This is a genomic window from Hymenobacter sp. BT18 (assembly GCF_012273015.1).
In the GTDB taxonomy this organism is placed as follows: Bacteria; Bacteroidota; Bacteroidia; order Cytophagales; family Hymenobacteraceae; genus Hymenobacter; species Hymenobacter lutimineralis.
Genome location: NZ_CP050954.1, coordinates 1 through 230,686 on the forward strand (window position 1 = coordinate 1; position 230,686 = coordinate 230,686).

The window sequence follows — 230,686 nt, forward strand, 5'->3', positions numbered from 1 at the left end:
ATGTCTGATCTTCGCGCGACCATAGAAGCCGCCTGGAACGACCGGAGCCTGCTGCAGCAAGCGGCTACCGTCGAGGCCATCAACACCATCATTGAAGAACTGGATAAAGGCCGCCTGCGGGTAGCTGAGCCCGTCGGCGACGACTGGCAGGTGAATGACTGGGTGAAGAAAGCCGTTATCCTGTACTTCCCCATCCGACAGATGGAAACCATTGAAGTGGGGCCATTTGAGTTCCGCGACAAGATGCTCCTGAAAACCGACTACGCCGGGCAGGGCGTGCGCGTGGTGCCACCCGCCGTGGCCCGCTACGGTGCCTATCTGGCTTCGGGTGTAATTATGATGCCCAGCTACGTGAACATCGGCGCCTGGGTAGGCGAGGGTACCATGGTCGATACCTGGGCTACCGTGGGTTCCTGTGCCCAGATCGGGGCCGGCGTGCACCTGAGCGGGGGCGTGGGTATTGGTGGTGTGCTAGAGCCCGTCCAGGCGGCCCCGGTTATCATTGAGGACGGTGCTTTCATTGGCTCCCGCAGCATTCTGGTGGAGGGCTGCCGCGTAGGCCGGGAGGCCGTTATTGGGGCTGGCGTTACCATCACGGGCAGCACCAAGATTATCGACGTGACGGGGGCTGAGCCCAAGGAGTACAAAGGCTACGTGCCGGCCCGCTCCGTAGTCATTCCCGGCTCGTATGCCAAGCAGTTTGCCGCCGGCGAATACCACGTGCCTTGCGCCCTCATCATCGGTCAGCGCAAGCCCAGCACCGATTTGAAAACGAGCCTGAACGATGCCCTGCGCGACTTTGGGGTGAGCGTCTGAACCACGGATTCTAGCGGATTTTTCGGATTCCACGGATTTTGTGGACGATTCTCTCTACTCAGTTTGTCATCCTGAGCGCAGCGAAGGACCTACTCACGTTGCACCGGCTTATGCTGACGCGAGAAGGTCCTTCGCTGCGCTCAGGATGACAGGTGCACTCACAGAAAAGCCTCGCAGTTGCGAGGCTTTTCTGTGCCGCAAATCGTCCACAAAATCCGTGGAATCCGAAAAATCCGCTAGAATCCGTGGTTCAGCTTCTCCCCAAACACGGCCTTCACCTTATCTACTTTGCTTTTCACCACAAACTGACAGTAAGGCTGGGTTTTGTTCAGGTTGTAGTAGTTCTGGTGGTAGGCTTCGGCGGGGTAGAAAGCCTTGAGCGGCAGGATTTCGGTGGTAATGGGCCCGTTGAAAGCATTAGCTTCGGTAAGTTTCTGCTTGTAGCCTTCGGCCAGGCGCTGCTGCTCCTCGTTGTGGGTGTAAATGCCAGAGCGGTACTGCGTGCCCACGTCGTTGCCCTGCTGGTTGAGGGTGGTGGGGTCGTGGGTTTTCCAGAAGATTTCCAGCAACTCCTCATAGCTGATAACGCTGGGGTCGAAGGTGATTTGGATGACTTCGTTGTGCCCGGTGAGGCCGCTGCAAACCTCCTTGTAGGTGGGGTTGGCTATGCGGCCGCCGGTGTAGCCCGATACTACTTTCTGTACACCGTTTAAATTCTGAAATACAGCTTCGGTGCACCAAAAGCAGCCGCCGCCAAATGTGGCTTGTTCCATACGAATAGGAGAGGGGAATTACGTCGAAAAGATACTCTATAAGCGTATTTCACCCCCGAAGGTTTCACTCCGGCGCTTCTCCACGGCCTACCCCAGCTCGACCGTGCCAGCTATTGTGGGGGTGTCGGTTCTACGTGGTACGCGGCTGCCGCTTGGTTGACCTAAGCCAATGCACCGCCGCCCAGGATAGCGGCCGGAGTCAGCTCGCATAAAAAAAGAAGCCCGCCGCCAACGGGGTTGGGGCGGGCTTCAGCTTACGAATTAGGGAAGGCTACTTACGGAACCGTTCGGCTACCACTAAGTCTTTGGAACCGGGCGTCCAGGCATAGAACCCCTCGCCCGACTTTACGCCCAGGCGGCCGGCCTGCACCATGTTCACCAACAGGGGGCACGGAGCATACTTGGGGTTGCCAAGGCCCTCATGCAGCACGCGCAAAATGGCCAAGCACACATCCAGCCCAATGAAATCGGCCAGCTGCAGCGGGCCCATGGGGTGGGCCATACCCAGCTTCATAACCGTATCAATTTCCTCCACGCCGGCCACACCCTCAAACAGGGTGATAATGGCCTCGTTGATCATGGGCATCAGAATGCGGTTGGCCACAAAACCGGGGTAGTCGTTGACTTCCGTAGGCGTTTTGCCGAGCTGGCGCGACAGGTCCATCACCTGGGCCGTCACGGCGTCGGAGGTAGCATATCCGCGGATAACTTCCACCAGCTTCATCACCGGCACCGGGTTCATAAAGTGCATCCCAATCACCTGCGCCGGGCGCTTGGTAACGGCCGCAATCTTGGTGATGGAAATAGATGAAGTGTTGGAAGCCAGAATAGCGCCGGCGGGGGCGTGGGCGTCCAGCTCCCGGAAGATGTTCAGCTTCAGCTCCACGTTTTCGGTGGCTGCCTCTACCACAATATCAGCCTGGGCCACTCCTTCGGGCAGGCTGGTATAGGTTGTGATGCGGCCGAGCGTGCTGGTTTTGTCTTCCTCCGACAAGGTGCCTTTCGTCACCTGCCGGTCGAGGTTTTTGCCAATGGTGCCCAGGGCTTTATCCAGGGCAGGTTGGCTGATGTCGATGAGGGCTACGGGGAACCCATGTTGGGCAAATACGTGGGCAATGCCATTGCCCATGGTGCCCGAGCCAATAACGGCTACTTGAAGCATACGAATAACAGGTTGGGTGGGAAGTACAGACCCGGCAGGGCTGCGGCCGCAAAGCTAGGGGGAAATCTGCCAGTCCCGCCGCCTAAAGCCGCAGGTTACCCGGCAAAAAAACGCCTTGCGTAAGGGGTATGGAACCAAGCGGTTTGCTGAAAGCCTGTGGTTAGCCTAAAAGAATTTTCTTATCGGTTTATATCCTTTTCCAAATACCCCCGTACAAATCCCCAAATCATCTTACTGCGGTTTTTGTTTTCACAAAATCTTGGGGTTCGATGGTGGTTTCTCTCCTCTCCTTTTCCAACCACAATTCACCTTCATCATGGGAAATCTCCTGTATATCATCGCCGTCATCCTGATCATCATCTGGGCCCTGGGCTTCTTTGGCGTATTAGGTACCGGAATTCAGGGTAACAACCTGATCCACATTCTGTTGGTTATTGCAATTATTGCCGTTGTACTGCGCCTGATTCGTGGTGGCACGGTGTAGGTAATTACACCAGTCATAACAAAAAAGGGCTGCTCTAGACGGGCAGCCCTTTTTTGTTGGAGAAAATAAAATAACGCCTATTTCAAGTCAAACAGAAAACTAAATCGTACGACAGGCTGGCCGTAAATATCGTTTATGCCGTCGTTGAAATTGTACAGCAGGGTAATGTCGCCCGCCGCCCGGTCGCCAAACTGCTGACGGTAGCCCGCACCCAGTAAAGGTGTATTTACCGTGGTTTTCCCTACGAAAACTCGGCCAGTATTGTCCTGGTACAGGGCTTCGGCACGCGTTACTTCATATTCACCGTGCAGGAAAAACTCCTGAAACACGATGAACTGCATAAAACCTTTCACTCCGAAACTGTTGGTGCTGAAGCCTTGGCCTTGTACACCCCGGGGCGGAGAGATACGGTTATAAGCATACGAAATGCCCGGTCCCAGGGCCAGTCGCTCCGTCACCCGGTACCCAATGGCCGGGGCTATACTGGCATTGAACTGGCTCCCGTAATAAGGGTTACTGCTGAAGCCCAGCCCAAAGTTAGAATACAGGAAAAACCGACGGGGAACCGTAGGTGCCTGCTGTACCTGAGACGGCGCGGCGGGCACGTTTTCGGCGCGCGGGGTGGCTTCTGCAGGCACGCCTTCGGGCTGATAAACCGGAGCGGGCGTCGGCTGGTTACGGGCCGGGGCCGTTGGCAGGCTCGTGTTCAGCTGCGGCTTGGTAGAAGTGCTATCTGTGGTTTGGGCCGCAACGGTAGGGGCCAGCCAAAGGCTGGCCCCACCGAGGAAAAGGACAAGAGCTAGTTGTTTCATAGGAAAGCTACAACGTGCTTACGACACCAGCTGGTACATGCGCTGGCGCTGCGTTTTGATATTCTCGTCAGCAAGGTACTCCTCGTAATCCATGCGCCGGTCGATGATGCCGGTGGGCGTCAGCTCGATGATGCGGTTGGCTACGGTTTCCACTACCTGCAAGTCATGGGAGGCAAACAGCAACGTGCCGTTGAACTCCTGCAGGGAGTTGTTCAGGGCCGTAATGCTTTCGAGGTCGAGGTGGTTGGTGGGGTCGTTCAGCACCAGCACGTTGCCGGCTTCCATCATCATCTTGGAAAGCATGCAGCGCACTTTCTCGCCCCCACTCAGCACGTTGGATTTCTTCTGCGACTCTTCCCCCGAAAACAACATGCGGCCCAGGAAGCCCCGGATAAAGGATTCATCCTTCTCGGTGCTGTACTGCCGCAACCAGTCTACCAGGTTGAGGTCGGTGTCGAAAAACTCCTCATTTTCCTTGGGGAAATAGCTGGGCGTGATGGTGGTGCCCCACTTAAAGGAGCCCGAATCGGCCTTGATCTGCTCAAACAAGATGTCGAACAGGAGGGAGGCGGCCCGGTCGTCGCGGCTGATGATGGCCACCTTGTCCTTCTTATCAAGGGCAAAGGACACGTTCTTGAAAATCACCTGCCCATCTACCGACTTACTCAGGTTTTCTACCGTGAGCAACTGGTTGCCGGCTTCGCGCTCGGGCTTGAAGGCAATGTAGGGGTACTTGCGTGAGGAAGGCTTGATTTCTTCCAGCGTGAGTTTCTGTAGCAGCTTCTGACGCGAGGTAGCCTGCTTGCTCTTGGAGGCATTGGCCGAGAAGCGGCGTACAAACTCTTCCAGCTCCTTGCGCTTGTCCTCAGTCTTCTTGTTTACCTCCTGGCGCTGCCGCAGAGCGAGCTGCGACGACTCGTACCAGAACGAGTAGTTGCCGGGGTACATGGTAATCTTCGAGAAGTCCAGATCGGCCATGTAGTTACACACGGCGTCCAGGAAGTGACGGTCGTGGCTGACTACAATCACGGTGTTCTGGAAAGAGTCGAGGAAGTTTTCCAGCCACAGCACGGTTTCGGCGTCCAGGCCGTTGGTGGGTTCGTCCAGCAGCAGCACGTCGGGGTTGCCGAACAGGGCCTGGGCCAGCAGCACCCGCACTTTGTCGGAAGTGCCCAGGTCGCCCATCAGGGTGTGATGCTTGTCTTCGCCGATGCCCAGGCCGGAAAGCAGCTCGGCGGCTTCGTATTCGGCGTTCCAACCTTCCAGGTCGGCAAACTCGCCTTCCAGCTCAGCGGCCCGCTCACCGTCGGCGTCCGAGAAATCGGCCTTGGCGTAGATGGCATCTTTTTCCTCCATCACCTTCCACAGGCGCGTGTGGCCCATAATCACGGTCTGGAGCACGGGGTGAGCGTCGTAGGCAAACTGGTTCTGCTTGAGAACCGAAAGCCGGGCGCCCTTAGGCATATCTACCGAGCCGGTATTGGGCTCAATCTCGCCCGAGAGAATCTTCAGAAACGTGGACTTGCCAGCGCCGTTGGCACCAATAAGGCCGTACACGTTGCCGGGCATAAATTTGATAGTGACGTCTTCAAACAGGATGCGCTTGCCGTAGCGCAAGCTAACGTTGGTGGTGCTGATCATAAAAACAAGAAGGGTCGAACGCGCAAAGAAGCCTGCCGGCGTAGCAGCGCGCAAAAGTACGCAAAAATGGCTGGGGCTCCGCGCGGTAACGCGGCTGACGCATTGCTAAAGCCGTATCCAGTAAAAAAATGACAGTGTACCCAACACCAAAGCTTAGGACCACCGTATAGATAAAGCAGCCGGCGCCAACTCCCTGGTACTGAACACGCCAGCCGCCAAGGGTAGTTCCGGTTGGTCGTTTTTCACCTTTTTACTGCTTTGTCCTATGGCTGTTTCTCAGATTACGCCCGAAACCAATGGGGTTCGATATGGCCTGCTTACGGCAGGCGGCATGGTGCTCTACTTTTTGCTTGCCAGCCTGCTGCAACTCACCGGCCGGATCGAATTCAGTTACCTGAATGCCGTCATCCTGACCATTGGGATTTGTATGGCCATTGCCCGCTACCGTCGCTACCGCCATAACCGCATGCCCTACTTGCACGGCTTTGGGACGGGCATTATCACGGCCATTGTAGCGTCCGTTGCGTTTGGCTTTTTCTTTCTGGTGTACGCCGTCATCAATCCTAGCCTAATGGAGCAGCTCCGGGCCAGCGACCTGTTCGGCTTCGACCTGTCCGTAACCATCTGCTTTCTGGCCATTCTGCTGCAGGGAGGTATGTCGGGCGTCATCATCTCGCTGGTAGCCATGCAGTACTTCAAGAGTCCTGATCATATGCCCATGCAAGGCATAGAGTAGCCCGCAAAGAGACAGGCCGCTTGAAAGCCGGGACGGAAAAAGCGAGTTTCCGCCCCGGCTTTTGCTATGAGTGCCTCGCCAACGTGCGTCAGATAATCCCTCAGAAGCTCAGTGTCCCACGGCAGCCGGTAAGGCCGGCTTATGGTACTACTGAGGCCGTACGTTAGGCATCAGAATTTCCGTTACGAGACCCAAAGGGTCGAAACGCAGCGTGAGGCGCCCGGCCTGCGCGTGTGGATGACCAGGGCTGCACTGAGCTCCGGGCAACACGTAGTAGGTATAGACTTTTTCCGTTTGAGCAGAAAGCTCTACCTCATCAGGGCGGCCCAGCAGCTGGTCAATAGCATCAGTATGGACTCGGTACAAAGCGTCCCGGTTTTTGGCTAGTACCGCAAGCTGCCCTTGGCGTAGCCCCCGGCACGCATACACATCGGACCGCCAGGTGGCGGCATCGAAACCCGGAAGCGTCGGGACCCGGTGGCCACAGCTGCCAAGCAGCAGACCCAGAAAAAGAACAAGACAAACCCGCATACGGAACCAGGGCTAAAAGCATGGCGTTGGAGCCACGTTGCAAAACTAGTAATTTGGCGGTGCCGAACCCTTGGCGTCGGCCGAAAGCAAAGCGTAGATGACTATGAAGAGAATGGTAGGGCGGTTGAGCGTATTTGTATGGATAGTGAGCCTGCTGAGCAGCGCAACGGCGGTAGGCGGTTCGCCCGCGTATCGGGGCAATCCACGCACCGTTACGCTCAGTGAAGTACAGCGGGCCTTTTATCAGGCGGCATTCGAGCAGGAAGTGTTGCGCACCTATACTGCAGCGCAGCTGGCCCTCACCGGTCTTCGGCCGGATGTTTACCGGCAAGCTTTGTTAGGCTACTATAATCTGCAAAACCACGGGTCGGCAGCCGCCGGGGCGTCGCTTACCATCATCGACTTTGACCTGCCCAGCCGGCAAAAGCGCCTGTGGGTAATTGACGTCCGGCAGAACCGCCTGCTGCACCACACGCTGGTAGCACACGGGAAAAACACCGGCGAAGACGTAGCCCGCACCTTTTCTAATCGCAACGGGTCGGAGATGAGCAGCCTGGGCTTTTACGTAACCGGGCAACCTTACACCGGCAAGCATGGCCTGTCGCTGAAGCTCCATGGCATGGATGAGGCCTACAACTCCCGGGCCGCTGAGCGGGCGGTGGTGGTACACGGGGCCGATTATGTCAGTGAGCAGTTTGTACGCCAGCACGGGCGCCTGGGCCGGAGCCAGGGCTGCCCCGCACTGCCAGTGGCAGAGGCTCCCCGCGTAATCCGGACGCTCAAGGCCGGCTCCGTGGTATTTGCCCACGCTCCCCAGCACGTTACCTACTCATCCTCCTGGCTGGGCATGGACTCTGCCCTGGCTAGCTTTGCCCGCATCAAGGGCCTACAAGTGGCCGGGTAAGGCCCCCCTGTTTGCCCAGCGTAACAACGCCAAGGCCCCGCCGGAGATGCTAACTCCGGCGGGGCCTTGGCGTTTTGGCAAGGGGTAGCTACGACCGGTCGCCGGTCGCTTTTACCAAGTTGATGCCCGCTGAAAAGAAGATCAGCCCGACGATGAAGGGCACCAGCGAATTGATTTTGCTTAACGACACGCCGCCAATGTGCAGGAAGCCCAGGGCCGCGTAAATGATGCCGACAATGCCCAGGATGGTGAGGATAGCGCCGAAGGTGCGTTTCTGATTCATAAGGAAAAGGGAAAGGAGGAGAGAGACCAGCTAGTAGGAATGCTGCCGCTTGACAGCCTGCGCCCTCTACGCAAAACCCGCGCGGAAGGTGACAACAGGGCCACTTACGGGTCTTCGCAACCCTGCCTTCCGCTTCGCGTTACACTGCAAACCCTGGCCCGCGGGCTGGCGGCTACTCTCTTCCACGCATAATCCTTCCCTACCCATGAGAGGCAACCTTCGCTACCTCATTGCCCTGATTGTCGGGGGCTTTTCCTTAATTACCTACTACTGCAACCGCCAAACCAACCCCGTTACCGGCGAGACTCAGCACGTGAACATGACCACGGAGCAGGAAATTGCCCTGGGCCTGCAGGCAGCGCCCGAAATGGCCCAGCAGTACGGCGGCTTGTACCCCGACCAGGAAGCCCAAAACACCATCGACCGGATTGGCAACGCCATTATCCAAGGCTCCCCCGCGGTACGCTCCCCCTATAAATTCGACTTTCACCTGCTGGCCGATGACCAGACCATTAACGCGTTTGCGCTGCCCGGCGGGCAGGTGTTCGTCACGGCGGGGCTGGTGAAAAAGCTCAGCTCCGAAGGTCAGGTGGCCGGGGTCTTGGCCCACGAGATTGGCCACGTCATTGAGCGACATTCGGCCCAGCAGCTGGCCAAGTCGCAGCTCACGCAAGGGCTGAGCGGGGCCGCTGCCATCGGCATGTATGACTCGAACCGGCCGGGGGGCTCTATTGCCAATGCCGCCATTGCCGCCGCCATTGCCAAGGTGGTATCGTTGCGCTTCAGCCGCGAAGACGAGCTGGAAGCCGACCGCGTAGGCGTAGACTACGTGGCCGATGCCGGCTATGACCCCCGTTCCCTGCTGCAGGTCATGCAAGTGCTGGAACAAAGCGGTGGTGGGGGCGGAGGCCCCGAGTTTCTGCAGACGCACCCCAACCCCGGCAACCGTACCCAGGAAATCCAACAGGAAATTCAGCGCCGCTTTCCCAATGGGGTTCCGGCTGGCCTGAAGCCGTAACCCGATTTCGGTACTACTTTCGGTGCTGGCTGGCGGTAAGCCAGCCAGCATTTTTTTGCCCATTCCCGCTTGTTGAACTGCCCTATGCCTGCTTCTGATTCATTACTGCTGCGCACGCTCCTGTTTGTGCTGAATCCTATTTCCGGTGACCTCGATAAAGCGGGGCTGGAACACCAGGTTGCGGCTTATTGCCGCGAGCATGGGCGCACGGCGGTTTTCTTTCACACCACGGGCAAAGATGATTTAACCCGACTTCAGCAGTTCATCCAGAAGCAGCCGGTTGATGCGGTGTTTGCCGCCGGGGGCGACGGTACCGTGAATCTGGTGGGGGCTGCCTTGGCGGGAACGGCTATGCCGTTGGGAATTCTGCCCCTGGGCTCCGGCAATGGGTTGTCGAAGGACCTAGGAATTAGCCAGGTGCTGGAAGAAGCCTTACCGCTGGTTTGGCAGCACGCCGTCCGCACCATCGATACCTTGCGCGTGGGGGGGCAGTTTGCCGTTCACCTGGCCGATCTGGGCTTTAATGCCTTGGTGGTGGCGCGGTTTGCCGAAGGCGGTACCCGCGGCCCCGGCGCCTACGTGCGCATTGCCATGCAGGAATACCTAACGTACGAGCCGGCGGTATACCACATCGAAACCGACCGGGAAACCTACGAGGGCCCGGCCTTTATGCTCACAGTAGCCAACGCCAGCACGTTTGGCAGCAATGTAGTCATCAACCCCAACAGCCACCTCGACGACGGGGAGTTTGAGCTGTGCTTGATTGAGCCCTTTCCGGCCACGGCCGCGCCCGGAATTCTTTACCGCCTCTACACCGAAGGATTTGATGAGTCGATGTACACGCGCCGTTTACGCTGCCGCAAGGCTGTCATTTCTATTCCCCAGCAGGAGCGCGCCACGGTGCAGGTAGACGGGGAACCGTATGAGCTGGCTATGCCCCTCGAAATCGAGATTTTTCCGCAAAGCCTGCGGGTGCTGGTGCCAGCGGAAGCTTTGAACGCGTAAGTGGCCAGCGGAACACCTCTTGTACCGCTCCAGGGCTGGTACCGGGCTCCAGGGCCCGTAGCCATACTTCCTGGTTATCGTAGAAGTCCAGCACAAAGAAGCCTTTGTGCTCGTGCACGAAAGCCGCGTGCCCGCCCTGCTGCACAAAGGCCGTTTTGCTGCCCGCCCCGCTGACTAAGTAGTGCCCACCCTGCTGGCAGAAGTACTGCAGGTTGTGGTCGTGCCCGGCGGCGTAAATGATATTGGGGAACTGATGCAGCACGCGCAGCAGGCGGCGCCGCAGGTGCCGGTAGCGGGGGTGGGCCATGTCTTCGGCGGCGCCCACTACTTTGCGGTATACCGGGAGCATCGAGCCCAGGATGGGCAAAGGCAAATAGGCCCGCTTATGCACGGTGGTCAGCGGAAACAGGTGCTGCCGGGCCGTGAATTTCCCCCCATGAATAGCATTAGAGTACAGCGGATGGTGACCGGCCACAATCACCTGCTGATGCTGATTTTGACGGAGCAGCTGAAGCAGCTCCTGAAACGGAGAAGTGCCTTCTGGCGGGAGAGGGCGTGCTCCTTGCTGCACCCACCACTGCGTGTTGAGCACCACCAAGAGCACGCCGGGGGCCAACTGGCGCGTAACGGGGCCAGGGTAGCCATCGGCCGGTAAGAAGTGGGCGGCGGGCAAGTGTTTCTGCACCAGAGCCTGCTGGCGCAAAACGTAGTCCAGGCCGTTTGGGCGGCCCTTGTTCCAGTCGTGGTTGCCACTGAGGTAAATCACCTGGCCCGGATATAACTCAAAGATGCGAAGCTGGGCCAGGAGGCGCTGTTCGGCTGCCGGCCGCCGCGGCGAGTGCTGGGGCGGAATGCCTGTGGGGTATACATTGTCCCCGAGTAATACTACGGCGCTGTTCTCCCCGGCAGTCTGGAGCCAGTCCTGCAGGAGGGAAAGCACGGGGTCCATGCCCGTGGTGGCCACGGCCCCGGTATCCCCGATTAGGGCTACCTGAAAGCGGCGGCTGGCCGGTGGTGGAGGCGTGGCCTCGATCCAGGCCCGGTAGTGGGGAGCCACCCATACCCGGCGGCGGTAGCCCCGCTCGCGCCAGTGGCGCAGCAGCAGCCACACGCTGAGCAGCGCCACCAAAGCGGCTGCCACGTACCCCAAGGCAAAGAAGGCAGAATTCACAGGCCGAAATAGTTTACCATACCGGCCTTATACGCGGAATAGCGCGCAAAGCCGGAAACCAGGGACTCAACTGCCAGCGCAGCCTTAAAAAGCGGGCGGCGTGAGGTTTTTAAAGTGCCCATTAAGCCGGGCCCGCTCCTTAAGCCGCTCGGTTTCGAGCAGGATGGGGAGCACCTGCTCCAGGTGCTCGGCAATCATTTCCTGGCGCTCCAGCTCACTGGTAGCGGCCAGCAGCTGGTATTCCTGCTCCGTACTCAGGCCCAGGTGGTGCCCCAGGTCGTAGGAGCGGTAGTTGATGGGCAGGCGCTGCAGCAGCTGGCGCAGGCCCAGCACGTCGTAGAGCTGCTGAAGGCAGTGCTGAATGCGTACCCGCAGTTCCGGGTCGGGCGTGTTGTCGTCGGGGATGGCCTCAATGGTGCCGGCTGCGTAGAGCTTGCTGGGGGCTTCCCGGAAAAACTCCCGGATGCGAAACACGCTCATACCCTGCGTGCGAATGTCCATTTCGCCCGAGGGGTAGGTTTTCTCCACGCTCAGAATGCGCATTTCCGTGCCTAGCTCCCGCATTTGTTCCGTGAATAGCGGAATGCCAAATGTGAGGTTTTCCGCCAAACAGTCGTGCACCAACTGGCGGTAGCGGGGCTCAAAGATGTGCAGGTTGAGCTTCTCACCTGGGAACACCACCAGATTGAGGGGGAAGAGTGGCAACAGACGGGGCATAGAAAAACAGGCAGGGCGCGAGTGGCAGAAAAATAAGGAAATTCCCGCCAAGGGCAGGTAAAACGACTAATTTCGCCCGGCTCGCCGGGTAGGTGGCGCCCAGCCGGGGCGCACAACCAGGAAAAGAAGCGTCACCGGCGCTTTGTTTTCGTCCGCGTGGCGGATTCTCACCATACGCATTCCCCATCTTACCCATTCCCTTTCCTGTGGCTGATTTCAAACTATACTGGCGGCGCGGCTGGCAGCTGGTGCTGCAAGTGGGTGCTTCCTTGCTGCTGACCACGGTGGTGTGGGTGTTGCTCTACCGCTGGGTGTCGCCGCCCGCTACCTGGCTGATGCTGGAGCGCCGCTCGCACCGGCCCGAAGGCTACCAGCACCTGGAGGACGAACGGCAGGTGCAGTACAGCTTCGTGTCGATGGAGGAAGTGTCGCCGCAACTGCCGCTGGCTTTGGTCGCCGCCGAAGACCAACGCTTTCTGATTCACCACGGCTTCGACGTGGAGGCCCTCAAAAAAGCCGCCCAGCGCAATATGAAGGGCGGCAGCAAGCAGCTGGTGGGCGGCAGCACCATCAGCCAGCAGGTGGCCAAGAACGTGTTTTTGTGGAACGGCCGCAGCTACATTCGCAAGGCCGCGGAGGCGTATTTTACGGTGCTTATTGAGCTATTTTGGAGCAAGCAGCGCATCCTGGAAATGTACCTGAACGTGGCCGAAATGGGCGACTGTACCTTCGGCGCCGAGGCCGCAGCCCAGCGGTACTTCCACAAGTCGGCCGCCAAGCTCACGCCCTCCGAAGCGGCGCTGCTGGCGGCCATCCTGCCCAACCCACTCCGGTTTCGGGCGGCTAGCCCTGGCCCGCAAACCCGCGCCAAGCAGCGCCGGGTGCTGCGCAACATGCGCCGCTTAGGCGGTACGCGCTTCGTCCAGCAAGTACTCGCACAGGAATAAGGGGCACCGGAGCGAAGTCACCCCAGCCCTCCGACCATGGTCGGGCCCCCGGGATTCCGCCTCCCAACCTTCCGCCAATTGTCGCAGCTCTGGTATTCCGCCTCCCAGCCTTCCGACAATTGTCGGAGCTTGGGGATTCTGCCTCCCGAGCTTCCGAACATGGTCGGAGCCTCGGGATTCCGCCTCCCAGCTTTCCGCACATGTTCGGAAGGCTGGGAGGCAGTAGCGGGGCTATGGCAATGGGTTGGGAAGGCTGATGCACCGTGGCCGGAACACAGGTGCCGTAGCCGCCTTATCTTGCGGGGCTTACTCTTATGTCCGCCGTTCTGTATGCGTACTTCTTACCGGGCCCTGGTGCCCATGCTCCTGCTCGCCTCGGCCTGTGCCACCACGCGCCCCACGGCGGCCCGCCAGGACATCCTGCAGGTGCTTTCCACCCAAACTGCCGCCTGGAACCGCGGTGATGTGGCCGGCTTCATGCAAGGCTACTGGCAGTCCGACTCCCTGATGTTTATTGGTAAAAGCGGCCTCACGTACGGGTGGCAGCCCACGCTGGACAACTACCGGCGCAGCTACCCCAGCGCGGAAGCTATGGGGCAGCTCACGTTTTCCAACCTGCGGGTGCAGCCGCTCAGCCCTACCGCCGCGCACGTGGTGGGGCGCTGGCACCTGGCCCGCCCGGCCGCCGGGGACCTGAGCGGGCACTTTCTGCTGGTGCTGCGCAAGCTTAACGGCCGCTGGGTGATTGTGGCGGACCACTCGAGCTAGCGGTAGGCGGCAGCGGGTGGGTGCCGCCCTGGTCGCGGGCCGTGGTGGGGTCGTCGGAAGTGGCTTGGTCTTTGGCTTTTTCCTGCTCCACGGCGGGCACGGCCTCCGTAAACACCAGTCCTTGGGCAGCGGCGTGCTGGGCGGCGGCCACTGTATCCTTCACCAGCAGCATTTCTACTTTCTCGCCCCGCAGCTCCTGCGAAACGCGCTCCACCATGGCCGAGCGCTCCGGCAGGTTTACATCCCGGATATAGATAGCCAGAATGCGGCCCGGGTGGCGACGCACCACTTCCCGGTAGATGTTGGCATCTTCCTGCCCGCTGTCGCCAATGAGCACAAACGGCAAGGTGGGATACGTGAGCAGCACATTGTCGATTTCCTTGAGCTTGTGGCCGTGGTGGGAGGAGACCTCGCCGCTGGACTTGCCTTTGAGGGCCATGTCGCGCAGCAGAATAGGTCCGGCCGGAATATCGTTCAGGTGCAGGAAGTCCTCCAGCAAATCAAACAGGTTCCAGGGGGAGCTGCTCACGTAGAAGAAGGGGTTGTTGCGCTTGCCGTTGCGCCCCAGCTGGAGCTGTCGGTAAAACTCAGCTACGCCCTCAAAAGGCAGGCGCGAGCGGGCGTTGCGCAGCAGCACGATGCGGGCCATGCGCAGCAGATCGGTGGCCGCGGTCTGGATAACCGTATCATCCAAATCACTGATGATGCCATATTCCGCATCGGCGGGCGGAATCATCACCCGGGCCGTGGCCAGCAGCGGGGCAGTAGGCACCGGAATGCGCGGGGGAGGAGCCAAGAGGCGCACGTCCACGGGGTACCACATAAAGTGCTCCGGGTCGCGCAGCTGCTGGGGCGCCAGGTTCAGGGTAAAGTAGCCTTCCTCGTCGGTGGTAATAGGGTGCTGGGTACCGTCGCCGGGCTCGATGCTTAGCTGGGCGCCGGGAATTTCGGTGCTTTCAAACCGCCGGTACATGTTCAGCATATTGCGCAGGCGCGAGTCCTCGTCGGCGGGCTCCCCAATGCCGCGGTCGGTGAGCAGGCGGCCTTTCACGTAGAGCCGCTCCGGGGTACCGTAGCTGCGGTAAGGAACCAGCTGCAGCGGGTCCAGCAGGCGCAGGCGGATACGGGCCCGCAAGGCCAAATCGTCGAGGTTTTCGCCCCAGTCACTGAGCCGTTGTAAGAAAGAAGCCATAGGCGAAGTTGGAAAAAGCTGTGGTAGGCAGTACGGGCCACTGCCGCCCGCAAGTTACACCGGGTCCGAAATGGAAACCGGCCCGGCGCCCAGCAGACGCTGGGCACCGGGCCGGAAGCCCACGGAGAAAGTGAATTATAGAATGCGCTTCAGCTCGTCGAAGTTGGCGTTGCTCACGGTGCGGCCGGTGCATTTCAGCTCCGCAGCTTTGGCCTGGATGTCGGTTATGCGGCTGCCGGGGTCGGGGTGGGTGCTGAGAAACTCCGGCTGGGCGCTGCTGTTTTCCTGGGCTTTGATAAAGAAGCCGGCCGCGCCGTCGCAGGCATATTGAGTAGGATTGAGGTACACCACGGAGTACGCATCGGCTTCGCGCTCATAGTCGCGGCTGAACTTCAGCTGCCCCAGGTTGGCGGCCACCACGGCCAGCTGGTTGGGGTTTTCGCCCAGCACTAGGCTCAGCAGCACCGAAATGCCGTACTGCTGCTGCAGGGACTTGGAGGTGTGGCGCCGGTCGGCGTGGGCAATTTCGTGGCCGAGTACTCCGGCCAACTGGCTTTCATCGTCGAGGAACTTGATGAGGCCGGTAAACACGTAGATGTGGCCCCCGGGCGTGGCAAAGGCGTTCTGGATGTTGTCGTCCTTGATGATTTTGACGTCCCAGGGAAACTCGTTGCGGTAGGTGAGCTGGCCCGAGTTCAGCACTTTATTGACAACGCCATCGAGGAGCTGGTAGGCGCGGGCGTTTTTGCTGTCGGTGCGCTCCAGCAGCTGGCCTTTGGCCCGGTAGGTGGAGTCGGTTTGCTCGGCTACTTTTTCGCCCAGGGCTTTGTCGTCTTCCACGGAAAACAGTAGCCGGTCACCGTTTTCATCTTTGGCGCAGGAGGAAGCACCCAGGGCCACCACGAGGGCCAGGAGCAGGGAGGGTTTGTACAAGAGGCGTAGCATGGGCAAGAGAACAGGGGGAAACAAAGCAAGTCGTAGAAAAAGCGTGCCAAAGCAGCCGGAAGCCGATACGCACCGAATCGGGCTGGTGTTGCTTTCCGTGCAGGTTTTGGGGTAGGTCGCACAGATTCAGCAGGAAAAATTGCGGGCAGTAATGCCGCGTAAGGGCTGCGCGGGCCGCGCGCTGGGGGGCTTTGCTACCTTCTGCCCGCTTCTGCGTACAGTCCTTGTCCAGCTTCCCTCACCCCAGCTGGCTGTTGTTTGCTATGACCAGTACCTCCACGGCCACCCCCCGGCCCAAAGTCAAGAAAAAGCACCTGCTCCCGCAGGAAGATGCGCATGAGCTCTACAAAGACCCCGCCCGGCAGGCCGAACTGGCGGGCCTGCGCTACTACGCCGACACGCGCCCCGGCCTCACCCGTCAGCCCGGCCCCGACGGGGCATTTCGCTACCTCGATGCCAAGGGCCAGCCCGTAACCGACGAGAAAACCCTGGCCCGCATCAACTCCTTCGTAATTCCGCCGGCCTGGACGGATGTCTGGATTGCGCCCACCACTACGGCCCACCTGCAGGTAACCGGCCGCGACGCGAAGGGAAGAAAGCAGTACCTCTACCACCCGGCCTGGGGCGAAGTGCGCAGCCTCACCAAGTTTAGCCGCCTCCGGGCCTTTGGCGAGAAGCTGGCCGACCTGCGTCAGCAGCTGCAGCAAGACCTGAAGCGCCCCAAGCTGGATAAGCAGAAGGTGGTGGCCGTGGTGCTCACGCTCATGGACCAGTCGTTTATCCGCGTCGGCAACAAGGAGTACGCCAAGAAAAACAAGAGCTACGGCCTTACCACCCTGCGCGACAAGCACGTGCAGGTAGAAGGCGCCGATGTGCGCCTGAGCTTTGTAGGCAAGAAAGGCGTGGCCCACGACGTGACCCTGCACGACCGAAAACTGGCTCGTCTGGTGCAGAAGTGCAAGGAAATTCCCGGCCAGCACCTATTTCAGTACTACGACGCAGAGGGGCACCGCCAAGAGCTGGAATCGGGCGACGTGAATGACTACCTGCACCGCGTTACGGGCATCAGCCTCTCGGCTAAGGACTTTCGAACCTGGGGCGGTACCGTGAAAATGGTGGAGTGCCTCGAAAGCATCCTGCACGAAACCCCGGACCTACCCAAAGAAAAGGTGTTGAAGTTGGCGGTGAAGGACGTGGCCAAAGGCCTGGGCAACACGCCCACCGTGTGCAGCAAGTATTACATCCACCCCCAGGTAGCCCAGCTGTTTGCGTCGGATAAGCTTATCGACTACCTGCGCCGCCACGACGCCGACCCCACGGAGCAGGACCTGCTGACGCCCACCGAGCACATGGTGCTGGATATGCTGGCCACTTGTTAATGTGCTGCGCTTCGCTAAGGTGAAAAATGTGCTGATGTGCTAAGGTGAGACCATGTGAGAACTATAGCATTGCACGACGGCAACCAAGCAAATTCGGCCAAAACAGCTGGCAAAGCCATAAAATGTGAAAAGCCCTTTCCCGAACGTAATGGGAAAGGGCTTTTCACTGAAAGGTTAGTTCGAATTTCGTAAAGAACAGATTTGCTTGGTTGCCGTCGTGCAATGCCATAGTTCTCAGCTGGCCCCCTTAGCACATCAACACATTCCCACATCAGCACATTTTTCTCATTAGCGCCCGGAGCCGTCCCGGTCGAAGGCGTGGGGTGCTACGCTATGGGCGGTTCGGTTCTTGGTTTCCTTGCCGGGAGAAATAGTGTTGTTGCGGTGGGTATCGAAGAAGCGGGTTTTACGCCGCAGGCCGGCCACGTGGGAGTTGTCTTCCACCGTGTCATCGTCAGGGCCTCCGTAGATATCCACGAAGGGCGAGGAGCGGACGGTGCCGCTCAGCTCAAAACGGTCTTTGCCCTGGAGGCCGTGCAGAACTATGGTGTGGGTTTCGCGGGGGTGAAAGGTGCGCTGATACAACGGTTGCTCCGCCTTTTTCCCTTCCAGCGGATACACCGTCACCACCGTGGTGCTATCGGTGCGGCGCTCTACAACAAACCGTTCGGCTTCGTCGGTGCCGGCCACCACTACGCGCCGGGCTTTGAGCCGGTACAGCTCCGCAGCGGCGTTGGGCAAGGTGGCCCGCCGCGCCCGCAGGCTGGCAGCCAGGCGGGCCCCCTCCAGCCGATACACGGCCCGTGGCAGCCGCCGCACTGCCGAGTCGATAACGGCATCCGTCAGGCGGCGCTGCAGATCAAGGGCCGTAGCCTGGTACTGCTGGTGGGTTTGGCCACTCAGGGCCCGCTCATCAATAAACTGGGCGTTGCGGGTGTAGCCTTCTATGCTTTGAAACTTGGGGCCAAACGTGCGAAACTTGGCTACCGCTTTGCTCACCACCCAGGAAAGGATACCATCATCAAACCGGAAAAAAACCTGGTCCCGGTCCTGGGGAATAGGCCGCCAGGTGGTGCGCCCATCCGCTTGCTTGAAAGCGGCCCAGCTCCACTGCCCCTCGTGCCGGTCCCAGTCGCCCAGCCACACATCCAGGAGGCGGGCCCGCAGGAAGGCCGCTTCATCCAGCACGGACTTGGGGGAGGCATACCGCTCCGCCAGCACATCCTCTGATTCTTCCAGGTCCTGGGCGCCGGCCAGAAGGCCGTAGATGTTGGCTTTGCCTTCTAGCTTTTCTTCCAGCAGCACCACTTTTCCGCGCAGCCGCTCCGAAGTAGGCCCCAGGCCTTGCTCATCGGGGCGCACGTAGAACAGCCGCGGGTTGGTGTGGTACACCCCGGCCGCCTGGGCCAGGGGCGGCACCACCAAGGCTCCGTAGGGCATAGCCGCTGAGGTGGCATCCCGCACCACAGTCATTATCAAGGTGGGCTGCAAGGGTTTCGGCAGCGTTTTGGATGGGTCCTTGTCCACGCTGCGCAAGGCGTAGGTTCGTCCGTCGGCGCCCTCCACGGTCATGCTGATGGTTTGAAAGCCGCCGCCGACCTTGCCCGGCTTCAGCCCCCCGGGCACCGCAGTTGTCAGGTCCAGCACGGGCAGCGCGACGGGCTCGGCCCACACGCGGCGGTAGTGCTTGCCAAGCAGAAAGCGGCCAATGGGGCCCCGCTGGTAGTGCCGCCCGGCCGTAACGGTAGCACTGTCGGCCGGGGCGGAGCCCGGGCTGAGGCGGGCATCGGGCTGAAAAAAATGAGAGGTGGCGCAGCTGGTCGTAACCAGCAGAGAAGTGAAAAGGTAGGGGAGACGTAGACGCATGCAACAAGCCAGCCTTATGCGGCTGATGCTCCCTTCAACGGCGCCGGGCCAAAAAAGTAAACGTTCAGCTTAACAACCGTCGTTGGCCGGATTGCGCTATAAGGTCGGCCGCTATGGTGCAGCTTGTTTTTAAGTCAGGTTTTTTTCTTCCTCCGTGCAGGTTCAGTTGATTTCGCGGCTCCGGCCTTCTGTGGTACTTCTCGTGGGCGGGCTGTTCTGCTCCTGTACGGAGCCTGCTCCGGCCGGGCCTCCGCCCCCGGTTATCCCCCCCGATTCGGTAGTAACAGTCGCGGCGGGGCCGCAGTACATGCGCGGGCCCGTGCACCGCTTCTTCTGGGGCGGGCACTACCGTGCCGTGTGGAGCAAGCCCGTGCGCGTGCCGGTAGTGAGCTTGCGCAACCTGGTGCCGGGAGGCCTCACGCCCATCGAAGCCGGAGGGAGCTTTCAAACCAAAAACCTGCGGCTGGTTGACCAAAGCGGGCGGCAGTTTGTGCTTCGTAGCGTGGATAAAGACCCCACCAAAGCCTTACCCGAAAATCTGCAGGCGGGTGCCATTGGGCGGTTGATGAAGGACCAGACCAGCGTCATCCAGCCCTACGGGGCCTACATTGTGCCAGTCCTGGCCCAAGCTGCGGGCGTTTATCATACCAATCCCCGCCTCGTATACGTGGGCGACGATGTCGGGCTGGGCGCGTTTCAGAAAGACTACGCCAACGCCCTGTATTTGCTGGAAGAACGGCCCGAGGGCGACCAGAGCACCGTGGCCAGCTTCGGCCGCTCGGCCAAGGTAGAAAGCTCCCGGAAGGTATTTACCAATTTGCTCTTCAAGGCCGACCACCGGGTAGAAGCCACCCAGTACCTGCGGGCCCGCCTGTTTGACATGTTTCTGGGCGACTGGAGCCGGCGCGAAGACCAGTGGCGCTGGGCCAGCTTTGGCACGCCTGCTGGCGGGGTCCGCTACGAGGCCATACCAAGGGACCGGGACCATGCCTTCTTTAAGTTCGACGATGGCGTGTTCACTCGCATCATCTCCTGGGTGAAAAGCAACTACCAGAGCTTCCATGAGGAAATTCGGCTGGGCGATGTGGAAGGTTTGAACCGGGCGGCCCGCCCCATGGACAAGTCCCTGCTGGTGTATCTGTCCGCTACCGACTTCCGGCAGGTAGCCGACTCGCTGAAGCGCCGGCTATCCGATCAGGTCATTGAGGAGGCTATTGCGGCTTGGCCGGCCGAAATACAGACGTTGTCGGCGGCCGAGTTTCGCCGTAAGCTTCGCAGCCGCCGCGACCAGCTCCCGGCCGTGGCGGCCAAGTTCTACGAGCTGCTGGCTCAGGACGTAGAAGTGCCCGGCACCGACCAACCCGAGCGGTTTGTGCTCGAAGCAGCCGGCCCCACGCAGCTACGCCTGAGCGTGTATCAGCGCAACACCACGCGGGCCGACAGCCTGATTGGCCAGCGCACTTTTCTGGCCAGGGATACGCGTTCGGTGAAGCTTTTTGGCCTGGGCGGCAACGACCAGTTCAACCTGGTAAACCTGCCTGAAACGCGAATTGCTATCAGCATTTACGACGGCGCGGGCCAGGATGGGGTGCTGGTAGTAGGCAAGCTGCCCGCCCGGCCCAACGTGACGGTATATAACTGCGGCGACGGGAATATCATCACCTTGCCCAAGAGCATTAAAGTAGAAGCCTACCAACCCAAAGCCGAAGAGTTTGACGCCGCCGGCTGGCTGCTGCGCCACCGTTTGTATTAGGGGAAGGTGTTGAAGCTGGAAATTAGGTACAATGCTGACTTTACGAGACGCGAGAAATGAGCTTTACAAAGCGTAATGGACGCTATGCAAAACGCCCCTATTCGTTGCAACGAATAGGGGCGTTTTGCATAGCGTCCATTACGGTGTTGCTTCAAGCGGAATACCTTGTGCTGTTCGCGGGAACGTCCTGAGTCGAATGCTTACTTAAACACCTTCACCTTGTCTTTGTGCTTGGTGCGCAGGTACTGGCGGATGATCTGCTGCACATCCTTATTGTCGTTGTAGCGCTTAATGGCGTCCTTGAAATCAGCGAAGCGCCGGGCGGAAAACGTACCATCCACGTAGCCGAAGCCCAGGTAACGGCCGTTTTCTACGACTACCAGGGTTTTCTCGTCTTCGCTGCGGCCACGGCCTACTACCACAAAAGAGCCGTGCTCATAGGTAAAGCTTTCCACGGCTTCCTCCACGCGCTTGTTGTACTCCTCGGCGGGCTCCAGGCCCAGGCAGGCGCCTTTGCAGCGGTGCACCTGATAATCAAAGCAGGAGCCAGGGGTCTTGTACAAGTCGCAGAGCTTCTGGCAGAGGTTGAACTTCGAGACTTTGTGGAACAGAAAGGCCTTGGCCTTGTACTGGTTGCCTAGGGCAATGAGCGGGTGCGACTGGGCATGGTCGTCAGCGCGCCCGTAGTAGAGGTGTTTGTAGCCGTTGTCGTCGGTGCGCAGAAAGATACCGGCCGGAAACACCGAGCGGCGCTGGGCGCGGTTGTAGAGCGGCTTCAGGCGCTTGATTTCGTGAGACTCATACAGCAGCGCCACCAGCTCCGAGCCCGTCAGCTCCCAGGTGATATCCGAAATGGAGTTCTTAAACTCCAGACTTTTGCGCGACTTGTAGTCAACGGCGAAGTGCTGCTGGATGCGCTTGTAGATGTTGATGCTCTTGCCCACGTAAATAACCTCCCCGGCCTCGTTGTGGAAGTAGTACACTCCGGCTTCCTGGGGAAGCGAGGCTACTTTTTCGGGGGTGATGTTGGGCGGCAGCAAGGCCGTGCGAATGGCCTCACGCACGGCTTCTACCTTGCGCGAGGAGGGCTGTTTAGTGGGCTTCTTACCCCCCGGCGCCAGCGCGTCCACGGCGGCCAGCGTATCGGCCGGGCTTACGGTGGGGTTGCGCAGGGCTTCGTCTTGCTGGCTTATCTTGAGAAGCCGGTCGAAGAGAATGGCAGTGGCCCCCGCGTCGCCGGCGGCCCGGTGGCGGCCGTTCAGCGGAATGCCGATGTTCTGGCATAGCTTGCCGAGGCTGTAGCTAGGCTGTCCGGGCATCAGGGAGCGGCTCAGGCGCACGGTGCATAGCGTTTTGCGCGAGTAGTTGTAGCCCAGGTCCGCAAACTCTTTTTTCAGGAAGGAATAGTCAAACCGCACGTTGTGGGCCACAAACACGCAGCCCTCGGTCATTTCCACCACTTTGCGAGCCACCTCGTGAAATTTGGGGGCGTCCCGCACCATATCATCGGTGATACCCGTGAGCTGGGTGATGAAAAAGGGGATAGGCCGGCCGGGATTCAGCAGCGTGTCGTACTGGTCCACCACCTTTTCGCCATCGTGGATGAAGATGGCTATTTCGGTGATGCGGTCCTGTGTGGGCTGCCCACCCGTGGTTTCAAGGTCAATGATGGCGTACAAATGCGGCGCGAATTCGGAGGCTAAAAAATGCTAAGCTGCTTGGTAACAAAGATAGCCACTGATAAGGTTGCAACCGCTACGCGCAGCTACGCCTATCCCACAAATAAAGAAGCCCATCAGCATGGCCGATGGGCTTCTTTTTATAGGTAGGCCAGCTTAGCTTACGCGGCCTTTCTGCTGCGTTACCCAGTTTTTGGCCGACAGAATATCACTATGCTGCTGCTGAATGACAGTGCGGGCTTCTACGGGCAGTTCGCTGGAGCGCAAAGCCACTTCGTAGGCCTGCAGGGCGGTGGCGTCGCCGGTTTCACACTCGCCCAGAATAGCGGAGTCATTTTGCCCGGTTACGGCCGATTTAATGTTAATCCAGCCGCGGTGCAGAGCCGCGGCAGCATCGGTGAGGGCCCCTTCAATCGTGCTTTCCTGACTGGGCGCTTCTACTCCAATACGACGAGCGGCCTGCTCCAGGTCGGCGGCAAACTGGGCCCGCTGCTGGCTGAACTTGCTTAACTCAGAGCGCAGGTCGGGGCTGGTTACGCCCTCGGCGGCTTCCTGGTAGCCTTTGGTAGCGGTTTTATTGATTTCAACCAAATCGTTGAAGGCACGGGCGGTATTTTCGGTGATGGCAGACATAAGTAGGGGTATGTTTTAAGAAAAGAAAACAAGCAGCAAGCGAGGCTCCATGGCCGCCGTTGCTGCTTTCTTATACTACCTGCCTGCCGTGGAGGTTACGTGCCCTGGCCTGTGATGCGCCCCCAGAGGCGCTTGAAAAAGCCCGGCTCACCGCCCGCCAAGCTCTGAATGGTGTCTTCGCCCTCGGCCGTGTCGCCGAGCAGGAAGCCCCAGGGCTCGGTGGCTTTGTTGGCATCCAGCACCACTTTAATTACGGCAATCAGCGGAATGCTCAGAATCATGCCGGGCGTGCCCCAGAGCTCGGCGCCCAGCACCAGGGCCACAATGGCCGCCATGGGGTTGATGCTCACTTGTGAGCCGGTAATCATGGGTGTGATGAAGTTGCCTTCCAGAAACTGCACGAAGGCAAATACCCCGATGACGCCGGCCGCGTGGAGCGGGGAGCCGGTTTCAACCAGTGTGATAATGGCCGGTACGCTGGCTCCAATCATGATACCGATGTAAGGAATAACGGCCAGCACCGAGGCGAAAATGGCGAAGAAGATGGCAAACTTCACTTGCAAGGCCAGCAGCCCAATGCCGTTGAGCACGGCGACAATCACAATGACTTTGAACAGACCCGAAATGTAGGCCTGCACCACCGTTTGGATATTATCGAGGGTGTTGAGGGCGGCGGTGCGCTTATCGGGGGCTACAAACCGGAACAAAAACTGGCGCAGATGGTCGCGGTAATAAAGAAAGCAGAAGATGTAGATGGGCACTTGCAGCAGGTTGCCAATCACAGCCGAAGTCATGTTCAGCGTGGTGTTCAGGTAGCTGCCGCCGTCCTTTTTCAGGGACTTCAGCGTTGACTCTTTCAACTCCTGATCCGTCATGGGGTCGATGCCGAAGCGGTTGGCGGCCCAGGTTTGGATGTCGTGAAAAAACTGCAGCAGTTTGTCCTGGAGCTTGGGTAGCTCGTTTTTGAACTGGCCCAACTGGGAGCCAAACCCGAATACGATGCCCGTAAACACGACTACCATCAGCAGCAAACACAGAATGATGGCCGCCACCCGGGGCACGCCTTTCAGCTCCAGCCAGCGGCTAATAGGGAGTAGCAGCAGGGCAAACAAGGCCGAAAACAGCAGCGGCAGCAGCACGTCGTCCAGCACCTTCAGCGAGTAAACCAGCAGAACTCCCGCCAGCAGCAGAAAGGCAAACTGAATGACGGGGGCCTGCCGTACCTCCGCGTTGGGCTTATGGCCGGAGGGGGGCAAATGGTGTTGGGTAGAGGGAGGAAACATGTTGCTAATATGATTGGGATGTAGGGGAGAGGAAAGGCGGTGTTGCAGAAGCAATAAGCCGGTAGGTAGGAACCAAAAGCGGCCAGTGTTGGGTTGGGAACGAAAATTTTGCTAATTTTACTAGCGTAAGCTCGGCGCGGAAAAGGTCAATTTTCTGCGTTATTTTACCTCGCATACGTTTATTGGATTCCCGATGGCTGAACCACAAGTACTCCCCGCCCAACACGCCTACACCGAAGATAGTATCCGCTCCCTCGACTGGCGCGAGCATATCCGGCTGCGGCCCGGTATGTACATCGGCAAGCTCGGCGACGGCTCCAGCTACGACGACGGCATCTACGTGCTGGTGAAGGAAGTAATCGACAACTCCATTGACGAGCACGTGATGGGGCATGGCCGCACCATCGACATCAAAATCTCCGACCAGCGCGTGCAGGTGCGCGACTACGGCCGGGGCATTCCGCTGGGCAAAGTGGTAGAAGTTGTCAGCAAAATCAACACAGGCGGTAAATACGACAGCAAGGTATTTCAGAAATCTGTGGGCTTGAACGGCGTGGGCACGAAGGCGGTTAACGCGCTCAGCAATTATTTTCTGGTGCAGAGCGTGCGCGACGGGCAGATGAAGTCGGCGGAGTTTGAGCAAGGCGTGCTCAAAACCGACCCCAAGCCCCAGCCCACTTCCCAGCGCAACGGCACGCTGATGGTGTTCCAGCCCGACGATACCATTTTCAAGAACTACCGCTTCATCCCGGAGTACCTCGAAAACCAGGTTTGGAACTACGTGTACCTGAACGCGGGCCTGACCATCAACTTCAACGGGCAGAAGTACTTTTCCGAAAATGGTCTTGCGGACCTGCTGGCCCGCAAAGCCGATGCCGACAGCCTGCGCTACCCCATCATCCACCTCAAGGCCCCGGACATTGAGCTGGCCCTTACCCACGGCAACGACTACGGGGAGGAGTACTACTCCTTCGTAAACGGGCAGTATACCACCCAGGGCGGTACCCACCTGGCGGCCTTCCGCGAGGCCGTGGTGAAAACCGTACGCGAGTTCTACAAAAAGGAATACGACGCGGCCGACATCCGTGCGTCCATTATTGCCGCTATTTCCGTGCGGGTGCAGGAACCTGTGTTCGAGTCGCAAACCAAAACCAAGCTGGGCTCCCTCAACATGGGCGAGGATGGCCCCACCGTGCGCGGCTTTATCCTGGACTTCCTCAAAGAGCACCTCGACAACTACCTGCACAAGAACCCGGCCGTGGCCGAGGCGCTCAAAAAGCGCATCGAGCAGAGTGAGCGGGAGCGAAAGGATATGGCCGGCGTGAAAAAACTGGCCAACCAGCGCGCCAAGAAAGCCAACCTGCACAACCGCAAGCTGCGGGACTGCCGCTTCCACTTAGGCGAAACCAAAGATGCCGAGAAGGAACAGCTCACCACCCTGTTCATCACCGAAGGCGACTCGGCCTCGGGCTCCATTACCAAAAGTCGCAATGTAGAGCTGGAAGCCGTGTTTTCCCTGCGCGGCAAGCCCCTCAACTGCTTCGGGCTGAAAAAGAAGATTGTGTACGAGAATGAGGAACTGAACCTGCTCCAGCACGCCCTCAACATCGAAGAAGGCATTGAGCACCTGCGCTACAACCGCGTCGTTATTGCCACCGACGCCGACGTGGACGGTATGCACATTCGCCTGCTGCTGCTCACCTTCTTCCTGCAGTTCTTCCCCGATCTGGTGCGCAACAACCACGTGTTCATCCTGGAAACGCCCCTGTTTCGGGTGCGCAACAAGAAAACCACCATCTATTGCTACAACGAGCAGGAAAAGCAGGCCGCCATGCGCCAGCTGGGCCGCAACCCTGAGGTTACCCGCTTTAAAGGACTGGGTGAAATCAGCCCCGACGAGTTCGGCAAATTCATTGGGGAGAACATCAAGCTAGAGCCCGTCATTCTCCAGTCCGACCGCAGCATCCAGCAGGTGTTGACTTACTACATGGGCAAAAATACCCCGGCCCGTCAGGAGTTTATCATCGACAACCTGCGCCTGGAAAAAGACCTCATCACCTCCGACGTGCTGCCCGTGAGCGAGGTAGCCGAAGAGGACGTGGCCTTTGCCTGAACGTTGTAGCGACGCGACACTGCCTGGTCGTTGAACAACCGGAGCCGCGCCGGCTACCCAACGGCCGCCAGGCCAGAAACACGAAGTGCCGCGTCTTGCCCAGTACCTTGCTCCCAACAACGCCCCACCCGGTCTCGGCCAGGTGGGGCGTTTGGCAATGGTGCGCACCGGTACCCCGGCTTTACCCGGCCACGGCCCGCGTTATGGGTTTCGAGCAGGGTGAGGCCGGCGGCTTTCAGGGCTTTGGGGGCGTAGGTAGCCAGGTTGGCGCGGCCCTCGGGTGGATGAGGTGCTAAATCTGCTGCTTCGGTGCGGTGCGGGGGCACCATGGGTAACAAGCTAAAAAGTACGGGATTCAGCTACGCCAGGCAGGTTGGGGGCACGCGGTAGGACCCGGCCGGCCGCGCTTGTGCCCGCCCGTTGTATCTTTCCGAATTCTACTGTGTTCGTATGCCTTCCTTCCCGGTTTCCCCGCCTGATGACCTGACCCTGACGCTGCTGAATGTGTCCTTGACGGGTATCATTCTGTTTCGGCCGGTGCCGGGCGAGGCCGGGCCCGACGACATCGTGGACTTTGCCTATGACTACCTTAACCCGGCCGCCCAGCGGATGCTGCAGTTGCCGGAGCAGCCTGCCGATACGTTTCTTACCCTGTACCCCCATGCCCGGCAGACCGGTATTTTCGCCTTCTACTGCGCGGCCTACCACGCGGCCGAGGCCCGCCGCTACGACGTAAACTACCAGCACGACGGCCTGGATAACTTTTTCCGGCTCTCAGCCCAGCGCAGCGGGCCGCGGCTGGTGGTGAGCTTTACCGACACGGCTGACCACAGCCGTACGCCCGCCGAGCAGGCCCTGCGCGAAAGCCAGGCCCGGGAGCAGGCCGCACGCGCCGCCGCCGAGCGGGAGCGTAACCTGCTGGAGACCATTCTTACCCAGGCTCCCGTGGCCATGGGCGTGCTGCAGGGCGAGGAGCAGGTGGTGGTAGCCGTGAATGAGCAGATGAGTACCATCTGGGGCTACCCGCGGGCGCAGCTGCTAGGGCGCCCCTTGCTGGAGGCCGTGCCCGAGCTGCTGGGGCAGGGCTTTACCGAACTCATGGCCGACGTGGCCCGCACCGGTGTGCCCTTCGTGGGAACCGAGGTGCCGGCCCTGCTGCTGCGCAACGGCCGCCTGGATACCTACTACTTCAACTTCGTGTACCAGCCCCTCTACGACGCCGCCGGGGGGCTGCTGGGCGTGCTCGACCTGGCCGTGGATGTAACAACGCAGGTACACAGCCGCCAGGATATTCAAAACCTGAATGAGGAGCTGGCCGCCACCAACGAGGAGCTGCACGCCGCCAATGAGGAATTCTTTCAAAACAACACCGAACTGGCCCGCACCCAGCTGCAGCTACAGCAATTAAACGAGGAGCTAGAAGCCCGGGTGCTGGCTCGCACCCAGGAGGCCCGTGCCGCCCGCGCCGAGGCCGAGGAGCATCGGGCCCGCCTGGAGCGGCTGTTTATGCAGGCCCCGGCCAGCATTTGCATCCTGGGTGGCCCCGCGCTGGTGTACGAGCTGGTAAACCCTGGCTATCAGCAGCTGTTTCCCGGACGCAGCCTGCTGGGTAAGCCCATTCTGGAAGCCCTGCCGGAAATAGCCGGCCACACTGTCTACCACACCTTTCAGCAGGTGTACGAAACGGGCGTCACGCACCAGGAGCTGGGTATGCTCATTCCGCTGGCTCGCCCCGAAGATGGGGTACTGGAAGACCGGTATTTCAACTACATCCAGCAGGCGCGCCACAACGAGCAGGGTCATATCGATGGGGTACTGGTGTTTGCTTTCGAGGTAACCGACCAGGTGCGGGCCCACCAGGCTCAGGAGGCCACGGCCAAGCAGCTGAAGCTGATAACCGACGCGCTGCCGGTGCTGATCAGCTACCTGGACCGGGAAGAAAAGTACCAGTTTGTTAATCAGGCCTATGAACCCTGGTTTAAGGTGCCGGCTGAGAGCCTGCTTGGCCGCACGGTGCGGAGCGTAGTGGGCGAGGCGGCCTACGCGCAAATCAAAGACTACATCGGGCGGGCCCTGGCCGGGGAGCAGCTCACGTTTGAAGCCCGCATGCCCTACAGCGCCGAGGTAATCAAGTACATCCACACCAACTATGTGCCCGATGTACAGCACGGGGAAGTGAAGGGCTTCTACGTGCTCATCACCGACATTACGGACCAGGTAGAGGCGCGCCGGCAGGTGGCCGCCGCCAACGAGGAGCTGCACCTGCGCAATGCCGACCTGGCCGCGCTCAACCAGCAGCTCACGCGCACGAACGTGGACCTGGATAGCTTCATCTACACGGCCTCCCACGACCTGAAAGCTCCCATCACCAACATCGAGGGGCTGTTGCACGTGCTGCAGAGCATGCTCACCGTTTCGCCCGCGCCCGCGCCCGATGCCGCGCCCGTGCTGGGCATGATGTACGAGTCTGTAACCCGTTTTAAGCGCACCATTGGTCACTTGAGCGATGTAACCAAGCTGCAGAAGGAGCATGCTCAGCCTACTTCCGAGGTAGCCCTGGAGCCTGTGCTGCAGGATGTAGTTCTGGACTTGGCGCCCCTGATTTCCCAAAGCGGCGCCCAGCTGGCCGTGGACTTTGCCAACAGCCCCAGCGTACGGTTCTCCCCGAAAAATCTGCGGTCGGTGCTGTTCAACCTGCTCAGCAATGCCCTCAAGTACCGCCGTCCCGACCGCCTGCCCCGGGTGCGCCTGGGCAGCCACGCCGATGGCGACTACGTGGTGCTGACTGTGCAGGACAACGGCCTGGGTCTGGCGCCCGAGCAGCTATCGGAGCTATTCACCATGTTCCGCCGCCTGCACAGCCACGTGGAAGGCTCAGGCCTGGGGCTCTACATGGTCAAGCGCAGCGTGGAAAATGCGGGTGGGCATGTGTCGGTGGTCAGTGAGCCCGGAGCCGGCTCTACCTTTTCCGTGTACTTCCGGCGCTAGTTTTTGTAGCTTACCTTTTTACCGCCCCGAAGTTTCGGGCCGGCTATATCTTCCGCTCTATGACTCCGCTACCATCCGTTCTGCTGATCGACGATGATCCGATCAATAATTTTCTCAACAAAAGCCTGCTTACGCGCCTGGGGGTGGCCAGCCATCTGCAGATAGCCCAGAGCGCGCACGAGGCCTTGCAGTACTTGGCAAAAGGCGGCCAGGCTGCGCCGGAGGCGGCACCGTCGCTGGTACTGCTGGACGTGAATATGCCCGGCATGAGCGGAATTCAGTTTCTGGAGGCTTACCGCCAACTGCCCGAAGTGCCGCCCAGCGTAGTGGTTATCCTGACTACTTCCCTGCACCCGCGCGACGTGCGCCAGGTAGAGGAACTGGGTATTGTGCAGGACTTTTTAAGTAAGCCCCTCACCCCGGAGAAAGTAAACGGGCTGCTGCGAAAGCACTTCAACCGCCAACTGCCCGAATGCTAAATAGACGTGAACTGCTTGCTGCAACCCAATAAAAGGCAGGGAGTGCCGCAAAAGTAGCTCCTCGCATAGCGCCTGCTTAAATGGCCATTCCAGGGAATAGATACGTTGAAATATTACCAATGAAATTAGCTTGTAAATGAGGGGGTAAATGCCGTAATTTGAAGCAATGAGCGTTTTTAAGGCCAAATCCATCTTTGGAATATTGGTTCTTTTGGCTAAGAATTTTGGGAACTTTGCCAGCCTGCTTTGCCTTAGAGCTTATTGCGTTCTGCGCAGCTAACGGTACTTTTGATGACAACCCGCATACCCCTTGCCGACCAACCCCTTGTTTCGATGGTCAACTCCGACTCTCCGATTGATGATGCAGCCCAGCCCTTGCTTTTTGGCTCGGGCGACACGATGAGCTTTGAACCCACTGCGGCTGCGCCGGCCGCGGCCGAAATGGCCCTCGACGGAGAGCAGCCGGAAACCCCCGCCGAAACCCAGCAGCTCCTGCAGGAAATGGCCGCCGTCGATGCCGAAGCGTCGGTGGAGGAGGCCCCGGAGCCCGTAGCCGAGGAAGAACCCAAATTTGCCCCCGGCGAAACCATTCACGATGTAGCTACCGTGAATGGTATGTACCAGAACTGGTTTCTGGACTATGCCAGCTACGTGATTCTGGAGCGGGCGGTGCCGGCCATCGAAGACGGACTCAAGCCCGTGCAGCGCCGCATTCTGCACGCCATGAAGGAAATGGACGATGGCCGCTTCAACAAGGTCGCCAACGTCATTGGGCAAACCATGCAGTACCATCCCCACGGCGACGCCTCCATTGGCGACGCCATGGTGAACCTGGGCCAGAAGGACCTGCTCATCGAGACCCAGGGCAACTGGGGCGATATTCGCACCGGCGACGGTGCGGCCGCGCCCCGCTACATCGAAGCGCGCCTGAGCAAGTTTGCCTTGGACGTGGTCTTCAACCCCGACATCACGGAGTGGCAGATGAGCTACGACGGCCGCAAACGCGAGCCTACCACGCTGCCCGTGAAGTTTCCTTTGCTGCTGGCCCAGGGCGTGGAAGGCATTGCCGTAGGCTTGAGCACCAAGATCATGCCCCACAACTTCCGGGAACTGTGCAAGGCCAGCATCGACGTGCTGCGCGGGCGGGAGGTGCAGCTCTTTCCCGATTTTCCGACTGGGGGGCTCTGCGATGTCAGTAACTACCAGAACGGGCAGCGCGGGGGCAAGATTCGTCTGCGCGCCACCATCGAGAAGGCCGACAAAACCATGCTCGTCATTCGGGACATTCCCTACGGCACCACCACCACGGCGCTGATGGAGAGTATCGTGAAAGCCTCGGAGGCCAACAAAATCAAGATCAAGAAGGTCGTTGACAACACGGCGGCCGAGGTGGAAATACAGGTGCACCTGCCCAGCGGTGTGTCGCCCGACCTAACGATGGATGCGCTGTACGCCTTCACCGACTGCGAAATCTCCATTTCCCCCAACACCTGCGTTATCATCGAGGACAAGCCGCGCTTTGTGGGCGTGGACGATATGCTGCGCCTGAGCACGGGCAAAACGGTGCGCCTGCTGGAGCGGGAGCTGGAAATTCGTCAGGACGAGCTCAACGAAAAGTGGCATTCCGCTTCGCTGGAAAAGATTTTCATCGAAAACCGCATCTACCGCAAGATTGAGGAGTGCGAAACCTGGGCCGACATTCTCCAGACCATTGATACCGGGCTGAAAAAGTTTGTGCGCATCAGTGGGGAAAAGGAAAAAGCCAACGACACCCGCCTGGTGCTGCGCCGCGCCATCACCGAAGACGACCTCACGCGGCTCACGGAAATTCGCATCAAGCGCATCAGCAAGTTTGACGGTTTCAAAGCCGAAGAGTACATCCAGCGCCTCGAAGCCGAGCTGGCCGAAGTAGCCGACCACTTGGCCAACCTCACGCGCTACGCCATCAACTACTTCGAGGGACTGCTGAAAAAGTACGGCGCGGGCCGGGAGCGGAAAACCCAGCTGCGCACCTTCGACGTGGTAACGGCCCAGAAAGTAGCCGTGGCGAACCAGAAGCTGTACGTGAACCGCCGCGACGGTTTTGTGGGCTACGGCCTGAAGCGCGACGAAAGCGTGGAGTACATCTGCGACTGCTCCGACCTCGATGACATCATCGCCATCAAGCGCGACGGGACGTTTGTGGTGACGCGCATTGCCGAGAAAACCTTCGTGGGCAAGGACATCCTGCACGCCGGCGTCTACAACAAGAACGACGACCGGCTGGTGTACAACATGGTGTACCTGGATGGGGCCTCGGGCATTAGCTTCGCCAAGCGCTTCCTCGTTACGGGCATCACCCGCGACAAGGCCTACGACCTGACCAAAGGCACCAAGGGCACCAAGACGCTTTACCTCACGGCCAACCCCAACTCCGAGTCGGAAGTAGTAAGCGTACAGCTGTCTGATAAAGCCCCGGCGCGCGTCAAGCAGTTCGATTTCGACTTTGCCGAGCTGGCCATTAAAGGCAAAGGCTCCATGGGCAACATCGTAACCAAGCAGCCCATCAAGAAAATCACCCAGAAAAGCCTCGGCGACTCCACCCTGGGCGGGCGCGAAATGTTCTTCGATGCGGTAGTGGGCCGCCTCAACACGGCCGGGCACGGCCGCTACCTCGGCACCTTCGACACCGACGACACCCTGCTGACCGTGTACAAGGACGGCAGCTACGAGCTGAAAACGCCCGACCCGGCCCTGCACTTCGACGTGCCCAACATGGTGTTGCTGCGGAAGCTGGAGGCCGATACGGTTATCAGCGCAGTGTACGTGGAAGGCGAAACCAAGACGCACTACGTCAAGCGGTTCAAAATTGAAACCAGCACGCTGGAGAAGCGCTTTGCTTTTATTCCGGAGTCGAAGGGCTCCAAGCTATTGTGTGCCACCTGCTTCCCCGAGCCCGAGGTAGAAATAAAGCTGCAGCGCGACAAAAAAGCGGATAAGGAAACGGAAAAGCTGCCCTTGCACAGCTTCATCGACGTGAAGGGCTGGAAAGCCATGGGCAATAAGCTCAACTACTTCAAGGTGCATGGCGTGATCCTGCTCACCGACGAAGGCCCCGAGCCGGAGCGCCGGCAGCTGAAAAAGAAGGCCGGTCCGGCCACCATTCCCCGGCCGGCAAGCGTCGAAACCGGCCCGCTGCCGGACCTGACGGGGCCCGTCAACGTATCGGCGGCGGACATTGCCCAGGCGCAAGCCGTGCTTAAAACACCCAAATCACAGCTCAAGCTTTTTTAATTACACTGCCTTTTCTTTGAAGCCCCGCCGACCAGCGGGGCTTCTTTTTTCGGGCCATTTCCGGAAACGGAAATTTCAGAACCCCGATAAAAAACGCAGCTTTGCGGAAACACCTTTCCGTGGCTTCTCCTGCTCCCTGGCTTTTCCGACTGCTGCCAACTGCGGGCCTTGTGGTCCTGCTCGCGGCGGGCGCGTGGCCGGCGGGGGGGCAGAGCAAAGCTCCAGCCGCCGCCCCGGCGTCGGCGCCCAAGCCCTCGGTGCGGAAGCTGCTGGCAGATGCCCGCGCCCTGCAACGCCAGTACCGCGACTCCGAAGCCCTGGATAAGTACGAGCAGGTGCTGCGGGCCGATGCCAAAAACTACGAAGCCCTCTGGCAGGCCGCCCTGCTCAACCTGCGCATAGGCCGCCGCTACACCGATGAAACCCGCAAAAGCGCCTATTTCACCATGGCCCGGGGCTACGCCGAGCGCAGTTGGGCGCTCAAGCAGGAGGGAGCCGAGTCGAACTACGCCGTGGCCCTGACCCTCTACGACCAGGCTACCCTGCTCCGCGCCAAAGACCGCCTGCAAGCCTACCGCGACATGAAGCCCTACGTGTTTCTGGCCGTAGCCCGCCGCCCCGACTGGTCGGAGGCCTGGCAGCTGCTGGGGCGCTGGCACTACCGCGTAGACCACTACAACCTGTTGGAGCGGGCTTTTAGCGTGCTGTTCCTGGGAGGGAAGCCTGGCGGGGCCAGCAGCCGCCAAGCCATTGATGCCCTGCAGCGCGCCAAGGAGCTGAGCCCGCAGCGCATGGAAGTGTATTTTGACTTGGCCCGGGTATTCGAAAATCAGAACCGGCGCGCCCAGGCCCTGGATATTCTGCGGCAGGCTTCCTTGCTCACCCCCGTTACCACCGAAGAACTGGAAATCAGCCGGCGCTGCCGCAACCTGCGGCAAAAGCTGGAGCGGAAAGTCAGTCGGCAGGCCGCCGGGGCGCCAAAGTAGGAGCGGGGCTGCCGCCACTGTTATCTTTGCCCTATGAACACGCGCATCCTGGCTGGTTTGGTAGCTGGCGGCGGCAAATATTGCCTGCTGCTGGCGGGTTTGTGGCTGGCTGTCGGCTGCAACCCCGAAGTAAGCGAAGCCCCCGAGGTGATGGTGCAGCTGGGCACCGTGCAAAGTGGCCCCGCTATTCAGGCTGAGGAGTTGAACGGGGCCATTGCCCGCCAGCCTGGCAACGCCAGCCTGTATGCGCACCGCGCCGAGTTTCGGCTGGATGCCGGCCAGGCCGAGCAAGCCCTGCGCGACATCAACCAGGCCCTGGAGCTGGATGATGCGCCGGGAGAGTTTTATTACCTGAAAGCGCGGGCTTTGCGGGCACAGGGCCAGTTGCCGGGGGCTCTGGCCGCCGCCGCCACTGCTTCCCGCCACGGCTACGCTTCTGCCTCATTGAGCCTGCTAGTGGGGGAAGCCCACTTAGCCGCGCGCCATTATTCTGCTGCGTTAGACCACCTCGACCGAACCCTGCGTCAGGAGCCTACTAATGCCGGCGCCCTTTTCTACAAGGGCCTGGCCTACGCCGGCCTGCGCGACACGGCCCAGGCCCTGAGCTTTCTGCAAGCCAGCGTAAAGCTGGATCCGCATCAGCCGGAGACACTCCACCAACTGGCCTTCCTGGCTAATGCCAACCACCAGCCCCTGCTGGCAGCGCCTCATGCGGCCCGGGGCATACGCCTGGCCCCTACCTACGGGCCGCTGTACTATGACTACGGCCGGCAGTTTGATCTGCAGGGTGCCCCCGATAGCGCCCAGCAGTATTTTCTGAAGGCACTGCGCTTCGATTCTACCCTGTACCGCGCCGATTATCGGGTCGCCCTGGCCCTGTTCCGGCAACGCCAGTACAAGGCCGCTATTCCCCACCTGCAACGGGCTGTTCGCCGGTCGGCGGGGCTGCCCAACGTGCGGCAGATGCTGGCCGAAAGCTACGAGGCCCAGGGAATGCACGAGCTGGCCCTGGCTCAGTATCAGCAGCTGGTGCTGGAAAACCCCGGCAACCGGCACTGGACGTATAAAGTGTGGAAGGGCAAGGCCCGGGCAGCGGGGCAGCCCACGAATGAGCCGCGCCGGGAAGCCGTGGCTCCTGTAGCGCCGCTAAGTATTTCCCGCCCTTCCTCGGGTTTTTAAGCGGCTTTTTCCGTGCCCGGCCCAGCTACTGCCCGGGGCTGACATCGCCCAAACTTTCGCTCATCTTTCTAACTTGCGGCCTCACGGCTGTTTGTATAGCCATTATCTACCCCATTCAATGCTTGATATTACCCTCCCCGACGGCTCGGTGCGCCAGTTTGTAGATGGCACCACGGGCTACGACGTGGCCGCCAGCATTAGCGAAGGCCTGGCCCGCAATGCCCTCGGCGTGCGCGTCAACGGCGAAGTGCGCGACCTGCACCGCCCCATTACGGAAAATGCCCATGTGGCTATTCTCACTTGGAACGACCCGGAAGGTAAGTCTACCTTCTGGCACTCCTCCGCCCACCTGATGGCCGAAGCCCTCGAGGCGCTGTACCCCGGCGTGAAGCTGGGCATCGGCCCCAGCATTGAGAACGGCTTCTACTACGATATCGACCTGGGTGAAGGCCGCACGATTTCCTCCGAGAACTTCCCCGAAATCGAGAAGAAAATTCTGGAGCTGGCTAAAAAGAAAAGCCAGTATGAGCGCCGGGAGGTGAGCAAGGCCGACGCCATTGCCTACTTCACCGAAAAAGCCGACCCCTACAAGTTGGACCTGCTGGAGCGCCTGGAAGATGGTTCTATCACGTTCTACACCCAGGGCGACTTTACCGACCTCTGCCGGGGGCCGCACATTCCGGATACTTCGCCCATCAAAGCGGTGAAGCTGCTGAACGTGGCCGGGGCCTACTGGCGCGGCGACGAGAAGAATAAGCAGCTCACGCGCATCTACGGCATCACCTTCCCCAAGGCGAAAGAGCTGACGGAGTACCTCGAAAAGCTGGAAGAAGCCAAGCGCCGCGACCACCGCAAGCTGGGCAAGGAGCTGGAGCTGTTTGCCTTTTCCGAGAAAGTAGGAGCGGGGCTACCCCTGTGGCTGCCCAAAGGCACCGCCTTGCGCGAGCGGCTGGAGCAGTTTCTGCGCCGGGCCCAGACGAAGGCCGGTTATCAGCCCGTAGTCACCCCCCACATTGGCGCCAAGGAGCTGTACGTGACGTCGGGGCACTACGAGAAGTACGGCGCCGACTCGTTTCAGCCCATCAAGACGCCAAACCCGGGCGAGGAATTCTTCCTCAAGCCCATGAACTGCCCGCACCACTGCGAAATCTACAAAACCAAGCCGCGCTCCTACCGGGACCTGCCCCTGCGCCTGGCCGAGTTCGGCACGGTGTACCGCTACGAACAGAGCGGGGAGCTGCACGGCCTGACGCGGGTTCGGGGCTTTACTCAGGATGATGCCCACATCTTCTGCCGCCCCGACCAGGTGAAAGAGGAATTCCTGAAGGTAATTGACATCGTGCTATACGTGCTCAAGGCCCTGGATTTTCCGGATTTTACGGCGCAGATTTCCCTCCGCGACCCGGAAAACAAAACCAAGTACATCGGGTCGGATGAAAACTGGTCCCGGGCCGAGGCAGCTATCCAAGAAGCAGCCGCCGAGAAAGGGCTGAATACCGTAACAGAGTTGGGCGAGGCGGCTTTCTATGGTCCCAAGCTCGACTTTATGGTGCGCGACGCCCTCGGCCGCAAATGGCAGTTGGGTACCATTCAGGTAGACTACAACCTGCCGGAGCGCTTCGACTTGGAATACGTGGCTTCTGACAACTCCCGGCAGCGCCCCGTCATGATTCACCGGGCCCCGTTTGGGTCGTTGGAGCGCTTCGTAGCCGTGCTGATTGAACACTGTGGGGGCAATTTCCCGCTGTGGCTCTCGCCCGAGCAGTTTGCCGTACTGCCTATTTCGGAGAAGTACCAGGAGTACGCTCAGCAAGTATTCGACCGCCTCAGCCAGGCCGAGCTGCGGGGTACGATTGATGCCCGCGATGAGAAAATCGGGCGCAAGATCCGGGATGCCGAAATGTCCAAGGTGCCGTATATGCTCATTGTGGGCGAAAAGGAACAGGAAAACGGCATCGTGTCGGTGCGCCGCCACGGCGAAGGCGACCTGGGCTCCATGCCCATCGATGCCTTTGTGCGAAACTTCCAGGAACAGGTAGCCGAGATGATGCGGGGCGCCTAGCGCCCCGGGATTCTTGAGCCGTATTTCGCTCTCAGGTTGTTGCAATAGAAAAAAAAGCGGATATTTGCCCACTGATACGCCCGCCCGGCTTGCCGTGACGGGCGTATCAGTGCCAGATAGCCATATCTTTCACCTTTCAGTAGGAGGACTTTCCCATAGCTACCCCGAATCGTCGTTACGTACCTCGCCAGCAGGTGGAGGAGCCGTTCAAAATCAACCAGAAGATTACCGCCCGCGAAATTCGCCTGGTAGGAGAAAACGTTCAGGTTGGTATCTACCCCATTGAGCAGGCCCGCCGCATGGCCCAGGAGCAAAACCTGGACCTGGTGGAAATTTCGCCCACGGCCGTTCCGCCCGTGTGCCGCATCATCGACTACTCGAAATTCAAGTACGAGCAGAAGAAGCGTACCCGCGAGCTGAAAGCCAAGGCCACGAAGGTAGTAGTAAAGGAAATCCGGTTTGGTCCGAACACCGACGACCACGATTTCGCCTTTAAGCTGAAGCACGCCCAGGAATTCCTGAAGGAAGGCGCCAAGATTAAAGCGTACGTGCACTTCGTTGGCCGCAGCATCGTGTTCAAGGAGCGGGGCGAAATCCTGCTGCTCAAGTTTGCTCAAGCCCTGGAAGACCTGGCTAAAGTAGAGCAGCTGCCCAAGCTCGAAGGTAAGCGCATGTTCCTTTACCTGGCGCCCAAGGTTATTGCCAAGCCCAAGCCCGCTCCGGCGCCGGCTCCCGCGGCCAAAGCCGCAGGCAGCAAAGAGCCCAAGGAAGCCGCGCCAAAAACCGACCAGGAATAGGCGTTGCCAGCAGGTTTCTTAAGTGAATTTTCAGGCTAACCGGCCCTAGGCAGCCGGCCGCCGTAGTTGTTTTACCCTTTATTTCCTTCACAATGCCGAAAATGAAAACCAAGTCCGGCGCCAAGAAGCGTTTCTCGCTCACCGGCACCGGCAAAATCAAGCGTAAGCACGCCTTCAAGTCGCACATCTTGACCAAGAAATCCATCAAGCAGAAGCGTAACCTTACGCACGCTACGCTGGTTAGCTCGGCCGATATGAACCGCGTTAAAGACATGCTGAATCTGTAATAAATGGTTGATTGCTAAATGATTAATCAGTTCTTGTTTAACTGCTTAGTCATTCAACCATTTGCCAATTTTTTCACCAGGCGTTCGGCTGAAACCAAGATGCGGAACTCCGCCGCCGACCGCCAAAAACTCCAGTAGGTTATGCCAAGAAGCGTCAACCACGTGGCCTCCCGCCACCGTCGGAAAAAAGTAATGAAGCTTGCGAAAGGCTATTATGGCCGTCGTAAGAATGTTTGGACCGTAGCGAAAAACGCAGTAGAAAAAGGTCTGCTGTATGCTTTCCGCGACCGTCGCGTGAAGAAGCGCGAGTTCCGCGCCCTGTGGATCCAGCGTATCAACGCCGGGGCCCGTCAGCACGGCTTGTCGTACTCTCAGTTCATGGGCGGCCTGAAAAAGGCTGGTATCGAGCTCAACCGCAAGGTGCTGGCTGATCTGGCCCTGAACCACCCCGAGGCCTTCAAAGGCATCGTTGATAAGATCAAGTAGGTTTTAACCTAACTTTACAAAAAAGCCCGACTTGGTTAAGTCGGGCTTTTTTGCTGTAGAGGAATGAATGGTTGCGGCTACGCCGCGCGGCTCGCTAGGTCAGGTTAAGGGGCTGCCCTGCTGCAGCCATTGCTGGGCGTCTTCAATATCCTGGAACAGCCGCATTTCAAAGCGGCTGCCTACCCGCTGGTGCATGGCTTCGGCAGAGGCCTGTCCAAAAATTCCGGGCGCTACCACGTGCGCAAAGCGGGTGAGGCCGCCAGCCAGGGCTTGGGGCATCCAGTGCTGCTCTATCCAGTCGTTGGCCTGGTTCCAGGAGCCGATAACGCCCCGGTTGTCGTTCAGGATGTACGTGCAGCCGGTCGCCTCCAGGGCCCGCAGCACACCTTCGCAGCCTTGCATTACGGTGTCGGTGGTAAGCAAGCCCTGCCAGTTGTTGTAGAGCCACTGGTTGCCATGGTCGTGTTGCACCGTGAGGTACACCTTGCCGAAGGAGTTGGTATACAGTTGCTGGTACATAAAGGCTGCTTAGCGAGGAAGCAAAGAAAAGACATAAAAGACAAAAAACCGCCCCGGCACAGGCCAGGGCGGTTTTCGCTAAGTAGCGGGGACGAGAGTTGAATTGACCGTCTCGCTGAAAAAACCTGTTGGGCGACGCAAAGCTAGGGTTTTAATACCCCATTCCCGTAGATTTTCAGACATAGGTGTGATAAAAATGTGACGTTATGCGACTGAAAATCTCCTTATAGTGTCTGCTGAGTTAGTGCCTCATCACCTTATACTGTAGCAGAGATTGCCTATAAGGGCAGTACTTAAGCTATGTAAGATGAGAGCAGAAGGGGTAGGCAGTTATTTTCTTCTATTCTCAGTAAGCACTTTATGCATGATATACTTCAAATAATCTTTAGATTCAATATTTTCGTCAGCAATAAGTAGGTCAGCTTTCTTCATTAGTACGAGTAATTCGTGAAAGCTATTGATAGTAGTATCTAAAAGCTTTTTGATCGATTCTTTCTTATTTTGTGATAATGTTCTTCCAGCTTCAATCTTAGTCTTAAAGATGTGTCTGAGGATATCCGGATTGCCAGCATTCTTTATTTGCTCAACATCCTTTAAGAAATCTGCTTCTGCTTCATTCAGTTGAGCAGCGAAAGAAATTCCCTCGATCGCGCTATCAGGTGTTGTACCATGACTCAGAGAAAGGATTGATGTAGACAACTCATTCTTTACTACAGTTTCACCTACTTCTTCACCTTTGCGTGATGTAATAGAGAAAAGTCCAGAAAATTTAACAGCACCTTTAGCTATTTCATTGTTTGATAACTCAACAATGAATTTAACGTTACCAATTTCCTTTACATCTTTACCATTTACTTTTTCAAATAATACATTTATATATGATTCATTGTACTCACAATATCTTACCCTGTATAATTCCTTGGGTTTTTTGGTGTCAGCTTTGATGCCGTTATGAAGTAATATAAGGGCAATGAATACTGATACTCCAATGTTATAATCCTGATACCTTTTTTCGGATATTAGTGCCCTGAAATAATACTGTTCCTCACTAAGGTCATATATCATTCTGTAGCGGCGAGTGTGCTTTCTGTCACTGCTATATACTTGTTTTAATAATTCTAAATTATTGATAACTATTGTGCTTAGATTTGCATTCGATAATTGCGTTGCATAGTCATTAAACTTATATGTGGTTTTGAATAATGAATTAATTGCTGAATATTTAGATTTTGCGAACTTTAACCTGCTTAAAATATTTGCTTTTTCCTTTTCCTCGTCTACGATGTTGGGAAAAGAAATTTCTGATAAATCATTAAAGCCAATCTCTATTTTGTCATCGTCATGGTTGTGGAAGAAGTTAAGATTCTTAAAATCGGACTTTATATCAAATTTTAAGAAATTTCGACTTTCTGAATCAACACTGTTTACAAGTTTTGATACGCCAGAAATGGTTATTTCTTCATTTGCTATCTCATCAATTTTTAATACTCTAATAAGGTCGTCCTTGAATGGGCTACCTTCGATAAGACGGACAACGTCTCGAACGAGAATCTTGTCATCGCCTTGAGGGATGTCTCTGTAATCGAATTTAGTTGATCCAAACTGGCTCATAGTGGTGTTATTTAAATGGTGGGTATGTGTGAAATTGATTCGCTACATAGGGTTCTTTTGGCAGGCTTGTTTAAATAATAAGCCAAAATGTGTTAGTTGATAAAATCCTTTTTCTATATGAACTTCATTGTGTAATTGAAAATTAAAATCATATAATTCTGGATAAAAAGCCATTAAATCATCATATTCATTATTGTAAGCTGATCTATTTTCTCCAATCATGTCGCTTGTTAAAATTCCTAATGCCTCTAAATTGTCAAAATAAAATCTTGATTTCTCAGGCATATTTAGAAAGTTATTATTCTCGTATTCTGTTGCTTTCTCTGCTATTGGTGTTCTTACAGTTCCCTTTTTAAAATATTCTTGTTTTTTTATAATGGTAATAAAAGGTATTCTGTGATTAACCTGCTTTAATGGCTCGATTATTCTCACTTCATCAGGTGTGAGATTTTCTATGACTTGGGTAAACCTAGGATGAACATTGCCAGCGTAATCCTCTATAGAAGCATTTGTTAAAAGGTTAATATACATTTCACTAAGTATTTCATTAGTTGTTTTCTCTAATTTATCTATTATAGGTACGCCAACCTCTGGTGCAACTTCAACGATTTTATCATCAGCGACCTTTTCAAGGTTTTTTCTATATTGCTCAAGATGATATGCCCTAAGTATTCTCTTCTTTTCAGTGTATAAATCGAAATTGCCCGTTGCTAATTCCAGAACGTTCGCCAGCGCATGACCTACTTTGTTCACTCCGGACTTTTTAATATCACCATAAATTTCCAATAATAACTTCTCGTTTGCTTTAGCTGAAATCATCGCTAATGCAGCGGTTATAGTGCCAGGCGTAATATCAGCTAAGTTCATTGTTCTTGGATTTTAGTGTTTTGATTTTTCTTGTGCTATATGTATATAAAACGTATGTTTTTGCAATTTTTTGCTGACTAATTAACTAAACAGCAAACATTATAACTTTTTAAAAAAGTTTGATATGGTTATCTGTACAACTATGGTCGGCGCGAAATACAACACGGTTCCGCCATTCATGGTAGAGATAATGTTACCAGTACTATCAGTTTGGAAATTATGGCTCATAGTTATTAAAGTGTGTTTGAACGCATAATCATTTCAATAAAGAAGAGAAGCATAATAAACCCAGCCCCAGCCAGAAACCCACGCCAGAAAGCACGTTTTCTTTTATAGCCCTTGGGGTGAAGATTAGGCATATCCAGTTGACATAGTGTTACTGGACAACTGATTGAGTATCCGCAATGCCATACTGCACATGGTGCGTGTTAGCTGGCGTAGCGAACTTCTTCTTAACATGAACGCTGCCACCAGGGGGCAGGAACTCATAGATAGTAGCCCGTCTTGTGCCAAGCTCTGTATCGGTTTTGGAGTAGAAGGTTACTTCCAGCACGATGTCTTTGAACGTGGCCACGGATGCCGTACTGCTCACGGTACCTTGCACTACCGTTTCGTTGATGAAGTTGGTATGCTGGGTAAAGGACCCTGATACAAATTCCGGCCAGTATTCTAACTCCTTAGCTGCAAGCCGTGCACGTTGCTGCTCATAGGTCAAAGGGGCTTCCTCAATAGATGCCGTGGCGGTAGGGTCATTGTACACAGCCTCGCGGGTGCTGCAGGCTGATAGAAGCACGAGGGATAGGAGTAGAGGTTTCTGCATATCAGTTACGCTTTTGTAGTAGGTCGATTATCATCTGCTTATCCGCAATCATGCTCTCCAGCTCGCGCACCCGGCCGCGGCACTGCTCCAGGTCGGCTAAGCTCTCAGCACTGATGCCATAGGAGACAGTACCCTCATTCACTGTGTTTATGACGTTACCAATGTTGCCCGTTTGGACACTGGAAGTGAGGGTTAGGGGCTTTAGTGCTTCACCGTTTCCGGTAAGTAGCCAGTCACCATTAACACGAGGGTAGCGGGCTATAATTTTTTCAAGTGTATCAAGGGTAGGCTTACTCTTTTTGCCTGTTGCATTTTTTCCTAAGAAATTTTGCACCACGCTTGCACCTACACCTATTGATGATGCAAACGCATTTATAGACTTGACTCTGAGTTCTTTGATCAGAATTTCAAGGCGTTGTGCAAAGTCGTCGTTACTCGACCCCATGTAATTCGAGGATTTGATGCCCTTGTTTATTGCATTTATAAATGCAACTTTTGAGCATTAGTTAATGTAGTGACATTGTTAGTCTACAACTAAAAGCTCATGCAAACAAGCAGCCAACTAAGCGAGAAGCCGAAAAAAGTTCGGGAACCGCACGAAGGGAATTTGCTGTGGAAACTCTACCGCGAGCTTGGGGCTACGCGGCTGTCTGAGTTCCGCACTGTCTTGAAGGAAAAGCGCATTGTAATGCCCACTTTCCTCACCGACACCAAGGCCAGCAAGAAGCTCGGTAGCATTCGTGCTGACCGGCTGCAGGCATACCGCGACTTCTTCATGGAAGGCGGACCGGACTTATTAGAGGAAGTCCGCAAAGAACAAGCTGCCACTGAGCAGCCAGCGCCCACCCCAGCCGAAGCCTAGCCGTGGACTCGCCCGATCAGCAACTGCAAACGGTGCTGCGCCGGCTGTTTGCCGCTGCCAAGCCCAACGAAGTATTCCGCACCCCGCGCGTGGTGCAGCTGGTGCTTTCCTTCACTGGCCTTGCTACTGTCGATGAAGGGCAAGTGCGTAGCGCCCTCTACACCCTCGATGGCTTTGCCCACCCGCGCCCCGTGCGCGGCGGTGATGGGTTAGCCTGGACATTCAGCAGTGCTGCGCCCACGGCCGCACCTGCCCAGCCCGCCAAAAAGCCCCGGCACACCTACAAGCCCGGGCGCGAAAAGTCTCTGGTTGAATCCCAACGCCTGAAGCGGTGAAACGGCGCTATCTCATTTGGGGCGCGGTCTTGGCCGGCATCCTCACCTGGTCGGCCGTGCTGCTGGCCGCAGTCTACGCGCTTTTCTGCGCCTTCTAACATTCGGAGCCGGTAGGGTGGGACTAGGCCGGCTCCAATCCCTCTAAATGCAAGTGGAAAGCATAGGCTACTGAGGCCAAGATTGGCGGGTTCGACCCCCGCTAGAGGGACAACCGCTGAGGGTATCCGGGCAATGCTGGAGAGCAACCCGGTAGCGTAGGCGGTGCCACGACCGAGGGGTGACCCAATAGTCAGGCTTTGGCGACTAGCTCAATTAAGTCGCGGCAAGCGGGGGCGTCCGGCCGGCGTCCCCGCCCGATGCCTGTCCGGCCCGCCAGAACGACCGGGACACTCTGAGCGAGTGGCCCACGACAAAAAAACTCATTCGACAGAACGACACCCGCCCGATTTATGGCACTCCCCAAGTCTACCCCCGCGCTAGGTTCCAAGGTTGTTGAAAGCCTGCTAAAAGAAATGCAGGCCAAGATTCTGCAGGCAGACATTGCCCGGGTAGAGGCCGGTGGCAAGGCCAGCGCAAAGAACAAAGTCTACGTGCAGGCCTTGCAGGAAGCCCGAGAAATGCTGCAGGACATGCGCTACATCGGCGCACCCGCCCACAAGCTGCAGCAGGGCATTCAGGGGACGCTTATGACGGTGCCCATTAAGCAGCCAGCACCAACGCCAGGCACTAGCCGGTCTAGCCACTACGGTAGCTAAAAACGACGATAAGCCCCTAGTATGACGCGGATTGCGCCGCGCCTGGGGGCCTCCGTCCATAATGATAGAAACATCTTTTCAGTATCAGAGGTGCAGCCCCAAGCCTACTCGCCCGAACAACGCCACCAAGCCGCCTGCAAATTTGGGTGGCGCGTCAGTCAGAAGATCCGCAAGAACCGTACGCTGGCTTCTGCCATTGACGAGTACATGAGCGGTTTCGGCGTAGAGCTGCCCGCTACGCGTCAGCTCTACAAGGACCAGCGCAACACCATCTGGCAAAAGGACGCCTACGACGATGCGTTGGAGGATGCCTACGGCGAACTGGCCCGCCTGAAATACGCTCTAACCGAAACCCGGGGCTACTACGCCGAATTTAGCGGAGAGGCCCGGCGCCGGCTGGTACCCATGGCGTTCTGGTACTCGCGGCATCGGCTGTGCTACGTCTGGAACATGCGCAAGTCGCAGCTGGTGCGCAGCCGCTACTACCAATACCTGCGCGACGCCCGCGACAACCACGGCCGGCTACTGGTGACGCACTACCGGCCCATTCACCTGATGCTGACCGTTCCGCACCAGGGCGGTACCTACCACGGCCAACGATTTTACGCCCGCGCCCTCATTCGCACGTTTGCCGAGCTGCGCAAGCTGCCGATTTGGAAACAGTACGTCTACGCCGGGGAATACGGCCTGGAAGTCAAGAAAAGCAAAAAGCACGGCCTGCACATTCACGTTCACAGCCTGCTACTGCAGCACCCGCAATACTCCGTGAACGAAGTGCGCGACGCGCTGGTGGATGCCTGGCGTACCCTTACCGGCAACAATACCACCTACAGCGGCCTGCACTACGAAACGCTCTACCGCTTTGAGAAAAAGGAGGACGGCACCCGCGTAAAGCGCTATGTAGTGCCCGGGCAAAGCAGCCTGGATGAATACCTAGCCGGGGTATTGGAGTGCATTAAGTACCATTTCAAGCCCGATTGCTTAGACGAGCCAGGGCAGCAGCTAGGCTACGACGTGGCCCTGATAAATGAGATTCTGACCAACACCAAGAATCTGCGCATGTACAGCCGCTTCGGCAAGTTCTACAAGGAACCCAGCCTGAACTTTAACCAGCTGGAAAAGGCGGCCGACGAGCTAAGCGACGAGGAAACGGCCGACGAAGTGCGTTCGACAGTGGAAGGGGTGGAGGAACGATTGATTGACCCCACCACTATGCAGCCGGCGCGGGCCGGAAGCTATAAGATCAAGATCGGCCGGCCCGACAGCCTGAAATACAACGCCAATACCGGTGACCGGCCCTTGGAGGCCTGGTACTACGAGCAGGCCAACTGCCCTATACATGATGCCCCGCCGGGGCTAACCCTGAAAGAGGTTATCCGCCTCGATGTAATGGGCAAGCTACGGCTTGACGCCTACGAGCGATTCTACAGCCCGCCCCCGAGCAAAGGCAAGTAGCCGACAGCAAGGCCGCGCCTGAGCTGCGCCAGGCCTAGCGCCCAGTTCCCAACAACCGACAGCAAAACCACGCGGCGCCGGCGCGACGTGCGCTCAATTCCGACAGCAATAGCGCGCACCTGGTCGCGCTGCAGCTGGAAATACCGACAGCATTCCTTTTCACCCTTCAACCCCCAAACAATGCAACAGATTACCATCCTCGGAAACGTAGGCCGCGACGCGGTTATTCGGGACACCAACGGCCGGCGTGCAATTGGCTTTAGCGTAGCCGTAAACGAGAGCTACAAAGACGGCCAGGGTAACAAGGTCGAATCAACCAACTGGTATAGCTGCACCATCTGGCGCGACGGCCAGCAAAGCACCAAAGTTGCCGACTACCTGAAAGCAGGCCAGCAGGTGCTAATTCAAGGCCAACCAAAAATCCGGGTTTACCAGCGCAACAGCGATAAGCAGTGGGCGGGTGAAATCGAAGTACGCGTAGATAAGATTGAGCTAGTAGGCGGCAAGAAGGAAAGTGGCCCGGTGCAAGTAGCTGAGCAGCCTCAAACGCTAGGGCCCCAACGAGACGCGCCCCGCGCTGGTAACATGGCTGCCGCCAGTAATGATGACGACAACGATTTGCCTTTCTAAATGCGTGTGGTGAAGCTTATCTATCTGGCAGTGACAAGGCGTTTAACCTCATCACATTGGCTACAAACGTAGATGAGCTCGAAGCGAGTCCTCAATTTGATGCAGCCGCCCCAGCCTTGCATTTTGGCATTAGGATATTGCTGTTCATCATTAGGTACGCCATTGTAAGCAAACCCATACCCGTACTTGACGAGTCGCTTTTGCATAGGCCGGGCATGTAGCGCACAACGGTTACTAGCTCCACGGGTAGAGTTTTTAATGTAATGCCCTAAAGCCCTGTGTTTGCTGGTAGAGCAGCTGCTAAGCACAACTACCACTATGATATACCTCGCGAATTGATTAAGCATAGTGTGCAAAATAACAACTCCGCGTCAAGCATAAAGCGGAAAAACAAAACTGCAAAATCATGACACGAACTGAGCCATGAGCAAGGAAGATAACCGCAAAACGTTTCGCCTCGACACGGACGTAGCCGCGCTGCTGAAAGAAAGGCAAGAGAAAGGAAACATCACCACGGAGACGGAAACCGTCAACCGGCTGCTGCGCAACATTCCAAAGCAGGAGGCAGAACTTCAGCGGCAAATCAAAACCGTGAACGAAGAACGCCAACAGAAAGAGGAGTGGGCCACCCGGGCCCGGAATGCGGAGGCCGAACTACTGCGAATCAAGCAAGCAGTCGGCGTAATTTCTGCGCTATTTCTTCCTGCACCAGCCTAACCAGTACTTACCAGCAACAGAAAAGCCGGCCTTATGGGCCGGCTTTTTATATACCCCAATATGTAGCGTTACTGTTTTGGTATTGTAACGGTTTTGCAGCGGTTTCGTAGAGGTCTACGCAAACTGCTCAATGATCAGGCGCGTAGCCTGCGGCGTAAAAACTTTACCCGATAAGTCGATTTTTTCTGTTCTCGAATCATTCCACTTGGCTAGCCAGCGCATGAGCGTCCGCACATGAACGCCGAAATCCTCTGCTAGCTCCGATTTGCTCTTTCCTTTAGACGGAATCTCCATAGGTCTTAGTCAGTTACGAAGCGAAAATTACGGAATAAGCCTATTCTTACCAACGCCTTTAGCCGGCGTTTCCTGACTTTTCCTGACAATAACTGACAGTTCCTGACGTAACCTGACAACGCACCCCTGCAGCGCTTCACTTTTGGATTCTCTTAAGTGAAACGAAAACGGGGCGCGTAGTGAATAAGGTTCTTTTAGTTGGTGGGCTAGGCTATTTAGCATTCAGGGCGTTTCGCGCAGCAGAAGGCGCGAAGACATTGGACTATGAGGTTCAAAACGTCCGTATCCACAATTGGAACATTAAGACACCCGGAGACTTAGGCCTGCGCGCCCTTATTCGGTTTTCCAATCCATCATCGGTACAATTCAAGGTAGACAGCGTAGCGCTGAACATCTACCACCAAGGCGCACTGATAGGCGACTGTTTCATTAACACGCCCACGGTTATTGCCCCCAAAAGCTTCTCCCTGCAGGAATACCCCCTGCGTCTGCGCTTGGTCCCGATTGCCACGGCCTTGTGGCCTATTATCCGGGACAATAAGCCGTTGCCTGCAGTAGATGTGACCGGCTACGTGAAGATTGCCGGGATTGACCAGCAAATAGCCGTCACGGTGCCGCTGGCTGCCTACGACCCCCGCCAAAGCCTACCCGCTAAAAAGACCGCGAATGGTAACGCTTAGCGAGGCCCGGGCCCTGGTACCCCGCCCGCTGGGTATCATGGAAACCGCCAAGGCGGACGGCATCACGTCGGACATTATCCGGTCGGTGCTGGCAGTGAGTGAGAGCAGCGCCGGCCAAACGGCAGGCCTGGCTGCCAAGCTGCGCGGCGCAACGGCGCTGGAAACGTGCAAGAATGTCTTTGGCTTCGTCCGGGGCAATATCCGGTACCAGCTTGACCCGGCCGGCCAGCAGCTCATTAAGACCCCGGCATCGGTGGTGCATTCGGGCTACTGCGACTGCAAAGGCTACGCCCTGCTTATCAACTCGCTCCTGCGCGACCTGGGCATTCCTTCGGCTTTCCGCTTTGTGTCGTTCGGCACGAGCCGCACGGTGACCCACGTCTACGCGGTGGCCATGCTGCCGGCCTACTCGGTGGTACTGGACGCGTGCTTGCCCCGCTTCAATGAGGAAAAAGCCTATACCTACAAAGAGGACCATATGACCAAAATCATTCATATCAGCGGCGTTGGGCTGGATCACGAAACCCCGTTGGCGCTATCCGGCTTTGAGTCGGAGGGGGAATTAGACCTGAAACTGGCCCGCCAAACGGCCGAACTGGAGCGGAATCTAGCTGTCCGGGTGCAGGGTATTGGTTCGCCCCTGGTAAATAAGCTGGACGAGGCCGTAGCCGACTATTCCCGCGCCATCAACGCAATTCCGCATGGTGCGGCGCACGTTGCCGCCATCGGGTACGCCATCGGCAAGAAGGGCAAGAAGAAGGCTGTAAAGCCAGGCGCTGCGCCTGCCAACGACCGCAAAAAGCGCCGGGGCAACTTCATTACCCGGGCCGCTAAGAGCGTAGCCAAGGGCGCTAAAAAAGTGGCAAAAAAGGCCGGCACGGTGGCTAAGAAAGCCGGTAAAGCGGTGGTGAAAGTAGCCACCGCACCTATGCGCCTACTCACCAAAGGCCTTGCCGAAGTGATGCTGCCGAAGCTGGCGCCGATGTTCTTGTATTTGTTCATCACCAACCCCACCACGATTGCCGCGCTACCGGCCCGGGTGCAGCGCAAGCGGAAGAAAGCAGAGAAGTTCGCCCGCTTTATGACCAAAACGGTCGGCATGAAGGAAAAGCACTTCATGCAGATTGTCCGAAATGGCATCATGCGCAAAATGGGGGCTACTCCGGAGCAGATTCTATCGGCCCGGGTGAAAGGCCCAATCAGCGGCATTGAGGGCATCGGCGACATCTCCGAACTGCTGAGCATTGCCCTGGAAATCGTCAACAAGATTCTGTCGGTGTTCGGCAAAAAGCCCGCTGCAGATGAGACGCCCACGGCGGACGATATGCCCGACGTCAACTCGGATTTTTCCGACGCCACCGACAAGCAGCTGCGCCAGCTCGCGGTACACCTGACCAAGAAACCCGCTAGCCAGAAAGGGCAGGAGCCCGATACCCTGCGCAATGAAATGCTGCAAGAGGCCGCGGAAGAATTTGCCAACCGCCAGGTAGAGCAGGAGCCAGACGATACGCCGGTAGACGCGACCCTGCCAGGTGAGGAAGCCGCCTACGAGGAATCCTATGCGGAAGAATCCAGCAGCGAAGATTCCTACACCGATACAACGGCGGATATGGAATTTGACCCGGACTCGGTAGGCAAGCCAGGCAGGCTGCGCCGGGGAATCCTAAAGAAAATGGCGCCTATCCACGTGCGCTCCGGTCGCTTACACTAACCCATTTTTCATTCACTTAACCCCTTTACCCATTATGGCAAAAAGTGCAATTGCTGGCATCAACCGCCAGTCGCGCAAGGTTGACAGCCTTATCGCCAAAGCGCTCAAGAAGAAGGAGCAGCAGAAAGCCAAAGAAAAGGCCAAATCTGAATTGGCAGCCAAACGGAAGAAGCTCGCTTCCCTGCGCAAGTAACGAGCCTGCCGGCTGGCTAGTGCCACGCCCTAAATCAAGTAGTTACCCCAAAATCTAAGGCAATGCCATTAGGAAAAATCAAATTTCAAGGGCTGGGCACGAAGGTAGCCGGCCTGGCAGCTGGTACGGCTGCAACGGGCTTCATTCAAAAGGGCCTGACTAAGCTAGGGCTGGCCGGCATGACGTCCAACCTGGCGCTGGTGGCCATCGGCGCCGTAGGGCCCGACCTGCTGGGCAAGAAAAACCCGCTTCTGGGCCATGCTGGCGACGCCGTAATGGTGACCGGCATCAACGCCATCCTGCGCGAGCAGTTCCCCAGCCTGATTCAAGGCTTGGACGACAACGTAGCCGGCTACGGCGACTACGAGGTGGGCGAGGCCGACAGCTATAACGACGTGGACGTGTCGGGCATCGTGAGTGGACCCGATGACAACGTAGCGGGCACCAACGCCCTGTAAGCAGTAGCCTAGCTAGAAATGCACTTTTTACCCTCAAAAACTACGATTGTGAACGGACCTTCACGCGACCGGGCCTTGTATGAAAAGGCCAAGCAAATGTCGAAAAACGCAACCCCCACGATGGGTTTCCTCCGGGAAGAAATCGTGCTGGCCAACAACAACAATACCTATCGTTTCGGCTTCAACGAGCAGCGTAGCGGTATTCGTGGTTCGGAAAAGATGCTGAGCATCAAGGACTCGTTCATTGCCAACCGCCTGCAGTTGGGTATCCTGGTGGAGCGTAAGACCAAACCAGGCACGGGCGTTATTATGACGTTCCCGAACCCGGTGGTCGTGGCCACGGCTGGCACGACGTCGGCGACCGATTTGGAGGTCATTTTCAATGGCCAGCTGAAAGCCCAAATCGACCAGGAAGTGTTGATGGACGGTTTCAGCACCCGCCGGTTCCGTTTCGTGCCTTCTACCCAGCAGCAGACAGGCGCGGCCAATGCCAACAACATTGCCCTGTCGGAGCAGCGTTTCGGAGACGGCCAGGTGGAAGTAGAACCCAACATCATTCTGGTGGGCACCAAGCGTAACGAGTTTACGATTACGCTCCCTCAGTTCGACCCCTCGGTAACGCCCAACATTGCGGCCACGGACGCGGCCTTTGACGTGCGCCTGGTGCTGGAGCTTTCAGGCTTCCACATCCCGGGCGGTGCTGCGCTGACCAAGTAGTAAGCGAGTAGTAGGGCACAAGCAAAAGTCCCGGCCGGGGTTGACCGGGCCGGGACTTTTGATTTTCCGACAGCACGACCGGCGCTGAGCTGGCGCGCCTCAGGGAGCCAGGCGCCGGCAACCGACAGCAATATTTTTCCCTGGAGCGCGCCAGGCCTGGTAAAAACGACAGCAAATAATTCCGCTGCAGCGCCCGGGCGCCGGCAAAACCGACAGCAATCATTCAAACGAATATGAACAATATCGATTTCAAAAATTCCGTAGCCATCAACGTGCCGCTAAACGGTAGCGCCCAGCAGGCTATCGGCAACCAGTCTACGCTAGACGGTAAGAAAATCAAGGCCATCATTGCCCGGGCCACTAACAGCACCGACGCTTTCCTGACGAGTACGAACGTAGCCGTCGCACAAAACCTAAACGGGGGCGTCTACCTGCAGATTACGAGTAAGAACAACGTCGTGCTGCACGATGCTATTCCCTTGTACCTGTTGGACCCGACCGCGAACGGTACCGGCCAAATCCTGTCGCTGGATAGCCAGGAAATCGACTGGACAAAGACGCGCATCATTTGGGGCGACCCGGCGAAGGCGCAAGAAAACAAAGGCAAGGAATTGCCCCTGGTTGTCGTCTACTAGCCTAGCTCTGCCATGATACGCGACATAGCCGACGCAGTAGAAACGCTTGAGGAAGCCGGCGCCCGCTTCTACAGCATTACCGGGGCCGGCACCCACATTGCCTACGAGCCGGACAACGACAACGCGACGAGTGACGATGCTATAGCGCGTTTTCAGAAGGATTGGGGCAAGTTGGGCCCGGGCATTTATACCGTCAACTATAAAAAGTCGAAGACGGACACCAGGGCAAAAACGAGCTTCCGCATCAACAAAAGCCCGGAGTTTGTCGGCAATCCTGGCGGTATGGGTGGGGGCTATGATGGGATGATAACCCAGCTGCAGATTCAGCTTGAGCAGATGAAGCACGCCCAAGAAATGGCCGATGTGAAACGCCGCTACGAGGACGAAATACGGCAGTTAAAAGAACAAAGTGAAGCCGGCACCGGCCCGGAAAAATTCTTACAGTACGTGGGACAAATCAACCAACTATACGCAAACGCGAAGGGCGGCAACGTCGCCGCTTTGCCGGCCGCAAGCGCTAACGTAGCTGGCGCGGCAAGTGATGAGCTGAGTGAAGTTGCGCAAAGCACCGTGGAGGCAATCTACGCGGCGCTGGGTAACAGTGAGCCAGCCACCTTAAATGCGCTCCGCAAAATCGGAGCCCTGGCGCGGAATAACCCCGCCCAGATTCAGCAAGTTATAGCAATGCTCTAAAGATGGGATTCAAGCTAACAACGAACAGCAACTACGCTGGCGCCACACTTTACCCGGTGGGCAGTGGCGTTCGGGTGCGCAAGCTGAAAGGCAGCGAACCGGACATGAGCAACAGCGGCATTTTGCGCACGGCCACCACGCCAACGCCGTTCGGCAAGGCGACCGGCCGGCAACTGCAGCCCACCAAAGCCAAGGACGCCAAAGGCAACCCGGTAAACGGCTGGATGGAAGTCGTAGACGACAAAGGGGGTAAGGGCTGGGTACGGTTCGACCTGCTGACCCGCATCATTCCGACGTCAGCTATTAAGCAAGGCGACGGAGAACTGCTAGTAAAGGCGTTTATCAACCGCGACCTGCGCACGGCCAAAACCCTAGCCTATACCAATGCCCTACTGGCCACGCTGCAGCGCAAAGGCGGCGTAAGTGGTCCGGGGCTGAATAGCTACCTGACCGCGCAAAAGCGCTTAGAACTGCGCATTAAAGACCGTCAGCGCCGTTTGCAAGCGGCTAAGGACATTATCAAGGTCGTGCAGTTTGTAAACCCAGCGCTGGCCGTGTTCAGCGAAGCCGCCATTAAGCGAATCTACGGTGTAGAGGAAAAGGCGGTGAAGGGTATAGGAGTAATACCCATTGCAGCCATCGTCGTGGTGGCGGGCATTACGCTGGTAGCGGGCGTAACCTGGTATGCGGCGTATAATCATTTCAAGGCCGATTCCGAAGCTTCGGAAATCGACCTGAGCGAAGCCCGCAACCTGGCAGCCGTGCTGGAGAAGGTAGACCCCGAAACCAAAAACAAGGTACTGTCGGAGGTCAAGAAGTACGGGCAGGACCAAAAGGACGAAGGCAGCGCCGAAGCCAAGACCGCTGCCAATACCGGCCCCCTTGCCGAAGCCGGGGGCATCCTTAAGTGGGGCGGTCTTATTTTTCTCGGTGCTAAGCTTTTCGGGTAGTGGCTGATTACCGGAAAATCGTCCCGTTCATCTTAGCGGAGGAACGGGGCGAGAACCGCGACCCGAAAGACCCAGCAGCCAAACGGCCGGCGCCCGGTGGGGGCGGGCTCCACACCAACAAGGGCGTAACCTGGGGGACATTCGTTGACCTGGCGCCCAAAGTTGGCTATAAGCCGACCCTAGCCCTATTCCGGGCAATGCCGGCGACCGTTTGGGGCCAAATCTTCAAGCGCGGTTTTTGGGATGAAATCGGCGGCGACCAAATCCAGTCGCAAGCCCTGGCCGACGCCCTGGTGGAGTTTGCCTACATGGCCAGCCCGGGGCGGGCCCTGAGCTACGCCCGCCTGGTACTCCGCAACCTTGGCCACGGCTATTTAAAGCCGAAAGGCACGGCCGACCGGGTGCTACTCGCGGCAATCAACGGCACGAATGCCCAGCGCCTGGTTGCCGCCTACATGGCCGCCCGCCTGGCCTTCATTAAACGGGGGAACCCGCGCTATCAAAAGAACTGGTTGCTGCGCTACAACAAGTTAAAATCCTACATAGCCCGGCTAGGGGCGGCGGAACCAACGCAGCAAGTGGCCGGGGTTAATACTCTCCAACAATGGCAGATGTAGATAAATTTCTAGCCCTATACGGCCCGGCTGCCCTGGCTACGGAGCGCAAATACGGGGTGCCGGCCCTGGTTACGCTCTCGCAGCACGTTTGGGAAGGTGGCTGGGAAAACAAGAATGCCGGGCACAACCTATTCGGCGTGAAAGTGACCCCAAACTGGAAAGGGGGACGTCAGCTGCAATTAACCTGGGAGGTCCATACTACCCCGGACGTGAAATATCCGAAGGTGGTCAGCGTGACGAAGCGCCCGGACGGCAAATGGCACTACCGGGTTTACGCCTGGTTCCGGGCTTACCCATCGGTGCAGGCTGCCTACGAAGACCACGCGCTATTTCTGCGCCAGAATAAGCGCTACGCGCCGGCCTTCGCAGTGAAACATGACCCGGTGGCCTTTGCGCGGGAAATGGCTAAAGCCGGCTACGCGACCGACCCGGACTATTTCAACAAGCTCCAGAAGACGATAGCCATTTTTAAAAAAAAAGGATTCCCAGCGGGGCCGCTGGCGGCGCCGGCGCCATCCTCCTTGCCGGCCTCGCCTACTGGTACTACCGCCAAAGCAACGCCGGCAGCGGCCCCACCAGCACCGACTAAGTAATGGGGCAGCTACTGAACATTTACCACGAGGGGCCCGCGGGCCCGCGTGTGTCAGGTTACCCCGGGTATATGGGGGCAGCCAGCGACGACGACCTGGTGCTGGTGCTGGAAAATGCCTGCGACGCGAAAGCCATTGTCTACGCTAGCAAGGAATACGGCTACGGGGTGGGCAGGCAGAAACTATGTGAGCTGCAGCCCGGCGAACATTGGAAAGCGCCTGGCTTCGGCTTGCAGCTTACCGGGGTGGAGGTGCTGACGCCGGAAGCCATAACGGTAGGCAGCCTGCGAATAAACTGGGAAACGGCAACGGCCGGTTTTCCGACCGGGAACGACTTGCTGGTGATGCGCCGCTACTTGCAGGACGGCACCCAGCGGACGGTCGTTGAAACGGTAATAGGTGACCAAGACCTGGTACCCAACGCCAACGGTATCCGGTTTCTGAATCGGGGCCAGAACGCCGTCAACGTCGGAGGGGCGCTACTGACGCCAGGCCAGCAACTCGACATACCAGCGGAGCCAGGCTACTTGCTGAGCAGCAAACTACGCATTCAGTTTATCGGCCAGCAGGATTTAGTTGAACAACTTGAAATCGGGCCGTGATGCAGGAAGAAGTCTACATGACGGTGTTAATCGGCCTGGTGGGCTGGTTGGTGAATCGGTCGGTAAGCAAGCTGGATAAAACGGTAGAAACGCTAACCGGGGAGGTAATAGAACTCAAGACCGAACGCAAGCTGCAGGATAAGCGAATGGAATCACTTGAGGGGGAGAATAGGGTATTAAGAAAGGCCCTCAGGGCTATTGATAACATCATTTACGAACGCTTCGGCATCAAACTTACCTATGATGAATTTTAACCTGAAAAATGCTTGGGAACATCCGCTAAGCTCTCTGGTGGGCGTAGTGGTGGCCCTGGTGCTGCTGGCTTGCGCCCTGCTCAAAATGTGGCCCATTGGCGACGTAATGCCGGTGCTACTGGTCGTAGTGCCGTTCCTGTTGTACGGCCGCAAAACGGGTGGGCCTGGTGCGACGCCTATGCTGGCGCTCCTGCTGGTCGTGGGCGTGGTTGGGTGCAACAAGACCCTGGCGCCGTTGGTGGCCACGTCGGACAGTACGACCGTCACTGTCCGGGAAAGGCTTGTACCTGTTGCCGGGGGCGTGGCCACGGCGCCGGCCATCAACTACGACAGCCTAGCGGATGCGCTACGGCATTCGGGCGGCGTCTACTCGGTAGAAGACCCGGCCCTGCGCGCTCAGCTCAATTTCTGGGTAGACCAGTACGGCCGGCTGCGCACGAGCTGCGAAGCCAAGCCCACGTCGGTTCCCGCCACCGACCGGGAAGAAAAGCGCACATCGGCCCGAGTAGCACAAGTGCCGGTAAAGCAGAAAGCCAACCGGGGCCAGCGCTACCAGCACCGGGTAGCCAAGCGGGCCGGCGTTTCCTGGTCGCTCTATTTCTGGACAGCCGGCATCGTTTCGGCAGCCGGCGCGGTGCTGGGCTTTATCGGTGGCCGGCGCTGGGAGCGTGGCGACCGGGTGCGGCTACTCTACGCACAAGCCAGGACGATTCCTGAACTCTAACCGACAGCACGACCGGCGCTGAGCTGGCGGATATCCGGGCGCCAGGCGCCGGCAACCGACAGCAATAGTTCGCACCTGGTCGCACGTCGAGGGAAAAAACCGACAGCAAAAATTCACGCTGCACCTGACGGCCGCAGCAAAAACCGACAGCAACTAACATGGCTAGATACCAACAGCCAGAATTTGAAGCCCGCCCCGAGGTTACGAGCCTAGCGGCGGGCTTTAATTCTTATGTAGAAACCAAGTGCCACACCTTCCGCATACGGAATACCGGCAGCACGTCTATTACCCTAACCGTAGGGTCAGTTCCTTTCGAGGTGCAGGCCGGCCGTAGTTGGGGCCTTGATACCGCCGACCCACGCGTGGTGATTCGCCAGCCGGTGCTAGTGCAGCTACCAGACGAAGCCGGCGCGGTGGCCCTGGTAGAACGCATCCTACTTATCAAGCTCTAAGATGCGGTTCATACCAGACGACGCAACCGGGGGCGGGCCAGTGGCCGCTAGCCAGGTGAGCGTAACAAATGCCGGCTACGATAACCAACAGGAGGTAAACGACGCGCTGCTGTACGTGGCGCTGGCAATTACCAGCTTTAGCCACGCCCACGGCGTCCGGCTACTCGGTAGCACCCTGGCCAGCGTGACGCTAAGCTGGGCCTATAACAAGGCCGTCACGAGCCAGGCCGTAGCCGGCCAACTGCCCGCTGTAGCGGTGCGCAGCCTTACCCTTGCTGAGAACCTGACGGCAAACAAAACCTACACGCTGCAGGCCACGGACGGCGAAACGCTGAAAACGGCGAATGCTACCGTCTACTTCTCAAACGACCGTTTTTGGGGCGTTGGGCCTGCAGGCCTGAACGGGCCGGGTGGGCTAAGTGGCGGCGGCAACGACCGGCCGGCCACCGAAACGCGGGTAAAGGACTTCACCGTAACGGCCGGCCCGGGGCAAAAAATCTACTACATGCGCGCGGCCCGACTAGGGGTTGGTACCTACAAGGTAGGCGGGTTTGAAGGGGGCTTTGTGGAACGTTTAGTGAGCTATACCAACAGCGCCGGCCACATTGAAAACTTCCTGATAGGGGAGTCCGCAACGGATAACCTAGGCGTCACAACTGTAAACGTTAGCTAAACATGGCAGGCGAAATAGAAGTAATTAACCGCATCAAGCGGAAGAATAACCCCGACCGACCGGTGGTAGATGCGGAGAACGTCGCCGGTGGCCCGCGCCGGTATGAAACCTACGCCCTGATGGTGGCCGACCTGGCGCCCGGCTCCGAATACTTGCTGCCAGGGGTTCAGGCCTATGTATGGAACGACGCCGACCTGAGCAAGCAGGGAGCCTACCGGGTTAAGTTCGACCTGACGCTGGAGAAGGAGCCGGACGGGGAAGGCATGGCAGCCGGCACAGTTGTGGACTACTGGCGCGGGGACAAGTCCTGGCAGCCGTTGAACAAAGCAGCCGTAGGCCTGGCACTCGTGCCCAACGTGGACGCCACCAACCCGGCCAATATCGTGCAGACCGCTACTTATCGAATGGTGACGGATGCGGAGAAAGCCGCGTGGAATGCCAAGCAGGCCGCGCTAGGGTACACGGCCGAAAACGTGGCCAACAAGGGCCAGGCCGGGGGCTACGTGCCGCTGAATGGTACTACCAAAATTGATTCGGTTTATCTACCGTCCTACGTAGACGATGTAGTGGAATCCGCGACGGTGGGCGCCCTGCCTGCGGTCGGAGAGGCCGGAAAAATCTATGTAGTAACCGCCACGAATGAGCAATACCGCTGGAGCGGGTCTACCTACATCAAGCTGGTGGCTTCGCCTGGTTCGACGGATGATGTTCCCGAGGGCGCGACCAACAAATACTTTACCGACGCTCGGGTACTGGTAACTACGCTGGTGGGCTATGCCATTGCCGGCGTTGCGGGTCTACTATCGGCCGGCGACTCGCTGCTGGTGGCGTTGGGCAAGCTGGAAAAGCAAATAGCCGGCAAGGCCGATACCAACCACACCCACGCCACGGCCACCGGCGCTGCCCCGGGCTTTATGAGTGCGGCCCACTACACGAAGCTGGAGAACCTGACGACGGTAGGAGGTGGGGAGCTTCCCTACAATCCGGCCACGGCCTATGCCTACCCCACGCAGGTTACCTACGATACGCCGGCCGGCTACGACGGCGGGGCCCGCACGTTCCGCAGTAAGAACACCGGCGCTGCAGCTACCCAGCCCGCGCCCCTGAATGCGACCAACGTTGTCAATGCCGCCTGGGAGGAAGTGAGCAAAGCCCTAGTAGGGACGCTTTATGTCGTCACCGGCACTAACACAAACGGCAGTATGACGCAGAAGGCCGTAACGGATGCGCTCAACCTGAAAGCCGACAAAGGCGCCGTTCCTAGTGGTGCAGGAATGCCCCTGAAATTCGACAAGACCTATATCTACGGGGTATTTGCAGCACCTACGGCCATTACGGTTGACATGGCCGGGGCCGTCATTGGGGCAACCGTGAATTTCACCTACACGGCCGACAGTAACGCCGTGGTCCTGCCTACGGTGAACACGGTTGGGGCCGCTATTCAGGTAAAGAAGCTGCAGGGTGGATTCAAGAACGGCGCGACGCATGAATGCTACATGCGCTACGTAGGGGGCAACGTTTTTCACTTCACCATTGCTATTCCGACTGCCTAATGCTATTCGAGGATACCTTTTTTTTCTCCTTACTCAATACTAAGGTTGAACTGCTATCAGTGCAGGTGACGGGCAACCGGCTGGATATTACGGTAACGGGACCTCCTACGCCGTCGCTGGAGCTGGAGGACGGCAGTAGTATTCTGCTTACCGGCGTTTATACCAAAACGTGGGGCACCAACGGCCACACGGTCGGGGTAGCATTTGACGCCGTGGGCCAGCTAACCGGCCTCAACCTGAGCAATGCCGGGGGGATTGGCACGTATGGGGCGCCCGCCAGGTATCTATACTTAGATGCGTTTCCCAACCTGTCTACGGTGACGCTCAATAACTCCATAGTAGAAAAGCTAACGGGCAAGGCTACAACGGTGGCCAGTACGGGGTCGCTGAACGTGAATGGTACTACCGACCTGAGCGGGCTGGATGCGGTGACGGTAAGCTGGATGGGTAACGCGGTGGCCAGCGTCATTCCACCACTCCCCGCCCGGCTTTCGAGCTACGATATTAGCAACAACCGCATAGATGCGTTTTCCTTGCCCGTTGCCTATCCGCTGCTGGAAACGCTGTATTTAGGGAACGGGGCCACGATGGGCCAAACGGTTGGTAAACGCATCAACGCCCCCGACCTGCGCAACGCTCCCAACCTGAAACGGCTGTATGCAAACGACGTGGATATAAAGGCCCCACAGTGGCCCACCAGCACGTCGCAGTTCCTGGCGCTGGACTGCAACCGTAGCAAGCTTTCAGCCGCGACGTGGGCCGGCACCTGGTCGCAGCTTATAGCCGTGGTGGCTGGCGCCCTGTCCCTTACTGACATTCGACTAAGAGTGGCCGGCCTCACGAGTACGGAACTCGCCGCCATTGTCGATGCTGTATGGGCCAACCGTGCCAGCCGGCCGTCGTCGGGAACCCGGATGCTCTCCCTCGACACACAAGAAGTAGCCAGCCCTTACCCGCTGGTGCAGACGGCCAGCAACCTCTACCCGGGCCTGGTTTACAATGTGGGCGCTGTTGACCTGGCCACGCGCAACAAGGCCGCAGCACTCCGGGCGCTAGGTTGGACGGTAGGCCTAAACGCGCCGGCATTCCGGCTTACCTACCTAACGGCCAGCACAACCCGGCTTACCTGGCAAAGTGACGTAGACGTGGACTTTTTTGGGGTAGGGGATACCCTGCAACTGCTGCAGGTGCAAAACCAGCCAAGCACGTCTACGCCCTGGCTTGCGCTGGGTAACTACACGGTAGCGTCAGGCAGTGGCAAGGTATGGGACATTAACGGGGGTATGTCGGCCAACAACGGGGCAACCATTGTGCACGGCGTTTTTGATAAGGTATAAGCAATGACTTTCGCAGACTTTAACACGTGGTTCGACCGGCTACCCTTCGGCAAGCAAATGGACTTGCAGCGCAAAGCCGGTTTCAGTGTGGTTGACCCTGAGCATAGCCAGCTACTGGCCCGCGCTGCAGAACGGGTCGGGCTACCGCGCACGGCTACGGCCGTGGAGGTGCTTTACGCAAAGCAACATGGGGCCATCGGCTGTCCCTGCCAGGAAGGGCACGTAGGAGAGGAAAAGGAAGGGGGCGCGTACCAGCTGAAAAGCGGCTGTGTAGCGGAGAACTTCCCGACCTACCTACTCCACACCGACCCCGAACGATTCCAGAACCGCCAGGACGCATTCAGCGAACTATCAGCCGAAGCGGTGGCCAAGCACTACGACCCCAACAAGTTCGACCCGCTGGTGGTATGGGCCGACCCGCTGCAGCGGAAAGTCTTTGTGCTCAGTGGCCATTCCCGTTTAGAAGGAATGAAGCGCCGGAAAGCTCCCTACGTGCCGGTGCGCCAGTTCCGGGGCACGGAGGCCGAAGCCATCCAATTTGCCCGGGTAGACGCGAACCGTTCCGGCAACGCCGAAAGCTTGGTAGAGGACTTGAAAGCCTACAAGCTGATGCGCGACGGTGACCAGGCCCGTAACCTTAAGCCGACCAAGAAAGGGGAGCTTTCGCGGGCCTTCAAAGGCAAGGCAGCCAAGCTGGAGGCGTGGAGCCACTTGACGCCGGGCGGGTTGTTCCTCGACACGCTAAGCCAGGATAACCGCACGGAGTTTCCCTACCTGGAGAAGTTCGCCACCTGGGTAGGCCAGCTTCGGGGAAAGCATCCTGAAATGACGAACACCCACGAGTCGGACTGCTTCAATTTCTTCTACTCCGATGCCAAGCACCAGAAGGTAAGCCGGGAGGAGTTTGATCAGCTAATCGAAAAGCGGTTGGCGTGGGGCAAGCCGCGGCTTTTCCCCGAGTGCGACCGGGGCGGGTGTACTGACCTTAACGACCTGGCAAAGCGGGGGCCACAAGCGGACGCCTACAAGATGCTGGAGGCGTTGGCCAAGTACCGCGAAACCATCACGTCGCGCCTGCGCACCACCGACCGGGGCCTACGGGTGTACACCAATGAGGAACGGGAACGGCTTAAGGAGCAAGGCCAGCTACTGGACCAGGAAATGCAGCGCCTACGCCGGGACTTGGGCCAGGCCGAAGCCGCGCCGGCTCTGTTTGGTTTGCCGGCTGGTACGGGCCTATCAGCTAGGGTAAAAAAAGGGCTTGCCAGCCTGAAACACTTAAAGCCAGCGGAGCGCGTAATACTTGCCCACGAACTATTGCGCACAACGCCCGCGTAGGGCTGCTGTCGGTTTGGCCGGCTGCAGCAGCTGGCCAGGCTTCGGAACGCTGTCGGTTTCCAGATCCTGAGCGCGCACATTGACGAAAATCTGCTGTCGTTTTTACCAAGTACACGTGTATGACCAGCGAAATAATGCTGTCAAAATATCCCAGTACCTGCCACATTCTACCAACTCATCCGTACTAGGGAAATAGCCATTTACCCCCTATATCTACATGTCTTCTGCAGTACCGCGTTACTCTGCTGAGAGTGAAGCGAACCTAGTTCAACGTTTGTACGCGCGTGATGAGTCTGCAATGACCATCTTCTATAGTAACTATCGCGCTGCCCTCTATCGGGTTATCCTGCGCATTGTCAAAAGCCCTGATATGGCAGATGACGTATTACAGGAGAGCATGCTAAAAATATGGCTCAGTTTTGCTCACTATGATGCTGGGAGAAGTCGCCTATTCACTTGGGCGTTAAACATATGCCAGCACCAGGCAATTGACACACTTCGGTTAAAAGCTAACCGGCAATGGACTAAGATGGATGATATAATTGGTTGTATCCCGGCCAAGCAAATGGCTACCCCTGCCGCAAGTATGCTTAGTTCCGATTTAGCTACCTGTCTGGCTTACCTGAAGCCCATCTACAGAGAAGTATTAGAGTACCGCTTTTATCAGCAAATGTCTGTTGAGGAAACAGCTAAGCATCTAGATATGCCCCTAGGAACATTGAAATCACGGAATAGAGAAGCTATGCGTTGCTTATTACTGATTTGGAAAAAAAGCTAAGGTTAAAAATCAGGCATCTTAGCCAGCTGCTCATCGTCGTCAAACATTCCCAACTCGCGCAGGTAAGTTGCTGTAATGCCGGCGTGGGCGTGGCGACAATGCCGGCGTACTAGCTCTATATCCTTCGTGGCCAGGTACAGATTGATAGCGCCGGTATGCTTGTAGCCATATACGGTATGTTCACCGTCAGCCAGGCCCACAGCCATAAGGACCTTGCGGTGCCGTTTTGCAAACCAGTTCTTTCCTACGGGGACGGTGCCTGGCTTCTGGTCCTTCGTGAACACGTAATAGTCGGGCGGGTAGCTGCGAATGCCGGCCGCGTCAATCATGGCAGCTAGCTTGGGCAATATGGCTACGTGTTCGGCCCGGCTGTTCTTGGCCCGGGACGCCGGTACTAGAATAGTCTTCTCGCGCAGGTCTCGAACGCGGAGTAATCGTAGCTCGGTACCACTCCTTATAAAGCAGTAGTAAATGAAGCTTATATATAGGAGTAGTTGATGGTCGCCCCGCGCTTCTATTTCGGCCGTAATAGCCCGGCGCTCGGGTTCGGTATAGGGTACGTGAATAGGGGAGGCCTCTACCTTGCGCAGTTCGGTTGGTGCGGCCGGGTTCCGGTTTAGAATTTCGTTTTTGACCAGGTAGTTAAAATGGGCGTTCAGGCTATTCCTATAGTTATTGTATGTCTTGGCCGAGATGCCGCGCTTGCTCTGCTCGTCCAGGAACTTGTTGATGTGGGCCAGGTTCAGATAGCGCATAGGAAGGTTACCGAAGGTGGGAAACTCCTTTACTTTCCTTTGGGCCACTAAATAGAACTCAGTACCAATTCCAGCAGCGGCCTTACGCTCTACTACCCATGTGAGGGCATCCAGTACGGTCGCAGTCCGTGGGTCTAATCCTAATGTGACAGCTGGGGTAGTGCCGGTGGTGTAGCCTTCCTTTAATAAGGTGCGGATTTCAGCAAGCTTCTCTTTGCACACCCGGCGCCGGTCGCGGAGCGTGGTGTACTTGTTCATACCCGTATACTGCTTCCGAACGAAGGCTTGCTTGTCCGTATCCCATATCCGGTAGTCGATGTACCAGCGCTTGGATAGGTCGCCGTCCGCGTCGAATAGGCGCGGTTCATAGTCAGGCGAAAACATAGCGTGTTATAAAACTGTGATAAAAAAATAACAGGCACGAAAAAACCGCATAGAACATATGTTCTATGCGGTTTTTGAAAGTAGCGGGGACGAGAGTTGAACTCGTGACCTCAGGGTTATGAATCCTGTGCTCTAACCAACTGAGCTACCCCGCCGGGTTTTTGGTGCCGCAAAGGTAGCCACAAGATTTGTAGCGGCGCAAGCGTTGGCGCAAAAAAAAACCCATTATCTTGCCGCAAACCCACGGTGCGGCTGTGCACTGATTGGCCTTCGGTTTGTTTTTCATCTGCTTATGCCGCTCTCCGCTACTCGCTCCAAACACCGGTTCACGGTAGAATACCCCATTAACGCCTCGCCTAAGATCTTATACCCTTACTTGGCCAGCGCCTCCGGCCTGGGGCACTGGTTTTGCCAGAAAGTACGCCTGGACGAGCAGCACCATTTTATTTTCACCTGGGATGGGCAGGACCACTACGCGGAAATGAACTCCCACCGCACCAACCGGTCGGTGCGCTTTGTCTTCCTCGACAAAAACCGCCGTCACACCCCGGATGCCAACTTCCTCGACTTCACCATCGAGTCCTCGGAGCTGACCCAGGAAGTATTCCTGCGGGTGATTGATTACTCGGAGGAAACCGATGAAATTGAGCTGCAGGAAATGTGGGATAATTTGGTACAGAATCTGCGGGAGCAGGTGGGCGGCTAGCTGCTGCCAGCCGCGCTTCTTCTGGGCGTAAGCAAAACGAGCGGTACTTTCGTTTTGCTTACGCTTTCTTATTGGCAGCCGGGAGCCCGCCGGGCGCGCTGCATCCTTTATGAAAAAACTCGATAAACTGATTCTACAGGCCTTTGCCGGGCCTTTCTTTCTCACGTTCGCGGTGGTGCAGTTCATTCTGCTCACCCAGTACATGCTCAAATACCTCGATGACATCATCGGCAAGGATTTGGGCGGGGGCGTGCTGGCCCAGTTGCTGGCTTTCTTTAGCATCCTGATTGTCCCCATTTCCCTGCCGCTGGCTGTGCTGCTTTCCTCCCTCATGACGTATGGCACGCTGGGGGAGCACCAGGAGCTGACGGCCATCAAAACGTCGGGAATTTCCTTGCCCCGCATCCTGCGCCCGGTGCTGCTGGTGAGTTTGCTGCTGGCGGGGGGAGCCTTCTGGTTCAACAACACCATTGTACCCAAGGCTAACCTGAAAGCCTATAGCCTGCTCTGGGACGTGCGCCAGCAAAAGCTGGCCCTCGATATCCGGGAAGGCATCTTCTACAACGGTATTCCGGGGTATACCATCAAGGTAAACAAGAAGCTGGGCGAAAACGGGGACCGGCTGCACGGCGTCATGATCTACGACCATTCCCGCAGCGCCGGCAATTCGGCCATCATTCTGGCCGACTCCGGCCGGATGTTTACCCGCTTTGGGGGGCAATACCTGAGTCTGGAGCTCTATAGCGGAACCAGCTACATCGAGCAGCCCGAGGCCAACAACCGCTCCGAAACCGGCTTTATGCGCCAGAATTTTCGCCGGAACCTGATAACCTTCTCACTGGCTTCCTTTAACCTGGACCGCACCAAGGAAGAGCTGTTTTCGGAAAACAAGATGATGAAGAACCTGCAGCAACTTCACAGCTACACCGACTCGCTACAGCGACAACTAGGCGTGGAACGCCTGAAGACCACCGCCGAGCTAAATTCCTACTATTCACATCTGCGGGTAGATACAACGGGGCAAACCCAGCGGGAGCGACTGGCCCAGTGGAAACGCATTCCGGTGCGCCGCCTGACGCCCCTTACGCCCGGGCTGGTGCAAAACGCCACTGACCGGGCCCGCAACGTACAGTCTTCTATCACCAGCTCCCAGATCCGCCTGGCCGAAATTGCCCGCGACACCAACAACTACCGCATCGAAATCTACCGCAAGTACACCCAGTCGGCGGCCATCCTGATTATGTTCCTGATTGGAGCCCCGCTTGGCTCTATCATTAAGAAAGGAGGCCTGGGCGTGCCCGTGCTGATTTCCATCATCTTCTTTATCGTATTCTATGTGCTGTCCATTATTGGGGAGAAATATGGGCGGGAAGGAGTGATGCCCGTGGGCATCGGCATGTGGATGGCCAACCTGATTCTGCTGCCCATTGGCGTGTTCTTCCTAAACCAGGCCCGCCACGACTCCGGCTTGCTGGAAGTAGACTTCTGGCGCCGCCTGCCCGCCCGCTTGCCGAAGTTTTTGGGCGGTGCCCCGAAAGCCTAGCAACCAAGGTGGTTTTTCGACTGTGGGGTAGTGATACAGCCGAAAAAACCGTTACCTTTGCGGCACCCCGAGGTGCGGGGTAATGCATAATTTCATTTTTAAATCCAAGACGGGGAAACCTATCTGCCGATGAAACTCACTACCGAAGCAAAACAGGCTATTTTCGAGAAAAGCAGCCTGCAGAAGTCTACCACCGATACCGGTTCGGCCGAATCGCAAATTGCGCTCTTCACGCACCGCATCAACCACCTGACGGAACACCTGAAGGTGAACAAAAAAGACTTCTCGACCCGCCTGGGTCTGCTGAAGCTTGTAGGTAAGCGTCGTCGTCTGTTGGATTACCTGCAGCACCGCGAAATCAACCGCTACCGCGCAATCATTAAAGAGCTGGGTATCCGCAAGTAACCTCGCCCTAATGGAGCAGGGAGCCTTTTTTCAAAGGTTCCCTGCTCTTTTTTTGGGCAGTCTGGTCAGCGGCGTAATCCCACAGACTGCTCTTCCCCCGAAAATTCCTACCTAGAGCAAAAGGGGGCCGCTGCCGGCCCGCTTTTTACGGCTGCTCGCCCGCTGTCGCTTTTTCAAGCAAACTGAGAAGATGCCCAATTACAACGCTATTACCAAGAGCATTGCCCTGCCGGATGGTCGGCAGATTACCCTGGAAACCGGCAAGCTGGCCAAATTCGCGGATGGTGCCGTGGTAGTGCGCCTCGGCGACGCCATGCTGCTGGCTACCGTCGTGTCGCAGCCCAGCGCCCGCGGCGACGTGGATTTCCTGCCCCTGTCGGTTGATTACCAGGAGAAATTTGGCGGTGCCGGTAACATTCCCGGCTCGTTCCAGCGTCGCGAAGGCCGCTTGTCGGACTACGAGATTCTGGTGTGCCGCATCGTAGACCGCATCCTGCGCCCGATGTTCCCCAAGGACTATCACTACGAGGTGCAGGTAATGATTACGCTGATTTCGGCCGATAAGACCGTGCAGCCCGACGCCCTGGCCGCCCTGGCCGCTTCGGCTGCTCTGTCGATTTCGGATATTCCCTTCGCCGGCCCCATCTCGGAGGTTCGTGTGGCCCGCATCGACGGCAAGCTGCAAATCAACCCCCTGACCGCCGACATTGCCCGCGCCGACATCGACCTGATCGTAGGAGCCACGGCCGATTCGGTAGCCATGGTGGAAGGCGAAATGAACGAAGTGAGCGAAGAGGAAATGGTGGAAGCCATTGCCTTTGCCCACGAAGCCATCAAGGAGCAGGTTCGCGTACAGCAGGAATTGGCCGCCGCCGTGGAAAAATCCCACGTGAAGCGCGAGTATCCCAAATACGAGGAAAACGATGAGCTGAAGCAGCGCATCACCGAGGCCGTATATCAGGGGGCTTACGAGGTAGCCAAGTCGGGCAATACCAGCAAGGCGGGCCGTAAGGAGGCTTTTGGTGCTATTAAAAAGCCTTTGCTGGAGCAGCTGCTCGCCGAAAACCCCGAGCTGGACCAGAAAATGTTCGGCCGCTACTACGGCTCGGCCGAGAAGAAGGCCATCCGCGACATGATGATCAAGGAGCGCACCCGCCTCGATGGTCGCCAGCTAACGGAAATTCGCCCCATCTGGAGCGAGGTAAACTACCTGCCCGGTGCCCACGGTTCGGCCCTGTTCACCCGCGGCGAAACCCAGTCGCTGACCACGGTTGCCCTCGGCACCAAGCTCGATGAGCAGATCATCGACACGGCCATGACCTCGGGCTACAGCAAGTTCATGCTGCACTACAATTTCCCGGCCTTCTCGACCGGTGAGGTGAAGCCCAACCGCGGCCCCGGCCGCCGCGAAATCGGCCACGGTAACCTGGCCCAACGCTCCTTGAAGAAGGTAATGCCTTCCGACGACGAGAACCCCTACACCGTGCGCATCGTGTCGGACATCCTGGAGTCGAACGGCTCTTCGTCGATGGCGACGGTTTGCGCTGGTTCGATGGCCCTGATGGATGCGGGTATTCCGGTACGCGCCGCCGTTTCGGGTATTGCCATGGGCCTTGTGCAGGACAAGGAAACCGGCGAGTACGCCGTGCTGTCCGATATCCTGGGCGATGAGGACCACCTCGGCGACATGGACTTCAAAGTAACCGGCACCGAGAAGGGTATCGTGGCTTGCCAGATGGACATCAAAATCCAGGGCCTGAGCGCCGAAATCATGACGGCGGCCCTACACCAGGCCCGCGAAGGCCGCCTGCACATCCTGCGCGAAATGGCTAAGACCATTGCCGCGCCGGCTGCCGAGCTGAAGCCGCATACGCCTCGCTCGCACAAAATGCTGATCGATAAGGAATACATCGGCGCTGTTATCGGGCCCGGTGGCAAAGTCATTCAGCAGATCCAGAAGGATACCAACGCCACGGTTATCATCGAGGAGAAGGACGAGAAAGGCCACGTGAGCATCTACGCTTCCAACCAGGAAGACATGCAGGGGGCTATCGACCGGATCCGGGCCATTGCGGCTACCCCCGAAGTGGGCGAGACCTACAAAGGCAAGGTGCGGAGCATTCAGCCCTACGGTGCCTTCGTGGAAATCATGCCGGGCAAAGACGGGCTGTTGCACATTTCCGAGGTAGCGCACGAGCGTTTGGCCACCTTGGAAGGCGTGCTGGAAGTAGGCCAGGAGATTGACGTGAAACTGCTGGATATCGACAAGAAAACGGGCAAGTACCGGTTGTCGCGCAAGGTGTTGCTGCCCAAACCGGAGCGCGCTGCCGACTCCAACGGCGCAGCTTAACCCGCCGCTGCCGAACTTTCGCGGGTACCGGGGTGTTGCACACAATCAAGCCCGGTACCCGCGTTTGGGTATCTTCCGTAAACCGGACAAGAAACGACGTTACTAGCAACCTCAACTCCAATCTCTCGCGCCCGCAATGAGACAGTTAAAAATCAGCAAGCAGATCACCAACCGCGAAAGCCAGTCGCTGGATAAATACCTCCAGGAAATTGGCAAGGTGGATCTGCTAACCCCCGACGAGGAGGTAACGCTGGCGCAACGCATCAAAGAAGGTGACCAGCAAGCGCTGGAAAAACTCACCAAGGCTAACTTGCGCTTCGTGGTGTCGGTGGCCAAACAGTACCAAAACCAGGGCTTGTCGCTGGGCGATTTGATCAACGAGGGCAACCTGGGTCTGATTAAAGCCGCGAAGCGCTTCGACGAAACCCGTGGTTTTAAATTCATCTCCTACGCCGTTTGGTGGATTCGCCAGTCAATTCTGCAGGCCTTAGCTGAGCAGTCGCGCATCGTACGTCTGCCCCTGAACCGGGTAGGCTCGCTGAACAAAATCAGCAAGTCCTTCTCCGAGCTGGAGCAGAAGTTTGAGCGGGAGCCTTCGCCCGAGGAAATAGCCGAAGTACTGGAGCTGACGACCTCGGAAGTGGTGGACACGCTCAAGATTTCGGGTCGCCACGTATCGGTGGATGCGCCGTTTGTGCAGGGCGAGGAAAACCGCCTACTCGACGTACTCGAAAACGAAGACGAGGAAAGCCCCGACATGGGCTTGATGAACGACTCCCTCCGCAAGGAAGTGCAGCGCGCCCTGAGCACGCTCACTAAGCGCGAGGCCGACGTGATTACGCTCTATTTCGGCTTGAACGGGGAACATTCCCTCACGCTGGAAGAAATCGGCGAGAAGTTCAACCTCACCCGCGAGCGGGTGCGTCAGATCAAGGAAAAAGCCATCCGCCGCCTGCGCCACACCTCGCGCAGCAAGGCCCTGAAACCGTATCTGGGGTAGATTTTCTACTCCACCACAACAAACCCTGACCTTTGGTTGGGGTTTTTTGTTGTAGCCTGGCCGGTGTGCTGGTACCGGCCCACCGGCCAATAGGGCCGGGGGGGGCGCCGCGTACTGCGCCGCACCTGTTACCTTTGCACTCCCAAACCCAACTCTTCCTGGCGCCGGCATAGGCCTGCGCTATCTTCTCAACATGGCTACTACCACTCCTGAACACGTAAAGTGTTTGATTATCGGCTCGGGCCCAGCGGGCTATACCGCAGCTATTTATGCAGCCCGGGCCAACATGCAGCCCGTGATGTACCAGGGCCTGCAGCCCGGCGGGCAACTCACCATCACCAACGATGTGGAGAACTTCCCCGGCTACCCCGACGGCATCATGGGACCGGAAATGATGGAGGATCTGAAAAAGCAGGCCGCCCGTTTCGGCACGGATATCCGCTACGGCCTGGCTACCTCCGTAGACTTTTCGGGGCAGCCCCACCGCGTGACCATCGATGAGCAGACGGAGCTGACGGCCGATGCCGTGATTATTGCCACCGGCGCCTCGGCTAAGTGGCTGGGCATTCCCTCCGAGCAGCGCCTCAATGGCTCGGGCGTGTCGGCCTGCGCCGTGTGCGACGGTTTCTTCTACCGGGGCAAGGACGTGGCCATTGTGGGGGCCGGCGACACGGCTGCTGAAGAAGCGACTTACCTGGCCAACCTTTGCAACAAGGTGTACATGCTGGTTCGGAAAGGCGAAATGCGGGCCTCGAAAATCATGCAGAAGCGGGTAGAAGACAACCCCAAGATTGAAATCCTGTGGAATACCGTTACGGATGAAATCCTGGGCGAGCACGCCGTGGAAGGCGTGCGGGTGAAAAATGTACTAACCCACGAAACGCGCGAAATTCCGATTCACGGTTTCTTCGTGGCTATTGGACACGAGCCTAACTCCAAAATATTTCAGCCTTACCTGCACCACGATGAGCAGGGCTATCTGAAGACCATTCCCGGCACCAGCAAAACCAACGTGGACGGCATTTTCGCCTGCGGCGACGTGCAGGACTACACCTACCGGCAAGCCGTAACGGCGGCCGGTACCGGCTGCATGGCCGCCTTGGACGCCGAACGGTATCTGGCGGCCAAAGACCTGCATTAATGAATTGCTGGTGGCCGGTGGCTATCAGCTGTTCGCATTTAGCCGCACGCGCAGTTCCCGGCGGCAAAACGCCGGGAATTGCGCGTTGAAGTTCGTTTGCTGCTTCTCACATGAAAATCAATAGCCAATCGTTAGAGGCCAACAGCTAGTAGCCATCAGCTACCAGCTCTCATCCTAAATCCCGCTGCATTTGCTGACCAAAGTAATTTTCTGGCTAGGCCTCGTGCTGTGTCTGTTGCTGCTGGCTTGCCCCGAGCAGGTCCAGGCCCAGCGCCGCCGCACGACGCCTGCCAGCTCCAAAGGCAAGACCTCCGGGAAGCGCAAGGACTTTTTCAAGTTCAAGTCGCCGACCATCCGCTATGTGCGCCCCGATACCACCGTGCTCATCAAAACGGAAGACCTGCCCGATGATGACTCGGAGGCCTCGAAGTCCATCTACTTCAATCCAGCCAAGAAGCTGTCCATTGTGAGTGAGGACACGACTACGCTGGACGAGGGCGAGCAGCAGATCGTGGAAATGTCGGAGGAGGTGCTCATTGACTCTTCCTGGATTAAAGTGGCCGGCTATTACGCCATTTGGGATACGCGCAACATCAACCCCTACCGCGTAGATGGGCGCCGCATTCGTGACACCCTGAACCTGCGCCTGGTGGAGCCGGAAAAGCAGCGCTTCAGCAGAATGCCCCTCACCGAAACCCCGCTTACTTCCGACTTTGGTTTCCGGGGTTACCGCTGGCACTACGGCGTGGACCTGGATTTGGAAACCGGCGACTCGGTGAAAGCCGTGTTTGATGGGGTAGTGCGCATTGTGAAGTGGGACGGCTCCGGCTACGGCAACTACATTCTGGTGCGCCACTACAACGGCGTGGAAACCCTCTATGGTCACTTGCAGAAGTCGTTGGTGACGCCCGGCACGTTCGTGAAGGCCGGCCAGCTGATTGGGCGCGGGGGCAGCACCGGCCGCAGCACCGGCTCCCACCTGCACTTTGAGGTGCGCTATGAGGGCAACCCCATTGACCCGGAGCGCATGTACGACTTTCCCGATTACAAGCTGCGCGGCGACAATTTTCAAATTACCTCGGCGCTGTTCAACTACTACAACCAGGCGCTGCGGGCCCGGGCGGCGGCTAAGCGGCACGCGCCGGCCGCCGCCCGCCGCACTGTCACGCACCGCATCCGCTCCGGCGACACGGTGTCGGGTATTGCCCAGAAGTACGGGGTGTCGCAGGCCCAGATTCGCCGCCTCAACAGCGGCCTCAGTACCCTGCGCATCGGCCGCACAATTCGGATTAAGTAGCCTGAACCAGCTCAACCGTTACAAGCCCTGCCGAATTCTATCCGGCGGGGCTTTTTTGTGACATTGGCCTGGTAGGAGCGGTGCCTGAAAGCGGAAAGAATGCCTACCTTTTAACACCCGGACCGGAATACGGTTGCCTGTTTCAGGTAGCCTAGCCCTCCGGTCCTGTACCTGCCTGCTGCCCATGTTTGTTCACCTTGATCTGGGGGTTGTGTTTCAGCTGTTCTGTCTGGTGCAGGGGCTGACAACGGCCGCCTACTTGCTGGCGGGGCCGCGCCGGCCGGGCAGTCGGTGGCTGGCCCTGTTGGTGCTGGCTCTCACGCTACAGGTCATAGATTATTTTCTGAGTCGCTCGGGCGTGTACTACCGGAACCGGGGGCTTTATTTTACCCCGCTGTTTTTTTCCTGGGGCTTTGGGCCCTTGCTGCTCGCCTACGTACGGGCTTTGTATGGGGGGCGCCCGCTGCGGTGGCCACACTTTGCGCCCGTACTGGTGCAGGTGCTGTTTTATTGCAGTGTAGCCCTGCAGTCGTTTGATACCAAAACCTGGTTTTGGCTGGCCGTGCATAAGCCCTTTACGCGCTACGTCGAGCATTACGGAGCCGTACTGTCCGTGCTGTTGTATACGGGCCTGGCCCTGCGGTTTTTGCGGCAACAACCCAAGCCGCCGCGCTGGCTGACGTTGGGCTTGCTTGGAATAGGGCTGTTTTATGGGGCCGCCGCGCTCGACCCATTGGTAAACAGTTGGTATCTGCCGAAACAGGCGCCCAAGTTCTACCTCACCAGCTTGGTGCTGCCCGTGCTGGCCTATGGCTTGGCGCTGCTGGCCTGGGTAAAAACCCACGTAGCAACTGGTAGGATGCCCGCTGAGGCAGCCCCGGTAGGGGACACAACGGGTGAAGCCGAGCTGGAACCAGCTACCTCCGTGGTAAGCCGGGAACCCCAGGAAATCAACCCCGAGCAGGTGCGCCGGGTGGTAGCGGCTTTTGAGGAAGAAGAGTTGTTTCGCAACCCGGAGCTCACCCTCGACAGCTTGGCCCAGCACCTCAACCTGACCCCCAACCTAGCCTCGCACTTGATCAATGCCGGGCTGGGTCAGTCGTTCTACGACCTGGTGAATGGGTACCGGCTGGCGGAAGTAAAGCGCCGGCTGCTCACGCCCGATGCCCGCCGCCTCACGGTGCTGGCCCTGGCGCTGGAAGCGGGCTTCAACTCCAAAACCACCTTCAACCGGGTATTCAAGGAAAAAACCGGCCTCACGCCCCGGGAGTACCAAAAGAAGTACCAAGCTACCCAGTGGGACGACTCGGTGCCGGCTGCGGGCTAGGTTTGCAGCCATCAACTACCCTCTGTGTTATGCGCCTGTTCCTTCTGGGGCTGCTTTTGCTCAGCAGCCTGAATGCCTTTCGAGTCGCTGCCCAACCGGCTCCTGCCCCCTTGCCCGCGTCGGTGCCCGCCCGCATTCGGGCAGTGGAAAACAGCTTGCTGCCTTACGTGCCCGTGGCCGGGCTACCGGGCTGGAACCTGCTGGACCGGATGAAGTACCACCGCGTGCCGGGGCTGAGCATAGCCGTCATCCACAACTATCGGGTGGAGTGGGTGAAAGGCTACGGCTGGGCCGATACCACCAAGCGCCTGCCCGTCACGGCGGCTACGCTGTTCTCGGCGGGGTCTATTTCCAAGCTGGTCACGGCTGGGGCTGCCTTGCAACTGGTCCAGGCGGGCAAGCTGAGTTTGGACGCGCCCATCAATACCTACCTGAAAGCCTGGCAGCTGCCCGAAAACGAGTTTACCCGTCAGCAGCCCGTCACCTTGCGGCGGCTGCTCAGCCACCAGGGCGGCACCAGCCAGTCGGCCTACTTTGGGTTTGTCCCGGGAAAAGCCCCGTTGCCTTCGGTGGTGGATATCCTCAGCGGGCAGCCCCAGGCCGAGAGCCGGCCGGTGATAGTAAACCAAGTGCCGGGCTCGGGCTTCCAATACTCGGGTGGGGGCTACCTGGTGGCCCAGCTGGCGCTAATGGACGTGACCGGCCAGGACTTTGCGGCCCTTACCAACGAGGTGCTGTTCCGGCCCCTGCGCATGCGCAGCGCCACGTTTGCCCAGCCCTTGCCGGCAGCATTGGCGGGGCGCGCAGCCTGGGCCTATTCAGAAAGTAGCTGGTTTAAGGGCGTACCCTACCTGTATCCGCAGCAAGCCGCGGCCGGGCTCTACGCCACCCCCGCCGATGTTGCTCGGTTTCTGCTGGAAGTGCAGCAAGCCTACCGGGGCCGCGGGCGGGTGCTGACCCAGGCCACGGCCCGGGCCATGCTCACGCCCCAGGCCGAGGTGTCGCAGGGCACGTACCGGGAGCAGATGGGTCTGGGGGCTTTCCTGCTGCAGCGCGCCGACCGTACCGACGACGCCACCCGCTACTTCGAGCACACGGGCGTGAATGCCGGTTTTCTGGCGTATGCCATCGGGAGCGTGGTAGGGGGCAATGGGGTCGTTATCATGATGAATAACAACAATGGCGCTGCGGAGCTGGGCAAGGAGCTGCGCCGGGCCGTAGCCAAGGTGTACGGCTGGCCCGGTTTTCTGCCCGATGCCATTCAGCCCCTGGCTGCTGCCTCTACGCATCTGGATGCCTATGCCGGCCGCTACCAGCGTGGCCCCGACGAGGTAGTGACGTTTCGGCGCCAGGATGGGCACTTGGTGGAAACCATCAACGACGGCCCTGAAATTCTGGTGTACCCGGTGGGCCCGGATACCGTAGCCTTCACTGACTTTGCCCTGCGCGGGGTGTTCCTGCGGGACGCGGCCGGGCAGGTGCGGGGGCTGCGCATTCCGGAGCTGAACCAGCAGCTGCCCCGGCTGGCCCCCGACCAGTGGCTGCCGGGCGAGCAGCTGCGCCGGGGCCGGATAGCCGAGGCCGTAGCCGGCTACCGTCAGCTGCACCTCAACGAGTACCAGCTCACCTACCTTGTCTACGAGCTCCTGAACGGGCGACCGGCTAACCTTCCAGCCGCCGAGGCGTTGCTCAACCTGGCTCAGGAGCAGTTTCCACAGTTGTCCATTGTGTTTGCGCGCTGGGGTGATTTGTACGTGCGGCAGGCCAACAAGCCTAAGGCCATTGAAGCCTACCAACAGGCCCTGCGCCTGTACCCCGAGGACAAAGACGTACAGGAAAAGCTGCGGGCCCTGCAGCCGTAGGAGGGCAGAGGCAGCAGACTACCGCAGTACCTGCTACTTTTGCCTACCCCGGTAGCGTCCGCCAGGCTTTGCCCAATGGTGTTTTTCTGCTCCCGAAATCCAAGCCCCTAAGTCCCCAAAAATGAAACTTGATATTCTGGTGCTGGCCTCACACCCCGACGATGCGGAGCTGTGTTGCGGCGGCACTATTGCGGCTGCTATTGCCCAAGGCAAAAAAGTAGGCATCGTAGACCTCACGCGCGGGGAGCTGGGCACCCGCGGTACGCCTGCTACCCGGGCCCAGGAAGCCGCCGACGCGGCCCGGCTACTCGGCATTGCGGCCCGCGAGAACCTGGGCCTGCCCGACGGCTTCTTCCGCAACGACCGGGAACACCAGCTACCCATTGTGGCCGCCGTGCGCCGCTATCAGCCCGATATTGTCTTCTGCAACGCCGTGCACGACCGGCACCCCGACCACGGCCGGGGCTCCGCGCTGGCCTCCGATGCCTGCTTTCTGGCCGGCCTGAAGATGATAGAAACCCTTGGAGATGACGGCCAGCCTCAGGCTGCGTGGCGCCCCCGGCAGGTGTACCACTTCATCCAGGACCGCTACATCAAGCCCGACTTTGTGGTGGATATTTCTGCCTTTTGGCAGCAGAAGCGCGCCGCAGTAGCCGCCTACGCTTCCCAGTTCAACGTAGCCGCCGACGGCCAGCCCCACACGCACATTTCCTCGCCGGAGTTCTGGCACTTCATGGAAGGCCGGGCCCGCGAGTTCGGCCACGCGGTGGGCGTAGAGTTCGGGGAAGGCTTCACGGTAGAGCGTCCCATCGGCGTGCGCGACGTAGCCACCCTGTTTTAGAAGTGCCGTTGCGTGGGTGGGGTACTAGGTTAAAACCCGTCAGGATCCATGTGTTGTCCGTGTTCGGATTACCTTAGTTGTTTCATTTGAACGTCATTCCGAGCCTGTGGCGTATCAAGCCAGTGTCCGCAGAATCTCGCGTGTTGATGTTGCTAGCGTAATCCAACGAAAAGGGCGAGAGGCTTTGTGCCTGGCTTGATGCGTCACAGGCTTCGCATGACCCGGGTTTCGGGAACATTTGCGGCTAAGTGGCTTTGCTCACTGTTACTAGCATTCCCTGCGGCTACTTTGGCTGCTGGGGCTCCAGCAGGGCCGCCAGGGCGGCGGCTTCCGCTTCCAGGGCCGTGATGTGGGCCTGCAGCAGGTGCCAACGGGTGCTGGTGGCCGGTGGCAAGGGGCGGGCCTGCCGTGGCAGCCAGCCCCGCAGCCAGATTCGGCGCTGCGCGGTTTCCGTGTTGTCGTCGGGAGCAGGAGCTGGGTAAGTGGTCAGGAGAGCCGGCAGAGCCTGGGCCCAGCGCGCGGTGGCCCGAGCTTGCGCGGCTAGCTTATCGGCCTCTTGGCGCAAGCCCACGGCCTGCTGCAGGCAGGTGCGCCGCCGAAAATCCAGCTCCGCCGCCTCGGGGCCAGGCGCATCGGGCGGTAGGGCCAATGCTGGGGCGGCGGCTTCGAGCGGGGCGTTGTAGTCGGGTGGTACACGCTGCAGCAGGGGCAGCAGCGCCAAGGCTACTTCCTCCGTAAGCCTGCGCCTTCCGCTTTCTATGCCCTGCACCAACGATGGACTCACGCCCAGAAACAACGCCAGCTGATCCTGCCGCAACCCAAACCAGGCCCGCACACGGGCCAGCACATTCAACGAAACTCGCGCACGGCGGGGCATAGACTGGAGCTGTCAGGTATTTTTCGTTAGTTAAAAATAACCGACAATTATTCTGTGGCCTTTGTCATGTATTTTACATTTTCTCATAATACTTGACAAGCTCCGCAAACCGGCTGCCGCGGGAGGCTAAACCGAATTGTCTGGACGGTGCGAGGAGACAAACTATACATGGCGCAACGGCGCCTTTGCGTTGCGAAGCTGCAGACAGGGCGGGTAATTGGAAGGTTGGTGGTAGCGGGGTGGTGGGTTTTGTGTAGCTTAGAGTTCCTGGCGGCCGGTTTTCCGGCATTTAGCGATTGACCATGCACTCTTCTGATTTCTTTAGTACCGCCTCGGAACCGGCACCGGCCGAAGCTCTTCCGGCGGCAAAACCCGCCAAGCGCCTCCGCCTGAAAGCGGCGGCTGCCACCACGGCTACCCAACTGCTCCCCCTGCTCAAGCTCCTCGACACCATTCAGCCCCAGGTGGCCAGCGACTCGGTGTTTCACCTGCGCCGCCTGAAAATTCAGGCCCACTTTGCGGAGGTGCGCGAGGAAATCCGGGCCGAGCGGCCCCGGCGGCAGAAGCTGCAATTTACCTTCCAGGCTCTCTCGGAACTGGTGCGCGAAGAAGCCCGGGACATCAGCCGCGACGAGCTGCAGCAAGCCGCAAAGGAAGTGGTGCTAGCCACCCTTAAAAACGCCCCAGCCTTGATTAATGCCGCCCACCAGGCGCGGTTGCTGGCATGAGAAAATAGAGTAGGGGAGAAATTATAAATTACAGTCAAGTAAATAGTATTTGTATTTTTATATAAAATTACTATATTTTAGTTAAATTGTATTGATGGTTAGCTGTTTTGCTGAATAAGGTGATAAATTGTTTTCTGCTTAATTTTTGATTTTATGTCCATAATAATTCATTATCCTGAAGATTCCATAGTTCGCCATATGGCTAATATCGTGGATAATCATGAGGTAGCCTTAAATTTTGATGCAATAGACACCCTAGTACATGGGCTAGTCGAAACTAGTATTCGCTTAGCTAATCGTTTAGCTTACAGTACCGACGCGGGTTCAAACGGTCAGGGTGGAAATCTTGCTAAGAAATTGGTTTTAGCAGATATATGGAACTTCCTGGATAATGGATATCGTACTATTCATTATATCAAACGAACAGGGTTAGAGTTGCCTGCGGAAGCAGAACCTATGTTTACAAAGCTCAATAAATTTCGTAATTCGTATCAGCATTTAGAAACTAGAATCAGAGATGCTTATGCAGTTGAAGGAGCTGATGGATATTTAGGAAAATCTGTTTATGGAGATTTTTTCTTTAGGTTTCGCAGTGCTCTAGACGCTGAGGAGGAAGTGTGGATGCATAGCACCGGAATTAATCGAGGTGAGAACAATATTAGCTTTAGGCCTGATAATGCAAACTCTCCCATATTTCAAAATCGTATGGGCGTTTATGAGCTAAACTTAGCATACATAGTTCCTTTGTCAGGAGGTAGATTTGAAGAAGAAGTATTGAAAGTCGATGAGGTTGCCGGGCTAATTAATGGAGGGCTATATTATTTGAATTCCTTTCATACACAGGCTATGCAGGCTGAAGTAGCTAATAACCCAGATAGAAGTGTGCAAAGTAGAGGGATGGGGCCAATATCAGTAAGGTTGTACTAAAAATACATTTTTTTCATTCGGTAGATCATTCAAATACATAGAAGTAAAAAACGCCCGACTATCCAGCCGGGCGTTTTTATGTTTTTCAAAAAACCATTCTACCGCACGCCCAGCCGGTTCCGCTTCCAGGCCGAGCCGGTAGCAACCGGAGCATCGGCCGGAGCGGGGGCAGCGCCGGGTTTCTTTTCGGCGAGCAGCATGGCCGTGAGCACGGCAGTGGAGGCACGGTAGGTAGGCCAAGAATTTCAGCCGCACGCAGAAGGTATTTATGGGGGATGCCGGTTCCCTGTTCCTGGGCTTCATCCTGGTCATGTCGTCGCTGTCCATGATTCATTCTGCCCAGGGCACGGCCAATAGCAAGACCGTGCTGGCTATTGTTCTTGGCGTGCTGGCCCTGCCTGTCATCGACTCGTTGCGGGTGTACCGGCGCCGGATCAAGCGCGGGTCGAGTCCCCTGCTGGCCGACCGGTCTCACTTTCATCACCTGGTGCTGCAACTTGGGCTCCAACACCGAGCTTCCAGTATGCTAATTGTGGCCATCACCAGTTGCCTGATCCTGTTCAGCCTGGTCTTCGGCAGCCTGTTCGGCATAACTGTTTCCCTGCTCGTTATTGTGTTGTTTTTTTCCCTGGCAACCAAGCTGCTTGTTTTAAACAGTGAGGTGGGTTTCTGGCGAGAAAAGATCAAACAACTGGAAATCAGATGAGCGGACAGGTGCCACCGGAAGCATCCTGTGCAGTACACTCCCGTTGCCTGACCGGCGCCGGCATTACGAAGTTCAGCCCGCGTCCCTGTCAGCCAGAAACGGGGCAGCCAGCGGGCACCGCGCCGCTCCTCCGGCTGTAGCTACCAAGTGCTGCTGGGCGGGCGCTTTCCCAAGCCGGCGGCGCGGCCTAAGGCTTGGTGACGGTGAGGTGGCGGAAAGTGGCCGTACTCTTATCGGCAAATATGCCCCAGGAAGTGCGCGGGGCCTTGTAGATGCGCGACGACAGGGCCGCAACACCGTTTAGGTACACCACCACCACCGAATTTTCCTGCACGATGTCCACGGTGTAGTCGGTATTGGGCTGCAGCGGAAACGGCACGTCGGCCACGGCGGAAGTGCCCGGGGCAAGGCTGTTTCGGTTGGTGCGGTCGAAGCTGAAGCGGTTCTGGCTGGGTACGAAGCGCAGGCTGTAAAACTCGTTGGTGCCGTCGCAGGCGCCCAGCATAAAGCCAAAGTCGTTGGCCGCGTCGGTGTAGGAGACGGTGGCGCTGATCTTGTAGCGCGTCAGGTTCAGGGGCTTGAACAGCACGTGGGCCAGCGGGCCGGTGGCGGGGCCGGCCAGTACGTAGGTGCTGGAATCGGGGCGGCTGGCGGTAGCGGTGCGGCTCACGCGCACCAGCGGCTCGGTTTGGGCTTCGAGGTAAGTCCTGAGGGCGGGAACCAGCTGCACGGTCAGGTCACCATTGGCGGTTTGCACCAGCTCGTGCGTGACCAGGTTGCCCCCCCACCACCAGCTGCCGCCATCCTGGTGGTTCTGGTAGCGGTTTACCCAGCCGATAAGGTAGTGCTTGCCCGTGGTAGTGTTGTTCAGCACTTTGGCCGCGTACAGGCCGCTGCCATCTACTCGCTCGGCGCCGGCAGGCGGGCTCCAAGGGCCGCTGGGCGAGAGGCTTTTGCGGTAGTAGAAGTTACGCGTAGTGATGTCGGAAAACGTGAGGTAGTAGGTGCTACCGATATTGAACAGCTGCGGGCATTCCAGCATCACGCAGCTGCTGGCCCCGCCGTCGTAGAGGATGCCCTGGTAGCTCCAAGTCAGCAAATCGGCCGACGTGTACTTTATGACCACGCCCCGGTTGTGCTGGCGGGCGGCTACCAGCATGTCATACTGCTTGGTTTCGTCGTTGAGGTACACGTACGGGTCGCGGAAGTTGTCATTCTCGTCGAAGCCCTGGCCCTTGGGCACGTAGAGCGTGGTGAAGGCCGGGTTCTTGGTGAACTTCTGGGCCGGACCGGGCGCGGTAGCCAGCATAATGCCCTCTTTGCGGTGGCCGCAGTTGGCGGCGTTGGGGTTGTGCCCGGTGTAAAAGGCGTAGTACGTGCCGCCCAGCTCCTGCACACTGCCCGTCCCGATGGCGCGGTCCTGGGCGCAGTCGCCGGAGGCGGAGGCCAGCAGCTCCCCGGCCGGCAGCTCGGTGTACTGCCGGAAGTCGGCGGTCTGAAAGCCGTACCAGGGGTGGCGCTGGTTGGTAGCATCGTTCCACACGTCCTTCAGGTAGTAGATGTACATGGAGCCCGAAGCCGCATCGAAGTAAGGCATCACGTCGCCCACGCCGGCCCCATCGCCCACCTTCGGGAAGATGCTGTAGTCGCTGCGCTCAGCCCCCGGGGTGCACACCAGGTTTTTACTGGGGTCGGTAACGGGTGGCTGGGGCTTAGCCGGGTCTTTTTCCTGGCAGGCCGACAACAGCAGCCCGGCGGCCAGGAATACCCGGCCAGGCAAGTGAGAAGACGTCATGAGTCGAAGAAGAAGTTGCGGGGGCAGCTGACTGGCCGTTAAGACGTTAGTTTGCTTTTTTGAGGGCCAGGGGAGCGTATGTAAGGGCATCCACGGTGAAGCCACCGGGGGCGCGCAGAACTATTTTGCTGAAAGGCTGACTCAGGAAAAAAATGTCCGTCAGGGTGGTCAGCCCCCCATCAGCAAACAGCTCCACCGACGCCGCATCGAACAGCAGCGTGAGGTCGGCACCAGGAGCGGTGGCCAGGCGCGGGCCCGAGTGGCGGCCGGGAAATTTGTCGCTGAACCCCGTAGCGCCGGCTTTGCTGCGGTCGATGTAGTACTGGTTCTGCTGCTTGTCGTAGCCAAGCAGCAGCTCTTCGCCTTGCTCGTTGGACAGCACCAGGGTCATATCCGTCAGCTGCTTGGTAGTGAGCCTAAGTTGGAACTGGGGCGTAAGGGCGGGCAGCTTCTCGGTCAGCGGCAGCTCGGGCTTCACCGTCAGCTTTTTCAGCGCTGTGGGCTTGGGCTGGAGCAGGCGGGCCATTTCCGTGGCCGGGCGCGAGGTCAGATAGGTTTCGGCGCCTACCTGCTGCAGCGCCAGCTCGCGCGGGGCCGTCATGGCGCTGCGCCAGGGGGCGGTGGGCACTTTTTCGGCGTATTCCCAGTTGCTCATCCAGCCCAGGAAGAGCTTGCGGGCCCCGGTGTTACCCCACGTCACGCCGGCGTAGTTGTCCTTGCCCCAGTCAATCCATTTTTGGGTGGTAGTGGCGGGCACGAAGGTTTTGCCATCAAACTGCCCCACGAAGTACTGGGTGGCCGAGCCGCCGTTGGGCCCGCCGGGGTTGATGCTCACCAGCAGCACCCAGTGGGTTTTGCCGTTGAGGGTGAGCGGAAACAAATCGGGGCATTCCCATACGCCGCCGTGGGCACCCAGCTTCTCGCCAAACTCGCTAAGCTTGGTCCAGCTTTTCAGGTCGGGCGAGCCGTAGAAGGTGATACGGTCCTTGGTGGCCAGTGTCATCACCCACTGCCGGGAGGCCTCGTGCCAGCTTACTTTGGGGTCGCGGAAGTCCTGGATGCCGGGGTTGGGCAGCACGGGGTTGCCGGCGTACTTCGTCCAGGTTTTGCCTTCGTCGAGGCTGTAAGCCAGGCTTTGGTACTGGTGGCGCCCGGTGCCTTTCTTTTCCTCGTCGGGGTTGTGATGGGTAAAAATAGCCACCAGCGCGTTTTTGCCGAAGCCGGCGGTATTGTTGGCGTCTACCACGGCGCTGCCGGAGAAGATCATGCCCAGCTTATCGGGGTAGAGGGCAATGGGCAGCTCCTGCCAGGTTACTAGGTCCCGGCTGGTGGCGTGGCCCCAGTGCATGGGTCCCCAGGTCAGGCCCTCGGGGTAGTGCTGGAAGAACAGGTGGTAGGTGCCATTGAGGTACACCATGCCGTTGGGGTCGTTCATCCACATGCGGGCCGGCGAGAAGTGGTAGGCCGGGCGGTACTGGGGCGTGGCCGGTGGCGCGGGAGCGGCGGTTTGCGCCGGGGCCGCAGTGGCAATACTCAGGGCCGCAAGGGCCAGTAACAAGGGCTTGTTCATGGGGTGGGTGAGGTTACACCGGCTGTGCAGCCAGCAGGGCATGCACGTCGGTTTCCTGAAAGGTGGGCGTGGCGCCGGCGTGAGTGGCTACGAGTGCGCCGGTGGCGCAGGCGAAGCGCAGGGCCTCGCCGGGTTCCTGACCGGTTAGCAGGCCTTTCAGCAAAGCGGCCAGGAATGAGTCGCCGCTTCCGATGGTGTCCGTCACCGCTACCGGCACGCCGGGCGCCGAGTACAGCTGGTCGTTGGCCCAAAGCAGGGCTCCATCGGCACCTTTGGTGAGACACACGGCCTGCAACCCGAAACGGTCGGCTAGCCACTGTAGGGCAGTTGCCTCATCGGTTTCGGCGCTGAACCAGGCCATGAGTTCGGCGAGCTCGTGGTGGTTCAGCTTCACCATATCGGCTTTTTCGAGCAGGTACCGCACCACCTCTTTGGTGTAGTGGGGGGGGCGCAGGTTCACGTCGAATACTTTAAAGCGGGCGTGCTCCAACAGGCGGTAGAGGGTTTCGCGGGTGCCGGCCTGGCGGGCAGCCAGGGAGCCGAACACGAACACCTCGGCCTGCTGCACCAAAGTTTCCAGCGCGGGCTCGTAGTGGATGTAGTCCCAGGCCACGGGCTGCACAATCTTGTAGGTGACTTCGTAGGCGTCGTCCACGTTGGCTTTTACCACGCCCGTGAGGTGGGAATGGCCGCGCTGCACGTAGTCGAGGCGCAGGTTTTTGCTTTCGATAAAGGCCAGCAGCTCGGTGCCCAGCTCATCGTCGCCCACGCGGCTGATCAGGTCGGCGGGCAGGCCCAGCTGGCGCAGGTGTACGGCCACGTTGAAGGGGGCGCCGCCGGGCTGTTGGCCGGTGGGCAGCACGTCCCAGAGCACTTCGCCGAAGCAGGCGAAGGAAGGCGTTTCGAGGTTGGGAAGTCGGGAAGTCATCAGCAAAGGGCTTTGGACAAAATATCAAGGGTCAGCAGCGGTGAGGCCGCAGGCGCCCGCGTAAAAGTCGCCGCTACGTTCTTCGTGACGGTAGCTAAGGTTTCTACGGTCACTGCTGGCGGTCAATCGGCCAGTTAGTGCAGCACGAGGGTTTTCTCCACGTGTTCCAGAGAAGTGCCTTTGGTTTCGGGCATCAGGCGCCACACAAACAGCAGCTGGAGTACCATCATCGAGCAGAAGAAGGCGAAGGTGTTGCCGCCACCCAGCTTTTCGGCCAGGGACGGGAAGGTGAAAGCAATGAGGGCGGCCATCACCCAATGCGTGCTGGAACCCAGGGCTTGGCCTTTGGCGCGAACGGTGTTGGGAAAGATTTCGGAGATGAACACCCAGATAACGGCTCCCTGCGAAAAGGCGAAAAAGGCAATGTACACGAACAGTAGCGCCGGCACGAGCAAGCCGCCCAGGGCCTGGAAGTTTTCGGTGTAGAATGTCCAGGCCACTAGCCCTAGCGTGGCAATGAGGCCAAACGAGCCGATGAACATAAGCTTGCGGCGGCCAAACTGGTCGATGACGCGGCGGGCCAGCAGGGTGAAGGCGAAGTTGACCAGGCCCAGCCCGGCCGAGGAGAGCAGGGCGGAGCTTTTGCCCAGGCCCGTCATTTCGAAGATGCGCGGGGCGTAGTAGATGATGGCGTTGATGCCGGACACTTGGTTAAACAAGGCAAACAGCACGGCCAGCATAACGGGCCCGCGGTGCTGGCGGGCAAACAACGACCGGCCGCCGGCAGCCTCGTCGGCCGCGTTGCTGGTGAGAATGTCGGTTACCAGCTGGTCGGCGCCGGCCGCGTCGATGCGGCGCAGCACGGCGCGTCCTTCTGCCACTCGGCCCTGACCGAGCAGCCAGCGGGGACTTTCGGGCACCCGGAACAGTAGTAGGAAAAACGCCAGGGACGGTACCACCTGCACGCCCAGCATCCAGCGCCAGTCCTGCTCCCCCGCGCCCGTGAGTAGGTAGTTGGAGAGGTAGGCGGCCAGGATGCCGAATACGATATTGAACTGAAACATAGCCACCATCTGCCCGCGCCGGGAAGCCGGGGCTACCTCCGAAATGTAGAGCGGAGCCGTAACCGAGGAGGCCCCCACGCCCAGCCCGCCCAGGAAGCGGAACAGCATGAAAGCGTACCAGTTGGAGGTGAGGGCCGCCCCCAGCGCCGACACGAAGTAAAGCACGGCAATCCAGATCAGCGTCTGGCGGCGGCCCAGCTTGTCGGAAGGAATGCCGCCGAAGATGGCGCCGATAACCGTGCCGATGAGGGCCACGGCAATGGTGAAGCCATGCTCGCCGGCACTCAGGCCCCAGAGCTGCTGAATGGCTTTTTCGGCCCCGGAAATAACGGCCGTGTCGAAGCCGAACAGAAAGCCGCCCAGCGCCACGACCAGGGACCAGAAGAAGACGTTATTGTTTTTCACGAGAATCAAAAATGCAGAAAGCAGTCGGCTCGGGGCCCGGCAGGGCTTTCTAGTGGATGGGAAGCTGTAAAAGAGCCGGTTATCTAAAAAAAACACCGAACCGGACCCAACTGGCGACATCATGGCCATTGGTGGGCGACGAACATATTTTGCTCGTCGCCTGGGCACTGGCGGCAGGATGCTGGTCTATCCCCTTACCACCACCAGGGGGCCCGGTCCGATGAATTTTTAGCGTGGCCGACGGGCCAGCCAGTTACCAGTTCGGGTTTTGCTTGTAGAGGCCCTTGCTGAAGTTGATTTGGTTGAGCGGGATGGGCAGGTACTCGTCGCGGCCGCGCTGGAACTGGGCGTTCTGCAGGTACTGGCGGCGGGTTTTCTCCACGGTCAGGTAGGTGTTCAGGTAGTCGGCGGCAATGCCCCAGCGCACCAGGTCGAAAAAGCGCGAGCCTTCCATGGCAAACTCCAGGCGCCGCTCCCAGCGCAAGGCTTCGCGGGCATATTCCTGGCTCCACTGGTCGGCGGCGTACTCCCCAATGCGGTAGTTGGATACCGGCTGGCCGTTGATGTCCTTGAGCAGGGTGGTACTGGCGGCGGCCCGGCGGCGCAGCTCGTTGATGAGGGGCAGGGCCTCGGCCGGGCGGTTCAGCTCTATGAGTGCTTCGGCTTTCCAGAGCAGCACATCGGCGTAGCGGATGACGGCCCAGTTCTTGGTGCTGCTCATGAAGGGCGGCAGCTTCTGAAAGCTCTGGTCCTTGGGGCCTACCAGTTCTTTCTGCGACATAAACTGGCCGTAGATATCGGGTACGCGCACCCAGCTGCGCTGAAACACGAAGGAAGGGTCATATTTCCAGGGGTGGGTAGGAATGGCCACGGTGTGGTCGAGGCGCGGGTCCACGGCGTTGGTCTGGAAGTCGGCCGGCTCGGTAAGGCTGGTGGTGTTGTAAGTGGTGAACAGCGGAAGGCCCTTGGCGTCGGTTTTGAAGGCGTTGACCAGGTTCTGGCTGGGCTGGTGGAACCCGCAGCAGCCAAACTCCGCGTTCATGGGGTAGTTGAGCTTGTTGCCCTGGTTGATGCGCCCGCGGGGGGTACCATCGTCCTTGGAAAACTGGATGGCAAACACCGACTCGCGCCCGTTGTCGAACTGCGACTGGAAGTTGTTGCCGAAATCGGGGGAGAGGCTGTGCTTGCCCGAGCCGATGACCTCATCGGTGAGGCGCACCACTTCCTGCAGCTTGGCCTGGTCGAGGCTGGTCACCTGGTGGTTGTCGTCCTGCACGTAGGCCTGAAACAGGCGCGTCTTGGCCAGATACGCCTTGGCCGCTACCTGGCTGGCCCGACCTACCTCACCCTGCGAAGCGGGCAGGTTGTCCACCGCAAACTGGAAGTCGGCGGCAATCTTGTCCCAGAGCTGCTGGCTGCTCAAGTCCACGTTCGAAATCTTCTCGTAGTCACCCACGGGCACCGTTTCGTCGATGTAGGGCACGCGGTCAAACAACTCTTTCAGGATGAAGTAGAAGTGCCCGCGCAAAAAGCGCATCTCGCCCTGGCGGATGGCCTTGTTGGGCATGTCTACTTTGTTCAGGCGGTTAAGGGCTTCGTTGGCCCGGGAAATGCCCACGTAGAGGCGGAACCATACCTCGTCGGTGTTGCCGATGTCGGGGCGATTGAAGGTGAAGGTTTCGTAGAAGTGGAAGCCCTCAATGTCGCCGGTGCCCCCGCCGCCCTTGTAGGCGTCGCCGGAGCGCAGGTTGCCGTAGGGCCACAAGGAGCTGAAGGGCGCCGTGAAGCCGTCGTTGGCCAGGGCAGAGTAGGCGGCAATAACCTGCTTTTCGGCCCCTTCGGGCGTGTTCAGGTTCTCGTCGCTCAGGGCCCCGCGCGGCGACAAGTCCAGAAAGTCCTTGTCGTTGCAGGAAGTGGCCGATGCGGCCAGCAGGGCCGCCGTAAGGGTAAGTAGCTGTATCTTTTTCATCGGGAAAAGCAGTTGTAGGGTAGAGCTTAGAACTGAGAGCTTAGAATTCTGGCAGATAACTCAAGCATCCCAGAGTCTCACTTCTAAGCTCTAAGCTCTAAGCTCTCAGTTCTAGAAGGTCACGTTCAGGCCGGTGGTGAAGGTGAGGGGAATGGGGTAGCCGAACGTCTGGATTTCGGGGTCGAGGCTGGTGTAGGCGTTGGGGCCTTTGCGGTCTTTGAGGGTGAGCAGGTTGGTGCCCTGCACGTAGAGGCGCACTTGCTGTAGGCGCAGGCGGCCCGCCAGGTGCTGGGGCACGGAGTAGCCCAGCTGGGCGTTGCGCAGCTTCAGGTAAGAGCCGTTTTCAACGAAGTAGCTCGACTGGCGCAGCTCGTTGTTCTGGTTGAGCAGGGACACGGCGGGAATGGTGGAGCCGTTGTTTTCGGGCGTCCAGGCATCCAGCACGCGCTTGCCCCAGTTTTCGCCGGTCACGTAGCTGAAGTCGGTGCGGAACTTTGTTTCGTTGTACACCTCCAAGCCCTGCACGCCCTGCCAGAACAGCTGCACGTCGAAGCCCTTGTAGCTGGCGCCCAGGTTCAGGCCATAGATGAAGTCGGGCTGGTTGCTGGTAATCCAGGTCTGGTCGAAGTTGTCGATTTTGCCGTCCCCGTTCAGGTCGCGGTAGCGGATGCGGCCGGGACCGGCCCCTACCTGGGTGGCGTGGGTATCTACCTCGCCCTGGCTCTGGAAGAGGCCCTCGGCCACGTAGCCGTAGCGCGAGCCAAAGGGCTGCCCGATGATGGTCACGTCCTGTCCGTTGCCGCCGTAGGCGTTGATAACCTCGCGGGGCAGGGCCGTAACCTGGTTGCGGTAGCTGCTCAGGTTGCCCGTGATGTTGTAGGCAAAGCCGCTGCCGGCCAGCTCGTTCTGGTAGCCGAGCAGGAACTCCCAGCCCTTGTTTTCGATGGAGGCGCCATTCACGAACCGGTCACCGCCTTCGCCTACCACCGCCAGGTACGGCGGCTTCACCAGAATGTCCTTGGTGTTCTTCACGAAGTAGTCCACCGAGCCGGTGAGCTTGTTCTGGAGCAGGCCAAAGTCCAGGCCGATGTTGGTTTGGGTGGTGGTTTCCCATTTCAGCTGGTCGTTGCCCTGCTGAAAGCGGCGGTACCCCGAGGGCAGGGCCCCGGCTTTGTTGCCGGCAATGTCGTAGGCCGTGCCCTGGTCGGGGTCCCAGGTGGGGTCGGTGCCGTACACGGGGCGGTAGAGGCTGTAGGCTGCGTCGTAGGCAATGTCCTGGTTGCCGGTCTGGCCCCAGCCGGCACGCAGCTTCAGATCCGATACCAGCGCTACGTTGTCTTTCAGGAAGCTTTCCTCCGAGATGCGCCAGCCCGCCGAAGCCGCCGGAAACACGCCAAACTGGTTTTCCTTGCCGAAGCGGGAGCTGCCGTCCCGGCGCAGCGTAACCGAGGCCAGGTACCGCTCATTAAAGGCGTAGTTGACTTTGCCGAAGTACGAAGCCAGCCGGTAAGCCGAGGCAAAGCCGCCGTTGTCCTTGTTGGCCGAGCCCGCGTCGAGGTAGGCATAGTCTAGGTCTTCGATGGCGAAGCCCGTGCGCTGGGCCGATATTTCGGTGAAAGTATAGCTGATGCGCTCCGTGCCGGCCAGCAAATCCAGCTGGCTTTTGCCCAGTGTGAGGCTGTAGTTGAGCGTGTTCTGCCACACCCAGTTGCCGAAGGTGCGCTCCACATTCACTAGGCGGTTCAGGTTGTCGGACAAATAGCCCGACTTGTAGCGTTTAAACAAGCTGCGCTGGCTGAACAAGCTGTAGTCGATGCCGAAGCTGGTGCGCAGGTGCAGGTTTTTCACCAGCTCCAGGTCGGCAAAGGCGTTGCCAAAGGCCCGGTTGGTGGCCCCGTAGTTTTGCTTGTTGTCTTCCAGTAGGCGCACGGGGTTCTGGCGGTCGGCAATGCCATTTACCGGCCCACCCCAGCCCACGCCATCCACCGTGCGCACCGGCACAATGGCCAGCTGCAGCACCGATACGCCCAGAGCCTGCCGGTCTTCGCCATAGCTCTGGCGGCTGCGCGCCAGCGTCAGGTTTTCCCCTACTTTCAGCTTGCCATCCAGAAAAGAATAGTCCGAGTTCAGGCGGCCCGTGAAGCGCTTGAAGTTGGAGTACTTCACCACGCCGTCGTTGTCGTAGTAGTTCAGCGAGAACAGGGCATTGCCCCGCTCCCCGCCGCTGGCCAGGTTCACGTTGTAGCTCTGAATCAGGGAGCGTTGCTGGATTTCCTCAAACCAGTTGGTGTCAGCAGCGCGCTGGGTCTTGTCGGCGTCGATGAACTCGGGCACTACTACCTCATCCAGTACCGGGCGGCCATTGGCATCGGTGTGCGAGCGGAACGTGTAGAGCGGGCTGCTGGGCGTGAGGCCGTCGTTCACGGCCGCCTGCCAGTAGGTGCGGCCGTACTCCTGGGTGTTGAGCATGGGCGCCAGCTCGCGCGGTTGCTGCACGGTGGCAAACGTGCTGAACTCCACCCGATTCAGCCCTTTGCGGGCCTTTCTGGTGGTGATGATGATGACGCCATTGCCGGCCCGGGAGCCGTAGATGCTGGCCGCCGAGGCATCCTTGAGCACCTGAATGCTCTCGATGTCGTTCTGGTTGAGCTGGTTGATGCCATCCTTGGTCGGGATGCCGTCAATCACGTACAGCGGGTCGTTGTTGCCGAGCGTGCCCAGCCCCCGGATGCGTACCGAAACACCCCCGTCGGGCGCTCCATCGGTGTTGATGCTCACGCCCGGCACGCGGCCCTGCAGGTTGCGCATGATGTTGCCGGAGGGCAGGTCTTTCACCTCGTCTACCTTCACCACGGCCACGGCCCCGGTCAGGTCAGCCTTGCGTTGCACCTGGTAGCCGGTCACCACCACTTCGTCCAGGGCCGCCACGTCCGTAGCGAGCTTCACACTAAAGCTGGTGCGGCCCGCGGCGGATACTTCCTGGGTTTTGTAGCCGATAAAGGAAAAGATGAGCGTGGCGTTGTCGGGCACGCTCAGGCTGAACTCCCCGTTGGGGCCGGTGCTGGTCCCAATGGCCGTGCCTTTCACCACTACCGTTACGCCGGGTAGGCCCGCGCCCTGGTCGTCGGTGACACGGCCGCTGATGGGCGTTTCGGCCAGCCGGGCCGTGGCGCCGGCGTACCGGAGGGTAGCCGCCTGCACTGGCAAGGGCAGGGCCAGCGGCCCGGCCGCCAGCATGGACAGGAGCACCGCCTGCCGCACAAAGGGTACTGTTTCTTTCATGGGAATTAGAAGGAATAAGGGAGCAACACCAGGGCCGGTAAGCGGCGACCGAAAACGATTCCGGAACAAGAGTCTAAAAGCTGCCGGCTGTAAGCACCGCCGCGCCGGCGGCCTCCGCTCCGGTTTAAAGAGGAGCAGGCCTGGTGGCGCGGGCTATAGCTTAGGGTAGGCGGGTAGCTTTCATGACTGATTGTTTCCCAAATCTCAGTCGGAATCCTAGCGGGGGCTTCCTGTATTCATTCAGATTCTTCTAAATTTTAGACCCAATTCCGCAAACGTTTTCTGTGCTGTAAATCAGGTGTTTATGAATAAAGTGGGTATAGATACTATAAGCCGAACTTCTATTTTTGATACCTGTTTTTCACTTTTGATTCAGGCACTGGGCGTGGTGTGCAGGGCCCGGAACTCCGAAGGCGACACTTGGTAGCGGGCTTTAAAGCTGGTGGAGAAGTACGAAGGCGTGGAGAAGCCTAGCTGGTAGGCAACTTCGGCAATGGTCAGCTCCTCGGTAAGCAGCAGCTGGCGCGCCTTGGTTAGGCGCTGGCTTTGGATAAAGTCGGTGACGCCCGTACCCAACACCGCCTTTACTTTGCGGTAAAGCTGCACCCGCGAGATGCCCAGGCTGCGGGCCACGTCCTCCACGCTCAGGTCGGAGCGGGTGAGGTTGGCTTCCACAATGGCCGTGAGGTCGGCCAGGAATTTCTGGTCCACGCGCTGGGGCGCTACGGTGGCGGTGTCTACACTCAGCTCGCGGCGGAAATGCTCCCGCAGTTTGTCGCGGTTGGCTAGCAGCGTGCGCAGGCTTTCCAGCAGGAAGGTGGGGTTGAACGGCTTGGTCAGGTAAAGGTCGGCGCCGGCCTGCACGCCTTCTACCTGCTGCTCGGGGGCGCTGCGGGCCGTGAGCAGCACCACCGGAATGTGGGAGGTGCGCCAGTCCTCCTTGAGCTTGGCCACCACTTCCAGCCCACTGATTTCGGGCAGCATCACGTCGCACACAATCAGGTCGGGAATGGTGTCGGCGGCCATGCGCAGCCCGGTGGTGCCATCGGTGGCCGCACTCACCTGAAAGTGTGGCCGCAGCTTCTGGACCAGAAAGGCGTTGACTTCGGGGTTATCTTCGATAATGAGCACCAGCGCCTCGCTCGTGGCGCCCTGGGCCAGGGCCGGTAGCGTGGTTTCGGTGGGACTTTCCGCAATGCCTTCTTCCAGGGTGAGCAGAGGAGCGGGGACAGGCGCCGTGGTGCTGGCCTTGAGGTTGGCCGGCAGCTCCAGCGGGAGCGTCACCACAAACGTGCTGCCCTGCCCCGCCTGACTGGTAAAGGATAACTGCCCCAGGTGCAGGCGCGTGAGGCCCAGCGCCAGGGCCAAGCCCATGCCCGAGCCTTTGGCCACCGACTGCTGGCCCTGGTAAAACCACTCGAAAATGTGCGCCTTATCCTGCTCGGAAATGCCGCGGCCGGTATCCTCCACGCTCACGCGCACGGCCTGCTCGGCCGTCACCACCTGAATGCTGACGGTAATCTGCCCGCGCTCCGGGGTGAACTTCAGGGCGTTGGATAACAGGTTGAAGAATACCTTGTCCAGAATGTTGGCATCAAACCACAGCGGAATAACGGGCTGGGCTGGCAGGAACCGGAGGCTGATACCGCGCTGCCGGGCCGGGCGCTCAAACACGTCCATAATCTCGCGCACAAACGCGACCAGATTACCTTCCGTGGCCCGCACCGGCATTTTCCCCACGTCAATCCTGCGGAAGTCCATCAGTTGGTTGACCAGCTGGAGCAGGCGCTGGGCATTGCGCCGGATCAGGCTTAAGTCGTGCCGGTGGGCGGCCGGCACGTTGCTGCCGCTGGTGAGCATTTCCTCCACCGGCCCCAGGATAAGGGTGAGCGGGGTGCGCAGCTCGTGGGAGAAGTTGGTGAAGAAGCGCAGCTTGGCTTCCGTTTCTACCCGGGCCTGCTCGGCAAACGCCTGAATCTGGTTGCGCTGGGACAGGATTTCCTGGTTTTGCAAGGCCAGCTGGTGGTTGATGCGGCGGTTGGCCCGAAAGGCCCGCCACACCAGCAGGCCCAGCAAGGCCGCACCCAGCAGGGCCGCCGCCAGCACGTAGAGCACCGTTTGCTGGCTGGCATAGGTGTCGCGCTGCTTGCGCAGCAGTTCTTGCTGCCGCTGGATATCCTGCTGCTGACTAGCCAGCTTCTCCGTCTGCAGCTTCATCGTCAGCACGTTGGTTGAGTCGATAACCATGGTGCTGAGAATGTTTTCCTTCTCGTAGGGCTGCTTGCGCAGGATTTTCATGGCCATGCGGATAGCCTCCTCCCCGCCCGGCGAATACAGCAGCGTGGCGTTGATAATGCCGTCCTGCACCAGCTGAATGCCGCCGTGGGGCCCCGGCAGACCGTCTACGCCCACAATTTTGATGCGCCGCTCCAGTCCTAGCTGCTTGCACACCTGGTAGGCTCCTAAGGCTAGCCGGTCGTTGTGGGCAAATATCAGGTCGATGTCCGGCTCCGCTTTCAGCACGGCCGGCAGCCGCGCCAGCACGGAGGGCCGCTCCCAGTTGCTGTTCAGCTCGCCTACCAGCCGGAGACCCGGATAAGCCGCTAGCGCCTGGGCAAAGCCGCGGTGCCGGTCAACGGCGGGGGAGGAGCCGGGGGCGCCCAGTATTTCCAGCACCCGGCCCTGCCGCCGAAGTAAGTTGGCCACGTAGTTGCCGGCCGTGCGGCCTACCTCTTCGTTGTTGCCGCCCACGTAGGCAGTATAGAGCTTGGAAGTGGTGCGCCGGTCCAGAATCACCACCGGGATGCCGCGGTTGTAGGCTTCCTCCACGATGGGCGTCACGGGCTCGGCCTCGTTGGCCGACACAATCAGCAAGTCGATGCCTTCCTGCAGGAACTCTCGGATGTGTTTCTCCTGCAGGGCACTGCTGTTGTGGGCATCCTTCATCCGAAACGTTACCTCCGGATAAAAGCTCAGCTCTTTCTGCATGCCCGCCAGCATGGCCAGGCGCCAAGCATCCCCGTTGGTGCACTGCGAGAAGCCAATGACGTAGCCTGGTTTGGCCGCCGCCTTCGCTTGGTTACCCCACAGCGTAGCCGTCACCAGAACGACGCCTACAATCAGCCTGCTTACGTGAGCAATAGAAATCATGGATTCAGGAACAGTCGGGATGCCGAGTGGGCTCTGCAAAGGTGGCTCGAAGGCCAACGAAAACAGCATACACTTCGTGCAAACTTACGCGGACTATGCCGGCAGTTGGCGGTAATTGGACAATTGAGTTGAGCGTCTGGCCACGTCGATTGATCCGTCAGTATATGCCTCTATCGGGTGGATAACTTAAGCATATAGCTGTAAAAGACTATGCCCGGCCATTTGGCCGGGCATAGTCTTTTACAGTAACCTGACATGCTTTACCGCACGCCCAGCCGGTTCCGCTTCCAGGCCGAGCCGGTAGCAACCGAAGCATCGGCCGGAGCGGGGGTTGCGCCGGATTTCTTTTCCGCGAGCAGCATGGCCGTGAGCACGGCGGCAAGCTTGGCGGTGGCTTCGTCGGGGGCGGCGGGCTTCAGGCTCTCGGGCGTGAAGTGGTCCTTGATGAAGTTGGTGTCGAAGTTGCCGCTCACGAAGGCCGGGTGCCGGAGCACGTAGCTCCCGAAGCCCAGCGTCGTTTGGATGCCGGTAATCTGGTACTCGTCGATGGCGCGCAGCATGCGGGCAATGGCCTCCTCGCGCGTGGCCCCGAAGGTGACGAGCTTGGCAATCATCGGGTCGTAGTAAATCGGGATGTCCATGCCCTGCTCGAAGCCGTCATCGACGCGCACGCCCGGGCCCTGGGGGCGCACGTAGGTCGTGAGCGTCCCGATGTCGGGCAGGAAGTTGTTTTGCGGGTCTTCGGCGTACACGCGCAGCTCCAGGGCGTGGCCGTTGATGCTCAGGTCTTCCTGGCGGAAGGCGAGGGGCTGGCCCTGGGCCACCTTAATCTGCTCCTTTACCAGGTCGAGGCCGGTAATCTGCTCCGTGACAGGATGTTCCACCTGCAGGCGGGTGTTCATCTCCAGGAAGTAGAAGTTGCGCTGGTCGTCGAGCAGGAACTCCACGGTGCCGGCCCCGGTGTAGTTGCAGGCCCGGGCCACGTCCACGGCGCAGCGGCCCATTTCGGCGCGCAGCTCGGGCGTGAGCACCGAGGAAGGGGCTTCCTCAATCACCTTCTGGTGGCGGCGCTGAATGCTGCACTCGCGCTCAAACAGGTGCACGATGTTGCCGTGCTCGTCGCCCAGCACCTGAATTTCGATGTGGCGCGGCCCGGTCACGAACTTCTCAATGAACACGGCCCCGTCGCCGAAGGCCGATACCGCTTCGTTGATAGCCAGCTGCATCTGCTCCTCGAACTCCTCCACATTGTGCACCAGGCGCATGCCCTTACCGCCCCCGCCGGCCGAGGCCTTAATCAGAATCGGAAAACCTACCTGCTGGGCAATCTGCTTGGCCTCAGCCACGTCCGAAATAGCCTCGGCGGTGCCCGGCACCAGCGGAATGTTGTAGGCCTGCACGGCCTGCTTGGCCGAGAGCTTGTCGCCCATAATATCCATCGCCTCTGGGGAGGGCCCTACGAAGATCAGCCCGGCTTCTTTTACCTGACGGGCAAACTCGGCGTTTTCGCTCAGGAAGCCGTAGCCGGGGTGAATTGCATCGACGCCCAATTGCCTGCACACTTCCAGGATTTTGTCGCCGCGCAGGTAGCTGTCTTTGCTGGCGGGCGGGCCCACGCACACAGCCTCGTCGGCGTAGCGCACGTGCAGGGCGTTGCGGTCGGCCTCGGAGTAGATGGCCACGGTTTGCAGGCCCATTTCCTTGGCCGAGCGCAGCACGCGCAGGGCAATTTCACCGCGGTTGGCTACGAGCAGCTTGGTAATTTTCTTCATGGAGGTGAGGATAGGAGCGGGTGGGAGGGGTCTAGGTCGTTACGGGTGTTCATGCAGCCCGTCCTGCTGAGCTTGTCGAATACTCTCTACCGCTGGCTAATCAATAGCCTTACAACGAAACGGGAGAGATGCTTCGACAAGCTCAGCAGGACGGTCCTTTACCTGATAATAGGCCATTCAGCACCCAAAGAAACGCCATTCCAACGGCACCATCAACCTGGCCGGGGCAAATCCTGGAAGGTTGGATGCCTGCCCGCTGCGGGCTACCTTTGCGGATTGCCATAACTTTGCACATCCCCGGCGGTTGGGCTTTTGGCCGTAGCCGCTTGTTTTCGTTTCACATTCAACCCGTTCCTTCGTGGATCTATTTGAGAAGATTGCCGCCAACCGCGGCCCGCTGGGCTCCCACTCGCACTACGCGCACGGATATTTCACCTTCCCCAAGCTGGAAGGCGAGATTAAGCCCCGCATGATTTTCCGCGGCAAAGAGGTGCTCACCTGGAGCCTGAACAACTACCTGGGCCTGGCCAACCACCCCGAGGTGCGCAAAGCCGACGCCGACGCGGCGGCCGAGTACGGCATGGCCCTGCCCATGGGCGCCCGCATGATGAGCGGCAACTCCAACCTGCACGAGCAGCTGGAAAATGAGCTGGCCGAGTTTGTGATGAAGCCCGACTGCATGCTGCTCAACTTCGGCTACCAGGGCGTGGTAAGCATCATCGACGCCATGGTGGGCCGCCACGACGTGATTGTGTACGACGCCGAGTCGCACGCCTGCATTATCGACGGGGTGCGCCTGCACGCGGGTAAGCGCTTCGTGTACGTGCACAACGACATGCAGAGCCTGGAAAAGCAGTTGGAGCGCGCCCAGCGCATCATCGACGAAACCGGCGGCGGCATTCTGGTGATTACGGAAGGCGTGTTTGGCATGTCGGGCAACCAAGGCGACCTGCGCGGGGTGGTGGCGCTGAAAGAAAAATACCAGTTCCGCCTGTTCGTGGATGATGCCCACGGCTTCGGCACCCAGGGCGCTACGGGCGCTGGCACGGGCGAAGAACAAGGGGTGCAGGACGGCATCGACCTTTATTTTTCGACGTTTGCCAAGTCTATGGCCAGCATTGGCGCCTTTGTAGCTGGACCGGAAAACGTAATTGAATATTTGCGCTACAACATGCGCAGCCAGATTTTCGCCAAAAGCCTGCCCATGCCGCTTGTAGTGGGCGCTTTGAAGCGTCTGGAGCTGCTACGCACCCGCCCCGAGCTCAAGGAAAACCTCTGGACCATCGTGCGGGCCCTGCAAAGCGGACTGCGCGAAAAAGGCTTCAATATCGGTACCACCACGTCCTGCGTGACGCCGGTGCTGCTCAATGGCCAAATTCCCGATGCTGCCCAGATTACCTTCGATCTGCGTGAGAATCACGGTATTTTCTGCTCTATCGTGGTATATCCGGTGGTTCCCAAGGGCGTCATTATGTTGCGCCTGATTCCCACGGCCGCCCACAGCCTCGACGATGTGGCCTTAACCATTAAAGCCTTTGAAGCGGTGCAGGACAAGCTTTCGAAGGGGTTATACTCGAAAACCGAGATTCCAGCGGGTTTGCAGGACTAGCTTCCGCGCCTTTGTACGTAAAGCCGGCCGCTGGATAGCGGCCGGCTTTTGTATTTAGGACTATTCTGCTATTTGTGGTGGCTGTAGAGTAGGGCGTAATTACGATTTCAGCGAAAAAAAGGCCGCTCTAAGCGTCCTAATGGGGTTTAATAAAAAAAGTTGACAACTTGCTTGTATTTGAAATCCCTGTATATTAGGGCCGATTAAGCACTTTTCTCCACACCCACTAACCCCCTCTCCAATGAGCAATTTTGGCCAATTGAAAGACCTCGTAATGTCGCTGGAAGCTGACTTTGAGAAGTTCTACGACAAGGGCAACTCGGCCGCTGGTACCCGCGTGCGCAAAGGCATGCAGGAACTGAAGAACATGGCGCAGACCATCCGCACGGAGGTGCAAAACGCCAAGAACTCGGCCGCTGCTCCCGCTGCTGGTGCTGCTAAAGCTGCGCCTGCTAAGAAGGCTGCTGCTCCCGCTGCTAAGAAAGCCGCTCCTGCTAAGAAGAAGTAATCTAAACCACGGATTCGCGCGGATTTTCCGGATTACGTGGATTTTGTGGACGATTCCTAAACAGCAAAAAAGCCCCGCAACCTGCGGGGCTTTTTTATTGATGGAGCTGTCATCCTGCGCAAAGCGAAGAGTGACAGACGAACTACGCGAGCCTATTGTTGGTGCCGACTACAAAATCCGCGAAATCCGAAAAATCCGCGCGAATCCGTGGTTTAGACTAGCTTGATGAGGAAGTAGTTCTTGCCTTTCTGCGCCACGAGGTATTTGTCCAGGAGCGGCGCTACGGCCGTAGCTGCCTGGTCGAGTGTGACTTTTTCGCGGTTCAGTTTTACCCCGTTGTTCTGCACCATCTTGCGGGCCTCGCCCTTGGAGGAGAAGATGGCGTTGCCGGTGGCCGTGCTCAGCAGGGTAAGCGCATCAAGTTCTGCCAGCTCGGCGCGTGAAACCTCTACCTGGGGCACGCCGGCAAACACGTCGAGCAGGGTGGCTTCGTCGAGGCTGCTTAGCTCGCCGCCCCCGAACAGAACCTGCGAGGCCGCCAGCGCGCTTTCAAACGCCGCCTCGGAATGCACCCGGATGGTCACGTCCTTGGCCAGGGCCTTCTGCAGGATGCGCTGGTGCGGAGCCTGGGCGTGCTCGGCTTCCAAAGCTTCAATTTCGGCCTGGCTTAAAAGCGTAAATACCCGAATAAGACGGGGCACATCGGCGTCGGCGGCGTTGAGGAAAAACTGGTAGAACTGGTAGGGCGAGGTCATGGTGGGGTCGAGCCACACGGTGCCGGTTTCGCTCTTGCCGTATTTGGTGCCGTCGGCCTTGGTAATGAGCTGGCCGGTGAGGGCGTAGGCCTTGCCTTCGCCGCCCGACATGCGCCGGATCAGCTCCGTGCCGGTGGTGATGTTGCCCCACTGGTCGGAGGCGCCCATTTGCAGCGTAGTGCCCAGCTCCTTGTAGAGGTGGTAGAAGTCGTAGCCCTGCAGCAGCTGGTAGCTGAACTCAGTGTAGCTGATGCCCTCGGCGCCGGTATCCTCGTTGCCGCTGATGCGCCGCTTGACCGAGTCCTTGGCCATCATGTAGTTTACCGTCAGGTGCTTGCCTACTTCGCGCAGAAATTGCAGGAAGCCAAACTCCTTGAACCAGTCGTAGTTGTTTACCACCCGGGCCCCGGTCGGGCCTTCCGTGAAGTCCAGGAACTTCTCCAGCTGGGCCCGAATGCCGGCCTGATTGCGGCGCAGGGCCGCTTCGTCCAGCAAATTCCGCTCCGCCGACTTACCCGATGGGTCCCCAATCATGCCTGTGGCGCCACCGACCAGCGCCAGGGGGCGGTGGCCGGCCCGCTGCAGGTGCACCAGCAGCATGATGGTGGCCAGGTTGCCGATGTGCAGGGAAGGCGCGGTAGGGTCGAAGCCGATGTAGCCGGTGATGGGCGCGTTCTTCAGCAGGTGCTCTTCCGTACCGGGCATCATGTCGTGAAACATACCCCGCCAGCGCAGTTCTTCTATGAGGTTCAAAGTGGAAGTAGGAATTAAGAATTAGGAATTAAGAATTGAGCCAGCAGAATTCAGAAAGACAAACGTGCTTTCCTCAGACGGTAGCAGCCACCCAATTCTTCCAAAGCAGTTCGGCAAAGGTAAGAGGCAGGGCGTACCTTTGGGTAGGAAGAATTGGGAAGGTGACCTACCGGTGTGCCCCTGTCAATTCTTAATTACTAATTGCTCATTACGAATTCAAAATTGACGCTCACGCCCGACGAAATCCTGAAGCAGCTCCAGCAGCGGCAGTTTGCGCCCGTGTACTTTCTGCAGGGGGAGGAGCCGTACTACATCGACCTGATAGCCGATCTGCTGGAAAAGCACGTGCTGCCCGAGCACGAGAAAGGCTTCAACCAAGTGGTCATCTACGGCAAGGATACCGACGTGACGGGGATTCTAAGCCAGGCCAAGCGCTTCCCGATGATGGCCGAACGCTCCGTGGTCATCGTGAAGGAAGCCCAGGCCGTGGCCGACCTGGAAGCGGAAAAGTCGTGGCCGTTTCTGGAGGCTTACCTGAAGAACCCCCTGCAGAGCACCGTGCTGGTGTTTTGCTACAAGCACAAAACCCTGGATGCGCGCAAGAAGCTGGGCAAGCTGCTCGCCGGCGACAAGAAAGATGCTGCCCCGGCCGGCACCGTGCTCATGACGAGCAAGAAGCTCTACGACAACCAGGTGGCGCCCTGGCTCAGCCAGTATGTGCGCGCCAAAAATCAGCAGATTACGCCCCAGGCCACCGTGATGCTGGCCGAGTATATCGGAGCCGAGCTGGGCCGCCTCACCAATGAGGTAGACAAGATGCTGATCAACCTGCTGCCCGGCCAGGCCATCGACGAGGATTTGGTACAGCGCATGGTGGGCATCAGCAAGGAGTACAACATCTTCGAGCTGCAGAGCGCCCTGGTGCGCCGCGACGTGCTCAAGGCCAACCGCATCCTGCTCTACTTCGAGGCCAACCCCAAGAACAACCCGCTGATTCCCAACCTGACGCTGCTGTTCAACTTCTTTTCCCGGCTGCTGGCCCTGCATCAGAACCCTAACCCCTCGGAGGCCGACTGGCTGAAGATGGGCCTGCGCTTCCCCATTCAGCGCAAGGACTACCAGACCGGCCTGAAGGTATTCGACTTTCACCGCACCCGCGACATCGTGCACCTGATCCGCCGCGCCGACGCCCAAAGCAAAGGCATCGACGCGGGCTCCATGACCGACGGCGAAATTCTGCGGGAGCTGATCTGGCTGATTATCCACCCGGTGCCGCTACACGCGGTGGTAGGGGCCTAGCGAAGCAACCGGCGCCTACGAGCGGGTAGGACAAGAAGGGTCAACATTCGCCAAAGCCTAGTGCCACGGCAGCAACGTACCCCATGAAATGCGCGAAAAAGTAGGTGGCCCGGCCCGGTGAGGCCACCGCTGTTTAACCGAAAACGGGCGAGTAAGCGTTGTTTTACATTGATAAGTGGTTAGTGACCTAGGCCGCGAGACCAAAAAAGGACGCCATGCGGGCAAGCTCCACATGGCGTCCTTTTTTAGTCGCGCGGCTATTTACAGGGCCTTGTACTCGTTCCAGCTCTTGATCTTCAGGTCCTCGAGCGAGAGGGAAGTGAAGGCGTGGATGAAGGCTTTCGCGAGGCGGGCGTTGGTGATGAGCGGGCTGTTGAAGTCCACGGCCGTGCGCCGGATGTTGTAGTCGTTGTCCAGCTCGCCCTTGCTCGTGTTCTTCGGAATGTTGATGACCAGGTCAATCTGGCGCGCGCGCAGCAGGCTCAGCGCGTTGGGCTCCTGCAGCTCGTCGGGCCAGTACACCAGGGTGCTGGCCACCCCGTGCTCGGCAAAGAAGCTGTGCGTGCCGTGCGTGGCGTAGAGCGTGTAGCCCTTCTGCACCAGCACCTGCGCCGATTCCAGCAGCGCCACCTTCGAGGTCAGCGGGCCGCTGGAGATGAGCACCGTCTTTTCCGGAATCCGGTAGCCCACGCTCAGCAAGGACTTCAGCAGCGCTTCCTCGGCCGTGTCGCCCAGGCAGCCCACCTCCCCGGTGCTGGTCATGTCCACGCGCAGCACCGGGTCCGCCCCCTGCAGGCGCGTGAAGGAGAACTGCGAGGCCTTCACCCCCACGAAGGGCAAATCGTAGACCAGCTCGCTCGCGTCGCGCGCCACGGGCACGCCCAGCAGCACCTGCGTGGCCTTCCTGATCAGGTTGTGGCCCGAGACCTTGCTCACGAACGGGAAGGAGCGCGAGGCCCGCAGGTTGCACTCAATCACCCGGATTTCGCGGTTCTTCTCCAGGAACTGGATGTTGAACGGCCCGCTGATCTGGAAGCGCCGGGCAATCTTCTCGGCAATGACCTTGAGCTTGCGCACCGTGCCCACGTACACGCGCTGGGGCGGGTAGTACATGGTCGCATCCCCCGAGTGCACCCCGGCAAACTCCACGTGCTCGGAAATAGCATAGGAAACAATTTCCCCCTTGTCGGCCACCGCGTCCAGCTCGATTTCCTTCGCCTCCTGGATGAACTCGGACACCACCACCGGGTACTCGGCGCTGACGTCCACGGCCAGCTTCAGGTACTCCTCCAGCTCCGGCACGTTCGAGACCACGTTCATGGCCGCCCCCGACAGCACGTAGCTCGGCCGGATCAGCACCGGGAAGCCCACCTGCTTGACGAAGGCGTAGATGGCCTCCAGGGTGGTCAGCTCGCTCCAGCGCGGCTGGGCAATGCCCAGCTCGTCGAGGATGGAGCTGAACTTGTGGCGGTTTTCGGCCTCGTCGATGCGGGCGGCGGCCGTGCCCAGGATGGGCGCGCCGGCCGCTTCCAGGCGGGTGGCAATGTTGTTGGGAATCTGCCCGCCGGTGCTCAGGATCACGCCCTGCGGCGCCTCAAAGTCCAGGATGTCCATCACCCGCTCGTAGCTCAATTCCTCGAAGTAGAGGCGGTCCGACACGTCGTAGTCGGTGCTCACGGTTTCGGGGTTGTAGTTGATGATGATGGACTTGTAGCCCTCCTCGTTCACGGTCTGGGCCGCATTCACCCCGCACCAGTCAAACTCCACCGACGAGCCGATGCGGTACACGCCCGAGCCCAGCACCACCACCGACTTGTCGGTTTCCGGTTCCAGGTCGTGCTCGGTGCCGTGGTAGGTCAGGTACAGGTAGTTGGTCTGGGCCGGGAATTCGGCCGCCAGCGTGTCAATCTGCTTGACGACGGGCCGCACGCCCAGGGCCTGGCGGCGAGCGCGCACGAGCAGCTCGTTGGCCTTCACCTCGGCCGGGCCCAGCAGCAGCACGGCCAGCTGCTGGTCCGAAAAGCCCTGCTTCTTGGCCTGGCGCAGCAGGGCCGTATCCAGGGCGTCAAGGCCGCCGTTGTGGCGCTTCTCGCCGAGCGTTTGGCCCAGCTGGAAGATGCCGTAGAGGCGCTGCAGAAACCAGCGGTCGATGCGCGTGAGCGCGTGCACGCGGTCCACGTCGTAGCCGGCCTGGAAAGCTTCGTTGATGGCGAAGATGCGCTCCTCGTTGGGCTCGCTCAGCAGCTGGTCCAGGCTGGCGTGGTCGAGCTGCGACTCGGCTTTGTTGGCCACGAAGCCGCGCCGGCCCGTGTCGAGCATGCGCAGGCCCTTCTGAATGGCTTCCTCGAACGTTTTGCCGATGGCCATGACCTCGCCCACGCTCTTCATGGCCGAGCCGATCTGGCGCTGCACGCCCGAGAACTTGCCCAGGTCCCAGCGCGGCAGCTTGACCACCAGGTAGTCCAGGGCGGGCTCGAAGAAGGCCGAGGTGGTTTGCGTGACGCTGTTCTTGAGCTCGGCCAGCGAGTAGCCCAGGCTGAGCTTGGCGGCCACGAAGGCCAGCGGGTAGCCCGTGGCCTTGGAGGCCAGGGCCGAGGAGCGGGAGAGGCGGGCATTCACCTCAATGACGCGGTATTCCTCCGAGTAGGGGTCCAGCGCGTACTGAATGTTGCACTCGCCCACGATGCCCAGGTGGCGGATGGTCTGGATGCCGATGCTGCGCAGCTTATGGTACTCGCGGTTGCTCAAGGTCTGCGACGGGGCCACCACGATGCTCTCGCCGGTGTGGATGCCGATGGGGTCGAAGTTCTCCATGTTGCAGACGGTGATGCAGTTGTCATAAGCATCCCGCACCACCTCGTACTCGACTTCCTTCCAGCCTTTCAAGGACTCTTCCACCAGAATCTGGTCGGAGGTGGAGAAGGCCTTCTGGGCCAGGGCGCGCAGCTCGTCGGGGTTGTTGGCAAAGCCGCTGCCCAGCCCGCCCAGGGCGAAGGCGGCGCGCACGATGATCGGGAAGCCAATCCGCTCCCCGGCCGCCAGCGCGTCCTCCATCGTCGTCACGGCTTCGCTGCGGGCGGTGAGCACGCCGATCTGGTCGAGCTTGTCCTTGAAGATGTCGCGGTCCTCCGTGTCGATGATGCTCTGCACGGGCGTGCCGAGCACGCGCACCTGGTACTTGTCGAAGATGCCGGCGCGGTACAGGGCCACGGCGCAGTTCAGGGCCGTCTGCCCGCCGAAGGCCACCAGGATGCCGTCGGGCTGCTCCTTCTGGATGACTTCCTCCACGAAGTAGGGCGTCACGGGCAAAAAGTACACGTCGTCGGCCAGGCCCTCGGACGTCTGCACGGTGGCAATGTTGGGGTTGATCAGGATCGTGCGGATGCCTTCCTCTTTCAGGGCCTTCAGGGCCTGCGAGCCGGAGTAATCGAACTCGCCGGCCTCCCCGATTTTCAGGGCGCCGGAACCGAGGATCAGTACTTTGTTGGGTTTGTGCATTCTAGGGGTTGGGTAACAGACCGGGAGAAGGGTCGTGTTAAAAAAGCGCTGTCGGGTATCGGGTGATGCTACTGGGCGGCCTTGTACGCGGCCACCGCTTTGAGAAAGTCATCAAAGAGAAACTCCGTGTCCTGGGGGCCGCCGGCGGCTTCGGGGTGGAACTGGGTGGAGAAGAAGGGCTTGGTCTGGTGCTGGATGCCTTCGCAGGTGCCGTCGTTCAGGTTCTCAAACAGCATGGTCCACTCGCTCGGCAGCGTGGTGGGGTCCACCGCATAGCCGTGGTTCTGGCTGGTGATGTAGCTGCGCTGGGTGCCCGTGAGCTTGACCGGCTGGTTGTGGCTGCGGTGCCCGTACTTGAGCTTGAACGTGTCGCCGCCCGCGGCCAGGCCCATGAGCTGGGAGCCCAGGCAGATGCCGAAGATGGGCTTGTCCTGGTGCAGGGCTTTCTGCAGGTGCCCGATGGTGGCCTGGCACATCTTCGGGTCGCCGGGGCCGTTCGAGAGAAACAGGCCGTCGTAGTCGAGCTGGGTGAAGTCGTAGTCCCAGGGCACGCGGATCAGTTCCACGTCGCGCTCCAGGAAGCAGCGGATAATGTTGGTCTTGGTGCCGCAGTCCACCAGCACGATCTTGTGCTGGCCGTGGCCGTAGTGCTGCACGCCCGCGGGGCTGACCTGCGCCACCAGGTTCTCCAGGTTCGGGTCGTGCATCGGAATATCTTCCTCGGCCACAATCTTGCCCAGCAGGGCGCCCTTCTCGCGCAGCTTCTTGGTCAAAAGGCGCGTGTCCACCCCGCAGATGCCGGGGATGTTGTACTCCTTGAGCCAGTCGCCCAGGCTCTTGGCCGCGTGCCAGTGGCTGTGCTCCTGGGAGTAGTAGTTGACCACCAGGCCGGCCACGTGCACCTTGTCCGACTCGAAGATGCGGGAAATGGACTCGTAGAGTTCCTCGCCCGGCACGCCGTAGTTGCCCACCATCGGGTAGGTCAGCACCAGGATCTGCCCGGCAAAGGACGGATCGGTCAGGTTCTCAGGGTAGCCCGTCATGGCCGTGCTGAAGACCACCTCCCCGGCCGCGGAGGTATACGCGCCGAAGGACTCGCCTTCGAGTTCGGTGCCGTCTTCCAGAATCAGTTTTACTGTGTGGGTCATGTTCTGTTGGTTGGCCTCACTCAGCCCCCGTCTCCGGTAGGGAAGGGAGCCAAGGCGGCACGACTGGAAATGATAAATAGCCTCTAGATGGCGTCCAAACCTGGCAAGCCGAGCAAATCAGCGGCGCGGCGCGCCACGGTTTTAACACTGGCGACATCCGGGCCGGTGATGGTCAGGTGGCCCATCTTGCGGCCGGTGCGCGCCTGCAACTTACCGTACAAGTGCAGGTGGGTACCTGGCAAACTCAGTACGGCGGCCCAATCCGGCTCGTGTGGCTGACCGTTGGTGTCGAACCAGACATCGCCCAGCAGGTTAAGCATGATGGCCGGAGAATGCTGGCGCGGCTCCGGCAGAGGTAAGCCCGCCATGGCATGCACCTGCAGGTCAAACTGCGACGCGTCGCAGGCGTCCAGGGTATAGTGGCCGCTGTTGTGCGGGCGCGGGGCCATTTCGTTGACCACCAGGCCGCCATGCTCGCTGCCGTCTTCCACCACAAAAAACTCGACGCACAGCACCCCCACGTAGCCGAGATGCTGCGCGATGGAGACGGCCGCGTCGCGGGCCCGGGTTGCCAGGGCGGGCGGCAGACTGCCTTCGTAGGCGTGGGTCACGGCCAGAATACCATCGACGTGCACGTTGCGCTGCGGGGCGTAGCTGACCACTTGCCCGTCCCAGCCGCGCGCCACCAGCACCGAACATTCGGCGGTGAGCGGCAGCCTCTTTTCCAGCACGCAGGCCACGCCGCCTAGCCCCGCCCAGGCGGCTTCCAGCTCAGCGGCTGTCCTCACGCGGACCTGGCCTTTGCCGTCATAGCCCATGCGCGCGGTTTTCAGGATGCCGGGCAGCAAATCCTTCCGCTCGGCTTGCACAGCCTGCAATTGGGCCGGGGTTTCAATCACGGCATACGGCGCGCAAGTCACCCCCGACACAGCGGCGCAGTCCGCGAAGTGGGCTTTTTCCTCAATGCGGTTTTGGGCAATGCCGACCACGGTCGCGCCAGGCGCCACGGGCCGGGTCAGGGCCAGCGTTTGCAGCGTGTGAGCTGGCACGTTTTCAAACTCGGTGGTGATGGCCTGGCACAGCTGGGCCAGTTGTGCCAGCCCGGCCGGGTCGTCGTAGCCGGTCTGGATGTGGTGGTGGCTTACCAGCCCGGCCGGGCTTTGCGCGTCGGGCTCCAGTACGGCGGTGAAGTAGCCCAGGCGCTGGGCGGCATGCACAAACATTCGGCCCAGCTGACCGCCCCCTAGCACCCCCAGCGTGGCCTTTTGGCCCGCGGCGTCCTCGCTGCCTGGGAAAATTGGGGTCATGGCTGCAACGTGAATTTCTTCGTTCATACGGGCAGGGTCATAGCGCGAGCAGCTTCAGTTTGTTCGGCGCGAAACACTTGCAGCTTGGCAGCCAGGTCCGGGTCATGCAGAGCGAGCTGGCTGACGGCGAACAGGGCGGCATTAGCCGCCCCGGCGTCGCCGATGGCAAAGGTGGCTACGGGTACCCCTTTGGGCATTTGCACAATGCTGTGCAGCGAATCTACCCCCTGCAAATGGCGGCTGGCCACTGGCACGCCCAGTACGGGCACCGTGGTTTTGGCGGCCAGCATACCGGGCAGGTGGGCGGCCCCGCCCGCACCGGCAATGATGGCCTGCAAACCACGCGGGCCGGCTTGTTCAGCGTAGGCAAATAAGTCGTCTGGCATGCGGTGGGCCGACACCACGCGCGCTTCGTGGGCCACGCCAAAGTGCGCGAGCATCTGCACGGCGTACTGCATGGTGTTCCAGTCGCTGCTGGAGCCCATGACCACCCCAACCAGGGGCTTAGGATTGGAGGAGGAAAGAGTACTCATCAAAATTCTTTGGTGGTCATGCTGTGCGAAGGGGAGTGGAGTCGAACCGAAGGTCGCTGTTGGGCAAGCATCTCAACTGTAGCAGCAATCCATCGATGGGATTTACTCTCGTGGTAGAGATGCTTCGACTGCGCTCAGCATGACGTTCTTAGTAGTAAGGCGTTCTGTTTATTTTTCGGACAGCTCAACCAACTGTTCGCGCTCCAGCAGGATTTCTGTCCCCAAAATCACCAGGTCTACCCGGCCTTTCAGCGTCTGGTCGATGAAGGGCGTATTCTGGGACTTGGATTTCATGAATTCCTTCGTGAACGTGGTTTCCGCTTCGGTATCGAACAAGACGCACTCGGCTGGCTGGCCGACTTCGATGGTGGGCACCGGCAGGCCCATCAGGCGGCGGGGCTCGGCCGAATAGCGCTTCACCACCAGGTCCCACCCAAATTTGCCGGGCTCCACGAAGAAGTGGTACAGCGACACCAGGGCCGTATCCAGGCCGGTAATGCCGTTGGGGGCGCTGATGAAATCCTGGGCTTTTTCGAAGGGCGTGTGGGGGGCGTGGTCGGTGGCAATGAGGTCGAAGACGCCTTCTTTGAGTCCCTCGAGCAAGGCGTCACAATCGGCCTGCGTCCGCAGCGGCGGGTTCATCTTATAGTTCGTGTCGTAGTCGCCGATGTGCTCGTCGGTGAACAGCAGGTGGTGCGGGGCCACTTCCGCCGTCACCTTCACATCGCCGCGTGATTTCCACCACCGGATGGTCTCCATGCCAAGCTTGCTGGACACGTGCTGGATGTGCACGTGGGCGCCCGTCGCGTGGGCCAGCCGGATGTCGCGGTCGATGATGATTTCCTCCGCGCAGGCCGGGGAGCCTTTGATGCCGAGTCGGTAGCTCATCACCCCTTCGTTGAGGGCGCGCGGCCCGGCCAGCTCCGGTACCTCGCAGTGGCTGGCGAAGAACATTCCAAACTCGGTGGCATACTGCATCGCCCGAAACAGTACGGCCGGGTCGCGGGTGGTATCCCCGTCGTCGGTGAGCATGATCACGCCGAGGCGGTGCATCCCCTCAATTTCCGCCAGCTCCTTGCCCTCGCGGTTTTTGGTAACGCAACCGGAGGTGTACACCGGAATGCGGGACCGGTGCTTGGCATTTTCGAGCACGGTAGCTACCGCGCTTGCCGAGTCGAGGGCTGGGCGGGTGTTGGGCATCATCACCACGCCGGTCACACCGCCATTGATGGCCGCTTCGCTGCCCGTGGTAATAGTTTCCTTGTTTTCAAACCCGGGGGCGCGGAAGTGGACGTGGGCATCAAACATGGCCGGCATCAGCACCCGGCCGCGGGCGTCAATAACGCGGGCACCCTTGGGAACAGGTAGGTTGGTGCCGATTTCCTGAATTTTTCCTTCGACAATCAGGACATCGCCCTCGAGCAGTTTGGGTGAGTTTTCGGAGGCGATGCGGGTATTTTGAAGGAGAAGCATGGTGGGATAAGTGCTGTAACCCGGTCAGGGTTATGGGAGATGAAAGAAAAAGAGCAGGGCCAGCCGTTGCGTCGGGCAGTTAGGGCATAATCACCGTCGAGCTGGCCTGTTGCCGCGCGGTATAAGCTTCCTGCTTCGGGAATTCCCCGCCGGGCGTCAGCCAGTCGAGCACGGCCATGCGGATGGAGATGCCGTTTTCAACCTGGTTGGTGATGAGGCTGCGCTCGTAGTCCATGACGGCGTCGCACAATTCGACTCCCCGGTTCACGGGGCCGGGGTGCATGATATAGAGGCCCCGGTCGCGGATTTCTGCCAGCCGGGCGGTGGTGATGCCGTAGACCCGGTGGTATTCGCGGACGCTGGGGAAAAACTGCACGTCCTGGCGCTCCATCTGCACGCGGAGCAGGTACACCACATCGGGCGCCCAGGCCATGGCCGCCTCGTAGTCGGTAAAGCGGCGGATGCTTTCCGGGGCGTACTTAGGCACCAAAGAGCCCGGGCCGAGGTACGCCACTTCAATGCCCAGCTTTTGCAGCAGGGTGCTGGTAGAGCGCGCGACGCGGGAGTGAAGGATATCCCCGATGATGAGGACTCTTTTGCCCCGGGGGTCGGGGAATTTTTCCTTGATGGTGAAAGCGTCCAGCAGGGCCTGGGTGGGGTGCTCGTGCGCCCCGTCGCCGGCATTGATAACCGACGCTGTGGTTTGGCGGGCAATCATACCGGGCAGGCCGGGGTGGCTGTGGCGCACAACGATGTAGTCGGTGCGCATGGCCTGGAGCGTCTCAATCGTCTCGCGCACCGACTCGCCCTTCGTGATGGAGGAGTGGGCCACGTCGAAATTGGTTACCTCCGCCGAGAGGCGTTTGGCCGCGACCTCGAAGGAGGAGTGCGTGCGGGTGCTGGCCTCGTAGAACAGCATGAGCACGGATTTACCCTCGAGGGCAGGAATTTTCTTCACCGAGTGGGTGAAGAGTTTTTTAAAGGAGGTGGATTGGTCGAGTAGGAACTCGATTTCCTCACGGTGAAGGGATGCAATGTCGAGCAGGTCTTTACGTGCCATACCGGAGTCGAGGAAAAGATGGGCGTCTAACTAAAACGGACGGTAGGATGCCTTAAGCTTCCGCAACCCAAGACGGAGAAACTGGCTGCCGGTGCAGGCCGAGGTGCTGATGACAGCAGCCACGGATAAGGAAGAGAGGGTTGGGGGCCATGGGTGGTGGAGGGTTGGGATTGGCAATTGAGTTAGGCAGTATGAATCGGCAGCGGGGTAGCAGCCAACGAACTCAAGGGACATAAAAAAACCGTTTCGGAATCCGAAACGGCGGCGGGGCAATACCCAGAAAAAATAACAGAAATACCAGAGGCAAAATCGGGAAAACCGACGGTTGCGAAGACCTTCCGGTCTACTCGCGGTTCCCCGCCGAGCAGGTTCCCACGCTTCATCAACAAGTTTTTTGGTTGAAGCATGCTGCAAAGCTACGGCATTGTTACGGATCCTTTACGCATGTCAGGCAAGAATTTTCGTTGGGGTGACCGGGCGTCGTTCGCCTATGCGGGCCAGGAGTCTTCGGCTTCCTGCGCTATGTAGAAGCGTTTCAGGCCAGTTGGTGTCCTGGCCCTCGGGTAAAAGTTTCGCCCTAATGCTAACTGGACGGTTTGGAACAGTACACCTAGTAAAAGACCCTTAGCGCATCCAGGCCAAAGTGGAACGGTTAACTTCAGGCCCCAACTTCTAAATCCAGGCCAACTAGCCTGCCACGCATGCTCGATTTTCCCGCCCTGCAGCCCCGAATTATCGAAGCCCCGGCCCGTCGGCTGCTGGGCTTTAGCCAGCTGATGTCGCGGGCTGAAGACCAGACGGCGCTGCTCTGGCGCACGTTTATGCCGCGCCGACGTGAGGTGGCGTCGCCCACCAGCCCCGACCTGTTTTCGGTGACGCAGTACCCCGCCGGCTATTTCGCTGCCTACGACCCGCACGCCGTATTCTGTAAATGGGCCGCGGTGGCCGTGGCGGACGCTACGCCGGTGCCCGTCGGAATGGCCCCGCTGACCATACCCGCGGGCCAGTACGCCGTGTTCGACTACCGCGGGTCGAGCCTGGATACGCGCGTGTTTGCCTACATTCTGCTGGAGTGGCTGCCGGCGTCCGGGTTCGTGCTGGACGACCGGCCCCACCTGGAAGTGCTGGGCCCCGGCTACCGCAATGCTGACCCGACCTCAGAAGAAGAAATCTGGCTGCCTATCCGGCCGGGGCTGGCTTCAGGAAGTTGAGCGTTGATGTTCTTGTCTAGTACACGGTGTGGCGCTTAGCCAATCTGCTTATACTTCAAATGAAAAGGTATGTGCCCTAACTGCTTCCTGGCTGACGTTCCCAGTTTCGCATCTTTGGAGGCTTATGAGGAATTTACCCAACAACTGCTTTGCAAGCCGTTGGAATTGCTGCCCTTTTCGGATAAGACCCCAGCCGCCTTCACAGTTTGTTACTCATGCTCAGTGTGCCGGGAGGTATGGGTGCTTTCAGAACCCGATAACGCTTGGCGCGGTTACTTCCTTCCAGCATCATCGGCAGCTGCCCACACAAAAAAGCTTGTGCAGCAGGATAAAGCGCGGCGCTTAGCGTTCCTGTTGGTGTTGGGAGTAGGATGCCTTTATATTGGATGGCTGCTTCTGTAGCTACCCGAGCTAAATGAGCTTAGAGTTGGGCTGCGGTTGCCCCAGGCATACCTCAGGCACCTAATTAAAAGTGCTGCACGATGGCGAAGTAGAGCGGCATGCCCACAGTAATGTTGAAGGGGAAGGTGACGCCCAAGGCCATGGGCAGATACAGGCCCGGGTCGGCTTTGGGCGCGGCCAGGCGCATGGCGGCGGGCACGGCAATGTAGGAGGCACTGGCCGCCAGAATGGCGAAGATGAAGCGGTTACCCTCGCTATCGGTAACCAAGTGGCTGAGAGCAGCTACCAGGCAGCCATTGAGCAGGGGCACCAGCAAGGCAAAGGCCGTGACGAAGCGGCCATAGTGGCGAAAGGCAGCAAAGCGCCGGGCCGTGACCATGCCCATTTCGAGTAGGAAGATGGCCAGGAAGCCCTTAAAGATATCGGTGGTGAAGGGCTTGATGCCTTCCGCCTGCTTGGTGTCGGCAATCAGGCCAATGATAAGGCTGCCCAGCACCATCAGCACGCTGCCATTGGTGAAGGAATGCTGCACGATGGCGCCCAGGCTGGGGCGGCTTTCCTCGGAGTCCGCCTCGTACCGTTGCATTAGAATCACCCCTACAATGATGGCCGGAGCTTCCATCAGCGCCATCACGGCCACCATGTGCCCGCTGAAGTGCCGTTGCTGCATTTCCAGAAACGACACCGCCGACACAAACGTGACGGCACTTACCGAGCCGTAGGCCGCCGCTACGGCGCCGGCATCGGCAACGCTGAGCCGGCGCTTCAGCACGAAAAACGTGTAAAGCGGAATCAGGGCCGCCACCAGCAGGCCAAACCCCAGGGAGTACAGTATTTCCGGCGTGAAGGCGCTGTGAGCCAGCTCCTGCCCGCCCTTAAAGCCAATAGAGAAGAGCAGGTACAGGGAAATGAACTTGATAGAGGCCGGCGGAATTTCCAGGTCGCTTTTCACCACCGTGGCCAGAATGCCCAGCACAAAAAACAGCAGCGTAGGGTTAGTAAGGTTGGAAAGGAGTACGTGTGTATCCATGTAGCCGGGGTAAGAAGAGGTAGAAGGATGTGGGCAGGACATGGCTTTCCCGGCCCGGCCAGAAACAGGGTTCTGGCCGGGCTGGGTAGCGCTACGTAAAGGGTAGGAATAGGCGAGGCTTGCGCCTGGGTGCGGGCGGTTACTGCGTGGGGCCGCCGGCCGCCCAGCGGAGGGTTGCCTGGGTTTGGGCGTATTTGGCCTGGAGCTCCGCCAGTTTCAGGCGGGCACTCACCAGGCTGGCTTCGCGGGTGTTGAGCAGGAACACCGAGCTTTCCCCGTTTTCGAAGCGGGTTTGCTCACCCCGGCGCAGCTGTTCGGCGTTCTGCACCACCTGGGCCTGTAAGGCCAGCTGCTGGCGCAGGGCTTCCCAGTCGTTGGCCGCCGTGCGCAGCCCGGCCTGGATGTCGCGGGTGCCTTGCTGCAGCTCCAGTTCGGTTTCGCGCAGCTTCAGGCGGTTGAGCTGGAGCTTGGCGCGCTCCTGGCGCAGCAGCACGGGGTAGGCAAAGCTCACTCCCAGCTTGTAGTTGTTTTGCAGGTAGCTGCCGCTGAGCTGGGCTCCGGTTTCGGGGCTGAAGGGGGTGCCCGCCTGCAGCAGGTTGTAATCGACGTTGAGCTTGGGCAGCAGCTTATTGGCCAGCAGACGGCGCTCCACGCCCAATTGGAGGAGCTTGGCCCGGCTTTTCTGCAGCTCGGGGTGCACCTGCTGGGCTTGCTCCGCGAGCAGGGTTAGCGAGTCGGTGGGGAGGGGGCGCCAGCCGGCGGGGTCTACCAGGGGCTGGGGCCGTACGTCGGCGGGCAGGTCCCGGGGCTGCTGCTGCTCGTCCCAGAGGTAGGTGCTCAGCTGCAGGGTGGCGTTCTGCCACTGCACCTGGGCCTGCACCAGGGCCGCCTGCCGGTTTTGCAGCTCGGTCAGGGCCTCCACCGAGTCGATGGCGGCCAGGTCGCCGAGGCGCACCCGCTCCCGGATGGCCCGCAGGCGTACATCGGCCAGCTCCGTATTCTGGCGCAGCAATTCCCGGCGCTGGTAGCTCAGCGTCCAGTCCCAGTAGTCCTTGGCGGCTTGCAGCAGCAGCTTGTTGAGGGCTCCGCGGCGCTGGGCTTCGGCCAAGCCCTGCAGGGCCTGGGCCTGGCGCACAGCGGCCCGGCGCTCATCTACCAGCAGGCCCTGGGCCAGCGGCACCGAAATGCCCAGGTAGCTTAGGCCGGCCGGAGCCGTGTAGTTTTCGGGGTTGATGTAGGTGCCGGTGCCGCGCTCAAAGCCCGCTTTCACGTCGGCCCCAAACCAGAGCGGTACCCGCAACTGGGAATCCCAGTCGTGGAAGTATTCCTTGCCGCCCAGGGTTTTGCCGTAGTATTTGCTGGTCGCAGCCGGGTCGAACTGCCCGCGGGCAAAGCGTACCTCCTGCAGGGCCCGCTCGGGCAGCAGCCCCGCCTGCCGGGCCACGGGGTGGCGCAGCGTGACGTAGGCGAGCAGGTCGCTGAGGCCAAACACGCGGCTGGAGTCGGGCAGGTCCACGGGCCGGGCCACCAACGGGGGCGGGGCCGGAAGGCGGCCGGCCGGCCGGTTGGCGGGACGCGCGGCTTGCGCTTCCGCGCCTTCTAGGCCAGCAGTCAGGAGCAGGCCCGCGGCCAGGGCAAAAGTGCGCAGCTGCTTCATTTAGCTTCTTCTTCGGCCGAGGCCTCGGCTTTCTTCTCCTTCTTGCCGGCTTTGCCTTCTTTCCCGTCCTTCCCAGCGGGGGCGCCCACAAAGTCGGGCGGGAAGCCATTCACCTGCCGCCACAGCTCGTACCAGATGGGCACATCGTCGAGCAGGGCCCAGCCGTACACCCCGCTGCCTACGCGCAAAGGCTTGGGCCAAGGTTCCTGGTCGGGGTCTGGGGTGACCAGCACCCGGTACTGGCCCTGGGAGTCGATGTTGTCGATGACGGCCACCACGCCGCCGAATGTGCCGAAGCTGGTGCCGGGCCAGCCACTGAATACCAGGGCCGGCCAGCCGTCGAACTGCAGCCGTACCTTGCGGCCCACGCTCAGCAGGGGAATGTCCATGGGCTGCACGTACAGCTCGGCGGCCAGGGCCGGAGCATCGGGCATTACCGTAACGATAGGCTCGCCTTCCTTCACGATTTCACCCAGGCCCTCTTTCAGGGCCCGGACCACGTAGCCATCCTGGGGGGCCGTAATCTGGTAGTAGCCCGAGCGGATGCTGAGGTTGGCCAGTTCGTTGCGCATCTTGGCAATCTGGCCCTCAGTATCGAACTGGTAAGTCGTCACGGAGCGGCGGTCCGACTCCGACTTGGCCAGCTTGTCCTGGTACTCGGCCGAGAGGGAAGCCAGCTCCAACTGGGCGTTGCGCAGGGCCTGGCGGCTGGCTTCCAGCTTGTTTTCGGCGGACTGCAGCTTGGCCGTGGCTTCCTGAAACTTGAGGCGGCGCTGCTCCAGCTCCGTCAGGGACTTCAGGCCCTGCTTGTAGAGCTCTTCCTGCCGCTGCTGCTGGCGCTGGGCAATGGTGTAGTCGTTGCGCACGGCCACCAGGTCGGCCTCGTCGGAATTTACTTTGAGGCGGCTCTGCTCTACGTAGTTACGGGCTTTGCTTAAGCTCACCTGCAGGCCCGCACGCAGGGCTACCTGCTGGTCGGTGAGGGCCGCGTTCTTGGCTTTGTTTTCGCTGAGCGAGGCGATTTTGGCTTCCAGCTGCTCACGGGTGCGCTGCACCAGCTGGGGGTCGAAGTACTTTTCCTTGACTTCTACCAGGTCTACCAGGGTGTCGCCCCGGCGTACGTGCTGCCCCTCGCGCACCCGCCAGCGGTCAATGCGGCCGGCAATGGTGCTGGGCACGGTCTGGGGGCGGTCCTGGGGGCGCAGGGTGGTGAGGGTACCGGTAGAGCGGATGTTCTGCGTCCAGGGCAGGAAGCCCGCCGCCAGGGCCAGCAGCCCCAGCGCGGCCGCCCACCGGGCCAGGGTACGGCCGGTGGTAGGCGTCTGCACCCGCGCAAACGAGCGGAAGCGCCCGGTCAGGGGGTTGGATTCGGCCAATGGATGTTCAGCAAACGGCATGGGAAGGGAAGTATTCGTTGTTCGTGGCTGGTTGCCCGGGAAATGCAGGAGCAGCTGCCAGCAGGAAAGACACCAAGGAAAATCTACGCCAGCAGGTCCTGCATACCGGGTTGTTGGGATACTTCGGCAAAAGACCCATCGGTTACCAGGCGTCCGGCCCGGAGCACGGCCAACCGCGGGCACAAGGCCAGCACGCGCCGGTCGTTGGAGGCTACCACCACCGTCCAGCCCTGGTCGGGGGCCAGTACCCGGCGCAGGATGCGCAGCCGCTCGGCGGGCTCCACGCCGGGTAGGAAGGTGTCGAGCAGGAGCAGGCGGGGGCGGCGCACCAGGGCCCGGGCCAGCAGCAGCTTCTGCCGGGTGCTTTCTGCCAGGGGAGTACCGATACCCAGGGGCGTATTCAGGCCCAGCGGCCGGGCGTAAAGGTCGTCGCGCAGCCCCACCAGCTCCAGGGCCCAGGCCACGTCCTCGGCCCCAACGCTGGCCTGACCCAGGGTAAGATTGTCGAGCACGGTGCCGTCGAAAAGATGCTGGTGGGCAATGTTGTCGCCCACATGCTCACCCAGGGAGGTGGGCTCCACATCCTGCAGGGCAATGCCATCGTAGGCCACCACACCGGTGTAGCCCGTCAGGAGTCCGGCCAGAATACGCAGCAGGGTGGTTTTGCCCGAGCCATCGTAGCCCGCCAGTCCCAGGTGCTCCCCGGCGCCGATGCTGAGGGTGAGCTGGTCGAGGGGCGCGCGCGCGCCGCCGGGATAAGTATAGCTGAGCTGGCGCAACTCGGCGCGCAGCCCGCTACGGCCGGCCGGCAGCGGCAGGGTAGTGGTGCCCCCGGCCGTCACCAAGGGTAAGTCCAGCACGTGGCCAATTTTGTCCAGGGAAGTCAGCGCATCGTAGACAACGTCGAGCTTGAGCAACACCTTTTCCACCGCCGAAATGGTGAGAATGATGATGATTTCGGCCGCCACAAACTGGCCGATGTTCAACTGGCGGTTGATCAGCAGCCAGCAGCCAATGATGAGCAGGGCGGCCGTGATAAGCGTTTTGAAGGTGACGAAGCCCCAGTACTGCACCAGCAGAATCCGGAAGTGGCTCTGGCGGGCCCCCAGATACCCCTCCACGAGGGCATCGGTGCGTTCCAGGGGCAGCTCCTGCCGGGGCGGGTGGCGGAACGTCTGCACCGTGCGGGCTACATCTTCCAGCCAGGCCACCACGCGGTATTTATACTTGGATTCGAGCAGGCTGGTGCTCAGCCCCTGGGGTCCGGTTACCCGGATCATCAGCGCCAGCAGGGCTACCAGCAGCACCCCGAAAGCAATAAAGATGGGGTGATAGAAGGACAGCAGCAGCAGGCCAAAGAGGATTTGCAGGGCGGCGGCCGAAAACTCCACCAGAATGGTAGCTAGCCCTTTTTGCAGGGTGGGCACGTCCAGCAGGCGGTTCATCAGCTCGGGCAGGTACTGGCCGTTGAGGGCCTCGCTGCGCACGCGAGGCAGGCGCAGGGCAAAGTCCAGACTCAGGCGCGCAAACAGGCGTTGCTGGATAAACTCTACCAGGTACACCTGCATCACCTGCAGGCCGCCTACCAGGAGGGTGCCCAGCACAATAAAGGCAATAAGCACCACCAGCGAAGTACTGACGGCCCCGCTGCTCACAAAGCCAATTACCGACTGCACGCCCAGGGGCAGCGACAGGCTGATGAGCCCGGTCAGGGCCGCATATACGTAGAGGTAGGCAATGTCGCGCCGCTCCGAGGCAAGCAGGCGCCACAGGCGCTGGCCGGGGGTAAGCGAAGAGGCGTGCGAATCCGCCATGGAAGTAAACCGTTTGAAAGTGGGTAATGTGCGGCCCGCGTTTTTTAGTGGGGCCGCTTGTCTTTTGCGTAGAGGGCTAGCGGCTGGCCTTTAGCCCAGGGCGGCAAAAGCCAAGCGTGTAAGAAAGTCGTGGATGGATTTGTTTTCCGCCGCCGGGGGGGCCGCGTCGGTAAGGGAGGGCAGGTGCTGGGCGAAGAAGTGCTGCTTGCGGGCCGATTCGAGCAAGGTGCTCACCAGGGCGTGGGGGTAGGCATAGGCCGGATTAATCTCGCGCACTACCTCGGTGATGCCCGCCGCCAGGCGCTTGTATTCCTGAAACAGGCCGGCCTTGTTATCCTCATCTACTTCTTTGGTTAGGTAGGCCTTGGAGGCTTCGCTCACCACGATGCGGTAGAGGGCGGCCTCATCGAGCTGGGTAGTAGCGGGGTCGTCCTGGTGGGCCTGGGTGAGAATGCCCAGGATCAGGCGCAGCCGCTGGCGGGCGTCCGCCACGTTGTGGGTATGAAACCGAATCTGGTAGCGCAGCCAGGCCCAGTGCCAGCTTACCAGGTACACCAACAGTTTGTGCTTGTTTTCAAAGTAGCGGTACAAGGAGGCCTCCGTGGACTCGATGCGCTGGGCCAGCTTTTTAAACGTAAACTGCTCAAACCCGATTTCGTCAATCAGCCGGACGCTCTCGGCCACCAGGCGGCGGCCCAGGTCGGTGTCCTGCGGGTCGCGCAGGTAAAGATTTTCGTTGAGGTCGATGCGAAGCATGGCGTGCAGAATAAGCTCGGCAGGAGTACGTGGCGGGAAAAATGATTTTTCGTGAACGTATTACTGCGCTCAAAGATAGTACTCCTGCTTTTTCGGGCCCGGTTATTCACCCTGGCCAAGGGAAAACGCCCGTTGCCCATCCAGCAAATACAAGTGCTCGGTCTTGATGAGGTAGAAGCCAAAATCAACCAGGCGGTGCAGCAGGAACAGGACATCCAGGAAGGGCACGGGCGTAAATTCCGGCTGCGGGCTGCTGATCAGCGCATCGGCGGCCACAAAGCGGCAGCGCCAGTGGTCCGTGCAAAAGGTTTCGGGGTAGCCATCGGGGTATACCTTCACGCCGCGGTTGGTAATGAGCTTAAGCTGCATCCGGCGGCCGGTAATAGCTTCCAGCTTCCGGCCCAGCTCGTCGGGCTGCTTGCCGTCCCAGCGCAGGAACACATCCACACCCACCAGCTGCTGCACAACCGGGGGGCGGGGCGCTGCCGCTGCGGGGGCTATGGCGGTTTGGGCCCGGGGCGCGCCGGCCTGGAAAGGCCGCAACTGGCGCGGCTCCCGGCCCAGGCGCTCAATCACGGCATCCGCAAACTCGGAGGTACTCAGCCGGGCGCGGCTGGTTTCGGGGTGGTAGATATCGGCCGTGTGGCAGCCGTCTTCCAGGGCGCACAGCCAGGCGTTGTGCACCCGGGCGGCGGCCTCCGTCTGGCCCAGGTGCACCAGCATGAGCACGGCGGCCTGCAGCAGGCCCGAGGGGTTGGCTACGTTCTGGCCCGCAATGTCCGGGGCCGAGCCGTGAATGGCTTCAAACAAGGCGCCCTGGTCGCCGATGTTGGCCGAGCCAGCCAGGCCCACCGAGCCGGCTATCTGGGCTACCACGTCGGAAATGATGTCGCCGTACAGGTTCAGGGTCACCACCACGTCGTAGCGCTCGGGCGTGTCGGCCAGGCGGGCCGTGCCAATGTCGATGATCTGGTGCTCCTGCTCAATATCGGGGTACTCCTGGCCAACTTCCTGAAACACCCGGTGAAACAGCCCATCGGTGAGCTTCATGATGTTGTCCTTGGTCATGCACGTGAGCTTGCGGCGCCCGTGCTGGCGGCAGTACGCAAAGGCGTAGCGCACAATTTTCTCGCACCCCGGCCGGCTGACCAGCTTCAGGCACTGCACCACGTCGGGCGTTTGCTGGTGCTCGATGCCGGCGTACAGGTCTTCTTCGTTTTCCCGGATGATGACCACGTCCAGCTTGGGGTGGCGCGTAGCCACGGCCGGAGACAGGCTGCGGGTGGGCCGCACGTTGGCGTATAACCCCAGCGTTTTGCGCAGCGTCACGTTCAGGCTTTTGTAGCCCCCACCCAGGGGCGTGGTGATGGGTGCCTTGAGCAGCACCCGGGTGCGGCGCAAAGACTCCCAGGCCGCCGGGTGAATGCCGGAGCTGTAGCCCGAGCGGTATACCTGCTCGCCTACCTCAATAAAATCGGGTTCCAGGGCAGCGCCCGCGGCTTCCAGTACCCGCAAGGTCTGGGTCATGATTTCCGGGCCGATTCCGTCGCCGGTCGCTACGGTGATGGGTACTTTAAGCTGCATACACAAAGAAGGGGTTAGGGTTCTGCCGGCAAGGCCCGGCTCTGGTTAGCGGTGCAAACTTATAAACACTTTTGATAATAATAGTTTTGCTATCATAAAAGATTGTATAAATATTTTTTATTGAAGTAAGGCCTTGGATTGCTTCGTGGTTTCAGGCCATGGTTTCGCAAGTGCGGCAGAGGGCCGCCGCGCTATCCGGCAGAGGCGAAACGCAACTGTTGGAAAAATTTCTGCGTTGATTGGAAAAATTTCCTTAAGTTCGTCCTGCCAAATCAGAATCTGCTTTATGACTGCTACTGCACACCAACCCAAGCTCGCGGCTACTATGCCCGCGGCGTTGCGCAAGAAATGGGCGGCCTGGGGCCGGGCCGGGCAGGACGCCTTTGCCCTGGTGATGGAGGCCCGCAAGGGCGTGCCCGCCGCCACGGCCTTCGAAGTGGGTGAGGCCTTTCAGCTGCAGGCCAACGAACTCGAGGCCATTTACGAGCTGTCGACCAAGACGCTGCGCACCTACTCCCAGGAGAAAAAGCCCCTGAGCCCGGCCAGCAGCGAGAAAACCCTCAAGATCATTAGCCTCTACAACCTGGGCGTGGAAGTATTTGGCGAAGCGGCCGCGTTTCTGCGCTGGCTCGACAAGCCCGCCCACGGCCTCGACGGCGAGGTGCCCCTGAAGCTGCTGGAAACCAGCGGCGGCATCGACCTGGTGAGCGAGGAGCTGGCCCGCATAGCCTACGGCGACCTGTCGTAGCCTATGCTGGTTTACCGCATCTGCCTGGCCAAGTACGCCGACGACCTGTTTGCCTCGGGGTACCGGGCGCGCTGGAATTTCAAGGACCAGTTCGTCATCTACACCGCCGCCAGTCGGGCCCTGGCCTGCCTCGAAAACGTGGTACACCGCAGCGGCGAAGGCCTCAACGACCAGTTCCGCGTGCTCGTCATTGAGGTGCCGGATGATTTGCTGATCGAAGAAATACCGCTGGCTGAGCTGCCGCCGGAGTGGGAGCGGGCCAGCCGCTACGCCCTGTGCCAACCCCTCGGCGACGCCTGGTACCGCCGCCGCTCCTCGGCCGTGCTGCGCGTGCCCTCGTCCATCGTGCCCCAGGAGTTCAACTACGTGCTGCACAGCCGCCACCCCGATTTCAAGCGCATCCAGATTGTGGCCCGGGAAGAGTTCCGGTTCGACTCGCGGATCAAGGCTGGGGAGGTGTAAGGTATGGTAGATGCCGCTTTGCAGTTGATTAAATTCAGCTTCTGGAAATCCTTTGGAACGAACAGTGAACAGCCGTCTAGCTTAGACTCGGCCACCAAGCTTACCGTTCTTTATATGTATCTGTTCTTGCTACGCTGCTTCGTGCAGGTAGGTAGTTGGTTGTCTATAGACGTATTTTATGCCCCCGTATTTTTTACATTCTGCATAGGGGTTGGTTTGACACTAGCCTATTATATAGACAAGCTGCAGCGTCATCATTTTCGGAAATACAACCAGTACAGCTTTGCAGTAAAGCTGACTTTAGTATTGGGAGTGTGGTTAAGCTTAGGTGGAATGCTGATTGCATTCTTTTCTGCTGATAGAGGTTTTGTTTTTAAATAAGGTAAATGCGCGTCCTCGACATCATTCAGATCAGCCCCCAGGAAGTATTTATTGTGGGGTATCCGGACGGACCAGTGGTGCCGGGGCCGTGGGAGTTGCGGCTGAATGGCGAAACTGTAGCCGTGCTCGAAGCTACTGGCGAGGCCCAGCTGGAAGCCCAGGCCAAAGGCAAGCTGGCGCTGCCCCGGGCCGTGGTATGCCGCGGGCAGGTGGAGCGCAAGCGCTTCGATTTCACCCGGGATGAGGTGACGCTGGAACGGGCTAGCTAATGCCGCCAAGTTTCAGGGCTGCCGCAGAAACATCAGCACGGCCTCGTTAAACAACCCGGGCACTTCCTGGGGGGCATAGTGGGTCGCACCCGGGAAAATGCGCAGCTGGCCCTGGGGCAGGCTGCGGGCCAGGGCGCGGGTGTGCTTTTCCAGTATTACGTCTTTCTCTCCGGCCATGACGAGCACCGGCACTTTAATGGCCGCCATATCCCGAAAGGCAAGCTGCGGCTCCTGCAGCAGCAGCCGGATTAGCCGCGCCCGGTGGGGCTGCCCGGCTTCGGGGTGATGCTCGGCTTCGCGCAGCTGGCGGCGGAGCAGGGCCAGGAAATCGGGTTCGATGGCCTCAGGGGTGGGAAACAGGTTGGCGCCCATAATGGCCAGGCGCCGGACGCGGGCGGGGTGGGCCAGGGCCAGCTTCAGGGCGGTGTTGCCCCCGTCGCTCCAGCCCAGCACGTCCACCTGGGGCAGGTGCAGGGAGTCGAGCAGTTGGCGTATGTCTTCGGCAAACAGGTCGTAGGTGAGAGGCGTGGTGGTGTAATCTACGCTGCGGCCGTGGGCGCGGGTATCAACGGCAATAACCTCAAAGTGCCGGGCCAGCGCGCTTATCTGCTGTTGGAAAGCTGCTATGGACTGGCCGTTGCCGTGCAGGAGCAGGAGCGGGGTGCCACGACCGTACCGCTCGTAGTAAAGCAGTCCGCCAGGCACTGCTATTGTATTGCCAGTGGCAGTATTGCTGCCGTAGTGCTCGGGATTATCCAGCTCGGTCAGCGCGGGGCCCTGCAGCTGCTGCAGGTAGCGCAGGGAGTCGGGCAGCGCGTAGTCGGCCGCGGCGGGCTGGGCGGTTTTGGCGGGGCGGTACACGTCGGCGGTGAGGTAGAGGCTGAGGTAGCCGGGCTTGGTCTGCTGCCACTGGGCCTGGCTTTTGTCGCGGGTAAGGATGCTGTGCCCGGGCTGGGGCACGGCGGCAATGCCAAACGCCTTGGCCTGGCCCTCGGCCGCTTCGCTGTGCAGCCACTGCACCGTTACGGCCACTTCGCGGTGACCCCGCAGGTAAAGCTGGTAGGGCTCCAGGTCTACCTTCACCCAGCCGCGCGGCTGCTGCACAGTAAAACGCACGTCCTGAGTAAGCAGGGGCTGATCGGGCAAGTTATTTTTCACCGAATACAGATTCAGCCGAAACGTGACGCACTTAAACCGGTTGAAAGCTACCAGCATATTGAAGTCGCGCAGGTGGCAGTCCGAAGCCAGGGGCACCAGGGTGCCCTGCTCTTTGGCCAGCTCGTCGCTCACCAGGCCGGGCTCGGTGTAAAGGCGGGACGTCATGAACGTGGAGCCAGCCGTGCGCCCGAACGTCTGCACGCGCTGCTTGCCGGCCCGCACCGTCACGGAAGCCAACTGCCGGGCCAAGGGCGCCAGCCGCACTACCGGCGCGGCCGCCTGCAAGTCAGTGAGTGGCAGGTCGGCCGTTTGGTACCCCACGCACGACACCAGCACCCGCGGCGCCCGGGCCGCCACCGAATCGGGCACGCGAAACTGGAAGCGCCCTTCGGCATCGGCCACGGTGCCCAGCGCCTGCCGGGGCACGCCCACGGACGCAAACGGCACCGGGGCGTTGGTTTGCCCGTCGAGCACGGCGCCGCGCAGCAGGGTGGTTTGGGCACTCGTGTGCAAAGCAAGCAGCAGCCCGGCCAGCACCAGCGGTAAGCGAAGAAACATCAGGAAGAATAGGGGAGAGAACAGCCCAAGGAGGCACCCGGGGCGGCAAAGGTTGCCAGAGGAAAGCTGTTTTAGCTGAAGTCAGAAGGAAAGCTCTACGCATTCGGAATAGCTGGATTTTTCAAGCGCCGGAAAAATCAGCAACAGGATACTTGAGTGGGCAGAAGGCTTAAGTCCAGCCAACGAGGAAACTGCTAAAGCGTGGCAGGCGGATAGAAAAAGATGAACCCCAAAGGAGCCAATGCTTCTAACTTCTACACCAAGTCCCCTCATTTGACGTTACTAGCATCCAAAAGCTTGATTCTGCCGCAACCCAACGGCATTTTTAACTACTTTTGGCCGTATCCGCCTCCCAAGTGGGGCTGTTTCCCGTAACGCCGAGCAATGAAGTTATTTCCCCGGATTGCCCTGGCTGCGGCCCTGGGCGCCACGGCTCCCCTCGCCGCCCAGGCCCAGCAGACGCAGGTGTTTGCCAACGATGAACGGTATTTTCAGGAAGGCCTGGAGCTCTTCGACCGCGCCAAGTACGGGGCGGCCCAGCAGGCATTTCAGCAGTATCTGGAGCTAACCCAGCGCCGCACCGGCGACGGGCAGGACCGCACCACCGACGCCGAGTACTACTACGCCGTCTCGGGATTGTACCTGCAGCACCCCGACGCCGAAGGACGCGTCCTGGCCTTCGCGGCCCGCAACCCGGCCCACCCCAAGGCCGCCGTGGCGTTTTTCGAGCTGGGCAAGTTCTACTTCGACAAGAAAAGCTACCCCAAGGCCATTGAGTACCTGCAGCGCGTGGCTCCCGACAACCTCTCGGCCGAGCAGCGCGCCGAGTCGGAGTTTAAGTTGGGCTACAGCTACTTTGCCCAGAAGGATTTCGACAAGGCCCGCCTGCAGTTCGACCGCAACAAGCAGGGCCAGCACCAGTACCGCTACGCCAGCTCCTACTACGCCGGCTACCTGGCTTACCTGAGCGGCGACTTTGCCGGGGCCCGCAAAGACCTGGCCGTGGCCGAGCAGAACGACGCCTACCGCCCCGTGGTGCCGGCCGTAATGACGCAGATCTACTACAAGGAAGGCGACCTGGACGGCCTCATCAGCTACGGCACCAAGGCCTTGGCCCAGTCGCCGCCCCCGCAGTCGGCCGACGAGATACAGCTGCTGGTGGGCGACGCCTTCTACCAGAAACAGGATTACAAGCAGGCCACCGAGTACTTCGACAAGTACGCCAACGGCCGCAAGAAAATCGACCCCTCGGTGCAGTACAAGGTGGGCTACGCCAACTACAAGATGGGCGACTACAAGGGCGCCATCGGCAGCCTGAAAGGCGTGGCCGCCCGCCGCGACTCTCTGGGCCAGAACGCGGCCTACCACCTGGGTTTGAGCTACCTGCAGACCCAGCAGAAGCAGCTGGCCCTGAATGCCTTCGACGCGGCCCGCAAGCTCACGTTTGATAAGAATATCACCGAAAACGCCACCGTTAAGTACGCCCAGATCAACTACGAGCAGGGCAACACCCAGGAGGTTATTGCCGCCCTGCGCGACTTCGACCGCAAGTACCCGCGCTCCAAGAACGCGGCCGTAGTAGATGACATTCTGAGCGAGAGTTTCCTGAACTCGGCCGACTACGCCCAGGCCCTGAACTACCTCGAAGGCCTCGACAACCGCAGTGCCAAGCTCAACGCCACCTACCAGCGCGTGGCCTACTACCAGGCCGCCACGCTCTACAACGCCAGCCGCTTCAACGAGGCCCTGCCGGTGGTGGAGAAAAGCCTGAAATATCCGCAGGACGACGCCCTGCAGGCCGCGGCCGAGGTGCTGCGTGGGGACCTGTACAGCCAGGGCCAGCAGTACCAGCCGGCCATTACGAGCTACACGGCCGCTCTGCGCACCGCCGCTAGTGGCCCTGCTGCCCAAACCAACTTCGACCAGCAGGCCCGCTACGGGCTGGGCTACGCCTACTACAACACCCAGCAGTATGAGAAGGCCCGACCCCAGTTTCAGGCTTACCTGAAAGATGCTCAGGCCGCCAAGGACCCCAACTACTACGACGTAACCCTGCGCCTGGCCGACATCAACTACGTGGCCAAAAGCTACCAGACCGCGTTGGAAGGCTACAACCGCGTGATTGAGGCCAACGCCGCCGACAAGGACTACGCCTACTACCAGAAGAGCGTGGTGCTGGGCCTCCTGGGCCGCCGCGACGAGGCCGCCAGCACCCTGGCTACCCTGCTGAAAACCGCCCCTTCCTCGCGCTACGCCGATGATGCCGTGTACCAACAGGCCCAGCTGGAGTTTGAAGGCGGCAACTACGAAGCGGCCGTAGCCGGCTTCACCCGCCTGCTCGACAACCGGCCCAACTCCCCGCTGGTGCCCACCACCCTGCAAAAGCGCGGGGTGGCCTACGCCAACCTGGGCCAGCACGACAAAGCTGCCGCCGACTTCAAGCGCGTGCTCGACCAATACCCGCGCAGCAAGGCTGCCAGTTCCTCCATCTACTCCCTGCAACAGTCGCTCACGGCCCTGGGACAGACGGATGAGTTCGATGCCTACCTAGCCCGCTTCAAGCAGCAGAACCCCAACGACGCGGCCGTGGAAAGCGTAGAGTTTGAGGCGGCCAAGTCTCTGTACTCGGCGGAGAAGTACGAGCAGGCCATTCCGCGCCTCGAAGCCTACCTCAAGCAGTATCCCAACAACGCCCTGGCTGTGGATGGGCGCTACCTGCTGGCCGATGCCTACCTGAAAACCGGCAAGAAAGCCGAAGCCCTCACGCGCATGAAGGCCGTGGTGGCCGAGGGCAAGTCGGAGTTTGTGAACCGCGCCGTGGGCCGGGTAGCCGACCTGGAGTTCGAAAACAAGAACTACGCCGAGGCCATCAAATACTACGGCCGCCTGCAAAGCACCTCCCAGAACCGCCGCGAAATCGCCACGGCGGGCGTGGGGCTGATGAAAAGCTACTACGAAAGTGGCGACTACCCCGCTACCCGGCGCGTGGCCGAGGAAGTGAAAGGGCTGGGCAGCACTTCGCTTAGCGCTGCTAACCAGGCCCTGCTCTATCTGGGCAAAGCCAGCTACCGCGCCGGCTCCCTCGACCAAGCCGTACCGGAGCTAACAGCGGCTGCGGCAGCCGCCACCGACGAATCGGGGGCGGAGGCGCAGTACCTGCTGGCCGAAGTGCTCTTCAAGCAGCAGAAATACGAGGCAGCGCTGGATGCAGCCTACAAGAGCAACTCCAGCTTCAGCAGCTACGAGCTATGGCTGGGCCGGGCCTTCCTGCTCATTGCCGACATCTACACGGCCCAGGGCGAAACCTTCCAGGCCAAGGCCACGCTGAACTCCATCATCGACAATAAATTCCCGGTGGCGGAAGTGGTGGAAGGCGCCAAGCAGCGCCTCGCAGGCCTCGACAGCGGCACGCCGGCGCCGGCTAAGCCAGCACCCACCAAAGCCGGCACCACCAAGCCAGCTACCGGCAAAGCACCCGCCAAGCCCGCTCCCAAAGGCCGCACGGTGCCGCGCGCTTCTCTGCAGGCGGCTCCTGCCGACAGCACCGCCACGCCCGCTGAAACGCCGGCGGAAGCACCTGCTGAAGGCGAGCAATAAGAGTGAGCTGTAAAATTAAATACGAAAATAACCTTCTGATTAACAGGCTATAAATTCAGTTTGTGTAAAGCAACAGCTGAATAAAGCCCTTTTCTGCTAGTATGACGCTTCGTTCCTCCCATACCGCCGCGGCCCTGGTGCTACTGGCGGCCAGCGCCGCCCCGCAGTTGGCCCAGGCCCAGCGTACCCGCGGCAAGATTGAAGACGCCGAAATTGAGATTGTGAAGGAGCGCGTGAACCAGCTACCCGAGGCCACGCGCAACTACGAGAAGGTTCAGATTGCGCCCCCCACCAAAACGGCCAAGCCGCTGCAGTACTCCTTCCCTGACTTCCGCCTGCCCTCCGATAACCTGAACCCCTCGGTGCGGGTGCTCACCATTAAGCAGGAAGAGCTGGCCCCGCTGCTGGGCAACTACGTGAAGGCGGGCCTGGGCAACTACGGCACCCTCTACGGCAAGGCGTACCTGCACAACACCCGCGACAACGCGGCTTCCTACGGCGTCAACCTCAGCCACATTTCCTCGGCCAAAGGCCCCGTGGATGGCAAAAACTCCGGGGTGGCTCAAAGCAGCCTGGGGTTGCACGGCGAAACCTTCAGCGGCCCGCTCACCCTGGGCGCCCGCCTCGACCTGGGCCGGGAGCGGTACAACTTCTACGGCTACACCCCGCGGGAGCCGCGCCCCGACGCCGACACGCTCAAGCAGGTATTCAACCGCGCCGCTGCCAAGGTGTACCTGCGCAACCGCGCCGCCGACGCCCAGTTTCAGTACGACCTGAGCGCGGGCTTCCGCTACTGGAAAGACAACTTCGAAGCCCGGGAAAGTGACTTCCAGCTGGGCTTGCAGTCGAAATACTACCTCACGGAGAAAACCCGCGTGGCCATCAACGGCGAGGGTTCCTTTATCTCGCACAAGGATTCGGTGAGCGTGAGCCGGCCGTTTGTGCAGGTGACGCCCGCTCTGGAAGTGGACTTCGACCGCCTCGACGTGTCCATTGGCGCCACGCTTGGCTACACCGGTGACACCATCGGCACGGCCAAGCAGTTCAACGTGTACCCGGCCGTGCGCCTGGGCTACACCGTGGCCGAAGACCGGTTTGTGGTGTACGGGGGCCTCGGTGGCGGCCTGCAGCGCGTGACCATGTACGACCTGACGACCGAGAATCCCTGGCTGGGGCCTCAGCAGCGCGTGGCCGACACCCACCGCGGGCCCACGGTGTTCTTTGGCTTCTCGGCCACCCCAGCGCGGGCCCTGGAGCTGAACGCCAAGGTGACGCTGGCCAACGACCAGAACCTGTACTTCTACAACAACAGCCGGCGCGACTCTACCCGCTTCGACTTGGTGTATGACCGCAAAACCACCCAGTTCATGAACGTGCACGGGGAGGTACTCTACAACGCCGCCGAGCGGTTCCGCCTGGGCGTTAAGGCCGACTACAATGCCTATAAAACCAAAACCCTGGCCGAGGCCTTCCACCGGCCTACTTTCCAGGGCACCTTCTTCGGCTCCTACAACTTCATGGACAAGCTGCTGGTAGGCGCCGAGCTCTACACCTTGTCATCGAGTTACGGGGCCGTAACCCGCTTTGTGCCCGACAATAGCGTGCCCCCCACGCCCTCCGGCACCTACGTGCAAACCGTGCGCCCCACCGACAGCGTAGTGGACCTGAACCTGCGGGCTGATTATCGTTTCTCGGATAATCTGTCCATCTTTGCTATGGGTAACAACCTGCTAGGCCGCAAATACGAGCGTTTTCTTCTCTACCCGGTGAAGGGCGTGAATGTGCTGGCCGGCGTTACCTACCAGTTCTAGCTCCGCATCCACCTCCGACAAAACCCGGCCCGACCTTGCAGCTTTCCGACCATATCAGCGCCTTGTTGCGCGACCATGACTGTGTTATCATCCCCGAGTTTGGGGGGCTGATTGCCGACTACTCGCCGGCGCATATTCACCCGGTACGCCACACGCTGGCCCCGCCGGCCAAGCGCGTGGCCTTCAACCAGGCGCTAACGCGCAACGACGGCCTGCTGGTAGACGCCCTCAGTCGGACGCTCAACATTCCGGCCGCTCAGGCCCGGCAGCTGGTTCGCGAGGCGGTAGTGCGGATGCAAAGTGAGCTAACAGCTGCTCAGCGCACGGAACTGCCCGGTATTGGCATCTTCCGCCAAGCCGCCGGCCGCGGCCTCGACTTTGAGTATACCGGCACCCACAACCTGCTCACGGCTTCTTTTGGTTTGCCCGAGCTGCTTTCGCGCCCCGTGCGGGCTACCGACGCCATGCAGGCCCGGGAGCGAGGTACGGAGTTGCCGGAGCCCGTTTTGCGCGCCTCACGCAGCCGCCTGGGCCGCCGCGTGCTCACCGGCGTGGCCGTGGCTCTGATTGGCGGCCTGGTGCTGTCGGCTAACTACCTGTTTGCGCTGCGCATGGGCTACCTGCCCGAAAACCTACGCGGTGCCACGGAACAGGTAGCCAGCGCAACCGAAACTCCTGCTGCGCCCGTTATTGAGCGGCAGCAGGCGGCCTTGGCCCAACCGGGCTGGAGCGAGCCGGAAGCTGTGAAGCCGGCGCCGGCTGTAGCTGCTGCGGAAGTGCCGGCCCCGGTGCCCGTAGCCACTCCCGAAAAGAAGGTAGCTGCAACGCCCGCGCCTAAAGCGGTGTCAATAGCCAAGAAGGCTGTAGAACCGGCAAAAGCCAGTGCTACAATTTCCGGTATTACCAATCGTTGGTACGTGGCGGTAGTTGCCGTTAACAACGAGGCATCGGCCCGGAAGCTGCAGAAAGCCTACGCCAGCAAAGGCAAGGTTACCCAACTGCTCCTGCCGCGCCGGGGCAACCGCTTCATTAAGGGTACCCGATTCTACCGCCTTTCCGCCGCCGATTTCGCTGACCAGGCCTCGGCTAAGCGCCACGAGGCTGCCGTAAGAAAGCAGTTTGGCGTGCAAACCGAAGTCATTAACTATTAGCATGACGCCATTTCTGCTGCAGGTTACTGCCGCCGCCCCCGACACTACGGCTGCTGCCGCCACCACCGTTCCTACCGCCGACGCTGCTGCCGGCACCGGCCTTTCGCTGATTGACCTGATTCTGGCCGGTGGCTGGATTATGGTGCCGCTGTTTCTGCTGCTGTTCGTTTCGATCTACATCATCTTCGAGCGGTACCTCACCATCCGCAAGGCCGGCGCCGTGCCCGACTCGTTTATGCCCGGAATCCGCAACCTGATGGTGAAGGGCGACCTGCAGGGCGCCAAGATGCTCTGCGCCCAGAACGCCTCCCCGCTGGCCCGCATGATTGACAAGGGCATCCGCCGCATTGGGCAGCCCCTTAAGGACATCGAAACCAGCGTGGAAAACGTGGGCAAGATTGAAATTGCCCGCCTCGAAAAGAACATCAACGTGCTGGGCATCGTGGCCGGCATTGCGCCCATGCTGGGCTTCGTGGGTACTATCGTGGGGGTTATTAAGATTTTCTACGCCATCAGCTCCACCGGCGACTTCGGCATTGCTCAGATTTCGGGCGGTCTGTACACCAAGATGGTGACCTCGGCCGCCGGCCTCATTGTCGGTATCGTGGCCCACATTGGCTACCACTGGCTTAGCATCATGGTCGAGCGTATGGTGTTCCGCATGGAGAACTCGGCCATCGAGTTCATGGACATTCTGCAGGATAATTAGCGAATGTGGTGGAATGTGAAATGTGGTAAATGTGCTTAGGCGTTTTAGTAGCACATCATTTCTCACATTTTCACATTCCACCACATTACTCACATTTCATAAGCAATGGATTTAAGCCGGCGCCGTAAAGTTTCTTCCCACGTCGAGACCAGCTCGATGAACGACATCATGTTCTTCCTGATGCTGTTCTTTCTGATTGTGTCGACGATGGTGAACCCGAACGTTATTAAGCTGATGCTGCCCAATGCCCGCTCGGGCAAACAGGCCGTAAAGCAGCCCATTACGATTTCGGTAGATGGCCAGGGCCAGTACTTTCTGGACCGCACGCCCGTAACGGCCGCCACCCTGGAAACGGCGCTGGCCCAGCGCGTGGCCGGCCTGGAGCAGCCCACCGCCGTGCTGCGCGTAGATGCTTCCCTGAACGTACAGAAGCTGGTAGATATCCTCGAAATCGGGAACCGGCTGAAAATAAAGATGGTCATGGCCACCCAGGCCCAGCAGAAGTAGCTGGTTGCGTAGTGGCATGATTTTGTTAGCGCGGCACACTTCTACAGGACGTCATGCTGAGCTTGTCGAAGCATCTTGCTAGTGTAGTAAGCTTAACGAAGCAGTAGAAAGGCTTCGCCTGCACTCAGCCTGACAACCAAATTGAACAACCCGTAACAAGCAACGTAAAATCAACTCATGGAATACCGCGAGGAACATAGGCGCGAGGCGCTGATTGGCACGGTGGTGTTTCACGTGCTGCTGGGGTTACTGTTCTGGTTTACCGTGTTCAAAGGCCCCGATCCGCCGCTCCTGGAGCTGGGCGGGGGGGGCGTGGAGCTCAACTACGGCATCGACGAGGCGGGCTCCGGCGACGTGCAAAGCACGGCCCCGGCCAACGAGTCGCCTAACCGGGAGGACTCGCGCCCGCCCGCGGCCCAGCCTGACCCCGATCCGCAGCCGGCCCGCGAACAGTCGCAGCCCGACCCGCAGCCAACTGAGGAAGCCAAGGTAGTAACCAGCGAAGCCGAGGAAAGCCCCGTGACGGTGCCGCCCACGGAAAAGCCCGCTCCGCCCCGGGAAGAGCCCGTGCGCGAAGCGCCCAAGCCGAAAGTTGACCAGCGGGCCGTGTTTACGCCCCGCGGCAGCCAGAACGGTGGGGGCAACGGCGAAAACGGCACCAGTAACCGGCCCACCGGCAACAACAACGGCGACCGGCCCGGCGCCGTGGGCGACCAGGGTGACCCCAACGGCTCCCTCGATGCCAAGGCCCTGTACGGCACGCCCGGCAGTGGCGGTGGCAGCGGGGGCGGCAATGGCCTGGAAATGGCTGGCTGGGCTTTCGAGGAAAAGCCAACTGCTCCGGCCATCAACGAAACATCGGGCTATGTGCGCTTTAAAATCAAAATCAACGCCGACGGTGAAGTAGAGGCCGTAACGAAAGTATCCGGCAACGTGTCGCCGGCTCAGGAAAAGGTCTGCAGCGACGCCTTGTACAAATCGGCCTTCCGTCGCACGACGGCGGTGGCCGGTGGCGCCACGGGGTTCTACACCTTCCGCATCACGGTCCGATAACAGCGGTAGTTGATATTTACAGAGCCGTCGGCGGGAAATTCCGGCCGGCGGCTTTTTCTTTGCGCATGAATTACGAAGAAACCCTGGCTTACCTCTACACCCAGCTGCCCATGTTTCAGCGGGTAGGGGCGGCGGCCCACACCAAGAGCCTGGCCAACATTGAGGCACTGATGCAGGCCATGGGCAACCCCGAACGGCAGTTTCGGAGCGTGCACGTAGCGGGCACCAACGGCAAAGGCAGCTCCTCGCACTGGCTGGCGGCGGTACTGCAGGCGGCGGGCTACCGGGTGGGTTTGTACACCTCGCCCCACCTACGCGAGTTTACGGAGCGCGTGAAGCTGAACGGCCAGGAACTACCGGCCGACTACCTGGTAGAGTGGGTGGCGCGCTGGCGGCCGCTATTTGAAGAGCTGAAGCCTTCCTTCTTTGAAATGACCGTGGCCCTGGCCTTCCAGTATTTCGCCGAGCAGCAGGTAGACATTGCCATCATTGAAGTAGGCCTGGGCGGTCGGCTGGATTCCACCAATATCATTACCCCGCTGGTTTCGCTCATTACCAACATCAGCTTCGACCACATGGCGCTGCTGGGCAACACCCTGCCCGAAATTGCGGCCGAAAAAGCCGGCATCATCAAGCCCGGCGTGCCCGCAATCATCAGCCAGCATCAGCCGGAAGTGGCCCACGTATTCCGACGTAAAGCTGCCGCGGAAGGCGCCTCCCTGGTCTTTGCTGCCGATGAATACGCGGTAGAGCTGGTGCGCGAGCCGACCTTCGACGAGGAAGAACAGCAGGTGCGCGTTGTGCGGTATCCCGCTGGGGGCAGCGCCGAGTACACCCTGGGTTTAGTGGGCGACTACCAGCGCCTAAATCTGCCCGGGGTGCTGGCTACGGTGGAGGAACTGCGCCGCCAGGGCTTTGCTATTTCCGACGAGGCGCTGCAAACCGGCCTGCGCGAGGTGCGCCAGCTGACGGGCCTGCAAGGGCGCTGGACCATTCTGGGCCGCCGTCCGCTCATTATCTGCGACACGGGCCACAACGAGGCGGGCCTGGGTTTAGTCATGGCCCAGCTGGCCCGCGTGCCGCGCCGGGAGCTGCACCTGGTGCTGGGCACCGTTAACGACAAGGACGTGCCCCACATGCTGGCCCAACTGCCCACCGAGGCAACCTACTACTTCTGCCAGGCCAGTATTCCGCGCGCTTTGCCGGCCCCGGAGCTGGCCGCGCAAGCCACGGCTGCCGGGCTGCACGGCAGTACCTTCGGCACCGTGCCCGAAGCCGTGCAGGCTGCCCGCGCCGCTGCGCATGCCGATGATGTCATCTTCATTGGTGGCAGTACCTTCGTCGTCGCCGAAATTCCTGAGCTGTAAATTTTCTCGTTGACTCCACTTGCACTCTGCCATTGCAGCCCATTTTCCACATTAGCGCAGCGGAGCACATTTTCATCACATTAGCACATTGCAGCAGTGAGTCGAATTAAACTTGTTCGTTTTGCCGAAAACGCCGGCCGGCCCGAGATTGTGGAGCCGGGCAAGGATACGTACCAGCAACTGGTCGGGCGCTGGAATGAGGCCTTTTTTCCGACGGCCCAGCCTATCACGCTGGAAATGGGCTGCGGCAAGGGCGAGTACACCGTGGGGCTGGCTGCCCGCTACCCCGGGCGCAATTTTCTGGGCCTCGATATCAAGGGCGAAAGAATCTGGCGGGGCAGCACCCGCGCCCGGGAGCAGCAACTCACCAACGTGGGTTTCCTGCGAACCCAGGCCCTCACGCTGCTGGAGCACTTTGCGCCCGGCGAGCTAAGCGAAATCTGGATTACGTTTCCCGACCCGCGCCCCCGCCTGGGCGACGCCAAGCGCCGGCTCACGGCCCCGCGTTTTCTGGATCTGTACCAGCAAGTACTGCGCCCCGGGGGCCTCGTGCACCTCAAAACGGATAGTGAAGCGCTGTTCGACTACTCCCTGGAAACTGTGCTGGCGCGGCCCGGCGCTACTGTGCTGGCTCATACCAAGAATTTGTACGCCACGCCCGAGCTGCTCCCCCACGCCGAGGACATCCAGACGCACTACGAGCGGCGCTACCGCAATGAGGGCATTCCCATCAAGTACCTGCAGTTCCAGCTAAGCCCGGGGCCCAGGTCGCAGTAAATGAGTTGTCCGTTAGTAGAACGCACGGATAACTAACAACAAAAACCAGATTGCCCATGGAGCCTATTCAGACCGTTCACCTCTTTCCGGTGCTGGATGAGCATCTGCTGACTCTGCTGCGCGGCCTGCGCCCCGAGCAATGGGAGCTGCCTACCGTAGCGCCCAAGTGGCGGGTGCGTGACGTGGCCCTGCACCTGCTCGATGGCAACCTGCGCACGTTGTCCATGCTGCGCGACGGGTACTTCGGGCAGGCCCCGGCTTCCACGGACTACGCGGGCATTGTACAGTTCCTGAATGAGCTGAACCACGGCTGGGTGCAGGCTGGCCAGCGCCTCAGCCCGGCTGTGCTTACGTGGCTGCTGGAGGTGTCGGGGCCAGAGTATTGCCGGCTGCTGGCTTCGCTCGATCCGCAGGCGCCGGCGGTGTTTTCGGTGGCCTGGGCCGGGGAGCAGGAGTCGCGCAACTGGTTTCACGTGGCCCGCGACTACACCGAAAAATGGCACCACCAGCAGCAGATCCGGCAAGCAGTGGGCGAGGAGCAGGTCCTGCTGACGACGGAGCTTTATCACCCGTTTCTGCAAACCTGCCTGCGCGCCTGGCCTTGGCACTACCGCTACGTAGCCGCTTCCGAAGGCACTATCGTCAGCCTGCACATTACGGGGGATGGGGGTGGCCACTGGCAGCTGCGCTGTACGGCAGGCGCCTGGCAACTGCAGGAAACCGAGGCTACGGAGCCGGCAGCCCGCATTACCTTAGCTGGTCAGGTCGCCTGGCGGCTCTTCACCAAAAGCCTGCCCCGGACTGCTGCCGAAGCGCACGTGCATTTTGCGGGTGACCTGGCGCTGGCTGAGCCGTTCTTCAGCCTGCTCACGGTGATGGGGTGAAGCACCAGAGGGCTGAATGGCTGATTGCAAATAAGCGACCAGCCATTCGGCCTGTTAATCTTCCAGCGCCTCGAATACTTTTTCCATTTCATCGAAGTCGCGCAGGCCGGGCTTGATTTCCTGGCCGCCTTCCAGCACAATACCCGCCACGTGCACTTGCTGCAGCAGCTCCCGCAGGGAAATACCCTCGGCGAAGCCGGCCGCCAGCCACACCGGGTAGGAGCGGGCCTGTTCGCTGAGGTGGGCCCGCTGCACGCCCGTAAGCGGGGCCGGAGGCACATCGGCCAGCACGATGCCCCGGGTATTGGCTACCAGCTGCCGGAACCGCAGGTCCACGTCTTCGGGCAGCATATCCGGAATCCACTCGGCCAGCTGCAACACCGGGCGCGTAAGGCGGCTGAGCTCCTGGGCCGGGCGGGCGCGATGCAGCAGGATATAGTGCAGGCCACACTGCTCGGCCAGGGCATTGATTTCATCGACGGGTAAGGTGCTGAACTCACCCACCAGCTGCACCCCGGCTACCCAGCCGCTGAGCTCCTGCACGGCGGCTGGCTCCAGGTAGCCCGGCAGGGCGGGGTCGAGGCGGAAGGTAAGGTAGTCGGCACCCATGCCGGCGCAATAGCGCGCATCCGACAGGTTATTGATACCGCGCACGAGCACGGACGTAATCAGGGACATACAAAAGGTGTGGAAGGCCAGCCAGGCGTAGGAGGGCGTTAGCCCCGCAATATCCGAAACATAGCCTAATTTTTCATTTGTAAATGCAATAGAGCGGCGAGAATAGCTGAATGGTGGAGTGGGTAAACCGTTAAATGGTTCAGAAACAACGACAGCCATTCCGCCAGGCAACAATTCACCTAGTCAACCATTCTGCCATCCAGCAAAACAACCATTCAAACCTCCGTACCTTTGTGCCTTCGGCCGGAACCTTTCACGCTTCGGGCGCAATTCACATCACGTATGAATACTTCGAAAGGACGGGTGCTGGTAGCCATGAGCGGCGGCATCGACAGTAGCGTAGCGGCCGTGCTCCTGCACGAGCAAGGCTACGAAGTGGTCGGGATGACCATGAAAACCTGGGACTACGCCTCGGCGGGCGGCTCCAAGAAAGAAACCGGCTGCTGCTCGCTCGATAGCATCAACGATGCCCGCCAGATTGCTGTGGAGCTGGGCTTCCCGCACTACATCATCGACATCCGCGACGAGTTCGGGGACTTTGTCATCTCCAACTTCACCGAGGAATACCTGGCCGGGCGCACGCCCAACCCCTGCGTGCTCTGCAACACCCACATCAAGTGGGATGCCCTGCTGCGCCGCGCCGATCAGCTCGGCTGCCAGTTTATTGCCACCGGCCACTACGCCCAGGTGCGCGAGGAAAACGGCCGCTACGTCATCAGCAAGGGCCTCGACGAAAACAAGGACCAAAGCTACGCGCTCTGGGGCGTGAGTCAGCAGAGTCTGGCGCGCACCCTGTTCCCCCTGGGCCAGATGCGCAAAACCGAAATCTACGACGAGGCCCGGCGCCGCGGCTTCACGGAACTCGTAAACAAGCCCGAGAGCTACGAAATCTGCTTTATCCCCGACAACGACTACCGCGGCTTCCTGCGCCGCCGGGTGGCCGGATTGGAGGAGCGCGTGGCTGGCGGCCAGTTTGTGCTCCGCGACGGCACCGTCATTGGCACCCACGAAGGCTACCCGTTCTACACCATCGGGCAGCGCAAAGGCCTGGGCGTGGCCCTGGGCTTCCCAGTGTACGTGACCGAAATACGCCCCGAAACCAATCAGGTAGTGCTGGGCAACTACGAGGAACTAGCCAGCACGCGCACCGTAGTGGGCAAGCTGAACATGGGTAAGTATGCATCTCTGGAAGGCCGCGGCCTGGTGCCCAGCACCACCAAAGTGCGCTACAACCACGGCGGCTCACCCGCGTTTCTGGAGCAAATCGGCGACAAAATTCACGTATATTTCGAAGAGCCCGTGCACGCCATCACGCCTGGTCAGGCCGCCGTATTCTACGAGGGCCAGGACGTGCTGGGCGGGGGCTGGATTGAGCGTCACATCATTGAGGAAGTAGCTACACCCGCAGCGCAAACCGTAGAAACAATATGAGGAATCTGGCTGGTTGGCTACGCCGAACGCTGATGATGGTAGCCGTAGTGGGTGTAGCGTACGCCTGCGACACGGAAACCGAGGAGGCTACGCCCCTGGGCACCGACTATTACCCTATTGCCGTGGGTACCTACCGCATATTTGACGTCGAAGACGTGGTGTGGGAGGAAAACCAGTCCATCAGCACGCGTTTCCAGTTTCGGGAGCGGGTGGAAGGCATTTTCACCGATGCCGCTGGCCTGCGCAGCTACCGGGTTATTCGCTCCAAGCGCGTGCTGGCCACCGATACCTGGCGCGACGACAGCGTGTACGTACTCACCCCAACCAGCCAGACCCTGCAGCTCACGGGCCAGAACCGCCGCACGGTGGAACTGGTGTTTCCGGTGCGCGAAGGCCGCCGCTGGAACCCCTACGCCTTTGCCGACGTGGACACGCTCAGCCGCCGCTACCTGAACGTGGGTGAAGCCTTCACGGCTGGGGATAAAAGCTACCCCGAAACCGTCACCACCGTCGACGACGGGGAGGATGATGCGTACTACTTCTCCAGCCGCCAGCAGGTATTCGCAAAAAGCGAAGGGCCTGTGTTTCGGGAGCGGAAGCGGTACTTCTACTGCCAAAACCCCAACCCCGACCAGGGCGGCTGCCCCATTGCGGCCGGGTATATCCAGAGTGGGCGGGAGCGGCGCGAAGTATTGGTGGAAAGCGGGAAGCTGTAGTCTTTTTCCTTTGTCCTGATGTTGTTATCGGGCCGGCTTAGGCCGGCCCTTTCAGTTGATGTATTATGAAACACCTGGTCTCTGGCTTACTTCTTTCCCTGGCTATCAGCGGCACTGCCTGGGCGGGGCCTACTCCGCCCGCCCGGCGGGCTACCACCCAAAAGCACCTGATTTACTTTAAGGACAAAGCCGGCTCGCCCTTTCAACTCGACCAGCCCGACGCCTTCCTGTCGGCCCGGGCCCAGGCGCGCCGCCAACGCCAGAATATTGCTCTTACGGCCCAGGACCTGCCCGTCAATCCTAGCTACGTAGCCCAGCTGAAAGCCGTGCCTGGCGTAAGCTACTGGTACCCTTCGCGCTGGTTTAATGCCGTGATGATCAGCTGCGACGACGCCACCCTGGCCCAGGTGCAGGCCCTGCCCTTTGTGCGGCAGGCCAGCCCGCTGAACCGTAAGAAAACGGCCGCTCCGGCGTCCGACACGTATGCGCCCGTGTCCGCCGCCACCCAGCGTTCCGTTGCCGGCCGCCGCTCCGACTACGGCAAGGCGTATGCCCAGGCCGTGCAGCTCGGGGCCGTGGCCATGCACGATGCCGGCTACCGGGGCGAGGACATGCACATTGCCGTGTTCGACGCGGGATTTCCCGGCGTAGATAAGCTCACGCCCTTCCAACCCTTGTTTGCGGAAAACCGGCTGGCCAGCACCTATAACTTTGTGGATAAGCAGCCCGCCGTATTCCTGCGCGACGGGCACGGCACCAGTGTGCTTTCTACCATGGCCGCTTCGCAGCCGGGCTTTTTCACCGGCACGGCCCCCAAGGCTACCTACCACCTGTGCATTACCGAAGACGTGGCCTCCGAAACGCCGGTAGAGGAAATGAACTGGCTGATAGCGGCCGAGTATGCCGACTCCGTCGGCGTTGACATTATTACCTCCTCCCTGGGCTACACCACGTTTCCCGACTTCCCGGCCGCTACCCACACCTACGCCGAGCTGGATGGCAATACCGCCATTGGCACCCGGGCCGCCGACTTGGCCGCACGCGTGGGCATTCTGGTGCTGAACAGTGCCGGCAATGATGGCAACGGGGCCTGGCGCTACATTGGCGTACCGGCCGATGCCGATTCCATCATTGCCGTGGGCGCCGTCGACTCGGTGGGCATCCGCAGCGGGTTCAGCTCCGTGGGGCCCACCGCCGACGGGCGCATCAAGCCCGACCTGGCCGCCCGCGGGGGGCAGGCCGCCGTCATTCGTCCTTCCGGGGCCGTGGTGCTGGGCAATGGCACTTCCTACGCCTGTCCCATTCTGGCGGGTATGACGGCGGGCTTCTGGCAGGCCAACCGCAACCGCACGGCTCAGGAAATCATTACGCTCCTGAAGCAGTCGGGCACCCAGGCCGCCGCCCCGGACAACCTGCTGGGCTACGGCATCCCCGATTTCGTGCGCGCCTATAACCTGGCCAACCCCGGCACGCCGCTGGGTACCCGGCTGGTGCACAATCGGGGGGAAGTACGGGTATACCCCAATCCCAGCGAAGCCGACCAGTTCTTTTTGGCCTTGCCCGCTGAGCTGCAGCGCCGCCCCGTGCAGGTCCGGATTTTCGATACCCTGGGCCGATTGGTGAGCGAGCAGACGCTTGTGGGGGCTGCCGGACCAGCCCAGCTGAGCGCCGCCCACCTGATTGCCGGCACATATAGCTGCCTGGTCAACGCTGGCACGGTGCAGTATGCTACCCGCTTCGTGCGCCGCTAGTCGTCGGTCGGGCTGTAGTTTTTTCATTCTTTCGTAACCCTATTTCTATTTCTCATGCTTCAATTGATGATTTCCAAGCGCATCGGGCGCCGGCAGTTTCACTTTACGGTCCAAGGCATCAACTTCCACGAGGTGGTGGCTGAGTACGACCGGCTGAGCTTTCCCGACGTGCTGAACTGCGGTATCTGCGGGTCTGATAACCTGGATTTGTCTTCCCGCGTGGCCCAGGATAAGTTTAAGTACACCTCGGTGAAGTGTTTGGATTGCCGCGCCGACCTCACCTTCGGCAAAATGCAGCGCGACGACCAGACCGTGTTCCTGCGCCGTCGCGAAAACGGGGACCTGGACTGGCAGCCCTGGAAGCGTCGCGACGAGGCGTAAGCGGCCGTAGCCCGGCGGGCCCGGTGTACCAAGTCTGGCTGGTGAAGGTAGATAAGCTACCCCAACCGCCCGACTTTGTACGCCGGGCCCGCTTTTTTACGTTATCCGCTGCGGCCGGTATCCAACCCAACGCCTACCTTCGTGTTCATGAATGCACTTCGTCGCCCCATGCCGCTGCTGGCCCCTTCGCTGCTGGCCTCCGATTTTGCCAACCTCCAAGCTGAAGCCGAAATGCTCGGCCGTAGCGCCGCCGACTGGCTGCACTGCGACGTGATGGATGGCCGCTTTGTGCCGAACATTTCCTTTGGCATTCCGGTGCTGCAGGCCATTCACCGCCACGCCCAGCAACCCCTGGACGTGCACCTGATGATTGAGGAGCCCCAGCACTACCTGACCGCCTTCCGCGACGCCGGGGCCGCCAACCTCACAGTCCATTACGAAGCCTGCCCGCACCTGCACCGCGTGGTGCAGCAAATCAAGCAGCTGGGCTGCCGGGCCGGGGTGGCCCTCAACCCGCACACGCCCGTGTGGGTGCTGGAAGACATTGCCGCCGACCTCGACCTGGTTTGCATCATGTCGGTGAATCCGGGCTTTGGCGGGCAGAGCTTTATCCCCAATACCCTACGCAAAGTAGCCGCCCTGAAAGAGCTGCTGGTGGACTGCGGCTCGCCCGCCCTCATTGAAATTGACGGGGGCGTGACGAGCGAAAACGCCGCGGCCCTGGTGCAGGCCGGCGCCGACGTACTGGTGGCCGGCTCGTTTGTTTTCAATTCCGCGGACCCTATTGCTACCCTGGCCGACCTGCGCGAGCAAGTAAGTGCCACCGTAGCCAGCGAGGAAAACTAATGCGCAGCGGTGGGTGGGGGAAGCGGCCGGTAGTAGGTCAGTCTAGCCTATGGCTGCTGGTAGCAACCCTATTTCTGGCGTTGCCGCCGGCCCTGGCCCAGCAGGCTGCCCGGGTGCTGGTGCAGGGCACCGTGCTTGATGCCGGCGGCCTTCCACTGGAGCTGGCGGGCGTGGGGGTAGAAGGCCAGCCCGGCGGCACCAATACGGATGCCGCGGGCCGGTTTTCCCTCACCGTAACGCCGCCCACCGCTGCCCGCCCGCTAGTGCTGGTGGTGCGCCGCATCGGCTACCAAACCCTGCGCCAGCCCTTGGACCTGGCAAACGCCCGGGACCTGAAGCTGACGTTGCAAACCGATAACCGGGCCCTGAGCAACGTCACCGTCCGAGCCCGCCCAAGCGGAGCCGACCCACGTGAGCAGGTAAGCATTACACCTATTGACCCGCGCGCAGCCAAAGAGCTGCCCTCTGCATTCGGCGACTTCAACAAGATTCTGACGACGCTGCCCGGGGTAGTGGCCAACAACGAGCTGACCAGCACCTACGCCGTGCGCGGGGGCAACTACGAGGAAAACCTAGTGTACGTGAATGGCTTTGAGGTGTACCGGCCATTTCTCGTTACCTCCGCCCAGCAGGAAGGCCTGAGCTTTATCAACCCCGACCTGGTGGAAAACGTGGAGTTTTCCAGTGGGGGCTGGCAGCCCCGGTACGGCGATAAGCTGGCCTCGGTGCTGAGCGTGAACTACAAGCGCCCCGAGCGGTTTGCCGCTTCGGCCACGGCCAGCCTCACGGGCGGCACCGCCCACGTAGAAGCCGCTTCGCCCAACCGCCGCCTGACTTATCTGGTGGGGGTGCGTTACAAGAACCCCACCTACGTCTTCAACACGCTCAGAACGGCGCAGGGACAGTATAATCCCACGTTCTACGATGCGCAGGTGTACCTCACCGCCGGCCTGGGCCGCGATGCCTCGGACCCCAGCCGCACTACCCTGAGCCTGCTCACGGCCGTAGCCCACAACGATTTTCTGTTTTCGCCCGTCTCGGGCCAGGCTACGTTCAGCACGGGCACGGCCCAGTTTCAGCGCCTGACCATCCTCTACGATGGGCACGAGCGGATGCAGTACGATACCTACCAAACGGGCCTGAGTTTGCGCCGTCGATTTACCAATTCCTTTACGGGGGAGCTGCAGGCGGGCCTTTTGCTGTCCAAGGAGCTGGAATACCGCGACGTGGAGGCGGGCTACTTTTTCGCCGATATCAACCGCGACCCCAATTCACAGGACTACAACCGGGAAGTGCGCCAGCGCGACGTCGGTTCCAGCTTTAAGCATTCCCGCAATACCCTGCAGGCCCGGGTAGGTACCCTGGAAGCCCGCACCGAGTGGACGCCCGGCACCCGGCACACCGTGCTGGCTGGCGCCAAAGCCGGGCAGGAGCACATTGAAGACGTGCTGAATGAATATAGCTACGTCGACTCAGCCGACTTCGTGCCTGACTACCGCCGCACCCGCCTGCGCTCCAGCCTGAACCTGGACAGCTACCGCTACCAATGCTACGTGCAGGACCGCGTGACCCTGGATTCGCTGCGCACACTCACCTACGGGTTGCGCGCCCACTACTGGACGGCGAACGGTCAGCTGGTGGTAAGCCCCCGGGCCCAGTATTCGTTTATCACGCGCCGCAACCCACGCCTGTCATTTAAGTTCGGGACGGGCCTGTACTACCAGCCGCCGTTCTACCGCGAGCTGCGCCGCCAGGTGGCTGAGCGCGCCGCGCCCCAGGCCCCGCTGGTGTACGCGGCCTCCCTGAACCCGGAGCTGCGGGCCCAACGCTCCTTGCACGTCATTGCCGGCTCCGACCTGCGCTTTGAGCAGTGGGGGCGGCCCTTCCGCCTCACGGGGGAAGTCTACTACAAGTATATGACGGACGTGGTGCCCTACGACGTGGACAATGTGCGCCTGCGCTACTTTGCCCGTAACAACGCCACGGCCTACGCCGCCGGCTTCGACGCCCGCGTGAGTGGGGAGTTCGTGAAAGGCGACGAATCCTGGATCAGTCTGGGCGTGCTTACCACCCGCGAAAACCTCTCCGACGATTCTCTGACCGTGTTTGATGCCGACGGGCAGGCCGTGGGCAAGCAGCCCAAAGGCTATATCCGCCGCCCCAGCGACCAGCGCCTGAACCTGGGTATCTTCTTCCAGGACCACTTGCCTAACAACCCCTCGGTGAAAGGCTACGTGAACCTAGTATTTGGCTCGGGCCTGCCGTTTAGCCCGCCCGAAGCGCCCGAGCTGCGCGGCACTACCAAGCTCACGCGCTCCTATAAGCGCGTGGATATTGGCTTTTCGAAAGTGCTGAGTTTGCAGAGCAACGCGGCCACGCGCCGCCCCGGCCAGCTCGAAAGCCTCTGGCTGGGACTGGAAGTGCTCAACATCATTGCGGCTAACAACATTGGGGGCTACAACTACGTGCAGGATTTGAACGGCCTTACCTACGCCGTGCCCAACTACCTTTCACCCCGGGTGGTGAACGTGCGCGTAATTGCGCGGTTTTAGCGGGCGTGTTTATAAAACCGAATTACCTGATTGGTAGGCGTGGAGTCGCTCAGCATGAGCCGGTAGGCCAGCGTATCGGGCGGCACGCCATAAGTTGTGCTCCACAGGCTGGAGGCCGTGGAACTCAGATGCTGACTTTGCATGGTGACCGACTGAAACCTGATACCCCAGAGCTGATCAGTCGAAGGCGTTACGCGAACAACGAAATTGTAACCGGCATACTTGTCCGGGTCAATAACCATTTTGTTCCAGCCCCGGTGGGTCCAGGTTTGTTCTACCCAGCATTCCTGAATCCGATAGGGTACACCCGCGAAGGTAAACGTCGATACGGAAGGAGTATAGTGCCGAAGAAACACCTGCCGTTGCCGAGATTCAGCTACGCTGCCACTAATGCCCAGGGCACCGTCGTTGCAGCCAGCCAGCAATAGCGGTACGAACCCTAGCAAGGCGTACCGGCCTAGTGCGAATAAATTAAGCATCGGCGTGCACGTCCTTAAAGCGGAGCATATCGGTTAACTGTTCTTCCTTTTCCGCATCGAAGCCGCAGGTGGCCGTGAAGCGGGCGGGGTTGCGGTAGGTACCGAAGAGCCAGTCCCACACCACCAGGTCGCCATAGTTGTGGCTGTGCTGCTGGTACTGGTGATGGACGCGGTGCATTTCGGGCCGCTGAAAAATGTAACCCACCCAGCGGGGCGTGCGCACGTTGGTGTGGTAGAAAAACTCACCCAGGGCCGTACACAGCGTGTACACGGCGCCGGCGGCCGGGCTCAGCCCCAGCACGGTGTACACCAGCAAGCCTCCAATGAGGGAGTTAACCGTCATTTCCAATGGGTGCTTGTAGAAGGAGGTAATAACCTCAATGCGCTGGGGGCTGTGGTGAATTTGGTGAAAGTGCAGCCAGAGGAAATCCTGGGTGTGGCGCCAGCGGTGCCACCAGTAGAATATAAACGTGGCCACCACGTAGGCCAGCAGGCCACTAGGTACCGGCCCCAGGTGCCGGGAAACGTGCCACAGCGAGTAGGCCGAAAACCACTTTTCCCAGGTGACGCCCGCCACCACGACCACCAGCAGCTGGGCCAGATTGACCGTCAGTACCCGCCGTGGCCAGGTGGGAACCCAAGGCAGCTGCCAGCCCGGAACTATCCGCTCCAGCACAAAGCAGAAGATAAAGGCTAGAAAAATGATGACCAGCAGGGGTGGGGCCGACACGTGGTAGCCACCCAAAGGCAGCGTCGCAAACAAGGAATGCATGACGAAAGGAGCTAAGTGAAACAATGCTCCAAAAGTCAGGCTTCGTGTTGCCGGAACACTTGATAAATATCAAGAACTGCGGCGGGCACGCAGGCGGCTGAGCGTTTCGGGCGTGAGGCCCAGGTGGGAGGCCAGTAGCTTGAGCGGCACCCGCTGGAAGATGTTGGGCAAGTCACGCAGCAGTTGCTCGTACCGCTCGGCGGCCGAGTACATGCGCAGGTGCAGAGCCCGTTGCTCACTGAGCACGTAGTACCGCTCGGTGAGGGTGCGGCCGATGAAGTTGAATTCCGGAAACTCGCGGTACAGCTGCTGTAGCTGCTCGTAGCGCAAGGACCAGAGCCGGCAGTCTTCCAGGGCCTGCAGGTACTCGTGCGAAGGCTGCCGGGCGAAAAAGGAGTGGATGGAAATCACGAAATGCCCTTCCGGCATAAACCACGACGTGACTTCCTTGCCTTCCTTGAGGTAGAAGCCGCGCACCAGCCCTTGCTCGAGAAAATACAGGCGGTTGGCCGTTTGCCCGGGCTGCAGCAGGTAGGCCCGGTCGGGCACCGCCTCGGCTTGCACCCGCTCCCGCAGTGCAGACTCTAGCGCCACCGACATTGGATGAATCGCGGTGCAAACGGAGAGAAACGCTTCCATGCTGACCAAGGTACTGCGCCCGCAGCCTATACGAAAACCGGCGCCTAGTGGGGCGCCGGTTGAAGTTAACGTACGAAAGCCTGGTTCCTACGACTGCTCAGTAAGCTTTGGCTTGCCACTCGGTGAGGGCAATACGCATGTTAGGTTGCTGGGCTTTAAAGTTGGCGTCGTCTTTGTCGCCGAGCTTGAGGGCTTTGCGGGCGTAGATGACGGCCGTGCCATAATCCTGCTTGGAAGCCATCAGCCGCGCTTTTATCCACGTGTTGGTATAGGACTCATTTAATCGAATCGACTCGTTGATGTAGTGCAGGGCCTGCTCGGCCTGAAGGTTATTTTGGACCAGATACTCGGCCGCCTGGGCCAGCAGCTGCCAGTTGTTGGGACGGGCCGCCAGGGTTTGCTCGATGCCCGCCAGCACCTGGGCGTGTACGTCCGTTTCGATGGTGAGTGAGCCCGTAAGCTTTTCCCAGCTTAGATTGAGGTGGGCGGCGGTGGGGCGAACATCCGAAAACCAGTAGCACAGGGTTTCGCGAAAGGCCGAGGCTTCCGGCACCACGGGCACCCGCACCACGTCCTGGGCCGCGTTGTAGCCCTCGGCGCCCCAGTGCGTGGTTACTTTGTTCAGCACAAACTGCCAGTCCTGGTCCGATACCGGCAGCACGAAGAGGGAATACTTGCCGGCCAGCACCAGCTGCCCGTTCAGGTGCACGTTGCTGGAAAAGGTGATAACGGTATTCTCGTTGGCCCCGGCGCGCCAGATTTGGTTGTAGGGAACGAGCTGCCCCCAGATACCGCGGCCCTTCACGCTGGGGGAGTGGTACTCCACGGTAATGTCGGTGAGGCCCACGGTTTGCTGGAGCAGAGCCCGCGGACTGGCCTGCGGCAGCGGCAGCTGGGGTTGGGTCGTATCAGCAGCTGCGGTTTGAGCAACGACCGGCAGCGCCAGGCTGCTCAGGGCCACAAGCCAGCTCACCAAAAGGAACGTGCGCATAGGGACAGCAGAAAGAAAAGTTAGCAACAGGGACGGCACATTGCCCGAAACAATAGTGCCAGAAAGTGGAAATCGTGCAGAAAGGGCGAAGATACAGGTTGCCAAATTGATTTTTTTTGCTGAAAAGTTTTCAACTCTGACTGTCGCGCTTACCTTTGCCCCGCTACTCCAAGCCCCGTATGCTTTTCTCCGCGCTTTTCCTGAGCTCTTCTAGCCACCTGGCTGCCCCCGTTGCGGGCCGCCTGGCTGAGGCCTGCGCGTCTGAGACCCAGCATCACCATCACCACGGGCATCATTCCTCTTTCTAGAGGAATATACGCATCATATTGACCCCGTTGGGCGAACCGCACCCTTGGTTCCCCGGCCCCCGAAAGCAGGTGGCCCGGCCAGATTATGGCTAATTTCCAACGTTTGGGTCTGCTGCCCTGTTTCCCACCAACCCCTTCTGAATTACGGTTAAGCACTTGGCAAAACGCGCCAATTCTTAATTCCTAATTCTTAATTCCTAATTGAAAGACATATGCTCCGTCTGGCCATCCAGAAATCGGGCCGCTTAAGCGAAGATTCCCTGAATTTGATTCGGGAATGCGGCATCAGCTTCCTCTCGGCTTCCTACAAGCTCAAAACCGAAGCTACCAACTTCCCCCTCGAAATCCTGTACCTGCGCGACGACGATATTCCCGGCTACGTGCAGGACGGCGTGGCCGACCTGGGCATTGTGGGCCAGAACGTGCTGGTGGAAGCCGGTTTTCCCGGCCTGGAAGTAGAAGGCCTGGGCTTCAGCAAGTGCCGCCTGAGTTTGGCCGTGCCCCGCGCCGCCACCTATGACTCCATTGAGGACCTGCAGGGCGTCAACATTGCTACCTCGTACCCGCGCATTCTGGGCGACTACCTGGCGGAGCGCGGCGTGAAAGCCAACCTGCACACCATCAGCGGGTCGGTGGAAATTGCCCCCAGCATTGGACTAGCCGAGGCCATCTGTGATATTGTCAGCAGTGGCTCCACGCTGCTGGGCAACGGCCTGCGCGAAGTAGAAACTGTGTTCCGCTCCGAAGCGGTGCTCATTGCCAACCAGAGCCTAAGCGCCGAGAAAAAGGAGCTGCTCGAGCAGCTGCAGTTCCGCATGCAGGCCGTGCGTCGCGCCCGCCGCAACAAGTACATTGTGCTCAATGCCCCCGTGGCCGCCCTCGACGCGGTGAAGGCCCTGCTGCCCGGCATTAAGTCGCCCACCGTCACGAAGCTGGCCGAAGAAGGCTGGGTGTCGGTGCAGTCGGTAGTGAATGAGGACGACTTCTGGCACATCACCAGCCAGCTCAAAGCCGTCGGCGCCGAAGGCATTCTGGTACTCCCGATTGAGAAAATGATCAGCTAAAGCTGAATGTGACAAATGAGCGTGAATGTGGGAAATGTGAAAATGACTAGTTGAAGCAGTTATTCATTCACATTCCCCCACATTTTTCACATTCCCCACATTAATTAAGATGAACATCTTCCAATATCCATCCCAGCCGGAGTGGGCGGCGCTGCAGCAGCGGGCGGCCCAGCAGCAGGCCCAGGACGTGGAGCAGCGCGTGCAGCAGATTTTTGAGGACGTGCGCCGGCGCGGCGACGCGGCCCTGCTCGACTATGCCCAGCAGTTCGACGGGGCCGACCTTGCGGGCGGCCTGCGTGTGGGGCCCGAGGAGCTGGCTGCCGCCGCGGCCCAGGTGCCGGCCGAGTTGCAAACGGCCATCCGGCAGGCGCACGCCAACATTCTGCGCTTTCACAAAGCGCAAATCCCGCAGGAGGAGCGCGTGGAAACCATGCCGGGCGTCACGTGCTGGCGGCGGGCGGTGCCCGTGCAGCGCGTGGGGCTGTACATTCCGGGCGGCACCGCGCCGCTGTTCAGCACCCTGCTGATGCTTGGCGTGCCCGCCCGGCTGGCCAGCTGCCCCGAAATCGTGCTGTGCACCCCGCCCCAGAAGGACGGTTCGGTGAACCCCATCATCCTGTTCACCGCCCAGCTGCTGGGTATTACTACCATCGTGAAAGCCGGCGGGGCCCAGGCCGTGGCCGCGCTGAGCGGCGGTACCAACTCGGTGCCGGCCGTGGACAAGATTTTCGGCCCCGGCAACCGCTACGTGACGGCCGCCAAGCAGCTGGCCACCCGCTACGGCGTGGCCATCGACATGCCGGCCGGCCCCTCCGAGGTGCTGGTTATTGCCGACGAATCGGCCACGCCGGCCTTCGTGGCTGCCGACCTGCTCAGCCAGGCCGAGCACGGCCCCGACTCGCAGGTGATTCTATTGTCGGACTCGCTGTCGATGCTGGAGCAAGCCAAAGCCGAGGTGGAGCGCCAGCTGCGCGAGCTGCCCCGGGCCGAGGTGGCCGCCCAGGCCCTCACCGAGAGCCGCGCCATTCTGCTGCGCACGCCGGAGGAAATGCTGTACTTCTCGAACCAGTACGCGCCCGAGCACCTGATTCTGGCTGTGCGCAACCCCGAGCAGCTGGCCGAAGGCGTGACCAACGCCGGCTCCGTGTTCCTGGGCCACCTCACCCCGGAAGCCGTGGGCGACTACGCCTCGGGTACTAACCACACGCTGCCCACCAACGGCTACGCCCGCAACTACAGCGGCGTGTCGCTCGATTCCTTCCTGAAGAAAATCACCTTCCAGCGCCTCACCCCCGAAGGTCTGCTCAGTGTGGGGCCCGTAGTAGAAACCATGGCCGAAGCCGAAGGCCTCCGTGCCCACGCCCGCGCCGTCACCCTCCGCCTGGAAGCCCTGGCCGGCGGGGAGGAATAAGTGTATAGGATAACAGTAGAACGTCATGCTGAGCTTGTCGAAGCATCTCGCTTGCCGACGCCAAAACGACAACCGCTCAATAGCCCAGGGTTTAAACCCTGGGCTATTGAACCGCCACCTGACGTTCTACAAAATCCGTGAAATCCGAATAATCCGTTTAAATCCGTGATTCATGTTCAACCTCGATAGCCTCGTACGCCCCAACCTGCGGGATATGAAGCCCTACTCGTCGGCCCGCGACGAATTCCAGGGCGAGGCCCAGGTCATGCTCGACGCCAACGAGAACAGCCTCGGCAGCGCCGGTCCCGACCAGTTCAACCGCTACCCCGATCCGCTGCAGCGCGCCGTGAAGCAGGAGTTGGCCCAGCTCAAAGCTGTGCGCCCCGAGCAGATTTTCCTCGGCAACGGCTCCGATGAAGCCATCGACCTGCTGGTGCGCCTCACCTGCGTGCCCGGTCAGGATAGCCTGCTGATCCTGCCGCCCACCTACGGCATGTACGAGGTGGCCGCCAACCTGAATGATGTGCGCGTGGAGCGCCTGCAGCTGACGCCTGACTTCCAGCTCTCGCCCGAAATCGTGGCCGGCGTGCTGGCTTCCGACGCCAAAATCGTGTGGCTCTGCTCGCCCAATAACCCCACCGGCAACCTGCTCCACGCCGAGTACATGGAGGAAATCCTGCGCGGTTTCCGCGGGCTGGTGGTGGTAGATGAGGCCTACGCCGATTTCGCCTCCGCTCCCAGCTGGACTACCCGTCTGGCCGAATTCCCCAACCTGGTGGTGCTGCAAACCTTCTCTAAAGCCTGGGGTCTGGCCGGTCTGCGCCTGGGCATGGCCTTCGCTTCGCCGGACATCATCGGCTACCTCAACAAAATCAAGCCGCCCTACAACGTGTCGGAAGCCACGCAACGCTTCGCTCTGCAGGCCCTGCGCGACGCCGACCGGTTTGAGGCGCTGCGCCAGCAGCTGCTGGTAGGCCGCGACTGGCTGCAGGAGCGCCTGCCCGCGCTGCCCATCGTGGCGGAGGTGTTTCCCTCGGATGCCAACTTCCTGCTGGTCAGTTTCCACCCCGACGCTACGGCCGTGTACGATTTCCTGGTAGCCCGGGGCATCATCGTGCGCAACCGTACCACCCAGCCCGGCTGCGCCGGCACGCTTCGCCTTACGGTAGGCACCCCCGTCGAGAACGAGCTGCTGCTCCAGGCCCTTCGGGAGTTTGCGGGGTAGTATATATAAGGAATAATGAACGTCATGCTGAGCTTGCCGAAGCATCTCTACCGCTTCATTGTAATGGTGATTGATATGCCAGCGGTGGAGATACTTCGACTTCGCCTCCGGTACCTAGCTTGATGCGCCACATGCTCAGCATGACAACGACTTCTAACCAACTCATGAAAAAAGTACTCTTCATTGACCGTGATGGCACCATCCTTATCGAGCCGCCGACGGATTTCCAGGTGGACGCGCTGACGCGGGAAAAATTTCAGTTTGTGCCCGGTGCCATCACTGGCCTCTCGCGCATAGCCCGCGAGCTGGATTACGAGCTGGTGCTGGTGAGCAACCAGGACGGCCTAGGCACTGAGAGTTTCCCGGAGGATACCTTCTGGCCGGCCCACACTATGATGCTCGACGTGCTGCGCTCGGAAGGAGTGGAGTTCGTGCGCGAGCACATCGACCGGAGCTTCCCCCACGAGAACCTTCCCACCCGCAAGCCCGGCACCGGCATGCTCACCCAGTACCTGGGCGAGGGCAGCGGCTATGACCTGAAAAATTCCTTCGTCATCGGCGACCGGCTGACTGACGTGGAACTGGCCCAGAACCTGGGCTGCCAGTCTATCCTGCTGAAGCCGGAAGGGGAGGGCGACGACCGCGCCACGCTGACCACCATGAGCTGGGAAAAAATATACCAGTTCCTACGGCTGCCCGCCCGCACTGCCGTGGTACAACGCGACACGAACGAAACTAAAATCAGCATTGAGCTGAACCTTGACGGCAACGGCCGCCCTGAGATGCACACCGGTCTGGGTTTCTTCGACCACATGCTCGACCAGTTGAGCAAGCACTCGGGCGTAGACATGAAAATCACCGTGCAGGGCGACCTGCACATCGACGAGCACCACACCATCGAGGACACGGCCATTGCTCTGGGCGAAGCCTTCACCCAGGCCCTCGGCGACAAGCGCGGGCTGGCCCGCTACGGCTTCCTGCTGCCCATGGACGATGTGCTGGCCCAGGCCGCCATCGACTTCTCGGGCCGCCCGTGGATTGTCTGGGACGCCGAGTTCAAGCGCGAAAAAGTGGGAGATATGCCGTGCGAAATGTTTTACCATTTCTTTAAGAGCTTCTCCGACGCAGCCCGCTGCAACCTCAACATCAAAGCCGAGGGGCAGAACGAGCACCACAAGATCGAAGCCATTTTCAAGGCCGTAGCCAAGTCCATCAAAATGGCCCTGGTGCGCGACGCCGGCCGCATGGAAATCCCCAGCACGAAAGGTATTCTGTAGTTTATCCATTTGTATAAACAAATGGATAAACAGTTGTTGGGATGTGCATTGTGTGCACAGCTTTCATTCTAAGTGGTGCGAAGAACCTTATAACACCGGAACTAACCGCTCATACGTGGTAAGGTCCTTCGACCTCGCTTGATGCGCGACATGCTCAGGATGACAGATGATAAGCCTAAATAGCTTTTCACATTTATTTAAACATAAGAATAAACCCCAGTTGACTTCTGATATTCTCAAATGGAAATAGCCATCATTGATTACAAAGGCGGCAACGTGCAGTCGTTGCTGTTTGCGCTGGAACGGCTGGGCGTGCAGGCCACGCTCACGGCCGACCACGACGTGATTCGCCGCGCCGATAAGGTGCTGTTCCCAGGTGAGGGCGAGGCCGCCTCCGCCATGCGGGAGCTGCGCGCCCAGGGCCTGCACGAGCTGCTGCCTACGCTCACGCAGCCGTTCTTGGGCATCTGCCTGGGCATGCAGCTGCTGGGCCGCCACACCCAGGAAGGGGGAGGCACCGAGCTGCTCGGGATTCTGCCTTTCGACGTGGTGCGGTTCCCGGCCACGCCGGAGTACAAAGTGCCGCACATGGGCTGGAACAACCTGCAGGCCTTGCGTGGTCCGCTGTTCGAAGGACTCAGTGCCGAGGACTACGTGTACTTCGTGCACAGCTACTACGCCCCGGTGGGTGAGTATACCATTGCCGAGGCCGCGTACCCCGCGCCGTTCAGCGCCGCCGTGCAGCACGAGAACTTCTACGCCGTGCAGTTCCACACCGAAAAGAGCGGCCCCGTCGGCACCCGCATCCTGGAAAACTTCTTGAAAATGTAGTGCGCAGTGCTTGGTGCCTAGTGCTTAGGGTTATGAACAGTTTAGGCACCGATTGGCCGTTAGAACGGTATAAGAACCAAGCACTCTGCACTAAGCCCTAAACTCATATGGAAATCATTCCCGCAATTGACCTCATAGGCGGCCAGTGCGTGCGCCTGACGGAGGGCGACTTTGCCCAGCAGACCACCTACGACGCCGACCCGCTGGCCGTGGCCCAACGCTTCGAGGCCGCCGGCGTGAAGCGCCTGCACCTGGTAGACCTCGACGGGGCCCGCGCCAAGCGCCCCGTAAACCTGCCCGTGCTGGAGCGCATTGCCCGCCACACCAGCCTGCACATCGACTTCGGAGGCGGATTGCAGAGCGAGGACGCCGTACGCCAGGCCTTCGACGCCGGAGCCCGCCAGATTACCGCCGGCAGCATTGCCGTGCGCGAGCCCGAAACCGTGAATGGCTGGCTCCACACCTTCGGGGCCGAGCGCATCATCATCGGAGCCGACTACCGCGACAACCACATTTCCATCAACGCCTGGGCCGAGCAAAGCGAGCGGACCCTGCGCGAATTCGTGGAGGGCTACCTGGCCAGTGGAGCCACCACCTTCATCTGCACCGACGTGAGCAAGGACGGCAAGCTCCAGGGGCCGTCGCTGGCTACCTACACCGAGCTGCGCGAGCAGCTGCCCGCCGCCCGCCTCATTGCCAGCGGCGGCGTTACCACCATTGCCGACGTGGAGGCCCTGGCCGCCGTGGGCATGTACGGAGCCATCATCGGGAAAGCCATCTACGAAGGCACCATCACGTTGGAGCAGCTGCAGCCCTGGCTATAGGATTAATTTGACTGGTTCTTTTGTCATCCTGAGCGGAGCGAAGGACCTACTCACGTTTGGAGGATGCAGCACAAAGGTTTCGTGCCGGTGTGAGAAGGTCCTTCGCTCCGCTCAGGATGACACCGTATTCTTCAACAACCAAGCATGCTAACCAAACGAATCATACCCTGCCTCGACGTGAAGGATGGGCGCACCGTGAAAGGGGTGCGCTTCGAGGGCCTGCGCGACGCCGGCGACCCGGTGGCTTTGGCCGCCCGCTACGCCCGTGAGGGCGCCGACGAGCTGGTGTTCCTCGATATCACCGCCACCAACCAGAAGCGCGCCACGCTGGTGGCCCTGGTGCGCGACGTGGCCCGGGAGCTGGATATTCCGTTCACCGTGGGCGGTGGCATCGGCACCGTCTCCGATGTGGAAGCCCTGCTGATGAACGGAGCCGATAAAGTGAGCATCAACTCGGCCGCTTTGGCGCGCCCCGAGCTGATTGACGAGCTGGCCGCCCGCTTCGGGTCCCAGTGCATTGTGGTGGCCGCCGATGCCCGCTACCACGACGCCGACGGTTGGCAGATCTACACCCGGGCCGGCACCCACAATACGGGCCGCGACGCGGTGCAATGGTGCCGGGAAGCCGCCGAGCGGGGCGCGGGCGAAATCCTGCTGACCTCGATGAGCAACGACGGCACCAAGGACGGCTTCGCGCTGGACATCACCGGGGCCGTGAGCCGGGCCGTGACCATCCCGGTAGTAGCTTCGGGCGGCGCCGGTTCCAAGCAGGACTTCACCAACGTGTTCCAGCAGGCCCACGCCGACGCCGGCCTCGCCGCCAGTATCTTCCACTTCGGCGAAATCGGCATCCGCGAGCTGAAAGAACACCTGCGCCAGGACGGCATTGCCGTGCGGCTGTAATGTAGTAGTGAGTAGTTGGTATTGAGTAATGAGAAACTTCTTACCGCGCATCAAACCGAATACTCACTACTCAATACCAACTACTCAATACTAACCCAATGGATTTTGCCAAAATGCCCGATGGGCTGATTCCGGTGATTGTGCAGGATGCCCACACGGGGCAGGTGCTGATGCTGGGCTACCAGAACGCGGAAGCGCAGCGCGTGACCCGCCAGACCGGCCGCGTGACGTTCTTCTCCCGTTCCAAGCAGCGCCTCTGGACAAAGGGCGAAACGTCCGGGAACTACCTCACCGTGGTGAGTGAGCACGAGGACTGCGACCAGGACGCCCTGCTCATCCTGGCCCGCCCCGACGGCCCCACCTGTCACCGGGGTACCACCAGCTGCTTCGAGCAGTCCCAGCAGACGCGCTACCCAGCCCCGGCCGTGAGCTTTGTGGCGGAGCTGGAGCGCCTAGTGCAGCGCCGCCACCAGCACCCCGACGAAGACCCCAAGTCGTACACCGCCTCCCTGTTCCGCAAGGGCATGCCCAAAATTGCCCAGAAAGTGGGAGAGGAGGCCGTGGAAACCGTCATCGACGCGGTGGGTGGCAACTTGGAGGGCCTGAAAGGCGAAGCCGCCGACCTGCTGTACCATTTGTTGGTACTGCTGACAGCCTCCGGACTTTCCATGGAAGACGTAGTGGACGTGCTCAAGCAGCGCCACACCACCATTTCCGGCGGGGTGCGGCGGGAGTAACGTCCTTCCCTTTTATACAAATTCGAAAACGCTGCCCGAGCCTTCCTTAGGTTCGGGCAGCGTTTTTCCATTTCTTCAACTCGGCCAGTTACGTTTCTAATGCCCTCTACCGCTATCCAGTTATTACCCCTGCGAATTGACCAGGCTGAAATCTTCCACCGCTGGCTGCAGGACCCGGAGGTTATTCTTTACTCCTTGAATGCCTTCCAGCAGATGGATTCGCTGGCAAAGGTTTCGCAGTGGCTGGAAGCTACGCTGGCGGATGCGCGCTGCCTGAATCTGGGGGGGTATTTGGCCGATACGCAGGAGTTGATTGGTCACGCCGGTATTACCGGCATTTCCACGGTCAATCAGGCGGGAGAATATTTCATTCTGCTGGGCGAAAAGCAGTACTGGGGCCAGGGTATTGCCACGGAGGTAACCCGGCAGGTGGTGGCGCAGGGGTTTGCAGAGCTGGGTCTGAACCGGATTATGCTCACGGTTTCGGAGCCGAATCAGGGCGGGGTGAAAGCCTACCTGCGGGCTGGTTTTCAGCTGGAGGGCCGGCTGCGGCAGGCGTGCTTCCGGCATGGGGCCTTTCATGATAAGCTGGTAATGTCGGTGCTGCGGGATGAATGGAGCGCTTCGCTAATAGGGGAGTAACGCCCTACAAAAGCGGCCGAACCCATCCGTTCGGCCGCTTTTGCGTATGGGCAGGTACCTTGCTCAAAACCTTGCGTACCTTGCGCCCTGCTTTACCCCGTTGTTTCTATGTCTGCTGCTCCCGACCGCGCTGCCTACCTCGCCTCCCAAAGTCTGACGGTGCTCGTGCCCGTCTTTAATGAAGAAGAAAGCCTGGGGCAGTTTGTGGTGGAGATGGACAAGTTCCTGGCCGAAACGCCGGTGGCCACTACCGTGCTGTTTGTAAACGATGGTTCTACCGATGGCTCCGTGGCCATTCTGCGCGAGGTATGCCGGCAGAAGCCCCAGTACGAGTTTATCAGCCTGAGCCAGAACCGGGGCCTGAGCACCGCCGTGAAAGCTGGCATCGACCACGCCCGCACCACGCTCATCGGCTACATCGACTCCGACATCCAGACCACCCCGCTCGATTTCCTGACCTTTTTTGAGTTCCTGCCGGAGTTCGATATGGTGAACGGCATCCGGGCCAAGCGCCAGGATACGTTTGTGAAGAAGATGTCGTCCCTGATTGCCAACACCGTGCGCCGCACGCTCATCAACGACGGAATTCAGGATACGGGCTGCCCGCTGAAAATCATCAAAACCGAGTATGCCCGCCGCATTCCGCTGTTCCACGGCATGCACCGCTTCCTGGGGGCGCTGGTGCAGCTGCAGGGCGGCAAAGTCAAGCAGCTGCCGGTGCGCCACTTCCCGCGGTTTGCGGGCACGGCCAAGTACAACCTCTGGAACCGGGCCTGGAAGCCGCTGGTGGACACGTTCGGCTTCCGCTGGATCCGCAGCCGCTGGAAGAACTATGAAATCGGGGAGGCCCACCGCCAGCAGACTGAGGCAGTAGGCGCAGGCAAGTAACCGGGGTATGACGTCGCAAACAGTTGCCTTGGGCATTGGGCTGGTTTCGCAGCTGCTGTTTTCCAGCCGCATTGTGCTGCAGTGGATTCAGAGCGAGCGGGCCAAGCGGGTGCTGGTGCCCACGCTGTTCTGGCAGATCAGCCTAATTTCCTCGTTTCTGATGATAGTGTACGGCATCCTGCGTCACGACCCGGTTATTCTGGGCGCGCAGGTGATTAGCTACGCCATCTATATTCGGAACCTGCAGCTGCTGAAAGAGTGGGACAAGCTGAATCCCTGGTTTCGGGCCGGGGCCTACGTATTTCCGGTGGCCATGCTGGCCTGGTTTGTGGCCGGCAATCAGCACTTCAGCCTGCGGGCTATGCTTAGCAGCCGCATTCCGGCCGGGCTGCTGGCGCTGGGGGTTGTGGGCCAGGTGATTTTCCTGCTGCGCTTTGTGTACCAGTGGATTTACTCCGAGCGTAAGGGGGAGTCCACGCTGCCGCTGAGCTTCTGGGTTATCAGCTTCGTGGGCTCGGTACTAATCCTGGTGTATGCTTTCCTGCGCTGGGATGCCGTGCTGATTATTGGCAACGTGTTCGGGACGGTTGTGTACGCGCGCAATATTGTGCTGCTGCGCCGCGAAGCCCGCGCCACCAAATCACCGCGCGTATCTAAGAAAGCCACGCCGGTTTAACGGGGGCCGGCTGCTGCTTCCTCCAACGTGAGCCAGTGCACAAAGGCCTGAAGCCCCTGGGCAAGCGTGGTGCGGGGGGAGTAGCCCAGCAGGCTCTGCGCCTTGGCAATGTCGGCGTAGGTTACGTCCACGTCCCCGGGCTGCATGGGCTGAAAGGAGAGCTGCGGCTCCCGGCCCACGGCTTCACCCACGGCCTGAATCAGCTCCAGCAACGAAACCGGGCGGTTGTTGCCCAGGTTGATGGTTTCGTAAACGCCCGTATGCCCGAGCAGGTAGGCTACCCCCTGGGCAATGCCGGCCACGGTGTCCAGCACGAAGGTGTAGTCGCGGGCCGAGGTGCCGTTCCCGAAAACCGGAATGGGCTGGCCGGCGTGCAGCAGCCGCACAAACTTGTGAATGGCCAGATCGGGGCGTTGGCGCGGCCCGTATACGGTGAAGAACCGGGCATTGAGCACATCCAGTCCGTGCAGATGATGGTAAGTGTAGGTGAGCTGCTCGCCGGCTAGCTTGGAGGCCGCATACGGCGAAATGCAGGTGGCCAGCAAATTCATGTCCTCCCGGAAAGGCTGCTCCCGCGTATTGCCGTACACCGAAGACGACGACGCAAAGAAAAGCTTCTGAATGCCGCGCAGCCGCATCCATTCCAGCAGATGAGTAGTACCCACTACATTGTTTTCCAGGTAAGCAACTGGTTCCCTGACGGAGGGGCCCACCCCGGCTTTGGCCGCCAGGTGCACCACCACGTCTACGGGGTCGGCGGGCAGGGCATCCACCAGGCCATCCAGCCCCCGCCGGAGGTCTACTTCGTGGAAGTGGAAGCGGGGATGGTGGCTACAGCTACCCAGATTTCGCTCTTTTTGGGCGCGGTCGTAAAAAGGGTCGAAATTGTCGAGCCCAGTTACGCGGTGGCCCTGCTCCAGCAGTAGCTCCACCAGATGCGAACCAATAAACCCAGCGCAACCAGTAACCAGAACAGACGCCATTGGCAGTAAATAAACAGGAGGGAAGCCTCCCCACAGAAAAACAGTATGCCCGCAAAGGTAGCCGAATTTACTACCCGGATGCGGCCGCTTGCCTCCGCGAATGCCGCCTGAAACCACTGGTAGGCGCCCGGAATGCCCTATTGAGCCTCCTGCTGAGCTTGTGCGGGGTTCTGCCGGCCCTGGCTCAGGTCCGGATGCCCTTGCCCCTGAGCCAGGTACAGATTCTGGGCCATGCCGGCGCCGGCTTTTTTACGCCTATCCATCCGTTCAATTCGTCGCCGCCCAGCTCGTGGCGCGGCATCCGGTGGGCGCTGGAACATGGGGCCGATGGCGTCGAAATGGATGTGCAGCTTAGTCAGGACAGCGTTTTGGTGCTGTATCACAATACGAACCTACCCTCCATGACCACGGCGCGCACCGGCTGCGTGAGTACCACCGCGGCCGCTACCCTCACCGGCCTGCGTTACCGGGGCGGGTGGCCCTACGACTGGCTGCAGCGGGAGCGGCCCCAGCGCCTGGACTCGGTACTCAGCCGTTTGGCGCGTCGGGCGGTATTTCCGCTCATCCACCTGGACCTGCACGAAACCGATGATTGCGCCCGGTATGGGGATGGGCATCGTTCCCGTACTCTGGTGCGCCAGCTTAAGCGTCTGCTGCAGCAATACCGGGTGCCCACCGAGCGGGTGCTGGTCCTGACCAATCAACCCCAAACGCTCGTTTACCTGCGACAGCAACTACCCCAACTTCCCCTGGGCCTGGAAATCACCGAGGACTTTGCCGGGGGAATGCGCACGGCCCTGGCCGTTGGAGTACAGGCGGTGGTCTTGTCCAAGTATGTAGTAACGCCGGAGTACAGCGCTGCCGCGCACGCGGCCGGGCTGCAGGTGGTTATTTTCGGTGGCCGCTCTCCCCAGGCCATCCGGCGGCTGCTTGCTTCCCAGCCTGATGCTGTGGAGGTTGACAATGTGCGGCAGTTGGTGCGCATGCGCCGCCGCGCCCGCCAGCAAACGACAGAACCTAATTAACCGCCGCGCCAGATCTTCCCCATCTGTCCTATTCCGCACTACCCCATGAAGTACTTGCACACATTCCTGCAAACCCGAATTGGCCGCATTGGCGCCGTGTTGAGCGTGTGCGTATGCAGTTTTTTCGTGCACCTGGGGGCGCCGGAGGCAGGCCTGATGGAAGCCCGCAACTTTGTGGCGGCCCGGGAGATGGTAGCTGGGGGCTCCTGGCTGCTGCCAACAATGAATGGGGCGCTGCGCCTGGCTAAACCCCCGCTGCCAACCTGGGCAGTTGCCGGCGTACAAATGCTCACGGGCCCTACCGATAACCTGGCCGTGCTGCGCTTACCCGCTGCCAGCATGGCTACGCTTCTGGTGTTCTTCTTCTGGGGGCTGGCCCGCGAGTTGACCCGCCGCATGCCGGGTGAGCAGGAGCAACCGGGGCGCACGGCCTGGCTGGCGGCGCTAATGCTGGCCAGCAGCCTTCTGGTCATTACCGTAGGGCGTGACGGTCAGTGGGACATCTTCTCCAATGCCTGGATGGTAGGGTGCCTGTGGTTGCTGACCAGGGCATTACGCACCGGGCAACTGCTCCTTTACGCCACGGCGGGCCTATTGCTGGCCGCCAGCTTTTTAAGTAAAGGCCCCGTCGCGCTGTACGCTTTGCTATTACCCTTTGTGGTAGCATCCTGCACCCCTTGGGGCCTGCGTGGGCAGGTAGCCAAGGGATGGGGGCTAGGGGTAGCTGTTTTCGTGGGCGTGGGCGCGCTGCTAGGTAGCCTCTGGCCCTGGTATGTGTGGGAGCGGGTGCAGCCCGAGGTACTGGCCATAGCCCGGGTAGAAGTGGCTTCGTGGGGGGAGCGGCATGTGCAGCCGGTGAGCTACTACCTTAACTTTCCGGTTTTTACGGGCGTCTGGGCGCTGGCCGCACTGGCGGCGTTGGTAGTTCCCTACGCCCGCGGGCGGGCCGGGCGGTATGTGCCTTATTGGTATGGCCTAGTCTGGTTAGTGCTTACCCTGATCTTGTTAAGTATTGTTCCCGAGAAAAAAGAGCGGTATATGTTACCGTTGATACCGCCGTTGGTACTGCTCTTGGCCGGACTGATTCGCAGCTGGGAACAAGGTAACGCCGTCAGTCAGCTGGGGAGCAGTGGGAGGGTAGACGGTCTGCTGCTTAAGACGTGGGGTGGATTGTTGCTGTTGGTTTGCCTGGGGTTGCCGGTAGCTCTGCTGGTTGTCCAGCTACCGGGCTTTCGGCCCACCCAGCTGGCCTTTTGGTTTGTCTGTTTGGGGGCTGCTGGGCTTGGATATAGGGTTGTCATCCGGGGCTTAATTGGCGGCCGCGCAACGTCGTTGGTGGCCGCCTCTCTGGCGTTGCAATGCGGGCTGCTCGGGTTGCTGATGCCTGCCTATGCGGCTTGGGAAACCCGCAAGGCCGATAGGAGTATCCGGCAAATGGCAGACGTGCGTAAAAAACATGGTGGTCCGGCATATTCCTGGTACAGCCTGTCAGAGATGCAGATTAAGCAGGTGTGGCAGGCTGGTCGGCCCATCCGGCGGTGGCAACCGGATACCACGCAGCTGGGGGCCAAAGCGGCCGTGCTTATTACCGCGCAGCGCCTGCTGCCCACCCATGCGTTGGGACAGCAGGCGCCGGGCTACGCGGTTGCCTTAATCGATAGTTTTTATGTAGGTCGGAACCGGGCCTCAGAGCAACTATTTGTTTTTCGTATTCAACGAATGGCTAAATAATTGGCCAAATTCAGGAACAGTTTAAGACGTCAGCTAGGCAGCACCGCCTAGCTGACGTTTGATTTTTTCCAGCAGGCTATGTACCAGTAGTAAGTCCGATGGGTCCTGAATCGTTAAATCCGTATGTAGGCTTGGTCCGCTGATCTGCAGCCTGAATATTACTTCGGGGGTTGATGTACTCGGCTCGGGGCTTTGTGTAGGTATAGGTGGGTTTATACCATTTGGTAAAATCGGGGGGGCAAGGTTACGGTCGCTAGGCTGGGGCGGCTGTTGTTTTGATACCGACGGTTGCACGTCTACCAATGAGACTGATTCTTGCGTTGCTTGGATGCCAGTGTTTCTGGGAAGGTTAAACAACGCCGATATAGGATCCGGTTCTTCAGGTAAAGAGGAGTCAGCGAGTACAAAGCCGGGAGATGATGGTAAACTATTTATAGGCTTGTGAGCGGGCGGTTGCACAGAAGGCTGTAATGCTGGTTGGGCCAGCTCGGGGTTGCTATCAGTTGCTCTACGAAAGGAGTTGAGAGGCATTTCACCGGCCGCCAGTTCCCGGCGAGGTCCTTGTTGAGCACTCAGTTGGTCGATGTCGGCAATGATGTTTCGTTCGTCAATGAGGTCAACCATTCGCGCCCCCTCTACGAATGCCTTTGCTACGCCCTGGGCATTTATTTCCTCTACCCCAAATTCCCGGATAAGCATTACGTCGAACATGTGGACTGGAAGCTCCCGGTTACGGAACTTGCGACAGATTTGCATGAACAGCGGGGGATGAAGAAATGCCTCTCGGTGGTAAATCTTTTCCTCCTGTTTATCATAGGCATGTTTAATCCTACGGAATAGGTTCGTAGTAGTAAGTAACTCTCGTTTGCTAGTGAGCAGACCAAACTTAACGGCGGATCCGACAATAGCTTTGAAGGAGCCACTCACCTTGCGGTTAAGTTTGCGGGCAGCTGTTTCTAAGGCACACTTGCCACCAGTGTCATCAACTACTTCGGCTACTTCCCAAGCGCTGGTATAAGAGGTGCGCGGGTAGTCTATGGTCTTAGGCATAAAAAGTGAATGGAGGAATGAAATGAATGGTGATACTATAATACGAGTAAAAAGTAAAAACATAGTATGAAGTAATAGAAAGTATAAAATAGCCTATTATTTGTATACTTTTTTGTGCTTTTTATTACTATTGTTAAATATTACTCCCTAAACTTCTACTAAAAGCACTAAAAGCATCTAACAACGCATTACATCTATAAATAAATACCAAACTAACGGTAAGGCGGGGCAGGAGGGCAGGAGTACCCGTTTAGAAGGGTAGAGGATAGCTGTTATCTTACTTCTACAGCATCACATTTACTTTCACTTTTGTAGCCTTAGGCAAGGCTGCGCCTAGCACTACAGGTGTAAATCGGCCATGCAGGCAGTGTGCCGATAATCTATTAGAAACATATCCCGCTACCATGAGCCTAAATAACCTATAACTCACATTAACCTCAATCCAACAGTATTTGCATGACGCGCACAGTACAGCCAGGTATTCATTAAGGCTAAATTGAGTTGTGTCCTTCTTAAAAAGACTAGAAAGCTGCGTGGTCGAATAAAAACGCTAGATACTAAGTCGAGCTTGTTGAAGAAAATCTGTGTACATCAAACTGGCTGGCCTAGAAGCATGAACTTATATATCCACGGGGTAGAGTTAATCTATCGGGCTCATTGAGGCAGCCAAGGAACTTCACTACATGCACATATAAGGACATTACAGATGCTAACTTCTCGGTTGGCTACTGCTTTTCCTGTTAATTCTCGCTGGATAAAGTATCCGAAGTACATATTCTGTAAGGCCGACAACTCATCATATATCTGTCTTATAATTTATATTATGTTAAGTAGTATTTTGTAAAACCAGCCGGATGAACTAATCCGGCTGGTTTTCACTGTGCACAGGTGCTCTCCTACTTCATGCCATCCAGCATCTTGTTCATTCGCTCGGCATCAGCATTTCGCTTCAGCGTCGTATATACCCGGCTTAACGATTTGATGGTAGCTTGGTCCTTGGGCTGCAGCTGCAGCGCCTTTTCAAAATATGGCAGTGCCTGCTCGAAATACTTCTTGCCGTCTACCTCCATTTTCTTACCCGACTTCATATAAGCGGCCTGATCCATCCGGCTAACCTTAGTGTACAGATCGGCGCCCTTGTTGAAGTTGTATACCCCGAGGTTGAACTGCGCGTCAAAATTATTTGGATCAACTTCAACCGCTTTCTTGTACGCTGCAAAGGCTTGTTCCGTCTGTTTGTTTTGATCCAGAATCGAGCCTTTCACGGCATACAGATTGGCATTGGTTGGATCTGCTGCAATGGCCCGGTCAATCTTATCAAGGGCCTGTTTGCCCTGGCCCGAGCTGAGAAGCATGTTCAACTCCTCAATCATAAAGACCTTGTTGTTAGGATACGCCTGCAGGGCTTGCTGAACGACGGCCAAAGCCGCTTTTTCATCTTTCTCCTGCCGGGCAATCAGCAACAAACGCTCATACATCTGCGGCGACTTGTAGTTGATGGCCATCAGCTTATTGTAGTTTTCCTTAGCCCCGGCAAAGTCTTCCTTTGCTTCGGATGCATAGGCAGCGTACAAAAATGCCGTGGTGTCCTGTGGCCGGATTTGCTGGGCCATTTTATAGGAGTTGATGGCTTCATCGTACTTCTTGCCGTTGTAGCTTTCCACCCCGGCATTCAGGGCCATACCGTAGAGGTTGTCGAGTTTGCCTACGGCCAGTTTACCATACTCGCTGTCCTTACCTTCCAGCTCAATGGCCTTCTGGTACGACTCAAATGCTACTTTGGCTCCTTCGCCCGGCTGCAGACCTTTGCCGTAAATTGGGCTGGCAGCCATGCCTTCGTACACTTCGCCGCGGGTATACCAGGTTTTGGCTTTGCCCTTGGTTTTTTCATTTACTACGGCTTTATCAATTTCCGTACGGGCTTTGTCCAGGGTACCCTGGCGCTGGTACAGTACTGCGTTGGTAACGGCCGAGTTTTGTGCCATAGCAGCCTGCATAGCACACGCTGCTACAATGGTCAGGAGGAACTTCTTCATTGGGTTTCTGGTGAAGAAAAAAATTAGGATTAGGGTGAGTGCCAAAGCAAACGGCAGAACCCGCTTCCGAGTTCTGCCGCTGCAAGTTAATTAGCGCTGAGCGAATCAGGCTCAATCAGCGCTTCCAGGTCCGGCGCCAGCCCGCCCGGAGCCGCTTCCAGCCCGGTTTCAGCTGCTGCCTCAGAAGCCAGATCCTCAGCCTCTTCGGCTTTTTCCTCAGCCTGCACTTTGGCTACTGAAGAAATAGCGTCGCCCTCGCTGATGCGCAGCAGCCGCACGCCCTGCGTAGCCCGACCGATGGTACGGAGCTCGGCTACCCGCAAGCGAATAGTGATGCCGGAGCGGTTGATGATCATCAGATCATCGGTGTCCACCACGGCTTTAATGGCCACCAGCGCACCGGTTTTGTCGGTAATCTTCATGGCGCGTACGCCCTTGCCCCCGCGGTTGGTAATACGGTACTCATCCAGGGAGCTACGCTTGCCGTAGCCATTTTCGGAAACGACGAGCAGTTCCTGGGCTTCGTCCGACACGCACACCATGCCAATGGCCCGGTCGCTGCCGTCATCGGCCAGGGTAATACCCCGCACGCCGGCGGCATTGCGGCCCATCGAGCGCACTTTGCTTTCGTTAAAGCGGACCGCTCTCCCCGACCGCAGTGCCACGATAATCTCGCTGCTGCCCGTGGTGAGCTGCACGTCCAGCAGCCGGTCGCCTTCGTTGATGGTAATGGCATTGATACCAGCGGCGCGGGGGCGCGAGTATGCCTCCAGCGGCGTTTTCTTTACCGTTCCCTGCTCGGTGCAGAACATCAGGAAGGTATTTTCCAGGTAATCCGGGTCGCGCAGGCCGCGCACGTTCAGGACGGAGCGCACACTGTCTTCGCGGGGAATCTCGATGAGGTTCTGAATCGGGCGGCCTTTGGTGGCCTTCCCTCCTTCCGGCACCTCGTACACCTTTAGCCAGAATACTCGGCCCAGTTCCGTAAAGAACAGCAGGTACTCGTGCGTGGTGGCCACGAACAAATGCTCGGTGAAGTCGTCGGTTTTGGTGCTGGCACCACGAGCTCCAACGCCTCCCCGGCCCTGGCTCCGGTATTCGTCGAGGGCGGTGCGCTTAATGTACCCTTCCCGCGAGATGGTAATCACCATGCTCTCGTCGGCAATCATGTCTTCCATCGAGAAGTCGCCGCCGGCGTACTCAATGGCCGTGCGGCGCTTGTCGCCGTACCGCTCCCGGATATCGTAGAGCTCGTCCTTGATGATCTGCCGCTGCAGATCTTCCGAGGAAAGCACCGCTTTCAAGTGGTCGATGAGCTTCATCAGCTCCTCGTACTCGGCTACAATCTTGTCGCGCTCCAGGCCAGTCAGGCGCTGCAGGCGCATATCCAGAATGGCACGAGCCTGCACTTCACTCAGCGAGAAACGCTCAATGAGCTGGGCGCGGGCTACCTCGGGGTCACGGGAGCTGCGAATCAGGGCAATAACCTCGTCCAGGTGGTCGAGAGCAATCAGCAGCCCTTCCAGGATGTGGGCCCGCTTCTGGGCTTCGGCCAGCTCGAAACGCGCCCGGCGAACTACTACCTCAGCCCGGTGCTCTACGAAGTGGTGAATGAGGTCCTTCAGGTTCAGCGTCAGCGGCCGGCCTTTCACCAGGGCTACATTGTTCACGCCGAAGGATGACTGCAGCTGGGTATAGCGGTACAGGTTGTTGAGCACCACGTTGGGCATGGCGTCGCGCTTCAGGTCGTACACAATGCGCATACCGTCCCGGTCCGACTCATCCCGCAGGTCGGCAATACCCTCAATTTTCTTCTCGTTGATGAGGGCCGCCGTTTTCTCGATCATGGAGGCCTTGTTCACCATGTAGGGAATCTCGGTCACCACAATCTGCTCCTTGCCGGAGGGGGTGGTCTCGAAGGTTGCTTTTGCCCGAACCACCACGCGGCCGCGGCCGGTTTCAAAGGCCTGCTTTACGCCTTCGTAACCGTAGATGATACCGCCCGTGGGAAAGTCCGGCGCCGTCACGTACTCCATGAGCTCGGCGATGGTGATATCCGGATTATCGAGGTAGGCCACGATACCGTTCACAACCTCCGTCAGGTTGTGGGGCGCCATGTTGGTGGCCATACCCACGGCAATACCCGAGGTGCCGTTCACCAGCAGATTCGGGAATTTAGCCGGCATCACGCTCGGCTCTTCCAGCGAGTCGTCGAAGTTGGGCTGGAAGTCCACGGTGTCCTTGTCCAGGTCGCCCAGCATTTCGTCGGCCAGGCGCTTGAGGCGGGCTTCGGTGTAACGCATAGCGGCCGGCGAGTCGCCGTCCACCGAGCCGAAGTTACCTTGCCCATCTACCAGTGGATAGCGCAGGCTCCAGTCCTGGGCCATGCGTACCATGGTATCGTACACGCTGGTATCGCCGTGGGGGTGATACTTACCCAGCACTTCGCCCACGATACGGGCGCTTTTCTTGTAGGATTTGTTGTAGGAAACGCCCAGTTCACTCATGCCGTAGAGTACGCGGCGGTGTACGGGTTTGAGTCCATCACGCACATCGGGCAACGCCCGGGAAATGATAACCGACATCGAGTAGTCGATGTAGGCGCCGCGCATCTCATCTTCAATGTTAATTGGGATGATTCTCTCGCCTTCTGCTTCTGCCATAAGAGGTCGGGAAGGCCGACATACACTCCACTCTGGAGGGTGTCGGCGGTTACAGGATTAAGCCTGCAAGATACAAAAAAATGGCCGTTTTGCCTAGTTCTGCTAGGTTTTCGGCTTGCTTTTATCTGATTTGTGGCGCCCGTCTTTCTGATCGTGCACTTTGATTTTTTCGCCGATGGCGGGGTTCTGTTTTTTCCAGAGCGGCTGCCCCCGGTAACGCACCCCATTGTGGGGATGCGCCTTGCGGGTATGGCAGGAAGCAATGGGGCAAGTACGGCAGGAAGCTGCCAGCAACACGACTATCAGCGCCGCGCCGGCACGAACAAATAAGCGACTAATCATGAAGTAAAAGTACGATTCGTGACGGGGTTATCCAGGGCCGGCGCCAGGTCGCGTCCCTCCCACTCACTGAGGAACTGCGCGAGAAAGTCTTCCATGAACTGCTGGCGCTGCCGGGCCACCCGGCGCGCGGCCGCGGTATGCAGCCGCTCGTGCAGGAACAGCAGCTTTTCGTAGAAGTGGTTGATGGTGGGCCCCGCGTTTTTCTTGTAACTCTCGAACGAGTCGTGCACCACGGGCGGTACACTGGGGTCGTGCAAAGGCCGGCCTTTGTGGCCCCCATAGGCAAACGCGCGGGCGACGCCAATGGCGCCAATGGCATCGAGGCGGTCGGCGTCCTGCACCAGCTCCCCTTCCGGCGTGCTCATCGGGGTGGGCACGCCCAGGCCTTTAAAGCTGATTTCCCGGATAATCGTTTCTATGTGCGAAATAACCGGCTCTTCTACGGCCAGTTCCTGCAGCCAGGCCCGGGCGGCCCGGGGACCCGCCTCTTCGTCTCCGTCGTGGAATTTCCAGTCGGCCACATCGTGCAGCAAGGCGGCCAGCTCCGTCACCACAGGATCGGCACCGGGTGTTTCCTGGGCCAGGGCGCGGGCCACCTGCCAAACTCGGCGGATGTGCTCCCAGTCGTGCCCGGAGCCTTCGTGCAGAAATTTCTCCCGCACGAAATCGGCCGTGCGGGCAATCAGATGGGAAGAAGATAGGGACATAGCCAGCAGTAGCCTCAGTGAGCTGCAAAAGAACGGAACCGCGCGCAGACTATTGCCGCCGACGCCCTCTTGCCTAAACCCTGACCCAGCTACTGAATAAAGCCCGGGCGAATCATGTTCTCGAAGGTGAAGATTTCATCCCACTTTTCCTGGGTCAGCAACTGGCGCTCCGTCACGGCAATGGCGTACACGGACTTATCCGTGCGCAAAGCTTCCTTGGCAATTTCGGCCGCGGTTTCGTAGCCCAGCACGGGGTTTAGCTGCGTAACGATGCCAATGCTGTTGCGCACCAGCTCCTCGGCCCGCTGCGCATTGGCTGTAATGCCCACCACGCACTTCTCGCGCAGGGTGTGGCAGGCATTGGTGAGGTAGGAAATAGAGGTAAACAGGGCAAAGGAAATAACCGGCTCCATTACATTCAATTGTAGCTGGCCCGCTTCCGCTGCCATGGTCACCGTCAGGTCGGCCCCAATAACGTAGAATGCCGTTTGGTTGACTACTTCTGGCACCACCGGGTTTACTTTGCCCGGCATAATGCTGGAGCCCGGCTGCAGGGGCGGCAGGTTGATTTCGAACAGCCCCGTACGCGGCCCGGAGGAAAGCAGGCGCAAATCGTTACATATTTTGGAAAGCTTCACGGCAGTCCGCTTGAGCACGCCCGAAAGCTGGACGTAGGCTCCGGTATCGTAGGTGGCCTCAATCAGGTCGCCGGCTAGTTTCAGGTCCAGCCCGGTGATGGTGCGCAGGTGCTGCGTAACCAGCTCCGCGTAGCCAGACGGGGCATTTACCCCAGTACCAATGGCGGTAGCGCCCATGTTGATTTCACTGATGAGCTGGCGGCTGTCTTCGATGCGCAGCAGCTCTTCGCGCAGGTTGGTGGCAAAGGCCTTGAACTCGTCGCCCATGCTCATGGGTACGGCATCCTGGAGTTGGGTGCGCCCCATCTTGAGCACATTCCGAAACTCCTCGCCTTTTTGCGCAAATGCCTCGGCCAATTCCGACAGAGCCTGCCCGTAGCCCACCAGCTTATTGCTGAGTGCTACCCGGAAAGCCGTCGGATAGGCGTCATTCGTCGACTGCGAGCAGTTGACGTGGTTGTTGGGGTGGCAGAACTCGTACTGGCCTTTCGGGTGGCCCATGATTTCCAGCGCCACGTTGGCAATGACCTCGTTGGCGTTCATATTGACGGAAGTGCCCGCGCCGCCCTGAATCATGTCCGTCAGGAATTGGTTGTCGAACTCCCCCGTAATAACCCGGTCGCAGGCCTGCGCAATGGCTGCCGCAATGGAAGCGTCGAGCACGCCCAGCTCCTGATTTGCCAGAGCCGCCGCCTTTTTCACGTACGCCAGCGCCTGCACAAACAGCGGTTCCGTTTTCAGGGGAATACCCGTAATCCGAAAGTTTTCGATGGCCCGCAGCGTCTGAATGCCGTAATAAGCATCCTCCGGAATGGTACGTTCACCAAGAAAGTCGTGTTCAAGTCGGGAGGCAGCAGCCATAAGGTTGATCGTAGGTGGGTTGATGCGTATCTCCTACGGCCGGGGTTGTCCTGGCGTTGGCTTATCCCCACCCCAACCTGGCATCTGAACCCACTCCGTACCCAAAACACCACATGGGCCCCAACTAATAGTGCTTCCACCAGCCGGTCCGTTCTCATGGCGCTACTGGCCCGCGGCCGCCAAGTAGTAGGTACGCTTGGCGTCGCAACACGAAAAAGCCCTTCGCAAATCCAGGATTTACAAAGGGCTTTCGGAGTTAAGAGCCTCCTGCCGGGATCGAACCAGCGACCTACTGATTACAAGTCAGTTGCTCTACCAGCTGAGCTAAGGAGGCGTTAAATATGACGCAAACCTACTGTATGCGCTGGTAAGAGCCAAATTTTACCGAAGAAAATACGCTCACAATTGCCAGCCGGCCGGAATCATCGACCCTAACTTCTTTAGCGGTAAAGACATGCCGGTGCAGCTCTACTGCAAATTTTGAGTGGTTTCCCCGCGCAGTTGGGCATGGGAATTGGTACGCGGCCGACTTCGCCCGGAATCATAGCAGCCTACGGCAGTTTCTGGCCCGCTTTGCCAGTAGGCCGATTCCAGAAGCTGTACCCATCCGGTTAATGGCCTATAACTGGAAGCTAAACGCACAGTAGCTGCGGCTAGCATACCAGTTAAAAGACGACAACCCGCCCTGAATCAGGACGGGTTGTCGTTTTGGTTATTACGGGAATCGGCTAGCTACGAATTACTTTCAGCTGGCGCTTAAGCCCCTCGATGCGCTGCTGGGCTTCGTCGATGCGGCCCTGGTATTCCTGGCGCAGCTGACCGGCATTCTTGGACCGGGCAAAAAACTCCAGATTGGTTTTCAGGGTAGAAATATCGTTTTCCAGCTCGTTGATGTCGCGGCGCAGCGCCTGTTCTTTCTTGTATAGCTGCTGGGTATCGGCGGAAGCTTTGAGGCGGTCTACCTGCAGTTGGAACAGCAAATCGGAGCGCTCGGCGTAGGAAAGCCCCGGTAAAGTATCCAGGTACTTGCCCATCAGGGCCTGGAAGCGGCCTTCCGCACGTTCGGCATCAGCCCGGGGGCCACTACCGGCCGAAGCCTGCCACTCGCTTACCAGTTCGCGGAAGCCTTCCAAGGTGCCTGGCGTATCCGGCGTGAGGGCGTCCACGGTGGTGGCAATCTGCTCAAGGCGGCCGGCCTGCTCTTTGGAAAGCTGCTGAGCCTGGTGCTCCCGCTGCCGGACTTCCTCATGCTTACGCTCAAAGAAAGCATCACAAGCCGTGCGAAACCGGTTCCAGATTTTATCCGACAGTTTTTCCGGCACGCGGCCAATGGTTTTCCAGTCTTTCTGCAGGCGAATCACAATTTCGCGGCCCTCCTCCCAATTTGGGTTTTGCAGGGCGGCCTCGGCCTGGTCAATCAGCTCCTGCTTGCGCTTGAGGTTGGCGTTCTTTTCCTCATCCAGGGCTTTGAAGAACTGGTTTTTGCGCTGAAAGAAGCCTTTGTAAGCGCCCCAGAACTGCTTGTTGATCTGCTCGGCTTTTTCCCGAGGCACCAACCCGGCAGCATCCCAGGCTTCTTTCAGCTTCTGCAGCGCGTCGGTCTGGCTGCGCCACTCGTTCACGCGGTCGGTGTGAAACTCGGCGAAGGGCTTGATCAGCGCCAGAATTTCCGCCTTGCGGGTCAGGTTAGCATTTTCCTGCGCCGAGCGGGCATTGAGAAATTCCTTTTTACGATCATGCACCTTTTCCGACGCCGCCAGAAACCGGTTCCAGACGGCGTCGCGCTGCTCCTGGGGCACCGGGCCGATGTGCTTCCACTCCTCGTGCAACTGGCGCAGTTCCTGCAGGGCTTTGTTGATGCTGGCTTGCTGCCCGAGGGCTTCGGCGCGCGTCACCAGGGCTTCCTTGGCCTCGAGGTTACGACGGCGGTCCAGCTCCTTCATTTCAAAGAAGAGGCCGCGGTTGTTATAGAAGATATCCAGCAGGGCGTGGTAGCTGTTCCACAGCTCCTGCGCTTCCTTCTGAGGCACGGGGCCCGTAGCCTTCCAGTCGTTTTGCAGGGCCTTGATGCGGGCGGAGCTGTCCTTGGTTTCGGCCGACTCCACCAGGCTGCGCAGCTGCGACAACAGATACTGCTTGTGGGTGAGGTTCTTAGCCCGCTGCTCGTCTTCCGCTTTCGCATCACGGGTGCGACTTTCCCGGAACTCCTGCAGGGCTTTCACCACTTCGGCGTGCCCCTCTGGCCCGGCGTAGGCAAAGTCATCGGCCTCGCCCCCATTGGCAATAAACTGCTGCCGGGCCGCGGCGCGCTCGGCGGCCAGGGCGGTTTCGTACTGGCGGTTGAGGTCAAAAATCTGCTTGCGGTTCTGGCGGGCATCGGAGCGGCGCAGCAAAGAGAGCAGAAACGCCCCCTGCGCCGGCAGATCCAGAGTAGCAAAATCGGGGGCGGCCGTTTCAGGCACGTAGTCTTCCTCCTCCTCCCCGGCTACTTCCGGCACCCCAGGTGTAGCCTGCGCAGAAACCTCTGCTACCGAAGAAATGGGGCTTTCGACAGCAGTTGCTTCCGGGGCCGCACCAGCGCCATCGGCCTCAGCCCCGGGGGCAGGAACCTCAGCGGCTAACTCAGTCGGCGCGGCTTCAACCGTTGCTAAGGGCTCCGGCTGAGCTTCCGGTGTAGTTTCGTCGGCCAGGATTTCTTCGTTTTGCGTACCGGTATGCTCCTGGGCCCGGCGTTGCGGTTCCGAAGGGGCCTCGGCTGGTTCGGCCGAAGCATTCGGGCTGGGCAGGGCTTGTTCCAGGGTAGCGGCAGCCGGTTCGGCCGTGCCGCCGCCGGGAGCGGCGGGTTCGGCAATGGGCGGCGTACCCTGGGTGGGCTGCTCGGTAATCTCACTGGTCACGGGAGGCGCAGCCGCAGGCTGTTTGGCGCTGATTTCGGCCAAGCGGCGCTCCAGAATGCTCATTGGCGACTCTGCCTCGGGTTGACCGGCAGCGTTGTTGGGGACGGGGTGTTCGTTTTCAGGTACCATAAGTTCAGGGACAATGTCCGCACGGGGCGGACAATACAGACAAGCGGCGGCGTTGGGTTAGTTGAGCCGCGGGTCCAGCGGGTAGTTTGACAGCATGCGGTAGCGGCCGCCCTTCTCCCGCAAAATAGCTTGCCAGAGGGCATCACTAGTCAAAGTAAATACTTTCCCGGCAGCATTAGGATGCACTATCCAAACATTTTCCTGCACCTCGCTGGCCAGCTGCCCCGCCGTCCAGCCGGAATAGCCCACGTACAGGCGTATTTGCCCGGGAGCCAGCTCCCCGCTAAGCAGCAACCCCAGGACGACTGCAAAGTCGCCGCCCCAGTACACGTTGTCGCCCACTGGCGCGGCTCCCGGCACGTCGGCCCGCTGGTGCAAATAGTGCAGGGAATCGGGCTGGACGGGGCCGCCCAGGCCCAGCGGAATCTGCCCGACGGCAGTGTCCGCCGAGTCCGGCAGCTCCAGCACGTCGCCCAGCACCAGGGTAGACGGGCGGTTGAGCACCAGGCCAAACGTTCCTTCGGCCTCCGCGTGCTGGCACAGCAGCACCACGGTACGCTCGAAGTTGGGGTCGCCCAGGAAGGGCTGGGATATCAGCAAGCTGCCGGAAGTCAGGGAAGCCATACGCAAACGGGTTTAAAGCGCAAGATAGCCGGACCGGGAAAAGCCGGCTACCGCTAGGAAGTACGAGGCACGGGGGGCACCAGGTTATAGTGCTGGTTGCCGGAGGAAGAAAGCAGTGACGCGGCATGTTCGGCACTGGGTAACGCTAGGCGGCTGCTTTTTACCGAATATTGCAGCCGTTTCCAATTCGATAAGAACCATGCTATCTACCTCCGCCAACCCGCCGGCCAGCTCCCTGGTTTCCCGGTGGGTGGGGCCCGTCGGCGTACTGCTACAACTGCTGCTGGTGCTCTATACGTTTCATATCGTCATTTTTCATCCCGGCGAAAACCTGATTGTCGACCACTACGACGGGATTAAGAGCTACTATTCCGTGGAAATGTTTCTGCGGCAGCCCCTCTCCGATGGCATGGTCATGACGGGCCACAACTACCCGTTCGGGGAATACATGTACTACACCGATAGTACGCCCCTGCTCAGCGAAGCCCTGCACGTGCTGGTACGCATTTTCCCCGGCCTACTGCCCTACGGGCTGTATATCTACGACCTGGTCATCCTCAGCGGGCTGGTGCTGGCCACCGGGCTGCTGCACCGCATTCTGCGGCCTTGGCGGCTGCCCGTGGTCCTGCACCTGCTGGCCTGCCTGGCTTTGCCCTGGTTGTCGCCGCAAACTATCCGGTTGCAGGTGGGCCACATGAGTTTGTCGTACGCCCCCGCCGTACTTATAGCGGTGTGGGCCCTGCAGGAAATCTATAGCCGGCACGCGGCCGGACGGCCCCTGCGTGGCTGGCTGCTGGTGCTGGGAGCCAGCATTTTCGTAACGTCCTTCTGGCACTTTTACTACCTGGCTATTCTGGGGGCGCTGGTGGGCTTGTTTGCCGTGGTGTGGGGCCTGGACCTGTACCGCGCCAACCGCCCCTGGTGGCCCGTAGTTTCGCGCCTGCTGCTCACCCTGGCCGTGGCCGGGGCCATTACGGGCCTCACGCTTATTCTGCTGGACGGGCGGTACTCGGAGCGGCCCACTGGCAGTAATGGCTACGACTGGATTGGCTGGAAGCTGCATTTCCGCGCCTTCTTCCAGGCCCCGGGCGAAAACCACTTCCGCTTCCTGTTCGACCCCACCGAGAGCGTGCCCTACGAGTCGGCGGCGTACCTGGGCGCCATGGTGCTGTACACGCTGGTGGTGTGGCTGGGCCTGCGCCTGTTCAAGCGCCAGCCCCAGACCAACATGCAGGCCGACGTGTACGGGCGCTTTCTGGGGCTGCTGGTGCTGGCCAGCATTCCCATGGTGTTTATGGCCCTGGGGGAACGGTACGAGCTGCAAGACGGTGCCTACGTCATCCACAACTACTTCAACCCCTTGTTCTGGCTGCATAAAATCACCGAGCGGGTTACGCAGTTCCGGGCCATCGGGCGGTACGTATGGCCGTTCTGGTGGGCCCTGAATCTGCTGGTGGTCTGGCTGCTGGCCCAGTGGGGCCGCCGCGCAACCCTACTGCCCGTGCGGGTGCTGGCCGTGGTGCTGGCTTTGCTGCTGATACCCGACCTGGCCGCCGCTGTGCGCTTTTACCGCAAGTTCACCCAACGCCCCAACCTGCTCACGTGGCCGGCTGCCCGCACCGACATGGACCGCCTGACTTCCGGCCTGCCCCTGAGTCAGTACCAGGCTATTCTACCGATTCCCTACTACCACGCGGGCTCCGAGGGCGACTACAGCTATACAGTGGACCCGGACGACCCGCACTGCAACCATACCTACCAGCTTTCGGTGCTCACGAACCTGCCTTTGATGAGCCATAAAGCGGTGCGCACCCCCCCGTATCAGGCCCAGCAATTGTACAGCATCTTCAGTACTACCGGCCCCGACCCGGCCCTGCTGGCTCGCCTCGACGAGCGGCCCATCCTCGTATTTCTGGATAGCACCTACTACAACGGCAGCAACAACTACTACCGCGACAACCTGAAAGACCGCGCCGGCATGCTGGCCGCTTTCGAGCGGGGCGACGACTTCGTGCGGGAACGGCAGCTGCAGCTGCTTCGCCGCGAAGGGGCCTGGTCGCTCTACGCCTGGTACCCGAAACGAACCGCGCCAAAACCCTGAGTTGCCCGGCCGGTTTGACGCCTACCTTTGTCTCACGCTTCTCTTTCATTCCTCTGCCGCTCATGAACGACCACCACCTCGCGGATTTGCGCAAAACCTACGCCCAGCGCAGCCTTTCGGAAGCCGATGTACAGCCCGAGGCCATTGCCCAGTTTCGGCAATGGCTGGATGAAGCCCTGGGGGCACAAGTAGACGAGCCTACCGCCATGGTACTGGCTACCAGCAATGAACAGGGCCAGCCTTCGGCGCGGGTAGTGCTGCTGAAAGGCCTACCTGACGACGCTGGCTTTTTGTTTTTTACCAACTACGATTCCCGCAAAGGACAGGAGTTGGCCGCTCATCCGCAGGCGGCGCTTACCTTTTTCTGGCCCGGCCTGGAGCGTCAGGTGCGGGTAGAGGGCACCATCGAAAAAGCCGCCGAAACGGTTTCGACGGAGTATTTCCAAAGCCGCCCCCGGGGCAGCCAGGTGGGCGCCTGGGCTTCTCCGCAAAGCCAGCCGGTGGCCAGCCGGGAAGAGCTGGAGCAGCGCGAGCAAGCCATTGCTGCCCGATTTGAAGGTCAGGACCCGCTGCCTCGGCCCGCACATTGGGGCGGCTACGTGCTGCGCCCACACCGGGTGGAGTTCTGGCAGGGCCGCCCCTCCCGCCTCCACGACCGGATAGTGTATGAGCGCACTGCCGATGGCTGGAAAATCAGCCGGCTGGCACCCTGACCTTGCCCGATGTGTCACCTCATCCCGTTACTTTATCACCTCATCCCCCTGAAAATTGGCTGAAATTCAACCCGTGCGGGGCTGGCGCTACAACGACGATCTGGGCCAACGCATTGACGACTACGTTTCGCCCTTATTCGACGTGGTGTCGGCCAAGCAGCGCGAGGCCCTGTACCGGAATCCACTGAATAGTATTCATCTGTCCGTGCCGCGCGGGCAGGATGCAGCGGGCGCCGCCCTAGCCCGGCTCACGGAGTGGCAGCAGCAGGGCATTCTGCGTCAGGATGCCCTGCCAGGCATCTACGTTTATTACCAGTACTTTCGGCTGCCCGGCAACCCGCAGCGGGAGTACTGCCGCAAGGGCTTTATGTGCCACATTCGGGCTTACGACTGGGCTGATGAGGTGGTGCTGCGCCATGAAAACACGCTGCCGGCCAGCGTAAACGACCGGGCCGAGCTGCTGGCCCGCACCCAGTTCCAAACCAGTGCCACCCACGGCCTGTACCGCGACGAAGACTTCGAGCTGGAATGCTACCTGGATGAAGCCATCCTCGACCCGCTTTATCAAACGGAGGAAGACTACCAGGGTGCCCGCGACGTACTGGCCGTGATTCAGGATGCGCGCGTGATTCAACAGTTTCAGCAGGTACTGGCCGAACGGCAGGTGATTCTGGCCGACGGGCACCACCGCTACGAAGGCTCCCTGGCGTACCGCCAAGCCCGGGAGGTGGCCGCCGGGGGGCAGGCTACGGGCCGCGAAGCCTGGAACTACCACCTGATGTACCTCACCAACGCCGCCGCCGACGACCTGCGTATTCTGCCCACGCACCGCCTGCTGCTGGAATTGCCCGCAGGCCTTGCCAACGCAGATTTCCTGGCCCAGTTAGAGGCGTATTTTACCGTGGTGCCTAAAGACGACGCCTACGACTTGCCCGAGCTGATTGCAGGTAAGCCCTGGGCATTCGGGCTGTACCTGGACGGGCAGGCCTACAAGCTGCGCCTGCGGCCTGAGGTACACGGGCAGCTCAGCTGGCCCCTCACGCCCGAAGTGAAGGCCCTCGACCTGACGGTGCTGCACTTCTTCGTGCTCGAAAAGGTACTGGGCATTGTGGGCATCGACGCGCAGCGGCAGTGGCCGGGCGTGGCCTACGTGCGCAACTTCCCCGAGTGCCTCACCCGCGTGGACCGGGGCGAGGCCCGCGCCGCTTTCATCACCAATGAGGTGACCATGGACGAGGTAGAGCGGGTATGCCACAGCGGGGCCGTGATGCCGCCCAAATCCACGTTCTTTTATCCCAAGACTATCGGAGGCTTCCTGTTTACCTCCATCCGCGACGATGAACACACCCACGCGTTTACTGCTGGCTTCTAATTCCCCGCGCCGCCGTCAGCTGCTCACCGACCTGGGCCTGACCTACGAAGTACGTCTCAAGGAAGTCGATGAATCCTTCCCGGCCCACCTGCGCCGCGCCGAAATAGCCGAGTTTCTGGCCGCCCACAAAGCCAGCGCCTACCGCACCGAGCTAGCCCCCGACGAAGTACTGCTCACGGCCGACACCATCGTGTGCCTCGACGAGCAGGTACTCAACAAGCCCGAAGACGAGGAAGACGCCGTACGCATGCTCACCCAGTTGCAGGGCCGCGCCCACGACGTGTACACGGGCGTGTGCCTACTAACCGGCGCAGGGCAGCAGGTGGTGTTTTCCGACCAGACGCAGGTGCATTTCCGCGCCCTCAGCGAAGCCGAAATCCGCTTCTACGTGCAGCGTTACCAGCCGCTCGATAAAGCCGGGGCCTATGGCGCGCAGGACTGGATTGGGCTGGCCGCGGTAACCCGCCTGGAGGGCTCCTACTTCAACGTGATGGGGCTGCCGGTGCACCGCGTGTGGGAAGAATTGGCGAAGCTGGCACCCGGCCTGCTGCCTTGCTAACTGCTAGATCAAATACATAAAAAGGCCGCTGAGAAGTTCTCAGCGGCCTTTTTTTATGCAGCAAGCTGCTAGGAAATAACTTAGTAAGGCTTGGCTTCGTGGCCCACTTCCTCAGCCTGCTGTGAGGCTTCGCGCTGCTGGCTTTCGTTGTACTGATTGCCGCCTTCGTGTTGCTGGCCACCACGGGCAGCTGCCAGGCCCTCGGCGAGGCGCTTGCCCCAGTCCGGGTCGCAGTTGGTGCACAGCTCCACCATCTTGTCGCTCACCTTGCGGTCAGCATCGGCCAGGGCGCCCACCATGTTGTTGATCAGGTCGTCCCGCTCCCAGTCTTCGTGCAGGCGGTACCGTTCGCCGGCCTGCTTGAAGTTGTTCTGGCGGTCGAGGGTCTGGCGCACGACGCGGCCGCTGTACGCAGGCATATGCTCTGGCGCGGTGCGGGGCGCTTCCTTCAGGCCATTGAGCGAGCTGGGCTCGTAGTTGATGTGGTTGTTCTGGCCGGGGGCCGAGTCTACGTGGTAAGCCATCTGGCCGTCGCGCTGGTTGGTGGCCACGTGCTTTTTGGGCGCGTTGATGGGCAGCTGCAGGTAATTGGTGCCCACGCGGTAGCGCTGAGTGTCAGAGTACGAGAAGGTGCGGCCCTGCAACATCTTGTCGTCGGAGAAGTCGAGGCCATCCACCAGCACGCCAGTTCCAAAAGCCGACTGCTCCACCTCGGCGAAGTAGTTTTCGGGGTTGCGGTTGAGCGTCATCTTGCCCACAGGCAGGTGCGGGAACTGATCCTCAGGCCAGATCTTAGTATCATCGAGCGGGTCGAAGTCCAGCTCCGGATGCTCGTCGTCGCTCATGATCTGCACGCGCAGCTCCCACTCGGGGAAGTTGCCGGCCTTGATGTTGTCGAACAGGTCCTGGGTGGCGTGGTTGAAGTTCTTGGCCTGGATGGCCTCCGCTTCCTGGGCCGTCAGGTTTTTGATGCCCTGGAGCGGTTCCCAGTGGTACTTCACCAGGACGGCGTCGCCGTCCTGGTTCACCCACTTATAGGTATTCACGCCCGAGCCCTGCATCTGGCGGTAATTGGCTGGAATGCCCCAGGGCGAGAACAGGAAGGCCACCATGTGCATGGCCTCGGGCGTGTTGCAGATAAAGTCGAAAATCCGCTCCCCGCTCTGGCGGTTGGTTACCGGGTCGGGTTTCTGGGAGTGAATCAAATCCGGAAACTTCATGGCGTCGCGAATAAAGAACACCTTGAGGTTGTTGCCCACTAAATCCCAGTTGCCATCCTCGGTGTAAAACTTCACCGCGAAGCCGCGCGGGTCGCGCAGGGTTTCGGGGGAGTGGCCGCCGTGGCCCACTGTAGAAAAGCGCACGAATACGGGCGTCTGCTTGCCGGCCGTGTTGAACAGCTTGGCGCGGGTGTACTGTTCAATAGGCTCGTCCCCTACTTTGCCGTAGGCTTCAAACACACCGTGGGCTCCCGCGCCGCGGGCATGCACTACGCGCTCCGGTACCCGCTCCCGGTCGAAGTGACTGATTTTTTCAAGGAAAGCATACTGCTCCAGCAGCGCCGGACCGCGGTTGCCGAGGGTGCGCAGGTTCTGGTTGTTGGTGAGCGGGTGCCCCTGGCGGGTGGTTAGCGTGCGGGCATTTTCCCCCTCGGCCGTGCGCGGGTCCTGCGAGGAGCCCGTGCCCGTTACGGCCGTGCCGGTGCCATCGGCGGCGGAGTGCTGGGTATGGTTGGAAGTGCCGTTTTGACCGTTTTGCGGTTGATTTTCGTTGGGAGTACTCATTAGCGGGCGTGTGAATGTGGGTTGCAAGTATACCCAGGACCCGCGCAGGTTGTTACTCTAGTGGAGAATTATTCTTATCTAGGCCATAATGCTGTACATAGGGTTTAGCTGATAGATGCTGGTTGCCAGGGTTTAGATACTGCTTGTTCGTTGTGCGTTGTCAGGCTCAAGTAGTATGCCCACAAACAACGACCAACTAGCAACTAAATCAATGCCCGCGGGCCAGCAGGGCAATACCGCCCACAATGAGCAGCAAACCCAGCACCTGCCCCAGGGTGAGCACCTCGCGGGCCACTACCACGCCCAGCACCGCCGTGAGCAGCACTGAGCCCCCCACAATCACGGGCGTACCCACAGCAGAAGGCACACCCCGGCTAAACACCACGAAGGTGAGAATTTCGGCCAGGCCCACCCCCAGGCCGGCCAATGCCGCCAGCCACAGCCCTTTGCTGGTCACGGGCAGGGGCTGCCCCTGCAGCTTGAGCTTGAGCAGCCACAAAGCCCCCAAGGCGGCGGCCACCAGTTGCAGGACCACGGCCCCCACGGCGGCGGGTACCTGATCGGCGGCCTGCTTGATAAAGAAGTTGTAGAAGGCCAGGCACAGGGCCGTGAGCAGGGCCAGTACGAGCCAGGGCATAGCCTACTCCTGCTCTTCCAGGCGGTCCAAAAGCCCTTGCTGCTCCTGCTTCCAGGCAGCCGCATCGGCGGTTTCCTCCCACAGCTCACGCAGCTCCGACTGCCGGAGCACGGCCTCCACCGCTTCCTGGGCCAGCTCGCGTAAGTCATCACTGTCGCCGGCATCCAGCTGCTTCAGGGCTGGCTGCAAATCGGCGGGAAAAGCTGGGGAGGGCTTCCCGAGAATAGCGGCCACGATTTCGGCGGCCGCCAGCGCCTCACTGGCTACGTCCGCCTCAATGTATTCTTCTTCCTCGGCCGCCGTGGCCAGCGCGGCCAGCAGCAGTGCCTCGTTGGGCTGGTCGCGGAAGTCGGCGGCGAAGTCCGCGGCCGTGTCGTTTTCGAAGTTACGGTGTCCCCAGGAACCCATGTAGTGCTGCAGGTAAAGTGAGTGAAATTGGGTAGCCGCCGGCTAGCGCGGCTACACCAGCTTATAGTTGCGGTACTCGCCCGGGCGGTAGCCGGTGCGCAGCTCCACCCAGTGCTTGAGCCGGTCTTTGAAGCGCTGGCGGTTGCGGCTCATATCATGGTCGTACTGCCAGTTCTGCCTTTGGATGCGCGCCTGCATCACGGCCGGGTGCGTGCCCGTAAAGCGCTGCAGGGAATCTATCTGACTGTAATCAAACGCCGCGGCCGGGGCAATGTGCTCGGCCATCCACTCGTCGGAGTGCCAGAGCTTGTTGAACGTTTCCTGCTTGCGCTGCATGGCCTCGGGAGGCTTTACCCAGCCGTAGTGGTGCACGGTAACGTCCAGCAGCTTTACCCGCAGCTTTTCATTGTTGTTTTTCCGAAAGCCCTGGGCATCGCGGTAGGAGTACACGCCCCGGCCCGGGCGCACCACCCGAATTTCGCGCCGGTACCAGCGGGCCGCATCCCCTACGTAATCGTAGGAGCCGTAGAAGTGGCGGTAGTGCAGCAGAAGGCCATCCACGTTGGCCGCATCCTTCCAACGCTCCATGCCGGCGCGCAGGGCCGCGTAGTCCGTCTCGTGCAGCACCTCATCGGCCTGCAGGTAGATGGCCCAGTCGGCATCGGCCGGCACGGCGGCCAGGGCTTTGTTAGTTTCCACGGCCAGCACCTGCCCGCCTTCGCGCAGCGTATCGTCCCAGGTGGTTTCGAGCAGGCGGATTTTGGGGGAGTCAATGCTCTGGATCAGCGCCAGCGTATCGTCGCTGGAGTTGCCGACGGCCACCACCACCTCGTCGCAGAGCGGTAGCAGGGAGTGCAGGCTTTCCAGCACCGGATAATCGTAGGTGAGGGCATTGCGCACAAACGTAAAGCCAACGACTTTCATAGGCAGGATAACGGCTTGAGATGACGAGAAGCCAGCGGAACGCCTTCCAGGTGCGCAGCCGCGGCTTTCTCAGCTACTTAAACTTCTCTTTCAGCAGCTCAATCTCTACGGCCGGCGAAATTTTCTCGTAAAGAATGTGGTAGGCGGCCGAGGTAATGGGCATAGGCACCAGCAGTTTCTTGTTCAGCTCGTGGATGCTTTTCACGGCGTAGTAGCCCTCGGCCACCATGTTCATCTCCATCTGCGCCGATTTTACGGAGTACCCCCGCCCGATCATGTTGCCGAAGGTACGGTTGCGCGAAAACTGGGAGTAGGCCGTCACCAGCAGGTCGCCAAGGTAGGCGGAGGCCGACAGGTCGCGGGGTTGGGGGTTGAGGGCGTGGACGAAGCGCCGCATTTCCTGCACGGCATTGCTCACCAGCACCGCCTGGAAGTTGTCGCCGTAGCCCAGGCCGTGGGCAATGCCGCTGGTAAGCGCAATGATGTTCTTCATCACGGCGCAGTACTCGATGCCATCGAGGTCGTCCATGGGGTGGGCCTTCACGTAGCGGTTGCGCAGCAGGCGGCAGAAGTCCTCGGCCAGCTCGGGACTAGGCGAGCCGATGGTGAGGTAACTCTGCTTTTCCAGGGCTACTTCCTCGGCGTGGCAGGGGCCGGCCACTACGCCCAGCTGAGCATGCGGCAGCCGGAACCGCTCGGCCACGTAGTCCGTCACCAGGATATTCTTGCCCGGAATCATGCCCTTGATGGCCGTGATAATGCGCTTATGCCGCAGCGTGTCGCGGTCCAGCTTGTCGAGCACATCCTTCACGAAGGCCGCCGGTACGGCCAGCACCAGCCAGTCGGCTTCCTTCACCACGGCGTCCAGGTCGCTGGAGGGAAATATACGCGTCAGGTCGAAGGCCACGGAGGAAAGGTAACGCCGGTTGTGGCGGGTGCGCTGCAGGTGCTGCACGTCGTCCTTGCTGCGCATCCACCAGCCCACCCGGGCCCCGTTTTCCGACAGTATTTTGGCTAGTGCAGTGGCCCATGAGCCACCGCCAATCATGGCAATCTTTTCCAAGCTGCGGGTTACAGAATCAACGAAGGGATAAAAGGCGGCAGGGTTTTGGCCGGCCGATGGCCGAGTTTAGGCAAAAAAAACGGAAGGCTGGCCCCCGCGCGGGGGCCAGCCTTCCAAACCAGGGCGCCAAAACCAGCCATTCAGGTAGTTAGCGCGGCTAGTCTTCTTTAGGCTCGTCGGCCTTCAGGGCCGCTTTGTTGATGCTCTTGGCATCCTTCACTACAACCAGCTCCCCATCCTTCAGAGTCTTGGAAACCGCGCGGAAAGGGCCGCTGACCACCTCCGTGCCTTGGGTGAGGCCGCTGAGGATTTCAATGTTCTGGAAGTCGCTGATGCCGGTTTTCACGGGCGTGAGCACGGCTTTGCCGCCTTTCACCACAAACACTACTTCCTGGACATCGGCCTTGGGAGCCTTGGCCGCCTCAGCCTCGCCCCCACGGCCGCGCCCGATCTTGATGCCTTCTTTATCCTTGTCGCCGCCCTTAGCAAAAGCGCTGTCGGAGCGGGTAGTCACGGCGGCCAGCGGCACCGTCAGCACGTTGCTCTTGCGCTCGGTGATAATGTCGACGGAGGCCGTCATGCCGGGGCGGAAGGGCACCAGGGTGCGGCCGTTTACCGTGCGCTGCAAGTGCCGGTACGACTCGGGCAGCAGGCGGATGCGCACTTCAAATTCCGTTACCGCTTCGGCCGTGAGAGCATCCTTGGCCGTGTTGGCAATGCTGGTGACCAGGCCCCGGAACTTCTCATCCTTGCTGGCATAGGCGTCCACCTCTACCTCCACCGAGTCGCCGAGGTTGACGTTGGTTACGTCGTTTTCGTTCACGTTCACGCGCACCTCCATGGAGTTGAGGTTGGCGATACGCATAATCTCAGTGCCGGCCATCTGCGAGGTACCTACTACCCGCTCCCCGCGCTCCACGTTCAGTTTGCTGACGGTGCCACTCACGGGTGCATAAATGGTGGTCTTATCGAGGTTGCGGCGGGCTTCGTCGAGGCTGGCCTGGGCGCTGCGCACCTGGCTCTGGGCGGCCCGAATGCTCTGGCGGGCCGAGTTGACTTCTTCCTGGGAGGCATCGTAGGCGGCCTTGCTGGCTTCAAAATCAGCCTGCGAAATCACCTTCTGCTTGAAGAGCGAGGCGTTCCGCCGGTACGTCAGCTCGGTTTGCTTGGCATTGGCCAGCAACTGCTGCAGACGGGCCTGGCTCTGGCCCACGTTGGCGCGCTGGGTGCCGACCACCGCGTTCTGCTGATTTACCATGGCCTGGTAGTTGTCGGGCCGGATGCGCAGCAGCAGCTGTCCCTTCTTGACGGAGTCGCCTTCCTGCACGTACAGCTCGGTGATTTCCCCCGATACGTCGGGCGAAATTTTCACTTCCGTCTCCGGCTGCACTTTCCCGGAGGCACTTACTTTCTCGACAATCGTTGCGGGCTGGGCCTTGGCCGAAATAACTTCTGTGCCGACGGGGCTACCAATCCAGCCTTGTTTCTTGGCCAGAATAAATCCACCCACCAGCAGCAGCAATACGGCAATGAGAATGTACAGCGTGCGGTTATTTTTCATAGGTAAAAACTTAGGAACTTAGGGCTCAGGGACGTAGTTGCTGCTGGCTAAAACCACCAGGTGCTTTTTCGGGGCGGCCGCGCGGGCCGGGGCTGTTGCACGCCTTACAGGCTGATGGGGCGGCCCTGGTAGAAGTCAAGCACTTTGCGACGGAAGATGAACTCGTACTTGGCCTGAATCATGCTCGACTCGGCCGCCGTCAGGTTGTTTTTCGAGATGTTGAACTCCGTGCCGTTGAGCAGGCCGTTGTTGAAGCGGATTTCGGCGTTGCGGTACGCCGTGGTCAGGGCATCTACCTGCCGCTTGGCGGCCACGTACCGGCGCTGGGCGGCCCGGGCATCGGCGTAGGCCTGCTGAATGTTCTGGCGCAGCGTCAGACGAGTCTGGTCGGCCCGGGCCTGGGCCTGCTGCACGCCAATCTGAGCGCGCTGCAGGTTGGTGCGCGCCTGCAGGCCATTCAGGATGGGCACGCTCAGGTTGAACTGCAGCTGCTTACCGAAGTTGTCTTTGATCTGGTTGGAGAAGGCCGTGGGCTTCACGTCGAAGCGCGGCTGGGCCACCCCCGTCACGTACTGGGTAGGAACGGGCGGCGTGGTGGGCGTGGCGGGGTTGTAGATGAAGACCGGCGCGTAGCTGAAGTCGACTTCGCCGGTGGGAATAAACGAGGAGCGGGCCGAGGAATACCCCGTGAACAAGCCTGCCCCGAAGGTCAGGCGCGGGTAGTAGGCGCCCCGGGCCACATCCACGCCGAAGCTGCTGGCCCGCACGCGCTGGTCGGCGGCTTTCACTTCGGGCAGCAGGCTTTCGGCCGTCTGGTAGGTTTCGTTCAGATCCAGGCTCAGCTCTGCCTCGTCGTCGGGGTCGGGCAGGGCGGGCACGTCAATCTGGAAGGCTGTAGCCTCGGCCCCACTCAGATTCAGCAGCTGAATCAGCTGCAGGCGGGCAATATCGCGCTGGTTTTCGGCCGTGATGACGTTGGTTTGGTCGGAGGCCTGCTGGGCCTGGGCGTCGAGCAGGTTGCTCTCGGCCACGGAGCCGGCCCGGAGCAGCTTGCGGGCCCGCTCCACCTGCTGCTCGGCCGAGTTCACCCGCAGCTGGTTGGCGCGCACCAGCTCCTCAGCCAGCACCAACTGCAGGTACTGCGAGGCCACGTTCAGGGCCAGGTCGTTGCGGGCCTTGTCCACGTCGTTGCGGCCGGCTTCTACGTTCAGCACGTTCTGCTTGATGGTATTGCGCAGCTGAAAGCCCGAAAAGAGCGTAACCTGCGAGGATACCGAGAAATTGTTGGAGCGGATGGTCTGCGTAATGAACTCGTTGGTGAGCGGGTCGGTGCTGGTACCAAAGTTCCAGGACTGGGAGCCGTTCACGTTGGCGTTGGGCAGCAGCGCGGCTCGGCTCTGGCGGAGGTTCGCCTCGTTTACGTCGGCCGAGAACTGCGTCAGGCGCACGTTCAGGTTGTTTTGCAGGGCGTAGTCGATGGCGCGCTGCAGCGTCCAGCCGCCCCCGGCCGTGGCGGGCAGCGTGCCGGCGGGGGGCTGGGTGGGCGACGTTGTTTGAGCCAGGGCGGGCGGCGTAAGCAGGCTGGTGCCCAGCAGCAGCCGATACAAGTGTTTCATAGCAGGTAAAGAAAATCAGCGGAAGAAGAGCGGCGGGAGGTCAGGTGGCCAGCGGCCACGCAAGGTAGGGGCCGGTAGCCGGGGGCGGAACCGGAATCAACCAACACCGGCATACAAGCCGTGAACTAGCCCGCTGGTGCACTTAGTCGATGTTTGGAATGTAGGTAACGCGCTGCACCCAGCTCAGCTGGCGCAGGTATTCAAGGGTAATATCCTTCAGGCCCGAGTCGGTTTCGATAAACTGCCGGGCCAGCTCGTGCTTGCCCTTGCGGCTCACAAACATGGTGGCAATGTTGCAGTCGTCGTGGGCAATAACGGAGGCAATGAAGGCAATGGAGCCGGGCACGTCGGCCGCGTCGATAATGAGCGTGTGCAGGGAAGCGGAGAAGTCGGCCGGAAACCCATCTACTTCCACAATGCGAATGACGCCCCCGCCCCGGCTCTGACCCACCACTTCCACGGCGTGGCCGGTGCGCTCATCGCGCAGCTGCAGCTTGATGGTGTTGGGGTGCATGGTGGAGGCGTTGCCCACGCTCTGAAACGTGTACTGCAGGCCCGCGGCGCGGGCGTGGTCGAAGGCCTCGCGAATGCGCACGTCGTCGGTGGCGTAGCCCAGCAGGCCGGCCACGATGGCGCGGTCGGAGCCGTGGCCTTCGTAGGTGCGGGCGAAGGAGTTGTAGAACGTGATGGTTGCGTGCGTGGGCAGGGAGCCCAGAATGCGGATGGCGGCACTGGCAATGCGCACCACGCCCGCCGTATGCGAGGAGCTGGGGCCAATCATAACGGGCCCGATCATATCAAAAATGCTGCTTTTCTCTGCCATAGCGCGCCGTTATTCTGCGGATGCCTGCCAAAAGTAGAGGATTCGGGCGGGAATTCAACTTGCCAAAGTACCAGCATTTCCAGCCAGGACCACTCTTCGGCCTTAGGCCAAGCCCGGCCGTGGGGGTTTGCGGGGGTTTTTCGTTCTTTGCGCCCGTTCACCCGCCGCCTTACCCGCCTGCCCATGCTCTCCCCTATTCCCTCCGACGAGTTTGCTCCCGCCGTGCTGGAGCAGCTGCGCCGCCTGCAGCAGAAATACGCCGCCGATGGCCAGGACCTGGCGGGCTACCTCGAAGGTCTATACTACGCCGACTACGTCAACTACTGGGACTACATTGAGCTGGACACGCTGCTGAGCTTGCAGCGCCCCCTCACCCAGATTCCCGACGAGCGGATTTTCATCATCTACCACCAGATTACCGAGCTGTACTTCAAGCTGTGCCTGTGCGAGTACGAACAAATCGGCGACCTGCAGCAGCCCACGCTGCAGGAGGTAGTGCTGCGCGTGGGCCGCATCAACCGCTACTTCGAGAACCTGATTGACTCGTTCGACGTGATGGTGGACGGCATGGACAAGCAGCAGTTTCTGCAGTTTCGGATGAGCCTGATGCCGGCTTCGGGCTTCCAGAGCGTGCAGTACCGCATGATTGAGCTGGCCTCTACTTCCCTCTTCAACCTGGCCGACAAGGAAAAGCGCCGCCTGCTGGGCGAGGCCGCCGCCCACGACGAGCTGCTGGGCTGCATCTACTGGAAGGCCGGTGCCACCATTGAAGAAAGCGGGGCCAAGGCCCTTACGCTCATTCAGTTCGAAGAAAAATACACCGATACCCTGCACCAGCACGCCCGCCGCTTTGCCGAGCGCAACGTGTGGAGCGTGGTGCAGCGCCTGCCGGCCGCAGACCAGCAGCACCCGCGCCTGCTGCGCGCCCTGCGCCAGCTAGACGTGAGCGTGAACGTGAACTGGCCGCTGATGCACTACAAGTCGGCGGTGCGCTACCTGGAGCGCGACCCCACGGCCATTGCCGCCACCGGCGGCACCAACTGGAAGAAATACCTGCCTCCCAAGTTCCAGAAGCGCATCTTCTACCCCGCCATCTGGAGCGAGCAGGAGTTGGAGGACTGGGGCAAAGGCTGGGTGGAAAGCGTGCTAGGCGAGCAGGGGTAGCTGGTTAGTTGCTGGTTGCTGGTTGTTAGCTGTCATCCTGAAGTAGTAGGTATCAGCGTTTTAAATATCTACCTGTGAAGCTGCTGCTACTTTTTCTGTTACTACCAAGCCTAACGCTGGCCCAGGCCCGGCGCCAACCTACCCCGGCACAATTATCCCGGCCAGCGGGCACGATCAACGAACAGCCCCGTTTTGGTGGTCAGCCAAAAACTGCGGCGCAGTTGGCCTCCGACGCGGAGTTTATTCAGGATGCGGTGCGCCGCAGCAACAGGAGCGCGCGTGAAACGGCCCTGCTGTACGTTCGTTTTGGCTGGAGCTATCTAAAAGCTGATAATCCTATTACAGCAATTAAACGCTTCAACCAGGCCTGGCTACTGGATTCTACGCTGGCCGATGTGTACTACGGGTTCAGTGCCTTTTTGCAGCACCAACAGCGAAAAGCCGAGGCCGAGCAATACCTACGAATGGGCCAGCGGCACGACGTGGACAACCAAGGCCTTATCCGCTACTACAGTAACTTAGCCTACGGGCACGCTCAGCGCCGGGAGTATGCCGAGGCCATTGCCACCAACGAGAAAATTCTCGCCCTTGATGCCAATAATTCCTATGCCTACGCTTGGTCGGGGCGGTGGTATATGCAGCAGGACACGGCCAAAGCCCGCGCCTACCTCACCCGCGCCGTGCAGCTCGCTCCGCAGGACACAACTTCTTTCCTGAACCGGGGCTGGCTTGCCTATGGCCAGAAGCGCTACCCCGCCGCCATTGCCGACTACTCGGAGGCCATCCGACTAAACCCGCGCTATATCAGCGCCTATGCCAACCGGGCCCTGGCCTACACCGAGCAGCAAAACTATGCCGCCGCAATAGCCGACTGGCAATCCTGCCTGAAGCTGGTACCACCGCGCGACAAAGCACCGCTGTTTGGTACTATCGGCGAGCTTCAACTAAAAATGAATGATAAACCCGGAGCTTGTGAAAACCTCCGCCTAGCGCTGCAATGGGGCCTGGAGCCACCAGCAGAAAAGCAGGTGCACAAGCTTGTAAAGGAACATTGCCGCTAAGGGAGGCAAGAACCAGAAAGCCGGCCCGGGCGCTTCATCCTTGAAGCTGCCCCGGGCCGGCTTTCTGGTTTCAGTAGCCTGCTTACTTCGCGGCCGTCACTTTAAAGTCTACCTGGGCCTTTTCCCACTGCAGCGTCACTTTGCCGGACTTATCTACCTGGAACGTGAGCTGCTCGGTGGCGTTAGCGGCCGTTTTGGCGGGCACCTGCACGCGCAAGGCATCCTGCTCCTCTTTGTATTCGTAGGCGCCCCACTGGTTGGCTACTTTGTTGAAGATGAGGGTCCACGTCTGCTCGCCGGGAATGGAAAACAGCGCGTACTTGCCGGCGGGCAGGGCCTTGCCTTCTACCAGCACGTTTTTATCGACGGTGAACGTGGTAGCCTCGTTGGCCCCGGTGCGCCATACCTGGCCCAGCGGCACCAGCCCGTCAAATACTTTGCGGCCCTTCACTGATGGGCGGCTGTAGTCGATGGTGATGGTGCCGGCCGGCGTTTTGGCCGTAGCCGTGGCGGGCGGGCTCGGACGCTTGGACTTGTCTTCGGGCATTTTTTCCTGGGCCAGGCTACCGAAGGAAAGCAACAGGCAAGCCAGCCAGAGGGTAGACAAGAGGCCGAAGCGGAGGATGTTTTTCATAGCAAAACGGGTTTTGTAAAACAGAATGGCGAAAAGATACAGGATGTTTCGCGGGGTTGCACCGGCCGGGCCCTGGCCTCAGGCATCGGCAGTCATGCGCGAGGTGGCCTGGGTATCGGGCATACGCCAGTAAACCAGCAGGGAAATAGCGGCGCAGGCCGTTACGTACCAGTAGTACAACGATTCTACGCCCTGCTGCTTGGCTAGCAGGGCCGCGTATTCGGCCGTGCCCCCGAACACCGCCACCGTGAGGGCATAGGGCAGCCCCACGCCCAGGGCCCGGATTTCCGTCGGAAACAGCTCGGCCTTCACTACCGCATTGATGGAGGTGTACCCACTCACGATGCATAAGGCCAGCACCAGCAGCCCGAAGGCCGCACCTACGCTGCCGGCGCGCCCCAGGGCCGTGAGCAGCGGCACCGTGCCCAGCGTGGCGCCCACCCCAAAAAACAGCAGCACCGGCCGCCGCCCCACCCTATCCGACACGGCCCCCATCAGGGGCTGCAGCCCCAACGCCACGGCCAGCGCCCCAAAGGACACCAGCGTGGCCTGGGCCTTGCTGAAACCGGCCGTATTCACCAGAAACTTCTGCGCGTAGGTGGTAAAGGTGTAAAACGCCAGCGTGCCGCCCAGGGTAAGGCCCACCACCGTCAGGATTTCGCGGGGGTGGCGGAGCAATAGCGCCAGCTTGCTGAGTTTGGCGTCCGGAGTAGCCTCCTGTTGCACAAAATCGGTGGTTTCGGCCATGTTGCGGCGCAGATACAGCGCCGACACCGCCGCGGCCGCGCCCAGCACAAACGGCACGCGCCAGCCCCAGCTGGCCAGCTCGGCGGGCGTGAGCAGGGCCTGCAAAGCCAGCTGCACCAGCAGGGCCAGCAGCTGCCCGGCCAGCAACGTCACGTACTGGAAGGAGGAGAAAAAGCCCCGATGCCGGGCCCCGGCCATTTCGCTCAGGTAGGTGGCCGAGGTGCCGTATTCGCCGCCCACGCTCAGCCCCTGCAGCAGGCGGGCCAGCACCAGCAGCACCGGGGCCGCTACCCCAATCTGCGCGTAGCCGGGCGTGAGGGCAATGAGCAGGGAGCCCCCGCACATGAGCAGCACGGAGAGCAGCAGGGCAGCTTTGCGGCCGTGACGGTCGGCGTACACGCCCAGCAGCCAGCCCCCGAGGGGGCGCATCAGAAAGCCCACGGCGAAGATAGCGGCCGTATTCAGGAGCTGGGCCGTTTGGTTGCCGGCCGGGAAAAACGCTGGGGCAAAGTACAAGGCAAAAGCCGAGTACACGTACCAGTCGTACCATTCCACCAAGTTGCCGATAGAGCCGCTCACGATGGAGCGCAGACGGGCTGAAAACGGCGCAGCAGCAGCAACAGGCGGCATAGAATATCCAGTAGGTGAAAGCAGGCAAGGTAAGAAGCCGCGGCGTTTCCTGCGCGTAGCACTACTCCCGGCGGCTGTTTTGAGCCGGAGCCAGGGGGATATTTTGCCGGCCGATGGAGCCCCTCATACAGCCCGGCCCGGAACCCACTCAACCTCAACAGCCTTATTATCGTTCTACTATATATTGAACCATTCTGGTATCCTGGCCCGTTGTGGAGCTTGCGTATACCTCTTTTCCCGATTTCTCACTGTATGGAACAGCCGCATAACCAACGGCTCAACGCCCGTTTGGAACAATCATTTAAAGAAGCGGATAAGGCTCGCGAAGAGCTTACTGACTCCATGGCTAATTCCGTGGCCACCAACTGCGACCTGCTGCACCACGGCCTGGTAAGTGCCCGGGGCCTGGAGGTAACGACGGAAATGTACCGGCATATGCTGGGGCAGCTGCTGCGCCATCCTTCCGGCGAAGTGCGGGCCCACGTGCTGCACACCTTCAACACATCGATGGAGCAGTTCTGGCCCAGAAAGCAGAACATTCACCACGAGCCGGTAGCCAAGTCGTAGCCGCTCCCACATTCCGCCAACAACCCCAGCCGCCGGTGCCGCTGGGGTTGTTGGCGTATAGAGCCCCGGGCTTTTCGTAAGTTTGCGGCTCGTTTTACCTGGTTTGAAGGCTAACTCCCTTTCACCCCTCCCATGACTACTCCCCAAGAAGTTGAGGTGCTGCTGCCCGCCGAGGTAGCCTACCACGAATACGCCCGCTACCGCGCGTTGCTGCAGGCCGCGGGCCTCCAGCCCGGCGAGGCCGACTTTGTGCACCTGCGCAAACGCTCGATTGACGCGCGCGGCCGGCAGCCCCTGGTGCGCCTGCGCGCCGCCATCTACCCCGGCCCGCCGCCCGCCGACCTGTTTGGTCCCTGGTTTACCTACCCCGATGTCAGCCGGGCCCGGCGCTCTGTGCTGATTGTGGGCGCCGGCCCGGCCGGATTGTTTGCGGCCCTGCGCTGCATCGAGCTAGGCCTGAAGCCGGTGGTGCTGGAGCGCGGCAAGGATGTGCGCACCCGCCGCCGCGATTTGGCGGCCCTCAACAAAGACCACATCGTGAACCCCGACTCCAACTACTGCTTTGGAGAAGGTGGAGCCGGCACTTACTCCGATGGCAAGCTCTACACCCGCTCTACCAAGCGTGGGGACGTGCAGCGGATTCTGCGCCTGCTGGTACAGCACGGCGCCACCCCCGATATTCTCGTCGATGCCCACCCCCACATTGGCACCAACAAGCTCCCGTCCGTTGTAGGGGCCCTGCGCGACTCCGTGCTGGCAGCCGGCGGCGAGGTGCGCTTTGATACGCGGGTAGATGATCTGGTACTGGCCGAAAACCACCTGCGGGGAGTAATTACGGCGGCTGGGGAGGAACTCACGGCCGACGCGGTGATTCTGGCCACCGGCCATTCGGCCCGCGACATTTACGAGCTGCTGCACCGCCGGGGCGTGCTCATTGAAGCCAAGCCTTTTGCCCTGGGCGTGCGGGTCGAGCATCCGCAGCAGCTCATCGACCAGGCCCAGTACCGGATGCGGGAGCGGGGTCCGCTGCCCGCGGCCTCCTACGCCCTGGTTCATCAAACCCAGTGGCAGGGTCGGCAGCGGGGCGTGTTTTCCTTCTGCATGTGCCCGGGCGGCTTTATCGTGCCCGCCGCCACCGCGCCCGGCGAGGTCGTCGTGAATGGCATGAGCCCCAGCCGCCGCGACTCGCGCTTTGCCAACTCGGGCATCGTCACGGCTATTGAGCTGGAGGATATGGACCTGCGGCAGCACGGGGTCCTGGCCGGGTTGCGCCTGCAGCAGCAGATTGAGCAGCAGGCCTGCCAGGTGGCCGGCAACACTCAGCTGGCTCCGGCCCAGCTGCTGGGCGACTTCCTGAAGAAGAAATCCTCCGGGGCCCTCCTGGAAACGTCCTATCAGCCCGGCCTGGTTTCGGTGCCTATGGACGAGGTGCTGGGCGCTGGGCTGTCGGAGCGGCTGCGGCAGGGGTTCCGCAACTTCGGCCAGAAGATTCCGGGCTACGCCACCAACGCCGCTCAAATTGTGGGCGTGGAAAGCCGCACCTCCTCCCCCGTGCGCATTCCGCGCGACCGGGACACGCTCCAGCACCCGGAGGTGCGCGGCCTATTCCCCTGTGGGGAGGGTGCCGGCTACGCGGGCGGCATCGTGTCGGCCGCCATGGATGGAGAACGGTGCGCGGAAGCCGCTTTTGCCGCTGTTAGCTGTTAGCTGTTAGCTGTTAGCTGTTAGCTGTTAGCTGTGTTAACGGCGGCCTTGGGCGGGAGTTCTGCGTATTACGCCTAGTTTTCCCTCAACAGAGCCCAAATCAACAAAACCTGCCCGAGTAGTTTTTCTAATTCCCCCATAGCGCTAACAGCCAACAGCTAGTAGCTGATAGCTAAAAACCGCAAGTATGAAAAAGACCCTTGTTCTTGGCGCCAGCGACAATCCGGCCCGCTATTCCTACCGGGCCGTGCACCAGCTTAAAAGCCACGGCCACGAAGTAGTGCCCGTCGGCATTCGGAAAGGTCAGGTGGCCGGCCTGCCCATCGAAACCGAGCGGCCCGCTGCCGCCGATGTAGACACCGTGACTTTGTACGTAGGCCCGCAAAACCAGCCCGCCTGGTACGATTACATCCTGGACTTGCAGCCCAAGCGCATTATTTTCAACCCGGGCACTGAGAACCCCGAGCTGGAGCGCCTGGCCCGCCAGCGCGGCATCGAGACCGAAGAAGCCTGCACGCTCGTGATGCTCAGCGTAGGCCAGTACTAGTTTTAATGTGCTGCGCTGCGCTAATGTGGGGCGCTCCGCTAATGTGAAAAATGTGCTGATGTGGTTTTTTAATGGGGAGAATGGATTGAGGTTGCTTTGTTGCGGGTGACTTCGCCTGTTTATTCTCTTACCAAGCCTTTTTCCAGAAAGCCCTTTCCTGTTAGGTACAGGGAAGGGCTTTTTTGACATAAAAAAGGTCTGGCCTTGCTTGGGACATATGGCCACGCTTTCCTTCCTAGCACCCTCTCCCACCAGCCCATTCTCCACATTAGCGAAGCACATCAGCACATTTCCCACATTAGCACATTCAAAAGCACATTTCTCACATTAGCGAAGCGAAGCACATTAATTTTACCTGGTCAGGCAACGGTCCGCTACGGCTTCGCATCTACCCTGCCAAACGCCCGCTATTTGCTCCAAAACTCTACTACGCTGTGACCGAGGTTGAACTCATAACCGCTTGCCGCCAAGGCAGCAGCCGCGCCCAGAAACTGCTCTACGAGCGGTTTGCGGGGTTGATGCTGGGCGTGTGCCTGCGGTACCTGCGTCAGCGCGACGACGCCGAGGAGGTAATGCTCATGGGCTTTGTGAAAGTGTTCCGGGCCCTGGAGCAGTACCGCCACGAAGGCTCGTTTGAAGGCTGGATTCGCCGCATCATGGTAAACGAGGCCCTGGGGCAGCTGCGCCGCAAGGAGCCCCTGCACCTGGCCATCGACGACCTGACCTACGACGTGCCGGCCACCGCGGCCGAAGCCGAAAGTCAGCTGAATGCCGATGACCTGATGGCATTGCTAGCCGAGCTGCCGGCCGGCTACCGCACCGTGTTCAACCTCTACGCGCTGGAGGGCTACACCCACCCCGAAATTGCCGAGCTGCTGGGCATTTCGGAGGGCACCAGCAAGTCGCAGCTGAGTAAGGCGCGCGCCATGTTGCAGCGCCGCATTGCCGCCGCCAATACGGTAGCGGTATCCTCCTCCACCCAACCGAAAGAACTGTATGCAACCGGAAGATATTGATAAGCTGTTTCGGCAGCGCCTGCAGGGCCACGCGCCCACGCCGCCTGCCGACCTCTGGAGCCGCTTGGAAGCGGAGCTGCAGCCCGAGCAGAAAAAACGCCCGGTGATGTGGCTATACTCCATGGCTGCCGCTATTGCCCTGCTGCTAATGGTGGGCGCAGGCTGGCTGCTGCGCGGCCCCCAGGGCCCCACCACGGGCGCTGAGGGCACCCTGGCCGCTAACACCACCTCGGCCGGTATGCCGGCCACCAAAGTAGACGCAGACCAGCAGGAGCCGCAGATTTCCCAAGAAAAAATAATTGCCCAGGCAACGCCCTCCGCAACCCCTGCATCTACCACTCCAGAAGCTCAGAAAGCCCCCGCAGACCGGCCTACTGCTTTAACCCGCCTGGTCGCCTCGGCAACCAAATCCCCCCGCCCCAGCCACTCCGTGGCCCCTAACACCTCCGCTATTTCTGCTCCGGCCGTGGCCGTAGCAAGCCGGCCCGATACGCAACCGGAGCGTTATCAGTCGGCCCCTGCTACGCCAGCTCCCGAGCAAACCCTCATTGCCTCGGCAACGCCTTCCCCCACTACGGCCGCTCCGGTCGGCCCGATTGAGGTGGAAGTACACCGCCAGGCAGAAACGCCGGTGGCCCTTGCGGCCGCCGCTCCCGACCGTCGGCCGCGGCTGGGAGGCATTCTCCGGCAAGTGCGCAACGCCGTGCGTGGCGACCAGGTGAGCCTGGCCGACGCCGGCCTGCCGGAAACCCTGACGGTGCAAGCCCGCGTGGCGGGGCGCACCCTCTCCAAAACAATTCAACTCTAACAGTTTCTTTTTCTTTTCAGCTATGAAACGCTTTTCTGCTCTGCTGGCTTTCCTGTTGCTGGCGGTGCTGGCGCCCGGCCGCTCCCTGGCTGCTTCTTCTGCCCCCGCCAACGATGATACCATCATGGTAAAGCTGCCTAACCAGGCCACCATGACCCTGTACGTGAAAAATAAAGAGCAGCTGCGCCAGATGCGCACCTACAAGCTCGACTCCCTGATGCTGCTGCTCGATGCCTACATCACCCAGGCCGAGGCGGCGGGCCAGAACTCGAAGACCGACCAGGTGACCCTAGAATTCTACCCCGCCAAGGAGCGCCCCGGCACCAATGCCCCCGAGCAGATTCGGGTGACAGTGCGCAGCCAGGACGGCAAAGGCAACGCTAAAACCGACCGGGTGGACGTGATGCTGGGCAAAATGGGCGTGACGGTAAAGGACTCCGACAATGACGATGGCGTGTCGGTGCACATCGGTCGCTCGGTCTCGGAAGACTCCATCCGCAACGTGGAGCGGCGGGCCCGCCAGGAAGAAAAGCGCAACCGCCGCGTGCACCAGGACTTCAGCCTGGACCTGGGCCTGAACACCCTCGTAAACCGGCCCACACTGGTGGGCGGCGAAAACTTCGACCTGCGCCCGGTTGGTTCCCGCTACGTAAGCCTGAACTGGCACTACGATATCCGGGTAGGTGCCAAAGCCTCGCCCCTGCACCTGGTTACCGGCCCGGAGCTGGCCTTCAACAACTACATGCTCGATAAGAACTTCCGCTTCCTGGACGTAAACGGGGTGACTACACCGACGAAAGAGCCCACGCTGAGTTTGGAGAAAAGCAAGCTGGCCGTGACCACCCTGAACCTGCCCCTGATGGCCGTCCTCGACTTCGACGATGATAAAGGGCGGAATGCCTTCCGCATCGGCGCGGGTGGGTTTGTGGGCTACCGCCTGGGCGCCCACACCAAGCTGAAGTACGAAAGCGAAGGGCGCACCCGCAAAGACAAGGACCGCGGCAGCTACAACCTCGAAGATTTTCAGTACGGCGTGCAGGGCACCATCGGCATCCGCAACATCGACCTGTTCGTGAAATACAACCTGAACGACACCTTCAAGGCCAACCGCGGCCCCCAGGGCCAGACGCTGAGCTTCGGTATCTCCCTGCTCGAATAACTCACAGCCCTGACCACATACTCCTGGTCAATTACCAATAGCAAAAGCCGTTCGGGTAGCAATAAGACCCCGAACGGCTTTTTTCTGCCCCTACACCTGCACAAACCGACGCTATGACTGCCCGTTCCTTTGCATCCTCGCCCCAGTTCTATGCCCGCCTTGGCGGGGCGCTGTACCTGGCCATTATCCTGTTTGGCGCTTTCGCCGAAGGCTTCGTCACCAGCAAACTGGTGGTAGGTGGTGATGCCGTTGCCACGGCCCGTCACATCCTGGCTTCGCCGGCGCTCTGGCGTTTGGGCGTGGCGGGCAACGTGCTGCTGGTGCTCTTTGCCGTGCCCCTACTCTGGATTGAATACCTGCTGCTGCGGCCCGTCAGCAAAAGCCTGGTGCTGCTGGCGGTGCTCCTGAATGTGGTTTCCTTGTCGGTGGAAGCCGTTAGCAAGGTCTTTATGCTGCTGGTGCTACCTATTCTGAGCAATCCGGAGTACGCCAGCGCCTTTGGCCCCCACCAGCTGCCTGTACTGGCCAATCTGGCGCTAAGGACGCATGACATTTCCTTTAATATCGCCCTGATCTTTTTCGGCTTAACCTGCCTGGTCAACGGCTACCTGATTCGGAAGTCGGGGTATTTTCCGCGGGTACTGGGGACCCTGCTGCAGGTGGCAGGCCTGGGTTATCTGGTCGCCTGCTTTGCCGCGCTGTTCGCCCCGGCGCTGGCGGCTATCCTCTTGCCCGGCGTGCTGGTGCTGCCCTTGGTTGGCGAATCAGCCTTCTGCCTATGGCTTTTGCTAAAAGGAGTCGATAAAGCGCAGTGGCACGAGCAGGTAAACGCGCCAGCTCCCCGCGCCGTGGCCGCCGGGTAAAACCACCGTAGACACGCCTGCAAAGTGCCGGCCTGCCGAATCAGCCGCCGCTCTGCCAAGCGTGTGGCGCCTCACTAACGACTGCTACTCACAGCTGCCGGAAAAAGTTATCCAGCAGGATACCGGCCGATACGGCCACATTAAGACTCTCGGCCCCGCCCCGCCCGGGAATGTGCAGGCGACGGGTGAGGCGGGCGTGCACTTCGGGTCGCAGGCCGTGACTTTCGCTGCCCATCACCAGCACGCCTTCCGGAGCCAGCGCCAGGCGGTGCACGTTGTCGCCGGCCAGGTCGGCGCCGTAGATGGGGGTGGCGCCCGGGAGCGTGCCCAGCCACTGGGGTAGTTCCCGCTGCCAGATGTGCACCCGCGTGAAGGACCCCATGGTGGCCGCCACGGTTTTAGGGTTCCACGGGTCGGCGCAGGTTTCGGAGCACACGATGCCCGTCAGCCCGTACCAGTCGGCCAGCCGGATGAGGGTGCCCAGGTTACCGGGGTCGCGCACTTCATCCAGGGCCAGCAGCAAGCCCGCGGCGCTGGGGGGCAGGGCCGGCTCGGCGGGAATGCGGGCCACGGCCAGGGCGGTGTTGTTGGTGCTAAGGGTGCCCAGCTGGGTGAGTTCCGCCTCCGAAATGATTTCCACCGGCACGTCGGTGGGCAGCTCCTGCCCGATTTTTGCCGCAAATTCAGCAGTAAGGAACACGCGTTCCGTTAGAAGTCCTGAACTTAGCAACTCGCGCACGCTCTTGCCGCCTTCTACCAGGAAGGCGCCGTGCCGCAGCCGATACTTTTTCTGCTGCAACGCGTGTACGTACTTGACAACTGCTTTTGACACCATATTTCTTTGTTGTGCTGCCTGCGCCCCGGCGAGTTTTTTCCTTACTTCTGCTGAGTCTGAGCCTGAACCTACTACTGGGCTGCTCGCCCACGCGGCTGTTGCAGCCCGGCCAAAACCTGCTCTACCGCGTGCGGCTGGAAGGCGTGAAGGAAGCCAGCACCGACCGGCTGCAGGCCCTGTACCAGCAAAAGCCGAATACCCGGTTTCCGCTCCCAAAGCTAGCAATCTATCAGTTGGGGCAGTCGTTTTACAACCCCGAGCGGCTGCGGCGCCAGCTGGAAGAAGAGCGCACCAAGTATGATTCCCTGATTCGGCTGGCTGGCCGCGACTCCGTGACGGTGGGCCAGCTGCTGCTGAAGCGGGAAAAACACACCCAGCGCCACCAGCTGGCCCTTACCAAAGGCAACGCCCTGATGCGCATTGGCGAGGCCCCGGTGGTGTACGACTCCCTGCTCACGACCCGCACGGCCGAGCAGATGGCCGTGTTTCTCCGGTCCCAGGGGTTTTTCCGCAGCCAGGTGCGTGCCACCGAAAAGACCACGGACCGCCGGGTGAGCGTAACGTATTCGGTAACGGAAAATCAGCCCTTCCGCTACGCCCAGCTCGACTACCACATTGGGGACACGGCCGTGGCGGCGGTGGTGCTGGCGGGCAGCTCCACCTCCCTGCTCCACCTCGGCGACCGGTACAACGAGGAAGCCATTGGCCTGGAAAGGTCGCGGCTGGAAACCCTGCTGAAAAACGCGGGCTACTACGACTTTCGCCAGCAGTACGTGACCCTGGAAGCCGACACGAGCTTTGCGCCCGGCACCGTGCGTTTGCGCACCATCGTAGCCAACCCCGGCCCCGGCGAGCGGCACAAGGTGTACACCGTGCGGCGGGTGAACGTGTTTACCGACGCGGGCACTACCCGCTTTGGGGTGAAGCGCGACACCGTGCGGCGCGACTCGGTCAATTTCCTGGCCTACCGGCAGCGCTACAGCTCGAAGGTGCTGAACCAGCGCGTAGAAGTGCGCCCCGGGTCCCGCTACAGCCTGCTCAACACCCAGACCACCCAGCGCCAGCTGGCCGACCTGGATATGTTCCGGTTTAATACCGTAACGTATCAGAAAGTGCAGGGCGACAGCGCCAGTGGCCTGGCCCGGCTGGACGCCAACATCTACGCTTCCCCGCTGAAAAAATTCCAGGAAACCACCGAGCTGGGTGCTACCTATTCGGCCTTGCTGGTGGGCCCGTTTGCCAATATCAGGGTGAAAACGCGGAACCTGTTTGGCGGGGCCGAGGTGCTGGAAACCAGTTTGCGGGCGGGCCTGGAAGGCCAGTACCGGCAGGTGCCCAATCCCACCAGCAACAGCCCGAAAGGAGTTTATTCGTTTCAGCTGGGGGGCAATGTGAGCCTGATTTTGCCCCAGTTTCTGGTGCCCTGGCAGACCAACCGCTTTCTCACGCGCTACAACCCCAAAACGCGGGTTTCGACGTCGTACACCTACGTAAAGCGGCCGGACTATACCCGTACCAACCTTGAAGGCAGCTACGATTACATATGGCAGCGCAGCGCCTATCAGCAGTACGTGGTGACGCCCCTCAACATCAGCTTGCTGAATACCAGCAAAATCGACCCTGATTTTAAGGCTTATCTGGGTACGCTGGCGAACAACGGGGCCATTCTGCGCAGCTTTGGCCGGCAGCTGGTACCCAGCGCCAGCGCCACGTCCCTCTACAACAGCAACGACTTCAACCAGACGCGTAACGCCGCTTATTTTCGGGTGGTAGCGGAGCTGGGCGGCCTGGGTCGGCAGCTCTACACTCAACCCGACCCAGCCTCGGGTGACCCGCGCCTGGCTGGCATCCCGGTGCTGGACTACGCGCGCTTCAATGCCGACTACCGCCGGTATTACAAGCTCACGCCCCTCACCTATTTGGCTTGGCGCCTGAACACCGGCGTGGCGCATGCCCTCACCCGCACCACCTTCACGGCCGATGGCGTAACCAGTTCTTCCTTCGTTATTCCCTACGACAAGTACTTTTTTGCGGGCGGCGGCTCCAGCTTGCGGGCCTGGCGCCCCCGCCGCCTGGGCCCCGGCTCGTATACTACTTTTCTCACCAAAGACGGCCAACCTCAGTACGACAGCCGCGGCAAGCTCATTCAGGATGAGAACGTGGAGCAACCCGCCGAGCTGCTGCTGGAAGGCAGCGTGGAATACCGCTTCCCCATCTACGACTACATTTACGGGGCCTTCTTCACGGACTTTGGCAACGTGTGGTCCCTGCGTCCCGACGACCCCCGCGAAGGGGCCAATTTCTCGGCCAACCGCTTTTACCGGGAAATTGCGGTAGGCAGCGGGCTGGGTATTCGCTTCGACCTTACGTTCCTCATCATCCGGCTGGATATAGCCACTAAGGTATACGACCCCACGGCCGTGCCAGGGGATAAATGGGCTATCCGCCGGTTTGCCGTTTGGCGCAACGATGCCAAGCCTTGGCTGAATACGCCTACGCTCAACGTGGGTATTGGCTACCCATTCTGATCTGGTGCTACCTAACACGCCGCTTGGGCCCGGGCGTTGAAGCCCTTATTCAGTTTTATTCTCAAAAGGAAGCGGCTCCTGCTAATGCAGGAGCCGCTTCCTTTTGGGCCAGTGGTGGTCTGGGCTAATACGCCAGCAGCTCCCCGAGGGCGGCGGCTACTTTGTCGGGGTTGGGCAGCATCTGCTTTTCCAGCTCCACGTTCAGGGCAATGGCCGGCAGGTTGGCCGCGCCCAGCGTAAACACCGGCGCGTCGAGCTGACGGAAGCAGTGCCGCTGGATGCGGCCGGCCAGGCTTTCGGCAAACGAGTTGAGCAAGGGTTCTTCCGTGAGCACCAATGCTTTGCCGTGGCGCTGCACGGCGGCCTGCACAGCTTCCCAGTCGAGCGGGTTGAGGGTGCGCAAATCCAGAATTTCCACCTGTCCGGCAAACTGGCGGCTGGCCGTTTTGGCCCAGTGTACGCCCATGCCGTAAGTAACTACCACGCAGGTTTCGCCGCTGGCCAGCTTCTCCGGACTGGCTTCCTGGGCTATGGCGGCTTTGCCCAGGGGAATAACGTAGCCTGGGGCAGGCTCCACGGTTTTGGCGTCTTCAGTGCCAGGCACCTTGCTCCAGTACAGGCCTTTGTGCTCCAGCATCACCACCGGGTTGGGGTCGAGGAAGGCGGCGCGCATCAGGCCCTTCATGTCGGCGGCATTGCTGGGGTACACCACCTTGATGCCGCGAATGGTGAGCAACGTGCTTTCGACGGACCCTGAATGGTAGGGTCCGCCCCCGCCGTAGGCCCCAATGGGCACGCGGATCAGGCTCTGCACCGGGAACTGCCCGTTGGAAAGGTAGCACGACTTACTCAGCTCCTCCACCAATTGATTCAGGCCCGGCCAGATATAGTCGGCGAACTGAATTTCGACAATGGCTTTGGCTCCTACGGCACTCATGCCGGCCGTGCTGCCCACAATGTAAGCTTCCTGAATGGGCGTGTTGAACACGCGGGCGTCGCCGTACTTTTTGGCCAGCAGCGCCGCCTCGCGGAACACGCCGCCCAACTCCCCGCCCACGTCCTGGCCGTAGAACAATGCCTCCGGAAATTCCCGCAGGATATCATCCACCGCGTGCAGGGCCGCGTCCACCATTAGAGCTTTATCGGCGCCGGCCGGGCTTCGCTCCCCGGCTTCCTGGGTCACGACTGGCGGCGCAAACTCGTGGTCGGCAAAGGTAGCCGGGTCGGGGTTGGGCGCGGCCAGGGCCCGCTGGTAGTCGGCCTGCACGGTGGCGCGGGCCTCTTCCCCCAGCGCCTGCAGCGCCTGCTCCGTGAAATCCAGTTCCAGCAACTGCTGGTGGAAGCGCGGCAAGGGGTCCTGGGTGGTATGGTGGGCGAGGTTGTCGCCGCGGTACCACTCGCGCCGCACTCCGCTGGTGTGGTGGCCCAGCAGCGGGCACCGGGCGTGGACCAGCACCGGCCCCTGCCGCTGGCGCACGTAGCCGGCGGCCTCCCGCATCCCGGCATAGCTGGCCAGAAAATCGGCCCCATCAAACTGCAGGCGGTGCAGGCCCTTAAAGCCCGCTGCAAACTCGTAGGCATTCATGGAGCGCATTTCCCGGCCGGTAGCCGAAATACCCCACTCGTTGTCTTGCACCAGGTAGATGATAGGCAGTTGATGCAGGGCCGCCATTTGCAGGGCCTCGCTTACTTCGCCCTCGGTCATGGCGCCGTCGCCAATGGAGCAGAGCACCAACGGAGCCGCCAATTCCGACGCCTGCAGCCCGTAGAGGCCCGGAATGGGCTGGTTACTTTCGTAAAAGTCCCGGGGGTCGGGCATCAGGGCGTTCAAGCCTTGGCTTTCCAGGTACTTGATGCCGTGGGCCATGCCGGTGGCCGGTATGGCCTGCATGCCCGTGGCCGAGCTTTGGTGCGGAATGGTGGGCACGCCGGCCCGGCGCAGGGAAGGGTGGCTGTAATACGTGCGGCCGCCGGAAAACGGGTCGTCGCGCTTGGCCAGCAGCTGCAGCATCAGCTCGTAGGGGCTCAGGCCCATGCCCAGCAGCAGGGCATCGTCGCGGTAGTAGGGCGCGGCGTAGTCCTGGGGGCCGAGAATAGAGGCCGCGGCCAGCTGGATGGCCTCGTGGCCGCGGGCCGTGGCGTGCACGTACTTGGCCGTTACAGCCTTGTTTTCCTCGTAGAGGCGGGCCATTTCATCGGCCGTGCGCATGAGCAGGTAGGCCTGGCGCAGGGTGGCCCGGCTGGGCTGGGCGTGGGTGAAGTCGGTTTCCAGCGTGGGGGTGGCTTGGGGGAGCATAAGGGGTGGGTGGGGTAATGCCGGGGCGAAGGTACGAACCGGGCCTTTGCCACGGAAGACAGGGCCCCGAAGGCCGTATCTTTGCCCCCATGACTGCCGAACTACGCATTTCGCCCGCCACCGCCGCTGACATTCCGGCCCTCGTGGAACTCGTAAACCGAGCTTACCGCGGCTACGCCTCCCGCCAGGGCTGGACCACCGAAGCCCACCTGCTCGACGGGCAGCGCACCGACGCCGAGGACCTTCAAGCCCTGCGCACTGCCCCCGGTGCCACCTTCCTGCTGGCTTGCACCAACACCGGGCAGCTCGTCGGCAGCGTTTACCTAAAGCCCCAGTTCCCCGACCTCTATCTTGGCATGCTTTCCGTGGAGCCCGGGCAGCAAGGCCTGGGCATCGGCAAGCAGCTGCTGGCCGCCGCCGAAACCCACGCCCGCGCCCATTCCTGCACCGGCATTCTGATTTCCGTCATTACGGTGCGCGCCGAGCTGATTGCCTGGTACGAGCGGCATGGCTTCCAGCGCACCGGCGAAACCCTGCCTTTTCCCACCGACACGCGCTTTGGCCTTCCGCGCCAGCCGCTGGAGCTGCTGCTGATGCGCAAGCGTCTGGCGTAGGATGTTACCCCGGATACTGGCCGTGCTTGGCTTGCTTTCGGCTAGTTATTGAGCCACCAAACGTCCCGTAGCACCGGTCCGCCAATAGTGTAGGGCTGCCCGATGCGGGGCACCGTGACGGGCAGTTGGGCTTTTTCGGCGGCGGGCAATAGCCGCTGTACGGGCTCATTCCAGGGATGATAGGCCAGGGTGAACTTGGCCCAGTGCACGGGCAGCAGCATGTTGGCTCCCAGGTCCAGGGCGGCCTGGGCAGTTTCCTCGGGCAGCATATGAATGGGGTGCCAGCTAAGGTTGTACTGACCATTCTCGAGCAAAGCCAGGTCGAAGGGGCCGTACTGCCGGCCAATGGCCCGGAAATGGGGGCCGTAGCCACTGTCCCCGCCCAGAAACAGGCGCGCCCCGTCCAGCTGCAGCACGTACGAAGCCCACAGGGTTTGCCGGGGGCGCAGGCTGCGGCCCGAGAAATGCTGAGCCGGCGTGGCCGTGAGCTGCACACCCGGCACCGGCGTGGCCGTGTCGTGCCAGTTCAGCTCGGTAATCTGCTCGGGCGCGTAGCCCCAGGCCTGCAGGTGGCTGCCCACGCCCAGGGGCGTAATCACGTGACGTACTTTCTCGCGCAGGGCCACCACGGTAGCGTAGTCGAGGTGGTCGTAGTGGTCGTGGGTGAGCACCAGCACATCAAGGACGTGCATATCGGCGGCCGAGTAGACATCGGCACCGGCAAAGGCGCGCACGGCAAACGAGAAGGGCGAGGCAGCCCCACTGAACACGGGGTCCACCAGAATATTCAGCCCGTGGGCCTGAATCAGGTAAGACGAGTGCCCAAACCAAACGACCGTGGGCTGGTCCGTAGCGGGTAGGTGCAAATTGGTGCGTACCGTGGGCAGGGGCCCGGTTGGCGCTACGGTGCGGGGCTTACGCAGGAAATCTACCAGCATCTTGCCCATTGGGGCTTCGCTGGGGCTGAAACGTACGCCTTCTAAATTCTCAAAGCGGCCGTTCTGGTAATTTGATAACCCGGTAAACCGGTCTTTCACTTGGCGGGAAGGGTTCTTCCCCAATACTTGCAGCATAGCACAGGAGCCGTAAAAAGCGGCTTTCAACGGTACAGACGCCTACCCGTCGGTTTTACTTTACTGCCCGGCACATTCGCGCAGCCAACTGAATTACCAGAGCCGTCCCGTTGCGCTTTGGCAGAGTGGCAGCGCCGGAAATTTCTACCTTTGCCCGCTGATTCTGCCCTTGCCGCCATGGATTTTACGCCCACCGCCTCCTTCCCTACGCCCACCGCTCAGCCCCGCTTCCGCGACACCGTGGAGCAGTGGATGCGCCAATTTCAGGACTGGCTTTGCCAGCAACTGGAAGCGGCCGACGGCATGGGCGTGTTTCGGGAAGATGCCTGGGTCCACCACAGCGGGGGCGGGGGCCGTAGCCGGGTACTCACGGGTGGCCAGATCATTGAAAAAGGCGGGGTGAACTTTTCGGCCGTGGAAGGGCGTATGAGTGAGGCGGCAGCCCGCACCCTGCTCATGCCCGACCCCAACTACTTTGCCACGGGCGTCTCGGTGGTGCAGCACCCGGGCAGCCCGCTGGTGCCCATTTCCCACATGAACGTGCGCTACTTCGAGGCCGGCAACGGGGAAGCCTGGTTTGGCGGCGGGCTGGATTTGACGCCCATCTACGTGGATGAAACCCAGGCCCGTTGGTTTCACGCGCAAATCAAGCAGGTCTGCGACCAGCATAACCCGGCCTACTACCCGCGCTTCAAGCAGTGGGCCGATGAGTACTTCTACCTGCCCCACCGCCAGGAAACCCGCGGCATCGGCGGCATCTTCTTCGACCGGCTGATTGTAGGCAAGGAGGCAGATGCGGAGAGCTTGTTTGCCTTCGTACGCAGCGTGGGCGAGGTCTACGGGCGCACTTACTGTGAACTGCTACGTCAGAACGCCGGCCGGCCCCACACCGAGCGGCAGAAGCAGTGGCAGCTGATGCGCCGGGGCCGCTACGCCGAGTTCAACCTGGCCATCGACCGGGGCACGCGCTTCGGGCTGGAAACCGGCGGCCGCACCGAAAGCATCCTGATGAGCTTGCCGCCCCAGGCCGAGTGGCACTACAATTTTCCCATCGAGCCCGGCTCCCCCGAAGAAGCCACCCAGCACTGGCTGCGCCCGGGCCTTGACTGGCTAACCATCCCCCCTGCCACGGTTTGATTGAGTTTTTCCAACACCTGGACCGCTGGCTGCTGGTAGCCGCCAACTCCCGCCACACCGCCCGCCTGGATGCCTGGATGGTGTTTTTCTCCGAACGTTTGGTTTGGTTTCCGGCCTACTTCGTGCTGGTGGTGGTGCTGTGCTACCTCTACGGCCGGCGCGCCACCCTGCTGCTGCCCCTGCTGGGCTTGAGCGTGCTGCTGGCCGATGTCATTTCCAGCCGCCTGTTCAAGCCCTACTTTGCCCGCCTGCGCCCCTGCCACGACGCCGACCTCTCAGCCACGCTGAACCTGGTAAACGGCTGCGGCGGGCAGTTCGGGTTTCTTTCCTCGCACGCGGCCAATGCCTTTGCGCTGGCGGTGTTTCTGGGTATTCTGCTGCCCCGGCGCTACCGCACGGCCAAGGTGCTGCTCTTTATCTGGGCTGCCCTGGTCAGCTACAGTCGCATCTACCTGGGGGCTCACTACCCTTCCGATGTACTGGCGGGTATGCTGCTGGGTTCCCTCATGGCCTGGCTTTGCGCCCTGGCGTTCCGGCACCTGGCCCGGCGCTGGTGGCCGCTGCTAGGGGCGGAGGCGTAGAAAATTATACAGGACGTCATGCTGAGCTTGTCGAGGCATCTCTACCGCTTCGTCTCCTTCTTCCAACGAAGCGGTAGAGATGCTTCGACAAGCTCAGCATGACTCGTAGGTTCTTCCTAAATCGATTCAATAAAAAAGGCTCCGCACGGTCGCGCGGAGCCTTTTTTATTGGTAAATCCTGAGCAAAAGTTACTTGGCGGGCTTGCGGTTGCCGGTGTGCCCGTCGCCTTTGTCACCTTGGCCAGATTTGCTGGTGACTTTAGAATTGGTCCGGTCGTCGCCGGACAACGAGCGGTTTAAATCGGCGGAGCTGGTGAACTTGCCTTCCTTGTCGCGGCGCACGTAGCGCTTGTCACCAGGAGTAGGCTCTATTAACTGACGTTTGGTTGACATGTCGGTAGGAGTTGATACTCCTACCGTTACGCAGTTTGCGGCTCGCGGTTTTCTTTACCGGCCTAGCAATTTAGCCACGTACTTACCCACAATGTCGAACTCTAGATTGACGCGGTGACCGGGGCGCAGGTCCTGGAAGGTGGTGTGCTCGTAGGTGTAGGGAATGATGGCCACGGAAAAGCCGTCGTCGGTGCTATTGAAGCAGGTGAGGCTGGTGCCATTCACGCAGATAGAGCCTTTTTCCACCGTTACGCGGCCGGGGCCCGGCTCGTGGCGGAAGCGAAACACCCAGGAGCCGTGCTGGTCCTCCACCGACTCGCACTCGGCCGTAAGGTCCACGTGGCCTTGCACAATATGGCCGTCGAAGCGGCCGTTGGCGGCCAGGCACCTCTCCAGATTTATACGGCGGCCCGGCTCCCACTGGCTTAGGTTGGTTTTCTGCAGGGTCTCGTCGATGGCCGTGACAACGTGCGTACCGGCCATGCCATCTACGGCTACTACCGTCAGACACACCCCGTCGTGGGCCACGCTCTGGTCGATTTTCAGCTCCTGAGCGAAGCTGGATTCTACGGTGAAATGAATATTAGTTTCTTCCCGGCGCACGGCCGTGATGGTACCCAGGGTTTCGATAATGCCGGTGAACACTTCGTTAAGGTGGTTTAAATGTGCTGCGCTGCGCTAATGTGGAAAATGTGCTGATGTGCTAATCAACGGAATGCTGAATTGTTCAACGGTGCAATTTTACTTTACAAAGCATTGGCACATTAGCGGAGCGAAGCACATTCAACCACATCAGCACATTATTTTCCGCGTCCTTCCACAATGATTTTGAGGGTGTAGAGCATGACGCGGAAGTCCATGGCCAGGCTCATGTTTTCGATGTAGAGGATGTCGTATTTCAGGCGTTCCACCATTTGCTCCACGGTTTCGGCGTAGCCATACTTCACCTGGCCCAGGCTGGTAATGCCGGGACGTACGCGGTGCAGGTGGCGGTAATGCGGGGCCACGGCCATAATCTGGCGGATGTAGAACTCCCGCTCGGGCCGCGGTCCTACCAAACTCATATCGCCCTTCACCACGTTCCAGAACTGGGGCAGCTCATCCAGCCGAACCTTGCGCATGAACCGCCCCCAGGGCGTGATGCGCGGGTCGTGCTGGGAAGAAAGTGAAGGCCCCAGCCGCTCGGCATCCACGTACATCGAGCGGAACTTATAAATGCGGAACGGCTGCCCGGCCTTGCCAATGCGCTCCTGAGAGTAGAAAATGGGGCCCGGCGAGGAAAGCCGCACCATCACGGCGGTAAAGGCATACACCGGCCAGGCCAGCAACAGAAACAGTAAGGAGCCCACCACATCTAGCACCCGCTTGGTTACTTCCTGCCACACGGGCAGCAAATCCTGCTTGATTTCGATAAGCGGGGTGCCAAACAGGTGGTTGACCTTCACCGAGCCCAGCAGCATCTGGTAGAGGTCAGGTAGGATGCTGATGCGCACGGGCGTGCCTTCCAGCAGGGTAAGAATTTCCTGAATGAGCAGGTGCTCACTGGGCTCTGTGGCAATGATAACCTGCTCTACGTTAAGCCGCTCAATGAGCTCGGGCAGTTCCTGGTAGTGCCCCTGCCGGGGCAGCGCCGCGGCCAAGGCCGAGTCGATGCTCTCGCCCACCGACACAAACCCGATGATGCGCAACCCCAGGTACCGGGTGGCATGCACCAGCTCCTGGCGCACGTCGCGGGCCAGGGCATTGGCTCCCACAATAAGGGTGTTAAACGTAATCACCCCGCTGCGCACCAGCCGCTGCACGCTGGTGACGGCCCAGGTGCGCAAAATGGCCGAAATGGTGAAGTGCAGCAGGAAATAGGCCGAGATGGTGCGGTAGTACAGCCGGTAGTTGCTCACCCCCTCGTCGTCGAGCAGCAGAGCAAAGAAGATAACCAAAGCCCCCAGCGTGGACACCCGGGCCAGCCGAATGATTTCGCCCAGGCGCGATTTGCGGAAAATGTCGCGGTATTCGCCGATCAGCCCGTAGAGCAGCATCCAGAACAAGGCAATCAGCAGGGCCGAACCCAGCAGGGTGAGCAACTCTTCCCGGGGTGTGAAGCTTTCGTTAAGAAGGTATTTGCGCAGGAGGTAAAAGCCCATCCAGGCCAGCAGAGCCGACCCAAAGTCGGTGGCCATGAGTTTGAGCTTCTGCAGGGTACGAATCAAGCGACAGACAACGTAAGCAACGAAAAGGCCCTGAAGGGGCCAAACCAGTGGTTTTTATGCCCCGGAAACGGTAGTTTCGCGCTTCTCATACCTGAACAGCGCCCGCCGGGTCTGCAAAGGTAAGCGCATTCTCCGTGACCCCGCAATCTGCTCTTTCGGCTTCCGATACGTACCGGCACCGTGGCCAGCGCCGCGCCCTGGTGGCGGAGCTGCGCCGCAAGGGTATTCACGATGAACGCGTGCTGCGCGCCCTGGAGCAAGTGCCGCGCCACCTGTTTTTCGAGCCCGGCTTCCGGGAGCATGCCTACCAGGACAAGGCCTTCCCCATTGGGGAGGGACAAACAATTTCGCAGCCCTACACGGTGGCTTTCCAGACCCAGCTGCTGCAGGTGCAACCCCAGGACCGGGTGCTGGAAATCGGGACGGGCTCGGGCTACCAGTGCTGCGTGCTGCTGGAGCTCACGCCCCACGTCTGGAGTATCGAGTATAACGCGGTACTGTTTGCCCGCACCCAGCGCCTGCTCGCGCAGTTGCACCGCCCCGCCCATCTCTCCTGCGGCGACGGCAGCATTGGTTTCCCCGATCAGGCGCCCTTTGATAAGATTATCGTTACGGCTGGCTCGCCTTCGCTGCCCCGGCCCCTGCTGCGCCAGCTACGCGTGGGCGGCTCGCTGGTAATTCCGGTGGGCACGGAACAGAGCCAGCGCATGGTGCGGGTGGTGCGGGAGTCGGAGGAAAGCTTCGTGCGCGAGGACTTCGAGGAATTTCGCTTCGTGCCCCTGCTCGGGCAGGCTGGCTGGGGAGGATAAGACGGCCCTGCATATCGAACCATCACGTGTGCGTCACGGCTTGGCCGCTGTGTGGCGCTGGGCCGAAACCGGCCTCCGCTACAAAGCCCTTCGTGTTGAGCGGCCGTTATCGGATGAGTGCGTAACTGGGCAACTACCGACGCGCCAACGCCACTTTTCCACGGATGAAAAAAGGGCGTTGGTAGAAATAACCGGGCGTGGCTTCTCAGCGAGTGGGGCGCTGGCGCAGCCTATGCAGGCCCAGAGCTGCCCCACCCGCCAGCAGTAGGGAGGCCCCGCCGTCCAGCGGGACATCGGTAGGTTCATCATCGGGCTGTGGCCCGGTGGAGCCGGGGGCGCCCTGGGCCAGGGCGCTTCCATAAGTCAGGCCCAGGAAAGCCAACGTCAGGGCGGTTACGACCACTAAATTTTTCATGTGCTTTGAATACAGAAGACGAGAAAAAGCCGGGCCCGCGCTGCATGCCCGGGGCCGGCTGATAAGACAACTCAGTGCAACACCACGCGTTTGGTGAAGGCATTGCTCCCCACCCGCAGGCGCAGCGAATACACGCCCTGGCTCAGGCCCCCGGTTTCGAAGCCGAAGCGGGCCCCGGTGCTCGGGTTCAGCCCGACTACCTGCCGGCGTACGACCTGCCCCAGGCTATTGAGCAGAGTGGCTTCTACCGTGCGCCCGCCGTCAATGGGCGGCACGAGCACCGTGAAGCGGCTGCTTGCCGGGTTAGGATACACGCTCACCTGGGCGGCCAAATCGGCCGCCGCGGCTGAGCCCAGGGCTACGCCGCCGCTGAACTGCAGCGTAAAGCGGCCCGTGAGTAAGGCCAGGGCCTGGGTTGCCGTCACGCTAAACCGGTAGCTGGTGCCGCTGCTGAGCTTGGTAAGCTGCCCCGTGACGGCGTCATGCAGATAGGCCTCGAGGCCCGCGGGCAGGTGGGCCAGGGAGGTGGCGCTGATGGTATAGGTACCAGCAGTGGGCACCCCCACGGCCAGCTCTACGCGAGTAGTGGCGGTAAAGGCCGGCCGGCCATCTATGCTCAGCCCCTGGCCCTGGGCTGTGCGGCTGCTCAGGTTCAGGCCGCTGGTATTGGGCAGCTTCCAGGCATCATAGCCACTGTCGAAGCCCGGCGTGGCCTGGGCATCGGCATACACGAAGAGCGGGTCGGCCTGGCCACCGTCTGCTTGCAGGGCCAGGGCCACGGTGGGCTGGGTGCCGGAGCCGCCACGGTACATGGCTACCTGCGTGTTGGGATTGGTTACGCGTTGCGCGTCCCGGAACCGGAGCTGGCCGCTCGTGCTGTTTTGGCTTACCCGCACGAAGAAGCCCTGCCCCGACGCAATGAGGGCATTTTGCTCGCCTCTCTCAAAGCCCCGCACGTAGGCGCGGTACATGCCGGCGTAGGGACCGGTGCTTTCCAATACGTAGAAGCTCTGATCCAGCCCGGGGGCATTGCCGCTCTCAAACAGCTGGCCGCCATCCAGGGGAGCCGGGTAAGGGTTGCCCACCAGGGCCCAGCCGGCATCAACATTGTCGCTGAGGCGTTCCAGGCTCACATCCACATTACCCGTGGTAAGGGTACCAGTAAAGTCAACCTTTTCCGTACCGGCAATGTGCACGGCGTAGCCACGGCCTACTTCCAGGGAACTGCCCAGGCCGGCGGGCACTACAAAGCCTCGGTCGAAGGGTGCGTAGGTGCTGGTCCGGCTCACCCGCTTCTGGTCATAGGCGAATACGGTCGGGAACGGTTTGATTTTGCCCGGCGTGGCCGAGGCATTATAGGCGCTGGCCTGACTTACCTCGGGGGTGAAGCCGGGCGTAGCCAGGTCGGCCACGGTTGAGCCGCTCACCGGGGCGCTGTAGTGGCGGTAGCCCAGGCCGGAGTTGCGGCTGGGGTCGAGGTAGCGCTGCACCGTGGCCGGCCCCACCACCGTGCCCCCGGCATTTACCACCAGGGCCGTGCCGCCCGCATCCGAGAGCAAGGTAAACGTCTGGCCATTGGTGCTGAGGGTGCCCGTCAGGGTAAGAAGGCGCTGGAGGGCGGCGGCCCCCGCAAGGGTTACGCCGCTGGCTTCCACACGCAGGTTCCAGAAGCGGCTCAGGCTGCTGCCGCCCGCACTCTGGTTGCTGGCCGCGCTAAAGGCTACCGTACCGCCCGTGGCCGTAAAGGTGCCGTTATTGACCCAGTTACCCTTCAAGTTCAGCGTGCCCGCCGTTTGCGTCAGGCTGGCTCCCGGGTCAATGGTCAGGCTGCGGGTGAGGGCCGTGCCGCTGCTGATGGCCGGGTACCGGTTTGCCCCGGACGGAATGGTGGCGTCGAGGGTGGCCGTGGGCACCCCGTTGGTCCAGTTGCTGGCCTCATACCAGCTAACGGAAGTGACTCCGGTCCAGGAAGTTGCCGTTGAGGGCAGGGTGTAGGTAATGCTGAGGGGAGCGGCGGCCGTGTTGCCGTTGCCGGCAGCATCCTCGGCCACGCCCGCAGCCAGGTTCACCGTCACCGGCCCCGCCCCGGTTGGCGTGATGCTCACGCTGTAGGAAGCCCCGCTCCCACTCAGGTTGCTGGCCGTGCCGTTGCTCACCACTACCTCGGCCAGCGTCAGGCCCGTCACGCTTTCCGAGAAGCTCACCGTTACCGGGATGGGCGAGGTGCTCGTCGGGCTGCTGGCCCCGCTCCCAATGCTCACCGTGGGGGCCGTAACGTCTATCGTGAAGTTGTTAGTATTGCTCGTTGGGCCGGTATTGTTGGCTGCGTCGGTGGCCCTGGCGGACACCGTGTGGCTGCCCTCGCTCAACGCCCCGGGCTGGAGCAGGCTCCAGCTACCGTCGGTAGCCGTAGTGGTGCCCACAAGACTACCATCCACGCTAACGCTGACGGTGCTACCCACTTCGGCCGTGCCGCTGTAGGTAGGCGTAGCGGTGCCGAGCAGACGGCCGTTGGTGGGGAGCAGTACCACGGGTGCCGATGGGGCCGTGTCGTCCACATCCGTTACGCTGATGGTCAACACTTCCTCGTACACGAGCCCGGGGTCAGTGGAGCTGGTTGCCCGCACCCGTACGGAGTAGCTGGCTTTGGTTTCGAAGTCGAACACCCGCGCGGTAAGCAGGGTGTTGCCCGAGATGCTGAAGTCCCCGTTATCGGTGGCGCCGGGGCCATTTACCAGGGTGTAGGTATAGGTGTCGCCGGCCGTGGCTGACGTGGTGGAGAACGTGCCGACCCCGGTATTGATGGTGGCATTTTCCGCTACGCTGCTGTTGCTCAGCGTCAGATCGGTGGGGGCCGTAGCTTCCACCGTGAAGGGGGCCGACGTAAAGGCCTGGTAAGTACTGGTGCTGCTGGGGGCGCTGCTGCCCACATGCACCCCGTTGATAAACACGTTCACTACCTGATCCTGGCTGGAGCAGCAGGTGCGCTGGGCGGCCTGGAAGTTTACCTGATAGCTGCCGATGGAGGCCAGCAGCGGCTGCTGCAGCGCTCCGTTGCCGGCGGCGCTTTGCACGAAGGCGACGGCCGTGCCATCCGGGGCCGCCGGGGGGCTGAACAAACTGCCATTCAACGCAATACCCGAGCGGCTGTTGAAGGTCCAGCCCGGCGCCGTAGGGTTGTAGCCAAACGTGCCGTTACCAAGCGGGCTGTACGACTCGAAGCTGCCGTTGCTCACCCCGGGAACCGCGGTGCTGGTACCGGCCAGCAGCAGCCGCACTTGGTCCACAAACACGGTCACGTCGCTGCCTGTCCCACCCGTGCCCTGCAAACTCAGAACGGGGTTGGTAAAGCTTTTGGTGATGGTGTATTCCTGCCCGGTGGTAAAGGGCACATTGGTAACCGTGGGGTTAATGCCCGTGCTGTTGGCCACGTCCAGCCGCAGGGTCCCATTGCCCGTGCCCGTGTTCACCGTCACCTTATACATCGAGCCCGACCCCGAGACGCTGGTCACCCCTGCCCCGCTTATACCGGTGGTTGTCAGGGAAAAATTGCTGGTCGAAATTCCACTTATGTTCCCGGCAAAGGTTACCGTGTACGTCACCGTCGGCATGGCCGTGGGCGAAAGCTGCCCTCGGCTCACTGCCGTTACGGTGGTTGAGGGCAGGGTGTAGGTAATGCTGAAGGGGGCGGCGGCCGTGTTGCCGTTGCCGGCGGCATCCTCGGCCACGCCCGCGGCCAGGTTCACCGTCACCGGCCCTGCCCCGGTTGGGGTGATGCTCACGCTATAGGAAGCCCCGCTCCCACTCAGGTTGCTGGCCGTGCCGTTGCTCACGACCACCTCGGCCAGCGTCAGGCCCGTCACACTTTCCGAGAAGCTCACCGTCACTGGGATGGGCGAGGTGCTCGTCGGGTTGCTGGCCCCGCTCCCGATGCTCACCGTGGGCCGCACTTCGTCCACATCAATGAGGTTCACCGTCACTGTAGCCGATGCGCTGCTGGCTGGAGTCCCATTGTCTGTTACCTGCACCGTCAGCGCAAAGCTGGGCGTGGTTTCAAAGTCGAGGGCAGCACTGTTGGCCACCGTAAGCTGGCCGGAGCTGGCGTTGATGGCGAAGGCGCCGCCGGTATTACCTCCCGTAATGGCATAGGTAAGGGTATTGCCATCGGGGTCAGTAGCCGCTATGGCGGCCCCCACGCTGGTGCCGTTCGGGGCATTCTCGCTTACCGTACGGGTCTGGGCGCTAATAACCGGCGCATTGTTGAGCGTCCCGGTAATGGCCAGCTCGTCAAACACCACTTCCTCCTGCCCATCTACGCGCACCTCTATCCGAAAGCGGATTTCGGACCCGGTTACGTTGGCTGGCAGGGCCAGATCTACGTTCTGGAGGGCCGGGCCGTAGGTGGCGCCATCGGCCGTGCCATTCAGGTCGGTATCCCGCTGCAGCTGTCCATTGGCCGCGCCGGTTCCGTAAAAAGCAGCCAGCAGCGTGTAGCTGCCGGTGCCCACCTGGTAGTACACCTTCAGGTAGCTGGAAGCTTCAAACGTTTCGTGGGTGGCCGATACTCCCGAAGCCAGCCGCAGATTCAAGTGCAGATTGGCCGTGTTGGTCGCATTAACGGGCGCCAGTTGCAGGATACCTACCTTTAGCGGGTCCGGGTTCTGGCTCAGGGTAGTGCCCTCCGCGTACCACACCGAGCTGCCGGCAAAGCCGGTGAAATTCTGGGGCGAGCAGGCCACGGGAAGCGTAGTACGGAAAAAGCCCAGGCAATTAACGCCCGGGGACCGGAAGGTGTTGGAGGAGTAGCGGGTGCCTTCGCCGTCGCTTTCAAAGCCTTCCGTGTAAGGCAGGGCCGCGGCCGCGTTCAGCTGCACGGTAATCGTGATGGTGCGCGACACGGCGTTGCTGGTTACGCCGGTCGGGTCTACCACAGTAAAAGTCACCACCCGATTACCGCCGGTGGCATTAGTGGAGTTGGTATTCACGTACGTCACGTTCCGCAGCGCGGTCTGGTAGTTGGCCAGCGAGGAGGTGCCCACCAGGGAAAGAGTGCCATCGGCCGGGTTGAAGGAAGCCGTGATACCGCTGCCTACCGGCGGCGTGGTTGCCAGCACGTCCTGCCCGCTCACATAGTTGGTGGCAATTTTCACGGTGGCGCCGCTGGCCGTTGTGTGGTCGGCATCATTCACAGTTAGGGAGCCGGTGATGGCAGTGGCCGCGCCACCTTCGCTGTAAGCCAGGCTGGTGGTTTCGAGGCCGGCCAGTACCGGGGCCGCGCTGCTGGCCGCCGATCCGTACAGGCTGATGTAGTCAATGGCGGCTTCCTCGCTCAGGCCATAGTAATCAAACTCCACCATCACCTCCAGGGTGGTGCCCGTGCCGGTTACCGGAAAGGTAAACTCCTGAAACGCCAGGGTTAGCCGGGGAGAGTTCGTATCATCGGTATCAAGCGGATAAAAGACGCCGTCGTTGTCGGCGTCGCGGCGCATGTAGCCTACGCCATTCGAGGCCCCGTCGCTGGCAAACCCACCGATAATCACCCAGGTTCCACCATCGAGGCGGGCCTTCACCCGAATGAAATCGGTGTTTTCCCACACCCCCGTCGCTTGCGCTCCGCGGGCATCCGCCAGGCTCACCCGCGCCTGCAGGTTGGTTTTGCCCGCTACGTTGTAGGGGTTAAGCGCCACGGTGCCGGCCACCCGGATGGGCGCCGCGCCCGCAGGTCCGCGCACCCCTTCGCCCGCAATTACCCAGTTGTCGGTAGAGCCGGTAGGCTGGGTTGTAAAGCCCGTTACGGGTACGCTGGAGCGCAGAAAATACTGGTTGTTGCTTCCGCTGGTCGTCGTTGTCAGCTCGTTGATGGTGTAGCCCCCGGTGGTGGCAAAGGATTCTGTGAGCAGCTGGGTCTGGGCGTGAGCCCCCAAGGCCCCCAGCAGCGCCAGGCAGAGTAGAAAAAGTCGTCTCATAGCTTCTTTGGGTTAAGGAAAATCGAGTTTTGGGAGAGACGGCGCCTTTCTCAGCCGGCCGACGCAATGGGGGCGCTCAGGTATTCGGGGAGTTGCTCCCCGGCCTGCAAGCCCAAGGCGGCCAGCTGCCCGCCCGTGAAGTAGCCTTCGTCGAGGCCCACTATGTCGAGGCGCAAACCGCTGTTCTGTCCGCAGGCCACTACCAGGCCCTCCGGACCCGTGGCCAGGACCACAGTGCCCGGCGGAGCCTGCAGCGGCTTAGGCAGCTGGGCCAGGGCCGTGGCGCCCAGCACCCGCAGCAGCTGGCCCCGCAGGGTGGTGATGGCGCCACGGTTCCAGGGATTGGCGGCGCGCACCAGTCGCTCCAGGGCCTGGGCCGGTTCGGCCCAGCGCAGACATACATCAGCCAGCCCGGCCCGCGGCCAGTAGCGGGCCAGAGCCGGGTTTTGCGGTATTTCTACCAAAGGAGCCGTCTCGCCCTGCCAGGCGGCCAGCAACTGCCGGGCTACGCCCGCAGCGGCCACGGCCAACCGAGCCCGGTGCAGCCCGTGGGTATCGTGGGCGGCAATGGGCACAGCCTGGGCCAAGAGCACGGGCCCGGTATCGAAAGCGGCTTCCATCCGGTGCACAGTGACGGCCCCGGCCGCCTCGCCGTGGCGGATCTGCCAGAAAATTGGTTCGGGTCCCCGGTAGCCGGGCAAGGCGGCAAAGTGGAAGTTGAGAAAACCCAGCCGTGGGCCGGCGACCAGCACTCGGGCCGGCACCCGCCACGGAAAAGTGAAGACCAGCACCACATCAGGCTGGCACGCGTCCAGCCAGGCCAGCAGCGCATTGCCCAGGCCTGGTCGCCCCAGGCGCACCACGGGCCAACCGGCGCCCAGGAGCTGCGCGGCCAGTTCGTCGGGCTCGGGGTGCTCGGTAGAAGGCACTGCTACGCTGCACACCGCCCCGCAGGTAGCCAGCTCCTGCACGGCGGCGAGGCCCAGTACACTGCCCAGAATTACGGCAATCCGCATCGAACGAAAATTAACTTTGTAACCATGCGCCGGCGGGCGGCCCGGCCAGCCGCCTAGTCTCGGGAAGGGAAAATGCCCTGCAGGGCAATGATGTAGTTGAGGGCCTGGTAGGGCTGCCGGTTTTCGTGCGGCAGGTTGTTGCCGGCCGGTTGCACCGTCAGCTGCAAGGCATCGGCCGCCAGGGTGCTGGTAGCCGGGCCAGGAGCGTACTGATTCACGCTGCAGACACTGGGGAACTGATCGGCCGGATCCGTATTCACGGCTTCGTCGGCCGTATTGATGGTGCCGCTCACCGAGGCGTGTCCGTGGGCAGGAAGCTGGTCTGCCGTGAGGGTTACGGCTTCGGTGCCGGCCTTTTGCCCCAGGGCGTACCCCTGGCCAAAGCCCACCGGCACACGGCTGCGCAAATCGGGTAGGGCAAATGTGGTAATGCCGTTGCCGCCGTAATACGTGCCCAGCAAGGAAAAGAGGGCCTGATTTTGATTGATTGGCAGCAAGGAACCGTCGCAGACGGCCCAGTAGCGGGGCACAATACCAAAACCCGCCAGGCGAATTTCGCCAATGAAATTTTCCATGTATAACAAGAAGGAAGAAGCGTGAACAAACCCCGGCTGTCGGTGCTGCTTAGCCCGGGTTTGGGAAAATGCCCTGCGTGGCAATGATATAGTTGAGGGCCAACGACGGCTGCCGGTTTTCGTGCGGCAGGTTGCCCCCGGCCGGCGCGGTCAGGGCCGCTACCGTGTTAGGCGAGGTAGCGCTGCCCGTGCTACGGCTAGGCGCGTACACCGGGTCGGGGCCCTTGGCCAGCAGGTTGGTGGCGGGCGTGGGGGCCGTAGCGGCCGCCGAGGTGACGCCCAGCTTGGCCTGGGCCGCGTGCGTGTGGCCGGCCATGTTATTGGCCGTCAGTGCAACGCTTTCTACTCCCCCCAGCGCGCCGGCGGTGTAGGCAGAAAGGCCCGGCCCCTGCCCTACGCCCACGGCTGCCCGGCCGCACAGGTCTGGCAGGCCGAACGACTGAATACCGTCGCCGCCGTATTGGGTACCCAGCAAGACGAAGAGGCTATCATTCTGCGCGATAGATAAAAGCTGACCAGCGCACAGCTCCCAGCCAACGGGAGCGAAGGTGCCGGCAAAAAGCCGGATTTCTCCTAAAAAAGGATCCATAGGTAATAGGTGGCGTGCTGAAGATGAAAGAAGACGATTAGGGGCGCTGGGGGAAAATACCCTGCAGGCAGATGCAATAGTTGAGCGTCAGGTACGGCATCATGTTATCGTGCGGGGCGTTGCCCCCGGCCACCGAGGTAGGCCCACCGCTCACGCAGTTCAGAGCCATATCGGCGTTGCCCACGGTTTCGCCATACTCTTCCGAAGCGGATAGTGCCAGGTAGCCCACAGACGGGTCGTTGGAGGTGCCCGTTTCGGCTACCGTGAGGATGGAGCCGGTTACGGTATGCGTATGGGCCGGCAGCTCCTGTGGTTGCAGGGCCAGACTGGAAACGCCCACCATTTCTCCGAGGCTGTAGCCGCTGAGCCCCGCCCCGCTGCCCGCCCCAATAGCCGTGGCTCCCGCCAGGTTGGGCAGGGCGAAGGTGATGCGCCCATCGCCGCCGTAGTAGTTGCCAATGATGGAAAAGAGAGCCGTATTCTGCTGAATAGGTAGTAGTTGCCCCAGGCATTGGGCCCAGTACTTGGGGGCAAAGTTGTAGGGCATGAGGCGGATTTCGCCGATGAATGCGTCCATGAAAGAGAAGGAAGAGAAGGAATGGTGAAGAGGCAGGCGGCGCGGGCCAGCAAGCAGCCGAAGGCTCTATAGCCCAGGGAATGGGCCCCGGACCGGAAAAAAACCGAGGGAAAAATAGAAGGCCACTCGCGATAGGCCGCGAATGGCCTTCTGTCTTCCCGCATCTGCGGATGGGCCTCCCCTCATAGCATAATAAATGAGGCTCACCGGCGCAGGCCGTTGCCTATTGAGGCTGCACGGCGATGTTCACCCCGAAAATTAGGGGAACCAGCGAGGTAGACGTCACTTCCAGCGTCATGCTGTCGCCCGATTGGCTCCAGTTCATCGACGAGCCGCCGCTGGAGCCACCAATCTGGAATGGACCAACCTGGATACCGCCCGAAGCCGACCAGTTTTGCTGGAACTGCTGATAAGTGGATTGACTCACAGAAATAGAAATAGTGGGTTGATAGCACACCAGCATAGCTGTTTTAAAGCACGGCACTACGCCGCCTGCCCCAAACATCCAGGTAGAGCCGGCTTGCTCATAGGCGGTATAACCCTGAGTAAAGGGGCCATTCTTGAACACATTCGTGCCCGAATACCACTTACCCGGCGTGATGCCGATGGTGTCCCAGGCCTTAAAGCTGATGGTGCACGTCAGCGACGAATCGGTGTAGAACTCACTGATCTGCTGCCAGGAAGCGTTGGCGTACACCTGCCAGAACCAGCTACCCACGCTGGTTGAGCCCTGGGCCCAGGTGTTGGAGTAAGAATACGCGGCCGAGTTGTTGCCGAAGCTGATGCTGCCCGGCGTGGCCCCGCCACCCTGCACCTGGTTTACCCACTGCTGCGAAGCCAGCGCCAGGCTCCAGCTGGGTACCGGCGGGTTGCCCGAGAGCGTGGGGTCACTGAGCTTGGTGTAGTAGTCCTGGTCGGCCGCCGCAGCCTGGGCGTTGGCAATGTTCGGGGTTTTCTGCTGCTGGGTAAGCGCCGTCAGCACGGCCTGGTTTTCCGTCACCTGGTTCATGGCGGCCGTCAGCTGGGCATTGTAGGCAAAGCCAGCGGGCGAGGCCAGCCACGCGGTAAACGTGGGGTTGTTGCCCGTTACCTGGCTGTTGTAAGCGGCCGTGGCCTGGTTCAGCTGCGTCTGGTAGTTCTGCGTCGACTGGGTAAGGTTGTTTTGCGCCGCCACAATCTTCTGCTGCAGCGCCGGGTCCGTGGTATCGAGCATAATGCAGTTCAGGAACTGCTGGTAAGCCCCATCATACGTAGCCCCCGACGATACGTAGGCGCCGGTAGCACTCCACTGCGGAATAGTGGCGCAGAAGTCGTACTGGGCGGCGCTGGTGTAGCCCAGGTTGTTGGTGGGCCAGTTCCAGCTGGTCATGGGGTACACCAGCTGGAAGTTTTGCGGGCTGGTGCCCAGCCCCTTTACAATGGCACCGTAGAGGATATTCCAGGCACTGTCGTCGGCGCTCAGGGTGAGCGGCGAGGCAGTGTCCTGGGCGCTGGGGGCTTCACTGTGGCCGCGCAGGCCACCTAGCAGAGCTGGTGCCTCGGCGGTGGCGGAAACGGCGGTAGCGTCCAGGGTGTCGGATGAGGTCTGATTCATGGCGTTTGGTTGTGGTAGGGGTTGGAAAAGAGAGTGATTCGGGTGGACACACCAGTGCCGCTCGGCCGCGTGGCTGCTGGGATATCCGGATAAGAAAGAATAGGGCGGAGTGCAATAGGTAGCACGGGGCCGATGTCAGCGAAGCGCCGCATCGGGTGGCGTTTTCAATAAGTCAAAGGTTGGGGTTTGTCCCGGCCGCTACGCTCAGAATTGAGACAAAAACACTCAATTCCGGGACGACCCGAAACGGAATGTCCCAAGGCCCGTAGCCCCGGGCCGCACAAGGCGGGTAGCGCCCCTCCCGGCAGCGCACGGCATAGCGGCAGCTCATCAGTCCGGCACTGGCTACCCTTCGGCCACGGCTGCGTTACATTCCCAGAAAATAGAATAGCCGCCCCGAAAGCAGCACCAGGGTGCTTTCGGGGCGGCTATTGAGCCAGTGCCGGTATCGGCTAAGCGCCAGCTACTAAGTAGCGCGAGTTGGTAAACTGCGGTAATACACGGGCTGGCCCCTGCAACGCTTCTCTCCCAGACCAAGCTGCAAGCGGCCAGTATCAGGTAAACCAGCCAGCCCAAAAAGACACCCTGGCCCAAACGGAGTTCAGCCGGCTAATCCTTTAGTCGAGGGTGTGCGAAACGGCCGCCGACTGCGTACTCCCGGTGGCAATAAACTCACTGGGGGTAATGTGGTACAACTCTTTAAAGCACTGACCGAAGTAGGCCGGCGTGTTGAACCCCACGATGTAGGCTGTTTCCGACACCGTATGGCCGGCACGCAGCAGCTCGGTGGCTTTACGCAGGCGATACTGCTGGATAAGCTCACTGGGTGCCAGCTGCGTGAGCGACTGAACCTTGCGCAGTAGGGTTTTGCGGCTCATCATCATTTGCTCGGCCAGCCATTCCACGTTCAGCCCCGGGTCGTCGAGGTGCTTTTCCAGCACCGCGTACAACCCGCGCAGCCAGTTGCTCTGCACATTTTCGGGGGCTTCCGGCGCCGGCCCGGGCGAAGCCAGCTGGCCGGCGTACAGCTGGCGCAGGCGCTGTTGCCGGGCCAGCAGGTTGCGCAGCCGCACCAGCAGCTCGTCAAGGTGAAAAGGCTTGGTCAGGTAGTCATCGGCGCCCTGCCGCAGGCCGGTCATGCGCTGGTCGTGGGTGGCCTTGGCCGTGAGCAGCACCACGGCTACGTGGTCGGTGGCGGGGGTGGTCTTGATGCGGTCCGTCAGCTCGTAGCCGTCCAAAACCGGCATCATCACATCCGAGACTACCACATCGGGCAGCTCCTGCTGCACCAGCAGCCAGCCTTCCTCCCCGTTGGCCGCCGTCAGCACGCGGTATTCGGCGGCCAGCTGCCGGGCCAGGTAGGTGCGCAGCTCCTCATTGTCGTCGAGCAGCAGCAGCAAGGGCACCTCAGCTGCCTTGGGCCGGACGGCCGGGGCCGGCGGCTGGGGCAGGCAGCTGGGCTCAACCTGTTCCAGCAGCGTAGCGGCCGATGCATCGGTCACCGGCTCGTGCTCGGCCGGGAGCAAAGGCAGCTCTACCAAAAAGGTGGTACCCGAAGGGGCCGTCGTGCTGCTCTGCACGGCTACCTTCCCGCCCATCAGCGAGGTTAGCTCCTGCACCAGAGCCAAACCAATGCCTGCGCCCCCCGGCAGCTGCCCACTCCCCGGGGCGCCCTGATAAAACCGGTCGAAAATGCGCGGCAGGCTCTCGGGCGCGATGCCGGGACCGGTATCGGCCACCGTGAGGTGCACGGTATTTTCGGCGGCCAGGCTTACGGCCACCTGGCGGGGCCGGGGCGCCGGGACCGGCGGCGCCGGCATAAACTTGAAGGCGTTGCTGAGCAGGTTATACACAATGCGGGCCACCTTTTCGGCATCATAGCGCCACTTGCCGCTGAGGGTGGAGCGGTAGCTGAGCTGCACATCCTGCTGGCGGGCCAGGGGCTGGAAGGAGTCCACGAGTTCCTGCACGTAGTCGTTTAGCAGGCCCACCTGCGTTTCTACGCGCACCTGCCCTACTTCCAGCCGGGCCAGCTCCAGGAGCTGGTTGATGAGATGCAGCAGGTGGCGGGCGTTGCGCTCAATGGTGAGCAGGTCGTGGCGGGCCGTTTCGGGCAGGTTGGCGGCTTGCAGCAGCCCGGCCGTAGGCGCCAGAATCAGCGTGAGAGGGGTGCGGAACTCGTGGGTGATGTTGTCGAAGAAGTGGGTTTTCAGGTCCGCCAGCAGCTTTACCTGGGCCGAGTCGCGCAGGTGGCGCACGTGGTCAGCCGTTTTCTCAATAGTGGTATCGAGGTCCGTGAAGTTGATGGGCTTGCAGATGAAGTCAAATGCCCCCCGGTTCATGGCCGTGCGGATATTGGGCATATCCCCGTAAGCCGACACAATGACGGCCCGGCTGTGCGGCATCAGCGCGGGCAGGCGGCCCAGCAGCGTCAGGCCGTCAATGTCAGGCATGTTGATGTCGAGTAGCAGCACGTCGATGTCGGGCTCGGCCTGTATGGCCGCCAGCGCGGCCTGCCCGCTGGTGGCAAACCGGAACTGGTAGGCCCCTTCCCGAATCTTGTGCCGAAAACGCAGATCCAACAGCTCGGCTACTTCTTCTTCGTCGTCTACGACCAGGATTTTGATTGGCATGAGTGCGGGCGAGTTTTAACGGTAAACAAAAATAAGGCAAGACGGGTCCGGCCCTAGCCCGGCAGTAGCAGCTGGAACTCGGTTCCCTCCCCTTCCCGGGAAGAAACCAGAAACTGGCCGCCGTGGCCTTTCACCACGATGTCGTGGCTCAGCGACAAGCCCAGGCCGGTGCCCGTGCCGGCGGGCTTGGTCGTAAAAAAGGGCTGAAAGATTTTCTGCCGCACGGCTTCCGGCATGCCGCAGCCGTTGTCTTCCACCCGTAGCTCCACCTGCCCCGCGCGCCGGTGCGAGCTTACCCGGATGCGGGCCTGGTAGCCCCCAGCGGCAAACTGCTTCTGCTTTTCGGCTGTGGCGTAGATGGCGTTGTTGAAGAGGTTGAGGAGCACCCGGCCCAGGTCGGCGGGCACCACGCTGACCTGGCCCACCAGCGGGTCGAAGTCGGTTTGGATATCCACCCGCAAGCCGGGGTCCTTGGCGCGCAGACCCGAGTACGTGAGGTGCAGGTACTCGGCCGCGAGGCGGTTGAGGTCGGTGGGCATGGGCTCCCGGGGGCCGGTATGCGCGTGTTGGAGCATGTTGCGCACAATGCTATCCACGCGCTGGCCGTGGCGGGTAATAAGCGTCAGGTTGCGGTTGAGGCGGGCCAGCAGCTCGTCTACGCGGGCCTTTTCCGGCGGGGCCAAGTTGTCAAACGTGTTGGCGGGCAGCTCTTTCAGCAGCTCGCAGCTGCCCTCGGAGAAGTTGTTGACGAAGTTCAGCGGGTTTTGAATCTCGTGGGCAATGCCGGCGGTTAGCTCCCCCAAGGAGGCCATGTTCTCGCTGTGCACCAGCTGCTGCTGCGTGGCTTTCAGCGTAGCAATGGAGTGCTCCAGCTGGTGCGTGCGCAGGGAGAGCAGGTCGTTTTTTTCGGTCAGCAGCCGCAGGGTGTTGGCATTCACTTGGTCGAATACCATGGCCACCACCCCCAGAATCAACATCAGCCCAAGCAGAATATCGAAGTGCCAGAACAGCGCGTGCTCGGCCGGCACGGAGTTGGGCAAGTGAATACCGCGCCGCTCCAGCTCCCACAGTACGCCTACGCTAAGCAACGTCACGGCGAAAAAGATAAGCCCACCCCGCCGGCCCAGTAGAAACGTGCCCGCCACCGGGCAGAGCACCAGCCAGCTGGTAGTAGCCGCGTAGTACCCACCCTGGTAGAGGCAGTTCACGAACACGCCCAGGTAGCCCACGGTGAGGTAGATGTAGCCGAAGGCCACGGCTGAAAACAGCCGGTGCCGAAATCCAAACGGCAGCACCAGAAAGGTGACGACGTTGAACAGCATCAGGTACACGCCGGGCCAGAACCCGGCCCACCAGCACAGCAGCAGGAAGTTAAACGAGAAGGCACTCGTGAGCAGCACCGTGTTGATGGTGATGCGCACCTGCCGCAGCTCGTTGGCGGAGCCCTGAAAGCCGGCAGGCAGAAAGAAGTCGGTGAGGCGCGAGAACATGCTAGCCCACCAGCGTAAAGGCCACAATACACGCCAGCAGCATCACCAGGCCCTCGAGCAGGCCGGCCAGCAGCAGCCAGCGGCCACCCTGGCCCAGGGCCCGCACCAGCAGCCACGGCACGGGCAGCATCAGCAGGGCCTCGGCCAGGTAGATGTAGTAGGGCACACCCCACAGCTCCGGAGCCCCCTGGTAGTTCCACCACCCGGCCCGGATGGCCCAGTTCTCATACAAGGGTATCAGCAGTCCGCTCACGGGCACCAGCAGTAGGCCGGCGCGGCTGGCGGGCATCCAGCGCAGCAGCAGCCAACCGAGGTAGCCAATCTGGGTAAGCACCACGGCCCAGCTGACGGGCATATACAGGGGCGAATCCCAGAGCATGGGCTCGGGGCGCGGGTACAGCAGGGTTTTGGTGAAGGACACCAAGTAAGCGTCGGCCACCAGCTCGGCCAGGCCCGCTACCAGGGCAAAAGCCAGCAGCCGCCCAATCACGACGTCGCGCGTGGCACTGGCGTAGAGCAGGTAAGCGGCAAACAGGCCATAGCTCCAGCGCGCGGCCGAAATCCAGCCCTGGTGCGTGAGGCTGTCGTGAATCAGCAGCAGAATGCCCAGCGTCATCAGCCCCAGCATAACAGGGGTGCGGTACGGAAACGTGCGGTCGGCTAGCGTAGTAGTGGGATGCATAGAAGATGGTAGAAAGTAGAGGGTAGACGAGTGAAACTGGAAGCTAGCAGGCGGAAATCAAGGAGGTGTTAACCATCCCTGCTGCGTGTTAAACGCCAACTTCTTGGTTCTCCAGCCACAGCTACTGGCGGAACCCGCGGAGCTTGTGGTAGTAGTAGTTCAGCGTGTGGAGCACGCGGCCAATCCAGGGCAGCTCGCCGGTCCAGGGCAGGCCGCGGGCAAACCGCCGCCGGTCAAACCAGCGCGGAATGGCCAGGATGTCGGGCTCGTGCAGGGGCCAGATTTCGCAGTATGGCGCTGAGGAGCCGCTTGCGGCCAGAATGCCGTTCACGGCGCGGCGGGCGGCTTCGTTGGCGCCTTCCATGGTGGCCAGGTCGGTGTTGGTGCGCACGTAGTCGGAGGCCAGAAATAGGTTGCGGATGCCAGTGGCAGCCTCCGGGCGCAGGCTCCAGGAGTTGGCCGTGTTCACCAGCAGGGGCTCCGCGTCGTGGGCCGAAACGGTGGGGTTGCGCAGCTGCCCGTCCTCTTCCTTGATGTCCGAATCCACGTTGGCCCGGAGAATCATGCTGCGGCTGATAAGCGGGGCGTCGCCGTTGTTGAGGCTTTTTTCCAGCTGATTCCACACCTCGTCAATAATTTCGGGCAGGGTACACTCCGAGGCAGCCTTTCCGTTCAGGCCCGGCGCAAACCAGTCCGACACGTCCACCGACAGCAGGCCTTTCACCTGCCCATCCCCGAAGCCGCTCATGGGAAACTTCGGCCAGAACTGGGGCTGCGAAATCACCGTCAGCGCCCAGGGCGAGTCGATGCAGATAACGTGGCCATTGGTGAGCGGCACATCCTGGTTAAGGTAGTATTGCACGCCATTCATCCAGTTTAGGCTGTGGCGGCTGGGCTGGGCCAGGTCCACAATGAAGCCCAGGGTAGCATCCACGGCCAGCATCTGCGGGTTGATGAGCAGGGCCATCCGCTCCAGCGGCACCGCGCTGATGTAGTAATCGGCCTGCACCAGGCGGGCTTCGTGCGTGTCCAGGTTGACTACCGTCACGCCATTGATCTGCTGGGTTTGCGGGTCGCAGTGAAACTCGGTGGTCAGGTGGTGGTGGTAATACGTCACGCCCAGGCTCTGCAGGTGGCGCAGCCACGGAAACAGCCACACATCGTTGGTAGGGCCGTTCAGCACCCGGTCGGTATGGGCCGAGGGGTTGGCCATCAGCAGCAGCAACTGCAGCAGAATGTCGCCCCCGGTTTTGGTGCTCATCAGCTTGGGCTGGGCCGCCACCAGAGAGTGCGTGAGACCTCCCACGCAGTATTCCTCGTACGGGCAGGGCTGCCGGGTGCCGCACTGCTGGTCGGTGCTCATGTACTGCCACCAGGCAATGCGCTCATACACCTGCTGGCGCCGCTCGTAGGAGCTGGTGAGCAGCTGCCAGATACGGGCCGCAAACACCTCCTTGTCGGAGGTCGTCAGGCCGGTATCGGCCGTCAGCACGGCCTCCACCACGGTCTTCCAGTCGTCCAGCGTCTTGGGGAAGTTGACGATGCTGACAATGGGCTTCTTGCCAAAGCGCGTCATCATCACCCGCGTTGTCATCACCAGATTATCGAACACGCCCTGGGCATTGCCGGGGTACGGAATGCGCTTCATCGTGTCGGTGATGTGGCGGTAGAAGCCGGGGAAAAACCGGAATCCGTGCTCCCCGGGCAGTGGGGCCTGGCCGGGGGCCGCGCTGTGGGGTACGTCGGTGCTGCGGGCCTTGCCGCCCACGTACCGGGGCTGCCGCTCATACACTTCTACGGCAAAGCCGCGCTCGGCCAGCTCATGGGCGGCACTCATGCCCGCCACTCCGCCACCGAAGATGGCCACTTTTGTTTTCATAGAACAGGGAAGAAGCAGGGTACAAGGCAGGTGCGCGGGCGACTTCCGGGAAGCCGGCCGGCAGCGTTGGGGCCCGGGGCCCGGGCTGGCCGGGGCAGCGCCAGCACCTCACCTGAAAACAAACATATCATTTGTTGCGACTATTCTCGCAGACCGGGGGCGGCGGCCAGCTACGGCGGGGCTTCCAGGGTGGCGGGCCCGGGGGCATCTGGCCCTCACCCGCAACCGACTAGCCGCAACCCGCCCTATCTTTGCCGGAACTTATTGCTCACCCCTACTCTGCATGATGCGCAAACAAAAGCCCGTAAAAGACTCTTTTGTTCGGATGACCGAACTGGTGCTGCCCAACGACACGAACACGCTCAATAACCTGATGGGGGGCCGCATGATGCACCTGATGGATGTGGCCGCCGCTATTTCGGCCCAGCGCCACTCCAACCGCATCGTGGTTACAGCTTCGGTAGATAATGTTTCGTTCCGGGAAGGCATCAAGCTGGGCAACGTCGTCACGCTGGAAGCCCAGGTGACGCGCTCCTTCAGCTCCAGCATGGAAGTACACATTGATGTGTGGGCCGAGGATATTCCCAACGGCACCCGGTTTAAATCCAACGAGGCCTTTTTCACCTTCGTGGCCGTCGATCAGTCGGGACGCCCGATTGATGTGCCCGAGGCGGTGGCCGAAACCGAAGACGAAATCCGCCTCTACGACGGAGCCCTGCGCCGCCGCCAGCTGCGCCTGGTGCTGGGTGGCCGCATGAAGCCCCACGACGCGGCCGAGCTCAAGGCCCTGTTTGAGATGGAGTAGGTCAGCTACTTGGTATAAGCTACCGTACTTTCCTTCTGACTGGCCCTACTGCTTAGCGAAGTAGTAGGGCCAGCTTCATACGGAGCCGGGAAACCCCACTTATTGCTTAACTTCCGGTCAGTCCTTGTACTGCATTATGGATACCGCTGCAACTCTTTCCTTTTTCCAGAGCTTCTACGCCAACACCCCCCTGTACGTCGTAGCCGAGCCAGAGCCAACCTTGCCAGGGCCTACTGCGGCTGAAGTGCCCGCAGCGCCCGTTGCATCTTTACCTGCTGCAGTACCCGTAGCTCAGCAACCGACGCCAGCTCCCCTGGCTCCGGCCCCGGTGCCCGTAGCAGCTACAGCCCCTGCGCCACCACAAGCGCCTGCTCCAAAGCTTCCCTCACTGGGTAGCCTCAAACCTAGCAACCACCCAACCGGCCCGGCGCTGCCACCCGTTTCTGCTGCCACGCCCCATCCTCCTGCATCGGCGGCCTCAGCACCGGTAGCACCGGCTTACCAGCCCACCAACCTTACGCTGGCCGAACTGCCGGCTGCTGCTCCCGCGCCGGCCGCCCAAACCGGCCGCATTCAGCCTACCCCTACCCAGTCGCCGGTAGCGCACGTGCCGTTTTCGACGCTGGGCAGCAACGCCCGGGGCCTCATCATTCTGGTACGCATGTCGCCCGACCAGTTCCGCAAGCTGCCGCGCAACGTGTTTCTCAACAACCTGCTCAAGGCCATTCGGCTGGTGATGGAGGACGTGGTGCTGGTAAACGTGGAGCACGAGAAGTTTCCGGTGGCTTTGTGCAGCCTGCGCCAGCACCTGCACGCCCGCCAGTTTCTGGCCTTCGGCAAAAACCTGCTCGACGTGGCCGTGTACACCACCCAGCCCTACGAGCCTGTGCTGCTTTACGGCGACACGGCCTTCCTTGGCGCCGGCGAAATCGACATGCTCGAATACGACGCCGGCCGCAAAAAGCAGCTCTGGCAGGCTATCCAGCGGATGTTTTTGGGGTAGTATTTTTGAACACCTCTGCTGCTTGTCAGTACTTCATTTAACAAAAAAGCCGGGCCATGCATGGCCCGGCTTTTTTGTTGAATGAAAGGTTAGGTTACTTCAGCACCGAGGCCAGCGTGTTTTCCAGCTGGGCGCCACGCAGGTTCTTGGCAATGATTTTTCCCTGGGGGTCAATCAGGATGGACAGCGGAATGGACTTCACGCCGTAGGTCTGGCCGGCGGCCGACTCCCAGCCTTTCAGGTCCGACACGTGGGTCCAGGTCAGCTGGTCGTCCTTGATGGCTTTGAGCCACTTGTCGCGGCTCTGGTCGAAGCTCACGCTGTAGATTTCGAAGCCCTGGCCTTTGCTCTTAAACTTCTGGTAGGCCCGCACCACGTTGGGATTTTCCTTGCGGCAGGGCCCGCACCAAGAGGCCCAGAAATCGATGAGTACGTACTTGCCGCGCAGGCTGCTGAGGGCTACTTCCTTGCCGTCGGGAGCCAGGAGCTTGATTTCGGGGGCCATCTGGCCTTTGGCGGTAGAGCGTATTGGGTCGAGGCGGGCCACCAGGGCCTTGGTGTAGCGCGAGTCGGGCAGGGAGGCCTTAAACTGGTTGGCCATGGAGTCGGCAAAGACAAACTCCTCGTCGGGGTTGAGCAGGTTGCTCACCACGAAGGCCGAGGCCACCGACTTGGGGTTGCGGCGCACCAGCGCCTTGATGGCGGCATTGCTGCGGGCCTGGGCGGCCAGATACTGCCCTTCAATAGCCTGCATGGAGTCGGCGCGGCCGGTTTGGGCCGCCTGGTTGTAGCGCTGCTCCAGGGCCTGGGCCTGCTGGCGGCTGCGGCCCATCACGGTGCCCAGTTGCTGGAGCATCTCGGAATCAGCGGAGCCTTTCACGGTGTAGCCTTCCGATAGGCGGTTGGCATCACCGCTCAAGGTAAGCTTAGTGCGGTTGTCGAGGGCGAGGAGCACTTGGTTCTGGTCGTTTACCTTCACTTGGTAGAGGCCAGCCTCAGGCACGGTACCCGTGAAGGTGAACTCGCCCTTGTCGTTGACGGTAGCCGTGTCGCGCGAAACGAACTGGGTTTCGCCCAGTTCGGCCAGGTACACTTTGCTGCCGGCCGCGGCATTCGTGAGCTGACCGTTGATCTGGAAGCCCGTAGCGGCGGCCGCGCCGCCCTCGGTGGTAGGCACAGTGGACTTGTTGCAGGCGTTGGCCATGCCCAGCAGGGCACCCAGGTAAAGCAGACTTTTCATTTTATTCATCATTCAGAAAGCAACCCGACTTGTTGGAAGCCGGAAACACAGAAGCAGGAGACGGTGAAACCGGGCGCAAGTTGCCTAATCCCGGGGAATAGCGCCGCCAGTGCGGGCCATAGTTGCTTAGCATAACCCGCAAATCCGGGGTAGAGTTGCAGTCGGTAGCGGCCGGGAGAACAGGAAGAAGGCAAAACCGGCCGGACAATCCACAGCTTAATCCAGCGGAATGTATTCCGAAATCTTCTGCCCCAGGGCGCGGCCGTGCAGGTCGGTAGCCAAAATCTGGCCTTCGGGGCCCAGCAGCAGGTTGAAAGGCAGGGCCGTGACGCCGTAGGCGCGGGCCCCGCTGCTCTCCCACCCTTTCAGGTCCGAAACCTGGGGCCAGCTGAGCTGGTCGGCGGCCACGGCCCTAAGCCACTTGTCGCGGTTCACATCCAGTGATACGCTCACGATTTCCAGGCCCCGGGAATGAAACTGCCCGTAGATTTTACGCAAGTTGGGGCTTTCTTGGCGGCAGGGCCCGCACCAGGAAGCCCAAAAGTCTACCAGCACGTACTGGCCGCGCAGGCTGCTGAGCTTGAGGCTGGAGCCTTCGGGCG

At 60.3% G+C, this 230,686-nt stretch carries 199 protein-coding genes, 2 tRNA genes and 2 pseudogenes (1 of these 203 cut by a window edge); 114 read left to right on the plus strand and 89 right to left on the minus strand.

The features are described 5' to 3' along the window. Positions 1–816, plus strand: coding sequence for a 2,3,4,5-tetrahydropyridine-2,6-dicarboxylate N-succinyltransferase (locus HER32_RS00005; RefSeq protein ID WP_168679489.1), 816 nt, complete (start codon positions 1–3; stop codon positions 814–816). A 236-nt stretch (positions 817–1,052) separates the two neighbouring features. Here the strand turns inward: HER32_RS00005 and msrA are convergent, their stop codons facing one another. Together msrA and HER32_RS00015 are read right to left on the minus strand one after the other, a co-directional pair. Then, positions 1,053–1,589 (minus strand): peptide-methionine (S)-S-oxide reductase MsrA, encoded by a 537-nt coding sequence (msrA, locus tag HER32_RS00010; RefSeq protein ID WP_149072490.1) that lies wholly within the window; start codon positions 1,587–1,589, stop codon positions 1,053–1,055. A gap of 271 nt (positions 1,590–1,860) precedes the next feature. Continuing rightward, positions 1,861–2,751, minus strand: coding sequence for a 3-hydroxyacyl-CoA dehydrogenase family protein (locus tag HER32_RS00015; protein ID WP_149072491.1), 891 nt, complete (start codon positions 2,749–2,751; stop codon positions 1,861–1,863). Between the two features lie 316 nt (positions 2,752–3,067). On the opposite strand from HER32_RS00015, the gene HER32_RS00020 reads away from it, so the two are divergent. Further along, entirely contained in the window at positions 3,068–3,235 is a 168-nt protein-coding gene (locus HER32_RS00020) for a lmo0937 family membrane protein (RefSeq protein WP_149072492.1), read from the plus strand. 77 nt (positions 3,236–3,312) lie between these two features. Here HER32_RS00020 and HER32_RS00025 read toward each other — a convergent pair whose 3' ends face one another. Together HER32_RS00025 and HER32_RS00030 are read right to left on the minus strand one after the other, a co-directional pair. Then, a complete protein-coding gene (locus HER32_RS00025; protein WP_168679491.1) occupies positions 3,313–4,047 on the minus strand; it encodes a hypothetical protein in 735 nt (244 codons plus the stop codon). 18 nt (positions 4,048–4,065) lie between these two features. Beyond that, positions 4,066–5,688 (minus strand): ABC-F family ATP-binding cassette domain-containing protein, encoded by a 1,623-nt coding sequence (locus HER32_RS00030; RefSeq protein WP_149072494.1) that lies wholly within the window; start codon positions 5,686–5,688, stop codon positions 4,066–4,068. 265 nt (positions 5,689–5,953) lie between these two features. Here HER32_RS00030 and HER32_RS00035 point away from each other — a divergent pair, with 265 nt between their 5' ends. Next, the gene (locus HER32_RS00035) at positions 5,954–6,424 is read left to right on the plus strand and encodes a DUF4199 domain-containing protein (RefSeq protein WP_168679493.1); all 471 of its coding nucleotides are present in this window, start codon (positions 5,954–5,956) and stop codon (positions 6,422–6,424) included. Positions 6,425–6,571: 147 nt separating this feature from the next. On the opposite strand, the gene HER32_RS00040 is transcribed toward HER32_RS00035, so the two are convergent. Beyond that, positions 6,572–6,790 carry a hypothetical protein gene (locus tag HER32_RS00040; protein WP_149072496.1) on the minus strand — a complete coding sequence of 73 codons (219 nt, stop codon included), beginning with the start codon at positions 6,788–6,790 and terminating at the stop codon, positions 6,572–6,574. 268 nt (positions 6,791–7,058) lie between these two features. On the opposite strand from HER32_RS00040, the gene HER32_RS00045 reads away from it, so the two are divergent. Beyond that, positions 7,059–7,859: a murein L,D-transpeptidase catalytic domain family protein gene (locus HER32_RS00045; protein WP_168679495.1), complete on the plus strand. Its 801-nt coding sequence runs from the start codon at positions 7,059–7,061 to the stop codon at positions 7,857–7,859. 88 nt (positions 7,860–7,947) lie between these two features. Here the strand turns inward: HER32_RS00045 and HER32_RS00050 are convergent, their stop codons facing one another. Beyond that, on the minus strand, positions 7,948–8,142 hold the full coding sequence (locus HER32_RS00050; protein WP_149072498.1) for a hypothetical protein: 195 nt from the start codon (positions 8,140–8,142) through the stop codon (positions 7,948–7,950). A gap of 205 nt (positions 8,143–8,347) precedes the next feature. On the opposite strand from HER32_RS00050, the gene HER32_RS00055 reads away from it, so the two are divergent. Together HER32_RS00055 and HER32_RS00060 are read left to right on the plus strand one after the other, a co-directional pair. After that, positions 8,348–9,160, plus strand: a complete 813-nt coding sequence (locus HER32_RS00055) for a M48 family metallopeptidase (protein ID WP_149072499.1) — start codon at positions 8,348–8,350, stop codon at positions 9,158–9,160. Positions 9,161–9,244: 84 nt separating this feature from the next. Further along, complete coding sequence (locus HER32_RS00060; protein ID WP_232066323.1) at positions 9,245–10,165, plus strand: diacylglycerol/lipid kinase family protein; 921 nt, start codon at positions 9,245–9,247, stop codon at positions 10,163–10,165. On the opposite strand, the gene HER32_RS00065 is transcribed toward HER32_RS00060, so the two are convergent. Beyond that, positions 10,092–11,336, minus strand: coding sequence for a metallophosphoesterase (locus HER32_RS00065; protein ID WP_232066324.1), 1,245 nt, complete (start codon positions 11,334–11,336; stop codon positions 10,092–10,094). The two genes, HER32_RS00060 and HER32_RS00065, sit on opposite strands and share 74 nt — an antisense overlap. Positions 11,337–11,420: 84 nt before the next feature. Then, positions 11,421–12,053, minus strand: coding sequence for an LON peptidase substrate-binding domain-containing protein (locus tag HER32_RS00070; RefSeq protein WP_168679497.1), 633 nt, complete (start codon positions 12,051–12,053; stop codon positions 11,421–11,423). 206 nt (positions 12,054–12,259) lie between these two features. On the opposite strand from HER32_RS00070, the gene mtgA reads away from it, so the two are divergent. Both mtgA and HER32_RS00080 read left to right on the plus strand, forming a co-directional pair. Further along, entirely contained in the window at positions 12,260–13,000 is a 741-nt protein-coding gene (gene mtgA / locus HER32_RS00075; RefSeq protein ID WP_149072501.1) for a monofunctional biosynthetic peptidoglycan transglycosylase, read from the plus strand. A gap of 330 nt (positions 13,001–13,330) precedes the next feature. Beyond that, positions 13,331–13,768 (plus strand): YybH family protein, encoded by a 438-nt coding sequence (locus HER32_RS00080; protein WP_168679498.1) that lies wholly within the window; start codon positions 13,331–13,333, stop codon positions 13,766–13,768. Here HER32_RS00080 and HER32_RS00085 read toward each other — a convergent pair. Together HER32_RS00085 and HER32_RS00090 are read right to left on the minus strand one after the other, a co-directional pair. Continuing rightward, entirely contained in the window at positions 13,728–14,960 is a 1,233-nt protein-coding gene (locus tag HER32_RS00085; protein WP_149072503.1) for an App1 family protein, read from the minus strand. The two genes, HER32_RS00080 and HER32_RS00085, sit on opposite strands and share 41 nt — an antisense overlap. 135 nt (positions 14,961–15,095) lie before the next feature. Further along, positions 15,096–15,905, minus strand: a complete 810-nt coding sequence (locus HER32_RS00090; protein WP_168679503.1) for a M48 family metalloprotease — start codon at positions 15,903–15,905, stop codon at positions 15,096–15,098. A gap of 263 nt (positions 15,906–16,168) precedes the next feature. Between HER32_RS00090 and HER32_RS00095 the strand changes: the two genes are divergently transcribed. Beyond that, on the plus strand, positions 16,169–17,284 hold the full coding sequence (locus HER32_RS00095) for a DNA topoisomerase IB (protein WP_168679504.1): 1,116 nt from the start codon (positions 16,169–16,171) through the stop codon (positions 17,282–17,284). Positions 17,285–17,572: 288 nt separating this feature from the next. Here HER32_RS00095 and HER32_RS00100 read toward each other — a convergent pair whose 3' ends face one another. Continuing rightward, the gene (locus HER32_RS00100; protein ID WP_168679505.1) at positions 17,573–19,150 is read right to left on the minus strand and encodes a hypothetical protein; all 1,578 of its coding nucleotides are present in this window, start codon (positions 19,148–19,150) and stop codon (positions 17,573–17,575) included. A gap of 190 nt (positions 19,151–19,340) precedes the next feature. On the opposite strand from HER32_RS00100, the gene HER32_RS00105 reads away from it, so the two are divergent. Continuing rightward, positions 19,341–20,903, plus strand: a complete 1,563-nt coding sequence (locus tag HER32_RS00105) for a hypothetical protein (RefSeq protein ID WP_168679507.1) — start codon at positions 19,341–19,343, stop codon at positions 20,901–20,903. 200 nt (positions 20,904–21,103) lie between these two features. Here the strand turns inward: HER32_RS00105 and HER32_RS00110 are convergent, their stop codons facing one another. From HER32_RS00110 to HER32_RS00120, 3 genes are all read right to left on the minus strand, one after another. Then, positions 21,104–22,582, minus strand: a complete 1,479-nt coding sequence (locus HER32_RS00110) for an exonuclease domain-containing protein (RefSeq protein ID WP_168679509.1) — start codon at positions 22,580–22,582, stop codon at positions 21,104–21,106. A gap of 156 nt (positions 22,583–22,738) precedes the next feature. Further along, positions 22,739–23,215: a ferritin-like domain-containing protein gene (locus HER32_RS00115; protein ID WP_168679511.1), complete on the minus strand. Its 477-nt coding sequence runs from the start codon at positions 23,213–23,215 to the stop codon at positions 22,739–22,741. A 95-nt stretch (positions 23,216–23,310) separates the two neighbouring features. Beyond that, positions 23,311–24,498, minus strand: a complete 1,188-nt coding sequence (locus tag HER32_RS00120; protein ID WP_149072510.1) for an AI-2E family transporter — start codon at positions 24,496–24,498, stop codon at positions 23,311–23,313. Between the two features lie 193 nt (positions 24,499–24,691). Here HER32_RS00120 and HER32_RS00125 point away from each other — a divergent pair, with 193 nt between their 5' ends. From HER32_RS00125 to rplT, 10 genes and pseudogenes are all read left to right on the plus strand, one after another. Further along, positions 24,692–26,611 (plus strand): DNA topoisomerase IV subunit B, encoded by a 1,920-nt coding sequence (locus tag HER32_RS00125; protein ID WP_149072511.1) that lies wholly within the window; start codon positions 24,692–24,694, stop codon positions 26,609–26,611. 450 nt (positions 26,612–27,061) lie between these two features. Then, the gene (locus HER32_RS00130) at positions 27,062–29,599 is read left to right on the plus strand and encodes a PAS domain-containing protein (protein ID WP_168679520.1); all 2,538 of its coding nucleotides are present in this window, start codon (positions 27,062–27,064) and stop codon (positions 29,597–29,599) included. Positions 29,600–29,658: 59 nt separating this feature from the next. Then, entirely contained in the window at positions 29,659–30,078 is a 420-nt protein-coding gene (locus tag HER32_RS00135) for a two-component system response regulator (RefSeq protein ID WP_149072513.1), read from the plus strand. A 291-nt stretch (positions 30,079–30,369) separates the two neighbouring features. Next, positions 30,370–33,351, plus strand: a complete 2,982-nt coding sequence (locus HER32_RS00140) for a DNA gyrase/topoisomerase IV subunit A (RefSeq protein ID WP_232066325.1) — start codon at positions 30,370–30,372, stop codon at positions 33,349–33,351. Between the two features lie 119 nt (positions 33,352–33,470). Next, positions 33,471–34,337 carry a hypothetical protein gene (locus tag HER32_RS00145; protein ID WP_168679522.1) on the plus strand — a complete coding sequence of 289 codons (867 nt, stop codon included), beginning with the start codon at positions 33,471–33,473 and terminating at the stop codon, positions 34,335–34,337. A gap of 33 nt (positions 34,338–34,370) precedes the next feature. Continuing rightward, positions 34,371–35,516 (plus strand): tetratricopeptide repeat protein, encoded by a 1,146-nt coding sequence (locus tag HER32_RS00150; protein ID WP_168679525.1) that lies wholly within the window; start codon positions 34,371–34,373, stop codon positions 35,514–35,516. Between the two features lie 118 nt (positions 35,517–35,634). Beyond that, positions 35,635–37,578 (plus strand): threonine--tRNA ligase, encoded by a 1,944-nt coding sequence (gene thrS / locus HER32_RS00155; RefSeq protein WP_168679527.1) that lies wholly within the window; start codon positions 35,635–35,637, stop codon positions 37,576–37,578. 155 nt (positions 37,579–37,733) lie between these two features. Beyond that, positions 37,734–38,291, plus strand: a pseudogene (infC, locus tag HER32_RS00160) (translation initiation factor IF-3); the annotation flags it as partial. Positions 38,292–38,467: 176 nt separating this feature from the next. Continuing rightward, positions 38,468–38,662, plus strand: a complete 195-nt coding sequence (gene rpmI / locus HER32_RS00165) for a 50S ribosomal protein L35 (RefSeq protein WP_149072518.1) — start codon at positions 38,468–38,470, stop codon at positions 38,660–38,662. Positions 38,663–38,803: 141 nt separating this feature from the next. Continuing rightward, a complete protein-coding gene (gene rplT, locus HER32_RS00170; protein ID WP_168679529.1) occupies positions 38,804–39,148 on the plus strand; it encodes a 50S ribosomal protein L20 in 345 nt (114 codons plus the stop codon). Between the two features lie 99 nt (positions 39,149–39,247). Here rplT and HER32_RS00175 read toward each other — a convergent pair whose 3' ends face one another. The 5 genes from HER32_RS00175 to HER32_RS00195 all read right to left on the minus strand — a co-directional run bounded on the left by HER32_RS00175 (position 39,248) and on the right by HER32_RS00195 (position 43,410). Continuing rightward, the gene (locus tag HER32_RS00175; RefSeq protein ID WP_168679531.1) at positions 39,248–39,667 is read right to left on the minus strand and encodes a hypothetical protein; all 420 of its coding nucleotides are present in this window, start codon (positions 39,665–39,667) and stop codon (positions 39,248–39,250) included. Positions 39,668–39,997: 330 nt separating this feature from the next. Further along, positions 39,998–41,278: a hypothetical protein gene (locus HER32_RS00180; RefSeq protein WP_168679533.1), complete on the minus strand. Its 1,281-nt coding sequence runs from the start codon at positions 41,276–41,278 to the stop codon at positions 39,998–40,000. A 42-nt stretch (positions 41,279–41,320) separates the two neighbouring features. Continuing rightward, positions 41,321–42,145 carry a DUF4393 domain-containing protein gene (locus HER32_RS00185; protein ID WP_168679535.1) on the minus strand — a complete coding sequence of 275 codons (825 nt, stop codon included), beginning with the start codon at positions 42,143–42,145 and terminating at the stop codon, positions 41,321–41,323. A gap of 376 nt (positions 42,146–42,521) precedes the next feature. After that, positions 42,522–42,905, minus strand: a complete 384-nt coding sequence (locus HER32_RS00190; protein ID WP_168679537.1) for a hypothetical protein — start codon at positions 42,903–42,905, stop codon at positions 42,522–42,524. Positions 42,906–42,966: 61 nt separating this feature from the next. Beyond that, complete coding sequence (locus HER32_RS00195) at positions 42,967–43,410, minus strand: hypothetical protein (protein WP_168679539.1); 444 nt, start codon at positions 43,408–43,410, stop codon at positions 42,967–42,969. A gap of 243 nt (positions 43,411–43,653) precedes the next feature. Between HER32_RS00195 and HER32_RS00200 the strand changes: the two genes are divergently transcribed. The 6 genes from HER32_RS00200 (at position 43,654) to HER32_RS00225 (ending at position 47,719) form a co-directional block, all read left to right on the plus strand. Next, positions 43,654–43,827: a hypothetical protein gene (locus tag HER32_RS00200; protein WP_168679541.1), complete on the plus strand. Its 174-nt coding sequence runs from the start codon at positions 43,654–43,656 to the stop codon at positions 43,825–43,827. 2 nt (positions 43,828–43,829) lie between these two features. Then, entirely contained in the window at positions 43,830–44,162 is a 333-nt protein-coding gene (locus HER32_RS00205; protein ID WP_168679543.1) for a hypothetical protein, read from the plus strand. 449 nt (positions 44,163–44,611) lie between these two features. Then, the gene (locus HER32_RS00210; protein WP_168679545.1) at positions 44,612–44,917 is read left to right on the plus strand and encodes a hypothetical protein; all 306 of its coding nucleotides are present in this window, start codon (positions 44,612–44,614) and stop codon (positions 44,915–44,917) included. Between the two features lie 21 nt (positions 44,918–44,938). After that, positions 44,939–46,372, plus strand: coding sequence for a protein rep (locus HER32_RS00215; RefSeq protein ID WP_168679548.1), 1,434 nt, complete (start codon positions 44,939–44,941; stop codon positions 46,370–46,372). Positions 46,373–46,552: 180 nt separating this feature from the next. Continuing rightward, positions 46,553–47,002: a single-stranded DNA-binding protein gene (locus HER32_RS00220; protein WP_168679550.1), complete on the plus strand. Its 450-nt coding sequence runs from the start codon at positions 46,553–46,555 to the stop codon at positions 47,000–47,002. 423 nt (positions 47,003–47,425) lie between these two features. After that, positions 47,426–47,719 (plus strand): hypothetical protein, encoded by a 294-nt coding sequence (locus HER32_RS00225; protein WP_168679552.1) that lies wholly within the window; start codon positions 47,426–47,428, stop codon positions 47,717–47,719. A 114-nt stretch (positions 47,720–47,833) separates the two neighbouring features. Here HER32_RS00225 and HER32_RS00230 read toward each other — a convergent pair whose 3' ends face one another. Further along, the gene (locus HER32_RS00230; protein WP_168679554.1) at positions 47,834–48,013 is read right to left on the minus strand and encodes a helix-turn-helix domain-containing protein; all 180 of its coding nucleotides are present in this window, start codon (positions 48,011–48,013) and stop codon (positions 47,834–47,836) included. Between the two features lie 257 nt (positions 48,014–48,270). On the opposite strand from HER32_RS00230, the gene HER32_RS00235 reads away from it, so the two are divergent. The 19 genes from HER32_RS00235 to HER32_RS00325 all read left to right on the plus strand — a co-directional run bounded on the left by HER32_RS00235 (position 48,271) and on the right by HER32_RS00325 (position 62,968). Next, positions 48,271–48,693: a hypothetical protein gene (locus tag HER32_RS00235; protein ID WP_168679556.1), complete on the plus strand. Its 423-nt coding sequence runs from the start codon at positions 48,271–48,273 to the stop codon at positions 48,691–48,693. Then, a complete protein-coding gene (locus tag HER32_RS00240) occupies positions 48,680–50,404 on the plus strand; it encodes a transglutaminase-like domain-containing protein (RefSeq protein WP_168679558.1) in 1,725 nt (574 codons plus the stop codon). The genes HER32_RS00235 and HER32_RS00240 overlap by 14 nt, the downstream gene beginning before the upstream one ends. Positions 50,405–50,438: 34 nt before the next feature. After that, positions 50,439–50,597, plus strand: a complete 159-nt coding sequence (locus HER32_RS00245) for a hypothetical protein (protein ID WP_168679560.1) — start codon at positions 50,439–50,441, stop codon at positions 50,595–50,597. A gap of 62 nt (positions 50,598–50,659) precedes the next feature. Continuing rightward, a complete protein-coding gene (locus HER32_RS00250) occupies positions 50,660–51,055 on the plus strand; it encodes a hypothetical protein (protein ID WP_168679562.1) in 396 nt (131 codons plus the stop codon). Positions 51,056–51,103: 48 nt separating this feature from the next. Beyond that, complete coding sequence (locus HER32_RS00255) at positions 51,104–51,772, plus strand: hypothetical protein (RefSeq protein WP_168679564.1); 669 nt, start codon at positions 51,104–51,106, stop codon at positions 51,770–51,772. 233 nt (positions 51,773–52,005) lie between these two features. Then, entirely contained in the window at positions 52,006–52,407 is a 402-nt protein-coding gene (locus HER32_RS00260; RefSeq protein WP_168679566.1) for a hypothetical protein, read from the plus strand. A gap of 12 nt (positions 52,408–52,419) precedes the next feature. After that, complete coding sequence (locus HER32_RS00265; RefSeq protein ID WP_168679568.1) at positions 52,420–53,100, plus strand: hypothetical protein; 681 nt, start codon at positions 52,420–52,422, stop codon at positions 53,098–53,100. Positions 53,101–53,102: 2 nt separating this feature from the next. Then, positions 53,103–54,050, plus strand: coding sequence for a hypothetical protein (locus tag HER32_RS00270; RefSeq protein ID WP_168679570.1), 948 nt, complete (start codon positions 53,103–53,105; stop codon positions 54,048–54,050). Continuing rightward, positions 54,050–54,667, plus strand: coding sequence for a glycosyl hydrolase 108 family protein (locus HER32_RS00275; protein ID WP_168679572.1), 618 nt, complete (start codon positions 54,050–54,052; stop codon positions 54,665–54,667). The genes HER32_RS00270 and HER32_RS00275 overlap by 1 nt, the downstream gene beginning before the upstream one ends. Continuing rightward, positions 54,655–55,260, plus strand: coding sequence for a glycoside hydrolase family 73 protein (locus HER32_RS00280; RefSeq protein ID WP_168679574.1), 606 nt, complete (start codon positions 54,655–54,657; stop codon positions 55,258–55,260). The genes HER32_RS00275 and HER32_RS00280 overlap by 13 nt, the downstream gene beginning before the upstream one ends. A gap of 68 nt (positions 55,261–55,328) precedes the next feature. After that, positions 55,329–55,859 (plus strand): hypothetical protein, encoded by a 531-nt coding sequence (locus HER32_RS00285; protein ID WP_168679576.1) that lies wholly within the window; start codon positions 55,329–55,331, stop codon positions 55,857–55,859. Then, on the plus strand, positions 55,856–56,113 hold the full coding sequence (locus HER32_RS00290) for a hypothetical protein (protein WP_168679578.1): 258 nt from the start codon (positions 55,856–55,858) through the stop codon (positions 56,111–56,113). Before HER32_RS00285 ends, HER32_RS00290 begins: the two co-directional genes overlap by 4 nt. After that, positions 56,100–56,837: a hypothetical protein gene (locus tag HER32_RS00295; RefSeq protein WP_168679580.1), complete on the plus strand. Its 738-nt coding sequence runs from the start codon at positions 56,100–56,102 to the stop codon at positions 56,835–56,837. The genes HER32_RS00290 and HER32_RS00295 overlap by 14 nt, the downstream gene beginning before the upstream one ends. A 158-nt stretch (positions 56,838–56,995) precedes the next feature. Next, positions 56,996–57,289, plus strand: a complete 294-nt coding sequence (locus tag HER32_RS00300; RefSeq protein ID WP_168679582.1) for a hypothetical protein — start codon at positions 56,996–56,998, stop codon at positions 57,287–57,289. 1 nt (position 57,290) lies between these two features. Then, positions 57,291–57,962 (plus strand): hypothetical protein, encoded by a 672-nt coding sequence (locus tag HER32_RS00305; protein WP_168679584.1) that lies wholly within the window; start codon positions 57,291–57,293, stop codon positions 57,960–57,962. 2 nt (positions 57,963–57,964) lie between these two features. Next, the gene (locus HER32_RS00310) at positions 57,965–59,515 is read left to right on the plus strand and encodes a hypothetical protein (RefSeq protein WP_168679477.1); all 1,551 of its coding nucleotides are present in this window, start codon (positions 57,965–57,967) and stop codon (positions 59,513–59,515) included. Next, positions 59,515–60,852: a hypothetical protein gene (locus tag HER32_RS00315; protein WP_168679586.1), complete on the plus strand. Its 1,338-nt coding sequence runs from the start codon at positions 59,515–59,517 to the stop codon at positions 60,850–60,852. The genes HER32_RS00310 and HER32_RS00315 overlap by 1 nt, the downstream gene beginning before the upstream one ends. A 3-nt stretch (positions 60,853–60,855) precedes the next feature. Then, entirely contained in the window at positions 60,856–62,190 is a 1,335-nt protein-coding gene (locus HER32_RS00320; protein WP_168679588.1) for a hypothetical protein, read from the plus strand. Positions 62,191–62,407: 217 nt separating this feature from the next. Further along, positions 62,408–62,968: an RNA polymerase sigma factor gene (locus HER32_RS00325; RefSeq protein WP_168679590.1), complete on the plus strand. Its 561-nt coding sequence runs from the start codon at positions 62,408–62,410 to the stop codon at positions 62,966–62,968. Between the two features lie 2 nt (positions 62,969–62,970). On the opposite strand, the gene HER32_RS00330 is transcribed toward HER32_RS00325, so the two are convergent. Both HER32_RS00330 and HER32_RS00335 read right to left on the minus strand, forming a co-directional pair. Next, positions 62,971–64,107 (minus strand): site-specific integrase, encoded by a 1,137-nt coding sequence (locus tag HER32_RS00330; protein WP_168679592.1) that lies wholly within the window; start codon positions 64,105–64,107, stop codon positions 62,971–62,973. Positions 64,108–64,188: 81 nt separating this feature from the next. Next, positions 64,189–64,262, minus strand: a tRNA-Met gene (locus tag HER32_RS00335). Positions 64,263–64,399: 137 nt separating this feature from the next. Between HER32_RS00335 and HER32_RS00340 the strand changes: the two genes are divergently transcribed. From HER32_RS00340 to bshB1, 10 genes are all read left to right on the plus strand, one after another. Next, a complete protein-coding gene (locus HER32_RS00340; protein WP_149072521.1) occupies positions 64,400–64,813 on the plus strand; it encodes an START-like domain-containing protein in 414 nt (137 codons plus the stop codon). 109 nt (positions 64,814–64,922) lie between these two features. Continuing rightward, on the plus strand, positions 64,923–66,356 hold the full coding sequence (locus tag HER32_RS00345; protein WP_149072522.1) for an LptF/LptG family permease: 1,434 nt from the start codon (positions 64,923–64,925) through the stop codon (positions 66,354–66,356). 129 nt (positions 66,357–66,485) lie between these two features. Then, positions 66,486–66,761 (plus strand): 30S ribosomal protein S15, encoded by a 276-nt coding sequence (gene rpsO, locus HER32_RS00350; RefSeq protein ID WP_149072523.1) that lies wholly within the window; start codon positions 66,486–66,488, stop codon positions 66,759–66,761. 190 nt (positions 66,762–66,951) lie between these two features. Beyond that, on the plus strand, positions 66,952–69,111 hold the full coding sequence (pnp, locus tag HER32_RS00355; protein ID WP_149072524.1) for a polyribonucleotide nucleotidyltransferase: 2,160 nt from the start codon (positions 66,952–66,954) through the stop codon (positions 69,109–69,111). A 136-nt stretch (positions 69,112–69,247) separates the two neighbouring features. Beyond that, positions 69,248–70,111 (plus strand): RNA polymerase sigma factor RpoD/SigA, encoded by an 864-nt coding sequence (locus tag HER32_RS00360; RefSeq protein ID WP_044513580.1) that lies wholly within the window; start codon positions 69,248–69,250, stop codon positions 70,109–70,111. A gap of 193 nt (positions 70,112–70,304) precedes the next feature. Then, positions 70,305–71,252, plus strand: a complete 948-nt coding sequence (gene trxB, locus HER32_RS00365; protein WP_168679594.1) for a thioredoxin-disulfide reductase — start codon at positions 70,305–70,307, stop codon at positions 71,250–71,252. 190 nt (positions 71,253–71,442) lie between these two features. Then, on the plus strand, positions 71,443–72,549 hold the full coding sequence (locus HER32_RS00370) for a peptidoglycan DD-metalloendopeptidase family protein (RefSeq protein WP_232066326.1): 1,107 nt from the start codon (positions 71,443–71,445) through the stop codon (positions 72,547–72,549). A 184-nt stretch (positions 72,550–72,733) separates the two neighbouring features. Then, on the plus strand, positions 72,734–73,876 hold the full coding sequence (locus HER32_RS00375; RefSeq protein ID WP_168679596.1) for a helix-turn-helix domain-containing protein: 1,143 nt from the start codon (positions 72,734–72,736) through the stop codon (positions 73,874–73,876). Positions 73,877–73,905: 29 nt separating this feature from the next. Further along, positions 73,906–75,738 (plus strand): serine hydrolase domain-containing protein, encoded by a 1,833-nt coding sequence (locus HER32_RS00380; protein WP_168679598.1) that lies wholly within the window; start codon positions 73,906–73,908, stop codon positions 75,736–75,738. Between the two features lie 121 nt (positions 75,739–75,859). Continuing rightward, a complete protein-coding gene (bshB1, locus tag HER32_RS00385; RefSeq protein WP_149072528.1) occupies positions 75,860–76,579 on the plus strand; it encodes a bacillithiol biosynthesis deacetylase BshB1 in 720 nt (239 codons plus the stop codon). 283 nt (positions 76,580–76,862) lie between these two features. Here the strand turns inward: bshB1 and HER32_RS00390 are convergent, their stop codons facing one another. Then, a complete protein-coding gene (locus HER32_RS00390; RefSeq protein WP_168679600.1) occupies positions 76,863–77,456 on the minus strand; it encodes a helix-turn-helix domain-containing protein in 594 nt (197 codons plus the stop codon). Between the two features lie 302 nt (positions 77,457–77,758). Here HER32_RS00390 and HER32_RS00395 point away from each other — a divergent pair, with 302 nt between their 5' ends. The 3 genes from HER32_RS00395 to HER32_RS00405 all read left to right on the plus strand — a co-directional run bounded on the left by HER32_RS00395 (position 77,759) and on the right by HER32_RS00405 (position 79,817). Next, a complete protein-coding gene (locus tag HER32_RS00395; protein ID WP_168679602.1) occupies positions 77,759–78,184 on the plus strand; it encodes a hypothetical protein in 426 nt (141 codons plus the stop codon). Positions 78,185–78,337: 153 nt separating this feature from the next. Beyond that, positions 78,338–79,111 (plus strand): hypothetical protein, encoded by a 774-nt coding sequence (locus tag HER32_RS00400; RefSeq protein WP_168679604.1) that lies wholly within the window; start codon positions 78,338–78,340, stop codon positions 79,109–79,111. A 268-nt stretch (positions 79,112–79,379) separates the two neighbouring features. Next, positions 79,380–79,817 (plus strand): hypothetical protein, encoded by a 438-nt coding sequence (locus HER32_RS00405; protein WP_168679606.1) that lies wholly within the window; start codon positions 79,380–79,382, stop codon positions 79,815–79,817. Between the two features lie 187 nt (positions 79,818–80,004). Here the strand turns inward: HER32_RS00405 and HER32_RS00410 are convergent, their stop codons facing one another. The 8 genes from HER32_RS00410 to accC all read right to left on the minus strand — a co-directional run bounded on the left by HER32_RS00410 (position 80,005) and on the right by accC (position 95,752). Next, entirely contained in the window at positions 80,005–81,612 is a 1,608-nt protein-coding gene (locus tag HER32_RS00410) for a glycoside hydrolase family 32 protein (RefSeq protein WP_168679608.1), read from the minus strand. 46 nt (positions 81,613–81,658) lie between these two features. After that, positions 81,659–83,182, minus strand: coding sequence for a glycoside hydrolase family 32 protein (locus tag HER32_RS00415; protein ID WP_168679610.1), 1,524 nt, complete (start codon positions 83,180–83,182; stop codon positions 81,659–81,661). Between the two features lie 13 nt (positions 83,183–83,195). Next, on the minus strand, positions 83,196–84,110 hold the full coding sequence (locus HER32_RS00420; RefSeq protein ID WP_168679612.1) for a carbohydrate kinase family protein: 915 nt from the start codon (positions 84,108–84,110) through the stop codon (positions 83,196–83,198). A 134-nt stretch (positions 84,111–84,244) separates the two neighbouring features. After that, on the minus strand, positions 84,245–85,579 hold the full coding sequence (locus HER32_RS00425) for a sugar porter family MFS transporter (protein ID WP_232066327.1): 1,335 nt from the start codon (positions 85,577–85,579) through the stop codon (positions 84,245–84,247). A gap of 253 nt (positions 85,580–85,832) precedes the next feature. Then, on the minus strand, positions 85,833–87,548 hold the full coding sequence (locus tag HER32_RS00430) for a RagB/SusD family nutrient uptake outer membrane protein (protein WP_168679614.1): 1,716 nt from the start codon (positions 87,546–87,548) through the stop codon (positions 85,833–85,835). 111 nt (positions 87,549–87,659) lie between these two features. Then, positions 87,660–90,830 (minus strand): SusC/RagA family TonB-linked outer membrane protein, encoded by a 3,171-nt coding sequence (locus tag HER32_RS00435; protein WP_168679616.1) that lies wholly within the window; start codon positions 90,828–90,830, stop codon positions 87,660–87,662. Positions 90,831–91,202: 372 nt separating this feature from the next. Then, on the minus strand, positions 91,203–93,980 hold the full coding sequence (locus tag HER32_RS00440; protein ID WP_168679618.1) for a substrate-binding domain-containing protein: 2,778 nt from the start codon (positions 93,978–93,980) through the stop codon (positions 91,203–91,205). Positions 93,981–94,240: 260 nt separating this feature from the next. After that, positions 94,241–95,752, minus strand: coding sequence for an acetyl-CoA carboxylase biotin carboxylase subunit (gene accC / locus HER32_RS00445; protein ID WP_168679620.1), 1,512 nt, complete (start codon positions 95,750–95,752; stop codon positions 94,241–94,243). A 358-nt stretch (positions 95,753–96,110) separates the two neighbouring features. Here accC and HER32_RS00450 point away from each other — a divergent pair, with 358 nt between their 5' ends. Together HER32_RS00450 and HER32_RS20345 are read left to right on the plus strand one after the other, a co-directional pair. Continuing rightward, positions 96,111–97,361, plus strand: coding sequence for an aminotransferase class I/II-fold pyridoxal phosphate-dependent enzyme (locus tag HER32_RS00450; RefSeq protein ID WP_168679622.1), 1,251 nt, complete (start codon positions 96,111–96,113; stop codon positions 97,359–97,361). 241 nt (positions 97,362–97,602) lie between these two features. Further along, positions 97,603–97,773, plus strand: a pseudogene (locus HER32_RS20345) (histone H1); the annotation flags it as partial. A 308-nt stretch (positions 97,774–98,081) separates the two neighbouring features. Here HER32_RS20345 and tyrS read toward each other — a convergent pair. Then, the gene (gene tyrS / locus HER32_RS00460; protein ID WP_168679624.1) at positions 98,082–99,377 is read right to left on the minus strand and encodes a tyrosine--tRNA ligase; all 1,296 of its coding nucleotides are present in this window, start codon (positions 99,375–99,377) and stop codon (positions 98,082–98,084) included. 222 nt (positions 99,378–99,599) lie between these two features. On the opposite strand from tyrS, the gene holA reads away from it, so the two are divergent. Beyond that, on the plus strand, positions 99,600–100,676 hold the full coding sequence (gene holA / locus HER32_RS00465) for a DNA polymerase III subunit delta (RefSeq protein ID WP_168679626.1): 1,077 nt from the start codon (positions 99,600–99,602) through the stop codon (positions 100,674–100,676). Positions 100,677–100,937: 261 nt separating this feature from the next. On the opposite strand, the gene carB is transcribed toward holA, so the two are convergent. The 6 genes from carB to HER32_RS00495 all read right to left on the minus strand — a co-directional run bounded on the left by carB (position 100,938) and on the right by HER32_RS00495 (position 109,695). Next, complete coding sequence (carB, locus tag HER32_RS00470; protein WP_168679628.1) at positions 100,938–104,174, minus strand: carbamoyl-phosphate synthase (glutamine-hydrolyzing) large subunit; 3,237 nt, start codon at positions 104,172–104,174, stop codon at positions 100,938–100,940. Positions 104,175–104,242: 68 nt separating this feature from the next. Next, complete coding sequence (gene carA / locus HER32_RS00475) at positions 104,243–105,322, minus strand: glutamine-hydrolyzing carbamoyl-phosphate synthase small subunit (protein WP_168679630.1); 1,080 nt, start codon at positions 105,320–105,322, stop codon at positions 104,243–104,245. An 83-nt stretch (positions 105,323–105,405) separates the two neighbouring features. After that, positions 105,406–106,629 (minus strand): 5-(carboxyamino)imidazole ribonucleotide synthase, encoded by a 1,224-nt coding sequence (locus HER32_RS00480; protein WP_168683171.1) that lies wholly within the window; start codon positions 106,627–106,629, stop codon positions 105,406–105,408. A 23-nt stretch (positions 106,630–106,652) separates the two neighbouring features. Beyond that, the gene (gene purE, locus HER32_RS00485) at positions 106,653–107,162 is read right to left on the minus strand and encodes a 5-(carboxyamino)imidazole ribonucleotide mutase (RefSeq protein WP_168679632.1); all 510 of its coding nucleotides are present in this window, start codon (positions 107,160–107,162) and stop codon (positions 106,653–106,655) included. A 168-nt stretch (positions 107,163–107,330) separates the two neighbouring features. Further along, positions 107,331–108,635, minus strand: coding sequence for a dihydroorotase (locus HER32_RS00490; RefSeq protein ID WP_168679634.1), 1,305 nt, complete (start codon positions 108,633–108,635; stop codon positions 107,331–107,333). Positions 108,636–108,714: 79 nt separating this feature from the next. Then, positions 108,715–109,695: an aspartate carbamoyltransferase catalytic subunit gene (locus HER32_RS00495; protein WP_168679636.1), complete on the minus strand. Its 981-nt coding sequence runs from the start codon at positions 109,693–109,695 to the stop codon at positions 108,715–108,717. Positions 109,696–110,396: 701 nt separating this feature from the next. Between HER32_RS00495 and HER32_RS00500 the strand changes: the two genes are divergently transcribed. After that, positions 110,397–110,906 (plus strand): GyrI-like domain-containing protein, encoded by a 510-nt coding sequence (locus tag HER32_RS00500; RefSeq protein WP_232066328.1) that lies wholly within the window; start codon positions 110,397–110,399, stop codon positions 110,904–110,906. A gap of 466 nt (positions 110,907–111,372) precedes the next feature. On the opposite strand, the gene HER32_RS00505 is transcribed toward HER32_RS00500, so the two are convergent. The 6 genes from HER32_RS00505 to HER32_RS00530 all read right to left on the minus strand — a co-directional run bounded on the left by HER32_RS00505 (position 111,373) and on the right by HER32_RS00530 (position 119,546). Beyond that, positions 111,373–112,338 (minus strand): sodium-dependent bicarbonate transport family permease, encoded by a 966-nt coding sequence (locus HER32_RS00505; protein ID WP_168679639.1) that lies wholly within the window; start codon positions 112,336–112,338, stop codon positions 111,373–111,375. A gap of 139 nt (positions 112,339–112,477) precedes the next feature. Then, entirely contained in the window at positions 112,478–113,995 is a 1,518-nt protein-coding gene (locus tag HER32_RS00510; protein ID WP_168679641.1) for a TolC family protein, read from the minus strand. Beyond that, on the minus strand, positions 113,992–115,392 hold the full coding sequence (locus HER32_RS00515; protein WP_149071404.1) for an HlyD family secretion protein: 1,401 nt from the start codon (positions 115,390–115,392) through the stop codon (positions 113,992–113,994). Before HER32_RS00515 ends, HER32_RS00510 begins: the two co-directional genes overlap by 4 nt. A gap of 83 nt (positions 115,393–115,475) precedes the next feature. Next, positions 115,476–117,206 carry a peptidase domain-containing ABC transporter gene (locus HER32_RS00520; RefSeq protein ID WP_168679651.1) on the minus strand — a complete coding sequence of 577 codons (1,731 nt, stop codon included), beginning with the start codon at positions 117,204–117,206 and terminating at the stop codon, positions 115,476–115,478. A 90-nt stretch (positions 117,207–117,296) separates the two neighbouring features. Continuing rightward, on the minus strand, positions 117,297–117,962 hold the full coding sequence (locus HER32_RS00525; protein ID WP_168679653.1) for a TetR/AcrR family transcriptional regulator: 666 nt from the start codon (positions 117,960–117,962) through the stop codon (positions 117,297–117,299). 102 nt (positions 117,963–118,064) lie between these two features. Beyond that, positions 118,065–119,546 (minus strand): NADP-dependent isocitrate dehydrogenase, encoded by a 1,482-nt coding sequence (locus HER32_RS00530; protein ID WP_168679655.1) that lies wholly within the window; start codon positions 119,544–119,546, stop codon positions 118,065–118,067. Between the two features lie 286 nt (positions 119,547–119,832). Between HER32_RS00530 and HER32_RS00535 the strand changes: the two genes are divergently transcribed. From HER32_RS00535 to HER32_RS00550, 4 genes are read left to right on the plus strand one after another with little or no spacing between them, the layout of a single operon-like run. Then, positions 119,833–120,294 carry an antitoxin Xre/MbcA/ParS toxin-binding domain-containing protein gene (locus HER32_RS00535; protein WP_232066329.1) on the plus strand — a complete coding sequence of 154 codons (462 nt, stop codon included), beginning with the start codon at positions 119,833–119,835 and terminating at the stop codon, positions 120,292–120,294. 3 nt (positions 120,295–120,297) lie between these two features. Then, positions 120,298–120,756, plus strand: a complete 459-nt coding sequence (locus HER32_RS00540) for an RES family NAD+ phosphorylase (RefSeq protein WP_149071408.1) — start codon at positions 120,298–120,300, stop codon at positions 120,754–120,756. 3 nt (positions 120,757–120,759) lie between these two features. After that, on the plus strand, positions 120,760–121,137 hold the full coding sequence (locus HER32_RS00545) for a hypothetical protein (RefSeq protein WP_168679658.1): 378 nt from the start codon (positions 120,760–120,762) through the stop codon (positions 121,135–121,137). 5 nt (positions 121,138–121,142) lie between these two features. Beyond that, positions 121,143–121,406, plus strand: coding sequence for a hypothetical protein (locus HER32_RS00550; protein WP_168679660.1), 264 nt, complete (start codon positions 121,143–121,145; stop codon positions 121,404–121,406). A gap of 12 nt (positions 121,407–121,418) precedes the next feature. Here the strand turns inward: HER32_RS00550 and HER32_RS00555 are convergent, their stop codons facing one another. Beyond that, complete coding sequence (locus HER32_RS00555; RefSeq protein WP_168679662.1) at positions 121,419–123,122, minus strand: alpha/beta fold hydrolase; 1,704 nt, start codon at positions 123,120–123,122, stop codon at positions 121,419–121,421. A 384-nt stretch (positions 123,123–123,506) separates the two neighbouring features. On the opposite strand from HER32_RS00555, the gene HER32_RS00560 reads away from it, so the two are divergent. From HER32_RS00560 to HER32_RS00600, 9 genes are all read left to right on the plus strand, one after another. Beyond that, the gene (locus tag HER32_RS00560; RefSeq protein ID WP_168679664.1) at positions 123,507–126,719 is read left to right on the plus strand and encodes a tetratricopeptide repeat protein; all 3,213 of its coding nucleotides are present in this window, start codon (positions 123,507–123,509) and stop codon (positions 126,717–126,719) included. 101 nt (positions 126,720–126,820) lie between these two features. Beyond that, the gene (locus HER32_RS00565; protein WP_168679666.1) at positions 126,821–128,530 is read left to right on the plus strand and encodes a TonB-dependent receptor; all 1,710 of its coding nucleotides are present in this window, start codon (positions 126,821–126,823) and stop codon (positions 128,528–128,530) included. A 35-nt stretch (positions 128,531–128,565) separates the two neighbouring features. Further along, a complete protein-coding gene (locus HER32_RS00570; protein ID WP_168679668.1) occupies positions 128,566–129,681 on the plus strand; it encodes an SPOR domain-containing protein in 1,116 nt (371 codons plus the stop codon). Position 129,682: 1 nt separating this feature from the next. Continuing rightward, positions 129,683–130,390, plus strand: a complete 708-nt coding sequence (locus HER32_RS00575; protein WP_149071414.1) for a MotA/TolQ/ExbB proton channel family protein — start codon at positions 129,683–129,685, stop codon at positions 130,388–130,390. A gap of 105 nt (positions 130,391–130,495) precedes the next feature. Further along, a complete protein-coding gene (locus HER32_RS00580) occupies positions 130,496–130,897 on the plus strand; it encodes an ExbD/TolR family protein (RefSeq protein WP_149071415.1) in 402 nt (133 codons plus the stop codon). A gap of 177 nt (positions 130,898–131,074) precedes the next feature. Next, positions 131,075–131,950 (plus strand): hypothetical protein, encoded by an 876-nt coding sequence (locus HER32_RS00585; protein WP_168679670.1) that lies wholly within the window; start codon positions 131,075–131,077, stop codon positions 131,948–131,950. Between the two features lie 65 nt (positions 131,951–132,015). Continuing rightward, entirely contained in the window at positions 132,016–133,317 is a 1,302-nt protein-coding gene (locus HER32_RS00590) for a bifunctional folylpolyglutamate synthase/dihydrofolate synthase (RefSeq protein WP_168679672.1), read from the plus strand. A gap of 96 nt (positions 133,318–133,413) precedes the next feature. Further along, entirely contained in the window at positions 133,414–134,094 is a 681-nt protein-coding gene (gene trmB, locus HER32_RS00595) for a tRNA (guanosine(46)-N7)-methyltransferase TrmB (protein WP_168679674.1), read from the plus strand. Positions 134,095–134,150: 56 nt separating this feature from the next. Beyond that, positions 134,151–134,978 carry a maleylpyruvate isomerase N-terminal domain-containing protein gene (locus tag HER32_RS00600; protein ID WP_168679675.1) on the plus strand — a complete coding sequence of 276 codons (828 nt, stop codon included), beginning with the start codon at positions 134,151–134,153 and terminating at the stop codon, positions 134,976–134,978. Positions 134,979–135,032: 54 nt separating this feature from the next. Here the strand turns inward: HER32_RS00600 and HER32_RS00605 are convergent, their stop codons facing one another. After that, positions 135,033–135,656: a hypothetical protein gene (locus tag HER32_RS00605; protein WP_168679677.1), complete on the minus strand. Its 624-nt coding sequence runs from the start codon at positions 135,654–135,656 to the stop codon at positions 135,033–135,035. A gap of 282 nt (positions 135,657–135,938) precedes the next feature. Here HER32_RS00605 and mnmA point away from each other — a divergent pair, with 282 nt between their 5' ends. The 6 genes from mnmA (at position 135,939) to HER32_RS00635 (ending at position 143,333) form a co-directional block, all read left to right on the plus strand. Next, positions 135,939–137,087: a tRNA 2-thiouridine(34) synthase MnmA gene (gene mnmA / locus HER32_RS00610; protein ID WP_168679679.1), complete on the plus strand. Its 1,149-nt coding sequence runs from the start codon at positions 135,939–135,941 to the stop codon at positions 137,085–137,087. Positions 137,088–137,119: 32 nt separating this feature from the next. Next, complete coding sequence (locus HER32_RS00615) at positions 137,120–137,803, plus strand: hypothetical protein (RefSeq protein WP_168679681.1); 684 nt, start codon at positions 137,120–137,122, stop codon at positions 137,801–137,803. Positions 137,804–137,868: 65 nt separating this feature from the next. Beyond that, complete coding sequence (locus HER32_RS00620; RefSeq protein WP_168679683.1) at positions 137,869–139,554, plus strand: S8 family serine peptidase; 1,686 nt, start codon at positions 137,869–137,871, stop codon at positions 139,552–139,554. A 54-nt stretch (positions 139,555–139,608) separates the two neighbouring features. After that, on the plus strand, positions 139,609–139,935 hold the full coding sequence (locus HER32_RS00625) for a hypothetical protein (protein ID WP_149071424.1): 327 nt from the start codon (positions 139,609–139,611) through the stop codon (positions 139,933–139,935). 147 nt (positions 139,936–140,082) lie between these two features. After that, on the plus strand, positions 140,083–140,781 hold the full coding sequence (gene rpe, locus HER32_RS00630; protein WP_232066330.1) for a ribulose-phosphate 3-epimerase: 699 nt from the start codon (positions 140,083–140,085) through the stop codon (positions 140,779–140,781). Next, on the plus strand, positions 140,781–143,333 hold the full coding sequence (locus tag HER32_RS00635) for a carboxypeptidase-like regulatory domain-containing protein (RefSeq protein ID WP_168679685.1): 2,553 nt from the start codon (positions 140,781–140,783) through the stop codon (positions 143,331–143,333). Before rpe ends, HER32_RS00635 begins: the two co-directional genes overlap by 1 nt. Here the strand turns inward: HER32_RS00635 and HER32_RS00640 are convergent. The 4 genes from HER32_RS00640 to HER32_RS00655 all read right to left on the minus strand — a co-directional run bounded on the left by HER32_RS00640 (position 143,330) and on the right by HER32_RS00655 (position 146,214). Then, positions 143,330–143,812 carry a hypothetical protein gene (locus HER32_RS00640; protein WP_149071426.1) on the minus strand — a complete coding sequence of 161 codons (483 nt, stop codon included), beginning with the start codon at positions 143,810–143,812 and terminating at the stop codon, positions 143,330–143,332. The genes HER32_RS00635 and HER32_RS00640 overlap by 4 nt on opposite strands. Next, positions 143,805–144,584: a sterol desaturase family protein gene (locus tag HER32_RS00645; protein ID WP_197748855.1), complete on the minus strand. Its 780-nt coding sequence runs from the start codon at positions 144,582–144,584 to the stop codon at positions 143,805–143,807. The genes HER32_RS00640 and HER32_RS00645 overlap by 8 nt, the downstream gene beginning before the upstream one ends. Before the next feature lie 69 nt (positions 144,585–144,653). Next, positions 144,654–145,184 (minus strand): Crp/Fnr family transcriptional regulator, encoded by a 531-nt coding sequence (locus tag HER32_RS00650; RefSeq protein WP_232066331.1) that lies wholly within the window; start codon positions 145,182–145,184, stop codon positions 144,654–144,656. Positions 145,185–145,320: 136 nt separating this feature from the next. Then, entirely contained in the window at positions 145,321–146,214 is an 894-nt protein-coding gene (locus HER32_RS00655) for a DUF2911 domain-containing protein (RefSeq protein WP_149071428.1), read from the minus strand. A 520-nt stretch (positions 146,215–146,734) separates the two neighbouring features. Between HER32_RS00655 and hisG the strand changes: the two genes are divergently transcribed. The 11 genes from hisG (at position 146,735) to HER32_RS00710 (ending at position 157,000) form a co-directional block, all read left to right on the plus strand. Then, positions 146,735–147,586 carry an ATP phosphoribosyltransferase gene (gene hisG / locus HER32_RS00660; RefSeq protein WP_168679689.1) on the plus strand — a complete coding sequence of 284 codons (852 nt, stop codon included), beginning with the start codon at positions 146,735–146,737 and terminating at the stop codon, positions 147,584–147,586. A gap of 109 nt (positions 147,587–147,695) precedes the next feature. Further along, positions 147,696–148,997, plus strand: coding sequence for a histidinol dehydrogenase (gene hisD / locus HER32_RS00665; RefSeq protein WP_168679691.1), 1,302 nt, complete (start codon positions 147,696–147,698; stop codon positions 148,995–148,997). 172 nt (positions 148,998–149,169) lie between these two features. Further along, positions 149,170–150,222: a histidinol-phosphate transaminase gene (gene hisC / locus HER32_RS00670; RefSeq protein ID WP_168679693.1), complete on the plus strand. Its 1,053-nt coding sequence runs from the start codon at positions 149,170–149,172 to the stop codon at positions 150,220–150,222. 164 nt (positions 150,223–150,386) lie between these two features. Beyond that, positions 150,387–151,499, plus strand: coding sequence for a bifunctional histidinol-phosphatase/imidazoleglycerol-phosphate dehydratase HisB (gene hisB, locus HER32_RS00675; RefSeq protein WP_168679695.1), 1,113 nt, complete (start codon positions 150,387–150,389; stop codon positions 151,497–151,499). A gap of 240 nt (positions 151,500–151,739) precedes the next feature. After that, complete coding sequence (gene hisH / locus HER32_RS00680) at positions 151,740–152,330, plus strand: imidazole glycerol phosphate synthase subunit HisH (protein WP_168679697.1); 591 nt, start codon at positions 151,740–151,742, stop codon at positions 152,328–152,330. A 107-nt stretch (positions 152,331–152,437) separates the two neighbouring features. Then, the gene (gene hisA / locus HER32_RS00685) at positions 152,438–153,154 is read left to right on the plus strand and encodes a 1-(5-phosphoribosyl)-5-[(5-phosphoribosylamino)methylideneamino]imidazole-4-carboxamide isomerase (protein WP_168679699.1); all 717 of its coding nucleotides are present in this window, start codon (positions 152,438–152,440) and stop codon (positions 153,152–153,154) included. A 144-nt stretch (positions 153,155–153,298) separates the two neighbouring features. Beyond that, on the plus strand, positions 153,299–154,057 hold the full coding sequence (gene hisF / locus HER32_RS00690; protein WP_168679701.1) for an imidazole glycerol phosphate synthase subunit HisF: 759 nt from the start codon (positions 153,299–153,301) through the stop codon (positions 154,055–154,057). 98 nt (positions 154,058–154,155) lie between these two features. Then, on the plus strand, positions 154,156–154,794 hold the full coding sequence (gene hisIE, locus HER32_RS00695) for a bifunctional phosphoribosyl-AMP cyclohydrolase/phosphoribosyl-ATP diphosphatase HisIE (protein WP_168679703.1): 639 nt from the start codon (positions 154,156–154,158) through the stop codon (positions 154,792–154,794). 99 nt (positions 154,795–154,893) lie between these two features. Continuing rightward, positions 154,894–155,436 (plus strand): GNAT family N-acetyltransferase, encoded by a 543-nt coding sequence (locus HER32_RS00700; RefSeq protein ID WP_168679705.1) that lies wholly within the window; start codon positions 154,894–154,896, stop codon positions 155,434–155,436. A 108-nt stretch (positions 155,437–155,544) separates the two neighbouring features. After that, on the plus strand, positions 155,545–156,324 hold the full coding sequence (locus HER32_RS00705; RefSeq protein ID WP_168679707.1) for a glycosyltransferase: 780 nt from the start codon (positions 155,545–155,547) through the stop codon (positions 156,322–156,324). Positions 156,325–156,331: 7 nt separating this feature from the next. Beyond that, positions 156,332–157,000: a lipid-A-disaccharide synthase N-terminal domain-containing protein gene (locus HER32_RS00710; RefSeq protein ID WP_149071441.1), complete on the plus strand. Its 669-nt coding sequence runs from the start codon at positions 156,332–156,334 to the stop codon at positions 156,998–157,000. On the opposite strand, the gene HER32_RS00715 is transcribed toward HER32_RS00710, so the two are convergent. Further along, on the minus strand, positions 156,997–157,983 hold the full coding sequence (locus tag HER32_RS00715; protein ID WP_168679709.1) for a GDP-mannose 4,6-dehydratase: 987 nt from the start codon (positions 157,981–157,983) through the stop codon (positions 156,997–156,999). The genes HER32_RS00710 and HER32_RS00715 overlap by 4 nt on opposite strands. A gap of 194 nt (positions 157,984–158,177) precedes the next feature. Here HER32_RS00715 and HER32_RS00720 point away from each other — a divergent pair, with 194 nt between their 5' ends. Continuing rightward, a complete protein-coding gene (locus HER32_RS00720) occupies positions 158,178–159,008 on the plus strand; it encodes a glycerophosphodiester phosphodiesterase (protein WP_168679711.1) in 831 nt (276 codons plus the stop codon). Positions 159,009–159,053: 45 nt separating this feature from the next. Further along, positions 159,054–160,739, plus strand: coding sequence for an ArnT family glycosyltransferase (locus HER32_RS00725; RefSeq protein ID WP_168679713.1), 1,686 nt, complete (start codon positions 159,054–159,056; stop codon positions 160,737–160,739). Between the two features lie 33 nt (positions 160,740–160,772). Here HER32_RS00725 and HER32_RS00730 read toward each other — a convergent pair whose 3' ends face one another. The 9 genes from HER32_RS00730 to HER32_RS00770 all read right to left on the minus strand — a co-directional run bounded on the left by HER32_RS00730 (position 160,773) and on the right by HER32_RS00770 (position 172,686). Then, positions 160,773–161,852 carry a hypothetical protein gene (locus tag HER32_RS00730; protein WP_168679715.1) on the minus strand — a complete coding sequence of 360 codons (1,080 nt, stop codon included), beginning with the start codon at positions 161,850–161,852 and terminating at the stop codon, positions 160,773–160,775. A gap of 833 nt (positions 161,853–162,685) precedes the next feature. Next, positions 162,686–163,825, minus strand: coding sequence for a tetratricopeptide repeat protein (locus tag HER32_RS00735; RefSeq protein ID WP_149071446.1), 1,140 nt, complete (start codon positions 163,823–163,825; stop codon positions 162,686–162,688). A gap of 86 nt (positions 163,826–163,911) precedes the next feature. Then, on the minus strand, positions 163,912–166,488 hold the full coding sequence (gyrA, locus tag HER32_RS00740) for a DNA gyrase subunit A (protein WP_168679717.1): 2,577 nt from the start codon (positions 166,486–166,488) through the stop codon (positions 163,912–163,914). 102 nt (positions 166,489–166,590) lie between these two features. Next, complete coding sequence (locus HER32_RS00745; RefSeq protein ID WP_168679719.1) at positions 166,591–166,830, minus strand: hypothetical protein; 240 nt, start codon at positions 166,828–166,830, stop codon at positions 166,591–166,593. After that, the gene (locus HER32_RS00750; RefSeq protein WP_168679721.1) at positions 166,827–167,537 is read right to left on the minus strand and encodes an HD domain-containing protein; all 711 of its coding nucleotides are present in this window, start codon (positions 167,535–167,537) and stop codon (positions 166,827–166,829) included. Before HER32_RS00750 ends, HER32_RS00745 begins: the two co-directional genes overlap by 4 nt. An 89-nt stretch (positions 167,538–167,626) precedes the next feature. Beyond that, the gene (aspA, locus tag HER32_RS00755) at positions 167,627–169,036 is read right to left on the minus strand and encodes an aspartate ammonia-lyase (RefSeq protein ID WP_168679723.1); all 1,410 of its coding nucleotides are present in this window, start codon (positions 169,034–169,036) and stop codon (positions 167,627–167,629) included. 261 nt (positions 169,037–169,297) lie between these two features. Beyond that, positions 169,298–169,370, minus strand: a tRNA-Thr gene (locus HER32_RS00760). Positions 169,371–169,764: 394 nt separating this feature from the next. Then, the gene (locus tag HER32_RS00765; protein ID WP_149071450.1) at positions 169,765–172,062 is read right to left on the minus strand and encodes a DUF349 domain-containing protein; all 2,298 of its coding nucleotides are present in this window, start codon (positions 172,060–172,062) and stop codon (positions 169,765–169,767) included. Positions 172,063–172,119: 57 nt separating this feature from the next. Further along, positions 172,120–172,686, minus strand: a complete 567-nt coding sequence (locus HER32_RS00770) for a YqgE/AlgH family protein (RefSeq protein ID WP_149071451.1) — start codon at positions 172,684–172,686, stop codon at positions 172,120–172,122. Positions 172,687–172,885: 199 nt separating this feature from the next. Between HER32_RS00770 and HER32_RS00775 the strand changes: the two genes are divergently transcribed. From HER32_RS00775 to HER32_RS00790, 4 genes are all read left to right on the plus strand, one after another. Further along, a complete protein-coding gene (locus HER32_RS00775) occupies positions 172,886–174,787 on the plus strand; it encodes a hypothetical protein (protein WP_168679725.1) in 1,902 nt (633 codons plus the stop codon). A gap of 62 nt (positions 174,788–174,849) precedes the next feature. Continuing rightward, positions 174,850–175,500, plus strand: a complete 651-nt coding sequence (gene pdxH, locus HER32_RS00780) for a pyridoxamine 5'-phosphate oxidase (protein ID WP_149071453.1) — start codon at positions 174,850–174,852, stop codon at positions 175,498–175,500. Positions 175,501–175,555: 55 nt separating this feature from the next. Next, positions 175,556–176,872 carry a DUF1015 domain-containing protein gene (locus tag HER32_RS00785; protein WP_168679727.1) on the plus strand — a complete coding sequence of 439 codons (1,317 nt, stop codon included), beginning with the start codon at positions 175,556–175,558 and terminating at the stop codon, positions 176,870–176,872. Further along, entirely contained in the window at positions 176,838–177,431 is a 594-nt protein-coding gene (locus HER32_RS00790) for a Maf family nucleotide pyrophosphatase (RefSeq protein ID WP_168679729.1), read from the plus strand. Before HER32_RS00785 ends, HER32_RS00790 begins: the two co-directional genes overlap by 35 nt. 80 nt (positions 177,432–177,511) lie before the next feature. Here HER32_RS00790 and HER32_RS00795 read toward each other — a convergent pair whose 3' ends face one another. The 8 genes from HER32_RS00795 to sdaAB form a co-directional block, all read right to left on the minus strand. Then, positions 177,512–179,215, minus strand: a complete 1,704-nt coding sequence (locus tag HER32_RS00795) for a catalase (protein WP_168679732.1) — start codon at positions 179,213–179,215, stop codon at positions 177,512–177,514. Positions 179,216–179,423: 208 nt separating this feature from the next. Continuing rightward, complete coding sequence (locus HER32_RS00800) at positions 179,424–179,852, minus strand: EamA family transporter (RefSeq protein WP_149071457.1); 429 nt, start codon at positions 179,850–179,852, stop codon at positions 179,424–179,426. Positions 179,853–179,855: 3 nt separating this feature from the next. Then, complete coding sequence (locus HER32_RS00805) at positions 179,856–180,260, minus strand: DUF4259 domain-containing protein (protein ID WP_149071458.1); 405 nt, start codon at positions 180,258–180,260, stop codon at positions 179,856–179,858. Between the two features lie 51 nt (positions 180,261–180,311). Beyond that, positions 180,312–181,184, minus strand: a complete 873-nt coding sequence (locus HER32_RS00810) for a glycosyltransferase family 2 protein (RefSeq protein WP_168679734.1) — start codon at positions 181,182–181,184, stop codon at positions 180,312–180,314. Positions 181,185–181,257: 73 nt separating this feature from the next. Continuing rightward, a complete protein-coding gene (locus tag HER32_RS00815; protein WP_149071460.1) occupies positions 181,258–182,247 on the minus strand; it encodes an NAD(P)H-dependent glycerol-3-phosphate dehydrogenase in 990 nt (329 codons plus the stop codon). Between the two features lie 157 nt (positions 182,248–182,404). Further along, positions 182,405–183,808: an efflux RND transporter periplasmic adaptor subunit gene (locus HER32_RS00820; RefSeq protein ID WP_168679736.1), complete on the minus strand. Its 1,404-nt coding sequence runs from the start codon at positions 183,806–183,808 to the stop codon at positions 182,405–182,407. 104 nt (positions 183,809–183,912) lie between these two features. Beyond that, the gene (locus tag HER32_RS00825; RefSeq protein WP_149071462.1) at positions 183,913–185,424 is read right to left on the minus strand and encodes a TolC family protein; all 1,512 of its coding nucleotides are present in this window, start codon (positions 185,422–185,424) and stop codon (positions 183,913–183,915) included. A gap of 142 nt (positions 185,425–185,566) precedes the next feature. Continuing rightward, the gene (gene sdaAB / locus HER32_RS00830) at positions 185,567–186,247 is read right to left on the minus strand and encodes an L-serine ammonia-lyase, iron-sulfur-dependent subunit beta (RefSeq protein ID WP_149071463.1); all 681 of its coding nucleotides are present in this window, start codon (positions 186,245–186,247) and stop codon (positions 185,567–185,569) included. 147 nt (positions 186,248–186,394) lie between these two features. Here sdaAB and HER32_RS00835 point away from each other — a divergent pair, with 147 nt between their 5' ends. Beyond that, positions 186,395–187,411, plus strand: a complete 1,017-nt coding sequence (locus HER32_RS00835; protein WP_317169650.1) for a tryptophan 2,3-dioxygenase family protein — start codon at positions 186,395–186,397, stop codon at positions 187,409–187,411. Positions 187,412–187,485: 74 nt separating this feature from the next. After that, complete coding sequence (locus HER32_RS00840; protein WP_168679738.1) at positions 187,486–188,472, plus strand: tetratricopeptide repeat protein; 987 nt, start codon at positions 187,486–187,488, stop codon at positions 188,470–188,472. A gap of 82 nt (positions 188,473–188,554) precedes the next feature. Here the strand turns inward: HER32_RS00840 and HER32_RS00845 are convergent, their stop codons facing one another. Next, positions 188,555–189,106, minus strand: coding sequence for a DUF2911 domain-containing protein (locus HER32_RS00845; RefSeq protein WP_168679741.1), 552 nt, complete (start codon positions 189,104–189,106; stop codon positions 188,555–188,557). Positions 189,107–189,184: 78 nt separating this feature from the next. Further along, a complete protein-coding gene (locus HER32_RS00850; protein ID WP_168679743.1) occupies positions 189,185–190,483 on the minus strand; it encodes an MFS transporter in 1,299 nt (432 codons plus the stop codon). 342 nt (positions 190,484–190,825) lie between these two features. On the opposite strand from HER32_RS00850, the gene HER32_RS00855 reads away from it, so the two are divergent. From HER32_RS00855 to HER32_RS00885, 7 genes are all read left to right on the plus strand, one after another. After that, positions 190,826–191,050: a hypothetical protein gene (locus tag HER32_RS00855; RefSeq protein ID WP_168679745.1), complete on the plus strand. Its 225-nt coding sequence runs from the start codon at positions 190,826–190,828 to the stop codon at positions 191,048–191,050. Between the two features lie 132 nt (positions 191,051–191,182). Then, positions 191,183–192,757: an NAD(P)/FAD-dependent oxidoreductase gene (locus HER32_RS00860; RefSeq protein WP_168679747.1), complete on the plus strand. Its 1,575-nt coding sequence runs from the start codon at positions 191,183–191,185 to the stop codon at positions 192,755–192,757. Between the two features lie 184 nt (positions 192,758–192,941). Next, positions 192,942–193,301, plus strand: a complete 360-nt coding sequence (locus HER32_RS00865) for a CoA-binding protein (protein ID WP_168679749.1) — start codon at positions 192,942–192,944, stop codon at positions 193,299–193,301. Positions 193,302–193,735: 434 nt separating this feature from the next. After that, a complete protein-coding gene (locus HER32_RS00870; protein ID WP_149071472.1) occupies positions 193,736–194,317 on the plus strand; it encodes an RNA polymerase sigma factor in 582 nt (193 codons plus the stop codon). Then, positions 194,298–195,125: a hypothetical protein gene (locus HER32_RS00875; RefSeq protein ID WP_168679751.1), complete on the plus strand. Its 828-nt coding sequence runs from the start codon at positions 194,298–194,300 to the stop codon at positions 195,123–195,125. Before HER32_RS00870 ends, HER32_RS00875 begins: the two co-directional genes overlap by 20 nt. A 22-nt stretch (positions 195,126–195,147) precedes the next feature. Next, positions 195,148–196,284 carry a porin family protein gene (locus HER32_RS00880; RefSeq protein WP_168679753.1) on the plus strand — a complete coding sequence of 379 codons (1,137 nt, stop codon included), beginning with the start codon at positions 195,148–195,150 and terminating at the stop codon, positions 196,282–196,284. 113 nt (positions 196,285–196,397) lie between these two features. Continuing rightward, on the plus strand, positions 196,398–197,147 hold the full coding sequence (locus HER32_RS00885; RefSeq protein WP_168679755.1) for a DUF4386 domain-containing protein: 750 nt from the start codon (positions 196,398–196,400) through the stop codon (positions 197,145–197,147). An 88-nt stretch (positions 197,148–197,235) separates the two neighbouring features. Here the strand turns inward: HER32_RS00885 and HER32_RS00890 are convergent, their stop codons facing one another. After that, entirely contained in the window at positions 197,236–197,982 is a 747-nt protein-coding gene (locus tag HER32_RS00890) for a TrmH family RNA methyltransferase (RefSeq protein ID WP_168679757.1), read from the minus strand. An 11-nt stretch (positions 197,983–197,993) separates the two neighbouring features. Here HER32_RS00890 and HER32_RS00895 point away from each other — a divergent pair, with 11 nt between their 5' ends. Then, on the plus strand, positions 197,994–200,510 hold the full coding sequence (locus HER32_RS00895; protein WP_168679759.1) for a BamA/TamA family outer membrane protein: 2,517 nt from the start codon (positions 197,994–197,996) through the stop codon (positions 200,508–200,510). 124 nt (positions 200,511–200,634) lie between these two features. Here HER32_RS00895 and HER32_RS00900 read toward each other — a convergent pair whose 3' ends face one another. Next, complete coding sequence (locus HER32_RS00900; protein WP_168679761.1) at positions 200,635–202,806, minus strand: thiamine pyrophosphate-dependent enzyme; 2,172 nt, start codon at positions 202,804–202,806, stop codon at positions 200,635–200,637. An 89-nt stretch (positions 202,807–202,895) separates the two neighbouring features. Between HER32_RS00900 and HER32_RS00905 the strand changes: the two genes are divergently transcribed. Further along, complete coding sequence (locus tag HER32_RS00905; protein ID WP_168679763.1) at positions 202,896–203,420, plus strand: GNAT family N-acetyltransferase; 525 nt, start codon at positions 202,896–202,898, stop codon at positions 203,418–203,420. Positions 203,421–203,461: 41 nt separating this feature from the next. On the opposite strand, the gene HER32_RS00910 is transcribed toward HER32_RS00905, so the two are convergent. Next, a complete protein-coding gene (locus tag HER32_RS00910) occupies positions 203,462–204,493 on the minus strand; it encodes an MBL fold metallo-hydrolase (protein WP_168679765.1) in 1,032 nt (343 codons plus the stop codon). Positions 204,494–204,670: 177 nt separating this feature from the next. Between HER32_RS00910 and hemF the strand changes: the two genes are divergently transcribed. Both hemF and HER32_RS00920 read left to right on the plus strand, forming a co-directional pair. Then, on the plus strand, positions 204,671–205,630 hold the full coding sequence (gene hemF, locus HER32_RS00915; protein ID WP_168683177.1) for an oxygen-dependent coproporphyrinogen oxidase: 960 nt from the start codon (positions 204,671–204,673) through the stop codon (positions 205,628–205,630). Beyond that, the gene (locus HER32_RS00920) at positions 205,627–206,211 is read left to right on the plus strand and encodes a phosphatase PAP2 family protein (RefSeq protein ID WP_149071482.1); all 585 of its coding nucleotides are present in this window, start codon (positions 205,627–205,629) and stop codon (positions 206,209–206,211) included. The genes hemF and HER32_RS00920 overlap by 4 nt, the downstream gene beginning before the upstream one ends. Before the next feature lie 189 nt (positions 206,212–206,400). Here HER32_RS00920 and HER32_RS00925 read toward each other — a convergent pair whose 3' ends face one another. The 3 genes from HER32_RS00925 to HER32_RS00935 all read right to left on the minus strand — a co-directional run bounded on the left by HER32_RS00925 (position 206,401) and on the right by HER32_RS00935 (position 208,811). Continuing rightward, positions 206,401–206,604, minus strand: coding sequence for a hypothetical protein (locus tag HER32_RS00925; protein ID WP_149071483.1), 204 nt, complete (start codon positions 206,602–206,604; stop codon positions 206,401–206,403). A 54-nt stretch (positions 206,605–206,658) separates the two neighbouring features. Beyond that, entirely contained in the window at positions 206,659–207,249 is a 591-nt protein-coding gene (locus HER32_RS00930; RefSeq protein ID WP_168679767.1) for a riboflavin synthase, read from the minus strand. 155 nt (positions 207,250–207,404) lie between these two features. Further along, on the minus strand, positions 207,405–208,811 hold the full coding sequence (locus tag HER32_RS00935) for a sugar transferase (protein ID WP_232066332.1): 1,407 nt from the start codon (positions 208,809–208,811) through the stop codon (positions 207,405–207,407). A 134-nt stretch (positions 208,812–208,945) separates the two neighbouring features. Between HER32_RS00935 and HER32_RS00940 the strand changes: the two genes are divergently transcribed. Next, complete coding sequence (locus HER32_RS00940) at positions 208,946–209,620, plus strand: protein-L-isoaspartate(D-aspartate) O-methyltransferase (protein ID WP_168679769.1); 675 nt, start codon at positions 208,946–208,948, stop codon at positions 209,618–209,620. Between the two features lie 205 nt (positions 209,621–209,825). Here the strand turns inward: HER32_RS00940 and HER32_RS00945 are convergent, their stop codons facing one another. The 11 genes from HER32_RS00945 to HER32_RS00995 form a co-directional block, all read right to left on the minus strand. Then, entirely contained in the window at positions 209,826–210,035 is a 210-nt protein-coding gene (locus HER32_RS00945) for a PID-CTERM protein-sorting domain-containing protein (RefSeq protein ID WP_232066333.1), read from the minus strand. A gap of 71 nt (positions 210,036–210,106) precedes the next feature. Continuing rightward, positions 210,107–216,001, minus strand: a complete 5,895-nt coding sequence (locus HER32_RS00950; protein WP_168679777.1) for an Ig-like domain-containing protein — start codon at positions 215,999–216,001, stop codon at positions 210,107–210,109. A gap of 50 nt (positions 216,002–216,051) precedes the next feature. Next, positions 216,052–217,017 (minus strand): methionyl-tRNA formyltransferase, encoded by a 966-nt coding sequence (locus tag HER32_RS00955; protein ID WP_168679779.1) that lies wholly within the window; start codon positions 217,015–217,017, stop codon positions 216,052–216,054. 53 nt (positions 217,018–217,070) lie between these two features. Further along, the gene (locus tag HER32_RS00960) at positions 217,071–217,592 is read right to left on the minus strand and encodes a phage tail protein (protein WP_168679781.1); all 522 of its coding nucleotides are present in this window, start codon (positions 217,590–217,592) and stop codon (positions 217,071–217,073) included. Between the two features lie 49 nt (positions 217,593–217,641). Then, entirely contained in the window at positions 217,642–218,181 is a 540-nt protein-coding gene (locus HER32_RS00965) for a phage tail protein (RefSeq protein WP_168679783.1), read from the minus strand. A gap of 37 nt (positions 218,182–218,218) precedes the next feature. After that, a complete protein-coding gene (locus HER32_RS00970; RefSeq protein ID WP_168679785.1) occupies positions 218,219–218,758 on the minus strand; it encodes a phage tail protein in 540 nt (179 codons plus the stop codon). Between the two features lie 223 nt (positions 218,759–218,981). Further along, a complete protein-coding gene (locus HER32_RS00975; RefSeq protein WP_168679787.1) occupies positions 218,982–220,352 on the minus strand; it encodes a hypothetical protein in 1,371 nt (456 codons plus the stop codon). 617 nt (positions 220,353–220,969) lie between these two features. Continuing rightward, positions 220,970–222,985, minus strand: a complete 2,016-nt coding sequence (locus tag HER32_RS00980; protein ID WP_168679789.1) for a response regulator — start codon at positions 222,983–222,985, stop codon at positions 220,970–220,972. Positions 222,986–223,038: 53 nt separating this feature from the next. After that, positions 223,039–224,475, minus strand: a complete 1,437-nt coding sequence (locus HER32_RS00985; RefSeq protein WP_168679791.1) for a sensor histidine kinase — start codon at positions 224,473–224,475, stop codon at positions 223,039–223,041. Between the two features lies 1 nt (position 224,476). Further along, positions 224,477–225,157 carry a DUF6989 domain-containing protein gene (locus HER32_RS00990; RefSeq protein ID WP_149071494.1) on the minus strand — a complete coding sequence of 227 codons (681 nt, stop codon included), beginning with the start codon at positions 225,155–225,157 and terminating at the stop codon, positions 224,477–224,479. A 121-nt stretch (positions 225,158–225,278) separates the two neighbouring features. Further along, positions 225,279–227,036 (minus strand): FAD-dependent oxidoreductase, encoded by a 1,758-nt coding sequence (locus tag HER32_RS00995; RefSeq protein WP_149071495.1) that lies wholly within the window; start codon positions 227,034–227,036, stop codon positions 225,279–225,281. Between the two features lie 286 nt (positions 227,037–227,322). Between HER32_RS00995 and HER32_RS01000 the strand changes: the two genes are divergently transcribed. After that, entirely contained in the window at positions 227,323–227,841 is a 519-nt protein-coding gene (locus HER32_RS01000) for an acyl-CoA thioesterase (protein WP_373281619.1), read from the plus strand. A 136-nt stretch (positions 227,842–227,977) separates the two neighbouring features. Then, the gene (locus HER32_RS20290) at positions 227,978–228,844 is read left to right on the plus strand and encodes a hypothetical protein (RefSeq protein ID WP_168679793.1); all 867 of its coding nucleotides are present in this window, start codon (positions 227,978–227,980) and stop codon (positions 228,842–228,844) included. A 94-nt stretch (positions 228,845–228,938) separates the two neighbouring features. Here the strand turns inward: HER32_RS20290 and HER32_RS01010 are convergent, their stop codons facing one another. Continuing rightward, a complete protein-coding gene (locus HER32_RS01010; protein WP_232066334.1) occupies positions 228,939–230,084 on the minus strand; it encodes a TlpA disulfide reductase family protein in 1,146 nt (381 codons plus the stop codon). A 216-nt stretch (positions 230,085–230,300) separates the two neighbouring features. Then, a protein-coding gene (locus tag HER32_RS01015) for a TlpA family protein disulfide reductase (protein ID WP_168679795.1) crosses the window boundary here: on the minus strand, positions 230,301–230,686 show its 3' portion. 139 nt of this gene lie beyond the right edge of the window; the window shows 386 of its 525 coding nt (coding positions 140–525); the start codon falls outside the window, past its right edge; it ends in the stop codon at positions 230,301–230,303.

Bases quoted from the DNA above. Each gene is read 5' to 3' on its own strand.
- HER32_RS00180 (WP_168679533.1), bottom strand. From the start codon at position 41,278: ATGAGCCAGTTTGGATCAACTAAATTCGATTACAGAGACATCCCTCAA.
- HER32_RS00430 (WP_168679614.1), bottom strand. From the start codon at position 87,548: ATGAAAAAGATACAGCTACTTACCCTTACGGCGGCCCTGCTGGCCGCA.
- HER32_RS00825 (WP_149071462.1), bottom strand. From the start codon at position 185,424: ATGAAACACTTGTATCGGCTGCTGCTGGGCACCAGCCTGCTTACGCCG.
- HER32_RS00860 (WP_168679747.1), top strand. From the start codon at position 191,183: ATGACTACTCCCCAAGAAGTTGAGGTGCTGCTGCCCGCCGAGGTAGCC.
- HER32_RS00700 (WP_168679705.1), top strand. From the start codon at position 154,894: ATGCCCTCTACCGCTATCCAGTTATTACCCCTGCGAATTGACCAGGCT.
- HER32_RS00015 (WP_149072491.1), bottom strand. From the start codon at position 2,751: ATGCTTCAAGTAGCCGTTATTGGCTCGGGCACCATGGGCAATGGCATT.
- HER32_RS00765 (WP_149071450.1), bottom strand. From the start codon at position 172,062: ATGGTACCTGAAAACGAACACCCCGTCCCCAACAACGCTGCCGGTCAA.
- HER32_RS00910 (WP_168679765.1), bottom strand. From the start codon at position 204,493: ATGCTGCAAGTATTGGGGAAGAACCCTTCCCGCCAAGTGAAAGACCGG.
- HER32_RS00025 (WP_168679491.1), bottom strand. From the start codon at position 4,047: ATGAAACAACTAGCTCTTGTCCTTTTCCTCGGTGGGGCCAGCCTTTGG.
- hisD (WP_168679691.1), top strand. From the start codon at position 147,696: ATGAACATCTTCCAATATCCATCCCAGCCGGAGTGGGCGGCGCTGCAG.
- msrA (WP_149072490.1), bottom strand. From the start codon at position 1,589: ATGGAACAAGCCACATTTGGCGGCGGCTGCTTTTGGTGCACCGAAGCT.
- HER32_RS00490 (WP_168679634.1), bottom strand. From the start codon at position 108,635: ATGCTTCTCCTTCAAAATACCCGCATCGCCTCCGAAAACTCACCCAAA.
- HER32_RS00545 (WP_168679658.1), top strand. From the start codon at position 120,760: ATGGTAGATGCCGCTTTGCAGTTGATTAAATTCAGCTTCTGGAAATCC.
- HER32_RS00410 (WP_168679608.1), bottom strand. From the start codon at position 81,612: ATGACGTCTTCTCACTTGCCTGGCCGGGTATTCCTGGCCGCCGGGCTG.
- HER32_RS00310 (WP_168679477.1), top strand. From the start codon at position 57,965: ATGGCAGGCGAAATAGAAGTAATTAACCGCATCAAGCGGAAGAATAAC.
- HER32_RS00030 (WP_149072494.1), bottom strand. From the start codon at position 5,688: ATGATCAGCACCACCAACGTTAGCTTGCGCTACGGCAAGCGCATCCTG.
- hisG (WP_168679689.1), top strand. From the start codon at position 146,735: ATGCTCCGTCTGGCCATCCAGAAATCGGGCCGCTTAAGCGAAGATTCC.
- hisA (WP_168679699.1), top strand. From the start codon at position 152,438: ATGGAAATCATTCCCGCAATTGACCTCATAGGCGGCCAGTGCGTGCGC.
- HER32_RS00135 (WP_149072513.1), top strand. From the start codon at position 29,659: ATGACTCCGCTACCATCCGTTCTGCTGATCGACGATGATCCGATCAAT.
- rpe (WP_232066330.1), top strand. From the start codon at position 140,083: ATGAATGCACTTCGTCGCCCCATGCCGCTGCTGGCCCCTTCGCTGCTG.
- HER32_RS00805 (WP_149071458.1), bottom strand. From the start codon at position 180,260: ATGGGTTCCTGGGGACACCGTAACTTCGAAAACGACACGGCCGCGGAC.
- HER32_RS00960 (WP_168679781.1), bottom strand. From the start codon at position 217,592: ATGGAAAATTTCATTGGCGAAATTCGCCTGGCGGGTTTTGGTATTGTG.
- HER32_RS00210 (WP_168679545.1), top strand. From the start codon at position 44,612: ATGGCACTCCCCAAGTCTACCCCCGCGCTAGGTTCCAAGGTTGTTGAA.
- HER32_RS00590 (WP_168679672.1), top strand. From the start codon at position 132,016: ATGAATTACGAAGAAACCCTGGCTTACCTCTACACCCAGCTGCCCATG.
- HER32_RS00125 (WP_149072511.1), top strand. From the start codon at position 24,692: ATGGCTGAACCACAAGTACTCCCCGCCCAACACGCCTACACCGAAGAT.
- HER32_RS00185 (WP_168679535.1), bottom strand. From the start codon at position 42,145: ATGAACTTAGCTGATATTACGCCTGGCACTATAACCGCTGCATTAGCG.
- HER32_RS00215 (WP_168679548.1), top strand. From the start codon at position 44,939: ATGACGCGGATTGCGCCGCGCCTGGGGGCCTCCGTCCATAATGATAGA.
- bshB1 (WP_149072528.1), top strand. From the start codon at position 75,860: ATGAAACTTGATATTCTGGTGCTGGCCTCACACCCCGACGATGCGGAG.
- HER32_RS00800 (WP_149071457.1), bottom strand. From the start codon at position 179,852: ATGCCCTGGCTCGTACTGGCCCTGCTCACGGCCCTGTGCCTGGCCTTC.
- HER32_RS00710 (WP_149071441.1), top strand. From the start codon at position 156,332: ATGACGTCGCAAACAGTTGCCTTGGGCATTGGGCTGGTTTCGCAGCTG.
- HER32_RS00300 (WP_168679582.1), top strand. From the start codon at position 56,996: ATGGCTAGATACCAACAGCCAGAATTTGAAGCCCGCCCCGAGGTTACG.
- HER32_RS00260 (WP_168679566.1), top strand. From the start codon at position 52,006: ATGAACAATATCGATTTCAAAAATTCCGTAGCCATCAACGTGCCGCTA.
- carB (WP_168679628.1), bottom strand. From the start codon at position 104,174: ATGCACAAACCCAACAAAGTACTGATCCTCGGTTCCGGCGCCCTGAAA.
- HER32_RS00540 (WP_149071408.1), top strand. From the start codon at position 120,298: ATGCTGGTTTACCGCATCTGCCTGGCCAAGTACGCCGACGACCTGTTT.
- HER32_RS00845 (WP_168679741.1), bottom strand. From the start codon at position 189,106: ATGAAAAACATCCTCCGCTTCGGCCTCTTGTCTACCCTCTGGCTGGCT.
- HER32_RS00635 (WP_168679685.1), top strand. From the start codon at position 140,781: ATGCGCAGCGGTGGGTGGGGGAAGCGGCCGGTAGTAGGTCAGTCTAGC.
- HER32_RS00375 (WP_168679596.1), top strand. From the start codon at position 72,734: ATGTTTGTTCACCTTGATCTGGGGGTTGTGTTTCAGCTGTTCTGTCTG.
- rplT (WP_168679529.1), top strand. From the start codon at position 38,804: ATGCCAAGAAGCGTCAACCACGTGGCCTCCCGCCACCGTCGGAAAAAA.
- HER32_RS00315 (WP_168679586.1), top strand. From the start codon at position 59,515: ATGCTATTCGAGGATACCTTTTTTTTCTCCTTACTCAATACTAAGGTT.
- HER32_RS00080 (WP_168679498.1), top strand. From the start codon at position 13,331: ATGCGTACTTCTTACCGGGCCCTGGTGCCCATGCTCCTGCTCGCCTCG.
- HER32_RS00480 (WP_168683171.1), bottom strand. From the start codon at position 106,629: ATGACCCCAATTTTCCCAGGCAGCGAGGACGCCGCGGGCCAAAAGGCC.
- HER32_RS00650 (WP_232066331.1), bottom strand. From the start codon at position 145,184: ATGTCGGTGGCGCTAGAGTCTGCACTGCGGGAGCGGGTGCAAGCCGAG.
- HER32_RS00905 (WP_168679763.1), top strand. From the start codon at position 202,896: ATGACTGCCGAACTACGCATTTCGCCCGCCACCGCCGCTGACATTCCG.
- HER32_RS00555 (WP_168679662.1), bottom strand. From the start codon at position 123,122: ATGTTTCTTCGCTTACCGCTGGTGCTGGCCGGGCTGCTGCTTGCTTTG.
- aspA (WP_168679723.1), bottom strand. From the start codon at position 169,036: ATGGCTGCTGCCTCCCGACTTGAACACGACTTTCTTGGTGAACGTACC.
- HER32_RS00395 (WP_168679602.1), top strand. From the start codon at position 77,759: ATGCACTCTTCTGATTTCTTTAGTACCGCCTCGGAACCGGCACCGGCC.
- HER32_RS00990 (WP_149071494.1), bottom strand. From the start codon at position 225,157: ATGCATCCCACTACTACGCTAGCCGACCGCACGTTTCCGTACCGCACC.
- HER32_RS00605 (WP_168679677.1), bottom strand. From the start codon at position 135,656: ATGTCCCTGATTACGTCCGTGCTCGTGCGCGGTATCAATAACCTGTCG.
- HER32_RS00950 (WP_168679777.1), bottom strand. From the start codon at position 216,001: ATGAGACGACTTTTTCTACTCTGCCTGGCGCTGCTGGGGGCCTTGGGG.
- HER32_RS00790 (WP_168679729.1), top strand. From the start codon at position 176,838: ATGAACACACCCACGCGTTTACTGCTGGCTTCTAATTCCCCGCGCCGC.
- HER32_RS00415 (WP_168679610.1), bottom strand. From the start codon at position 83,182: ATGAACAAGCCCTTGTTACTGGCCCTTGCGGCCCTGAGTATTGCCACT.
- HER32_RS00530 (WP_168679655.1), bottom strand. From the start codon at position 119,546: ATGCAGCTTAAAGTACCCATCACCGTAGCGACCGGCGACGGAATCGGC.
- HER32_RS00390 (WP_168679600.1), bottom strand. From the start codon at position 77,456: ATGCCCCGCCGTGCGCGAGTTTCGTTGAATGTGCTGGCCCGTGTGCGG.
- HER32_RS00495 (WP_168679636.1), bottom strand. From the start codon at position 109,695: ATGGCACGTAAAGACCTGCTCGACATTGCATCCCTTCACCGTGAGGAA.
- hisC (WP_168679693.1), top strand. From the start codon at position 149,170: ATGTTCAACCTCGATAGCCTCGTACGCCCCAACCTGCGGGATATGAAG.
- mnmA (WP_168679679.1), top strand. From the start codon at position 135,939: ATGAATACTTCGAAAGGACGGGTGCTGGTAGCCATGAGCGGCGGCATC.
- trxB (WP_168679594.1), top strand. From the start codon at position 70,305: ATGGCTACTACCACTCCTGAACACGTAAAGTGTTTGATTATCGGCTCG.
- HER32_RS00770 (WP_149071451.1), bottom strand. From the start codon at position 172,686: ATGGCTTCCCTGACTTCCGGCAGCTTGCTGATATCCCAGCCCTTCCTG.
- HER32_RS00645 (WP_197748855.1), bottom strand. From the start codon at position 144,584: ATGCATTCCTTGTTTGCGACGCTGCCTTTGGGTGGCTACCACGTGTCG.
- HER32_RS00955 (WP_168679779.1), bottom strand. From the start codon at position 217,017: ATGCGGATTGCCGTAATTCTGGGCAGTGTACTGGGCCTCGCCGCCGTG.
- HER32_RS00735 (WP_149071446.1), bottom strand. From the start codon at position 163,825: ATGAAGAAGTTCCTCCTGACCATTGTAGCAGCGTGTGCTATGCAGGCT.
- HER32_RS00505 (WP_168679639.1), bottom strand. From the start codon at position 112,338: ATGGATACACACGTACTCCTTTCCAACCTTACTAACCCTACGCTGCTG.
- HER32_RS00795 (WP_168679732.1), bottom strand. From the start codon at position 179,215: ATGAGTACTCCCAACGAAAATCAACCGCAAAACGGTCAAAACGGCACT.
- HER32_RS00200 (WP_168679541.1), top strand. From the start codon at position 43,654: ATGCCCACTTTCCTCACCGACACCAAGGCCAGCAAGAAGCTCGGTAGC.
- HER32_RS00060 (WP_232066323.1), top strand. From the start codon at position 9,245: ATGCCTGCTTCTGATTCATTACTGCTGCGCACGCTCCTGTTTGTGCTG.
- hemF (WP_168683177.1), top strand. From the start codon at position 204,671: ATGGATTTTACGCCCACCGCCTCCTTCCCTACGCCCACCGCTCAGCCC.
- HER32_RS00985 (WP_168679791.1), bottom strand. From the start codon at position 224,475: ATGTTCTCGCGCCTCACCGACTTCTTTCTGCCTGCCGGCTTTCAGGGC.
- HER32_RS00875 (WP_168679751.1), top strand. From the start codon at position 194,298: ATGCAACCGGAAGATATTGATAAGCTGTTTCGGCAGCGCCTGCAGGGC.
- HER32_RS00730 (WP_168679715.1), bottom strand. From the start codon at position 161,852: ATGTTTTTACTTTTTACTCGTATTATAGTATCACCATTCATTTCATTC.
- HER32_RS00100 (WP_168679505.1), bottom strand. From the start codon at position 19,150: ATGCGTCTACGTCTCCCCTACCTTTTCACTTCTCTGCTGGTTACGACC.
- HER32_RS00995 (WP_149071495.1), bottom strand. From the start codon at position 227,036: ATGAAAACAAAAGTGGCCATCTTCGGTGGCGGAGTGGCGGGCATGAGT.
- purE (WP_168679632.1), bottom strand. From the start codon at position 107,162: ATGAGTACTCTTTCCTCCTCCAATCCTAAGCCCCTGGTTGGGGTGGTC.
- thrS (WP_168679527.1), top strand. From the start codon at position 35,635: ATGCTTGATATTACCCTCCCCGACGGCTCGGTGCGCCAGTTTGTAGAT.
- HER32_RS00855 (WP_168679745.1), top strand. From the start codon at position 190,826: ATGGCTAATTCCGTGGCCACCAACTGCGACCTGCTGCACCACGGCCTG.
- HER32_RS00380 (WP_168679598.1), top strand. From the start codon at position 73,906: ATGCGCCTGTTCCTTCTGGGGCTGCTTTTGCTCAGCAGCCTGAATGCC.
- HER32_RS00340 (WP_149072521.1), top strand. From the start codon at position 64,400: ATGCCGCTCTCCGCTACTCGCTCCAAACACCGGTTCACGGTAGAATAC.
- HER32_RS00965 (WP_168679783.1), bottom strand. From the start codon at position 218,181: ATGGATCCTTTTTTAGGAGAAATCCGGCTTTTTGCCGGCACCTTCGCT.
- HER32_RS00230 (WP_168679554.1), bottom strand. From the start codon at position 48,013: ATGGAGATTCCGTCTAAAGGAAAGAGCAAATCGGAGCTAGCAGAGGAT.
- HER32_RS00655 (WP_149071428.1), bottom strand. From the start codon at position 146,214: ATGCGCACGTTCCTTTTGGTGAGCTGGCTTGTGGCCCTGAGCAGCCTG.
- HER32_RS00725 (WP_168679713.1), top strand. From the start codon at position 159,054: ATGAAGTACTTGCACACATTCCTGCAAACCCGAATTGGCCGCATTGGC.
- HER32_RS00330 (WP_168679592.1), bottom strand. From the start codon at position 64,107: ATGTTTTCGCCTGACTATGAACCGCGCCTATTCGACGCGGACGGCGAC.
- rpsO (WP_149072523.1), top strand. From the start codon at position 66,486: ATGAAACTCACTACCGAAGCAAAACAGGCTATTTTCGAGAAAAGCAGC.
- HER32_RS00865 (WP_168679749.1), top strand. From the start codon at position 192,942: ATGAAAAAGACCCTTGTTCTTGGCGCCAGCGACAATCCGGCCCGCTAT.
- HER32_RS00360 (WP_044513580.1), top strand. From the start codon at position 69,248: ATGAGACAGTTAAAAATCAGCAAGCAGATCACCAACCGCGAAAGCCAG.
- HER32_RS00810 (WP_168679734.1), bottom strand. From the start codon at position 181,184: ATGAAAGTCGTTGGCTTTACGTTTGTGCGCAATGCCCTCACCTACGAT.
- HER32_RS00005 (WP_168679489.1), top strand. From the start codon at position 1: ATGTCTGATCTTCGCGCGACCATAGAAGCCGCCTGGAACGACCGGAGC.
- gyrA (WP_168679717.1), bottom strand. From the start codon at position 166,488: ATGGCAGAAGCAGAAGGCGAGAGAATCATCCCAATTAACATTGAAGAT.
- HER32_RS00440 (WP_168679618.1), bottom strand. From the start codon at position 93,980: ATGATTTCTATTGCTCACGTAAGCAGGCTGATTGTAGGCGTCGTTCTG.
- HER32_RS00265 (WP_168679568.1), top strand. From the start codon at position 52,420: ATGATACGCGACATAGCCGACGCAGTAGAAACGCTTGAGGAAGCCGGC.
- HER32_RS00565 (WP_168679666.1), top strand. From the start codon at position 126,821: ATGACGCTTCGTTCCTCCCATACCGCCGCGGCCCTGGTGCTACTGGCG.
- HER32_RS00405 (WP_168679606.1), top strand. From the start codon at position 79,380: ATGGGGGATGCCGGTTCCCTGTTCCTGGGCTTCATCCTGGTCATGTCG.
- HER32_RS00325 (WP_168679590.1), top strand. From the start codon at position 62,408: ATGTCTTCTGCAGTACCGCGTTACTCTGCTGAGAGTGAAGCGAACCTA.
- HER32_RS00220 (WP_168679550.1), top strand. From the start codon at position 46,553: ATGCAACAGATTACCATCCTCGGAAACGTAGGCCGCGACGCGGTTATT.
- accC (WP_168679620.1), bottom strand. From the start codon at position 95,752: ATGAAGAAAATTACCAAGCTGCTCGTAGCCAACCGCGGTGAAATTGCC.
- HER32_RS00435 (WP_168679616.1), bottom strand. From the start codon at position 90,830: ATGAAAGAAACAGTACCCTTTGTGCGGCAGGCGGTGCTCCTGTCCATG.
- HER32_RS01000 (WP_373281619.1), top strand. From the start codon at position 227,323: ATGCGCAAACAAAAGCCCGTAAAAGACTCTTTTGTTCGGATGACCGAA.
- carA (WP_168679630.1), bottom strand. From the start codon at position 105,322: ATGACCCACACAGTAAAACTGATTCTGGAAGACGGCACCGAACTCGAA.
- HER32_RS00285 (WP_168679576.1), top strand. From the start codon at position 55,329: ATGGGGGCAGCCAGCGACGACGACCTGGTGCTGGTGCTGGAAAATGCC.
- HER32_RS00050 (WP_149072498.1), bottom strand. From the start codon at position 8,142: ATGAATCAGAAACGCACCTTCGGCGCTATCCTCACCATCCTGGGCATT.
- HER32_RS00525 (WP_168679653.1), bottom strand. From the start codon at position 117,962: ATGCTTCGCATCGACCTCAACGAAAATCTTTACCTGCGCGACCCGCAG.
- HER32_RS00175 (WP_168679531.1), bottom strand. From the start codon at position 39,667: ATGTACCAGCAACTGTATACCAACTCCTTCGGCAAGGTGTACCTCACG.
- HER32_RS00600 (WP_168679675.1), top strand. From the start codon at position 134,151: ATGGAGCCTATTCAGACCGTTCACCTCTTTCCGGTGCTGGATGAGCAT.
- HER32_RS00625 (WP_149071424.1), top strand. From the start codon at position 139,609: ATGCTTCAATTGATGATTTCCAAGCGCATCGGGCGCCGGCAGTTTCAC.
- pdxH (WP_149071453.1), top strand. From the start codon at position 174,850: ATGAACGACCACCACCTCGCGGATTTGCGCAAAACCTACGCCCAGCGC.
- HER32_RS00945 (WP_232066333.1), bottom strand. From the start codon at position 210,035: ATGAAAAATTTAGTGGTCGTAACCGCCCTGACGTTGGCTTTCCTGGGC.
- HER32_RS00850 (WP_168679743.1), bottom strand. From the start codon at position 190,483: ATGCCGCCTGTTGCTGCTGCTGCGCCGTTTTCAGCCCGTCTGCGCTCC.
- HER32_RS00140 (WP_232066325.1), top strand. From the start codon at position 30,370: ATGACAACCCGCATACCCCTTGCCGACCAACCCCTTGTTTCGATGGTC.
- HER32_RS00580 (WP_149071415.1), top strand. From the start codon at position 130,496: ATGGATTTAAGCCGGCGCCGTAAAGTTTCTTCCCACGTCGAGACCAGC.
- HER32_RS00045 (WP_168679495.1), top strand. From the start codon at position 7,059: ATGAAGAGAATGGTAGGGCGGTTGAGCGTATTTGTATGGATAGTGAGC.
- HER32_RS00885 (WP_168679755.1), top strand. From the start codon at position 196,398: ATGACTGCCCGTTCCTTTGCATCCTCGCCCCAGTTCTATGCCCGCCTT.
- HER32_RS00270 (WP_168679570.1), top strand. From the start codon at position 53,103: ATGGGATTCAAGCTAACAACGAACAGCAACTACGCTGGCGCCACACTT.
- hisB (WP_168679695.1), top strand. From the start codon at position 150,387: ATGAAAAAAGTACTCTTCATTGACCGTGATGGCACCATCCTTATCGAG.
- HER32_RS00560 (WP_168679664.1), top strand. From the start codon at position 123,507: ATGAAGTTATTTCCCCGGATTGCCCTGGCTGCGGCCCTGGGCGCCACG.
- HER32_RS00250 (WP_168679562.1), top strand. From the start codon at position 50,660: ATGCCATTAGGAAAAATCAAATTTCAAGGGCTGGGCACGAAGGTAGCC.
- HER32_RS00130 (WP_168679520.1), top strand. From the start codon at position 27,062: ATGCCTTCCTTCCCGGTTTCCCCGCCTGATGACCTGACCCTGACGCTG.
- HER32_RS00240 (WP_168679558.1), top strand. From the start codon at position 48,680: ATGGTAACGCTTAGCGAGGCCCGGGCCCTGGTACCCCGCCCGCTGGGT.
- hisH (WP_168679697.1), top strand. From the start codon at position 151,740: ATGGAAATAGCCATCATTGATTACAAAGGCGGCAACGTGCAGTCGTTG.
- HER32_RS00500 (WP_232066328.1), top strand. From the start codon at position 110,397: ATGCTCGATTTTCCCGCCCTGCAGCCCCGAATTATCGAAGCCCCGGCC.
- HER32_RS00195 (WP_168679539.1), bottom strand. From the start codon at position 43,410: ATGGGGTCGAGTAACGACGACTTTGCACAACGCCTTGAAATTCTGATC.
- HER32_RS00515 (WP_149071404.1), bottom strand. From the start codon at position 115,392: ATGCCGTTTGCTGAACATCCATTGGCCGAATCCAACCCCCTGACCGGG.
- HER32_RS00745 (WP_168679719.1), bottom strand. From the start codon at position 166,830: ATGATTAGTCGCTTATTTGTTCGTGCCGGCGCGGCGCTGATAGTCGTG.
- hisF (WP_168679701.1), top strand. From the start codon at position 153,299: ATGCTAACCAAACGAATCATACCCTGCCTCGACGTGAAGGATGGGCGC.
- pnp (WP_149072524.1), top strand. From the start codon at position 66,952: ATGCCCAATTACAACGCTATTACCAAGAGCATTGCCCTGCCGGATGGT.
- HER32_RS20290 (WP_168679793.1), top strand. From the start codon at position 227,978: ATGGATACCGCTGCAACTCTTTCCTTTTTCCAGAGCTTCTACGCCAAC.
- HER32_RS00970 (WP_168679785.1), bottom strand. From the start codon at position 218,758: ATGGACGCATTCATCGGCGAAATCCGCCTCATGCCCTACAACTTTGCC.
- HER32_RS00085 (WP_149072503.1), bottom strand. From the start codon at position 14,960: ATGGCTTCTTTCTTACAACGGCTCAGTGACTGGGGCGAAAACCTCGAC.
- HER32_RS00575 (WP_149071414.1), top strand. From the start codon at position 129,683: ATGACGCCATTTCTGCTGCAGGTTACTGCCGCCGCCCCCGACACTACG.
- HER32_RS00615 (WP_168679681.1), top strand. From the start codon at position 137,120: ATGATGGTAGCCGTAGTGGGTGTAGCGTACGCCTGCGACACGGAAACC.
- HER32_RS00245 (WP_168679560.1), top strand. From the start codon at position 50,439: ATGGCAAAAAGTGCAATTGCTGGCATCAACCGCCAGTCGCGCAAGGTT.
- HER32_RS00750 (WP_168679721.1), bottom strand. From the start codon at position 167,537: ATGTCCCTATCTTCTTCCCATCTGATTGCCCGCACGGCCGATTTCGTG.
- HER32_RS00020 (WP_149072492.1), top strand. From the start codon at position 3,068: ATGGGAAATCTCCTGTATATCATCGCCGTCATCCTGATCATCATCTGG.
- HER32_RS00880 (WP_168679753.1), top strand. From the start codon at position 195,148: ATGAAACGCTTTTCTGCTCTGCTGGCTTTCCTGTTGCTGGCGGTGCTG.
- HER32_RS00535 (WP_232066329.1), top strand. From the start codon at position 119,833: ATGACTGCTACTGCACACCAACCCAAGCTCGCGGCTACTATGCCCGCG.
- HER32_RS00720 (WP_168679711.1), top strand. From the start codon at position 158,178: ATGCCCTTGCCCCTGAGCCAGGTACAGATTCTGGGCCATGCCGGCGCC.
- HER32_RS00620 (WP_168679683.1), top strand. From the start codon at position 137,869: ATGAAACACCTGGTCTCTGGCTTACTTCTTTCCCTGGCTATCAGCGGC.
- HER32_RS00280 (WP_168679574.1), top strand. From the start codon at position 54,655: ATGGCAGATGTAGATAAATTTCTAGCCCTATACGGCCCGGCTGCCCTG.
- HER32_RS00640 (WP_149071426.1), bottom strand. From the start codon at position 143,812: ATGCTTAATTTATTCGCACTAGGCCGGTACGCCTTGCTAGGGTTCGTA.
- HER32_RS00975 (WP_168679787.1), bottom strand. From the start codon at position 220,352: ATGAATCAGACCTCATCCGACACCCTGGACGCTACCGCCGTTTCCGCC.
- HER32_RS00420 (WP_168679612.1), bottom strand. From the start codon at position 84,110: ATGACTTCCCGACTTCCCAACCTCGAAACGCCTTCCTTCGCCTGCTTC.
- HER32_RS00890 (WP_168679757.1), bottom strand. From the start codon at position 197,982: ATGGTGTCAAAAGCAGTTGTCAAGTACGTACACGCGTTGCAGCAGAAA.
- HER32_RS00345 (WP_149072522.1), top strand. From the start codon at position 64,923: ATGAAAAAACTCGATAAACTGATTCTACAGGCCTTTGCCGGGCCTTTC.
- HER32_RS00095 (WP_168679504.1), top strand. From the start codon at position 16,169: ATGACCAGTACCTCCACGGCCACCCCCCGGCCCAAAGTCAAGAAAAAG.
- HER32_RS00035 (WP_168679493.1), top strand. From the start codon at position 5,954: ATGGCTGTTTCTCAGATTACGCCCGAAACCAATGGGGTTCGATATGGC.
- HER32_RS00715 (WP_168679709.1), bottom strand. From the start codon at position 157,983: ATGGCGTCTGTTCTGGTTACTGGTTGCGCTGGGTTTATTGGTTCGCAT.
- HER32_RS00510 (WP_168679641.1), bottom strand. From the start codon at position 113,995: ATGAAGCAGCTGCGCACTTTTGCCCTGGCCGCGGGCCTGCTCCTGACT.
- HER32_RS00090 (WP_168679503.1), bottom strand. From the start codon at position 15,905: ATGCTACGCCTCTTGTACAAACCCTCCCTGCTCCTGGCCCTCGTGGTG.
- hisIE (WP_168679703.1), top strand. From the start codon at position 154,156: ATGGATTTTGCCAAAATGCCCGATGGGCTGATTCCGGTGATTGTGCAG.
- HER32_RS00925 (WP_149071483.1), bottom strand. From the start codon at position 206,604: ATGTCAACCAAACGTCAGTTAATAGAGCCTACTCCTGGTGACAAGCGC.
- HER32_RS00775 (WP_168679725.1), top strand. From the start codon at position 172,886: ATGCTATCTACCTCCGCCAACCCGCCGGCCAGCTCCCTGGTTTCCCGG.
- HER32_RS00115 (WP_168679511.1), bottom strand. From the start codon at position 23,215: ATGTCTGCCATCACCGAAAATACCGCCCGTGCCTTCAACGATTTGGTT.
- HER32_RS00225 (WP_168679552.1), top strand. From the start codon at position 47,426: ATGAGCAAGGAAGATAACCGCAAAACGTTTCGCCTCGACACGGACGTA.
- HER32_RS01010 (WP_232066334.1), bottom strand. From the start codon at position 230,084: ATGAAAAGTCTGCTTTACCTGGGTGCCCTGCTGGGCATGGCCAACGCC.
- rpmI (WP_149072518.1), top strand. From the start codon at position 38,468: ATGCCGAAAATGAAAACCAAGTCCGGCGCCAAGAAGCGTTTCTCGCTC.
- HER32_RS00070 (WP_168679497.1), bottom strand. From the start codon at position 12,053: ATGCCCCGTCTGTTGCCACTCTTCCCCCTCAATCTGGTGGTGTTCCCA.
- HER32_RS00305 (WP_168679584.1), top strand. From the start codon at position 57,291: ATGCGGTTCATACCAGACGACGCAACCGGGGGCGGGCCAGTGGCCGCT.
- HER32_RS00520 (WP_168679651.1), bottom strand. From the start codon at position 117,206: ATGGCGGATTCGCACGCCTCTTCGCTTACCCCCGGCCAGCGCCTGTGG.
- HER32_RS00820 (WP_168679736.1), bottom strand. From the start codon at position 183,808: ATGAAAAATAACCGCACGCTGTACATTCTCATTGCCGTATTGCTGCTG.
- HER32_RS00980 (WP_168679789.1), bottom strand. From the start codon at position 222,985: ATGCCAATCAAAATCCTGGTCGTAGACGACGAAGAAGAAGTAGCCGAG.
- HER32_RS00120 (WP_149072510.1), bottom strand. From the start codon at position 24,498: ATGTTTCCTCCCTCTACCCAACACCATTTGCCCCCCTCCGGCCATAAG.
- HER32_RS00900 (WP_168679761.1), bottom strand. From the start codon at position 202,806: ATGCTCCCCCAAGCCACCCCCACGCTGGAAACCGACTTCACCCACGCC.
- HER32_RS00150 (WP_168679525.1), top strand. From the start codon at position 34,371: ATGAACACGCGCATCCTGGCTGGTTTGGTAGCTGGCGGCGGCAAATAT.
- HER32_RS00550 (WP_168679660.1), top strand. From the start codon at position 121,143: ATGCGCGTCCTCGACATCATTCAGATCAGCCCCCAGGAAGTATTTATT.
- HER32_RS00320 (WP_168679588.1), top strand. From the start codon at position 60,856: ATGACTTTCGCAGACTTTAACACGTGGTTCGACCGGCTACCCTTCGGC.
- HER32_RS00295 (WP_168679580.1), top strand. From the start codon at position 56,100: ATGATGAATTTTAACCTGAAAAATGCTTGGGAACATCCGCTAAGCTCT.
- HER32_RS00055 (WP_149072499.1), top strand. From the start codon at position 8,348: ATGAGAGGCAACCTTCGCTACCTCATTGCCCTGATTGTCGGGGGCTTT.
- HER32_RS00705 (WP_168679707.1), top strand. From the start codon at position 155,545: ATGTCTGCTGCTCCCGACCGCGCTGCCTACCTCGCCTCCCAAAGTCTG.
- sdaAB (WP_149071463.1), bottom strand. From the start codon at position 186,247: ATGGCAGAGAAAAGCAGCATTTTTGATATGATCGGGCCCGTTATGATT.
- HER32_RS00585 (WP_168679670.1), top strand. From the start codon at position 131,075: ATGGAATACCGCGAGGAACATAGGCGCGAGGCGCTGATTGGCACGGTG.
- HER32_RS00400 (WP_168679604.1), top strand. From the start codon at position 78,338: ATGTCCATAATAATTCATTATCCTGAAGATTCCATAGTTCGCCATATG.